Source organism: Alcaligenes sp. AB3 (assembly GCF_031844565.1).
GTDB classification, from domain to species: Bacteria; Pseudomonadota; Gammaproteobacteria; order Burkholderiales; family Burkholderiaceae_B; genus Alcaligenes; species Alcaligenes faecalis.
Window position 1 is genome coordinate 55,427 of sequence record NZ_JAUZVM010000002.1, and the last position, 230,686, is coordinate 286,112.

General features: G+C 56.4%; 205 protein-coding genes, 3 tRNA genes and 1 pseudogene (2 of these 209 cut by a window edge). 112 read left to right on the forward strand and 97 right to left on the reverse strand.

The features are described 5' to 3' along the window. The 3 genes in view from ahcY to metF are tightly spaced (at most 42 nt apart) and all read left to right on the forward strand, a layout consistent with a single transcriptional unit that may run on beyond the window. Positions 1-1,187, forward strand: partial view of an adenosylhomocysteinase gene (gene ahcY, locus Q9R35_RS05325; RefSeq protein ID WP_045930729.1) — the 3' portion only. It extends 211 nt beyond the left edge of the window; 1,187 of the gene's 1,398 nt are visible here — the last part of the coding sequence; its start codon lies off the left edge, out of view; it ends in the stop codon at positions 1,185-1,187. Positions 1,188-1,229: 42 nt separating this feature from the next. Continuing rightward, positions 1,230-1,568, forward strand: a complete 339-nt coding sequence (locus Q9R35_RS05330; protein ID WP_009462594.1) for a phage holin family protein — start codon at positions 1,230-1,232, stop codon at positions 1,566-1,568. Beyond that, complete coding sequence (gene metF, locus Q9R35_RS05335) at positions 1,565-2,404, forward strand: methylenetetrahydrofolate reductase [NAD(P)H] (RefSeq protein WP_042488083.1); 840 nt, start codon at positions 1,565-1,567, stop codon at positions 2,402-2,404. Before Q9R35_RS05330 ends, metF begins: the two co-directional genes overlap by 4 nt. Before the next feature lie 143 nt (positions 2,405-2,547). Here the strand turns inward: metF and Q9R35_RS05340 are convergent, their stop codons facing one another. Then, positions 2,548-3,177, reverse strand: a complete 630-nt coding sequence (locus tag Q9R35_RS05340) for a 5-formyltetrahydrofolate cyclo-ligase (RefSeq protein ID WP_045930730.1) — start codon at positions 3,175-3,177, stop codon at positions 2,548-2,550. Here Q9R35_RS05340 and Q9R35_RS05345 point away from each other — a divergent pair. Together Q9R35_RS05345 and Q9R35_RS05350 are read left to right on the forward strand one after the other, a co-directional pair. Next, complete coding sequence (locus Q9R35_RS05345) at positions 3,176-5,278, forward strand: transglycosylase SLT domain-containing protein (protein ID WP_311219472.1); 2,103 nt, start codon at positions 3,176-3,178, stop codon at positions 5,276-5,278. The two genes, Q9R35_RS05340 and Q9R35_RS05345, sit on opposite strands and share 2 nt — an antisense overlap. 11 nt (positions 5,279-5,289) lie before the next feature. Then, positions 5,290-6,432, forward strand: a complete 1,143-nt coding sequence (locus Q9R35_RS05350; RefSeq protein ID WP_311219473.1) for a tRNA CCA-pyrophosphorylase — start codon at positions 5,290-5,292, stop codon at positions 6,430-6,432. 222 nt (positions 6,433-6,654) lie between these two features. On the opposite strand, the gene Q9R35_RS05355 is transcribed toward Q9R35_RS05350, so the two are convergent. Next, positions 6,655-7,869, reverse strand: a complete 1,215-nt coding sequence (locus Q9R35_RS05355) for an SAM-dependent methyltransferase (protein ID WP_311219474.1) — start codon at positions 7,867-7,869, stop codon at positions 6,655-6,657. Positions 7,870-7,873: 4 nt separating this feature from the next. Beyond that, positions 7,874-8,095 carry a hypothetical protein gene (locus tag Q9R35_RS05360; RefSeq protein WP_026484127.1) on the reverse strand — a complete coding sequence of 74 codons (222 nt, stop codon included), beginning with the start codon at positions 8,093-8,095 and terminating at the stop codon, positions 7,874-7,876. A 119-nt stretch (positions 8,096-8,214) separates the two neighbouring features. Here Q9R35_RS05360 and Q9R35_RS05365 point away from each other — a divergent pair, with 119 nt between their 5' ends. Beyond that, a complete protein-coding gene (locus tag Q9R35_RS05365; protein WP_311219475.1) occupies positions 8,215-8,784 on the forward strand; it encodes a class I SAM-dependent methyltransferase in 570 nt (189 codons plus the stop codon). 85 nt (positions 8,785-8,869) lie between these two features. Here the strand turns inward: Q9R35_RS05365 and Q9R35_RS05370 are convergent, their stop codons facing one another. Both Q9R35_RS05370 and ppc read right to left on the reverse strand, forming a co-directional pair. Then, positions 8,870-9,652: a sulfite exporter TauE/SafE family protein gene (locus Q9R35_RS05370; protein ID WP_311219476.1), complete on the reverse strand. Its 783-nt coding sequence runs from the start codon at positions 9,650-9,652 to the stop codon at positions 8,870-8,872. 139 nt (positions 9,653-9,791) lie between these two features. Further along, a complete protein-coding gene (gene ppc, locus Q9R35_RS05375; protein ID WP_311219477.1) occupies positions 9,792-12,626 on the reverse strand; it encodes a phosphoenolpyruvate carboxylase in 2,835 nt (944 codons plus the stop codon). Between the two features lie 163 nt (positions 12,627-12,789). Here ppc and ilvD point away from each other — a divergent pair, with 163 nt between their 5' ends. The 3 genes from ilvD (at position 12,790) to Q9R35_RS05390 (ending at position 16,543) form a co-directional block, all read left to right on the forward strand. Beyond that, on the forward strand, positions 12,790-14,649 hold the full coding sequence (gene ilvD / locus Q9R35_RS05380; protein WP_045930734.1) for a dihydroxy-acid dehydratase: 1,860 nt from the start codon (positions 12,790-12,792) through the stop codon (positions 14,647-14,649). Between the two features lie 308 nt (positions 14,650-14,957). Next, positions 14,958-15,785 (forward strand): ammonia-dependent NAD(+) synthetase, encoded by an 828-nt coding sequence (gene nadE, locus Q9R35_RS05385; protein ID WP_311219478.1) that lies wholly within the window; start codon positions 14,958-14,960, stop codon positions 15,783-15,785. Between the two features lie 2 nt (positions 15,786-15,787). After that, entirely contained in the window at positions 15,788-16,543 is a 756-nt protein-coding gene (locus Q9R35_RS05390; protein ID WP_035275004.1) for an IclR family transcriptional regulator, read from the forward strand. A gap of 8 nt (positions 16,544-16,551) precedes the next feature. Here the strand turns inward: Q9R35_RS05390 and Q9R35_RS05395 are convergent, their stop codons facing one another. From Q9R35_RS05395 to Q9R35_RS05410, 4 genes are read right to left on the reverse strand one after another with little or no spacing between them, the layout of a single operon-like run. After that, positions 16,552-17,718 (reverse strand): acyl-CoA dehydrogenase family protein, encoded by a 1,167-nt coding sequence (locus Q9R35_RS05395; protein WP_086059782.1) that lies wholly within the window; start codon positions 17,716-17,718, stop codon positions 16,552-16,554. Continuing rightward, the gene (locus Q9R35_RS05400) at positions 17,715-18,944 is read right to left on the reverse strand and encodes a CoA transferase (protein ID WP_311219479.1); all 1,230 of its coding nucleotides are present in this window, start codon (positions 18,942-18,944) and stop codon (positions 17,715-17,717) included. The genes Q9R35_RS05395 and Q9R35_RS05400 overlap by 4 nt, the downstream gene beginning before the upstream one ends. Before the next feature lie 17 nt (positions 18,945-18,961). Beyond that, positions 18,962-19,960, reverse strand: coding sequence for a tripartite tricarboxylate transporter substrate binding protein (locus Q9R35_RS05405; RefSeq protein WP_404977939.1), 999 nt, complete (start codon positions 19,958-19,960; stop codon positions 18,962-18,964). 58 nt (positions 19,961-20,018) lie between these two features. Next, positions 20,019-20,399 carry a cupin domain-containing protein gene (locus Q9R35_RS05410; RefSeq protein WP_026484142.1) on the reverse strand — a complete coding sequence of 127 codons (381 nt, stop codon included), beginning with the start codon at positions 20,397-20,399 and terminating at the stop codon, positions 20,019-20,021. A 553-nt stretch (positions 20,400-20,952) separates the two neighbouring features. Between Q9R35_RS05410 and Q9R35_RS05415 the strand changes: the two genes are divergently transcribed. From Q9R35_RS05415 to Q9R35_RS05425, 3 genes are all read left to right on the forward strand, one after another. Continuing rightward, a complete protein-coding gene (locus Q9R35_RS05415; RefSeq protein ID WP_021447032.1) occupies positions 20,953-22,017 on the forward strand; it encodes an AI-2E family transporter in 1,065 nt (354 codons plus the stop codon). Between the two features lie 308 nt (positions 22,018-22,325). Further along, positions 22,326-22,410, forward strand: a tRNA-Leu gene (locus Q9R35_RS05420). A 397-nt stretch (positions 22,411-22,807) separates the two neighbouring features. After that, positions 22,808-22,999 carry an AlpA family phage regulatory protein gene (locus Q9R35_RS05425; protein ID WP_311219480.1) on the forward strand — a complete coding sequence of 64 codons (192 nt, stop codon included), beginning with the start codon at positions 22,808-22,810 and terminating at the stop codon, positions 22,997-22,999. A gap of 198 nt (positions 23,000-23,197) precedes the next feature. On the opposite strand, the gene Q9R35_RS05430 is transcribed toward Q9R35_RS05425, so the two are convergent. Then, a complete protein-coding gene (locus tag Q9R35_RS05430) occupies positions 23,198-23,599 on the reverse strand; it encodes a hypothetical protein (RefSeq protein WP_311219481.1) in 402 nt (133 codons plus the stop codon). A gap of 150 nt (positions 23,600-23,749) precedes the next feature. Between Q9R35_RS05430 and Q9R35_RS05435 the strand changes: the two genes are divergently transcribed. Further along, positions 23,750-24,229, forward strand: a complete 480-nt coding sequence (locus tag Q9R35_RS05435; protein ID WP_311219482.1) for a helix-turn-helix transcriptional regulator — start codon at positions 23,750-23,752, stop codon at positions 24,227-24,229. Positions 24,230-24,596: 367 nt separating this feature from the next. Here Q9R35_RS05435 and Q9R35_RS05440 read toward each other — a convergent pair whose 3' ends face one another. The 3 genes from Q9R35_RS05440 to trfA form a co-directional block, all read right to left on the reverse strand. Continuing rightward, positions 24,597-26,153 (reverse strand): AAA family ATPase, encoded by a 1,557-nt coding sequence (locus Q9R35_RS05440; protein WP_311219483.1) that lies wholly within the window; start codon positions 26,151-26,153, stop codon positions 24,597-24,599. Positions 26,154-26,402: 249 nt separating this feature from the next. Then, complete coding sequence (locus tag Q9R35_RS05445; RefSeq protein WP_311219484.1) at positions 26,403-28,391, reverse strand: hypothetical protein; 1,989 nt, start codon at positions 28,389-28,391, stop codon at positions 26,403-26,405. A gap of 158 nt (positions 28,392-28,549) precedes the next feature. After that, positions 28,550-29,647, reverse strand: a complete 1,098-nt coding sequence (trfA, locus tag Q9R35_RS05450; RefSeq protein ID WP_311219485.1) for a plasmid replication initiator TrfA — start codon at positions 29,645-29,647, stop codon at positions 28,550-28,552. A 921-nt stretch (positions 29,648-30,568) separates the two neighbouring features. Between trfA and Q9R35_RS05455 the strand changes: the two genes are divergently transcribed. The 6 genes from Q9R35_RS05455 to Q9R35_RS05480 all read left to right on the forward strand — a co-directional run bounded on the left by Q9R35_RS05455 (position 30,569) and on the right by Q9R35_RS05480 (position 40,575). After that, positions 30,569-31,465, forward strand: coding sequence for a WYL domain-containing protein (locus Q9R35_RS05455; protein ID WP_311219486.1), 897 nt, complete (start codon positions 30,569-30,571; stop codon positions 31,463-31,465). Between the two features lie 107 nt (positions 31,466-31,572). Beyond that, a complete protein-coding gene (locus tag Q9R35_RS05460) occupies positions 31,573-34,128 on the forward strand; it encodes an N-6 DNA methylase (protein WP_311219487.1) in 2,556 nt (851 codons plus the stop codon). Then, a complete protein-coding gene (locus Q9R35_RS05465) occupies positions 34,121-35,362 on the forward strand; it encodes a restriction endonuclease subunit S (RefSeq protein ID WP_311219488.1) in 1,242 nt (413 codons plus the stop codon). Before Q9R35_RS05460 ends, Q9R35_RS05465 begins: the two co-directional genes overlap by 8 nt. Positions 35,363-35,454: 92 nt before the next feature. Beyond that, positions 35,455-36,624, forward strand: coding sequence for a hypothetical protein (locus Q9R35_RS05470; protein WP_311219489.1), 1,170 nt, complete (start codon positions 35,455-35,457; stop codon positions 36,622-36,624). A gap of 34 nt (positions 36,625-36,658) precedes the next feature. Continuing rightward, positions 36,659-39,892 (forward strand): type I restriction endonuclease subunit R, encoded by a 3,234-nt coding sequence (locus tag Q9R35_RS05475; protein WP_311219490.1) that lies wholly within the window; start codon positions 36,659-36,661, stop codon positions 39,890-39,892. After that, positions 39,892-40,575 (forward strand): SprT family zinc-dependent metalloprotease, encoded by a 684-nt coding sequence (locus Q9R35_RS05480; RefSeq protein WP_311219491.1) that lies wholly within the window; start codon positions 39,892-39,894, stop codon positions 40,573-40,575. The genes Q9R35_RS05475 and Q9R35_RS05480 overlap by 1 nt, the downstream gene beginning before the upstream one ends. Positions 40,576-40,842: 267 nt before the next feature. Here Q9R35_RS05480 and Q9R35_RS05485 read toward each other — a convergent pair whose 3' ends face one another. From Q9R35_RS05485 to Q9R35_RS05495, 3 genes are all read right to left on the reverse strand, one after another. Beyond that, the gene (locus Q9R35_RS05485; RefSeq protein WP_173862514.1) at positions 40,843-41,454 is read right to left on the reverse strand and encodes a hypothetical protein; all 612 of its coding nucleotides are present in this window, start codon (positions 41,452-41,454) and stop codon (positions 40,843-40,845) included. 400 nt (positions 41,455-41,854) lie between these two features. Beyond that, positions 41,855-43,939, reverse strand: a complete 2,085-nt coding sequence (locus Q9R35_RS05490) for a DUF262 domain-containing HNH endonuclease family protein (protein ID WP_311219492.1) — start codon at positions 43,937-43,939, stop codon at positions 41,855-41,857. 256 nt (positions 43,940-44,195) lie between these two features. Beyond that, positions 44,196-45,572, reverse strand: a complete 1,377-nt coding sequence (locus tag Q9R35_RS05495; RefSeq protein WP_311219493.1) for a phage integrase central domain-containing protein — start codon at positions 45,570-45,572, stop codon at positions 44,196-44,198. A gap of 640 nt (positions 45,573-46,212) precedes the next feature. On the opposite strand from Q9R35_RS05495, the gene Q9R35_RS05500 reads away from it, so the two are divergent. The 4 genes from Q9R35_RS05500 (at position 46,213) to Q9R35_RS05515 (ending at position 50,690) form a co-directional block, all read left to right on the forward strand. Next, positions 46,213-47,259, forward strand: a complete 1,047-nt coding sequence (locus Q9R35_RS05500) for a porin (RefSeq protein WP_063689132.1) — start codon at positions 46,213-46,215, stop codon at positions 47,257-47,259. Between the two features lie 191 nt (positions 47,260-47,450). Continuing rightward, positions 47,451-48,980 (forward strand): aldehyde dehydrogenase family protein, encoded by a 1,530-nt coding sequence (locus tag Q9R35_RS05505; protein WP_311219494.1) that lies wholly within the window; start codon positions 47,451-47,453, stop codon positions 48,978-48,980. A gap of 22 nt (positions 48,981-49,002) precedes the next feature. Then, positions 49,003-49,908, forward strand: a complete 906-nt coding sequence (locus Q9R35_RS05510) for a transporter (protein ID WP_311219495.1) — start codon at positions 49,003-49,005, stop codon at positions 49,906-49,908. Between the two features lie 44 nt (positions 49,909-49,952). Continuing rightward, positions 49,953-50,690 (forward strand): SDR family NAD(P)-dependent oxidoreductase, encoded by a 738-nt coding sequence (locus Q9R35_RS05515; RefSeq protein ID WP_311219496.1) that lies wholly within the window; start codon positions 49,953-49,955, stop codon positions 50,688-50,690. A 14-nt stretch (positions 50,691-50,704) separates the two neighbouring features. On the opposite strand, the gene Q9R35_RS05520 is transcribed toward Q9R35_RS05515, so the two are convergent. Next, positions 50,705-51,703, reverse strand: coding sequence for an AraC family transcriptional regulator (locus tag Q9R35_RS05520; RefSeq protein ID WP_311219497.1), 999 nt, complete (start codon positions 51,701-51,703; stop codon positions 50,705-50,707). 229 nt (positions 51,704-51,932) lie between these two features. Here Q9R35_RS05520 and Q9R35_RS05525 point away from each other — a divergent pair, with 229 nt between their 5' ends. The 7 genes from Q9R35_RS05525 to Q9R35_RS05555 all read left to right on the forward strand — a co-directional run bounded on the left by Q9R35_RS05525 (position 51,933) and on the right by Q9R35_RS05555 (position 59,696). Next, a complete protein-coding gene (locus Q9R35_RS05525) occupies positions 51,933-52,631 on the forward strand; it encodes a TetR/AcrR family transcriptional regulator (protein WP_311219498.1) in 699 nt (232 codons plus the stop codon). Positions 52,632-52,776: 145 nt separating this feature from the next. Beyond that, positions 52,777-54,042: an alpha/beta hydrolase gene (locus tag Q9R35_RS05530; protein WP_311219499.1), complete on the forward strand. Its 1,266-nt coding sequence runs from the start codon at positions 52,777-52,779 to the stop codon at positions 54,040-54,042. An 85-nt stretch (positions 54,043-54,127) separates the two neighbouring features. After that, positions 54,128-55,009, forward strand: coding sequence for a VOC family protein (locus tag Q9R35_RS05535; protein ID WP_311219500.1), 882 nt, complete (start codon positions 54,128-54,130; stop codon positions 55,007-55,009). 19 nt (positions 55,010-55,028) lie between these two features. After that, positions 55,029-56,696, forward strand: a complete 1,668-nt coding sequence (locus Q9R35_RS05540; RefSeq protein ID WP_311219501.1) for an AMP-binding protein — start codon at positions 55,029-55,031, stop codon at positions 56,694-56,696. An 8-nt stretch (positions 56,697-56,704) separates the two neighbouring features. Continuing rightward, positions 56,705-57,190: a thioesterase family protein gene (locus Q9R35_RS05545; RefSeq protein ID WP_086046186.1), complete on the forward strand. Its 486-nt coding sequence runs from the start codon at positions 56,705-56,707 to the stop codon at positions 57,188-57,190. Then, positions 57,187-58,323, forward strand: coding sequence for an FAD-dependent monooxygenase (locus Q9R35_RS05550; RefSeq protein ID WP_311219502.1), 1,137 nt, complete (start codon positions 57,187-57,189; stop codon positions 58,321-58,323). The genes Q9R35_RS05545 and Q9R35_RS05550 overlap by 4 nt, the downstream gene beginning before the upstream one ends. An 11-nt stretch (positions 58,324-58,334) precedes the next feature. Then, positions 58,335-59,696, forward strand: a complete 1,362-nt coding sequence (locus Q9R35_RS05555) for an MFS transporter (protein ID WP_063689072.1) — start codon at positions 58,335-58,337, stop codon at positions 59,694-59,696. 45 nt (positions 59,697-59,741) lie between these two features. Here Q9R35_RS05555 and Q9R35_RS05560 read toward each other — a convergent pair whose 3' ends face one another. Both Q9R35_RS05560 and Q9R35_RS05570 read right to left on the reverse strand, forming a co-directional pair. Further along, positions 59,742-61,928, reverse strand: coding sequence for a DNA/RNA helicase domain-containing protein (locus Q9R35_RS05560; protein ID WP_311219503.1), 2,187 nt, complete (start codon positions 61,926-61,928; stop codon positions 59,742-59,744). A 325-nt stretch (positions 61,929-62,253) separates the two neighbouring features. Continuing rightward, positions 62,254-63,459, reverse strand: coding sequence for an MFS transporter (locus Q9R35_RS05570; protein WP_311219504.1), 1,206 nt, complete (start codon positions 63,457-63,459; stop codon positions 62,254-62,256). 104 nt (positions 63,460-63,563) lie between these two features. On the opposite strand from Q9R35_RS05570, the gene Q9R35_RS05575 reads away from it, so the two are divergent. From Q9R35_RS05575 to Q9R35_RS05590, 4 genes are all read left to right on the forward strand, one after another. Beyond that, the gene (locus Q9R35_RS05575; protein WP_311219505.1) at positions 63,564-64,469 is read left to right on the forward strand and encodes a LysR family transcriptional regulator; all 906 of its coding nucleotides are present in this window, start codon (positions 63,564-63,566) and stop codon (positions 64,467-64,469) included. A gap of 280 nt (positions 64,470-64,749) precedes the next feature. Continuing rightward, the gene (gene chrA / locus Q9R35_RS05580; RefSeq protein WP_311219608.1) at positions 64,750-65,955 is read left to right on the forward strand and encodes a chromate efflux transporter; all 1,206 of its coding nucleotides are present in this window, start codon (positions 64,750-64,752) and stop codon (positions 65,953-65,955) included. 195 nt (positions 65,956-66,150) lie between these two features. After that, the gene (locus tag Q9R35_RS05585) at positions 66,151-66,672 is read left to right on the forward strand and encodes a ferritin-like domain-containing protein (protein ID WP_042482654.1); all 522 of its coding nucleotides are present in this window, start codon (positions 66,151-66,153) and stop codon (positions 66,670-66,672) included. A gap of 131 nt (positions 66,673-66,803) precedes the next feature. Continuing rightward, positions 66,804-67,088, forward strand: a complete 285-nt coding sequence (locus tag Q9R35_RS05590) for a hypothetical protein (protein WP_042482655.1) — start codon at positions 66,804-66,806, stop codon at positions 67,086-67,088. A gap of 50 nt (positions 67,089-67,138) precedes the next feature. Here the strand turns inward: Q9R35_RS05590 and Q9R35_RS05595 are convergent, their stop codons facing one another. Next, complete coding sequence (locus Q9R35_RS05595) at positions 67,139-68,701, reverse strand: sulfatase-like hydrolase/transferase (RefSeq protein ID WP_311219506.1); 1,563 nt, start codon at positions 68,699-68,701, stop codon at positions 67,139-67,141. An 18-nt stretch (positions 68,702-68,719) separates the two neighbouring features. Next, a complete protein-coding gene (locus Q9R35_RS05600) occupies positions 68,720-69,697 on the reverse strand; it encodes a tripartite tricarboxylate transporter substrate-binding protein (RefSeq protein ID WP_311219507.1) in 978 nt (325 codons plus the stop codon). Between the two features lie 102 nt (positions 69,698-69,799). On the opposite strand from Q9R35_RS05600, the gene Q9R35_RS05605 reads away from it, so the two are divergent. Continuing rightward, entirely contained in the window at positions 69,800-70,321 is a 522-nt protein-coding gene (locus Q9R35_RS05605) for a MarR family winged helix-turn-helix transcriptional regulator (RefSeq protein ID WP_311219508.1), read from the forward strand. Between the two features lie 52 nt (positions 70,322-70,373). Here the strand turns inward: Q9R35_RS05605 and Q9R35_RS05610 are convergent, their stop codons facing one another. From Q9R35_RS05610 to wrbA, 3 genes are all read right to left on the reverse strand, one after another. Then, positions 70,374-70,835 (reverse strand): carboxymuconolactone decarboxylase family protein, encoded by a 462-nt coding sequence (locus Q9R35_RS05610; protein WP_252605935.1) that lies wholly within the window; start codon positions 70,833-70,835, stop codon positions 70,374-70,376. Between the two features lie 93 nt (positions 70,836-70,928). Further along, on the reverse strand, positions 70,929-72,095 hold the full coding sequence (locus Q9R35_RS05615; RefSeq protein WP_311219509.1) for an MFS transporter: 1,167 nt from the start codon (positions 72,093-72,095) through the stop codon (positions 70,929-70,931). A gap of 5 nt (positions 72,096-72,100) precedes the next feature. Then, the gene (wrbA, locus tag Q9R35_RS05620; RefSeq protein WP_197314363.1) at positions 72,101-72,727 is read right to left on the reverse strand and encodes an NAD(P)H:quinone oxidoreductase; all 627 of its coding nucleotides are present in this window, start codon (positions 72,725-72,727) and stop codon (positions 72,101-72,103) included. Between the two features lie 121 nt (positions 72,728-72,848). Between wrbA and Q9R35_RS05625 the strand changes: the two genes are divergently transcribed. From Q9R35_RS05625 to Q9R35_RS05635, 3 genes are all read left to right on the forward strand, one after another. Continuing rightward, the gene (locus Q9R35_RS05625; protein ID WP_197314362.1) at positions 72,849-73,790 is read left to right on the forward strand and encodes a LysR family transcriptional regulator; all 942 of its coding nucleotides are present in this window, start codon (positions 72,849-72,851) and stop codon (positions 73,788-73,790) included. A 182-nt stretch (positions 73,791-73,972) separates the two neighbouring features. Continuing rightward, positions 73,973-74,974: a 2Fe-2S iron-sulfur cluster-binding protein gene (locus Q9R35_RS05630; RefSeq protein WP_311219510.1), complete on the forward strand. Its 1,002-nt coding sequence runs from the start codon at positions 73,973-73,975 to the stop codon at positions 74,972-74,974. A 155-nt stretch (positions 74,975-75,129) separates the two neighbouring features. Beyond that, the gene (locus Q9R35_RS05635) at positions 75,130-75,678 is read left to right on the forward strand and encodes a GNAT family N-acetyltransferase (protein ID WP_311219511.1); all 549 of its coding nucleotides are present in this window, start codon (positions 75,130-75,132) and stop codon (positions 75,676-75,678) included. Positions 75,679-75,767: 89 nt separating this feature from the next. Here the strand turns inward: Q9R35_RS05635 and Q9R35_RS05640 are convergent, their stop codons facing one another. The 11 genes from Q9R35_RS05640 to lldP form a co-directional block, all read right to left on the reverse strand. After that, a complete protein-coding gene (locus Q9R35_RS05640) occupies positions 75,768-78,020 on the reverse strand; it encodes a TonB-dependent siderophore receptor (RefSeq protein WP_311219512.1) in 2,253 nt (750 codons plus the stop codon). Positions 78,021-78,127: 107 nt separating this feature from the next. Next, positions 78,128-79,132, reverse strand: coding sequence for a siderophore ABC transporter substrate-binding protein (locus Q9R35_RS05645; RefSeq protein ID WP_311219513.1), 1,005 nt, complete (start codon positions 79,130-79,132; stop codon positions 78,128-78,130). Beyond that, positions 79,129-79,905, reverse strand: a complete 777-nt coding sequence (locus tag Q9R35_RS05650) for an ATP-binding cassette domain-containing protein (protein WP_311219514.1) — start codon at positions 79,903-79,905, stop codon at positions 79,129-79,131. Before Q9R35_RS05650 ends, Q9R35_RS05645 begins: the two co-directional genes overlap by 4 nt. Further along, positions 79,902-80,843, reverse strand: a complete 942-nt coding sequence (locus Q9R35_RS05655; RefSeq protein WP_063689021.1) for an iron chelate uptake ABC transporter family permease subunit — start codon at positions 80,841-80,843, stop codon at positions 79,902-79,904. The genes Q9R35_RS05650 and Q9R35_RS05655 overlap by 4 nt, the downstream gene beginning before the upstream one ends. Continuing rightward, on the reverse strand, positions 80,840-81,784 hold the full coding sequence (locus Q9R35_RS05660) for an ABC transporter permease (protein WP_199265347.1): 945 nt from the start codon (positions 81,782-81,784) through the stop codon (positions 80,840-80,842). The genes Q9R35_RS05655 and Q9R35_RS05660 overlap by 4 nt, the downstream gene beginning before the upstream one ends. Next, positions 81,784-83,550 (reverse strand): ABC transporter ATP-binding protein, encoded by a 1,767-nt coding sequence (locus Q9R35_RS05665; protein ID WP_311219515.1) that lies wholly within the window; start codon positions 83,548-83,550, stop codon positions 81,784-81,786. Before Q9R35_RS05665 ends, Q9R35_RS05660 begins: the two co-directional genes overlap by 1 nt. Next, positions 83,544-85,331 carry an ABC transporter ATP-binding protein gene (locus Q9R35_RS05670; protein WP_311219516.1) on the reverse strand — a complete coding sequence of 596 codons (1,788 nt, stop codon included), beginning with the start codon at positions 85,329-85,331 and terminating at the stop codon, positions 83,544-83,546. The genes Q9R35_RS05665 and Q9R35_RS05670 overlap by 7 nt, the downstream gene beginning before the upstream one ends. Positions 85,332-85,721: 390 nt before the next feature. Next, entirely contained in the window at positions 85,722-87,443 is a 1,722-nt protein-coding gene (gene dld / locus Q9R35_RS05675; RefSeq protein WP_311219517.1) for a D-lactate dehydrogenase, read from the reverse strand. A 2-nt stretch (positions 87,444-87,445) separates the two neighbouring features. Then, positions 87,446-88,585 (reverse strand): FMN-dependent L-lactate dehydrogenase LldD, encoded by a 1,140-nt coding sequence (gene lldD, locus Q9R35_RS05680; RefSeq protein ID WP_045930767.1) that lies wholly within the window; start codon positions 88,583-88,585, stop codon positions 87,446-87,448. Beyond that, positions 88,582-89,361 carry a transcriptional regulator LldR gene (gene lldR, locus Q9R35_RS05685; protein ID WP_042482692.1) on the reverse strand — a complete coding sequence of 260 codons (780 nt, stop codon included), beginning with the start codon at positions 89,359-89,361 and terminating at the stop codon, positions 88,582-88,584. Before lldR ends, lldD begins: the two co-directional genes overlap by 4 nt. Positions 89,362-89,440: 79 nt before the next feature. Next, positions 89,441-91,108, reverse strand: coding sequence for an L-lactate permease (gene lldP, locus Q9R35_RS05690; protein ID WP_042482695.1), 1,668 nt, complete (start codon positions 91,106-91,108; stop codon positions 89,441-89,443). 419 nt (positions 91,109-91,527) lie between these two features. Between lldP and Q9R35_RS05695 the strand changes: the two genes are divergently transcribed. From Q9R35_RS05695 to Q9R35_RS05705, 3 genes are all read left to right on the forward strand, one after another. Continuing rightward, positions 91,528-92,544 carry a TetR/AcrR family transcriptional regulator gene (locus tag Q9R35_RS05695; RefSeq protein ID WP_311219518.1) on the forward strand — a complete coding sequence of 339 codons (1,017 nt, stop codon included), beginning with the start codon at positions 91,528-91,530 and terminating at the stop codon, positions 92,542-92,544. Positions 92,545-92,785: 241 nt separating this feature from the next. Beyond that, the gene (locus Q9R35_RS05700; protein ID WP_045930768.1) at positions 92,786-93,214 is read left to right on the forward strand and encodes a hypothetical protein; all 429 of its coding nucleotides are present in this window, start codon (positions 92,786-92,788) and stop codon (positions 93,212-93,214) included. A 12-nt stretch (positions 93,215-93,226) separates the two neighbouring features. Further along, positions 93,227-93,931 carry a GntR family transcriptional regulator gene (locus Q9R35_RS05705; protein ID WP_311219519.1) on the forward strand — a complete coding sequence of 235 codons (705 nt, stop codon included), beginning with the start codon at positions 93,227-93,229 and terminating at the stop codon, positions 93,929-93,931. Between the two features lie 43 nt (positions 93,932-93,974). On the opposite strand, the gene Q9R35_RS05710 is transcribed toward Q9R35_RS05705, so the two are convergent. Next, positions 93,975-94,436 (reverse strand): Lrp/AsnC family transcriptional regulator, encoded by a 462-nt coding sequence (locus Q9R35_RS05710; RefSeq protein WP_042482705.1) that lies wholly within the window; start codon positions 94,434-94,436, stop codon positions 93,975-93,977. A 143-nt stretch (positions 94,437-94,579) separates the two neighbouring features. Here Q9R35_RS05710 and kynU point away from each other — a divergent pair, with 143 nt between their 5' ends. The 5 genes from kynU (at position 94,580) to Q9R35_RS05735 (ending at position 99,934) form a co-directional block, all read left to right on the forward strand. Then, positions 94,580-95,830, forward strand: a complete 1,251-nt coding sequence (gene kynU / locus Q9R35_RS05715) for a kynureninase (protein WP_086069456.1) — start codon at positions 94,580-94,582, stop codon at positions 95,828-95,830. A 35-nt stretch (positions 95,831-95,865) separates the two neighbouring features. Further along, positions 95,866-97,236, forward strand: a complete 1,371-nt coding sequence (locus Q9R35_RS05720; RefSeq protein ID WP_042482708.1) for an amino acid permease — start codon at positions 95,866-95,868, stop codon at positions 97,234-97,236. Positions 97,237-97,579: 343 nt separating this feature from the next. Continuing rightward, entirely contained in the window at positions 97,580-98,545 is a 966-nt protein-coding gene (locus Q9R35_RS05725; RefSeq protein ID WP_311219520.1) for a hypothetical protein, read from the forward strand. Positions 98,546-98,745: 200 nt separating this feature from the next. Continuing rightward, positions 98,746-99,294, forward strand: a complete 549-nt coding sequence (locus Q9R35_RS05730) for a TetR/AcrR family transcriptional regulator (protein ID WP_123794702.1) — start codon at positions 98,746-98,748, stop codon at positions 99,292-99,294. A gap of 88 nt (positions 99,295-99,382) precedes the next feature. Continuing rightward, positions 99,383-99,934, forward strand: a complete 552-nt coding sequence (locus Q9R35_RS05735) for a peroxiredoxin (RefSeq protein ID WP_042482719.1) — start codon at positions 99,383-99,385, stop codon at positions 99,932-99,934. Positions 99,935-100,003: 69 nt separating this feature from the next. Here Q9R35_RS05735 and Q9R35_RS05740 read toward each other — a convergent pair whose 3' ends face one another. From Q9R35_RS05740 to Q9R35_RS05750, 3 genes are read right to left on the reverse strand one after another with little or no spacing between them, the layout of a single operon-like run. After that, positions 100,004-101,485, reverse strand: coding sequence for a tripartite tricarboxylate transporter permease (locus Q9R35_RS05740; RefSeq protein ID WP_042482722.1), 1,482 nt, complete (start codon positions 101,483-101,485; stop codon positions 100,004-100,006). Continuing rightward, complete coding sequence (locus tag Q9R35_RS05745; protein ID WP_045930773.1) at positions 101,485-101,958, reverse strand: tripartite tricarboxylate transporter TctB family protein; 474 nt, start codon at positions 101,956-101,958, stop codon at positions 101,485-101,487. Before Q9R35_RS05745 ends, Q9R35_RS05740 begins: the two co-directional genes overlap by 1 nt. A gap of 19 nt (positions 101,959-101,977) precedes the next feature. Then, positions 101,978-102,937 carry a tripartite tricarboxylate transporter substrate binding protein gene (locus Q9R35_RS05750; RefSeq protein WP_063688974.1) on the reverse strand — a complete coding sequence of 320 codons (960 nt, stop codon included), beginning with the start codon at positions 102,935-102,937 and terminating at the stop codon, positions 101,978-101,980. Positions 102,938-103,172: 235 nt separating this feature from the next. Between Q9R35_RS05750 and Q9R35_RS05755 the strand changes: the two genes are divergently transcribed. The 6 genes from Q9R35_RS05755 to Q9R35_RS05780 are packed head-to-tail and all read left to right on the forward strand — an operon-like array spanning position 103,173 to position 108,892. Continuing rightward, positions 103,173-103,943: a DeoR/GlpR family DNA-binding transcription regulator gene (locus Q9R35_RS05755; protein WP_197313412.1), complete on the forward strand. Its 771-nt coding sequence runs from the start codon at positions 103,173-103,175 to the stop codon at positions 103,941-103,943. Then, positions 103,940-105,046, forward strand: coding sequence for an ABC transporter ATP-binding protein (locus Q9R35_RS05760; protein ID WP_063688971.1), 1,107 nt, complete (start codon positions 103,940-103,942; stop codon positions 105,044-105,046). Before Q9R35_RS05755 ends, Q9R35_RS05760 begins: the two co-directional genes overlap by 4 nt. A 19-nt stretch (positions 105,047-105,065) precedes the next feature. Further along, positions 105,066-106,328 (forward strand): ABC transporter substrate-binding protein, encoded by a 1,263-nt coding sequence (locus Q9R35_RS05765; RefSeq protein ID WP_311219521.1) that lies wholly within the window; start codon positions 105,066-105,068, stop codon positions 106,326-106,328. Positions 106,329-106,340: 12 nt separating this feature from the next. After that, on the forward strand, positions 106,341-107,231 hold the full coding sequence (locus Q9R35_RS05770; protein ID WP_009463182.1) for a carbohydrate ABC transporter permease: 891 nt from the start codon (positions 106,341-106,343) through the stop codon (positions 107,229-107,231). Then, complete coding sequence (locus Q9R35_RS05775; protein WP_153229000.1) at positions 107,231-108,073, forward strand: carbohydrate ABC transporter permease; 843 nt, start codon at positions 107,231-107,233, stop codon at positions 108,071-108,073. Before Q9R35_RS05770 ends, Q9R35_RS05775 begins: the two co-directional genes overlap by 1 nt. Positions 108,074-108,082: 9 nt before the next feature. After that, positions 108,083-108,892, forward strand: coding sequence for a phosphodiesterase (locus Q9R35_RS05780; RefSeq protein ID WP_063688965.1), 810 nt, complete (start codon positions 108,083-108,085; stop codon positions 108,890-108,892). Between the two features lie 106 nt (positions 108,893-108,998). Here the strand turns inward: Q9R35_RS05780 and Q9R35_RS05785 are convergent, their stop codons facing one another. The 3 genes from Q9R35_RS05785 to Q9R35_RS05795 form a co-directional block, all read right to left on the reverse strand. Continuing rightward, complete coding sequence (locus tag Q9R35_RS05785) at positions 108,999-111,440, reverse strand: TonB-dependent siderophore receptor (protein WP_311219522.1); 2,442 nt, start codon at positions 111,438-111,440, stop codon at positions 108,999-109,001. Positions 111,441-111,587: 147 nt separating this feature from the next. Next, entirely contained in the window at positions 111,588-112,583 is a 996-nt protein-coding gene (locus Q9R35_RS05790; RefSeq protein WP_311219523.1) for a FecR family protein, read from the reverse strand. Further along, positions 112,573-113,079, reverse strand: a complete 507-nt coding sequence (locus tag Q9R35_RS05795; protein ID WP_311219524.1) for an RNA polymerase sigma factor — start codon at positions 113,077-113,079, stop codon at positions 112,573-112,575. The genes Q9R35_RS05790 and Q9R35_RS05795 overlap by 11 nt, the downstream gene beginning before the upstream one ends. A 453-nt stretch (positions 113,080-113,532) precedes the next feature. Between Q9R35_RS05795 and Q9R35_RS05800 the strand changes: the two genes are divergently transcribed. The 5 genes from Q9R35_RS05800 to Q9R35_RS05820 all read left to right on the forward strand — a co-directional run bounded on the left by Q9R35_RS05800 (position 113,533) and on the right by Q9R35_RS05820 (position 116,155). Then, on the forward strand, positions 113,533-114,240 hold the full coding sequence (locus Q9R35_RS05800) for a TerC family protein (protein WP_042482758.1): 708 nt from the start codon (positions 113,533-113,535) through the stop codon (positions 114,238-114,240). Between the two features lie 96 nt (positions 114,241-114,336). Then, entirely contained in the window at positions 114,337-114,618 is a 282-nt protein-coding gene (locus Q9R35_RS05805; RefSeq protein ID WP_009463196.1) for a peptidylprolyl isomerase, read from the forward strand. 359 nt (positions 114,619-114,977) lie between these two features. Then, entirely contained in the window at positions 114,978-115,244 is a 267-nt protein-coding gene (locus Q9R35_RS05810) for a hypothetical protein (RefSeq protein WP_045930782.1), read from the forward strand. Between the two features lie 3 nt (positions 115,245-115,247). Further along, complete coding sequence (locus tag Q9R35_RS05815; RefSeq protein ID WP_042482768.1) at positions 115,248-115,709, forward strand: YaiI/YqxD family protein; 462 nt, start codon at positions 115,248-115,250, stop codon at positions 115,707-115,709. A gap of 71 nt (positions 115,710-115,780) precedes the next feature. Further along, positions 115,781-116,155 (forward strand): nucleotide pyrophosphohydrolase, encoded by a 375-nt coding sequence (locus Q9R35_RS05820; RefSeq protein ID WP_042482771.1) that lies wholly within the window; start codon positions 115,781-115,783, stop codon positions 116,153-116,155. A 13-nt stretch (positions 116,156-116,168) separates the two neighbouring features. Here the strand turns inward: Q9R35_RS05820 and Q9R35_RS05825 are convergent, their stop codons facing one another. From Q9R35_RS05825 to Q9R35_RS05845, 5 genes are all read right to left on the reverse strand, one after another. Continuing rightward, on the reverse strand, positions 116,169-116,810 hold the full coding sequence (locus Q9R35_RS05825) for an HD domain-containing protein (RefSeq protein WP_311219525.1): 642 nt from the start codon (positions 116,808-116,810) through the stop codon (positions 116,169-116,171). A 115-nt stretch (positions 116,811-116,925) separates the two neighbouring features. Beyond that, a complete protein-coding gene (locus Q9R35_RS05830; RefSeq protein WP_311219526.1) occupies positions 116,926-117,900 on the reverse strand; it encodes a tripartite tricarboxylate transporter substrate binding protein in 975 nt (324 codons plus the stop codon). A gap of 30 nt (positions 117,901-117,930) precedes the next feature. After that, positions 117,931-119,085 carry a mandelate racemase/muconate lactonizing enzyme family protein gene (locus Q9R35_RS05835; RefSeq protein WP_086069444.1) on the reverse strand — a complete coding sequence of 385 codons (1,155 nt, stop codon included), beginning with the start codon at positions 119,083-119,085 and terminating at the stop codon, positions 117,931-117,933. A gap of 437 nt (positions 119,086-119,522) precedes the next feature. Then, positions 119,523-119,903, reverse strand: a complete 381-nt coding sequence (locus Q9R35_RS05840; protein WP_042482785.1) for an RNA-binding S4 domain-containing protein — start codon at positions 119,901-119,903, stop codon at positions 119,523-119,525. 34 nt (positions 119,904-119,937) lie between these two features. Then, entirely contained in the window at positions 119,938-121,446 is a 1,509-nt protein-coding gene (locus Q9R35_RS05845) for a DHA2 family efflux MFS transporter permease subunit (protein ID WP_311219527.1), read from the reverse strand. A 144-nt stretch (positions 121,447-121,590) separates the two neighbouring features. Between Q9R35_RS05845 and Q9R35_RS05850 the strand changes: the two genes are divergently transcribed. Continuing rightward, positions 121,591-122,199 (forward strand): TetR/AcrR family transcriptional regulator, encoded by a 609-nt coding sequence (locus tag Q9R35_RS05850; RefSeq protein ID WP_311219528.1) that lies wholly within the window; start codon positions 121,591-121,593, stop codon positions 122,197-122,199. Between the two features lie 175 nt (positions 122,200-122,374). Here the strand turns inward: Q9R35_RS05850 and Q9R35_RS05855 are convergent, their stop codons facing one another. The 3 genes from Q9R35_RS05855 to Q9R35_RS05865 all read right to left on the reverse strand — a co-directional run bounded on the left by Q9R35_RS05855 (position 122,375) and on the right by Q9R35_RS05865 (position 126,123). Next, on the reverse strand, positions 122,375-123,688 hold the full coding sequence (locus Q9R35_RS05855) for a ferric reductase-like transmembrane domain-containing protein (RefSeq protein WP_063688921.1): 1,314 nt from the start codon (positions 123,686-123,688) through the stop codon (positions 122,375-122,377). A gap of 251 nt (positions 123,689-123,939) precedes the next feature. After that, positions 123,940-125,115 (reverse strand): amidase, encoded by a 1,176-nt coding sequence (locus Q9R35_RS05860; protein WP_311219529.1) that lies wholly within the window; start codon positions 125,113-125,115, stop codon positions 123,940-123,942. Positions 125,116-125,130: 15 nt separating this feature from the next. Next, positions 125,131-126,123 carry a tripartite tricarboxylate transporter substrate binding protein gene (locus tag Q9R35_RS05865; protein ID WP_086069439.1) on the reverse strand — a complete coding sequence of 331 codons (993 nt, stop codon included), beginning with the start codon at positions 126,121-126,123 and terminating at the stop codon, positions 125,131-125,133. 154 nt (positions 126,124-126,277) lie between these two features. Between Q9R35_RS05865 and Q9R35_RS05870 the strand changes: the two genes are divergently transcribed. Continuing rightward, positions 126,278-127,171 (forward strand): LysR substrate-binding domain-containing protein, encoded by an 894-nt coding sequence (locus tag Q9R35_RS05870; protein WP_311219530.1) that lies wholly within the window; start codon positions 126,278-126,280, stop codon positions 127,169-127,171. Here Q9R35_RS05870 and Q9R35_RS05875 read toward each other — a convergent pair. Continuing rightward, the gene (locus tag Q9R35_RS05875) at positions 127,163-128,017 is read right to left on the reverse strand and encodes an AraC family transcriptional regulator (protein WP_086069437.1); all 855 of its coding nucleotides are present in this window, start codon (positions 128,015-128,017) and stop codon (positions 127,163-127,165) included. The genes Q9R35_RS05870 and Q9R35_RS05875 overlap by 9 nt on opposite strands. Before the next feature lie 131 nt (positions 128,018-128,148). Between Q9R35_RS05875 and Q9R35_RS05880 the strand changes: the two genes are divergently transcribed. Then, on the forward strand, positions 128,149-128,691 hold the full coding sequence (locus tag Q9R35_RS05880) for a carboxymuconolactone decarboxylase family protein (protein ID WP_045930795.1): 543 nt from the start codon (positions 128,149-128,151) through the stop codon (positions 128,689-128,691). 64 nt (positions 128,692-128,755) lie between these two features. Here Q9R35_RS05880 and Q9R35_RS05885 read toward each other — a convergent pair whose 3' ends face one another. Further along, a complete protein-coding gene (locus tag Q9R35_RS05885; RefSeq protein ID WP_311219531.1) occupies positions 128,756-129,067 on the reverse strand; it encodes a monooxygenase in 312 nt (103 codons plus the stop codon). A 166-nt stretch (positions 129,068-129,233) separates the two neighbouring features. Here Q9R35_RS05885 and Q9R35_RS05890 point away from each other — a divergent pair, with 166 nt between their 5' ends. From Q9R35_RS05890 to Q9R35_RS05910, 5 genes are all read left to right on the forward strand, one after another. Further along, complete coding sequence (locus Q9R35_RS05890) at positions 129,234-130,118, forward strand: EamA family transporter (RefSeq protein WP_045930796.1); 885 nt, start codon at positions 129,234-129,236, stop codon at positions 130,116-130,118. Between the two features lie 93 nt (positions 130,119-130,211). Next, the gene (htpG, locus tag Q9R35_RS05895) at positions 130,212-132,116 is read left to right on the forward strand and encodes a molecular chaperone HtpG (RefSeq protein ID WP_086059851.1); all 1,905 of its coding nucleotides are present in this window, start codon (positions 130,212-130,214) and stop codon (positions 132,114-132,116) included. A gap of 422 nt (positions 132,117-132,538) precedes the next feature. Then, positions 132,539-134,734 carry a TonB-dependent siderophore receptor gene (locus tag Q9R35_RS05900; RefSeq protein WP_052695791.1) on the forward strand — a complete coding sequence of 732 codons (2,196 nt, stop codon included), beginning with the start codon at positions 132,539-132,541 and terminating at the stop codon, positions 134,732-134,734. Positions 134,735-134,831: 97 nt separating this feature from the next. Beyond that, a complete protein-coding gene (locus tag Q9R35_RS05905) occupies positions 134,832-135,512 on the forward strand; it encodes a Fe2+-dependent dioxygenase (protein WP_063688905.1) in 681 nt (226 codons plus the stop codon). A 21-nt stretch (positions 135,513-135,533) separates the two neighbouring features. Next, complete coding sequence (locus Q9R35_RS05910; protein WP_063688902.1) at positions 135,534-136,646, forward strand: alpha-hydroxy acid oxidase; 1,113 nt, start codon at positions 135,534-135,536, stop codon at positions 136,644-136,646. On the opposite strand, the gene ampD is transcribed toward Q9R35_RS05910, so the two are convergent. From ampD to Q9R35_RS05925, 3 genes are read right to left on the reverse strand one after another with little or no spacing between them, the layout of a single operon-like run. Beyond that, on the reverse strand, positions 136,634-137,269 hold the full coding sequence (gene ampD / locus Q9R35_RS05915; RefSeq protein ID WP_063688899.1) for a 1,6-anhydro-N-acetylmuramyl-L-alanine amidase AmpD: 636 nt from the start codon (positions 137,267-137,269) through the stop codon (positions 136,634-136,636). The genes Q9R35_RS05910 and ampD overlap by 13 nt on opposite strands. A 4-nt stretch (positions 137,270-137,273) precedes the next feature. Then, on the reverse strand, positions 137,274-137,525 hold the full coding sequence (locus tag Q9R35_RS05920; RefSeq protein WP_063688896.1) for a PP0621 family protein: 252 nt from the start codon (positions 137,523-137,525) through the stop codon (positions 137,274-137,276). Further along, positions 137,518-138,369 (reverse strand): inner membrane protein YpjD, encoded by an 852-nt coding sequence (locus Q9R35_RS05925; protein ID WP_042482831.1) that lies wholly within the window; start codon positions 138,367-138,369, stop codon positions 137,518-137,520. Before Q9R35_RS05925 ends, Q9R35_RS05920 begins: the two co-directional genes overlap by 8 nt. Before the next feature lie 103 nt (positions 138,370-138,472). Here Q9R35_RS05925 and ffh point away from each other — a divergent pair, with 103 nt between their 5' ends. Beyond that, complete coding sequence (gene ffh, locus Q9R35_RS05930; protein ID WP_042482833.1) at positions 138,473-139,897, forward strand: signal recognition particle protein; 1,425 nt, start codon at positions 138,473-138,475, stop codon at positions 139,895-139,897. A 154-nt stretch (positions 139,898-140,051) separates the two neighbouring features. On the opposite strand, the gene lysM is transcribed toward ffh, so the two are convergent. The 4 genes from lysM to trmB form a co-directional block, all read right to left on the reverse strand. Further along, positions 140,052-140,495: a peptidoglycan-binding protein LysM gene (gene lysM, locus Q9R35_RS05935; RefSeq protein ID WP_045930802.1), complete on the reverse strand. Its 444-nt coding sequence runs from the start codon at positions 140,493-140,495 to the stop codon at positions 140,052-140,054. 130 nt (positions 140,496-140,625) lie between these two features. Continuing rightward, entirely contained in the window at positions 140,626-140,826 is a 201-nt protein-coding gene (gene thiS, locus Q9R35_RS05940; RefSeq protein ID WP_045930803.1) for a sulfur carrier protein ThiS, read from the reverse strand. A gap of 42 nt (positions 140,827-140,868) precedes the next feature. Beyond that, positions 140,869-141,816 carry a prolyl aminopeptidase gene (pip, locus tag Q9R35_RS05945; RefSeq protein WP_063688893.1) on the reverse strand — a complete coding sequence of 316 codons (948 nt, stop codon included), beginning with the start codon at positions 141,814-141,816 and terminating at the stop codon, positions 140,869-140,871. Further along, entirely contained in the window at positions 141,813-142,580 is a 768-nt protein-coding gene (trmB, locus tag Q9R35_RS05950; RefSeq protein WP_042482842.1) for a tRNA (guanosine(46)-N7)-methyltransferase TrmB, read from the reverse strand. The genes pip and trmB overlap by 4 nt, the downstream gene beginning before the upstream one ends. Positions 142,581-142,782: 202 nt before the next feature. Between trmB and Q9R35_RS05955 the strand changes: the two genes are divergently transcribed. The 4 genes from Q9R35_RS05955 (at position 142,783) to Q9R35_RS05970 (ending at position 145,886) form a co-directional block, all read left to right on the forward strand. Beyond that, a tRNA-Gly gene (locus Q9R35_RS05955) sits at positions 142,783-142,856 on the forward strand. A 325-nt stretch (positions 142,857-143,181) separates the two neighbouring features. After that, entirely contained in the window at positions 143,182-143,595 is a 414-nt protein-coding gene (locus Q9R35_RS05960) for a helix-turn-helix transcriptional regulator (protein ID WP_311219532.1), read from the forward strand. After that, positions 143,595-144,821 carry a HipA domain-containing protein gene (locus Q9R35_RS05965; protein WP_311219533.1) on the forward strand — a complete coding sequence of 409 codons (1,227 nt, stop codon included), beginning with the start codon at positions 143,595-143,597 and terminating at the stop codon, positions 144,819-144,821. The genes Q9R35_RS05960 and Q9R35_RS05965 overlap by 1 nt, the downstream gene beginning before the upstream one ends. A 27-nt stretch (positions 144,822-144,848) precedes the next feature. Then, entirely contained in the window at positions 144,849-145,886 is a 1,038-nt protein-coding gene (locus tag Q9R35_RS05970; RefSeq protein ID WP_311219534.1) for a DUF72 domain-containing protein, read from the forward strand. Between the two features lie 135 nt (positions 145,887-146,021). On the opposite strand, the gene Q9R35_RS05975 is transcribed toward Q9R35_RS05970, so the two are convergent. Then, on the reverse strand, positions 146,022-146,630 hold the full coding sequence (locus Q9R35_RS05975) for an isochorismatase family cysteine hydrolase (RefSeq protein WP_311219535.1): 609 nt from the start codon (positions 146,628-146,630) through the stop codon (positions 146,022-146,024). 285 nt (positions 146,631-146,915) lie between these two features. Between Q9R35_RS05975 and Q9R35_RS05980 the strand changes: the two genes are divergently transcribed. The 3 genes from Q9R35_RS05980 (at position 146,916) to Q9R35_RS05990 (ending at position 148,643) form a co-directional block, all read left to right on the forward strand. Further along, a complete protein-coding gene (locus Q9R35_RS05980; RefSeq protein ID WP_311219536.1) occupies positions 146,916-147,863 on the forward strand; it encodes a helix-turn-helix domain-containing protein in 948 nt (315 codons plus the stop codon). A 165-nt stretch (positions 147,864-148,028) separates the two neighbouring features. Beyond that, on the forward strand, positions 148,029-148,439 hold the full coding sequence (locus Q9R35_RS05985) for a hypothetical protein (RefSeq protein WP_199265377.1): 411 nt from the start codon (positions 148,029-148,031) through the stop codon (positions 148,437-148,439). Continuing rightward, positions 148,440-148,643 (forward strand): helix-turn-helix transcriptional regulator, encoded by a 204-nt coding sequence (locus tag Q9R35_RS05990; RefSeq protein WP_199265378.1) that lies wholly within the window; start codon positions 148,440-148,442, stop codon positions 148,641-148,643. 137 nt (positions 148,644-148,780) lie between these two features. Here the strand turns inward: Q9R35_RS05990 and Q9R35_RS05995 are convergent, their stop codons facing one another. Next, positions 148,781-149,554 carry an SDR family oxidoreductase gene (locus Q9R35_RS05995; RefSeq protein ID WP_063688870.1) on the reverse strand — a complete coding sequence of 258 codons (774 nt, stop codon included), beginning with the start codon at positions 149,552-149,554 and terminating at the stop codon, positions 148,781-148,783. A 193-nt stretch (positions 149,555-149,747) separates the two neighbouring features. On the opposite strand from Q9R35_RS05995, the gene Q9R35_RS06000 reads away from it, so the two are divergent. Then, positions 149,748-150,647 carry a LysR family transcriptional regulator gene (locus tag Q9R35_RS06000; protein ID WP_311219537.1) on the forward strand — a complete coding sequence of 300 codons (900 nt, stop codon included), beginning with the start codon at positions 149,748-149,750 and terminating at the stop codon, positions 150,645-150,647. Between the two features lie 30 nt (positions 150,648-150,677). Here Q9R35_RS06000 and Q9R35_RS06005 read toward each other — a convergent pair whose 3' ends face one another. The 10 genes from Q9R35_RS06005 to Q9R35_RS06050 form a co-directional block, all read right to left on the reverse strand. Next, positions 150,678-151,817 (reverse strand): calcium:proton antiporter, encoded by a 1,140-nt coding sequence (locus tag Q9R35_RS06005; protein WP_311219538.1) that lies wholly within the window; start codon positions 151,815-151,817, stop codon positions 150,678-150,680. Positions 151,818-152,127: 310 nt separating this feature from the next. After that, a complete protein-coding gene (locus Q9R35_RS06010) occupies positions 152,128-153,006 on the reverse strand; it encodes a DNA-binding response regulator (protein ID WP_311219539.1) in 879 nt (292 codons plus the stop codon). Between the two features lie 690 nt (positions 153,007-153,696). Beyond that, positions 153,697-154,305: a 2-hydroxychromene-2-carboxylate isomerase gene (locus Q9R35_RS06015; protein ID WP_311219540.1), complete on the reverse strand. Its 609-nt coding sequence runs from the start codon at positions 154,303-154,305 to the stop codon at positions 153,697-153,699. Continuing rightward, the gene (locus Q9R35_RS06020; protein WP_226348120.1) at positions 154,302-155,630 is read right to left on the reverse strand and encodes an MFS transporter; all 1,329 of its coding nucleotides are present in this window, start codon (positions 155,628-155,630) and stop codon (positions 154,302-154,304) included. Before Q9R35_RS06020 ends, Q9R35_RS06015 begins: the two co-directional genes overlap by 4 nt. Positions 155,631-155,669: 39 nt before the next feature. Then, positions 155,670-156,455, reverse strand: a complete 786-nt coding sequence (locus Q9R35_RS06025; RefSeq protein ID WP_026485007.1) for an aldolase — start codon at positions 156,453-156,455, stop codon at positions 155,670-155,672. Between the two features lie 178 nt (positions 156,456-156,633). Then, positions 156,634-156,813 carry a hypothetical protein gene (locus Q9R35_RS06030; RefSeq protein ID WP_125303786.1) on the reverse strand — a complete coding sequence of 60 codons (180 nt, stop codon included), beginning with the start codon at positions 156,811-156,813 and terminating at the stop codon, positions 156,634-156,636. Between the two features lie 13 nt (positions 156,814-156,826). Further along, entirely contained in the window at positions 156,827-158,236 is a 1,410-nt protein-coding gene (locus Q9R35_RS06035; RefSeq protein ID WP_311219541.1) for a GNAT family N-acetyltransferase, read from the reverse strand. A 370-nt stretch (positions 158,237-158,606) separates the two neighbouring features. After that, positions 158,607-159,776 (reverse strand): YncE family protein, encoded by a 1,170-nt coding sequence (locus Q9R35_RS06040; protein WP_311219542.1) that lies wholly within the window; start codon positions 159,774-159,776, stop codon positions 158,607-158,609. Between the two features lie 131 nt (positions 159,777-159,907). Further along, the gene (locus Q9R35_RS06045) at positions 159,908-160,381 is read right to left on the reverse strand and encodes a nucleoside deaminase (RefSeq protein ID WP_311219543.1); all 474 of its coding nucleotides are present in this window, start codon (positions 160,379-160,381) and stop codon (positions 159,908-159,910) included. 174 nt (positions 160,382-160,555) lie between these two features. Next, on the reverse strand, positions 160,556-161,392 hold the full coding sequence (locus tag Q9R35_RS06050) for a bifunctional allantoicase/(S)-ureidoglycine aminohydrolase (RefSeq protein ID WP_042483533.1): 837 nt from the start codon (positions 161,390-161,392) through the stop codon (positions 160,556-160,558). Positions 161,393-161,706: 314 nt separating this feature from the next. Here Q9R35_RS06050 and Q9R35_RS06055 point away from each other — a divergent pair, with 314 nt between their 5' ends. After that, positions 161,707-162,609: a LysR family transcriptional regulator gene (locus tag Q9R35_RS06055; RefSeq protein WP_042482895.1), complete on the forward strand. Its 903-nt coding sequence runs from the start codon at positions 161,707-161,709 to the stop codon at positions 162,607-162,609. Between the two features lie 45 nt (positions 162,610-162,654). On the opposite strand, the gene Q9R35_RS06060 is transcribed toward Q9R35_RS06055, so the two are convergent. The 3 genes from Q9R35_RS06060 to Q9R35_RS06070 form a co-directional block, all read right to left on the reverse strand. Beyond that, positions 162,655-163,551 (reverse strand): cation diffusion facilitator family transporter, encoded by an 897-nt coding sequence (locus tag Q9R35_RS06060; RefSeq protein WP_311219544.1) that lies wholly within the window; start codon positions 163,549-163,551, stop codon positions 162,655-162,657. A gap of 196 nt (positions 163,552-163,747) precedes the next feature. Further along, the gene (metG, locus tag Q9R35_RS06065) at positions 163,748-165,817 is read right to left on the reverse strand and encodes a methionine--tRNA ligase (RefSeq protein WP_197313436.1); all 2,070 of its coding nucleotides are present in this window, start codon (positions 165,815-165,817) and stop codon (positions 163,748-163,750) included. A 218-nt stretch (positions 165,818-166,035) separates the two neighbouring features. Then, complete coding sequence (locus Q9R35_RS06070; protein WP_045930818.1) at positions 166,036-166,293, reverse strand: hypothetical protein; 258 nt, start codon at positions 166,291-166,293, stop codon at positions 166,036-166,038. A 102-nt stretch (positions 166,294-166,395) separates the two neighbouring features. Between Q9R35_RS06070 and apbC the strand changes: the two genes are divergently transcribed. From apbC to gcvH, 7 genes are all read left to right on the forward strand, one after another. Beyond that, the gene (apbC, locus tag Q9R35_RS06075) at positions 166,396-167,481 is read left to right on the forward strand and encodes an iron-sulfur cluster carrier protein ApbC (RefSeq protein WP_311219545.1); all 1,086 of its coding nucleotides are present in this window, start codon (positions 166,396-166,398) and stop codon (positions 167,479-167,481) included. 6 nt (positions 167,482-167,487) lie between these two features. Then, complete coding sequence (locus Q9R35_RS06080) at positions 167,488-169,266, forward strand: autotransporter assembly complex family protein (protein ID WP_042482911.1); 1,779 nt, start codon at positions 167,488-167,490, stop codon at positions 169,264-169,266. Further along, positions 169,266-173,414: a translocation/assembly module TamB domain-containing protein gene (locus Q9R35_RS06085; protein ID WP_311219546.1), complete on the forward strand. Its 4,149-nt coding sequence runs from the start codon at positions 169,266-169,268 to the stop codon at positions 173,412-173,414. Before Q9R35_RS06080 ends, Q9R35_RS06085 begins: the two co-directional genes overlap by 1 nt. Positions 173,415-173,540: 126 nt before the next feature. Then, entirely contained in the window at positions 173,541-174,104 is a 564-nt protein-coding gene (gene dcd, locus Q9R35_RS06090) for a dCTP deaminase (protein WP_009461128.1), read from the forward strand. Positions 174,105-174,113: 9 nt separating this feature from the next. Further along, positions 174,114-176,387 (forward strand): arginine/lysine/ornithine decarboxylase, encoded by a 2,274-nt coding sequence (locus tag Q9R35_RS06095; protein ID WP_045930821.1) that lies wholly within the window; start codon positions 174,114-174,116, stop codon positions 176,385-176,387. Between the two features lie 6 nt (positions 176,388-176,393). After that, on the forward strand, positions 176,394-177,623 hold the full coding sequence (locus Q9R35_RS06100; protein WP_080723717.1) for an NAD(P)/FAD-dependent oxidoreductase: 1,230 nt from the start codon (positions 176,394-176,396) through the stop codon (positions 177,621-177,623). Positions 177,624-177,709: 86 nt separating this feature from the next. Next, entirely contained in the window at positions 177,710-178,084 is a 375-nt protein-coding gene (gene gcvH, locus Q9R35_RS06105; protein ID WP_021446974.1) for a glycine cleavage system protein GcvH, read from the forward strand. Between the two features lie 182 nt (positions 178,085-178,266). Here the strand turns inward: gcvH and Q9R35_RS06110 are convergent, their stop codons facing one another. From Q9R35_RS06110 to Q9R35_RS06120, 3 genes are read right to left on the reverse strand one after another with little or no spacing between them, the layout of a single operon-like run. Further along, positions 178,267-178,764 carry a dihydrofolate reductase gene (locus Q9R35_RS06110; protein WP_063688822.1) on the reverse strand — a complete coding sequence of 166 codons (498 nt, stop codon included), beginning with the start codon at positions 178,762-178,764 and terminating at the stop codon, positions 178,267-178,269. Then, positions 178,761-179,561 (reverse strand): thymidylate synthase, encoded by an 801-nt coding sequence (locus Q9R35_RS06115; protein WP_042482928.1) that lies wholly within the window; start codon positions 179,559-179,561, stop codon positions 178,761-178,763. The genes Q9R35_RS06110 and Q9R35_RS06115 overlap by 4 nt, the downstream gene beginning before the upstream one ends. 7 nt (positions 179,562-179,568) lie before the next feature. Next, positions 179,569-179,991, reverse strand: coding sequence for an OsmC family protein (locus Q9R35_RS06120; protein WP_194273434.1), 423 nt, complete (start codon positions 179,989-179,991; stop codon positions 179,569-179,571). A 594-nt stretch (positions 179,992-180,585) separates the two neighbouring features. Between Q9R35_RS06120 and Q9R35_RS06125 the strand changes: the two genes are divergently transcribed. Genes Q9R35_RS06125 through coq7 form a run of 6 tightly spaced genes read left to right on the forward strand, consistent with a single transcriptional unit; the run spans position 180,586 to position 185,474 of the window. Further along, positions 180,586-182,241 (forward strand): cbb3-type cytochrome c oxidase subunit I, encoded by a 1,656-nt coding sequence (locus Q9R35_RS06125; RefSeq protein WP_031232725.1) that lies wholly within the window; start codon positions 180,586-180,588, stop codon positions 182,239-182,241. Positions 182,242-182,248: 7 nt separating this feature from the next. Beyond that, positions 182,249-182,839: a cbb3-type cytochrome c oxidase subunit II gene (locus Q9R35_RS06130; protein WP_026485025.1), complete on the forward strand. Its 591-nt coding sequence runs from the start codon at positions 182,249-182,251 to the stop codon at positions 182,837-182,839. A 55-nt stretch (positions 182,840-182,894) separates the two neighbouring features. After that, positions 182,895-183,482, forward strand: a complete 588-nt coding sequence (locus tag Q9R35_RS06135) for a cytochrome c (protein WP_026485026.1) — start codon at positions 182,895-182,897, stop codon at positions 183,480-183,482. Positions 183,483-183,503: 21 nt separating this feature from the next. Then, complete coding sequence (locus Q9R35_RS06140) at positions 183,504-184,139, forward strand: SCO family protein (protein ID WP_042482938.1); 636 nt, start codon at positions 183,504-183,506, stop codon at positions 184,137-184,139. Continuing rightward, positions 184,139-184,774 carry a hypothetical protein gene (locus tag Q9R35_RS06145; RefSeq protein ID WP_042482941.1) on the forward strand — a complete coding sequence of 212 codons (636 nt, stop codon included), beginning with the start codon at positions 184,139-184,141 and terminating at the stop codon, positions 184,772-184,774. The genes Q9R35_RS06140 and Q9R35_RS06145 overlap by 1 nt, the downstream gene beginning before the upstream one ends. A gap of 31 nt (positions 184,775-184,805) precedes the next feature. Next, a complete protein-coding gene (coq7, locus tag Q9R35_RS06150) occupies positions 184,806-185,474 on the forward strand; it encodes a 2-polyprenyl-3-methyl-6-methoxy-1,4-benzoquinone monooxygenase (protein WP_042482945.1) in 669 nt (222 codons plus the stop codon). A 607-nt stretch (positions 185,475-186,081) separates the two neighbouring features. Here coq7 and pyk read toward each other — a convergent pair. From pyk to gcl, 6 genes are all read right to left on the reverse strand, one after another. Next, entirely contained in the window at positions 186,082-187,503 is a 1,422-nt protein-coding gene (gene pyk, locus Q9R35_RS06155; RefSeq protein ID WP_311219547.1) for a pyruvate kinase, read from the reverse strand. Positions 187,504-187,532: 29 nt separating this feature from the next. After that, entirely contained in the window at positions 187,533-187,931 is a 399-nt protein-coding gene (locus Q9R35_RS06160) for a heme-binding protein (protein ID WP_311219548.1), read from the reverse strand. A 22-nt stretch (positions 187,932-187,953) separates the two neighbouring features. Continuing rightward, positions 187,954-189,231, reverse strand: a complete 1,278-nt coding sequence (locus Q9R35_RS06165; RefSeq protein WP_063688813.1) for a glycerate kinase — start codon at positions 189,229-189,231, stop codon at positions 187,954-187,956. 196 nt (positions 189,232-189,427) lie between these two features. Further along, a complete protein-coding gene (locus tag Q9R35_RS06170) occupies positions 189,428-190,312 on the reverse strand; it encodes a 2-hydroxy-3-oxopropionate reductase (protein ID WP_311219549.1) in 885 nt (294 codons plus the stop codon). Between the two features lie 39 nt (positions 190,313-190,351). Beyond that, complete coding sequence (hyi, locus tag Q9R35_RS06175) at positions 190,352-191,140, reverse strand: hydroxypyruvate isomerase (RefSeq protein WP_311219550.1); 789 nt, start codon at positions 191,138-191,140, stop codon at positions 190,352-190,354. A gap of 28 nt (positions 191,141-191,168) precedes the next feature. Next, a complete protein-coding gene (gene gcl / locus Q9R35_RS06180; RefSeq protein ID WP_042482959.1) occupies positions 191,169-192,944 on the reverse strand; it encodes a glyoxylate carboligase in 1,776 nt (591 codons plus the stop codon). Positions 192,945-193,054: 110 nt separating this feature from the next. Between gcl and Q9R35_RS06185 the strand changes: the two genes are divergently transcribed. Further along, on the forward strand, positions 193,055-193,972 hold the full coding sequence (locus tag Q9R35_RS06185) for a LysR family transcriptional regulator (RefSeq protein WP_026485032.1): 918 nt from the start codon (positions 193,055-193,057) through the stop codon (positions 193,970-193,972). Between the two features lie 64 nt (positions 193,973-194,036). Here the strand turns inward: Q9R35_RS06185 and Q9R35_RS06190 are convergent, their stop codons facing one another. The 6 genes from Q9R35_RS06190 to uraD form a co-directional block, all read right to left on the reverse strand. Then, complete coding sequence (locus Q9R35_RS06190; protein ID WP_311219551.1) at positions 194,037-194,912, reverse strand: hypothetical protein; 876 nt, start codon at positions 194,910-194,912, stop codon at positions 194,037-194,039. Positions 194,913-195,109: 197 nt separating this feature from the next. Then, positions 195,110-196,594, reverse strand: coding sequence for a nucleobase:cation symporter-2 family protein (locus Q9R35_RS06195; protein ID WP_042482965.1), 1,485 nt, complete (start codon positions 196,592-196,594; stop codon positions 195,110-195,112). A 374-nt stretch (positions 196,595-196,968) separates the two neighbouring features. Next, complete coding sequence (locus Q9R35_RS06200) at positions 196,969-197,154, reverse strand: 4-oxalocrotonate tautomerase (RefSeq protein WP_026485035.1); 186 nt, start codon at positions 197,152-197,154, stop codon at positions 196,969-196,971. A gap of 27 nt (positions 197,155-197,181) precedes the next feature. Continuing rightward, positions 197,182-197,973, reverse strand: a complete 792-nt coding sequence (locus tag Q9R35_RS06205; protein ID WP_311219552.1) for a class II aldolase/adducin family protein — start codon at positions 197,971-197,973, stop codon at positions 197,182-197,184. Next, positions 197,970-198,482, reverse strand: coding sequence for an ureidoglycolate lyase (locus tag Q9R35_RS06210; protein ID WP_042482968.1), 513 nt, complete (start codon positions 198,480-198,482; stop codon positions 197,970-197,972). The genes Q9R35_RS06205 and Q9R35_RS06210 overlap by 4 nt, the downstream gene beginning before the upstream one ends. A gap of 148 nt (positions 198,483-198,630) precedes the next feature. Beyond that, complete coding sequence (gene uraD / locus Q9R35_RS06215; protein ID WP_042482971.1) at positions 198,631-199,161, reverse strand: 2-oxo-4-hydroxy-4-carboxy-5-ureidoimidazoline decarboxylase; 531 nt, start codon at positions 199,159-199,161, stop codon at positions 198,631-198,633. Between the two features lie 289 nt (positions 199,162-199,450). On the opposite strand from uraD, the gene Q9R35_RS06220 reads away from it, so the two are divergent. From Q9R35_RS06220 to Q9R35_RS06260, 9 genes and pseudogenes are all read left to right on the forward strand, one after another. Beyond that, positions 199,451-200,407: a LysR family transcriptional regulator gene (locus Q9R35_RS06220; protein WP_042482974.1), complete on the forward strand. Its 957-nt coding sequence runs from the start codon at positions 199,451-199,453 to the stop codon at positions 200,405-200,407. 200 nt (positions 200,408-200,607) lie between these two features. Further along, positions 200,608-201,732 carry a glycosyltransferase gene (locus Q9R35_RS06225; RefSeq protein WP_042482977.1) on the forward strand — a complete coding sequence of 375 codons (1,125 nt, stop codon included), beginning with the start codon at positions 200,608-200,610 and terminating at the stop codon, positions 201,730-201,732. 49 nt (positions 201,733-201,781) lie between these two features. Then, entirely contained in the window at positions 201,782-203,062 is a 1,281-nt protein-coding gene (gene tviB, locus Q9R35_RS06230) for a Vi polysaccharide biosynthesis UDP-N-acetylglucosamine C-6 dehydrogenase TviB (RefSeq protein ID WP_086046069.1), read from the forward strand. Between the two features lie 14 nt (positions 203,063-203,076). Beyond that, positions 203,077-204,102, forward strand: a complete 1,026-nt coding sequence (locus Q9R35_RS06235; protein ID WP_125303780.1) for an SDR family oxidoreductase — start codon at positions 203,077-203,079, stop codon at positions 204,100-204,102. Beyond that, positions 204,099-205,460, forward strand: a complete 1,362-nt coding sequence (gene murJ, locus Q9R35_RS06240) for a murein biosynthesis integral membrane protein MurJ (protein WP_042482982.1) — start codon at positions 204,099-204,101, stop codon at positions 205,458-205,460. The genes Q9R35_RS06235 and murJ overlap by 4 nt, the downstream gene beginning before the upstream one ends. A gap of 39 nt (positions 205,461-205,499) precedes the next feature. Then, entirely contained in the window at positions 205,500-206,609 is a 1,110-nt protein-coding gene (locus tag Q9R35_RS06245; protein ID WP_086069409.1) for a glycosyltransferase family 4 protein, read from the forward strand. A gap of 63 nt (positions 206,610-206,672) precedes the next feature. Continuing rightward, positions 206,673-207,800, forward strand: coding sequence for a glycosyltransferase family 4 protein (locus Q9R35_RS06250; RefSeq protein WP_045930832.1), 1,128 nt, complete (start codon positions 206,673-206,675; stop codon positions 207,798-207,800). Further along, positions 207,797-208,867, forward strand: a pseudogene (locus Q9R35_RS06255) (glycosyltransferase family 4 protein); the annotation flags it as partial. The gene Q9R35_RS06250 and the pseudogene Q9R35_RS06255, both read left to right, overlap by 4 nt. Positions 208,868-209,074: 207 nt before the next feature. Then, a complete protein-coding gene (locus Q9R35_RS06260; protein ID WP_042483550.1) occupies positions 209,075-210,190 on the forward strand; it encodes a glycosyltransferase family 4 protein in 1,116 nt (371 codons plus the stop codon). 287 nt (positions 210,191-210,477) lie between these two features. Here the strand turns inward: Q9R35_RS06260 and Q9R35_RS06265 are convergent, their stop codons facing one another. Beyond that, a complete protein-coding gene (locus Q9R35_RS06265) occupies positions 210,478-211,866 on the reverse strand; it encodes a phosphomannomutase/phosphoglucomutase (protein ID WP_311219553.1) in 1,389 nt (462 codons plus the stop codon). Between the two features lie 129 nt (positions 211,867-211,995). On the opposite strand from Q9R35_RS06265, the gene Q9R35_RS06270 reads away from it, so the two are divergent. Continuing rightward, positions 211,996-213,411, forward strand: coding sequence for an FAD-binding oxidoreductase (locus tag Q9R35_RS06270; RefSeq protein WP_063688795.1), 1,416 nt, complete (start codon positions 211,996-211,998; stop codon positions 213,409-213,411). A gap of 21 nt (positions 213,412-213,432) precedes the next feature. After that, the gene (locus tag Q9R35_RS06275) at positions 213,433-214,119 is read left to right on the forward strand and encodes a phosphatase PAP2 family protein (RefSeq protein WP_270118951.1); all 687 of its coding nucleotides are present in this window, start codon (positions 213,433-213,435) and stop codon (positions 214,117-214,119) included. Between the two features lie 171 nt (positions 214,120-214,290). On the opposite strand, the gene fahA is transcribed toward Q9R35_RS06275, so the two are convergent. From fahA to mutM, 6 genes are all read right to left on the reverse strand, one after another. Further along, positions 214,291-215,616, reverse strand: a complete 1,326-nt coding sequence (fahA, locus tag Q9R35_RS06280) for a fumarylacetoacetase (RefSeq protein ID WP_086060373.1) — start codon at positions 215,614-215,616, stop codon at positions 214,291-214,293. Then, positions 215,613-216,917: a homogentisate 1,2-dioxygenase gene (hmgA, locus tag Q9R35_RS06285; RefSeq protein ID WP_311219554.1), complete on the reverse strand. Its 1,305-nt coding sequence runs from the start codon at positions 216,915-216,917 to the stop codon at positions 215,613-215,615. The genes fahA and hmgA overlap by 4 nt, the downstream gene beginning before the upstream one ends. Before the next feature lie 15 nt (positions 216,918-216,932). After that, positions 216,933-217,142 (reverse strand): DUF2783 domain-containing protein, encoded by a 210-nt coding sequence (locus Q9R35_RS06290; protein WP_009461092.1) that lies wholly within the window; start codon positions 217,140-217,142, stop codon positions 216,933-216,935. Next, positions 217,130-218,803, reverse strand: coding sequence for an FAD-dependent oxidoreductase (locus tag Q9R35_RS06295; protein WP_311219555.1), 1,674 nt, complete (start codon positions 218,801-218,803; stop codon positions 217,130-217,132). Before Q9R35_RS06295 ends, Q9R35_RS06290 begins: the two co-directional genes overlap by 13 nt. A gap of 24 nt (positions 218,804-218,827) precedes the next feature. Continuing rightward, entirely contained in the window at positions 218,828-219,784 is a 957-nt protein-coding gene (locus Q9R35_RS06300) for an MBL fold metallo-hydrolase (RefSeq protein WP_042483010.1), read from the reverse strand. A 165-nt stretch (positions 219,785-219,949) separates the two neighbouring features. After that, positions 219,950-220,777 (reverse strand): bifunctional DNA-formamidopyrimidine glycosylase/DNA-(apurinic or apyrimidinic site) lyase, encoded by an 828-nt coding sequence (gene mutM, locus Q9R35_RS06305; protein WP_042483013.1) that lies wholly within the window; start codon positions 220,775-220,777, stop codon positions 219,950-219,952. A gap of 122 nt (positions 220,778-220,899) precedes the next feature. Here mutM and Q9R35_RS06310 point away from each other — a divergent pair, with 122 nt between their 5' ends. The 12 genes from Q9R35_RS06310 to Q9R35_RS06365 all read left to right on the forward strand — a co-directional run bounded on the left by Q9R35_RS06310 (position 220,900) and on the right by Q9R35_RS06365 (position 230,525). Continuing rightward, on the forward strand, positions 220,900-222,645 hold the full coding sequence (locus Q9R35_RS06310) for a tetratricopeptide repeat protein (RefSeq protein WP_223254095.1): 1,746 nt from the start codon (positions 220,900-220,902) through the stop codon (positions 222,643-222,645). Beyond that, positions 222,642-223,238 carry an outer membrane lipoprotein LolB gene (locus Q9R35_RS06315; RefSeq protein WP_063688774.1) on the forward strand — a complete coding sequence of 199 codons (597 nt, stop codon included), beginning with the start codon at positions 222,642-222,644 and terminating at the stop codon, positions 223,236-223,238. Before Q9R35_RS06310 ends, Q9R35_RS06315 begins: the two co-directional genes overlap by 4 nt. Before the next feature lie 20 nt (positions 223,239-223,258). Next, positions 223,259-224,197 carry a 4-(cytidine 5'-diphospho)-2-C-methyl-D-erythritol kinase gene (gene ispE / locus Q9R35_RS06320; protein ID WP_311219556.1) on the forward strand — a complete coding sequence of 313 codons (939 nt, stop codon included), beginning with the start codon at positions 223,259-223,261 and terminating at the stop codon, positions 224,195-224,197. 5 nt (positions 224,198-224,202) lie between these two features. Beyond that, a tRNA-Gln gene (locus Q9R35_RS06325) sits at positions 224,203-224,279 on the forward strand. 104 nt (positions 224,280-224,383) lie between these two features. Then, entirely contained in the window at positions 224,384-225,334 is a 951-nt protein-coding gene (locus Q9R35_RS06330; RefSeq protein WP_042483022.1) for a ribose-phosphate pyrophosphokinase, read from the forward strand. Positions 225,335-225,429: 95 nt separating this feature from the next. Beyond that, positions 225,430-226,029 carry a 50S ribosomal protein L25/general stress protein Ctc gene (locus Q9R35_RS06335; protein WP_042483025.1) on the forward strand — a complete coding sequence of 200 codons (600 nt, stop codon included), beginning with the start codon at positions 225,430-225,432 and terminating at the stop codon, positions 226,027-226,029. Between the two features lie 128 nt (positions 226,030-226,157). Then, positions 226,158-226,754 (forward strand): aminoacyl-tRNA hydrolase, encoded by a 597-nt coding sequence (gene pth / locus Q9R35_RS06340; RefSeq protein WP_009461083.1) that lies wholly within the window; start codon positions 226,158-226,160, stop codon positions 226,752-226,754. A 3-nt stretch (positions 226,755-226,757) separates the two neighbouring features. Further along, positions 226,758-227,579 (forward strand): type II CAAX prenyl endopeptidase Rce1 family protein, encoded by an 822-nt coding sequence (locus tag Q9R35_RS06345; protein WP_311219557.1) that lies wholly within the window; start codon positions 226,758-226,760, stop codon positions 227,577-227,579. 131 nt (positions 227,580-227,710) lie between these two features. Next, positions 227,711-228,802, forward strand: coding sequence for a redox-regulated ATPase YchF (ychF, locus tag Q9R35_RS06350; RefSeq protein ID WP_009461081.1), 1,092 nt, complete (start codon positions 227,711-227,713; stop codon positions 228,800-228,802). A gap of 107 nt (positions 228,803-228,909) precedes the next feature. Continuing rightward, positions 228,910-229,299: a type II toxin-antitoxin system RelE/ParE family toxin gene (locus Q9R35_RS06355; protein ID WP_045930860.1), complete on the forward strand. Its 390-nt coding sequence runs from the start codon at positions 228,910-228,912 to the stop codon at positions 229,297-229,299. Then, a complete protein-coding gene (locus Q9R35_RS06360) occupies positions 229,277-229,594 on the forward strand; it encodes a DNA-binding transcriptional regulator (RefSeq protein ID WP_042483033.1) in 318 nt (105 codons plus the stop codon). The genes Q9R35_RS06355 and Q9R35_RS06360 overlap by 23 nt, the downstream gene beginning before the upstream one ends. 154 nt (positions 229,595-229,748) lie before the next feature. Then, on the forward strand, positions 229,749-230,525 hold the full coding sequence (locus Q9R35_RS06365) for an aminoglycoside adenylyltransferase domain-containing protein (RefSeq protein ID WP_311219558.1): 777 nt from the start codon (positions 229,749-229,751) through the stop codon (positions 230,523-230,525). Between the two features lie 88 nt (positions 230,526-230,613). Here the strand turns inward: Q9R35_RS06365 and Q9R35_RS06370 are convergent, their stop codons facing one another. Continuing rightward, positions 230,614-230,686: the final stretch of an ABC-F family ATP-binding cassette domain-containing protein gene (locus Q9R35_RS06370; RefSeq protein WP_311219559.1), read on the reverse strand. It continues 1,541 nt past the right edge of the window; only the last 73 of its 1,614 coding nucleotides appear in the window; its start codon lies beyond the right edge, outside the window; its stop codon occupies positions 230,614-230,616.

Sequence of the window (230,686 nt, forward strand, 5' to 3'; positions counted from 1 at the left end):
CTGAAGTGCGCTGGGCATCGTGCAACATCTTCTCCACTCAAGACCACGCTGCCGCTGCTATTGCTGCCTCTGGCGTGCCTGTGTTCGCCGTCAAGGGCGAAACCCTGGAAGAGTACTGGCAATACGCCCACGACATTTTCGATTGGCCCGGCGAACAGGCCAACATGATTCTGGACGACGGTGGCGACGCAACCTTGTTGCTGCATTTGGGTGCCCGTGCAGAAAAAGACCTGTCTGTTCTGGACAATCCCGGCAGCGAAGAAGAGCGCGTCATGTTCGCTTCGATCCGCGCCCGCCTGCAAAACGACAAGACCTGGTACTCCACCCGTCTGGCCCAGATCAAGGGCGTGACCGAAGAGACCACCACCGGCGTGCACCGTCTGTACCAGATGGCCAAGAAAGGCGAGCTGGCTTTCCCCGCCATCAACGTGAACGACTCGGTGACCAAGTCCAAGTTCGACAACCTGTACGGCTGCCGCGAGTCCCTGGTGGACGGTATCAAGCGCGCGACCGACGTGATGGTTGCCGGCAAGATTGCCGTGGTTTGCGGTTTCGGTGACGTGGGTAAAGGTTGCGCACAAGCGCTGGCCGCGTTGCGCGCCCAGGTTTGGGTTACCGAAATTGACCCCATCTGCGCCCTGCAAGCCTCGATGGAAGGCTACCGCGTTGTGACCATGGAAGAAGCTGCCGACAAGGCTGACATCTTCGTGACCGCCACTGGTAACTACCACGTGATCGATCGTTCGCACATGGAACGCATGAAAGATCAGGCCATCGTGTGCAATATTGGTCACTTCGACAATGAAATCGATGTGGCCTCGGTGGAAGATCTGGAGTGGGAAGAGATTAAGCCTCAGGTTGATCACATCATTTTCCCTGATGGCAAGCGCATCATCCTGTTGGCCAAGGGACGTCTGGTGAACCTGGGTTGTGCTACTGGCCACCCCTCTTTTGTGATGTCGGCTTCGTTCACGAACCAGACCATTGCACAAATTGAACTGTTCACTCGTGGCGAGAACTACGAAACGGGTAAAGTATATGTATTGCCCAAGCATCTGGACGAAAAAGTCGCTCGCTTGCACTTAAAGAAATTGGGTGTGAACTTGTCGACCTTGTCTCAGGCGCAGGCGGATTACATCAACGTACCTGTGCAAGGTCCTTTCAAGGCCGAGCACTACCGCTACTAAAACGCACCGGCGTCTTCGGACGCCTATTCTTGGAGCCCTATCATGACTTTGCTACTTGTCTGGATCCTGAATGCTGTTGCCCTGCTGGTTGTTGCCTACATTCTGCCCGGTATTACCGTGGCGTCGTTTGGCTCGGCCCTGATAGCTGCGCTGGTACTGGGCTTGCTCAATACCCTGGTCAAACCTTTGCTGATTGTGCTGACCTTGCCCATCACCATTGTGACCTTGGGCTTGTTCCTTCTGGTACTTAACGCCTTGGTGTTCTGGTTTGCAGGCTCCATCCTCAAAGGCTTCCAGGTTGAAGGCTTCTGGTGGGCCGTGATCGGGGCGATCGTCTACAGTCTGGTTTCCGGGCTGCTGTCGGGACTGTTAATGAAATGAGCAACAAGCAAACCTTGAGCCTGGAGTTTTTCCCGCCGCGAGATATCGCGGCGCAGGAAAAGCTGGTGCGCACCGCCAAGACCCTGATGGGCTTGAATCCCGCCTATGTCAGCATGACGTTCGGAGCCGGTGGCTCCACCCGTGCGGGCACGGTCGATGCGGTGGCACTGCTGCAAAAACTGGGCTTTGATGTCGCACCGCACTTGTCGTGCATTGGTACGGCACCCGCGCAGCTTAAAGAGATGCTGGACAATTACCGCGACCAGGGCATACGACGTATCGTGGCCCTGCGCGGTGACTTGCCCTCGGGTATGGGGGGCGATGCGGGTGAGCTGCGCTATGCCAGCGATCTGGTGGCTTTCATTCGTGAAAACTACGGTGAGCAGTTTCATATCGAAGTGGCCGCCTACCCAGAAATGCACCCCCAGGCGACGGGCTTTGGGGACGACCTGGGTCACTTTGTGAACAAGGTTAACGCAGGGGCGCATGGCGCGATCACACAGTACTTCTTCAACCCGGACTCCTACTTCAGCTTTGTTGAACGGGCCCAGGCGCAAGGGGTCACAATTCCGATCACGCCGGGCATCATGCCTATTACCAACTCGTCCCAGTTGCTGCGTTTCTCGACCATGTGTGGAGCAGAAGTGCCGCGCTGGATTCGTTTGCGTTTGGCTGACTTTGGTGATGATCGCGCATCGATTCGCGCTTTTGGTATCGATGTGGTGGCGCGCTTGTGCCAGGACCTGCTGGATGGTGGTGCTCCCGGTATCCATATGTACACCCTGAACGGGGCAGATGCGAGCATGGCTATTTTGCCGAATCTGACCTGGCGCTAGGCTCTCAGATGTTCAATAAAAAACCCGCCAGAGGTCTTGGCGGGTTTTTTTATTGGGGGGCTATATGGCCTGTACCTTTTTCGGCTTGAGCGACTGCTTTGTAAACAGAGTTCTCGATTAAACAGTTTGTGGTAGCGGGTTACTTATAGTTCCGGGGCGGGCACAGCCCAGCCTTTATCAGTCAGAATACTGTCCAGACGTTGATCGTGCGGGGCAGGCTGGTAGGATTGACCCGACAAGTCGCCCACAGCCCAGGCAATACCAATACTGGTAAACGCGTGGTTTTGTTCTTTCAGCGCCGCCAAGGTCCGGTCGTAGTAACCCTTGCCATACCCCAGGCGATCACCCTGTCTGGTGTAGCCCAGGGTGGGGACCAGGACAATGTCCGGTTGCATGGTTTTGGTGGAAACCGGGATTTCGATGCCGTAGCGTCCCTTTTCCATGTCCGTGTCGGGTGTCCACTCGACAAAACTCAACGGGGCATCGGCCTCTTTGACAACGGGCAGACAGACATTGATGCCTTCTTCTTCCACCCATTGCACCAGCAATGGACGCAGGTCCGGTTCCTGGGCCATAGGCCAGAAAGCGGCAATGGTGGTGGGTTCGGTACGGCCTTGCTCACGCAGGCGGCTGCGGTTGGTGGCCAGCCAGGTGAACAGACGGCCCCGGATCAGCAAGGCGCCCCGGTTGGTGTCGATGGAGGGCTGTCCTGCACGCAGGTCTTTTAGTCGCGTGCGCAGCGCGGCTGCGTTATGCTCTACGTTCTGAATCATGGGTGATTTTCTAAAGGCCGTCACTATGGGTATCAACCAGCTAAAGTACCAGAAAACACCAGCTTGGGGCATGGCGTCCGCGCTTCCTCGTCCGTCCTTGAGCGCTTTGATGGTGTTTGCTCTGGGTTTGGTCGGCTGTGCGGGGTCGCAGTCGCCGCAAGCCCAGACCCATTCCCCGGATCCTGTCGTTGCCAAGCAAGCTGTTGTGTTGCAGCCTGCCAAAGAGGCCGTGCGTCGCTGGGATCGAGTCCCGCCTGTACCGCCAACGGCCCGTCAGGCTTTGATTGACGCCCGTGATGCCATGCAGGCTAAGCGCTGGACGGCGCTCGATGCCTTGGCTCCGGTTGCAGCCAATGATCCTGTCCTGGGTTCCTATGCCGAGTACTGGCGCTTGCGCCGGATTTTGCAGGATACGACCACGCCCGTGCCCGATGAACAAGTTCGCTTGTTCCTGAGCGGCAATCAAGATGAATACCTGGAAAATCGCCTGAAGTCCGACTGGATTGTGGCGGCTGCTCGTACCGGCAACTACGCCCTGGTGCGCGAGCTGTCCCCGGTCAACGCCCCCACGTCGGCCGTGAAGTGCGCGGTGGCATCGGCTCAGAATGTGGCCGGACAGCCTGTGGATGTGCAGGACCTGCTGGCGTCCTTCTCGCCCAGTCAGGCTTGTTGGTTGGCATTGGACCAGTTGTACGCCCGTAAAGTGGTCAGCAAGAACCAGGTCCGTGATCTGATGCGTGATGCTCTGGAAAATAACCGCACATCCCAGGCTCGCCGTCTGGCTGCGATTATCTTTACTGCTCCGCAAATGAAGGACTACACCGCTTTGATGGCCTCGCCACAGAAGTGGCTGGATCGGAACGTGAACAACAGCTCGGTCAATCCGGAGCTGGTGTCCTTGGCCCTGTCCCGTCTGGGCCGTGGCCAGCGTGATACAGCCGCGGCCTATATAGACCGTACCTGGGCTGGCAAGATCCCCCAGGAAAACCTGAATTGGGTTTGGGGGCAATTCGGTTTGATCAGTGCCTTGCGGGTGGAAGATGATGCGGCTAAATGGTATCGCCGCTCTGGTCGTACCCCCATGACGGATTACAACAATGCCTGGCAAGTGCGCGCCGAGTTGCGTCAAGCTACCATTGACTGGAAGCATGTCTCTGCCGCTATCGACAAGATGAACGATGCACAAAAGGCCGAGCCGGTTTGGGTCTACTGGTCGGGACGGGCACACGATGCCTTAGGTCATAAAGATCAGGCGCGAGCCAAGTTCCAGTCCATTGTGGGTGATCTGAACTTCTACGGTCAGCTGGCCACGGAAGAATTGGGCCTGACGCCTTCTTTGCCTCCTCAGCCACAACCTTTGACGCCGTTGGACATGCAGGATGCTCGTACCAACGCGGGCCTGCTGCGCGCGGTGGAGCTGTTCAAGCTGGGCTGGCGTCCGGAAGCCGTACCCGAGTGGAACTACGCGCTGCGTGGCATGAACGACAGACAGTTGCGTGCAGCGGCCGAGTTCGCGCGCGAGCAGCACATATACGACCGAGTCGTGAATACGTCCTTGCTGACCAAGAATGAAATCGACTTCAGCCAGCGCTTTATCGCTCCTTTTGAAGGTCGCGTGACCGAGCAGGCCAAGTCCATCAATCTTGACCCGGCCTGGGTTTATGGCCTGATCCGTCAGGAATCGCGCTTTATTACCGATGCGCGTTCGGGCGTCGGGGCGTCAGGCTTGATGCAGCTGATGCCTGCCACCGCCAAGTGGGTAGCCAACAAGATTGATATGCGCGATTTCTCGCCTTCGCGAGTCAACGAGTTCGAGGTGAACACAGTGCTGGGCACCAACTACCTGAACATGGTTCTGGGTCAGCTGGATGGCTCGCAGGTGCTGGCGTCGGCAGGCTATAACGCAGGGCCAGGCCGTCCTCGCCAGTGGCGTGCGCGCTTGAATACATCAGTGGAAGGGGCCATTTTTGCCGAGACCATCCCCTTTACCGAAACACGCTTGTACGTGAAAAACGTGCTCTCCAATGCCACCTATTACGCCATGATGTTCAGCGGCCAGCCGCAGTCCCTGAAAGGGCGTTTGGGTACGATTTCGCCTTGATGAGTCAGTCCATGCTAGATGACAGACAGCAAGCAGCCTTGGCGGCCCTGATGGGGCCGCCAGATCCTGTTCTGGAAGGCTTGCAGGTCTATGTAGTGGGCGGCGCGGTGCGTGACGCCCTGCTGGGTATGCCGGCGGGCGACAAGGACTGGGTGGTGGTGGGTGCCCGGCCCGAAGATTTGGCCGCCCGAGGTTTTGTGCCTGTGGGCGGTGACTTCCCTGTCTTTCTGAATCCTCATAGCAAAGAAGAGTTTGCGCTGGCTCGGACCGAGCGCAAGTCTGGCCGTGGCTACAAGGGCTTTACCTTTTATACCGGCACAGACGTGAGCCTGGCGGACGATTTGCGTCGCCGTGATCTGACCATTAATGCCATGGCCGTGGATGCGGCGGGGAATCTGCACGATCCCTTGAATGGCCTGGCGGATTTACAGGCTCGCCTGTTTCGTCACGTGGGTACTGCGTTTAGCGAAGACCCGGTACGCTTGCTGCGGCTGGCACGGTTTGCTGCCCGCTTTACCGAGTTCACGGTGGCCGACGATACCTGGGCCTTGGCGCGTGAGCTGGTCGAGCAGGGCGAAGTGGACGAGCTGGTGCCCGAACGCATCTATCTGGAAATAGCGAAAGGTTTGTCTGCCCAGCAGCCCGCTCGCATGTTCGAGGTACTGCGGGAAGTCGGCGCGTTAGAGCGTGTCATGCCCGGCTTGAACTACAACGATCAGGTGGGTCAGCAGGTGCAGATCGCCAAAGACAGGCGTTTGGATCTGGCAAGCTGCTTTGCCGTTCTGTGCCATATTTCGGACACTCCAGGACAGGTGGCCGAACAGATTCGTGCACCCTCTGAATGGCGCGACCAGGCCCGTCTTTTGCCGGTGTTGTTGGCCAGCCCTGCCTTGCTGCAGCCTCGTGCCGATGTGGAGTCTGCCTTGCAGGTCATGGAGTCTTTGGATGCCTTGCGCAAACCAGAGCGCTTTACTCAGCTGATCGGTGCGGCGGCCTGTCTGCAAGACGTTCCAGAGCTGGAATGGGACTTCTTGCGAAAGGTGATGGCCAGTGTGGATGCCGGTGCAGTTGCTGCTCGATACAAGGCCGAGCCAGGCAAAATCCGTGAAGCGGTGCGCGCAGCTCGATTGGCAGCTTTGGAGCAGTCTGTTTAGTCTATGTGTGAGCAGCCTGGAGTGCACACTCAGAAAATAAGCGGCTAATAGGCCGCTTATTTTTTTCTGCTGAGTGCGTGTTCGTCTAGGGGGCGATGTCTCGGGGGAGTGTTCTGGCGCGGTTGCTTCACGTAAAAACGGCAAGGTATATACCCTGCCGTTTGCTGATCTCTGCTTATGACTCTTGAGGGAAATGTCCTCAGGAAGTTCCCCAAGGCCGCTTTACAGACGTTCGCGTCGATCTCCGCTCATTGTGCCCAGCACTGGGGCTGAAATATCGCGCCCAATAATCAGCACTTTGAACAGTTCGCCCATTTCCGCTTCAGACAGCAGTTTGTTGGCGGCACTCATGGTCTGTGCCCATTGCTGTTGCACGGCGGGCGATGGGTCTTCCGGCGGAGAAGCCAGGAAGTTGGTGATGCCGCAATTCATCAGGAAGCGCGCCTGGCTGGTATAGCCCAGCACATCCAAACCGGCTTCCAGAGCGGCATCCGCCATGGCGGTGAAGTCCACGTGAGCGGTGATGTCCTGCAAGCCAGCCAGTACCAGCGGCTCGGCGTGAGCAAAGTGACGGAAGTGGCACATCAAGGTGCCTTTGTCGCGTTGCGGATGGTAGTACTCACGCTGCGGAAAACCGTAGTCGATCAGAATGGCTGCGCCTTGCTTCAACCAAGTGCCCATGCTGCGTACCCAGGCTTCGGCTTGCAGATTGATTTCCGACAGGTAAAAAGGCTGGGCTTGAACGCGTTCGGCCACTAGCGTAGCCAGATGCTCAGGAGCGGGACGGGTAGCCAAGTAGAAAGGCGCTGGCAGGCCCTGTGCGGTGCTGTCGTCTGCTGCAATGACACCCACCTCCAGCACCTTGCCTTCCACATCAAAGGTGAACAGGCTGGCAGGCATGGCATCCAGCACCTCATTGGCCACCACGCAACCCTTGAAGCTGTGTGGTGCGCTGTCCAGCCACTGCACTTGGGCCTCCAGCGGTGCCAGACGCTCCTGCTGACGTGCACGCAGGTCAGGTGACACCTCCAGAATCGAGTACTGCGGCTCGATACCTTGCTTGCGCAACTCTGTAATCAGCGCTTCGGCCAAAGCGCCGCTACCTGCACCAAACTCCAGAATGGACAGGGATTGACTGCCTTCCAGCACCTCCATGACCTGACGGCTCAGGGTCTGAGCAAACAGGGGAGAGAGTTCGGGTGCGGTCGTAAAGTCGCCCGTTGGCTGATTGCTGCCAAACTTGGTGCTGCCGCCGGTGTAGTAGCCCAAATGGGGGGCGTACAACGCATGGTGCATCCATTGGTCGAAAGGCAGGAACCCACCTTCATCTTCAATGCGGTCCAACAAGTAATCGTTAACCTGTGCGACGTGTTTTTTCAGCTCCTCGGACAGGGGAGGCAAACCGTGTGGCAGGGCAGGGGCGGACAATACGTTCATGGCGTCAGTTGGGCTTGTCGTTAGGTGTCTCGGAAGAAGCCGGGGCGGCGCTCTTGGCGCTGGCTTTCTTGGCCTGGGTCACTTGGTGCAGGGTGCGGATCATGCCTACCAGCATCCCGATCAGGATGGAGGTGACAGCGGCCAGGATGAAGTTGCCGTAGACAAACCATAAAGGCAGGCACAGAACGGCCATCAGCAATATGGGTTTTTGCAGCAGAACTTTCATACACCCTCAAAAAAATAGCGTGGAACCGGGGCCAATTGTAGCCCAGGCCAGTGCCGCGCTTGAGCTTGGCTGATGCTGCGTTACCATGGGCGTTTTGTCTGCTTAGCAAAGGGGTAGGGATGAACGACAGGGGACAGGCCAGCGCCTGGTTACAGGCATGGGCCCATTTGATTCCTAATCCGGGCACGGTCCTGGATGTGGCCTGTGGTCGGGGGCGCAATGCCCGCTGGTTGGCCGAGCGTGGCAATACTGTGATCGGTGTAGATCGGGATCCGGAAGCCGTGGCAGCGACCTCGCCTTACGGGGAAATCATCCAGGCTGATATTGAAAACGGGCCCTGGCCTTTTTCCGGGCGCCAGTTCAATGCCCTGGTGGTGACCAAGTATCTGTGGCGTCCCTTGATGCCGACCTTGCTGGAGAGCCTGGAGCCAGGCGGGGTGCTGGTGTACGAAACCTTTGGGGAGGGCAACGAGCAATACAACACGCCGCGTAATCCGGACTTCCTGTTGCAGCCGGGCGAGCTGCTGCGCTGGTGTGCAGACTTCGATATCGTGGCCTATGAGCATGGTTTCCGGGCTGACCCGGACCATATTGTTCAGCGCATTGTCGCAGTGCGCCCGCGTGAGGGCGGCACTTTCAGCGATTACCGTCTGAATCCACAAGGCGGTGGTGGCAGTATCTGCGAGTAAAGTAGGTGCAGTTTTGAGCCAAGCGCAGCGCTTGGCTCAAAGCCATGTATCCGTTGTTGCTCGAGCGCGCGTATCGAATCGCGGCTTACAACAGATAGGTACGCGCCAGCATGGACAGGGCTACAACAGCGGTCAAAATGCTGAAACCCTGTTGCAAGCGCACAGGAGGGATATGAGGGGCCAGTTGTCGGCCTATCACCATTCCACCCATGGCCGAGGCCACAAATACCCAGCCGCTAAGGGGGATCACTGCCCCGTGTGCCAGACTCATGGCCGACGCGCTCAGAGAAATCAGGGCGATCAGCATCAAGGAGGTGGCCACAATGCTGTGCATGGACAGGTCGCTGAAACGTTTCAGGGCAGGCACGATCAGAAAGCCACCGCCCACGCCCAACATGCCCGAAAACAAACCGGCTACCGCGCCAATTGAAGCCAGGGTGGCGGTGCCTACTGGTGTCCAGCGCAGGCGGCCGGTTTCCGGGTTCAGACAACAGGGCGTATGAGCATGGGCCGTTTCCGCCGGACGACGCAGCATTTTGGTGGCAATCCACAGCATGATGGCGACAAACAGAGTCACCAGCACTTTCTCCGGCAAGGCATGGCTGATGCGTACGCCCAAAGACGTGACCAAAGCGCCCGTGATAGCCATGAACATGGCAGCTCTATAGCGCACGATATGCTTGTACAGACCATCCAGCGCGCCGACCAGAGCGGCGGCGCCTACAGCCAGCAAGGCCACTGGCGTGGCGGCCGTCATGCTGTAACCCATGCCCAGTACCAAAGCGGGCACGGCCAAAATACCGCCACCCGCGCCAGTCAGGCCCAGCGACAGGCCGGTCAGAATTCCCAGAATGATTGCAAGCGCCATAAGCCAGATGGCGTGACCCCGGTGAGGATCACGCCTTTTTCAGAAAGCGTAGTAATGGCTTATTGTACGCTCTTAACTTCTTTTGGAAATTAGCTTATTTATAAAAGTAATTAATAGGGCCAATTTCCATGGTGTCGCTTTAGCCCGAGTTACGCAGGCCAGCCGCAATACCGTTGATCGTCAGGTGAATGACGTGCTGCTTGTTTACACCGCTGCGTGTGGGCTTGTTGGCCTTTTCACCTTGACGGCGATGGCGGCGCAGCAGTTCCACCTGCAAGTGATTCAGCGGGTCGATATAGGCAAAGCGTTCGGCCAGAGCATCTTGCAAAGCCTGATCGTGTGCCAGCAGCTCGTGGCCGGTGATTTCACGGAACAACTGGTGTGTCAGCTCGAACTCGTCACGGATTTGGGTGAAGATGCTTTCGCGCAGTTCCTCGTCCTCGACCAGACCGGCGTATTTCAGGCCGATATCCAGGTCAGTCTTGGCCAGCACCTGTTCCATATTGGACAGCAGGGTGCGGAAGAAGGCCCAGTCACGCGCCATGGTTTGCAGTTGAGCCAAGCGCTTGCTGCGGTTCAGGCCATCATTGGGCAGTCCCGACTCCAGATAGCGATTCAAGGCCGTGCCCATGCCGTACCAGCCCGGAATAGGCAGGCGGCATTGCGCCCAGGAGAAACTCCAGGGGATGGCGCGCAGGTCTTCAATGCTTTGCGTGGCCTTGCGCGACGATGGGCGCGAGCCGATATTCAGGCCAGCAATTTCCTTGATAGGCGTGGACTGGAAGAAGTACTGATCAAAGTTCGGCGTACCGTAGACCAGCTGGCGATAGCTTTGATGGGCCTGCTCGGACATCCAGGCCATGGCGTCGCCGTAAGCGGCCAGGTGCTCATCGTCATTGGACGAGCCTTTGCGTGAACCCAGGCTGGCTTCCAGTGTGGCAGCCACAAACAGCTCCAGATGCCAGCGACCCACGTCCGCATCCTTGTAGCGGCCTTGAATCATCTCGCCTTGCTCGGTCAGGCGAATCTGACCGTTCACGGTGCCGGGAGGTTGCGCCAGAATCGCGTCGAAACTGGAGCCACCGCCTCGGCCTACCGAACCGCCACGACCGTGGAACAGACGCAGACGCACTTTGCGGCGTGAGAACACCTGCGCAAATTCACGCTCGGCACGGTACAGCGTCCAGTTGGAGGTCAGGTAGCCACCGTCCTTGTTACTGTCCGAATAGCCCAGCATCACTTCCTGCACGCTGTCCTGAGCGTGACGCACACGCTGGCGGATTTCAGGCATGTCCAGCCATTCCTGCATGATTTGCGGGCCACGTTCCAAGTCAGGAATGGTCTCGAACAGCGGGACGACCATCAGACCCTGATGCTCCGGCTCGTTGGAATTGGGCACGATCAGGCCGGTTTCCTGTTGCAGCACCAGCACTTCCAGCAAGTCGCTGAGGGTTTCGGTGTGCGACACAATGGTTTGTTCCAGCGCACGCGCACCAAAGCGGCGACGGCATTCAGCGGCTTTGCGCAGAATGGACAGCTCTTTCTCGGTTTCTTCCGAGTAGCGATACCAGGGTGAAACCAGGGGGCGATGGTGACGCAGCTCCGAGCGCAGCAAGATGATGCGGTCTTCTTCGGACAACTGGCGGTAATTGACGGGCTCGTCCTTGTAAAGCGTGCCTGCCACGCGGAACAGCTCGTCCAGCACGCGCTCGTGCACGTCCGAGCTTTGGCGCAGGTCCAAGGTGGCCAGATGGAAGCCAAATACCTCCACGGCCTGAATCAGCTCATTCAAACGCAGGCCCGCAATGGCGCCGCCTTTGTTTTCAGCCAGGGAATCGGCAATGACTTGCAGATCAGCCTTGAACTCTTGAGGGCTGGCGTAGGGTGGGGCGGCGTAAGTGGGGCGATCGGCCAGATCGCGGCCCAGCAGGTTTTGGGCCGTGGCCGCCATACGAGCGTACAGATGGATAAAACTGCGGCGATAAGGCTCGTCCACACGGTGTGGTGAGGGGTCCTGGCTGCTGGCCGACAAGGCTGCCAGGTCTTTGCTGACGCGGTTCAGTGCGTCGGACACGGAGATTTCCGTACCCAGCAGGCGAATCTGTTCCAGATAGTGTTGCAGCGCGCGTGTCGACTGGCGCAGCACCGCTTGCTCAACGGTTTCAGGGCCCACATTGGGGTTGCCGTCGCGGTCACCGCCAATCCAGCTACCCATGCGCAAAAAGGCGGGCAGGGAGCGGGTTTTCTGATCCAGCAGGCTTTTTTTGCCGGGCTCCAGCAAACGGTCCAGGTCGTGGTACAGCTGCGGAATCGTGGGCAGGAAGGTGGAACCGTAATAGGCCAGGGCGTTGTCGATCTCGTCCATGACGGTCAGCTTGTGATCGCGCAACATGCGGGTTTGCCACAGCAGGGACACCAGACCGGTCAGTTTTTCCTGGGTGCGGGCTGATTGCGTGGCGCTGGCTTTGTGATCCAGGCCATTCAGTTCATCGGCAATGGCCATATGCACAGCCAGCGTGCTTTGGCGCTGAACCTCGGTAGGGTGAGCCGTCAGCACCGGCATCACACAAGCTTCTTGCAGATAACGACGAATTTTTTTGGCGCTCAGACCCTGATCCATCAAGGTCTGAATGGCATGTTGCAGGCTGCCCAGCAGTTTTTCAGGATCCTGCTCTTCGCGGCGGCGGTTCTGGTCGCGGTCCTCAGCAATATTGGACAGGTGCAGAAAGTAGGCAAAGGCACGGGCCACGGAACGGGCCTGCGCATCGTTCAGCTTGGGAATGTCTTTTTCCAGAATCCGTGCTTGCTGCGGATCGTGTTCACGTCTGAAACTGACAGCCGCCCGGCGCAGGGCTTCAATCAGCGTGAAGGTCGCCTTTCCTTCGCTATCACGAATCACCTCTCCCAGGGCCTTGCCCAGAAAGCGGATGTCCTGTCTAAGCAGGTTGGAAAGGTCAGGCACGGCCTGCGGCATAATAGATCTCCTGTTAAATAAGGGGTTTTGCTGCAAAGGATTCTGGGTGCCAGATCGGTAGCCGCCCTACTATAAGACGCCTGCCCGACCTTGACGCGCACAAAGCGCCTTGGGACGTTTATGATAGGTATCTTTACATAATTTTCCTGTTCAGAGAGTAGTCATGCCCCAATATCGCTCCCGTACCTCGACCCACGGTCGGAATATGGCCGGCGCGCGTGCCCTGTGGCGCGCCACCGGTATGAAAGACGAGGATTTCTCCAAACCGATCATTGCGGTGGTGAACTCCTTTACGCAATTCGTACCGGGTCACGTACACCTGAAAGACATGGGCCAGCTGGTTGCCCGTCAAATTGAAGCGGTCGGCGGTGTGGCAAAAGAGTTCAACACCATTGCGGTGGACGACGGTATTGCGATGGGCCACGGCGGCATGCTGTATTCCCTGCCTTCGCGCGAACTGATCGCCGACTCGGTGGAATATATGGTCAACGCCCACTGCGCCGACGCCATGGTGTGTATCTCCAACTGCGACAAAATCACCCCCGGTATGTTGATGGCTGCCATGCGCCTGAACATTCCTGTTGTTTTTGTGTCGGGCGGACCGATGGAAGCGGGCAAGGTCTACTCGCCAGACGGCAAGACCGTGGTGCAGAAGCTGGATCTGGTGGACGCCATGATTCAAGCTGCTGACCCTAACGTGACTGATGAACAGGCTGAAGCCGTTGAGCGCAGCGCTTGTCCGACCTGTGGTTCCTGTTCGGGCATGTTTACCGCCAACTCCATGAACTGCCTGACCGAGGCGCTGGGCCTGTCCCTGCCTGGTAACGGCACCATTGTTGCCACCCACGCTCGCCGCCAAGGCTTGTTTGAGCGCGCTGGCAGCCTGATCGTGGATCTGGCCAAGCGCTACTACGAGCAAGACGATGAATCCGTTTTGCCACGTAACATTGCCACCTACCAGGCTTTTGAAAACGCCATGACCCTGGACGTGGCCATGGGTGGTTCCACCAACACCGTGCTGCACTTGCTGGCCGCAGCCCAGGAAGCCGGTGTGGAATTTACGATGGCTGATATCGACAAGATTTCGCGTCGTGTACCTTGCCTGTGCAAAGTGGCCCCCGCTACCCCCGAATTCCACATGGAAGACGTGCACCGCGCGGGCGGCATCATGGCCATTCTGGCCGAACTGGCCCGTGCCGACTTGTTGAATCTGGATGTGGGCAACGTACATAGTGGCACCTTGCGTGAAGCCATCAAGCGTTGGGACGTCAAGGGCGACAACGTCAAAGCCATCAGCGACTTCTTCCGTGCCTCCCCCGGTGGTATTCCTACGCAAGTGGCCTTCAGCCAGGACCGTTACTACCAGGAACTGGACACCGACCGTGCCAAGGGCTGTATCCGCGACAAGGCAAACGCCTATTCGCAAGACGGCGGCTTGGCCGTGTTGTACGGTAACCTGGCCATCAACGGTTGTATCGTCAAGACCGCTGGCGTGGATGAAAGCATTCTGACCTTTACCGGCACCGCGCGCGTTTACGAAAGCCAGGACGATTCCGTTGCCGCCATTCTGGACGGCGTGGTCAAGGCGGGTGATGTGGTCATTATTCGCTACGAAGGCCCCAAAGGCGGCCCTGGTATGCAGGAAATGCTGTACCCCACTTCCTACCTGAAATCCATGGGCCTGGGCAAAAGCTCGGCCTTGTTCACCGATGGTCGTTTCTCCGGTGGCTCGTCCGGTCTGGTGATCGGGCACGCTTCGCCTGAAGCGGCTGAGGGTGGCAATATCGCCTTGGTGCAAGATGGTGACACCATCGAGATCGATATCCCTAACCGTCGTATCCACTTGGCCATCAGCGATGAAGAACTGGCCGCACGCCGTGCCGAAATGGAATCGCGTGGCTCCAAGGCCTGGAAGCCAGTGAACCGCGAGCGCGTTGTGTCGCAAGCCCTGAAAGCCTATGCCGCTTTGGCGACGTCGGCTGACCGTGGTGCAGTGCGTGATGTGTCGCAACTGGATCGCTAAGCTGATTTAGCTTTTAGCTGATGAAGCCCCATCTGTTTTGGCAGGTGGGGTTTTTTTATGGGTTTCGAGTGTAGGGGCTGAGTAGTACTGATCTTCGTAGAACCGCCGCCCAAGCCCCTTGCCCCTGGGGCCAGGGGCTTGGGCGGCTCTAGAGGAACAATAGTCCATACCTTGCTGTTGTGTTGAGTTTTCAGGCTCAGGCCATTTTGTTGGCGCATTAAATAACTGGAGATGCCTATACCGTCTGGCACAGTTCCTCCAGTCCTTTACAATCGAACTATTGTTCACTTTGTTAGAGAGCCTGCGCCATGACTGATGATCAACGCGCTTTGCAAGCCAGTATCCGTGCGGAATTGGGGATCACGGATCATTTCGATGTTCAGCAGGAGATCGAACGCCGCGTCCGCTTTCTAAGTGACTATCTGCTGCGCACCAGCTGCCGTAGCCTGGTCCTGGGGATCAGCGGGGGCGTGGACTCCCTGGCGGCAGGGTGTCTCTCTCAGCGTGCTGTAGAGCAGGCACGTGAGCAAGGCCATCAAGCGCAATTTATCGCCGTGCGTTTGCCCTACGGTGAGCAGGCTGATGAGAAAGATGCCCAAGGCGGTCTGAAGGTTATCAATCCCGACCAGATCTTGGTTGTGAACGTGAAGCCCGCATCGGATGTCATGCTGGAGCAACTGCTGGCCTCCGGCTTGAAATTCCGCGATGCGGCACAACAGGATTTTCTGATGGGCAATATCAAAGCCCGTCAACGCATGGTGGCGCAGTATGCGATTGCTGGTGCGAATGGTGGTTTGGTGGTCGGTACAGACCACGCTGCTGAAGCCTTGATGGGTTTCTTCACTAAATTTGGTGACGGCGCTGCCGACATCACCCCCTTGGCGGGCTTGAACAAACGCCGTGTGCGTGCCATGGCTAGTGCGATGGGTGCCGCTGACGCCTTGGTGTTCAAAGTTCCCACCGCCGATCTGGAAAGCCTCAGCCCCTTGAAGCCGGATGAAGATGCCTTTGGCGTCAGCTACGACCAGATTGATGATTTTCTGGAAGGCAAGGCCATTGATGATGAAGCCACGCAGATCATCATCAAGACTTTCCATGCCTCGGCGCATAAACGTGCATTGCCGGTGGCACCCTGAGCATGAGCACCAAACCAGCCGAGAGCAATGTCAAAACTGCTCTGCGTGTTATCGAGATCATCGAACTGTTTGCTCGAGAGACACGCCCTTTAGCGCTTTCTGAAATGGCTCGATTGCTGGATGCGCCTGTATCCAGTTGCCTGGCTTTGCTGCGCACGTTGTCTCGGCAGGGTTATATCTACGAGACGGGGCGTCGGCAAGGTTATTACCCGACAGGCCGTTTACTGGCGATGGCCCAGCGTATTTCTCAAGCAGACCCGATTCTGGAAAAAGTACGCCCCAGCCTGGAAGAGCTGCGTAACACTACGCAGGAAACCGTTGTGTTTGGCAAGCTAGATCTGGATAAGAAAGTGGTCTATGTAGAGGTGATTTCTTCCCCACATCCCATCCGCTATGTGGCGGTGGCAGGAACTCAACGCCACGTTCATGCCAACTCTATCGGTAAAGCGTTGTTGTCCCAGATGACGCTGGAAGAGCGCGCCCAGCTTTTGGGTGATGGGCCTTTGGAAGCCTTTACGAACAAGACTCTGACCAGCCTGGACAGTTTGAATGCTGACCTGGAAACCTCTGCGCAGCGCGGCTGGTACGGCAATATGGGCGAGTCCATGTCGGATGTGGGCGGTATTGCGTGGCCGATCCGGCTTTCAGGCGGCAGTTACGCCATTTCGATTGCAGGTCCTGTTTATCGTATTGAACAGAACCTGCAAAGTTACGCGGAGCGCCTGCGTGTAGCTTGCCGTTTTATTGAAGAGGCCTAGAAGGCGGCTCAATAGGACTTGGGCAGCCCCAGCACTTTTTCCGCTATATAGCACATGATTAATTGCGGGCTGACAGGAGCCAGACGCGGAATAAAGCTTTCGCGCAGATAGCGCTCTACATGGTATTCCTTGGCGTAACCCATGCCTCCCAGGGTTTGAATGGCGGTCTGACAAGACTGAAAACCGGCTTCGGCAGCCAGGTATTTAGCGGCGTTGGCGTACTCCCCACAGGGCTTGCCAGCATCGTATAAAGCCGCAGCCTTCAAAGTGACCAAGTCGGCGGCTTCCAGTTGCATCCAGGCCTGAGCCAGCGGGTGTTGTATCCCTTGATTTTGTCCGATCGGCCGCCCGAACACATGCCGTTCCTTGGCGTAGATGGTGGCTTTCTCCAGGGCGGCTCTGCCTAGCCCAATGGCCTCGGAGGCGATCAGAATTCGCTCGGGATTTAGCCCGTGCAACAGATAGCTAAAGCCTTTGCCTTCTTCACCAATGCGATCTTCGACAGGGATACGCAGCCCGTCGATAAATAGCATGTTCGAATCCACTGCATGGCGTCCCATCTTGTCGATATGACGCACTTCGATGGTGCTGCGATCCAGGTCTGTATAGAACAGAGATAGGCCGTCCGTTGGCTTTTTAACTTCTGATAGCGCGGTCGTGCGAGCCAGTAGCAGGATTTTGTTGGCAACTTGAGCCGTGGAAATCCAGATCTTGCGACCATGCACCTGATAATGGTCACCCTGCAAAACAGCACGGGTTTCCAGCTTGCTGGTATCTAGCCCGGAGTTGGGTTCGGTGACACCGAAGCAGGCTTTGTCTTTGCCTTGAATTAACGGTGGCAGAAAGCGGGCGCGTTGCTCATCGTTGCCAAACACCACGACCGGATTCAGACCAAAAATATTCATATGCACGGCAGAGGCGCCTGAAAACCCGGCGCCTGTACGGGAGATGGTGTGCATCATCAGAGCTGCTTCCATCATGCCCAGGCCCGCCCCACCGTATTGTTCTGGCATGGCAATGCCTAACCATCCCCCGTCCGCCAAAGCTTTATGAAAGTCATGGGGATAGACACCATCCTGGTCACGGGCCAGCCAGTACTCGTCATCAAACTGCTGGCAAACCGACTCAATAGCCTGCACCAAGGCGCGTTGATCTTCGCTTAATTCGATATTCATACAATCTGTTCTCGGGGTGAGGGGTGAACGCTGGCTAGCATGGCCTGTATGTCCTGCTCGCTATAGCCCAGCTCGGCCAGAACCTGGGCGGTGTGTTCTCCCAGACTCGGTGCATGGCGTCGAATGCTAAGAGGAGTGCGCGAGTATTTGCCCAAGGGAGAGGGGGTACAGATAGGGCCCTCGGTCGGGTGCTCCATATGCTGCAGATGCTGTACTGCTTGTAGATGCTCGTCATCGATCAACTGTTCGATGGAGTACAAGGGGGCGGCCGGGATGTCGACCTGACGCAAGGCGTGGAGCCAATAAGCCGTGTCCTTTTGCTTGATCTGTGAGGCCACAAAGTCATAGACCTCGCCAATATGAATGGCGCGGGCCGAGTGTGAGCTGAATCGTGGGTCCTGTTGCAGTTCGGGTTGACCAATCAGGGAAAAGAAATTGGTCCAATGCTTGTCGTTATAGATCAGTAGTACCAGAAAGCCATCGCTGGTTTGATAAGGCTTGCGCTCTTTAGCCAGCAGGCGGGCATAGCCGGTGGGACCCAGTGCTGGCTCAAAAGAGTGGCCGCCTAGATGATCGCCCAGCACAAAGTGCGCCATTGCCTCGAACATGGGGATTTCAATGGCCTGGCCGTGGCCACTTTGGCGTGCCTCAATGACACCAGCCAGTACCGCGACGGCCACATGCAGGCCTACCGTGCGATCACAGAGAGTCAACGGCGTATAGCGAGGTACATCACCGGATTGCTGCTGGTAGAGATGGCCTAGCCCTGTCATGCCCTGGATCAGATCATCGTAGGCAGGGCGTCCAGCGTAGGGGCCATCTTCCCCGAATCCATAGGCGCCGACATACACAATGGCCGGGTTGTTAGCAGCGACGCGCTCGTAATCCAGGCCCAGGCGTGCCATGGCAGCCGGGCGCAGATTGTAGAGCAGCACATCGGATTCCCGGATCAGCTGCAGGCAGGCCTCTTGACCGGCCGGGGTTTTCAAATCCAGAACCACAGATCGTTTATTGCGATTCAGATGGAGAAACAGGGCGCCCATAGCCGGGTTGCGCATGGGGCCGACTGCTCGCATGGTGTCCCCGCTGGGGGGCTCCACCTTGATTACGTCAGCCCCCAGATCCGCCAGAATCTGCGTGGCAAAGGGCCCCATCACCACCGAGCTTAAATCCAGAATACGGATACCGCTCAATGGCCCCACATTGTCCTTCTTGTGTTCAGTCATGGTTGGCGTCCACGCAATTACTGAGGGCCGAGATTGGCGTCATTAATCAGTTTTCCCCACAGCACGTACTGTTCTTGAACAAACTGGGCGAACTCTTCGGGCGGGCCACTAAAGGCATCAAAACCGAGCTGGGCCAGCTTCTGGCGCACGGCCTCGTCCTGAACAATTTCATTGATTGTGCGGTTGAGTAGCTGGACGCGCTCCGGATCCATCCCCGCCGGGCCGAAAAATCCATTCCAGGAAGTAATGTCAAAGTCAGACAGGCCAGCTTCTTCCATGGCGGGCAGATCGGGCAGCAAGGCGCTGCGTTTGGCGGTGGACACGGCCAGGGCTTTCAGGCGACCACTATTGATAAAAGCCAGCCCGGAGGTGACGTCGGTAAACATGAAGTCCACTTGCCCGGCGATCAGGTCGGTTAGCGCTTGAGGGGTGCCTTTGTACGGAACATGCAGCGCTTTCATGCCTGCCTGCAGATCCAGAGTGCCGCCTGCCACGATGCCGGTACTGTTGCCAGAGGCATACGTAATCTGACCTGGGTTGGCTTTGGCGTATTGCAGCAGCTGCTCAACGGTTTGGTAGGGACGATCGGGGTTCGTCACCAGGATAAAAGGCAGGTTGCCACCACGGGCGATGGGCGTGAAATCCTTGATCGGGTCGTAGGGCACATTTTTCATTAACCACGGTGCGGCGGAATGCGAGGTATTGGTGGTGATGAACAGGGTGTAGCCATCAGGGGCGGCCCGTTTTACGTAGTTGGCTGCTATCGTGGCATTCGCGCCTGGGCGGTTTTCAACAATGATGGTCTGGCCTACCCGCTTGCCCATCTCTTCCGCAAAGATCCGACCTACGGCATCGGTGCCTGAGCCGGCCGGAAAAGGCACGATCAAGGTAATGGCTCGTTCCGGATACTGAGCCCAGGCATTACCCCCCATCAGCAACATGGCGGCGCCACACGCCAGTACGGCCTTGCAGCGTGAACGTAGCGAAAGCAAAAGATTATTTTTTTTGAAATTCATGGCGGTCTCCTCAGGGTGGAAGGCAGGGCGCGTTAGCTCAAACCAGCAAGCACGTGGATCAGCGGATAACCCGATCGGGGTGTTCTTCGTAGGGCGGCGAGTAAATCACCAGCAGCTGAGCGGGTTCATCGCTGGTGACGGTGAAAACGTGCTTTTTGTCAGGGGGGAGATAACAGCACTCGCCTGCTTTCATCTGACCGCGTTCGCCATCGACTTCCACATCGGCAGTACCGCTGAGCAGATAGCAGACCTGCTCGATTCCAGGATGCGCATGGGGAAGGGCGCCCTGGTTCTTTTCAATCACACCCAAAAGCACCTCCACATGCTTGGCACCGACATTGGCCTGACTGATCAGGCGACGATTCACGGTGCCCGTGTGGTTGGCGGGAGAGTACGCAACGGCGTCTTCGGGACTAACAATCCAAGATGGTTTTTTCATTTCTAAATTTCCTGTGTGAGAAAAATATTTTACGTATGTGAAAAATTAAAAAAACTGGGGTTTACCTGTGGATGATTGATTGGGAGGGTTTAAAGAGAAAAAGATGCCGCAGCGCTTGCCTGAACCCTGAGTCAGGTCAGCAGAGAGAAAGATGGGTAAGGAGGGGAAGGGCTGAGGGCCTTAGCGTGTTGACCCAAAAGGAACGGCGAGTCTGAGAGTTGCCGTGGACATACAAACTTGGTCGTGAGGCGCTAGAGACAACTTTTTTTCTAGGCCTTTAGAGAAGCGAGGAGGATACTTAGTGGGCGATGCTGATCATGTGATTGAGCTTTCAGGCCTTGGCTTGTCTTAACCGCCAAATAGCTTGGTGCTATACCAAGGCTGGCTTGACCTGAAGAACCGGGTTTGCCTAAAGCAAATTTGCCATAGCAAACACCCCACTCAGCTTGTTGTAAGAAACGGGTATTCCTAGGGCTGTGATCATGCTATCGTCAAAAAACTTTCGGGCACCGACCCATGCCCAGACCAATAGACAAGAGGGTCTCCACCGTTTATGCAACCCGTCTTACCCGCATTTCTCATCGCTCGCTGGCTGTTGCTGCTATTGCTGGCCGCAGGCGTCTACTTTTTAAAGGGATTTCTGGTCCCTGTTCTGGCCGCGCTGATCATAGGCCTGGCCGGTTGGCCCTTATATAAACGGCTGGTCGTACGCTGCAACGGCCGCACCGCATTGGCGGCCACGCTAGCCTTGCTGGTCGTCATTGTGGTCCTGGTGGTGCCCTTGTCCCTGGCCTTGTCCTTTGCGATCCAGGAAGCCAGCAGCTTCATTACCTGGGCGCTGGCCGCCAACCGCTACGGCACTCCTACTCCAGAATGGATCAAAGCCATGCCCCTGATGGGCGAGCGCTTGACCGAGTACTGGCAAGTTTATTTAGGCGAACCTCACGCGTTGGGCGAGCTGGTCGAGATGGTTAGCGGCCAGCATCTGGGCAATATCTACCGCATGGTCCTGTCCGCTACCGGCAACGTTTTTCACCTGCTGCTGACCGTGCTGTTCATGCTGATCACGTTGTTTTTCATCTTTAAAGATGGCGACAGGCTGCTGGTGCAATTGGATATTGTTGGTGAGCGCATCCTGCCAGGCCGCTGGCAGCGCTTTTCTCGGGTTGTGCCTGCTACTGTTAACTCCACCGTCACTGGGATGGGCTTGATCGCCTTGGGTGAGGGTGTGGTTCTGGGTATTGCGTACTGGATTGCAGGGGTTCCATCGCCCGTACTCTTGGGTGTGATCACCGGCTTTATGGCGCTGATCCCCGGCGGTGCTCCTCTGTCATTCACAATGGTGTCCTTGTATTTAATAGGCTCTGGCCACCTGGTGGCTGGCGTGAGCTTGTTCCTGTGGGGCGCTATCGAACTGTTCATCGTTGATAAAACCCTCCGACCACGTTTGGTCGGTGGCCCGGTGAAACTGCCGTTCTTGCCGACCTTCTTTGGCCTGGTTGGCGGTGTGCAAACAATGGGCATCGTGGGCTTGTTCATCGGCCCGGTCCTGATGGCCTTGTTGGTTGCGATCTGGAGAGAGTGGATTCGTAACGGGCAGGCTGTGGCAGGGGACTAGATCCCGAATACAGAGTAGAAAATTGAGCAGGCCAGGGCGATGTACCTGGCCTGTTTTTACTTGGAATCCAGGTTTGGGGATGGTCAACTGTACGGTAGGTTTTTACCTGCCGAGAATGCCCGGTTATTGCTTAAGCAGTTGTGACAAAGCAGGCAAAAAATGGGGCTTCAGACGGACTTTGGGTGGGAATGTTTTCAGTGCCAGGCTAAATTTAAAAAAATTGCTGTGGCACTTGCCAAAACCCCCAGGAATCTGCGTATAATAACAATCTTTCCTTCCAAGCCTGGATTCCCAGGTTGCCATACCTAGCCCGGGTGGTGAAATTGGTAGACGCAGGGGACTCAAAATCCCCCGCCGCAAGGCGTGCCGGTTCGATTCCGGCCCCGGGCACCACTTAAATAAGCCCTTGATTCTCAAGGCAATTTTCAGACAACACTCACTGTCTGGCTAAATTCCCGTTGTACTCAGATTTTGCTTGTGCACAGTCCTGTGCACAGTATTTTTGCCTTTGCAAATTCCTGCACCCAGGTTGCGAGTTTCGATTGCATCTCACCTAGTACGCACCCTCTACTCGCTACGCAAGCAGTTGCTTACCCGTCAAAGCATCTTTCGGGCACTGACGCACTTTCTCTGAAATTGCCCCCATCATCCTACCCTTGCCTTCCTATACTCAGCCGGACGTCAGAGGACGCCACCGGACCCAGCGATGCTCCCCTATCGCTTGGTAGAGGAATACATAGAGGTACCGAGGACAGTCTTCCGGATTCACTTTGGGGGAAGGAAGTGAGTAATGCATACAACAGAGTCTTTTTTACGCATCCGCGATGTACTGGCGATCATTCCCGTTTCCCGGGCAACGTGGTACGTAGGCATCCAAGCAGGACGATATCCAGCACCAGTGAAGCTAGGCCCGAGGGCCTCGGCCTGGCGACGCAGTGATATTGATCGCCTGGTTGCGACGCTGAGCGAGAATGCAGAGTAGCGCTGCCCTCAGATCAGCAGCCATTCGGTTGACCGACGCATATGCCCAACCGAGAAATAGAAAACCCGAAGCGGCGACTGCTGCTTCGGGCCTGGGTGCGAACCTTCCTTCGCTGACACTGTACTCACGAATAATGTGAGTGCCATCTTGTCATAACTTCCGCTGAGCTAGTGACATACCTTGCAGCTACCCATCAGACTAGCTAAGCGGCCGCATGGGCAATAGGTCGTCCAGCTCTCTAATTGAAAGGCTGTAGACCGGCCGATCTAATTCAAAAAAGACCTGGTCATCGATGAGCCGAACAGCCAGAAAGACCGGACAACTGGCCGCAGGCGCTTCCTCGCCGTCGTCATCATTAGGATTGAGCAATGTGAGCGCCTTCGCGCACTCCGCGAGCAGCGCCCGGATGGACGCGGTAGATATCTCTAACTGGTCGAGGCCAGCGGCTGCACCCAGAGTCCCAATAGACACGGTGAGCGTTCCCTCAGTACCTCGCTGAAGGCCCAGCAAGATCAAAATACGAAGAATTCGTTTTGCTGACTCGGTCAAGCAGTCAGTATCAAACGCGTTAGGGTGAAAGTCGGTCATCGTACGTTCCATGGAAAAATCCTGGAGCATATTTTTTGGGGCCCAACTTGGAGAAACTATCGCCGGTGGCGGCAGACTCACGCTATTGGTGCTCGAAGGTTAGGTGCCGACGCGACCTATACGTGATTGGGCATGTGCCCGATCACAAAATAGGCAATCAACATGAGAAAGGAAATAGAACAGAAGGGTCATCATCTGAGGCTGGCGCTACGTGTAGCCATGCATGAGAGATCCCACAGCACGTCATACGTCGCAAAGCAAGTGGGAATCAGTCAGAGCTATCTGTCAGAGCTCATGCGGGGTGATAAACCGATGGAGCAAGTTAGCGATAAGCACTTGAGAGCATTCGCTGCTTACCTGGGCGCACCTCCAGTCGCTGGCTTTGTACTTGCAGGCAGACTCGATGCGTCGGACTTCCTTGAGGTTATCCCCTCATTGGAAGAAAGGCTAGAAAAGGCGTTGAGGTTGGTATGTGCATCACCATCGGCAGCGGAAGCTCAAGTCCAGGAGAGCGATCTAGTGGCGTTGCCGATTGCAGTAAAGATGCTAATTGCCTTGCTGTATCAACAAACACAGCAGGCCGACCTACTCCGGCCCTCGCAGACATGGTGGGAATCGAGGCGTATTGTTTTCCAGGACTAGGCAAGTGTGCTCTGCCCCCTACTCAGACTTTGAGTGGGGGGCATTATCCTTGGTAAATTTGCGTGGATTCCGGAAATGATCCGCTGCTACTAATCGGTGAGCTGTCGGATTGTGCGGCACATTCTGAACCGTGACAGCTGCTCACAGGCTGAAGCCCTTACCGAAGTTTCGGTTCGGCATTAGTGGTCATTGAAAGACTTTTTATGAACGGGCGGCTGACTACCCCATCATGCAGCCTTATATTTCCCGGTCGAGGACGGCGGAGCACTCCAAATGCTGACCAATAAGAGAACTAAAACCTAACTTTGAATTTGGGCTCATCCATGCTCCACCCCTTCGAATTTGTCAGTAGACTGGAAATCTTGAACTAACCCAATATCTCTTCAATATGCCTCACTAATGGAGAAACAGCGTCTGGAAAGGCTGTGCAAACCGTGGCGCATAGTCGTTCTATACACTGTGAACGCGAAAGACCGACATTCTGGGCAATCTCATAAAACTCATTGTGCTTACCAGCCTGTAAGCCATACTCAAGAATCCCTTCGACCGCCTCAGGATCCACAGCCAGAGCACCAGCAGTATCGTCACTTACCTCTCTTGCTTTCTGAACGATCCAAGATTCCGGCCAGGTTGCTCCTGGAAGGTAATCAATTCGGGCTCGGTACCATTCCTCAAAGTCAGCCCCGGGATTTTCGGCCATGTTCTTTGCATGGCCGAAGTTATCGGCGTCTTTTGCTTGCTGATCACCATCAAAGATTGCGATTATGGCGCGATCATCCTTTCTTACATAGCAGGCGGCAAGCTGGCGGGCGATAGCAGTCGCTGAGCCAATTACCTTGATGGTCACTCTGGTTCTTATCGAAGCCGAAAACGCAGCTTGCAGTAATGATTTGCCCACGTCATCTTCGACAAGAATTTCAAGCTCATTGCCGGCTTGCGCGCCCATCTTCGCAAAAGCAAAGTCTGGCGAAATTCCACCGGTTAGCTTAGTCTTTCCTCCAATCGTTTCAACGAAGAATCGAGCATCATCGGGCAAACACTCGAATATCTCACGGGAATGGGTCGTGCAAATAACCTGAGTCCCTGTCTCCTTACAAACCTCCTTCAATTTCTTCATGAAGAGCTTCTGGGCTTTCGCATGAAGGCCTAGCTCTATCTCGTCCATTACAAGTAATGCCCTCTCACCGCAAGAATAGATCGTGGAGAAAATCTCGAATAATGCGTTCTCCCCTGCGCCCATGTTGAAGCCAGAGTAAGTTATGTCCCCCACTTTCACTAGCGGAAGGCTGTAGCGCGAGTGCTCAAGGTAGCGAAAATCGTCGTAAGTTTTGCCTAAGATGAAACCAACAGCATCTCGCACCTTGCCTTCCCAACCCTTAGGCTTTACGTCGGCAAACGACCTCGAGTATGAACGAGACTGGCTCCGTTCGCTATGCGGAACAATTCGCTCGATTCCTAAGAAAACTACAGTCTTCTTAACCCTGCTGGCATAGTCATTCCATTTCCCCCCCTTGTTCTTGCGTCGCTCCTGCACGCCCAAACCTCTACCTTCAGGAAAAGACTCGCTCTTCTTCCATTTATCATTGGCGATTGTGTAGCGAATCTCTATGCCGTCGGGCGCCGCCTCTTCCCGATGCCGTATGAAAAAGTCAGAAAACGTGTAGTACGGATGCTTCCGTCGTGGGGCTTTAAATGCATCCTTATTTGCATGATAGGCGCAACTCGCCAAGGCAAGAATGGTGGATTTTCCCGCACCATTCACGCCAGCGAACGCAGTGATAGGGTAGTTCAGCGAGATGTCCATGGAGCTAACGCCACGAAGGTTGCCTTTTACTACGCAAATTCGTCGAAGTAACGCTTTCGACATATCGGAACCAAACCACAACCTCAAATCTTTGTCTACTTTGCTTTCCCGGTATTTCATTATTGCCCCTCAAAACCGATCGTTTTTTATTTAGTAGCAATTAGACATTATTGCTTAGGCCGATAGAGCTAGCAATGAGGTTTTCTAGCGCTCGGGCGTTCCTACCGATTATGCTCATTTACAGATATAAGGGCATAGAACAGCTTATGGCCGAAAGCAACCATTCCTTGCATCAGGGTTTGGCACGCCTTATATCCTGACTAAGCCCATCCTCAGGATGTTAGGCGGCACAGACCATAATAGATGCTCCTACATCCGCTTGAACGAGCTATCCAGCAATTCAGCCATGCGCTCACTACCATCGTTTGAGCGCAGCCATGCATAGTGGCGTTCCACCGTTACAGGGCGATCATTGAGTACCAGCGCAGCTGTCTTGTAGTCCCCTCCATCCGCTTTCAGGATCGATGTTGCGACAATATGCCGAAAGGCATGTGCGCGGATACCGACGCAGCGCACAAGATACCGCGCCGTGAGCCTGGCTACATGCCGACTCAACCCCTCCCACGGCCTATGCTCCGTAATGCCATGGGAAGGCATCGCCAATAAAACTAGGTCAGTCGGTTCGCGCAGTAGTTTGGGACGGAAAATGAACAGGTAACGCTCAATATCCCGCCAGGCAGACGCATGGACCTGGCTGTCATAATCCCTGTCACCAGCAGCACCTTTCACGTTCTTGAACTTCGCCCTTGAGATGTGAACCCACCATGACTTATCAGGGCGCTGGTACAGCTCGCCTGTGTTATCAGCTCTCCAGGTCAAACTTGCGAGCATACGAAAGCGCAACGGGTTGCTTATCAGCAGCCTCAACAACACCAAGTCACGGGCCCAGAGAGCCTCTCTGCGAGGCTGGCCAACAGGGCGATCAGCGCGAATCCGCTGGATCATATCGGCCATGGCATCCATGGGCTGCAAAGCTTGCAGAATGTGCTTCAGGGGCTCCATGGATGATCTGGAAGCGACTATCTCATCCTTGAAGGACTGATTCAACTGATCGAGTAATTCAAACTGACGCTGACACAACGTCTCCCAGTCGTAATCCCAGTACTTCTGCGGGAGTGTTTTCAGGAGCTCAGGGCGTTGCCGCAAGTAGCCAACCTCAGGGCGCACCACCGAGCCAATGAACCCAAAAAACTGCGGCACTCCGCGGCTCAGTACTCCCACTCGTTTTCGTTGCCATTCGATGTATTGCTCGATGTAGTCTGGGACGGCCAACCACGCCATTGTTTCGGCAGTCTCTTTGGCCATGCCTAACCCGCCTTCGCTTTTGTCGAGACCAAGCCAACCAAGGTACGATGCCGTCTTGTACCAATTGATTCGCGCGGTAGCGACTTCTCGACCATCCAAAAACTCAAACCAACTCGATGGTCTGAGCGGTGTTATGGGGCAAGGGGAAAACCGCCACTTGGCCAAACGGCTGCGTTTGTAACGTGGTGCGGCTGAGGTTTTATACCGGAGAAATTCGGTCCACTGCTCTCGCAGCAATGAGCCCTCATCCGGCTTTGCGCAGAACTGCAACTTAGTGAGCTCCACAATCTTTTGATTGAAAGGAACAGGAGCCGGCGTGCCACCGACAGTCGGCTTAAAGCCGTAAGGACGCATTCCCGAAAGATTAACCAGTAGATTCCTCTCTAGGCCGAAAAAGCCTTCTAGACGCAGAAGGTAGCGAGCACTGCCGGCGCGAGGAATCTTTCCGCGCAACCAGCCCCAGAGCATGTCTTTCGGGATACCTGCCCGTCTTGCCACATGGGCGACGGGTATGTCCCCAATTACGCTTTGGAGAGTCTGCTGAAACGGCGTCTGACTGCCTGCGTTAAGGGCCGCTGTTGTGTCCAGCTCAACGACGGCTTCCTTCCAACGTCGCATCATTGAGCGATTGTTGGAAATGTCCCGGTTCGACTTGCCATCGTCTACCAAATAGCTGAAGAAGCGGTCCAGAGCCTCGATGTGGCTTACACGCATCTCATTGCCGATGACATCATCCATGCTCAAGCGATTGGCCCGTAGAAAGCTTCGCAGTACGGTCGCGCGGTTTGCCGCGGTCTGCGCATTGATAGTTTGGATCTCGACTTGACGATTCAGGTTTTCCAGTAGGGTTTGATAGGTTAATGGTTGGCTCATAAATCTCTTTCTAGCCGAACCACCTTGGTTTTCTGCCGTCTGCGAAGCAGTTATAGACGACGGAGTGAAATACCTGACGATTTTGTAACCAACTGATTTGTTTGGTTTTTTCCCTTTCACGGGTTTCCCCCTTTGAGCTGCAAAGGGACACAAATCTCAGGTAGTCATCGGGCGAAGGTGGCTCAGCAAAAAAACTTCGCCTCCCGTATAGGCAAATTACCCTGACCATGATCAGAACATTCAGCTTTAGCATCACCCCAGCACCTAGACTCCAGCCCTCACTCCCCGTTCCAACTCACCCGATGAACCTGGATCTTCTCCCCGTCATTCGAGAAGTGATACTCCGAAATCCGGCACGAGGGCGGCGTATCGCCGGCTTTTAATTTGTCGAGCGCTTCGCACAGTCCCTTTCGGAAGTTGCTGAACCTAGATTCATAGCCGGACATTTCATGTAGCTTTTTCACGCTGAGCCACAGCGGACCTTGGTGGGTTGCATAGAAACTTGCCAGCCACCCCTGGAGCCCGCTGTAATCCATCGCCTTTCGTTCCAGCGCTGTCCAAGCTCCCGGCCCGAAAAGCTCGGCAACAGATTCACTGACCCGCAGCCAGAGTCGATCGCTGCCCAGGGGAGCGCCTGCGATTGCTGATGCCTCAACATCTTGCTCACTGTCTTCGAATGAAACCGAGAGGAATTTTGGCACTTCGAGATTGAGACGATCTCGCCGAATTCGTAGCTGGGCAAAGCTCAGTCTTAGCAGGCTTGCACGGATTGAGTGATGCAACCTCACGCTGTATGAGCGGCCCATCCGCTTAGCGAACTCGTAGAAGGTCGTCCCGACATGCTTGTTCTCCGTCTCCGGAGAAAGCGGACGCTCGCGGTAGTAGTCCAGGCAGGTCGCATAGACGATACGGTCGAACTGGCAAAGCTCATACCCATTCAGCGTCACGGTGACGTTGTTGAATGACGCGATCGTCTTGTTGACGACCAGCAGGGATGTATCGCCGGATAGCACCTGGTCGTTCAGCGTCGGCACTTTGCGACTGCTGGAGAACAGGGCACAGCGCAATAAAGCGTTTGGCAGCACTTGAGCCACATCGGAGAGCGTTGGCAGGTAGGTTTCTGCGCCGCGTCGGGTCGCCTGCCGGCTTCGCGCGGACGTGAGTTCGTCCCGGGTAGCGTTCGACGGCAATATCTTGACGGGCTCTTCTTGCTTCTTGATCCTCAGCTCACTGGTGTGAGCAAGGGACGATAGCGTGTTCGAGGCTTCAAGCAGTTCTTCGCGCGCATCAGGGGCCGCCTTCAGGGCGGCGCGTGCAGTGGCTTCAGCAAGGGCTCGAAGCTTATCGGCGCGGGAGAGGTTCGTCAATTCAGCCATTCTTTCCCTCAGTCTGGTTCATACGCACAAAGCTCTCCATCAAGGAGCGCAGAACCTCCGATGCATTAAAGCCAAGCTGATGGCACGTGCCATGAAAACTGCTATGCAGGTCTCGAGGAACCCGGGCAACAAATTGGACTGTGGTGGGGGAATGGCGGGATGCGTTCTTTTTGGTTGGCTCGGTGCTGCTCATATGGAACTCGGTAGGACAACGGGATTTGATGTGTATATACACATCAGTGCGTCCATGACCGAGTCAGTCGACTCAGGATAGTTCCTAACTTCGATTTCAGAGGGAGGCTCAGAGGGAAACGCTGCCCAAACGACTTGTACGCCACAGCATTAAAACTTGTACTCCACAGCACGGCGACTTGTACTCCGCAGCACCAAAACTTGTACTCCACAGCATGCTGGGCTGATAGACATCCAAAAACGCCATTAAATTGCTAGGAGATTTGATGTGTATATACACAGCCATAGACATGGTAGACCTCTGTAGCCTGCATAGCCCCTCATTCGATGGAGCCTCTCAAGCTTGAGATGATGCGCCAGCGATGAGGCGTCCAGCAATCCGAGGCATTGCACCCGATCTGGGTTGAGGAGTTCATTGGGCGCGGATGCTCGGTTTCTGCACCCAGGGCCGAGGTGGTGCGAGCGTGGTATCGACCAACCCTGACGGAGCGCAGTAGCCAACTCCAGGATAGGGTTGCGGCCGCTGGCCGCCTGGGTGCCGGCTGTCCATTGCTCACTAGCGACACCGCGGTGTGTCACTGTCTGATGCAAGGTCGCCAAATCCTTGCTTTTCTACAAAAACAGCCTCAGAATATAATCATTTTGATCATAACGTCGGGCTAAGAATGATAAGAATAGTGTACTTCTCTAGCCGTTTCCCCCGTTCTCTTGGCTAAGGAGACACTAACTGTGCGCTCCAAAAGTGTCGATGACCTGAGCCATGCGCAGCGCGAGCGGCTGGCCTACATCGATTTTCGGCTCTACTTCTTCGGTGAGGTCGGGCGCCCGGACCTGGTCAGCCGGTTCGAGATTGCTCCTGCGGGTGCAACAAGAGACCTCGCCTTGTACAGAGAGATCGCCCCGCAAAACATAGAGTTCGATGGCAGCGGCAAGATCTACCGTATTGGCAAAAGCTTCACCCCAACTTTTGAGCATGCCTCGCCACGCGTCTTGTCAGCACTTGCCTTGGGATTTGGTGATGGAGTGAGTGGAGATTCACAACCGCTTCTACCTTGCGAATCTCCATCGGTATTGACAAGCCCTCGGATGGATGTGCTGGCCCCTATTTGCCGAGCGATTCACGCCAAGCGACCAGTGGCCATCCGTTACCACACGATGAGCAGCGGGGAATCTGAGCGAGTCATCGTACCGTTTGCCCTAGTTGACACCGGGCTGCGCTGGCACGTGAGGGCATTCGATCGCAAGAGCGGTGAGTTCCGCGACTTCGTCATTACGCGAATAGAGGCGCCTGTCTTGCTCGACGAGGAGCCGAAGTCCAATGAGCGGTCCGACAATGATATCCAGTGGACACGAATCGTTGAGCTGGAATTCGTCCCGCACCCACGCCTAAACCGGCCGGAAATCATTCGAATGGATTACGCCATGAAGGATGGCTCGATCCGGATGCGCGTTCGCGCTGCTGTTGCAGGCTACATGCTCCTGCGCTGGAGTGTGGACTGCTCACCCGATCACAGCCTCCAAGACGAGCAGTACCGCCTGTGGCTCCGCGATCCGCTGGCACTCTATGGCGTCGAGAACGCAAAACTGGCTCCGGGTTACCGTCATCCGACGACGCACCTTCATTAAATTCAACTTGGTATGTCGCTGAGATTACCGAAAAAGCTAAATCTAAAGGTTCATGCATGAGCAATAACGCTATACAGATACCCCCGAACAAATTGGTTGGAGAATCTGTGGCCAGTCGTCATCGCAAAAAGCTTACTCTTACGCAGCTCGAGTCCTTTCTTCTTAAGGCAAGTGACATCCTCCGCGGTAATATGGATGCCTCGGAATATAAGGAGTACCTCTTTGGGATGCTATTCCTGAAGCGGCTATCCGACCAGTTCGCGGCGGACCGCGCAGCCTTGCTCAAGGAGCTGCAAGCGTCTGGTGCATCTGCAAAGGTCATCGAGACCAAGCTCAATCACAAGCGCAGTCCCCACTACACCTTCTGGGTGCCTGAGCGCGCACGCTGGGAGCTCGATGAGCCCATCACTCTCGAGAATGGCCAACAATTCCGCGGCCTGATGCATGTCAAGCAGAACGTCGGAGAGATGGTGAACAAGGCCTTGGCCGCCATCGAGGAAGACAACAGCGAATCCTTGAGCGGCGTGCTCAAGCCAATTAATTTCGTGCACACCAAGGGCGACAAGAAGCGCGTTCTGCCCGACGACAAGATCGTCGACCTGATCACCCACTTCAGTACGGTCAAGCTGGCCAACGCAGACTTCGAATTCCCTGACCTCCTCGGTGCCGGTTACGAATACCTCATCAAGTACTTTGCTGACTCGGCCGGCAAAAAAGGCGGCGAGTTCTACACCCCGGCACCGGTCGTGCGCCTGCTGGTGCAGCTGCTCGAGCCTATCGAGGGCATGTCTGTCTACGACCCCACCTGCGGCTCCGGCGGTATGCTCATCCAATCGGGGCAATACGTCGAGGAATCCGGAGGTAACGCCCAGCGTATGGCGCTGTATGGACAGGAACTGTCGGGCACCACCTGGGCCATCTGCAAGATGAACATGATCTTGCACGGCTACCGAGCAGCAGACATTCGCAACGAAGATGTCTTGGGCAAGCCGCAGCACATCAATGATGGTTCGCTGATGCGATTCAAGCGGGTGCTAGCCAATCCACCGTTTTCGCAGAACTACTCCAAGGCGGAAATGCAATTCCCTGAACGCTTCCATACTTTCATGCCGGAAAGCGGCAAGAAGGCTGACATGATGTTCGTTCAGCACATCGTAGCTACGCTAGATCAGGATGGCAAAGCTGCTGTAGTGATGCCGCACGGAGTGTTATTCCGTGGTGGCCCCGAGAAGGAGGCCCGTAAGAAAATCATCGAAGCTGGCAACCTAGAAGCCATCATTGGCCTTCCGCCTGGCCTCTTCTACGGAACAGGCATTCCCGCCTGTGTTTTGGTGCTGTCGAAGATTGGCACCAAGGACCGTAAGGATGTGATGTTCATCAACGCCGACCGTGAATTCAAGGAGAGCAAGAACCAGACTATCCTTCGCCCGGAAGACATCGAAAAGATAGCCTACGTGTATCACGAACGCCTTGAGGTGAAGGGCTACTCCGAATTGATTCCTTTCGCAGACCTGAAGGCCGAAGACTGGAACCTGAACATCCGTCGCTATGTGGACAACTCTCCTCGGCCTGAGCCGCAGGATGTGCGCGCCCATATCCACGGCGGCGTACCCACGACCGAAATTGATGACCTCCAAGGATACTGGAAAAACTACGGCACCTTGCGTGATCAGCTGTTTGCTCGTCGCGCCGGGGACGCCGCGTATTGCGACTTTGTGCCGGCGCTGAAGGCCGACAAAGCGCAAGCAAAGCTCTTGGTTGAAAAGAACGATTCGGTGAAAGCCACCAATGCGAAGTTTGCAGAGGCCTTGACCTCCTGGTGGCAAGCCAATGTTGGCGACCTTAAGCAGCTGCCCAAACTCGGTAGCTTTGTACCGTTGCGCAAGAAGTTCGCTCAAAGTCTCGAGGACACCTTGGTGCCTTTCGGGTTGTTGGACAAATTTCAGATTCGGGGAGCCTTTGCAGAGTTTGCCAGCGAGCTGACGACTGACTTCAAATCGGTTGCCGCATCTGGTTGGAATGCGGATCTGATTCCGGCAGACGACATCCTGGCCGCCCAGTTCCCTGACGTACTGAAGGAATTGCAGAAGGCTCAAGAAACCATCGTACGCCTGCAAGGCGAATTTGAAGCTGCGGAGCCTGGGGAAGGCGAAGAGGTTGACGAGGTCGATCTCGACACCTACGACTTCGAGGAAGGCGGTGATGTGTTGCGCAAAGCCGTTATTGATGCACTGAAGGCTCGCAAGAAAGAACTGGCACGCGAGGCTAAGGCCTTGAAGAAAACGGCTCCGGCTGAAGCGAAGGCTTTGGAAAACGAGATCTCGAAGGTTGAGTCTTTGATGGCCAAGCATACGGCCAAAGAAGATGAGCTGAAGGCCGCCAAGCAGACTGTGAAAGCCATTGAACTCAAGCGTGATGTCCTAGTGGACAAGGCTCGAGACGCCATCTCGGATGCGGACGCTGAGCAGCTAATTCTGGAGCGCTGGAAGAAAACGCTAGTTAACGCATATGAAAATCGTGTAGCAGCGTACCAGGCGCAGCTTGTCGGACGGATCGAACTGTTGTGGGCCAAGTATGCCGTAACTTTGCAGGATATTCAGGCAAAGCGTACAGCCGCAGCGGCGAAGCTGAGCGCCTTTCTGATGGAGAAGGGTTATGAGTGAGTTTTTGTCTGTTCCAGAGGGATGGATCCTTCGAAAGTTTGGAGAAGTCGCTCAGCTCACAAAAGGGGTCACTTATACCAGTGATCAGTATTGCGATCAGGGAAAGGGTGCTGCCTTTTTAACAATTAAATCTGTTGCCAAAAACGGTGGTTATAAGCCAGAAGGTATCAAATATTACTCCGGCCCTATTAGCTCCAAGCAAAAACTCGCAGTTGGAGACTTGTTAATAGCGAACACAGACCTGACGCGGGCTGGCGATATTGTTGGCTGTCCTGTAATAGTTCCGAAACTACCTCAGGACGAGATTACTATGTCAATGGACCTATCAAAAGTCGAGGTAAATGTTGATTTAATAGATAAGCGTTACTTGGCTTATGCGCTAATGCTCGATGGAGCACGAAGCTTCATGAAAGACAACGCTAGCGGATCCACCGTGCTGCACCTTAGGACATCCCAAGTTCCGATGCTACGGCTACTAGCTCCTATTTCCTTGGATGAGCAACGTGGAATTGCCGAAGTGCTGTCGGCGCTGGATGAGCAGATTGAGGCGTCAGACGCTCTAGTTGACAAACTGACGTTGCGTCGCAAAGGGTTTGTGCAAGAAGAACTGCTATCAGCAATCAACGCGTCCTCAACGGTAGCCTTAGGCAGTGTTTGCTCCGTTATTACGTCTGGTTCAAGAGGATGGGCGCAGTACTACTCGCCGGAAGGTGATCTGTTCCTTCGCATAGGCAATCTTACAAGGTCTCATCCGAACCTTCGATTCGAAGATGTCATCCGTGTCAAGCCACCTGAGGGGGGAGAAGGCCAACGTACTCGACTCGAAGCGGGTGATGTATTGATTTCGATTACCGCAGACCTCGGCATAATCGGCTGCGTTCCAAAGAACTTAGGCTCGGCCTACATCAACCAACACATTGCGTTGGCTCGTATTACCGACACTGACCTTGATCCACGGTGGGTAGCTCATGCTCTGGCCAGTCCCTTTGGCTTCGATCAAATTTCAAAACTGAATGACGGTGGAGCCAAGGCCGGACTCAATCTCCCCACCATTAAAGCTCTTCGAGTTCCCAAACCACGCTTAGCGATCCAGAAGAAACTAGCTACTCTACTTGACGCTGCCGATGAAGAAATCGCCGCGGAAAAAGAGTTAGCCGAAAAACTTCGCCTTCAAAAGCAAGGTCTCATGCGGGACCTTCTTACCGGCGCGGTTCGCGTCGCGGGAGCCCACTGATGCGGAGTACGCGAAATTATCTCTTCTCCGATGGAGACCTACAGTCCTCGCTTGATAATCAGCTTAAGACAGCTCGTAATGCTGTAGCAAGCATGCGCCGAGATCAGTTTTTGGCAACCTCAATTGATACGCTGGTAGAGCATCTTGTAGCCGAGTATTCAGTGACACCGCTGACCCTCCATGAGGAGCAGCGGTCTATGGACAGAGAAGAGGCTCAGATCGATGTAACTGGTCGGTTTGACTATGTCCAAGCCCACTCGGGGCCTACGATCGCCAAAGGCTTTCGATTCACCTTCTATTACCCGTTCAGCGGGGACGCAAATCTCTGGAAGTTGCGTCCAAATACATGGTCCACGGGGCTGCCGTCCGCCGAGGTTGATGCTCGCCGCTCACTTCTCATTATCCGTATCGAGAACACCAGCAGCGCAAGCCCGGAACAGCTAAAACAATCCTTGGATTCGCAACTGAGCAATATTCGTAACTACATCGGGTGGCAGGCTCAGATGCTATCTGCCTTCAATGAGCAGCTTCCGCGCCAAATTCGAGAGAGCGTTGAGAATCGTCGCAAGGAGTTGGAACAACTTGATGGGTTTGCAGCAGTTTTCGACATTCCCTTGGTGAAGAAGCCGGGCATGCCAGATTTCAAGCCCATTGAGATGGTAAAGAAGGTTAGCCGCCCGCTACCACGAGTTCCAGCTACCGGTGTCAAACCCGAGCCAGCCATCAATGCGGAAGCGTTTGAGGAGATCCTTAGAATTATCCGCCATGCGGGAGCGTCATTCGAAGGCACTCCACAGACCTATGCCGCCATTGGCGAAGAAGGCTTGCGGGACAATATGCTTTCGCACATCAACGTCATCTTCGAGGGTAAGGCAACCGGTGAGACTTTCCGTAAATACGGGAAAACAGACATCCGGATAGAAGAAGAGTCTCGTTCGGCGTTTGTGGCGGAGTGCAAGCTGTGGGGTGGTCAGAAGCTGCTTGGAGAAACTCTCGATCAACTGCTTGGTTACCTGACCTGGCGAGACTGCAAGGCAGCTTTGGTCATCTTCAATAAGAGCGTTGCCGGATTTTCTGGCACCCAAGAACAGGTGCGCCCAGCTCTGATTGCTCGGCCTGGCTATCTTAGGGAGCTATCAGCTCCCGCTGGTGAATGGAGGTTTGTCTTTCAGTCCAAAGAGGACCCTTCCAGAGAGGTCACGGTTCACGTGTTCATGTTCAACCTCTACGTCGCTCCGGACAGGGCCGGGAAGAAGCGTTAGTCCTATACAAAAAGACAAACCATAGGGAGCAACAATGTCCGAACGCCTACAAGTAGAAAAACCATTCCTCGACCAGCTGGCAACCCTTGGTTGGGATGTCATTGATCATGGCGAGTCGCTGCCGTCCTCCCCGGATAGTAGCCATCGCAGCAGTTTCAAAGAGGTTGCGCTCAGGAGTGTGTTTTTCGAGGCCGTTCGGGCGATCAATCTGGATGAGGCTGGGCTCCCTTGGCTGACCGACGTTCAACTCGATTTTTTGTTTGAGCACATCACGTCCCGCCCAGGTTCTTTGGTTGAAGCCAATCGGGCTGTGCATGAGGTGCTGCTTGCCGGTATCGATGACCTCGACCATGAGACTGCTGCCGGCGTTGTAAAGCGTAAGGCGCGATTCATCGATTTCGACAAGCCGGAAAACAACCACTTCGTGGCCATCAATCAGTTTCGCATTGATACCCCAGGCCAGGCTAAGGAACACATCCGTCCGGACATCGTACTGTTCGTGAACGGCTTACCCCTGGTGGTTATTGAGGCCAAGGAGGCCAACACGTTTACCAGCCTGCCGCTGGAGGAAGCCAAGCGCCAAATTTTGCGCTATTCCGAACGCCGTGATGAGTCGACCAAGGGTGGAGTCAAGGAAGGCGAGGAACGCCTGTTCCACTTCAACCTGCTCTCGATTGCGACTACGGGCACCCAGGCGGTGTATGGTTCGATCACCGCGGAAATGGACGAGTTCCAAACTTGGCGCTCCATCGAGCCGCCCGAATACCAGACCTACACCCCGCCGCTGGGAGGAGCCCCTCGAGCTCAAGAGGTTCTCATCCAGGGAATGCTCCCAAAGCCCACGCTGCTCGACTTGCTCCAGAATTTCTGCCTGTTCGCCACCAAGCGCGACAAGCTCATCAAGGTCGTTTGCCGATACCAACAATACCGCGCCATTCTCAAGGCTTTGGCCCGCATCCGCTCGAACGAAGGACCGAATCGCGGAGGCGTTATATGGCACACGCAAGGCTCCGGCAAGTCGCTGACGATGGTTTTCTTCGTGAAGAAGCTGCGCTCCTCGAAGGACCTGTTTGATTTGAAGGTGGTGATGGTCAATGACCGCACCGACCTGGAAGATCAGCTCGGGGGGACTGCTCACCTGGCAGGGGAGAAAGTTACGACCATCGGTAGCTCTCAGGAGTTGAGAGAAAAACTGGCCGGCAATGACTCAGGCCTCTACTTGGTAATGGTCCACAAGTTCCGTGAGGCTGCGGAGCAGCTCCCTGAGAGCGTCAAGTCGGCGCTAGGCATCCCGTTGGCGGCGCCTAAGCTCAAACCGTTCCCCGAAGTGAATTCATCCGATCGCATCATCGTCTTTATTGATGAAGCCCACCGGACCCAGTATTCAGATCTCGGCAACAACTTGGCTATCGCATTCAAGAACGCCATCAAGATTGCATTCACTGGTACGCCGCTCATAACGGCACGGCACGACCAGACTACGATGCAACGCTTTGGCGACTACATCGACACCTACAAGCTGAAAGACGCCCAGGAAGATGGCGCAGTGCTGCCCATTGTCTACACAGGGCGTACAACGGACACTGCGTTGTCTCACAAGTCGGAGTTTGACGAGAAATTCGATGATCTTTTCGCCGAGCGTACCGAGGAGGAGCTGGAGGCGATTAAGAAGAAATACGGCACCCGGGAGGATATCTTGGAGGCTGAGGCGCGGATTGCCGAAGTCTCAAAGAACCTGGTGAAGCACTACATCGAAAATGTCATGCCTGATGGCTTCAAAGCCCAAGTCGTGAGCGTTTCGAAGATCGCAGCACTTCGCTATGAGGGGGCCATCGCCAAAGCGCTTGAGGAGTACGCTGACAAATATGCCAAGCGTGCGGACGCAGATGCTGAAACCCTCAAACGCATCAATTTCCTGAAGGCGGCCGTGATTGTGTCGGTCGATGGCACCAACGAGCTGGCCGGCGTCCTGGAAGCAAAAAAACGGGCTAAAGAGCTGGATGCCGTAAACAACTTCCTCAAGCGCTTTGACTACGATAAGCCTGAGACTGGGATCGCATTCCTTATCGTGTGCGACATGCTCCTGACGGGCTTCGATGCACCTATCGAGCAGGTGATGTACATCGACAAACCCTTGCGTGAGCACACCCTGTTGCAGGCCATTGCTCGAGTGAACCGCACGTACCCGGGTAAGAAATTCGGTCTGATCGTTGATTACGTTGGGCTGACCAAGCACCTGCGCGAGGCACTGAAAATCTATGCCAGCGATGATCAGGATGACATCTTGCAGGGCATGCACTCCATGGAAGAGGAGTTTGCCAAGCTGGAAGGCACCTATGGCCGACTCATCTACTTCTTCAAGGAGAACAAGCTGCCCGACGCTGAGGACTGGGGAAATCAAAAGCTTGGTACAGAGGACGACTACCTGGTCTTTGAGATGATGATGGATGTGCTCGAAGACATTCAGCAGCGCGAGACCTTTTCTGTCTTACTGATGTTGTTCTTGCAGGCCTTGAACACGATACTTCCCGATCCAAAGGCGAGTAGCTATATAGCGCCAGCAAAGCGCTTTGCCTGGCTAAAAGCACAGGCTCGTGAGCGATTCAAAGATGAGGGGATGAGTTTTGGCAATGCTGGCGAAAAGGTCAAAAAGCTCATCAACGAGCACTTGATTAGTTTAGGCATCAACATGAAGGTGCCTCCTGTCGAGTTGATGTCCGCTGCTTTCCCTGATCAGGTAAAGAAAGGCAAGTCGTCGAAGGCGAAGGCGTCGGAGATGGAGCACTCACTTCGCAAGCACATCACCGTGCATATGGAAGAAGATCCTGCGTGGTTTGGCTCCTTATCCGAAAAGCTTGAGGAGGTGCTGAAGAAGTACAAGGACAACTGGGACGAACAGGCCAAGCAGTTGGAACTACTTGTTGGCACCGCAAAGTCTGGACGTTCGAAGGCGCCTACGGAAGGTGTGGACGCCAAAGCAGTTCCGTTTTACGAAATGTTGCTCAAAACTCTCGAAAAATCCATAAAGCTGACTTCGACAGACAAAGCAGGTATGAAGTCGTTGGTGAATGGCTTGATGCCTATGCTCAAGGATGAAATGACGACCCCTGGGTTCTGGGCAAACAGCGTCATGGTTTCGAATTTGCAGGGCTTGGTCGAGGACCGCTTAGTCGACAGTGGCGTGGATATTTTGGTGGAGCATTTCGAGACGCTGGCCCAGGATGTTGTGCAACTAGCCAAAGCCCGACATTCTGATATTCTCAGCTGATGCTTAAGGTTGCTGACATTGATTGCACCGTGCTGCGCTCTGCCCGTCGGAGCGTAGCTATTTTTATTGAGCGAGATGGCTCGGTGAGCGTACGCGCTCCATCGTCGATTGCTGACGAACAGCTGGTCAAGGTCGTCGAAAAGAAACTGCCTTGGATCTATCGAAATATGGCTCTGTGGCGGGAGCTCAACCGCAACGTGCCAAAACGTGAGTTTGTATCAGGTGAGTCATTCTATGTAGCCGGCAAACCTTGCATTTTGGATGTGCGATCGGACACCAATAAGCCGTTAGAGTTGGTAGGCGATCGTCTGGTATTGAAGCGCAGCCAACTGGCCAAGGCGGAGGAGCTTCTCCGGGCTCTGTACAGGAAACTAGGCTATGAGCGGCTCCCAGGGATCATTGACCGGTATGCCTCCAGGATGGGTGTCCGTCCCGGAAAGCTGCGGGTTTGGGAGCTCCAGAATCGCTGGGCATCATGCTCCGAACTGGGCAATCTCAACTTCCACTGGAAGGTCATGTCATTGCCTGGGGATGTGCTCGAGTATCTGGTCGTGCACGAACTCGCCCACATCAAGCACCGAAACCATACAAAAGAGTTCTGGGGTGAAGTGGACAAAGCGCTGCCTGGCTGGAAGCACGCGGCAGCTTGGCTGCGCGATAACGGAGCCGGTAGGACGTTTTAACTTGTTTGCTTCGCTTAAGCACAACGTCTTCTGATCAAACTTTAGCTGTATAAATCTAGACTTGATATGACAAGCACTGGCAGACCGTAAACGACCCAAAGCGGACGGTGGGTCTGAGCTGTCAGCTCGTTATTCTCGAACAATCGTCCGCGCGAAACAGGTGAGTTAACCATCCACTGGGTCTCATTAAGTACGCGTACTGGACCATCTCATCATCGCAAACACGACAGCCGGTTCCCTGGCGGGTTGGCACCCACATCTCAAAAATCAATCGGACCCACCGCCCAGCGCACTTCGAACAATTTCATCGAGTTCTGGCGCATATACATAGTCGTGCCACGCCTGTTTGACGCCGTAGCGTTCGCCGTACCTTGATACAAGTGTTCGAAATCGCTCTTCAGTATCGTCACCAAAAATCGTCAGTTGTCGGTCAAAGACGCGAAAGGTATATGGGTCTTCAGAAGGCCTCCACGGAAAATAAACCTCTATATAAAGTTCTTTTAGCAACTTGAATTCTTTGGATTTTTGTATCTGAGAAGCGATTTCATTAGTTTCTCGCTTGGCCGAAAAATACTTAAATCCCGCTTTTCGGAATCCCTGATTACGGACACGGCACGACCCGGAATATGATTTCTGGTTAGAGAATATGGCCCGGATGGCCTGTTTTATCGGCTCGATCATCTCCTTGCGCGCTTTTTGTATGGCAACGTATTTACCGAAATTCCATCCATCATTCCAGATGAGCCGAGCCACACCACTCCTGTTCTCGCTTGTCATCACCAAATCATAGGGACAGACGTCTTTCGGCAAAGATACTTGGGCAGCACGCAGGCCCTGCAAAAAAATCTCGTCGCTTTCTTGTTTATGGTTCGATGCCATATTTACCTCGTGCTTCACTCAATGTTTTCAGAGTTTGAAATATTCGTATGCTTGGGTCATAAGCTCATCGAACCTAACGAGTAGCTGCAATCAGTTGATTCCGCAGTCTTAAGCAGACCCTTGTGGTCGTGCTTGTATTTCCGCCCATGGTCAGAATTCGACCCATTGCGGAAATCCGCAAGATTGAATTTGGATCCCAAAGGCAGACACTCGCTAGCGGCACGGCTTCGGCGTGTTAGATGACTGAAATGCTGCGTTAGGGGTGATTGACCGCTAAGTATCGGCCATACGGTATCCGGCACGATAAGGTCATAGAGAACCGCTCCCTCAGCGTAGTTACGACCTCAAGAGTGACCGATCCGCACCTTGTGACCGAACGAATGACTAACCCTTGACCAAATCATAGTTTCAATCCTTGGCCGCCCAAGGCATCCGAAACCTTCCTGGGCTCTACCAGCTGCTCAACAGGCCGGGACCACACTAGCAACGCAGCGGCCAATGTCGCCTTTGCCCTTATCTGGATTGCAGCATCGTCCCACGTCTGTAGTGCTGGCCTGTTGAAATACGTATTCATCACCAGCGCACTCTTGCCTAGACCGGCCTTCTTGCCCTCGATAGTCTTTCCTTCCTCCTCATAGTCGAGGAAAGGACCGTTACTGACTGAGCTGTTGAGTGGTCCCGTCAACAGCGTCAGATTGCCAAAGGTCTGAACCATGTGGTTCCGAACCAGTCGGTCCTCATCCTTCATTCCCTCAATGGGATAGTGCCTGTCGCCTTCCCAGGTCTGCGGCAAGACGTGCTCTACCGTTAGTTTGGACTGCTCGGGTACCTCCTGCGAGCCTTGGAACGATCCACGCGATGCATATTCCAGGGCTCGCAGGAGGGCGCAAACCTTGGCTGGTCGGAGTTCCCGATAGACAGCACGGTTAGACCAACGCTCAGAAAACTCGTCGTCAGTCGGCCACTTCTGGCTGTCGCCTCCCAGCTTCAGCAACGCTTCGCGAAGTGCTTTTTCCGGCTTCTCCTGGGCATTCGTGACGACCTCCAGCAGCCGCATGAACACGCGGTTATAGCCTTTTGTCGTTAATCCGCAAACCGCTCTTCGGGTCAGGTAGGAAGCAAGATCGCTCAAAGCAAACCGAAGCGAATCGCTATCGGCCTCGAGTCGCTCACGAAGCGCCATGTAGAGTGGTGTTATGGATCCGACGTCCAACGTCTTGACGAGTCGGCCAAACTCCGCCAAATACGTCGTTCCCTCGGGAGAGACCAACTCGCGGAAGATTTCGCTCGACTTGATAAGGCGGCGTAGCTCACCATCCAGTTCGCGCGGTTCCTTCTGCCACCACTCCTTGAACCCTTGAAAGACATGCGTGGCCAGTGTTTCATGCTGGCTTCGTAAGATCGTGTAATGGAAAAAGAACAGGTCGATGCGCGGATAGGACAATCGGCCTTGGCGTTCTTTCTCGCGCCAGTACCGATTCGCGCTGACGACCTTTTTATCGTCACTTTGCTCGTCGAAGTGCTTCCAGTACGCATCGTATAGGGCCGCCACCGGCTTACCGTCGCGAGCTGCTTCGAGAAATACGAGGTTTCGGATCAGATCCGAGGCGAGGAGCGGCTCACCGCGTGCGTTTAGCGTTTCGAAAATGACCTGTGGATCATCTTCGGCATCCAGCGACAGAGTCATCAACTGGATGTTCTCGTTGAGCGTCGTATATAAGATCTCCGCCCTGTCGGTTTGGGTATCGAGTTTATCCTGCAATGGCTCCACCACGTTCGACCCCCGAATGGCGCTGACTAGCGCATCGCTATAGGTGCGCTCACTTGCGGCATCGACGGCATCCCCGAGATCGACACCTCTCAAGTAAGCTAGGCATGCATGGTACAGATATAGGTAGGCTTGAATCATGAGCGGCCGCTCGACTTTTTCGACCTTCCTCTTGCCGTCCACCGTCCTTCCGATCTTGACCGGATAGGTCTCGCACACAGCATCGGCACTCGTCGCTTCGTCTAATGCCCTCATTTCCTGACGACCGGCTTGTGTGGGCCAAACCTTATGATGGTCGTCGGGATGATTCGGATACGGGCCCGGGTTGCGGACCAGCACGTCCAGCATCTGTGGCAATGGAGAATCCCTTAGATGCTGGGTGGCGTGACGAAGTGCCAATATCAATAGGTGCAGAGTTGTGGTTCGCTGTTGTCCGTCAATCACTTCATATGCACTAACCCGACCGAAGTTGTTCTGTAACGGGGCAAGCACAATCGACCCAAGAAAATGCTTTGCGAGCGGCCGCAGGGCATGTGTTCCCGACCCGGATGGCAGCGTTCGACGGTCCAGGAGTGCATTTGCTCGGTTGGCCACATCTGCCCAGAGCGGAATTACCTGCTTCTCCAACGTCCAGACGTACCCCCGCTGGAATACCGGAATTTGATACTGATACGGTGCGCTAAACAGTTGTGTGATCGGTGCTTTCTGTGGCTGCATAGCCTTCTCCTCTGTCTTGATCTTGTTGTCAGCAACTCAATACAGTTACTGCGCGAAACGGCTTGATGTCTTGCAGCGTAACATCAGGGGCCATGGGTTCGGCTTCGGTGCCTCACCGTGGGCCGGTAGCGACCAAAAAATTGCTACTTGAAAGCAGCCATACGTGAATGCCTGCTTCTGGCCGAAAGCGGCTATTGGAGCTCAGTTGTGACTTGAGATGACAGTGTATGTCAGATCGAGTCTGGGTTCGTACACTTTAGCGCCTCTGCTTCCTCCAGGCGCCAAGCCCTGTTAGCGACCTTGTTCTAACACGTCGCTCCCGCGGCCGGCGCTCCCGCTCCTTTTCTTCGTCAGACGCATTCAGAAAGTCATACAGCGCCTGTAGGGCCTCTTTCTTCTCATCGAAGTATTCATAGAGGTTGTAGTGCCGCTTCTCCACGCTCGACAGCCCGTGAGACTGGAGCTCATCGCGGAACTCTTTCGGCACTTTCAGCTTAGCCAGCAAGGTGGTCACGCCAGAGCGCACTCGCTTCAGTGAGAACCCTTCAATGGAGTCTCCCACGACATTCTTGGCCCAGCGCCGCACAGTGGTCGCGCTCAGGGGAGTACCTGAATTTACTGACAAAGCAAACTCGCCCTCTGTACACCGCAACTCGTTGAGCGCAGTTTCAGCCGCATCAATCAACGGAATGAGAATGAGACGCACATTGCCCGAGCGTCCCTTGGTATCTTCCAGGACAACAGCGTTGGGGCGCACATCTTCATTCTTTAACCGAAGCAGTTGTTCCAGTCGCTGGCCACCAAGCAAGAGGTGCAAACGCAGGAACGCTGACTCTCTGCCAGGGACGTTGATGACCTTCCAATACTCCCGCATCACCTCTGGCATCAGCGGGTTCTTGTCCACGCCATAGGAGTTCGGGATACTTGATACATCAGAAACCGGATTGATTTTGACGTTGAACGGAGCGTACCTTTTGGAAGCAGCCGGGTCGTTATTGATCTTCCTGGCCTGCTCATATGCAGCATGGAGATACGCCCTCACCTGTCTCGCAGTCGTTTTGTGCCCCGCCTCCAAAATCTTGCGTAGCACAGTCGAAATCTGCTCGGTTGTCACTTGGTTAGCCTGAGTGGCGGCAATCTTGGGGAAGGCTACCTTCACGTTCTTCTGAACCGAGTTCCTCGTATCCTTAGCCGTCGCAGGATTGCGCAGGCCATCTGCATACACGGTCATCAATTTCTCCAAGGTATAACCCTTGGCAACAGCAGCTAAGGCCTCTGCTTCTTGTTTGGCCTCTACCTCTGCTTTCGCCTGCTGCAAGAGTCCCCGCAGGCCGCCTTCATCGCGAGCCTCATAGTGCCGAGCTGCCAAAGCAGCCGCCGCAAAACGAGCAGCAGAAAGTGAGTAACCTTGCTTTGTAGGATTGACACTCTTGGGCGGAGCGAGCTTGTCATATAGACCGATCTGCACTCGATCCGGCTTACCGTCGTGAGTGAATCTATAATAAAAAGTGATCCCCTCTTTGGCTGCCTTTCTCACCTCAAGGCTACCGCGTGGCGATACCGACTCAATCCGCAAAAATTGCCTCGGCTTGATCGTCTCAATCGCGGTTTTTAACGTCATCTGTTTTTTCATCTAGCTGATCTCGTGCACAGTTTTGTGCACAGTTTATCGCAAGATGGAATAAAACTATAGCAGACACAAATAGACAATAAATACCTATTAATCAACAGCTTACAATTTTCCGGTTGTCTAAAAAAGTCCAGGAAAGTCCAGGATTGCCGCTCTCAAAATCCCCCGCCGCAAGGCGGACCGGTTCGATTCCGGCCCCGGCACCATCAACAGTCTTCTGCCAGCTCAATCGCCTAGAAGATTCCGTATCGGGAACCTCTGCAAAACTCGATTCAGGCTTAGCCACGCTAGCGACTTAGCGTACATCGCATTCGCCGACCCTACGACTGTGCTTATTCATTGGGCTTCGCTCTCTCTGCAAGCCTTCACTTAAGAACTACCGCTTACTTAAGCACACAACGCCACAGAAGAAAAACCCAAGCCGTTCTTAAAGGCAACGAGCATACAAGCTTGAATAACCGTTATCACCCGCATCTTCCCAAACCACTTGTAAGTGACAGTAAAAATTAAAAGCCCCTAGAAAAACTGGGGTTGTTCGCTTTGCCTGTTTGTACTGATGAAGTGGATGACACCCAGTCAGGGCTCCCCCTTAGAAAAAGGGAAGGGGGATCACCACAATACTGAAAACGATAACGGAGACACAATGGTTCTAAAGATGCCGATATTGGCAGGCGGGCTGCTGGCCGCTTTGCTGGGAATAGGGTCAACTGCCCACGCTCAATCCAATGTGCAGCTGTACGGTCTGGTGGATGCCTGGACGGGAGTACACAAGCCTGTAGGAGGCAACAAGCGGGAAGGGACGGTAGGTGGGGGAGGGATGACAACCTCTTACTGGGGCTTGAAAGGCCAGGAGGAGTTGTCCAACGGTGTGCGCGCCGTGTTTGCCATGGAAGGGTTCTTCCGGCCAGAGACAGGTCAAGCGGGTCGGTTCAATGGCGATCCAATGTTTTCTCGTAGTGCCTATGTAGGCCTGCAAAGCGACGATGCAGGCACGCTGACATTGGGGCGGCTGACTACGCCTTATTTCGTCTCCACCATTCTGTTTAACCCATTTGGGGATTCCTACACGTTCTCCCCGGCGGTATTTCACACCTATCTGGGTATGCAAGGGCAGGGTGTACTGGGTGACTCGGGTTGGAGCAACGCAGTCAAGTACACCACGCCTGATTTCAATGGCCTCACGGCAAACCTGATCTATGGTTTCAGCAACGAGGCCAACAAATCCGGCTCCAATAAATGGGGTGGTAATGCGCTGTATTTCAATGGGGCTTTCTCTGCGACATTAGCGTATCAGCAGGTCAAGTTTGATAATCAGGCTGACGACTTGGACAACATTGTTGCGGGCTTTCGTCATCAGCGGGCGACACAGTTGGGTATGGCTTACGACTTTGACTTTGCCAAGGTTTTTGCTCAGTTTCAGTACGTGAAAAATACGATTACCAGTGGCGATATCACGATGAAGGGCGGGCAGTTTGGCGTGTCTGTCCCCATGGGCGGCGGCAAGGTGCTGGCTTCGTATGGCCATACGCGTAGTAGTGGGGCCAGTGAGGTCAAGCGCAACAGCTGGGCCTTGGGCTACGACTACGAGCTTTCTAAACGTACGGATGTCTATGCTGCGTATTACAGCGACAAACTGACTGATTTGTCGCGTGGCGATACGTTTGGTGTGGGTATACGCACACGCTTCTAAACGGTTCACTGTAGTAGAAGGCAAGCAGACGACATGCCCGTAGACGTGTCGTCTGCTTTTTTTTGCTTAATCTGGCAAAAATCCGCCACCCCTGGCCGCAGGATGGTAGAGCCATTGCCCGGTAGGCGTCTAACTTGTAGTCAGGCTCGCAGACAAGACGAGCGAATGATTGACTACAAGGAGACGTTTTGATGACAAACCCCAACTCATCCCTCGATTCAACCACCGCGGGTTTTCTTCCTGAATATGGCCATTTCATTGGTGGCACCTGGGTCGCCGGTGATAGTGGCAAGACCATACCGTTAGGCAATCCGGCTACAGCGGAAACTCTGGCGCATATTGCTGCAGGTAATGCCGCTGATGCCAAGCGGGCGGTTGATGCGGCTGCCCGCGCTTTCCCATCCTGGTCCCGGAAACCGCCTGCGGCACGTCAAGAAATTCTGTACGAGATCACCCGTCGCTTGAAGGCGCGGGCACACCATTTCGCGCTGATGGATACGCTTAACAACGGAAAGCCGATCAGTGAATCCACACACTTTGATATGCCCATGGCGATCGAGCAGTTTGCGATTTTCTCCGGCACGCCCTGGCAATTGCACGGGGAAGCGGTACATCACACGTCCTCCTTGGGCACAGACTCTATCGGCATCATTCATCGCGAGCCATTAGGTGTGGTGGTGCAGATCATTCCCTGGAATGTGCCCATGATCATGCTGGCAACCAAGATCGCTCCTGCCTTGGCGGCTGGCAATACGGTGGTACTCAAACCCTCTGAAATCGTGTGTTTGTCGGTGCTGGAGTTTGCCAGAGAGATGGCTGATCTGCTGCCTCCCGGTGTGCTCAATATTGTGACGGGTTACGGCCCTGATTTGGGCGAGACGCTGGTGACGGATCCTCGTGTGCGCAAGGTCGGTTTTACGGGCTCCCGCCCTACGGCCAGAAAGCTGATGCAGTACGCCTCGACCAATATCATTCCGCAGACGATGGAGCTGGGTGGCAAGTCCGCAAATATTGTTTGTGAGGATGCAGACCTGGATGCCGCGGCAGAAGGTGCTGCGATGTCCACCATTCTGAACAAAGGGGAGGTGTGCCTGGCAGGTTCGCGTTTGTTCGTGCATGAGCAGGTTCGCGATGAGTTTCTTGAAAAGCTTCAGCGGATTCTTGCCGGTATTCGTATTGGGGACCCGCAGTCGCCGGACACCCAACTGGGTCCGCAGGCGTCGCAAATGCAGATGGACAAGATCATGGGCTATTTACAGGAAGGCCCACGTGAAGGTGCGTCGGTTTTATGTGGTGGTGGTCGTGCCCATGTACCGGGTTTTGAGAAGGGCTTGTTTGTGCAGCCCACCGTATTCACGGATGTGAAGAACACCATGAAGATTGCGCAGGAAGAGATCTTCGGGCCCGTGACCAGCGTGTTGACCTGGAAAGATGACGACGAGGTCATGCGCCTGGCAAATGCCTCGATTTATGGTCTGGGTGGCGGCGTGTGGACCTCCAATCTGGCGCGAGCGCATCGCATGGCGTGTGAGCTGGAAACCGGCACCGTTTGGGTGAACCGCTACTACAACTTCCTGGGGGGCATGCCGATTGGTGGCTACAAGCAAAGTGGCTTTGGGCGGGAGTTTGCGCACGAGGTGTTGAACCATTACACGCTGACCAAGAGTGTGATTGTGGATCTTCAGCCTGGTGCTTTGGGGATTTTTGGGGCGCAGCGCTAGCTGTTGTGCAAAGGAGATTCCCATGTCTTTATTCCCGGGACGGTCTGCAGCGACCAGTGTGACTGCCTTGCTGCTTGCTTTGAATAGTCCCCTGGCAGGGGCGACTGAGGGTGGTGGTTCGGTCTACCCCTTTTGGGCCGAGAACTTTTTGTCGGGTGTATTGCCGCCACCCGGTTTTTATAGCCTGTTCTATGGGCAGGTGTATTCCGCGAATAAGGTGCGTGGCAACGAGGGGCAAGATGCGTCACCACCGGACTTCAGCCTCAAGGCCAATGCGCTGGTTAGCCGCTTTGTCTGGGTCACGCCTCAGAAGGCTCTGGGGGGTGATGTATTGCTCAGTGCCATTGTTCCTTTGGTGAACCTGCATGTTTCCGCTGCGGGTAGAAGCCAGACCAGAACGGGGCTGGGTGACATTACTTTGTCGTCTGGCATTGGTTGGCACTTTAGCGAGCGTTTTCATGTGATTGGGGCGCTGGATGTATTTGCTCCCACCGGGGGCTACAGCAAAAGCAATCTCGCCAATATCGGACGTAATTACTGGTCTTACGGGCCAGTCGTGGCAGCTAGTTGGGTGGATCCCAAAGGCTTGAATGCAGACGTCAAAGTTGGCTACCTGTTCAATCAAAAAAACCGTAGCACCGCTTATACGTCCGGCAATGAGTTGTACGCAGACTATTCATTGGGATGGTCGGTTTCGCCTGAATGGGTTCTTGGTGTAGGTGGCTATGCCACCGTTCAGACAAGCGATGACAAGCAGGGTGGGCAGACGATCAGTGGCAGCCGTCATCGGGCGTTTGCTGTGGGACCCAGTATCAAGTACGCCAGCAGCAAGGGCTGGTTTGTGACGGCAAAGTGGCAACAGGAAATGGCGGTTCGCAATGGGCCGCAGGGACATGCTTTCTGGATTCGGGCCGCGTTCCCGCTCTAAGCGATCCAGGCTGTATTTCCATTATTTAAATGAAAGGAGACATCATGAATAACACCCATGAAGGACGGGTAGCGGTAGTAACGGGCGCTGGGCGAGGTATTGGACGTGAAGTTGCTGTCCGCTTGGCTGAGCGTGGTGCGCAATTGGTTTTGATTGATCTTGAAACCCCATCGGAAACTCAAGCCATGGTTGGTGGTGATCCACTGGTTTTGACGGGTGACGTTAGTGATCCCAAGGCTTGGGCGAGTTTTGCGCAGGCTGTTGACCAGCGATATGGCCGGGCGGACATTGTGGTGAACAATGCCGGTATCTATCCCTTTGCGACCTTTGATGAGCTGGATTTTGAGCTCTGGTCACGTACCTTGCGTGTGAACCTGGATTCGCATTTTCATTCGGCCAAGGCGTTTGTGCCTTTGATGCGCAAGAACCAGTGGGGGCGGTTTGTGAATTTTTCCTCGAACTCGATTGGTACTCCGCTGGCGGGTCTAAGCCACTACATGGCGGCCAAGATGGGAGTGATCGGTTTTGTGCGAGGTTTGTCGAATGAATTGGCGGAAGACGGCATTACCGTTAACGCGATTTTGCCGGCGTTGACACAAACTCCTGGCACCCGCGGTCTGCCAGAGGAAATGGCCCGCAGCGTGTGGCAGCAACAGGCGATCAAGCGTTTTGCAACACCTGAAGATATCGTCGGCCCTATTCTCTTTTTGACTAGCGATGACGGTGCTTTTGTGACGGGGCAGGCTCTGGCCGTCGATGGCGGGATGTACAAGATTTCTTAAATCCGTCTCTTGTACTACACAGTCCCATCGTGAGCCCGTGCGCGGGTTTGCGATGGGCTTTCTGCGTAACGGCGCCGGTATTGTTGATTAAAAGAGCTCAGGTGGCTGAAACCATGTTGCAGAGCCAGGGCTGCAATGGATTGGGTAGAGCTGGCGGTGTTGAGCAGCTCTTCGTGGACTTTCTGTAGACGTAGTTCGTTCAGATGCTGCATGGGCGTAGTTTGTCGAAACTGCTGGAAAGCGCGTGAAAGCGAGCGAATACTGCAATTGGCCTCGTCCGCAATTTGGGCCAGGGTTAAGGCCTGCTCAAAATGGGCTTCCATGAAGTCGATCGCCAGGCGTAGTTGTTTTGGGGTGATGTTGGTGATGGGCGAGCGCAAGGCATCAGAGTAGTTATGCGCCTGTATGTCCAGCAGTGTCAGCGTCAGCATTTCCTCTATGCTGGGCGCCAGTGATGTGCGCAAGGCCATATCGCTGTCATTCAAGGTGCTCACCACAAAGTCGAGCAGCATCAACCAGCGCCGTAGTGCCTCTGGGTCCGTCATTTGAGTGTTGAATCGCAAGGCTTGCTGGCCTTGGCGTTGCATCAGACGCCAGCACACGGCAGACACACGCCGAGAATCCAACTGGACCTTAAGAACCTCTCCAGCAGGGGTGTAGTGAAAGCGTGGCTGATCGGCCGCAACACTTAAAGCGGTTGTTCCCGGCCCGCCGCCATAACGTGTGTGGTGTGTCGCCAGTTCGGTGTGGCCTTTCATCGTTGTCGTGATTAAGAGGCAAGAGTCCAGATCTTCCGGCTCGATCTCGATGTCGCGCCCAAACGTCAAGGTGGATAGCGTGACGGCACCCGATACGGCGCTATGCAGCACGATGGGGGACGTTGTGTCGGTCGTGGCGTGGCGAACTCGATAAGAACAATACCGCCGTGAAATGGCTGCCTGGGCTGCTGGAAGGTCCAGAACGTAGAGTTCAAGAAAGCGCTCGTTGAGCCGGAGCGAAGGGGAGATGGGCATGTTTGAGCCTACCCTAAGAAGAACACCGGGGTTTGACGAAATTATGAATTCATTGACAATAGTGTCAATAAATGGAAACCCGATGTCTTCAGCACGCAGCGACGTGAACCCTGAGTTCTGTGGACATCTCCGGAGTTACTGTGGTGCTGCCAAGTCCCCATCCTGCACAGCGACCAGTAATAATACAGATCGTGTACTGACCTTAAGCATAAAAACGATGAAAAAAACCATGGCGAAGTCTCGCCCGACACGCAGTGATATTCAGCGCCAGGCCATTTTGGATGCGGCCTCTTTGTTGTTCATTGAAAAGGGCTTTGGAGGCACGAATTTCAATGACATTGCTGATGCAGTTGGCATGACCCGAACGGCGCTGTATTACTACTTTCGCAGCAAGGAAGCGATGCTGGAGAGTTTGACGACAGCCGTCACCAAGCGGGCAGGAGACTTGATTGCAGAGGTCATTCAGCAAGAAGACCTTTCCCCGGACGAAGCCTTGCGGCAGCTGATTTTGCATCATGCCGGGCTGGTGCTTCAGCATCCCTTGCAGTTTCGAGTGGCAGAGCGCAGTGAAAGCAGCTTGCCGGAAGAACTACGCAAGGAGGCGCAAGCCTCGCGCCGTGCGGTGCGTAGGGGCTTTGTGGCGGTGATTGAACGCGGCATTGCAGAGGGAATGTTCAGGTCAGTAGACGCAGATATTGCCGCGTTTTCCATAATCGGCATGTGTAACTGGTGCGCCTGGTGGTTTGATAGCCGGGCAGGCAAGCCCACAGAGCCAATTGCTGAATTGATTGCATCCTTTGGCCTGCGTATGTTGAGTCGTACTGACGCCAGCTCGGAGACTGCCAACAATAATCAGGAAATAGATCTGGCGATGGCACAGATGCGCGACGCCATGGAAAAACTGACGGATAGTCTGGAGCGCCGCTAAGTCCCACTAACTCTTGGGTTTTTGACAGTGCTGTCAGCGTACACAACTCAGTATTAACACCTAAGTCAAATTATTGACGTTAGTGTCGAATAAAAATAATATTGATCTAAATCAATGTTATGGGTTGTGCCCTGCACATAGCACTATGAACCGTCATTCCAACTCTACCGCTCAGCCTACCGCCGGTTTCTTGAATACCGACTGGAACCCCCGTGACGTCCCTGCGGGCACCATCACGAAAAATGTTGTGTTGCGCACGGCCGACCAAGCGGCCACGGGTGGCTCTTTATATGCTCCAGCGCAAGGGGCCGATACGGTGGTGTGCATCATGCATCCCCGTGAATTCATGGCCTGTCACTATCTGATTCCCGATATCGTCGGCGCAGGCTACGCTGCCTGGTCGCAATCGCCACGCTCGGTTGGCAACGATTTGCGGCTGGAGCACGAGTTCGCTTTGCATGATGTGGCCGCTGGCCTGCAATATCTGCGTTCAGCGGGTTTCAAACGCATCATCTTGTTGGGGAATTCGGGCGGCGCGGGCTTGTATGCCCTGTATGCCCAGCAATCGGCCTTGCCTGCAGAGCAGCGCATTGCGCGCACGCCAGCCGGGCGGCCCACGAACTTGGCAGATCTGGATATGCCTGCAGTAGACGGGGTGGTGCTGATAGGCCCGCATCCCGGTCAAGGGATGCTATTGCTTAACTGTATTGATCCCAGCGTACTGAATGAGAGCGATCCCCTATCCATTGACCCTGCGCTGGACCCCTTGTCTCCCGATAATGGCTATGCAGAAAAAGGCCAGGCCAGCTATAGCGTTCAGTTTATTGAACGCTATCGCGCCGCACAGCGTGACCGTGTCGCCCGTATTGATCAATACGCCCGTGAACTGATCGCGCGTCGTCAACAAGCACGTCAGCGTGTCAAGGAGGCAGGGGCGCAGGCCAGTCAGGAAGATCGTCGTCTGGCCGCGCATACCCCCATTATCAATGTCTGGCGCACGGACGCCGATCTACGCTGCTTTGATTTGTCGCAAGACAGTTCCGATCGAAAGCCTGGTTCCTTGTGGGGAGCGAATCCGTATGCGTCGAATTACGGAGCGGTTGGTTTTGCTCGTCAGTGCACACCGGAGAGCTGGCTGTCTACCTGGTCCGCCTTGTCGTCCAACGCTTCTTTGCTCAAGACGGCTCCCGATATTTCAGCCCCTGTTCTAGTGATTGAGTACACCGGGGATCAGGCCTGTTTCCCCAGCGATGTGCAAGGCATTGTGGCGGCCTTAGGGGCGTCCGATAAGCAGCATTTACGGGTTCGAGGTGATCACCATGGCAGAGCGTTGACAGAGGCCGAAGAACCGGGGCGCTTGGAGGCGGGACGCTTGCTGGCGCAATGGTTGCTTGAACACTTTCCACGCTAGTGCCTCACTAGCCCTGACCTGATAGCGCACACAGGCGCTATTTCATCCCATTCCAGATACATCCTGTTCATAAGGAGGGCTAGCTATGCCTGAACGTAATCTTCCCCGTCTGACCCTACTCGGTGTGGACCATACTGCTCGCCCTACGTGGCGTTTGCGTGAAACGGTAGAGTTCTATCGCGACAGATTGGGTTTGCCATTGGTGCATGTGATCTCGGCACGTGGCTGGGGGCCAACGACTCATCCTGATTTTCTGCATTTTTTCTTTGATAGCGGCAATGGCAGCACCATTGCGTTTTTCTACTACCTGGGGTCTCAAGAGCCTGCAGGAATGCGTACTCGCGCAGCGGCTCGTCCTTTGCCCGATGATCATGAGGCAGATGCCACTCATACCGCCTGGCTGGTGGACGGTCCTCAAGAGCTGCGTGCCTGGAAAGAGCGTCTGGAAGCGCAGAATCTGGACGTTTCCGTGGAAACCCGCCATGAGGTGATCGAGTCGATTTATGTGCGTGATCCCAATGGTTATTTCGTGGAATTCACGCATAAGTTGCGCCCATTGACGCAATTGGATGCTCTGGATGCCCAGATTACGCTGGAGGCCGCTATGGCCTTGGAAGATCAGGCCTTCGCCAAGGGGCAGTTACTGACTGATATTGATGTGGTCTGGAATCAAAAAGCCCAACTGGTTGGCCAGCATGAGCAAGCAGAAAGTGCGGCGGTACGTGTGTTTGTACCTCGAGTCGATGAGTTTTCTTCCTTGATCCGTTCTGCGGAGCAGCATCCAGATTGCAAGGTCCTGGCGGGCAAGGATTACGACATTATCCAGGCCAGCGGCCCGATTGAGTTTGAGCGCAAAGCCCTGGGACTTAAACCGGCGCTTTGGTATGGCATGTTCACCGGCGGCTTGCATGGTCGTATCGAGCGCTTTGACCGAGACATCGTGCGCCTGGTGCCGTTGCAGGGCTAGTCAGGGCGGGAGGAGACAAATGAACAATATCAATTACCCCATTGACGGCGTTGTTTACCCAAGTGCAGAGCGTGCGCAGGCCGCCTTGGCCAGTGGCTCATGGATTGCCAGCACGGTGGGCGATGCCTTGCGCCATACGGCCCGTCAGTACCCGGAACGAATGGCCTTCATCAGTGATGAGCGCAGCGTGAGCTTTGCGGATCTGGATCAGGACAGTGAGCGACTGGCTGCGGCTTTGCTGAAGCTGGGTCTGAATCCGGGTGATCGTGCCATCTTTCAGCTTGGTACCACGGTAGAGACGGTGATTGTCTTGTTGGCGTGCTTCAAGGCAGGGATTGTGCCGGTGTGTTCCTTGCCTCAGCACCGGGAAGTCGAGATAGGGCAGTTAGCAGAACAATCCCAGGCGCGAGGATACTTCGTACAGGCTGATTTCTCGCCCAATTTTGACTTGTTGTCCTTTGCTCAAAGCATGGTGGAGCATCATGCATCACTGCAACATCTGGTTCTGGTGCGAGGCCAGGGTACCGGCACGCCTGCCATGCAGCAACTGATAGCCAGTGTCTCTTTTGAGGAAGCCAAGCAGAAACTGGCGCAGATCAAATTGGGGCTGTCCGACGTCTTAAGTTTCCAGCTCTCGGGTGGAACTACAGGTGTTCCCAAAATTATTCCGCGCTTTCATGCCGAATATTTGGGGCACTCTGCAGGCTGGTCTCGCCGCTATCAGATTGATGCTGATAGCCGGATTATCTGGTCGCTGCCTTTAATTCACAATGCCGGCTCGCTCTATGCCTTGATCCCACCCGTTTTATTCGGTACCTCGGTGGTCTTGATGCCCAGGGTAGATATCAAACGCATGCTGGACTTGATTGCCGAGCACCGTGTTACCCATGCCTTGTCGATCGGGCCAATTGCTCCGCAGTTGATGGCTTATCCGGATATCGCCAGTCATGACCTGTCGTCCTTGAAACTGTTTTCCACGATGAGTCGCGCTGACTCTCTGGAAAAGCATCTGGGCCTGCCTTGTTCCAACTTGTACGGCATTACGGAGGGGCTGCTCCTGGGCTCTCCGGCGGATGCTCCGGATACTGTGCGCCACGCAACCCAGGGTAGTTCAGGCTGTGCTGATGATGAGATCCGTTTGTTCAAGCCGACTTTGGATGAGTTATCACCGGAGGGTGAGGTAGGCGAGCTGTGCTTTCGTGGGCCGTCCAGCCTTACTGGCTACTTCGCGAATCCAGAGGCTAATGAACGCTCCTTTACCCGTGATGGCTTTTATCGCACCGGGGATATGGTCAAAGCTCACCGTATTGATGGTGTCGTGTACTACTCCTTTGAAGGCCGTTTGCACGATAACGTGAATCGGGGTGGGGAAAAAATTGGCTGTGAAGAGGTAGAAGCCCATGTCAGTCAGCATCCCGCCGTGTCCGACGCAAAACTGGTCGCCATGCCGGATCCTTTTTATGGTGAAAAGGCCTGCGTATTTATTATTCCTCGCCCTGGCCATCAGGCACCGGACGTCAAGGAACTGGCGCAATTCCTGATTGGGCGAGGGCTGGCGAAATACAAGTGCCCGGAGCGCGTAGAGAGCCTGGAAGAGTTCCCTTTGACCCGTGTCGGCAAGGTAGATAAACCGGCCATGAAGCGACGTATTGCCCAGATGCTGGAGCAGGAGGCACCTGAATCATGAGCGTCACTATGACTCCACTGGAATACGTACTTCATCAACGTCCTCTTGTTGTGCGCCGTCGAGTGCGTTGGGGGGAATGTGACCCTGCAGGCGTGGTCTATACCGCGACGTTCTCCGACTATGTCATTGCAGCGGCAGAGCTGTTTTATGGCGAGTTGTTTGGCACCACGCCACAACATGGCAAGAACGAGCAGGGGTTCGGGACGCCCACCCGCGCCTTGTCGTTCGATTTTCAGCGTTCGCTGCGTCCGGATGAAGAGTTTGACATGGCCGTTCATGTGCTGGAGGTCAGAACCCGAACCTATGTTCTGCAGATCGTCGCTACCACTCCGCAAGGGGAACCCGTCTTTACAGCACAGCTGACGCCTGTCTGTGTGCAACGCCCTGAACGTCAATCCATTCCTGTTCCAGAGAGTTTTCGCGAGGCATTGCTGGCTTATCAGCGTGAGTGCAATGACTCCTTCTCTCGCCCACTGAGTAAGGCCGCATCATGAAAATTACGATTATTGGCGCTGGCCCAGCAGGCCTGTACTTCGCTTTGCTTGCCAAAAAGCACATGCCCTCGCATGAAATCCAGGTATTTGAGCAAAACCCCGAAGGCGCGACCTATGGTTGGGGAGTCGTATTCTCCGACATTGGTCTGTCGTTTCTGCAAAAGGCCGATCCGGATTTCTATCAAGAGTTCATTGCACATCATGAGCGCTGCGACTATATGGAAATCGTGCATCAGTCTTGTCATGTGCAAGTGCATGGCAATCATTTTTCGCGCACATCGCGTATCGACATGCTGCGTGTATTGCAGCAAGCCTGTCAGCGGGAGGGCATTCAGATTCACTACGAACAGCGTATTGAGGATGTTCGCAAGCTCGCTGCCGAGTGTGATGTGCTGATCGCTGCGGATGGTGGCAACAGTGCCGTGCGCACGCAAATGGCCGAGCACTTTCGCCCCAGTTTTACCCGCCGCCGTAACAAGTTTGCCTGGTATGGCACGCATCAGCGTTTTCATCCCGTCACGCTGATTTTCCGTGACACTCCTTATGGCGTATTCATTGCCCATAGCTACCAATACAGCCCGGAATTGTCGACTTTCCTGGTCGAGGTTGATCCTGAAACCTGGGAGCGTGCTGGCCTGCACGAGGCCAGTGAAGAGGAAAGCCGCCGCTTCTGCGCCGAGGTGTTTCGTACAGAGCTGGGCAGCAATGAGCTGCTGAGCAATCGATCCTTGTGGTTCGAGGCCAATATTGTCAGTAACGAGAACTGGCATCACGACAATGTGGTGTTGCTGGGTGATGCCCTGCGTACCGTGCATTTCTCGCTGGGGTCTGGAACACGCATGGCCATGCAGGACGCGATTGCCTTGCACCAAGGCCTGGTGGCTCATCCAGGGGATATTCAAGCTGCATTTGCCGCTTTCCGTGCTGCGCGGGACACCTCATCGAGCAGCTTCCAGCAGTCGGCCAGCTTAAGCCTGAATTGGTACGAGAACGTGGCCGACAAAATGCATCTGGATCCCGTCGCTTTTGCCTACGACTACATGCGCCGTACCGGCAAAGTTAGCCACGAGGACTTGCAGCAGCGCGACCCCTTGTTCACCGCCGCCTATGAAGCATTGCATTTGACGCAATAAGGACTTCTCTCATGACTACGAAAATTATCAACGTGGTGGACACGATTGATCGCAGCCGCTTGGGCAGACTGCAGTATTTCGTGCTTGGCCTATGTATGCTCAGCTTGATTATTGATGGCTTTGATGTTCAGGCAATGGGCTATGTCGCACCGGCGATCATTAAACAATGGGGGATCGCCAAAGCAGATCTTGGTCCGGTGTTTGGGGCGGGTTTGATGGGAATGGCGATTGGTGCCTTGACCCTGGGGCCAGTAGCAGACCGGATCGGTCGCCGCCCCGTGCTGATCGGCTCCATGTTTTGCCTATCCGTGTGCATGTTGGCCACAGCGTATGCCAGCTCAATCAATGAGTTGCTGGTACTGCGTTTTCTGACCGGACTTAGCATGGGTACCATCATTCCCAATGCAGTGGCCTTGGCTGGGGAGTTCAGCCCAGCTCGGGTACGGGTCACCCTGATGATGATCACCTCATCGGGTTTTATTGTGGGAGGGGCAGTAGGGGGAGCCATTGCTGCGGCTGTCATCCCAGTTTATGGCTGGTCATTTGTATTTATTGCGGGTGCGGTAGCGCCTTTGCTGCTGGCGATTGTGATGTTGGTTTCCATGCCGGAATCCCTGCAGTTTCTGGCCATGCAGCGCAATCGGGTACAGCAAATCCGCCGGACCCTTGCACGCATTGACCCGCAGTTGGACATGCCCGCGGATAGTACCTTTTCCATACCGGAGAAAAAGAAGTCGGGTGTGCCTTTCATGCACTTGTTTCGTGATGGTCTGGGAACCGGAACAGTCCTGCTCTGGGTCGTGAATTTCATGAATCTGCTTGCCGCTTACTTCCTGGCAAATTGGCTGCCGGTCATCATGAGTGAGGCAGGGCACTCCACATCACAAGCCGTGCTCGCCGGGACGTTTTTCTGGCTGGGGGGGATGGTCGGGAATCTCTTGCTGGGCTGGTGTGTAGATCGCCGAGGTTTTGGTCCCACGTTGACGCTGACGTTTATCGGCGCTGCATTGACGATCGCCGTGATCGGCCAGGTTGCGGCATCCATGTCGATGGCAGGGCTGGTGATTGCTGCCGCCGGGTTTTGTGTCCTGGGTGGGCAGACCGCTTTGAATGCGTTGGCAGCGGTGTATTACCCGACCTCAGTACGTTCCACAGGCATGGGGTGGGCGATGGGCATAGGCCGGTTCGGTTCTATTTTTGGCCCGGTGATTGGAGGGGAGCTGATGCGTTTCAACTGGAGTACATCCAACCTTTTCATTGCCGCTGCAGTGCCTGCCGTGATCGCACTGTTTGCTGTGTTGGCATTTTGGCGACTGGGCAGCCTGCCTGCTACCGCAAGGTCAGTGGCCAGTTTGAAACCTAGTGCGTCCTGACGCTGTGTAGAGCAATGCCTGTGTTCGGCAAAACACAGGCATTGTTCAGCTCAAAATCCTTATAAATTCGCCCACGACTCGATAGCGATAGTCGGCGTCTTCATGGATTTCAATCGCTTCAAACGTAAGTTGGGTAGAGCGGGGTTTCAATAAAATCTTTTTATGCTCCCAGCCCTCTGCCGTCTGGGTTTTGATGCTTTCATATTCTTTGACGGTGAATCTTGAGCCATCGTTGCTATCTTGAGCTGACAAGCACTCCACCAGAACAATCTTGCCATTTCGGCTTCCGCCTGGATCCTGACGGAAAAGGCAGAGCGAGTCGCTCGGTATGATCTTGTTCATGGATTCGCCCACGACCCGGCAAGCGAACATATCCTGCTTCGCCTCCATCCCTTGGGGCAGGCCTATCCATTCCTTGTCTTCTACGTGTTGCAATTCACTGAAGCTGCCAGCTGCGGCTTGCAGGTCATAGAAGGGAACGGCATTGACCCAGGGCACCAACGTTGGTGCTGGTAAGAACTCCTGGGTTGGGGGAGCTTGGTAGCGGGGGATATGTTGCTTTAGATAAGCCCGCAGCGCCGGGTCGCAGGCATAGACGTAAGTACCTTTGATGCCCCGAAGCATGATGGTCTTGTAGATGTTGAGGATGTATTGCTTCAGTTCCTCGGTGCTTTTAATGGTTTGTTTGCCGTTTCGGTCCAGATAGTTTTTTTCGTTGATCGTGATCTGATCCGTGGCGGCGTCGTAGCCAATTTCTGTTCCGAAAATGATGCCGGTGTAATTCAGGTCGTATCCCTGGGTGGTGTGAATACAACCAACCTCATCTTCTGCCCCGGTTGTGTTAATCCAGTCCGTATTGGTTCGATTCCAACGCAGTTTTACATTGTCTATTTCAATATCGTGAAGCTTGGAGTCTTTTTTCGAATGCCATGGCCAGGCATATCCGGCAACCAGGCGTGCCAAGCCGTAGGTTTGGTTTTTCTGTTCAATGACTTGAACAAGATCAGCGATGTTTTCAAAGAGCAAAAAGTCATATTTTTTTGAACGATATTGCTCTTGGGCTGCAAGCTGGATGTTCAGAAGCCTGTCGATGAAGTCGACATAGTCCTGGCCTGCTTGGACACGAAACTGAGAAGTCAGTGTCATGACTCTAGAGTCAGGTGATTGCTTGATCTTTTGAAAGTCTGCCGCGTTGGCATCCGATGGTTTGATGGACTGATCGGGGTCGTAGAAAAAAATGGCCTTTTTAGCCTGTTGGGTCACCCAATCCACTTCGCTGCAGCTGTCTTTATCCAAACCCAAATCGGTGCAGACCTTGTCGAATATTCCGTAGTACGAACCCAGATTGACTCGTTTGCGTAGTCGATGGGACTCGTCCACCAGAACGATATCGTAAGTTTCCTGAGCCAGTTTTGACGGACTGATCACCATGTCAGGACGCAGACCAGCTACATTTTTGAATGCCCGCTTCAAGGTGGCTCGGAATGAAGCCATAGGCACTACCAAGGCCATCCGGGGGGTAGGGAAACGCTGTTTTAGCTGGCTGAGAAGTTCACGTAGCTCGTTTTCCTCTTCGGAAAACTCCTGAAGATTCAGTTCCGCTTCATCGGTATGGATCAGCTTGAACAGGAAAATAGCGAGAACTGATTTTCCGGTACCCGCCCCGCCTTGAACGACCAGATGGCGTAGATTGTCATTGAGCAGAGCGCGCATCATTTCCACCAGGCTTTGACGTTGGTCGAAAGACAGCGCTTTGTATGGGGAATATTTAAAAACGTCGGAGTTATCAATCGACTCTAACGAATGCCTGGCGATGCCTTGACCACGGAGTTTGTCCCACGTCTCACGAAAGATCTGCGTGTAGACCTCATTTCTTTGGTAATAGTTGTGATCGGACAGGCCCAAATTGCCATTGAGCAATTCGAAGCAACCATCTGCTGCCATGTATTTGATCAACGCTGATTCAATGTCTAGCGTAGCGGACTTGTTAAAGCGTGAGCTGCTGATCAAATGGGCGGTAGTGAGCATTTTCTTATGCTCATGCTGCAGATGCGTATTCAGACGGGTCAGCGCACTGCTTGTTTCACCTACATAGGCTCGGCGTTTGGCTCCGTCACTGAGGATATAAACCAAAGGCCAGTTACCGACGGCATAAGCGTTATTTCTTATGTCCGTCAAAGCCGCTGGTGAAAACGAATATTGGTTTATTTCTACAAGATGTGGCTGACTCATGGCTCTGGAGTAATGATCTTTATTCTCTGGTAGGTTTTGCTCAGTTCTTGTCCGTTTGGCATGGCTTGTAAATCATAGCCTATTGGGTTGAGGAGGCCTTGGTATCTGTTTGTCTTGACTCAGGCAGGGGTTATCAGCAAAGGCTTGGCGAGAAATGTCGTCTGTTTTCTGATGGATGGAAAAGAAAATGCCCCAAAAAGGGGCATTTTTCTAGCGTTCTATGTTCTGCAAATCCTCCGCATCCAGCTGCAGCCCGCCAGCCTTCAGGTTGCTTTCCAGATTCGCCCGGTTGGTCGATGAAGGGATCACTGAGAACCCTTGATGCTCAGCAAGCCGCCAAGGGTCTTGCCTTTACTTCCAGTTGACCTTCTTGCTCTTGCTGATCCAGTTTGCCTGCCCAGACGGTCAGGCCCAGGGCCAGCAGGACTACGATGGCACCGATCCAGGAGGTATGAATCAGGCCGATGTTGGCTACGATCAGGCCACCACCCCAGGCTCCAATTGCAATCCCGATATTGAAGGCGGCGATGTTCAGGCCGGAGGCCACATCGACTGCTTCAGGAGCAAAGCGTTGGGCCTGGTTAACAACATAAATCTGCAGGCCGGGGACGTTGCCAAATGCCACGCCACCCCAGGCCAGTACGGTTGCCAGCATCAACCAAGGGTTGTGGGCGGTAAAGGTCAGGGCCAGCAGGACGATAGCCAGCAGCAGGAAAATCTGTTTCAGGGCGGGGATGGGGCCGCGTTGATCGGCCAGCTTGCCACCCCACAGATTACCGATGGCAACCGATACCCCGTATGCCAGCATGACCCCGCCCACGGCGTGAATGGAAAAGCCCGTAATCTGCTCCAGCATGGGCGCCAGGAAGGTGAAGGCAATGAAAGAGCCGCCGTAGCCCACCGCTGTCATTGCGTACACCAGCAACAGTCGCGGTTGGGCGAAGACGCGGATTTGTTGACGCAGCGTGGCCGGTTTGCTGTGTACTACGTTCTTGGGCACAAAGAGCAGGCTACCCAGGAAGGCGATCACACCCAGGGCCGAGACAGCCAGGAAGGTGGTGCGCCAGCCGAACTGCTGGCCGATAAAGGTGCCCAGCGGTACGCCCGTCACCAGGGCAACGGTCAGGCCGGTGAACATGATGGCAATGGCGCTGGCGGCTTTTTCTTTGGGGACCAGGCTGGCCGCAATGGTGGAGCCAATGGAAAAGAACACGCCATGAGCCAGGCCGGTCAGAATACGGGCCACGATCAGGGATTCATAACCTGGTGCTTGCCAGGCCACCAGGTTGCCGATGGTGAACAGGGCCATCAAGCCCAGCATCAAGGCTTTGCGGGGGACCTTGCCGGTCAGGGCGGTCAGGACGGGGGCACCTACGGCAACGCCCAGGGCGTACAAGCTGACCAGCAGCCCGGCGGAGGGCAGGCTCACGGCCAGGTCTGCCGCGATGGTGGGGAGAAGGCCAACGATCACGAACTCTGTCGTTCCGATGGCAAAGGCACTGATGGTCAGCGCCAGTAGAGCGATAGGCATGATGGCATCCTTGCGTGGAGCATTGCAGAAGATGCCATTGTGTTCTTGATGATTTAGTCAAAAAAGTCCATATTGGTCGAAATACATTTGATTTAAAGTCAATAATGAAAACAACTCTGGATGAAATGCAGGCATTTATAGCCGTGGTGGATGCTGGTGCCATTTCGCGGGCGGCCGAGCATCTGGGGCTGACGGTGTCGGCGGTCAGCCGTACATTGAACAGGCTTGAAGAGAAGCTCAACACCACCTTGCTACGGCGTACCACGCGGCGCTTGGAACTGACGGAGGAAGGGGCGGTTTTTCTGGAGCGGGCCCGATCCATTGTGGCCCATGTGGAAGAGGCGGAGGAAGATCTGGCCATACGCCGGCAGCAGCCAGTAGGGCGCTTGCGGGTGGATGCTGCCTCGCCTTTTATTCTGCATTGCGTGGTGCCGATCGTGCGCGGCTATACGGAGCGCTATCCGCAGGTCAGCCTGGAGCTGACCAGTAATGAAGGGTGGATTGATCTGCTGGAGCATCGCACGGATGTGGCCATTCGGATTGGTCGGCTCAAGGACTCGACCTTGCATGCGCGACCTATTGGCAGCACCCGTTTGCGTGTGATGGCTTCACCTGCCTACCTGGAAAAGCACGGACATCCGCATGACGTGGCCGACCTGGATAATCATGTGTTGCTGGGCTTTACCCAGCCGCTATCCCTGAATGAATGGCCCCTGCCTGCGCAAGACGGGATGCCGGTGCATATCAAGCCAAGTATTGCCGCTTCCAGTGGGGAAACTTTGCGGCAACTGGCGCTGGATGGAGTGGGGATTGTGTCGTTGTCGGACTTCATGACGCACCGGGATCGCGATGCAGGACGTTTGGTGCAGTTGTTCCCGAAACGCACGCTGGAGATGTGTCAGCCTATCAATGCGGTGTACTACCGTAACACGGCCTTGTCAGCGCGGATTTCCACGTTTGTAAGCTATTTGAGTGAGTGCTGGGAGGCAGGGCTGGGTGGAACGAAATAGCGCGTGATGAGGACGGTTCTGACGTTCTACATCACAGTATTCATATGTTGCGAGGCTAAGGAGCCTGTAGCTTGTCTATCGGGCGGTAAGCAGAAAACACATCAGCAGTAAAAACAGGTGGTGCAGATGACGTGCGGCGGACGTTGATCAAGGGGGAGAACAGGCAGCAATGAATAATTCGAACGAACCTGTGCAGACACAGACACAGACACAGACACAGACACAGACACAGACACAGACACAGACATCGGTACAGGCACCTGCATCAGCACAGGCAGAAATGCAGATGCAAGCGGCAGATAGGCCAGGTAGCCCGCTGGAGGTCTTCTGGGCATTCTTGAAACTTGGGCTGACTTCGTTTGGCGGCCCTATCGCGCACCTGGGTTATTTTCGTAGCGAGTTCGTAGAGCGCCGCCGCTGGTTGGATGATCGCAGCTACTCCGATCTGCTCGCCCTGTGTCAGTTCTTGCCGGGCCCGGCCAGCAGCCAGGTCGGAATGGCGCTGGGTTTGGGGCGTGCGGGGTGGATGGGTTTGTTGGCAGCCTGGACAGGCTTTACCTTGCCTTCGGCCATTGCATTGATTTTGTTTGCCTTGGGATTGGCGGGACAGCAGGGGATTGCAGAGTCAGCATGGGTCCATGGGCTCAAGATTGTGGCGGTAGCGATTGTGGCCCAGGCAGTGCTGGGAATGACCCGGTCTCTATGTCCTGATCGATCTCGTGCTGCATTGGCGATGGTGGCTGCTTTGTTGAGTCTGGCCTTGCCCTCGGCCTTTGGGCAGGTTCTGGCCATCGCGGTAACAGGTTTGATCGCCTGGTGGAAATTGGATTTTGCTCAAGCAGGGGTGGCTCAGGCTCATTCGTATCCGGTGTCTCGCAAAGTAGGGATGGCTGCCCTGTTGGCTTTTGCCGGGCTTTTGCTTGCTTTGCCGGTGTGGGCCGCGGCTACAGGCTCAACGATTATTCAGCTACTGGAAGGGGTGTACCGCTCCGGGGCGCTGGTCTTTGGTGGGGGTCATGTCGTGTTGCCGCTGTTGCAGGCCTCTGTCGTACCGACAGGAATGGTCAGTAATGCGGAGTTGATGGCGGGTTACGGAGCGGCGCAAGCGGTGCCGGGCCCCCTGTTTACCTTCGCGGCTTATATCGGGGCGATGGCTCAATGGCCTTTGCAAGGCTGGCTGGGGGGCATGGCACTGTTGGCACTGATTTTTATCCCGGCGTTCTTGATTCTGATTGGCGTCTTGCCTTTTTGGGAGGGGCTGCGACATCGGGCTGGCGTGCGCACAGCGATGGCAGGGATTAATGCAGGGGTGGTCGGTATCCTGGGGGCCGCGCTGTATGACCCGGTATGGACCAGCGCTATCCATGACAAGGCGGATTTCGGCTTGGCCTTGCTCTTGTTTGGCTTGTTGACCGTGGGACGTGTGCCACCGGCTTTGGTTGTGCTTTTGGCGGGACTGGGCGCCTTGTTAATGTCGATTATTTAAGTGTCTTGTTTGCCGTACGTGATTGCCTGGCGTCACTTTTTTAGTCCGGAAGGTGTGGGGCTGATTCAATAAGGAGCAGGTAGCCGCCTGTTATTTCTCAAGGTGTGCTCAGGGCGCGGGCCCCTTGGGAACGCCATATGCTGGGTATCAGTTGCTTGTCGCAGTTGCGGCAAGGCAAACCGACTGGAGAATGTCATGGATACCCATAAATCACGCGCGGACAAACACTTGATGGACTGGCTTCGAGACGCGCACGCGATGGAAGAACAGGCTGAGACGATGCTGAACAGCATGCTCTCGCGGGTCGAGAACTACCCGGAGCTGCATCAGCGTATTCAGCAACATATCAAGGAAACTCAGACACAGCAGGGGCTGGTGCGCGAATGCATAGAGCGGCGTGGTGGAGATACTTCCTTGCTCAAAGACCTGGGTGGAAAGGTCATGGCAGCGTTTCAGGGCTTTTCCGGGATCTTTGCCTCTGATGAGGTGGTGAAAGGCACGATGTTCAGCTTTGCCTTCGAAAACCTGGAAATTGCGGCTTACAGCCAGCTCAAGGAGGCCGCTGATTTTGTGGGCGATACGGAGACGGCGATGGTGTGCCATCAAATCCTGGAGCAGGAGCGCGCCATGGCCCGTTGGTTAGAAGAGCATTCACCCGAATTGATACGAATCTTTCTGGCACGCGCCAATGAAGGTCACAGTCAGGCCAAGCCGTAGTCCACATCCGTCCAAGGCTGTTGGTTGACGGCCTTGCTTGGCAGGTTTTCAGCTTGGAGGCAGCCATGAAGGCTACCAGGCACACTGTTTGCTGGAGCCTGTCTGCGAAACCTGATCTTTGGAGAGTCAGCATGAGTCCCACACGCAAAGACAGCACCGAACGTCCGAAACCAGTTAAAGCACCGGAGCCCAGCAGCGAATCTCAAGTGGATATTGCCGGGCGGGTGCAGGAAGACCTGAAAGAAGTTAATGAACGCGGCAAGGACAAGGAGCGAAGGCGGCCGGTAGACCATAAAGCGACGCAGTTTGATGGTTCACCTAATCCGGAGCCCGACAAGAGTCCGTATTGGTTCAAGCCACATGACGATACGCCCGCCATCTTGCCCAAGCGCCGCGGTCCAAAGAACCCGGACTAGAACGCTGGCAAACGTTGGGTGCCCCCTTTCTGTCGCCTCTGCGCCTGGGCTTACCACTGCCCGAAAAACACTCCTGCCTTTTTATACGCATTCGTACCGCGTTCAACCTCTTCTTCTGTGACAGTGGTGCGGCGTTTCAGGCTCGTGAACCATTGCAGCAAGCGTTCCCGACATTCCTCACGTATATGCTCATGGTCAGCAGAGCGGCCCAGATCGTTGAACTGTTCTGGGTCGGCATGCAAATCGTAAAGCTGCTCAGGTTCGTCCAGCCAATACACATAGCGCCAGCGGTCGCTGCGCAGGGACCAGGCTCTGGCATTGGACGGTGATTTGTCACGTATCACGCGTGCCAGGCGATAGCTGTAGTCCAGTTCGGAAAACACGCAGTCGCGCCACGGGGGCTGGGCACCGTGCAGCAGGGGTAGAAGGTTTCGCCCCTCAAGACGGTGCGAGGCCAGTGGCAGGCCCAGCCAGGACAGCATGGTGGGCAGCACATCCACGGCTTCAACCATTCTGTCATCCACTGTTCCACGTGTGGCGTCCGCCTCCGGTGACGGGTCGTAGACGATGAAAGGCACGCGCTGCACGGTGTCGTAGAACAGCTCTTTCTCGCCCAGCCAATGGTCGCCCAGGAAATCCCCATGGTCGGCGGTGAAGATGATCAGGGTGTTGTCCATCAGGCCATTGCGGGACATGAAGTCGAACAAGCGGCCCAGGTGGTCGTCCAATTGGGTGATCAGCCCCTGGTAGGCGGGCCGGACCGTCTCCACGCAGGTGTCGCTGGAGAAGCTGACGCATTCTTCTTGCTGGCGGTAAGCCTCCACGACCGGATGCGCATTGCTTAATTCGGCCTCGTTGCGTACTACGGGCAAGCATTGATCTGCGCTGTACATATCGTGGTAGGGCGCAGGGGCGATGTAGGGCCAGTGTGGCTTGACGTAGCTCAGATGCAGCACCCAAGGCTCATCTCCCATGCGCTCCATGAAGGACAGGGCCTGATCCGTCATGTAGGCGGTTTCTGAATGCTTTTCTTCCACCAGAGAGGGATAGCGGGCATTGCGCATATACCAGCCACTGACGGCCTCTCCATCCGGGCCGCGTGCGGAGATCACAAAGTCTGTCCATGGGTCATCGGACTGGTAGCCATGGCGTCGCAGGTAAGCTGGGTAACCACTTTCTTCGCCCGGTTCATGGTGGCCGTCGTAGCGGTCTATCTCTTCAAAGCCGCCGGTTTTAAGCAGGCGGGCCAGTTCGCTGCCACCATCCAGTGCCAGTCGTTCCAGCCCTTTTTGATCAACCATGATGTGGGTTTTACCCGCCAGCACCAGCTTGTGCCCACCGGCGCGCAAGTATTCGCCCATGGTGACTTCGCCTACCGACAAGGGTACGCGGTTCCAGGTGGCGCCGTGGGTAGAGGGATAGCGGCCCGTGTAATAGCTCATGCGCGATGGACCGCAGACTCCGGAGTTAACAAAGGCACGGTCAAAGCGCACCCCCTTGGCGGCCAGTGCATCCAGATTGGGGGTGCGAATATGAGGGTGCCCGTAGCAGGCCAGGTGATCAGCGCGTAGCTGATCGGCCATGATAAACAGGACGTTCTTGCGTTGTGTCATGTGGTTGGTGTTGCTGGTTTATTGCGTGACTTTGAAGCCGGAGGCCTGAATAACGGGTGCCCATTGCTGGCGGAATTGTTCGATGCGAACGCGGGTTTCTTCCGCATTGGCAGATACCGGGATCAATTCATTTTTCAGCAGTGTCTCTTGCAGAGCCGGATCGCTGGTGACCTCCTTGATTGCCTCGCCCAGTTGGGTCACTTTGTCGGCGGGCATGGAAGCGGGGGCGAAGAAAGCATTCCAGCCGGAGGCTTCCAGCTCAACGCCGGACTGCTTCAGGGTGGGTACATCCGGCAGGGCGGCTTCGCGCTCGCTGCCCGAGGTAGCCAGAATGCGGATGCGTTTGCTTTGGTGTTGGGAAGTCAGCACGTCCAGCGTATCAATGGCCACGGGCAGAATGCCGCCGATCAGGTCGGTAATGACGGGGGCCGAGCCACGGTAGCCAATGATCTCGCCCTTGGAGCCAATCTGCTGTGACAGCATCAGGCCAAAGAAGTGGGGCAGGCTGCCGGTGGCGGGAACACCGATATTGAAGGCTCCGGGATGCTCCTTGGCCCAGGTGATCAGTTGATCCATGGTTTTAATGTCGCTGTCTGCCGATACGGCCACCCCAAAGCCGTACTCGGTCACCATGGAAACCGCCTGAAAGTCGCTGTCGGGTTTGTACGGGATGTCATTGAAAACCAGCGGGGCGACCACCATGATGGCGGGGTTGGCCAGGATCAGCACATTCTTGTCTGCTGCTGTGCTTTTGACGTACTGGGCGGCAATCCGGCCCCCTGCGCCGGTTTTGTTCTCGACCACAATAGGAATCCCCAGCTTCTTGTGCAAACCGTCCGACACAATGCGGGCGGCCCGATCTGACGCGCCTCCCGGCGCATAGGGCACAACGACTGTCAGGTTTTCAATCGGGCTTGCGGCGTGGGATAGACCAGCGAACAGCAGTCCTGACAGCAGACAGCTTGTTACCGTGGCGCGAAGGCGGTTCTGGGCCATGATTTGTCTCCTTTTTTTTGATTTCCATCAGTTTTTACCGCAGCTTACCAAGGGGGCTGATACTTGTTCTAATCAAGTATCTTCAAGGCTAAAGGTCCTTTTATGGTCAGCCCCTCCCCATCTTCTTCTACCCCGGCAAGCGCCGCTCCGGCTCCTACGCTTCCGGCCATGATGATGTTCCAGCTGTATCGGGCCTGGTCGGCAGGCAACCCGATTTTCATTCGCTTGTGCGAGGGGCGCTTCAATATCACTCGCCGTGAATGGCGTATCTTGGCTATCGCCTGTATGCATCCGGCCCTGACAGGGTCTGCACTAGCGCAAGCGGTAGCGCTGGACGGGGCTCGCTGTTCGCGAGCCGTCAGTTCTTTGTGTGAAAAAGGTTTGTTGAAGCGAACTCGAGACATGCTTGATACGCGCGTGGTTCATATTTCCGTCACCGAGTTGGGCCGGCAGCGCTACGGGGAAATGATGCCCATCGTCGTGTCCTTGAATGCAGAAATTTTTCAGGATCTCAGCCAGGCAGAGATGGCGGCGCTAAGCAGCATGCTGGATAGAATTACAAGCCGGGCCGCTGCCATGCTGGAGAGCAATGTGGTGCAGGAGCGGGCCCGTCGTAATCGGTAGTTCGTCTGGGGTTGAAGGCTTATGGTTGCGCTTGTATGGGTACAAGCGCAGTTCAACCCTCTACATACGGTGTTTCAGGCACCTGTGTATGAAAGCTGGCGTTGAGCATGTTCCAGGCGCGAATCGTTCCAACGACGAAGGTCAGCTCGACGATGGCTTCGTCACTGAAATGCTGCCGAGCCAGTTCAAAGTCTTCGTCGCTGGGGCTGCGTTGGGGCAGCGCGTTGACGGCTTCTGCCCAGTTAAGCGCGGCGCGTTCGGGCTCGCTAAAGAAGCGGGTGGCTTCGCGCCATCCCGAAAGCGCATTAATGTGCCTTGGATCTGCACCTTGCCTGATCAAGTCCGCCCAGTGCATGTCGATACAAAAGGCGCAGCCATTGATCTGGCTGATGCGCAGGTTCACCAACTCTTTCAAGCGTTTGTCCAGGGTGCTGCCTGCCGTAAATGAAGCTCGGCCCAGAGCCTTGGCCGATTGTGGGGCCAGTGTGTAGTAGTCAAGTCGGGGAGTCGACATCGTTATGTCCTTTCTTAAGAATAATGAGTGGGGCAATCGTGTTGTGCTTGTCGCGGAGAGATCAGGCTTGTTACGGGTGTTGTGACCGTCTGGCTAAGCCCTCTGCGCCGGGTTATTGATATGCCATCGGGCGATGAAGGCCATTGCTATCGCCCAGGCTACAACCAGCACTGCGGCAGCGGGCCAGCCGTGCCCATCGACGGCGCGGCCCACCAGTAACGGTCCGAGCGCCACTCCCATATTGCTGCCTTGCATCAGCAGTCCAACTGCCAGGGCGGCCTGAGATGGACTCCTTGTCACTAGTGGAACTGCAGACAGCAGGCTGGCTGGAATCAGGCCGCCCACTGCGGAGAACAGGAGGCATAGCGCCAGTGTTGGTATGGGCCCGAACACGGGCAGGAATATGCCCGGGGCACACGCCCCCATCACGATGGCAACCCATAGACAAAGTATGTGTCGGGATACTCGCCTTAGAATTCGGGCGGAGCAGAGGTTTCCCAGCACATTGGCAAGACAGGCTAACGCCGCCAGTATGCCTACGGTAGTAGGGCTTGCCTGCATGCGCTGTTGCAGCAGCACCGGCAAGAATGAAAATAGGGCAAAGAACATCAAGCTATAGAGCAGGAAGGTTATAGCCAAAGGGGCTGAGCTAAGAACATGACTCAGACGGGCGCAAGGCGCTGGCGCCAGTTGGCGTGTTGGAAGCGCTGGGGTTAGCCGCATGACCAGCACTGTGATCATGGCCGTTAACACAGCCGTAAAGAGCCAAATATCGCGCCAGTTGCTAAACCAGGGCCCGGTAAGCATGGCTAAAGCCATACCGCCTGGCATGAAACAACTCCAAAGAGCAAGGGCTTTGCCCTGGTCCTGTTTATGTGTAATTCGCGCTATTAGCGTAGGTCCAGATACGGTGATGAGCAGGAAACCCAGGCCTTCCACTGTTCGCGCGACCATGAGCATAACGATACTGTTCGTTGGCACGGCGGCAACTGCGCCTGCTGTCATGGTCAGAAGTCCTAGGATCAACATGTGTCGATCCCCCGCTCGTGCCACTGCCGAACCGGCTGCTATGCTGCCCAATGCACCTAATACCGCGAAGGTGGCGCCCAGGCTTCCTACTTCCGCCAGGCTCAAACCCAGCTCAGACTGCAAGTGTGCTGCGGCAGTCGCCACCTTCCCGAGGTTGTACGCGCAGGCTACCCCGGTTACGAAAACTACCCATACCGCTCGCCAGTCAGTGTGTGTCTGGTGGGAAGGCATGTTATTTACGCCACTATCGCAGGTTTTATTGATGCCAGTGCGTGAGCCACCCGGCCTACATAAGCTCCCTGATAGCGTGCTGCCTCCAGCTCGTTAGAGGTGGGTTGCCGGTCACCACCATTGCCATCATCAGCCAGTGTTGAAGCACCATAAGGCGTTCCCCCAGTGATTTCGTCCATGCGCAACTGCCCCTTGAAACTGTAGGGCAGACCTGCCACCACCATGCCCAGGTGCAGGAGAACGGTGTGTGTAGAAAGAATGGTGGACTCTTGGCCACCATGTTGGCTGCCAGTGGAGGTAAAGACACTGCCCACCTTGCCGACCAGGGCATCCCGTGCCCACAGGCTGCCGGCCTGGTCCAGGAAGTTCTTGAGCTGGGCAGCCATGTTTCCGAATCGGGTCGGCGTGCCCAGGATGATGCCATCGTAGTGCGCAAGCTCATCGACGGTTGCTACTGGAGCATTCTGAGGGAACTTGTAGCCTGCCTTTCTGGCAATGGCATCAGGCACCAGCTCCGGCACACGTTTCAGTACGGCTTGGGCACCACTGCTGTGTACCCCTTCGGCAACCGCCTTGGCCATGGTTTCAATATGGCCGTAGGACGAGTAATAAAGAATAAGGATTTTAGTCATTTCGCACAGTCCTTTTGTGTTTAAGGGCTAACAGAGCGCCTTAATGACATTCAGTATCGACGCGTTGAATGATCTACGGAAGGCCTATAATATTGAACATGTTGATTCAAAAAATAGATCAATGCTGGACGCCCTTACCCTCGATCAAATCCGTATGTTTGTCACCGTCGCTGACGCAGGCAGTTTTCGTCAGGGCGCGACTCGTCTGCGTCGTGCGCAGTCCGCGGTAAGCCACGCCATTGCTAATCTCGAACGCCATCTGGGGGTAAGTCTCTTTGATCGAAGTGCGCATCGGCCCAGGCTGACGCAAGCTGGTCAGGCCTTGCTCGAGGATGCCCGGGCGATATTGCTGAAAGTAGACTTCATGCGTGCCCACGCCAGCGGATTGGTCCAAGGGGTGGAAACCGAGCTGTCCTTGATGGTCGATACGCTCTATCCACTGCCTGTTGTTGCGGCAGCGTTGAAAGCCTTGCGTCATGCTTTGCCATCTGTCCGTCTGCGCCTGGCTGTTGAGCCTCTGGGTGCGCCTCTACAGGCGCTGCGGGACAAGCGCTGTGACCTTGCAATCATGGCGGGCGAGGATTTCATGGATCAGCGCATTCAGATCGAGGCTTTGCATTGGGTGCCGATTGTGGCCGTAGCTGAGGCAAGCCATCCCCTGGCTTTGGTCCGTCATGCGTTGACGAACACGGAATTGGCAGATCATACGCAAATCGTTCTGGAGGACCCTTCGGCCTTGTCCGAAGGGCGCGATTTTGGGGTGTTATCACCGCAGACGTTGCGAGTAGGGACTCAGGATGCAAAGCGTGCGCTGATTTTAGGCGGGGTGGGCTGGGGGCGTTTGCCCTTGTGGACGATTGAGCAGGAGTTGGAGCAGAAGCAACTTGTGCCCTTGGCGGCTGCGGCGCTCGGCCCCATGGGAGTGTCCTGCACGCGCGCGTATCTGGCTCATCGCACCGATCACGCGTTTGGTGTCGCCGCCACAATGCTGCGGCAGGAGCTGCTTAAGTTTGCCGCTCCTTCTGAGGATGCTATGCAAGTCTGGCCGGGAACGGCGCCGTGAAGAGGTAACTGGGTACAGGCTTCGGGGTGGATAAAACCGTGCTTGTCCTTGCTGGCCACATCTCCTTGGCATGCTATATAACATTTGCAAGGCAGCCAGATCTGTGCCGGTTCGGAAACACGGGTTTGGTGCGTTGAAATCCTGGTAGGGCACTGGTTGTACCTTAGGGGGGGAAGGCTGAAATGAGCAGCAAAACAATTCATATCCGTCAGACTGGCAAGCGGATAGCAGCTCAGAGAGGACAGAGCATCCTGCAGGCCGCGCTAGAGAGCGGTATGGTCTACCCGCACGGTTGCCGTATGGGGCGCTGCGGTGGCTGTAAAACGAGATTGGTCGACGGGCAGGTGGAGATGCTGGAGTATTCGCCTTTTGCCTTGACGGTCGCGCAACGGGCCCGAAACCTGATCCTGGCCTGTAGAGCAATTCCCACCAGCGATGTCACGGTAGATTGGCTGGGAACGGACGATATACATGGGCGGGCTCCTTTACGCACTGTGACGGGTACCGTATCTGCCATTGCGGATTTGACTCAGGATGTACGCCTTGTCCGGATTCGTCTGAATGATGCCGAGCCCTTGATGTTTTATGCCGGGCAATACGCGGATATCCGGTTCGGGCAAGCGCCGGTGCGTAGTTACGCCATGGCCAATCCCCCCGGTGCGACAGAGCTGGAGTTTTATATACGTCGTGTCCCGGGCGGGGTGACCTCAGGCTACGTGCACACGGTGCTGCAGATGGGGGAGTCGGTGACGTTGGAAGCGCCGCGTGGGTCGTCCTATTTGCGTGATGCTCACGATGGCCCCATCTTGTGTATAGCTGACGAGGCAGGTCTGGCACCGATCAGGTCAATGATTGAATCGGCTTTGGTCGGTGGCATGACGCAAGCCATGCAGGTGTATTTCGGATTGCAGGAAATTCGGGACTTGTATGCGCTTGATATTTTTCAGGCCTTTGAACGCCAATACGCTAATTTGAGCTTCAAACCCGTCATTTCGGGTATACCGGTGATGCCCTATCGACGCGGTGTGCTGACAGAGGTGATTGCTCAGGAACAGAACAACCTGAGTGGCTGGAAAGTGTATGTAGCGGGGTCTCCGATCTTGGTGGATGCTGTCATCGGCCTGGTATTGAAGCGCGGTTTGAAAATTCAGGATCTGCATGCGCAGGTGTTTGTTACCCCGTAAGATTACTGAGGCCTGCGGCTAGATCGAGTGGCGCGCGCCTATAATCGGACGTATTCAGACAAGGGGTGAGACTGGCGTTCAGCAATGAGCCGACTGATCTTCTTGTTTGAGTGCCAAGCCTGATTCAGCCCTCGTAAAATTTCACAGTGAACTTGATGTCCTCTTTAGCCTCTGGTTTGTCGCTACGCCCTCTACAGGAAACAGAACTGAACCTGCTGTGGTCTATAGACCGTAGCGAGCAGATCGATGGCTTGTACGAGCTGCGCGATGGCGTATTGCACAAGCAAGCGGCTGATATTGATCTGCGCGGCTGGCCGGAGGGCGACCCGGAGAAATATCACCCGGAACATGAGGACGCCTTTCATCGCGGCTCCTGGTTCATGGGCGTATTTCAGGGCGATCGCTTGCTGGCTGCCGTGGGTTTGGACAGCCTGCCCTTGGGGCCACAGGGGGATTGGCGTCAGCTATTTTTCCTGCATGTCAGCCAGTCCTTGCGAGGGCAGGGCATGGGCGTATGGCTGCTGGATCAGGCCAAGAAACAAGCTGTGGAATGGGGCGCGAAGGCGGTCTATGCCTCGGCTACGCCTTCGGTGAACACGGTGGATTTCTATATGGCGCATGGCTTTGAAATCGCGCCAGAGCCTGATCCCCGTTTGTTCGAGCTGGACCCGGAAGATATCCATCTGCTGTGTTTGCTGGATTAGAGACTTAGCCTCTTCTTCTGCAAAGAAAAAGGCCTTGCTGGCGCTGTTATCGCGCAGCAAGGCCCTTTCATCACACACAGGCTTTCAGCTTAGAAATCCATTGTTGCCGACAGCATGAAGGTACGTGGTGCGCCCACAGCCAGGCTGGTGAAGTGCGGTTTGGCCCAGTAAGCCTTGTTCGCCACATTATTCACCGTGGCCCGCAAGGTCAGCGGGCGGCCGGAGATCTTGGTGCGATAGCGCGCGCCCAGATCAAACACGGTATGGCCAGGGATGGATAGGGAGTTGTCTGCGCTCAGGTATTGCTTGGATGAGGTGGTGGCATTGGCCATCACGGTCAAACCCTGCAAGTTGGGTATATCCCATTCCACGCCCAGCTTGGCTTGCCACTTGGGCAGGCCGGTGGCCTGGCGGCCTTCTTCAGCCGGATTGGCAGCTTTGGTGACTTCCGGGTTGGAGTAAGCCACGCCACCCATCAAGCGCACGCCTTCCAGGGGGGAGCCGAAAAAGCCCCATTCAATGCCTCGGTTGCGCTGCTCGCCACCAAAGGAGAATACGTTGGTGAATGGGTCGGTATAGCTGCTGGGGCGTTTGATTTCGTACAAGGCCAGGGTGTGGGCAAAGTCACCCAAATCCAGCTTCAGGCCCACCTCCTTCTGTTTGGTCTTGTAGGGAGCAAAGACCTGGCCTGCATTGGCGGCTGTGTTGGGGGCAATCGCGCCTTGCGATAAGCCTTCGATGTAGTTGGCGTAGACCGAGACCTGATCAGTGGCTTTGACCAGGAAGGCGACGGCGGGAGTGGTTGCGCTTTCCTTGTAGCGCTCGCCTGTGCGCTGGCCGGTGGTGCCGTTAAAGCTTTCGTTGATCACTTGTTGACGGCGTGCGCCTAGTGTCACTTGCACGCGGTCGTCGGCAAAGGAAAGGGTGTCAGCAAAGCCGATGCTCTTCAAGCGGGTTTTAGTGGTGCTGATCAGGGGAATATTGTTCGGCAAGGATGGCTCCGGGCCCCAGACCGGGTCGTAGATATTGGTCACCCATGCGCTGGGCAACAGATTACGGAAGCCGCTCAGGTCGTAGTCCTCGTTGTACTGCGTGGCGTTGATGGCAAATTGGTGGCTGACGGGGCCGGTTTGCAGCTTGCCCATCAGACCCACTTCAGCAGTTTTGCGCCGCATTTCATCGGCCACGCCGCTGAAGTTGATCTTGAAGTCGCCTGCGTTATTGATCACCTGACCAGCGCCCATATTGGATCTGAATTTGGTGCGGCTGATACCGGCGGCGGCATAGGCAGTGAATTGATCGTTCAGGTCGAATTCGCCCCGGATCATGGCGCCTTTGTCGGTGGTGTCATAAAACGCCCAGGGCGGGTTCCATGACACATCGGGTTTGGGTGGTTTGGGCAGTTCTACACCGGGGTCCAACGTCAGGCCACGTGTCAGACCGTAGGCACGGTCTTTGCTGTGAAACAGGTCGGCAGACAAACGCACCCGTTCACCACGCCAGTCCAGACCCAGAGAGGTCTGGGTAATTTTCTTGTCCTGGTCTTTGACGGCAATTTCGCCATCCCGGTAGGCCGTGTTCAGGCGTATACCGAACTGCTTGTCCTCGCCAAAGCGACGGCCCAGATCCACGTGGCCGCCAAAGTGCGAGTCGGACATATAGCTGCCTGTGACGCGAAACAGGGGATCGTCGCCCGCGCGTTTGGTGACCAGGTTTACCGCACCGCCTGCCGAGCCTTTGGGTGGCATGCCGTTCAGCAGGGCGGAGGGACCTTTCAGCACTTCGACGCGCTCGTAGGCTTCAGGCGAGTTGCGGTAGTAGCCACCCATCCCGGCCAGGCCGTTGACGGTGACATCACCCACATCGGAGCGGAAGCCGCGGATGGAGTAGCTCTCGTTGCTCTCGCCCGCAATGCCGCTCATGAACACGCTGGGATCGGTTTTGGCGATCACTTCGCTGATGTCACGCGCCTGCTGATCGGCTATGTATTGCTCGGTGTAGCTGATGGTGTTGAAGGGCGTTTCCATGAAGTCTTTGGTGCCCAGCAAACCGACGCGTCCGCCGGTAGCGACTTGTCCGCCTGCATAGCTCTCGACAATCTTGTCACGCTGACCTTTGACAGTCACGGACGGCAAGGTGACGACTTCATCGGCCTGGGCAGCCGTACTGTTCTGTGCCTGGGCTGGCGAGGCCATCAAGGCCAGCGCGCTGGCTCCCAAACCCAGTAGTAGCGCCATTTGTACGGCACTGAAGGTACGATTCAGGGCAAAGCCGGAGCGGCTGGAACTGCCGCTTTTACGTATCGAGGGCGCAAACGTCCCATTGTGGCGTGGTGTGTACATGCCAGTTTCCTTTATGTAGCGGGGGTGTTTCTTTTGCTTTGATTAAGGCAAATAGAAATTGGATTGAGTCGCGTTACTCTCTATTTGCCCGTGTAAAAACCTTCAGGTCATGGGTGTTGGTAGGCCTTGAGCACATCATCAATAATCAGCTTGAGCGAGGTGACACTGGCAGCCGTCACATACCAGGCTTCGGCATTGGCAAACACCACGCGGCCGTTTTGCCAGGCTTTGGTTTCACGCAGCAGCGGGTTGCTCAGGCTGTCGGCATCCAGGGCAGGGCGGCGCTCCATCACGGCAGTGCGGTCGATCACGTAAATGATGTCCGGGTTGGCTTCCTGGATGAACTCGCTGGAGACAGGTTGTCCGTGCAGGCCGGTTTCTACCGTTGGGCTGGCAGGCTGTACGCCCAGCGCATTGAATACAAAACCGTAGCGAGACTGCACCCCGAAGGAGCTGAACGAGCCGTTGTTATGCAGAACAATCAGGGCTTTTTCGGGACGATCCTGGGTGATTTGTTTGGCTTGGGCGACTTTGGCCTCCAGCTCGGCCACTTTTAGTTTGGCCAGCTCTTCTTTCTTGAAGATCGAGCCCAGAGTCAGCAGGTGGTTCTTGATGACTTCAATGTGGTTGACCTGGCTATCGCGGTAATCCACATCAAAGTGAATGGTGGGGGCGATCTGACTCAGTTCCTTGTAGTGATTGGCTTGCAAGGAGGTGATCAGAATCAGGTCCGGCTTGGCGGCGTAAACCTGCTCCACATTGGGCTGCACAATCGCGCCGGTGTCCTGGATTTCAGGGACGTTTTTATATTTTTCCAGAAAGGCCGGGATGAAGTCTTTGGGCATGCCTACAACCGGGACCCCCAAGGCATCCAGAAAATCCACTTCGTTCATGTCCAGCGCCACGACGCGTTGCGGCAGTTTTTCTATGCGCGTGGAGCCCAGTTTGTGCTCGACCACGATGGGTTCATAGCGGGCACTGGTTTCAAGGCTGACGGCGGCTTGCGGTGCCGGGGTTTCCGCCGCTGCCTGGGTCTTTTTCTCGCAGCCTTGCAAGGCAAAGCTGGCGGCCACAAACAGGGCTATCAGCCCGTATCTGTGTTTGGCGATCATGCTAGTTCTCCTGATGGGGTGAAGTAATTGCACAGGCGGCCACGCTCGCTGTGCGTAATCTCGAAATCCAGGCCATAAAGTTCGGCCAGCTGTGCTTCGGTGACGACCTCGGACACCGGGCCTGCGCAGTACAGGGCCCCGTTTTTCATGGCCACAATGTGATCGGAATAGTTGGCGGCAAAGTTGATGTCATGCACCACCAGAATCACGGTGCGGCCGTACTCGTCACAGAGCCGTCGCAAGGCGCGCATGATCTGCACGGCGTGCTTGATGTCCAGATTGTTCAGCGGCTCGTCCAGCAGTAAGTAATCGGTTTGCTGGGCAATGGTCATGGCCAGAAAAGCCATCTGTCGCTGGCCGCCGCTCAGCTCGTCCAGATAGGACTGGCGCAAGGGTTCCAGCGATAGAAACTGAATGGCTTCGGAGATAGCTTGCTGATCTTCATCCGTCAGCGCGCCCCGGCTATAGGGGAAGCGGCCAAAGGCGACCAGTTCTTCCACGGTCAGGCGCAGATTGAAATCAGGAGACTGGCGCAGGGTGGCAACCCGGCGCGCATAGTCGGCAATGCGTATGTCGGCAATGTTGCGGCCGTCCAGCTGGATTTGGCCTTCGTCGGCTTCCAGCAGGCGGGCAATGCTCATCAATAAGGTGGTTTTACCGGCCCCATTGGGGCCGATCAGGGAGCTGAGCTGTCCGGTAGGAAACTGCGTGCTGACATTGGAAAGCACGGTCTTGTTCTTGTAGTGTTTGGAGAGCTGATTGATCGTAATCATGCTGTGCCTCGGGTACGAACCATCAGTCCCAGGAAGTACGCGCCGCACACTAGGTTGACGAGTATTCCGACGGTCGTGCGGTAATTGAAAATGTGTTCCACCGCTATTTGCGCCAGTAAAAACATGACGATGGCAATGGCGCAGCCCAGGGGCAGCGTGATTCTGTGTCGGAAGCTGCGGGCCAGCGCATAGCTGGTGTTGGCCACGAAAATTCCCATGAAGGCAGTGGGCCCGAGCAGGCTGGTGGAAATGGCGACCAGGGCCGCAATCAGGGCCAGTTGGATGCGCACGGTACGGCGGTAATCGACACCCAAAGAAATGGCTTGTTCGCGGCCTAAAGACAATACGTCCAGCGTGGGCAAGCTGCGCAGGCTGCCCAGGCAAATGCCACCCACCAGAATCGCGGAAATCAGCAGTTGCAAAGGCTCGGCCCGGTTAAAGGAAGCCTGGCTAAAGCCCAGCAGAATGGAGAACTCGCCGGGGCTGATTTTCAGCTGCACAAACTGGGTGAAGGTGCTGATGATCATGGTCAGTACCAGCCCCATCAACAGCAGGAAGTACACATTGTTCTTGCCTTGGCGAAACAGCCAGTGATGGATTGCCAGTGAGTAAGCTAGCATCAGCACAATGGACAGCACCACATTGCCATTGGCCCCCAGCATCACCAGGCTTTGTGTACCCAAGAGCAAGATCAGCAGGGACTGGAATAGCAGGTAAACCGCTTCGTATCCCATGATGGCGGGCGTCAGAATCCGGTTGCCGGTAATGGTCTGAAAAATTATTGAGGACCAGGCAATGCAGATGCCGCCAATCACCATAGCCGCCAAACGGTTCAGGCGTTTGGGGATGATGTAGTCGAAGTCCAGGCCGGAGCGATAGAACACAAAGCTCAATGCCAGCACCAGCAATAGTATCCAGACCAGATGTTGCCGTTTCATCGGTTTCTCCAGAAGATCAGGAACAGAAACAGCAGGCCACCCACGCCACCGGCGGTCAGGCCGATGGGTACTTCAAACGGGTAGATAATGAGGCGGCCCAGAATGTCGCAAGCCAGCAGCAGGCAAGCACCGCCCAGCGCCACAATGGGTAAGGTACGGCCCAGGTTGTCGCCATAGCGCAGTGCCACCAGATTGGGGATGACCAGACCAATAAAGGGAATGGCCCCTACGGTAATGACAGTGGCCGAGACGGTAACCGCGACCAGTATCAGACCCAGGGCTACGGTGGCGGAATAGTTCAGGCCCAGGCTGGTGGCCATGCCTTCGCCCATGCCCAGAACGGTAAAGCGATGCGCGTACAGATAGGTGAGCAGCACAATGGGCAGAATCAGATAAATGATCTCGTAATTGCCCTGCACGATCTTGGAGAAGTCGCCCAGCATCCAGCCCTGCAGACTTTGCAAAATCTGGTGCTGATAGGCATAAAACTCGGCAATCGCGCTGAGCACGCCGCCGTACATCAGACCAATCACCGGTACCAGCACGGTGTTCTTGAAGCGGATACGGCGCACCACGGCGATGAAGATTAGGCTGGAGGCAAAGCAGAACAAGAGGGCAAACAGCAGCTTGCCCAGAGTGCCGCTGCTGGGAGCCAGAGTCAGGGCGATCAGAATGCCCAGCTTGGCGGCATCCAGCCCGCCCGAGGTGGCTGGCTCCACAAATTTATTGCGCACAATGTGCTGCAAGATCACCCCGCAGACGGACAGGCCTATGCCGCTCAAGACCAGCGCCGCCAGACGGGGCAGGCGGCTGGCGGTCAGTGTCAGCCAGGCGTCGCCTGAAAAATTCCATAGCTGTGCCCAGCTGATTTGCCGTGCGCCTATCAACAAGGACAGGCTGCACAGCATCAGGAACAAGAGCACAAAAGATCTAGCTCGCATCACACACCGTTATCTTGGGCTGCGGTGGCAATACGCCAGCCTTTGGCGGCATGACGCTGGTTCAGGAAGTGGGCATAACGGCCCTGGCTTTCGCGTAGTTGGGCCGGTGGGCCTTGCTCGATAATCTGGCCGTTTTCCAGCACTACGATCTGATCGGCCATGGCGACGGTAGAGAGCTGGTGGGCAATCACGATCAGGGTGCGCTTGCCACGCAGACGAGCCAGGGCCTGGGCAATGGCAGCCTGGTTTTCAGCATCCAGTGCGGCGGTGGCTTCGTCCACCAGCAAAATGGGGGCGTTCTTGATCAGGGCGCGGGCAATGGCGATACGTTGACGCTCGCCCCCGGACAGGCGGGCCCCGCCTTCGCCTACCGTGGTGTTCAAACCTTCTGGCAGACGGGCGATGATTTCGCTGACACCGGCTTGTTCCACCGCTTCCATCAGTTCGGCCTCGGTTGCATCCGGTTTGCCCAGGCGGATGTTGTCGGCAATGCTGCCTGCGAACAGATAATCGTCCTGGAAAATCTGGCTGATTTGTGTGGCCAGTACCGGGCTGCTGATCTGGCGTACGTCCACGCTACCGATGGAGACACTGCCTTGGCTGACATCAAAGAAGCGGGCAATCAGCCGGGCCAGGGTAGTTTTGCCCGAGCCGGACTCCCCGATCAGGGCCACCATGCTGCCTGCTGCAATGCTCAGGCTGACGCCGTTCAGTACATCGGGTTTGTCGGCGGCATAGCGGAAATGCACATTGTTCAGCGCAATCGAGCCGTCGCTTGGGGTGTGGGGCGAGGCGGGTTCGGGCAGGGGCTGGACGGCAAACAGTTCCTGAATTGCATCCAGCTGGCCGCGTGCACCGCGCAGTACTTCCCCGTAGCTGGCCACTTCCAGCAAGGAGTCGATGTAGCGTGTGGTCAGCAGCAAGGACACGATGACGGCGATGACTTCTGCACTGCTCATGCCCAGGCCCGTATGGCTGTTTAGCCAAAGCGTGGCGGCAATCAGCAAGGCAGCGAAGGCAGCTTGCACCGCCCAGGCATTGAGCACCGCCGAGGCCGTGGATTGCCAGATCAGTTTCTTGCCTGCCTGATGCTGGCGCTCAATGGCTTCTTCCAGCAGGCGGGTGCCACCGCCTTCGCCATTGAAAGCACGCAGCACGGATTGGGCCTGGGCAAACTCCACCACGCGCTGGCTGGCATGGGCGAAATGAGCCTGGAAGGCATCATCGGCTTTGCGTCCCAAATGGGCGGTCAGGGCCAGAACAGCGGCCAGCAAAGGCAGCACGATCAGGGCAATCAGGCCCAACGGCCAATGCAAAATGAACAAGGCCACAACCAGCACGATAGGCGTCACAATCCCGGCGATCAGCGGGGTGAAAACGTGCGCTGGCAATTGGGCCACAGACATCATGCCTTGGGTGACGATGTGCCCCAGCCGCGCGGTGTTTTGAGCGGAGAACCAGCCTACGGGCAGTTGGGCGATATGTTCGCCCAGACGATGACGGCCACCTTGCAGGATGGCGACACCCACATTCACACCGGCTTGCTCCACATAGCGACGCCATGCCCAGCAGACAGCCACGCCAAGCAACAAGACCAGCAGCCAGCCGCCTGCCTGTTTGGGTTCGCCATTGAGTAGATGAGTGAAAACGGGGACCAGGGTGGTCATGGTCAGACCGCATAGCAGGCCGTATAGAACAGCCATCCAGCTATAGCGACGGAAAATGGGGGCATCCGTACCCAGCAGCTGAATCAGGGTCTTTAGCATGATGTGTCCTTGGAATTGTTGTCGTAGCCACCCAGGGTCCAGAGCCGTGCGTAACGACCTTGTTCAGCCAGCAGGCTGGCGTGATTGCCTTGCTCCACAATGGCGCCGTTTTCCAGTACCAGAATGCGGTCGGCGTGCATGATGGTGTCCAGGCGGTGGGCAATGACCAGCAAGGTACGACCTTGGGCAAAGCGCGACAGGGCATCCTGAATGGCGACTTCATTGCTGGCGTCGGCAGCGGCGGTGGCTTCGTCCAGCACCAGAATCGGCGGGTCCAGCAGAACAGCGCGTGCAATGCTGACGCGTTGCCGTTCGCCCCCGGATAGTTGGGCATCTTCACCCACGACGGAGTCGTAGCCACGAGGCAGGCTCAAGATACGGTCATGAATATTGGCGGCGCGGGCAGCGTCTTCAATCTCTTGCTGACTGGCCGAGGGGCGGCCCAGCGCAATGTTCTCGCGCACGCTGGCATTGATCAGGCGCACTTCCTGCAGCACAAAACCAATGCGGCGGTACAGCTCGGTGGTTTCGATTTGGCGCAGATCTGCACCGCCCAGGGTGATACGGCCTTCGCTGGGATCAAAAAAGCGCAACAGCAGGCGAGCGATGGTGGATTTGCCAGAACCGGAGGAGCCCACAATTGCGGTGACCGTGCCCGGTTCCAGGGTGAAGCTGATATTGCTCAGCGCCTGGTGGCCTTCGCCATAGACATAGCTGACGTTTTCGACCCGCACTTCCTGATTTGCCGGGACTTGTTGCTGATCGGCGGTCAGCGTTTCCAGCACGGGTGTTTTCATCAAGGCTTGCACACGCTGCGCGGCACCTGTTGCTCCGCCCAGATCGTGCAGCAAGGTGTGCAGCAAAAGCAGGGGCGCACAAATACCGGGGGCTACCAGGGCGAAGGGCAGAATATCTACGGGCGCCATCCAGTCCAGATAGCTGAACAGGGCGCCGAAGACCAGCACGACACCTAATACAGTGACCGGAGCGATCATGGCGTGTGCGTGGGCCATGCGGGCGACCAGTGGGCGGGCAAAGTTCAGAAAGGCGTCGGCAAAGCCGTCCACGGCCTTGCTATAGCCGCCATGTGCCTGCCCGCTGGAACCAAAGGCTTTGACCACAGGAATGCCGCTGACAAATTCCACCGTGGCACTGTTCAGGCGGCCAAGTTTTTCAACAAAGCCCTGCATATTGGCGCTGCTGGCCTTCATGGCGTGGCGCAGGAACAGGAAGAAGCCGGGGAAGGGCAGCAACGCCACAATGGCCATGCGCCAGTCCATGAAAAACAGGTACAGCACGGAGATCGCAATGGCACCAAGGGCGCGGCCTACCGAGGTGTAAAAGTGCGCGGTCAGGCTGTGCAGGGTGGCGATGTCATCCTGCATGGCTTGTTTCACTTCGCCTGAAGCCTGGCCGGTAAACCAGCCCAGTGGCACTTTGGCCAGTCGTTGGGCAGCGCTCAGACGCAGGCCGCGTGTCAGTTGATTGTCGGCCAGATGGGCCAGCAGCTCGCCTGCCGAGATCAGGGCCAGGCCTGCAAACATGCTGACGATGCTGAACAGCACCGTCCAGCCTATATCGCCTTGCAGTTCGCCAGACGGGGTATTGCCCAAAGCCAGCGTGGCGATGTGGGCGATTCCGGCCAAGGGCACCAGGGTAAGCATGGAACCCAAAGCCGCCAGAACGGCGGCAACAATCAGGCGCGAGCGTATGGAGCTGAGGATCTGGCTGATGGGGCCAGGCTCTTTACGCGCGTCCGTAGCAGTTTCACGAGTGGTCATGAGCGTTACATACCCAGAAATTCAAAGTAAGAGACATGATTTCTGCGGGGTGTGGATGAGTGTCCGGGCGGGTGGCGGCTCAGATCCGACACCTTCATTGCTTATCCAAAAGCCGTGGAAATCGGCTCTTCACTATAAGGTATTGAGAATCATTATCGATAATGTAATCTAAATTTTGAATTAGTGGAACCTATTAAACTAAATAGGAAAGGCGACAGAATAGTTTTGTGTTGTGGCTGTCACAGCATGCAAAAAAAAACAGGCCCACCAAGTCAAACTTGGAGGGCCTGCTGGTTTGCATGAAGCGTGGTTTATGAAAGGAGGAGGCTGCGCTGCAAGCAAAGGAATGGCGTGCAGCCTGTGCGTGCCTTCATCAAGAAAAGGCGGTTTTTAGTCGTGCTTGCCGCCGCAGCACACACTCCACCATTTGCGGCGCGAAGTGTGGCCGATACCGGGGTTGAAGGTGTTGGTCGGGTCCAGCTCGCGGTAAAAACCGGCCAGGGCAGGTTTGGCGATATACAGGTGGCCTACATTGTGCTCGGCCGGGTACTCGGCACGGCGCTCATCCAGCAGCTTCCACATGCGGTGTTCCATATCCAGAGGAACCACGCCTTTTTTAACGATGTAGTCCTGGTGGAACACGTGGCACAGGAAGTGGCCGTAGTAGAGCTTGTGGACGATGTCTTTTTCCATATCGTCCGGCAGTTGCTCCACCCATTCCTTGTCGTTGCGGCGCAAGGCAATGTCCAGAGCCACAATATCTTCCACGCTGTCGGGGTGCGACTCACGGTAGCGGATGGCGGCACCGGCAATGGCAAAGCGGTGCAGAAAGGCTTTGCGGCCTTCTTCGGCATCGCACTCGAAATAGGCCCCTTGCTGGCTGCCTTCAAATTGCTGACGTAGAAATTCGCGCGTGGCCTGGGCGGTGTCGTTGGAGACACGCAGCAACAGGTGGTGCTCGAAACGGTCACGCCATTCACGCATACGCGGCGGCAGGTGACTGGGCAGGCGGTTCATGATCGCCTGGATGACGCGATCGGTCACGCCACGCCAGCCAAAGCGTTCAAAAAAACCATCGACACGGCTTTTCATTGCAAAGGCGGACGGCACTTTAGCCGTACCAAAACGGTCGATCAGCAAGAAGGTGTCTTTGCCGTACTGCTCGCCAATATCGTAGGCGGTACGGTGGATGTACTCACCCGCAATCGGCAGGCGGGGCAGGTCCGTCAGCAGGTGACGGCGCACGGCAGTCAGCTCATCCGGGTCATTGGTGCCGATGTAGAAAACGGTACTGGCTTCTTTGGGGAAGGTATCCAGACGCACGGCAAAAATGCACAGCTTGCCTGCCGAGCCGGAGGCTTCGTACAGGCGTGAAGGGTCAGCATTGAAACGGGCCGGGGTCTGGGCATCCACGTCGCGCACATCTTCGGCGTAGCGCGGGTCGCTGGCCTTGCGTTCCGGGTCGTTGACGATATCCGCCACACTGTACTTGCCTTGCTCCAGGCGGCTCAGAATTTCTTCGGGGGTATCCCCCAGATTGATGCCCAGGTGATTGACCAGTTGCAGGGTGCCATCGTCCAGCACTTGCGCGTACAGCGTCAATTCCGTGTAGGCCGGGCCGCGTCGCACCAGTGCACCGCCGGAGTTGTTGCAGACACCGCCCAGCACAGACGCGCCGATACACGAGGAGCCAATTACCGAATGGGGTTCACGCTCCAGCGGGGCCAGGGTCTGTTCCAGACGGTCCAGCGTGGCACCGGGCAGGCAGACAACCTGCTCGCCATCGTTGATGACCTGTATGCCTTGCAGACGCATGGTGTTCATCAGCACGATGTCACGGTCGTAGTCGTCACCGTCGGGGGTGGAGCCACCCGTCAGGCCGGTGTTGGCGGCTTGCATGATCACGATGCAATCGGCAGCGACAGCGGCTTGCAGGCTGCGCCATTGTTCCAGCAGCGTTCCGGGCCGTACGACGGCCAGCACCTTGCCTTCACCCGTACGGTGGCCCTTGCGGTAACGACGCGTGCTGCGGTCGTCCGTCAGGACATGAGGGTTGCCGACAATCGAGCGCAGTTGCTGCAACAAATCCGCAGCGCTGGTGGAAACTGACATGGTCAAGACTCCTGTACAAGCAGGTCAGAGGTGATCTGGGAAATACTGCTGACGCTGGTCAGCGTCATGGCGACCCGAATTTCTTTTTCAATCAGGCCCAGCAGGTGGTCCACGCCAGACTGTCCGGCGGCGGCCAGTGCATAAATGTAGGCGCGGCCCAGCATGGCAGCGTCGGCACCCAGGGCAATCATGCGCACCACGTCCAGGCCGCTGCGGATACCGGAGTCCGCCAGAATCTTGATCTGGCCTTTGACGGCATCGGCAATGGCGGGCAGGGCACGGGCCGAGGACAGGACGCCATCCAGCTGGCGGCCACCGTGGTTGGAGACGATGATGCCATCGGCACCAAAGCGCACGGCATCGCGCGCGTCATCGGGGTCCAGAATGCCTTTGATCAGCATGGGGCCTTTCCAGAACTCGCGTATCCACTCCAGATCTTTCCAGGAAATGGAGGGGTCAAAGTTCGCGCCCAGATAGCCCATATAGTCTTCCAGGCCGGTTGGCTTGCCCAGGTAGCGCGAGATATTGCCCAGATCATGCGGACGGCCCAGCAGACCGACATCCCAGGCCCAGCGCGGGTGCATGACAGCCTGGGCATAGCGGCGCAGGGCTGCGTTGGGGCCGCTCATGCCGGAATGGGCATCACGGTAACGCGCGCCGGGTACGGGCATGTCCACCGTAAAGACCAGGGCGCTGCAGCCAGCGGCTTGCGCACGTTCCAGTGCGTTGCGCATGAAACCACGGTCTTTGAGCACATACAGCTGAAACCACATGGGCCGTTTCAGGCGCGGGGCCACTTCCTCGATCGGGCAGACCGACACGCTGGACATGGTGAAGGGAATGCCGTGCGCATCGGCCGCCTGAGCCGCCTGAACTTCACCTCGACGCGCGTACATGCCGGTCAGGCCTACCGGGGACAGGGCCACCGGAATGGACAGCTTTTCACCAAACAGTTCAATGCTGGTGTCCAGCTGGCTCATGTCTTTCAGCACTCGCTGGCGCAGGGCGACATTGGCCAGATCATCCACATTGCGGCGCAGGGTGTGCTCGGCATAGGCACCACCGTCAATGTAGTGGAACAGGAAAGGAGGCAGTCGTTTTTGGGCGGCACGCCGGTAGTCGGTCGAGGAGGAAATAATCATGGCAGGGCGGAGTCCGTTAAGGTCGAGGGCAGTATCTGCAAGCGCGCGGCACGTTCGCGGCGAGCAAGATCTTCGTCGGCCTGAAGAAGGGTGTTGCGTACGTAACCAAGGTGCTCGTTCACGACGCTGCGGGCACGGGCAGCATCGCCATCAATAATGGCTTTGACCAGGGCCTCGTGCTGCGCAGTCAGATGCGTGATGGTTTCCGGCGAGTCGTGCACAAACATGATGATGTCCCGGTTCTGGGTCACGCTGCTGAGCACCAGGTCGAACAGTCCTCGCATGACCTGAACCAGCACCAGGTTATGAGAGGCCTCGGCAACGGCCAGGTGAAACTGGGCATCGGCACGGGCGGATTGCTCGGTATCGCCACTTTGCTGGTAGCGAATCATTTGCTCGAAGCACTGCAGAATCTTGTCTTTGTCGTCGGGCGAGGCGCGCAGGGCGGCGTGCCAGGTGGTGCTGCTCTCCAGAGCAATGCGCGCTTCCAGAACATCGTAGCGGTACTGGGGATCGGATAGCATCAGTGCGGCCAAGGGATCAACAGAGCGCTGAGTCCATTGGGGAGTCTGAGAGGTCAGGTATGTGCCCGAGCCGACCTGACTGCGCAAAATACCCTGGCTGGTCAGTTGCTGAATGGCTTCACGCAGCGAGGCGCGAGACACATTCAATTGGGCGGCCAAGGTGCGTTCGGCAGGCAGACGTTGCCCGGCCTGGTAGTCGCTGGATTGAATCAGCGCCAGCAGTTGTTGGGCGACATGATCAGAGAGGCGCATAGTTCTTGAAGGTACTGAAAAGATAAATCAGCAAGGCGCGAGTCTGCGCGCCTTGCTGATGAAGGATGAGGGTAGGCCCTTAGGGGATCATCCAAGGTAACACATAGGCTTGCAGGGTAGTCAGCAGGCCGATCATGACGGCAAAGATCAGGCTGTGCTTCACGGTAAAGCGGAACAGATCGGATTCTTTGCCAGCCAGCCCCACTGCCGCGCAAGCAATGGCAATGGATTGGGGCGAGATCATCTTGCCGGTGACGCCACCGGTGGTATTGGCCGCCACCATCAGCACCTCAGGCAGACCCAACTGCTGGGCGGTCGTGGCTTGCAAAGCAGCGAACAGGGCGTTGGCAGACGTGTCGGAACCGGTCAGGAACACACCAATCCAGCCCAGGAACGGTGAGAAGAAAGTGAAGGCTTTGCCGGTGTGGGCCAGGGCCAGCGCCAAGGTGGCGGACAGGCCAGAGTAGTTGGCGATAAAGGCAAAGGCCAGCACCATACCGATCGAATAGATAGGGACAGCCAGTTCCTTGAAGGTTTCACCCAGGGTCTCGACGGCTTTTGCGGGCTTCATGCGCAAGAAGATAATCGTGAGCAAGGCGGCAATCAGAATGGCAGTGCCGGTAGCTGACAGCCAGTTAAAGGCGTAGACCGCGCCATAGGGCGTGGCCGAGGCGACCACGGGTGGCGCTTTTTCGACCAGATTGTGCAGGAAGGGCACGGGAATGTTCACGATGGTCGAAGCCAACGGGCCATTGGCAGCAAACAGCACTTTGAAGGGCTGCACACTCCAGATCGTGACCATGGCGGTCAGGATGATGAAGGGCGACCAGGCTTTGAGGATGCGGCCTGTGGTCAGTGCTGCGGGGGCCTGTTCGGCAGTCTTGTCCTGGGCGGGCGTACCCTCTTGTGTCTCAAAGCGGAAGATGCGCTTGGGCTGCCATACTTTCAGGAACAGGGTCAGCACCACCAGGGAAACCAGGGCCGAGGTAATGTCCGGCAGTTCGGGGCCAATATAGTTCGCGGTCAGGAACTGAACCAGGGCGAAGGAACCACCCCCGACCAGAACTGCAGGCCAGGTTTCCTTGATACCGCGCCAGCCGTCCATGATGGCCATCAGCCAGAACAGCACGATGATGGTCATGAAGGGCAGTTGGCGACCGGCCATCTGGCCGATTTCAAAGGGATCAATACCCGATACTTGACCGGCCACAATGATAGGAATACCCATGGCACCGAAAGCAACCGGCGCCGTGTTTGCAATCAGGCACAGACCGGCAGCGTACAAGGGACGGAAACCCAGACCAGCCAGCAAGGCAGCGGTAATTGCGACGGGTGCGCCAAAACCGGCCGCCCCTTCCAGGAAGGCACCAAAGCAGAAACCAACCAGAATCAGCTGCAGGCGCTGGTCAGGCGTGACGGACAGGATAGAGGCGCGAATAACGTCGAACTGACCTGTCTTGACCGAGATCTTGTACAGAAAAACGGCCGCCACAATGATCCAGGCAATGGGCCACAGACCATAGAAAAAGCCATATACAACCGAGGCCAGCGCCGCGGAAACCGGCATGCGATAGAAGAACAGGGCAACGCCCAGAGCCAGCAGCACCGTAATCGTGCCAGCCAGATAGCCCTTCATGCGCAACTTGGTCAGGGCCAGGAAAAAAAAGATGATCGGAATGAGGGCGATCAGTGCCGACAGCCAGATATTGCCGGTGGGATCGTATTGCTGCAGCCACGCTTGTTGCATGTTTGTTCTATCTCCGCAGGAGCAAAGGGGAGGCGCTTGTATTGCAAGCGAACCTGAAGGTCGTTAAATTGGTCTGACCATTTCTTGAGATCGTCAAGAGCAGAGCGCATTGTATCCACGGGTTTATTTGCTTGAATCTCAGTGTTTACCCTAATGTTTCAAGTCTAAATTGGCTTTTTTGATTAATAATTGGTCAGACCAATTTAGTCGGTGTAGAGGGAAATTGGGTTACGCTGTAGCCCGTTTATGGAAATGTCGTACTGCTTGAAAATCGTATCGGGCAAGTTTGCAAAAAACGATATTGAGAAGCATTATCGTTGTTGTAAACTAGGTTTCTGATTTGTAGAGTCTCATCAACTAAATAAGAGGTAGCGGCCAAGGAGACCGTGTGGTGGCTACCCAAAAGGGTCAGAGTAGATATGCAAACCCCTCAGGCGTCCGCGCCACGTGGACGTCCTCCCACCATTACCCGAGCACGGATTGCGGATGCCGGCATTCAGATCGGCCTGCCCAATATCACCTTCGTGGGGGTGGCTGCTGCCTTGGGTGTCAGCCAGATGGCGCTATACAAGCATGTGGGCAATCTGGAAGGGCTGAAACAACTGGTGGCTGAAGAGATCTTCAGCCGCTGGCAAGTGCCGCGGGCGACAATCCCGGTTCAAGGCAGCCTGGAGGATTACTTACAGCTGTTCAGTGCTGCGACGCAAGCCTTTGTGAAAGCCAATCCGGGCATCACGCCTTATGTGATACGCAGGCTGGTGGCGACCCCTTCCATGCTGGACAAGATTCGGGAGCATCAAGAGCACATCGCCCAGGCGTATGGCGTGTCGTTTGAGCGCTCGCGTTACTTGATGGGCACGGTAGCCTTTCATTGTCTGGCCGTTGCCGATACCGTGTATGCCGTCGCAGGCCGTGAGCCACGCGCGGCGGTGGAGCGGGTCGTGGAAGAGATCGAGATGGAAAGCATATTGCAATTAGGCATGACAGCCCTTATTCAAGGAGCTTTAGCAATGAACGAGCAAGAGATTTCTGCCGGCGTTTCCACTCAGTTTTTAGATACTTCCGCTTTGCCCATGGCACGGCTTCACGAGTTTCCCTTGACCCTGGAACAGGCCACGCAGTGGCTGGACGATATGGAAACCCTGATCAAGGCAGAAAAGGAATTCGTACTGGTTTACGAAAACCTGCCTGATCCTTCTACCCCCGGCGATCCGGAAGGGCGCAAGAAAGCGGTGCTGTGGTTGAAAGCGCATCGTGAAGGCTTTGGCCGTTATTGTCGTGGCATGGTGATGATGTGCGAAGATCCTGCGCAACTGCCTGTCTTGCAGGAGATGGTGGGGCCTTTGGAAAAAGTCTATCGCGTACCGGGTGGCGTGGCGTCCAGTCCGGAGGAACTGCGCACATTGATTCAGAAATGGGTGTCGCCTGAGCAATAAGCAAACCGTAGTGTTGGCCTGAGGTTCTTGTACCTCGGGTTTTCAAGCCGCTGCCTGTCTTTGCAAGGACACAGCGGCTTTGTTGATTCTTGGGTCTGGCTGTGTAGTGGCTAACGATGGGGTTCATCAGAACAATCCTGTTGTGCGGTCGTAGGCGTTTTCCCGTCTAGCTTCATGCGGGCATTGGCATGACAATGACTTTATTGTCATAACAATGGCAAATCACCACAGGAGCCACTACGTGAAAGATCCACATTGTCATTCCAGCAGCATCCTGGTTGAGCGACCCGCGCATATTGCGTTTGAAATCATGTCGGATGGCATCCAGCAAGGTCAGTGGGCCTGGGGCAGCGCCAATCGCACCGAGGTGGAGCCAGGCCTGTTCAAGGGGACATCGGTTTTTAGCGGTCAGGAAACCTATGTGCGCCTGAATGTGGATGCCGAGCGCTTCCAGGTGGATTACGAGGTAGGCGCCAGCAAGGATGGCATGCAGTTTCGGAACATGTCGCGTGTTATTCCAGGAGAGGTCCTCAAGCTGGGTGCGGACAAATGTGTGGTGAGCCTGCTGACCTGGAGGCTGGCAACACAAAGCGATGCCGCATGGGAGCAAATCTCTTGTGTGCACGAAGCCGAAATGTTCCTGATCAAGGGTTTGCTGGAACGCGAGTAAAGAAATCAGATAATGAGTACAAAGCCGCTTTATGAACAGCTTGCCGACAAGCTGACCCGCTACATTCGGGATGGACGTCTGAAACCGGGGGATCGATTGCCTACCGAAGCGGAATTGGGCGAGATGTTTGGTGTTAGCCGAATTACGGTGCGTCAGGGGCTGGCGATTCTGACGCGTAACGGCTTGATTGAACGCTTTGCCAGCCGGGGCACCTTTGTGCTGGAGCGCAAGAATACCGGCTCGTGGGAGCTGGGTTCCATCAATGATCTGGTGCAGCTGGGCAAAGACACCACCACCAAGATTGCCAGCTGGTCTTTGGCGCCACCACCTGCCGAGATTGCCGAGTTCTTTGCGTCCGATGAGCCGGTCTACAAGCTGCAAGCGGTGCGCTACAAATCAGCTGTCCCGCTTTATTTTGCAGAGAACTACTTGTTGCGCTCTATCGGCGAACGCATTCCGGCAGAGGCTCTGGAAACGCGCACCATGGTGGAGATGCTGACGTCCGTGCTGAATGTACCCATCAAGCATGCGCAAGAAGAGATCAGCATGGCTGACGCTTCGGCGGAGATGGCCAAGCAGCTGTGGATCAAGGAAAACCAGGCCGTGATCGTGCAGCGTATCGACTTGTTCGATACCGATGACAGGCCGGTGCAAAGCGGCAAGGGCTGGTGGCGCAGTGAGCATTTCAAGCGACGCTTCAAACTGAACTACGTCTAAGCCTGGAGCTTCGCACCAGGCCAGATCTTGCCGGTATGCCGGTTTACACAGGCAAGCGTTGCCCCTTGGCCTTGATACAGGACAGCACAATCTGCGAATGGATTTTGGTCACGCCGCGCAGCGTGTTGAGCTTGTGAATCACGAAGTTGGAGAAGGTCTCGAAGTTGCGCGTGCGTATGTGCAGCATGTAGTTGGCCTGCCCGGTCACGATGTAGGCATGCAGCACCTCATCCATGGTGGCCAGCGCCTTGCTCAGGTACTGATGTTCGCTCTCGTTGAGCTGCGCAATATTCACTTCCACAAAGGCTTCAATGGCAAAGCCCAGCTTGCTGGCGCTCAAGTTGGCGCTGTAGTTTTCGATCAGCCCTTCCTGCTCCAGAATTTTTACCCGTCGGTGGCAGGAGGAGGGGGAAAGGGCCACCAGGTCAGCCAGTTCCTGGTTGCTGAGCCTGCCGTTGTCCTGCAAAAGGCGCAGGATTTTCAGGTCTGTCTCGTCTAGTCTCATATTTTAGAATTATCTATGAAAAGGTTTTTTGAAAACCGAATTTTCTTTCAGATTTAATCATAATCTTCATCGCTTTGGAATAATTTGCCAAGGCCTCGGTGCTAGACTAAATGACGTAAAAAGCAGAATCGAGGAGCATGAACATGATTACCTTGCAGCAATGCGAGCAGTGGGATCAGGCCGATGAACTGGCTGCCTTCAAAGCCAAGTTCGACCTGCCACCCAATACGATTTATCTGGACGGAAACTCCTTGGGCGCCATGCCCCGGCACGCCATGGAGCGCGCCCAGGAAGTGATTGGCCAGGAATGGCGCACCGACCTGATCAATAGCTGGAACAAAGCAGGCTGGTGGACCTTGCCCGTGCGTCTGGGCGACCAGATGTCGCCGTTGATTGGTGCCGGCCAAGGCGAAACCATCGTCAGCGACAGCACCTCCGTGAACCTGTTCAAGGTGCTGGCCGCGGCCGTCAATTTGCAAAAAGAGCGCCATCCGCAAAAGAAAGTGATTCTGGCCGAGCGCGATTCTTTCCCTACGGATCTGTACATCATTGAAGGGTTTAACGCCTTCTTTGGTAAAGACTATAGGCTGGAGCTGATTGATGATCCGGCTGACCTGCAAACCGCGGTCAACGATGAAACGGCTGTAGTCGTGTTGTCCCATGTGAACTATCGCACAGGTTACTTGCACGATATGCAGGCGACCAACCGTCTGGTGCACGGGCACAATGGCCTGGTGATCTGGGATTTGTGCCATTCGGTGGGCGCCTTGCCTATCGAACTGAAAGACAGCGGTTCGGACTTTGCGATTGGCTGCACCTACAAGTACCTGAATGCAGGTCCGGGCGCACCGGCCTTGCTGTGGGTGAACCCTGCGCTGATGGGCCAGATCAGCCAGCCTCTGTCAGGCTGGTGGGGGCACAAGCATCCCTTTGCCATGAGCCCGTCGTACGAAGCGGCCAATGGTATTGAGCGCTTTTTGTGCGGTACCCAACCCATTGTTTCCTTGAGCCTGGTTGCTTGCGGTGTGGACGTGTTCCTGCAAACCGATTTGCAGGCCGTGCGACGTAAATCCCTGGCCCTGACGGACCTGTTCATTAGCTTGGTAGAGCAGGAATGTGCAGAGTTTGGCCTGCGTCTGGTGACTCCGCGTGATCACCACTACCGTGGCAGCCATGTCAGCTTTGCGCACGAGCAAGGTTATGCAGCTATCCAGGCCCTGATTGCCCGTGGGGTGATTGGCGACTACCGCGAGCCCGAAGTCATGCGTTTTGGTATTACGCCCTTGTACCTGTCGTTTGTGGATATCTGGCAGGCTGTGCAGCATATCAAGGCCGTGTTTGCGAATAAGGAATGGGACAAGCCGGCTTACAAAACACGCTCCAAGGTGACTTGATAACGGCGACAGAAAAATAATCATAGGGAGGAGACATGAGCCGATTTGAGCAAATTCAATCGCGCGAAGCCGGGCTGCATAAAAAACTGAGTGCCCGCCAAATGAGCATGATTGCGATCGGGGGCGCCATCGGTACCGGCTTGTTCCTGGGCAGCAAATTTGCCATTGGTTTTGCCGGTCCCGGTGTTGTACTGAGTTATGTGATTGGCGGCTTTATTGCTCTGGTCCTGATGGGCTGCCTGGCCGAGATGACGGTGGAACACCCCACATCAGGCTCCTTCGGGGCCTATGCAGAGTTCTATATCCATCCGCTGGCCGGGTTCCTGGTGCGCTACAGCTATTGGGCCTGCATTGTCCTGGCCGTGGGCACCGAGGTGACGGCGGTGGCGGACTATATGAAGTTCTGGTTCCCGGATGTCTCGCCCTGGATCTGGATCGCCTTTTTCTCGGCCGTGCTGATTGCGGTCAATGCTTACAGCGTCAAGGCGTTCGGCTCGGTGGAGTATTGGTTTGCCTTGATCAAGGTGTTCGCCATCATCGCGTTCATCGTGCTGGCTATCGGTATGTTGACGGGCTATTACAAGCCGGCGCAGGTGCAGGAAAACCTGTTCGGCCAGGGCGGCTTCATGCCCAATGGCTGGTATGGGGTGTGGGTAGGGGTGATCATTTCCATCTTCAGTTATCTGAGTATCGAGATGATTGCGGTGGCGGCGGGCGAGGCTGAAAACCCCGAGCAGGCCGTGCGTCAGGCCTTCAAGGCCACCATCTGGCGCTTGATCATTTTCTACCTGCTGTCCTTGTCCCTGATCGTGATGCTGGTGCCTTGGCAGGTGCTGGTTGCGGAAGGCACAACCAGTCCTTTCATTACCGTGATGCAGGCTGTGGGTATTCCTTACGCAGACAGCATCTTGAACTTCATCGTGATCATTGCGGCCCTGTCGGCCATGAACAGCATGCTCTACATTTCGACCCGCATGATGTTCAGCTTGTCGCGTGCCGGTGATGCGCCTGCGGCGCTGGGTAAAGTAGCTCGCAATGGTGTGCCCTTGAATGCCCTGGCCTTGTCGGCCAGCGGTGTGGCCGTGGCCGCGGTGGTGTATGCCTACAATCCGGAAACCGCCTTTCCGGTGATGATTGCCTTGTCCATGTTTGGTGCCTTGTTCACATGGGGCATGATTTTCCTGACCCATTTGTTCTTCCGCCGCCGCGTGGCTCAGGAAGGTGTGCAACTGCGCTTTCGCATGCCTGCCTATCCGATTGGCACCTTGTTGGGCCTGATCGGAATTGTGGCGATTTTGGTGACGACCTGGTTCATCAATATCTTCCATTACACCTTGCTGTTTGGTGTGCCGTTCCTGCTGGCCTTGGTGGTGATTTATTTTGTACGAGGACGCAAAGCAGCCTGACTCATTTGACGGTGCTGTGCTGTTGGAAACCGCCCCTGCTTTTGCAGGGGCTTTTTCTTGCCTGTTCAGTCTGTGCCTGCCTCTATGGTGCTCGCTTATGCGCAGGGGTGGAGCAGGGCGCGTGCTTCAGGAGGGGCTGAGCGGTGACTTTTTGATTTGTCTCAGCCATGGCTTTCTTTATTGCATTTACGGAATAGTCAAAAAGTGGAAAATGTATAGTTTGAGACTATTATGTCTCAATCAAGATTTTTTTCACTCAAAGAAAACGATCCCACGTCTTTGCTCTTGCCATCGACATGGCGACGTTCATGTGCAGTGTTTTATTCAATGCCTGGGGGAGGCAATGAGTCGTCATGGAGGTCACGTGACCGATCAGAACAAATTGCGAGCAGTGGCAGGCAAGGGCTTGTTGGGGCCCGGCGCAGATGCGGCCTTTGGTCGCCTGGCAGCACCGGAGATTCGCCAGCGCGTGATGCTGGCGCATTGGGTGGCGCACAGCCGGGACAAGACCCAGCAGTATCTGGGTTTTCCGTTGGGCCGCATCATGTTGCAGCGCTGGATGCGCAGCAAGGTGGGCAGCCGCCGTATCGAAGCGTTTGGTCTGCCCCGCCACATCGTTCATGAAACCTTGGACGAGCAGGCATTAACCCTGCATGTGAACCCGCGAGAGCTGATACGCATGGCCATTCAGGCCCCTCGCAAAGAGGAAAAACGACCTTTCTCTTTGGCCTTTATCTGGGAGGGAAGCTGGGACCAGCGGCGCGAAGATCTGCGTGTCGGAACGCGTTATTCCCTGATCAGCGATCTGGATGAAAATCGGCATCAGTTGGAGCAAACGGCGCGCTTCAAGAAGCTGATGAAGCGCATCGAGCAGGGCAATCCCTGGGAGTCGTATCAGCAAGGCGTGTTTCTGGATACGCCGGAAAAAATCATTGAATACCTGCGTATCTATCTGGGCTTTCTGGACGATATGGCCCGTGATGGTTTTGATCCCAAACGCGGCAAAGACGCCTTGGGCGTGGTGATCTCGCGCGATGGCCGCATTCTGAAAATCAATCGGGGCCTGCACAGGCTGGCCATGGCGCAGCGGCTGGGTCTGCCCAGCGTGCCCGTGCAGGTACGCCACGTGCACAGGTTCTGGTGGGATCGAGTGACCGCCGGGGCGACAGGAGAGCTGGCCTTGCATCGAATGCAGCAAGCCTTGCGCCGCTGTGTGCCTGAAACCCGGCCTGGCCCTCTGGATCGGGACCCGGATACCTTGCTGACGGAAGCATTCTGGCCTGCACCGCGTGTCGCCGGAGGCGTTTGAAAAATCACCCGCATAGTCATTATTCCATGGGTGAAATACGGTTTCCCACTGAATGACGTTACACTAGCGCACGCTCCACCCAGCGAGCGTGCCTGTTTGTTTTCCTGATCTCCAGTGGTTCAAAACAACAAGACCGACTCGTAACAATCTGGCCATCGCCTGGGCCCGATCAAGTCCTGTATTACCTAGGGGAAAAAATTATGACTGCAGCAAAACCTCGGCCACGCGAGGAATTGCTATTGCGACTTGTCAATGCGCTGGCGGATCAGCCACGCGCCTCCATGGGACAACTGGCCGGTTTGGTGGGCTTGAGTCGTGCAACCTTGTGCCGCTACTTTCCTTCCCGTGAAACCATGATGACGGAGATCTTCCAGGAGGGGGTTATCAGTGCCGAGCAGGCCATCGAGCGTGCCCGCCTGTGCGAGGGGCCGCCGCAAGAAGCCCTTCAGCGCCTCATACAGGAACTGCTACCCATTGTGGAGCTGTACATGTACGTGGAGCGCCAGTTGCAGGTAGAAGAAGACTCTACGGCCCGTACTGAAGCGGTGCGACAGGCTTTGATTCAGCAGTTTCAGCATTGGCAGGAAATTGGGGCCTTGCGCCGGGATTTGTCGGCCAGTTGGTTGTGTGAGTCCTTGTTTGCCTTGTTGAGCAAGGCCGCCCGATTGATACGGGCAGGCCGCCTGGCCCGCCATGATGCACCCCATAATGTGTTTTCCTTGCTGTGGGGCGGGATCGTTCATCCTTGATTGGTTTGCAAAAACCAGGTCTTGTGCTTTCCTGCTCTGGCGGATTACGCTGCTTGCTGGTGCAGCATGGAAATCCGGAGGCAATGGCATGAAACACACAATCGCACGATTCTCTTTGAGCTTTTCCCTGCTGATGGCGGCAGGTGGCGCACAGGCTGCATTGGAGCTGGGTACTCCCGCGCCGGACTTCACGGTGCAAGCCGCCCTGGCCGGTAAAACCTTTGATTTCTCCTTGAAAGAGGCGCTGAATAACGGGCCGGTCGTACTGTACTTTTATCCGGCCGCGTTCACTAAAGGTTGCACGATCGAAGCGCATACCTTTGCCGAAGCCATTGATGAGTATGCCTATTTCGGTGCCACGGTCATCGGGCTTTCCGCAGACAATATCGACACTCTGAAAGACTTTTCCACCGGCCCTTGCGGCAGCAAGTTTGCGGTGGGCGCCGATACCACTGGCCAGGTCATCAAGGCTTATGATGCAGGCTTGGGAACCCATACGGAACGGGCCGCGCGCATGTCTTATGTGATCTCGCCCGAGGGCAAGATTGTGTATGAATACACGGCCATGGACCCCGATGAGCATGTCAGCAAGACCTTGCAGGCCGTGCGCGATCTGGCGGCGCAGCAAGGGACAAAATAAGCGCTTGGCTTGATGCTTGTTCGGGAGGAAAGCAAGCCGCGCAGGACACGGGGCTTGCTTTTTTGTGGCTTATTTTTGCAGTCGCTTGAGCATGTACGGCACGCTCAAAAACAGAATGGCCGCAATATAAAAACCCACTGCAATCGGACTTTCCAGCAGCACCAGAAAATTTCCCTGTCCGGCTGCCAGGGCCGTTCGCAACTGATTCTCGGCCAAGGGCACCAGAATCAGACCGATCAGCAAAGGGGCAATGGGAAAGCCATAGACCCGCATGATGTAGCTGACCACGCCCAGGCCGGCCATCATGGCCAATTCAAAGGTGGAGCCGGACACGCCCCAGATGCCGATCATGGCAAAGACCAGAATCCCGGCATAAAGCTGCGGTTTGGGGATATAAAGCAGACGCACCCATAGGCCGACCAGCGGCAGGTTCAGCACCAGCAGCATGGCGTTGCCGACATACAGCGAGGCAATCAGGCCCCAGACCAGTTCAGGATTGCTGGAAAACAGAAAAGGTCCGGGCTGCAGGCCGTAGTTTTGAAACGCAACCAGCAAAATGGCGGCAGTGGCGGATGTGGGCAAGCCCAGCGTCAGCAAGGGCACCAGAATTCCGGCTGCGGCGGCATTATTGGCCGCTTCGGGACCGGCAACGCCTTCGATCGCACCGTGTCCAAACTCATCCTTGTTCTTGGACAGGTTTTTTTCCAGTGAATAGGACAGCATGGTGGGCAATTCTGAGCCCCCGCCAGGAATCGCCCCCATCGGGAAACCAATGACCGTGCCACGCAACCAGGGCTTCCATGAGCGGGCCCATTCATTGCGTGTCATGAAGGCTTTGCCACTGATGGGGATGATCTGCTCGTCGTTGTGACGAAAGCGGCTGGCCACGTACAGAATTTCTCCTACCGCAAAGACCGAGACCAGCACCACCGTCAGCTCAACACCATCGAGCAGGTCGGGCAGCCCGAAGGTCATGCGAGCCTGCCCGGTCATGGCATCGATCCCGATCACGCCCAGTGCCAGGCCCAGAAACAAGGAAATAAAACCACGGACGCGGGAAGCTCCCATCACCACAGCGACCGAGGTAAAGGCCATGATGGTCAGGGCAAAGTAGTCTGCCGGTGTGAAGATAAAGGCCAGCTCGGCAACGACCGGAGCGGCAAAGGTCAGCGCCAGGGTAGCGATAGTGCCGGCAATAAAAGAGCCAATCGCGGCCGTGGCCAAGGCCGCCGCGCCCCGTCCACGGCGTGCCATCTTGTTGCCTTCCAGGGCCGTCATCATGGAACCGGCTTCGCCGGGGGTGTTGATCAGAATGGCAGTGGTCGAGCCACCATACATGGCCCCGTAAAGCACCCCGGCGAACATGATGAAGGCCGAGACCGGGCCGACAGAGACGGTGACCGGCAGCAGCAGGGCAATGGTCAGCGCCGGGCCAATGCCGGGCAGGATGCCAATGGCCGTACCCAGCACCGAACCAATCAAGGCCCACATCAGGTTCATGGGCTGCAGGGCTACCTCAAAGCCGTGCAAGAGCAAAGAAAGCGTATCCATTACAGCCCCGCCACAGGAAGAAAGCCGCCCAGTTGCAAACCCAGGCGGCCAAACAGAAACCAGCAGGCGCTGCCCAGTACAAAGCCGGAGAGCAGATCCAGCAGCACGCGACGTGAACCCAGAGCACGTGCCACCAGCATGAAACACACTGAGGCCGTGAGTGGCAGGCCCAAAGGCTCCATCATCAGGCTGGGCAGCACAGCAGCCAGCAGGACGGTCAGAAAGGGCCCCTTGTCCATGCCAGGATCCTGGGCCAGCTCTTCCTTGTCGAAGGCGGTGCCACGATGCATTTGCAGCAGGAACAAAATACCCAGAACAATCAGTCCCACGCCGACCAGCGCAACGAACAGGCCTGGGCCAATCGCGGCATATTGTGCGCTGAGGGTCAGGGACATGGAGGCATAGAGACAGACGGCACCCGCCAGGATGACCGCCAGCCCCAGCCACCAGGGCTGACGCGAAGTTGCACTCATGTGTGTTCCCCGACTTGCTTTACTGGATCAAGCCCGCGTCTTGCAGGATGGTCGTGGTGCGCTCGGTTTCTGCCTTGATGAAGTCACCGAATTTGTCGCCGGCCAGAAAGTACGGCTCCCAGCCCAGACGTTCCTGCGTTGCTTTCCATTGTGGTGCTTCGCTGAGCTTGGTGAAGTGGTCAATCCACAGCTGATAGTTTTCTTCAGGCATGTCGACCGAGCCCAGAATGCCCCGCCAGTTGGCAATTTCGACCTTGTATCCGGCTTCGGTGAACGTGGGAACCTGTTCCAGACCTCTCATTCGCTTGTCCGAGGAAATTGCCAGAATGCGGATGCGGCCGCTGTCGGCAAATTGCTGGAACTCGGACGCTCCCGAGATTCCGGCCTTCAGGGTCCCGTTGACGATGCCAGTCACCGTATCGGCGCCGCCGGCTTGCGGGATGTAGTTCAGGGCTTTGACGGGCACCTGGCCTTGTTGTGCCAGCAAGGCCAGGGCAATGTGATCCGTACCACCGGCAGAGCCACCGCCCACGGGCATGGCTCCAGGGTTGGCCTTCATCGCTTGTACAAAATCATCCAGGTTTTCATAGGGGGAGTCGGCTTTGACTGCCAGCACAACGTATTCCGCTGTCAAACGCGCCACAGGTCGGAATTTGCTCAAATCAATGGGGGATTTGTTCATGGCAATCGAGCCGACCGTGATCGCACCGAATACAGCCAGGGCATCGGCTTTGCCCTTTTGCGAGCGCTGGAAGTCGGCCAGGCCAATGGTGCCGCCGGCACCGCCCTTATTGGTGAAGCTGACGGTGCCGGTGTAGATGCCAGCCTCATTCATGGCCTGCATGGATTGGCGGCCTGTGGAATCCCAGCCTCCGCCTGGATTGGCAGGCAGCATCATGCTGAGCTGGGCTTGCGCAGTGACTGCAGCCCCCAGCAAGGTAGCGGCCAGCAAGGGACGCAGAAAGCGATGAAGTTTCATGTCATGTCTCCTGAATAAGTGTGCACGCAGGCACCTGATTTTTTTTAGTTGTTCGCTCCTGATATTACCCTATGCGTAAAGCCGTTGAATGCAGCGTGCAATTGATGATGGAGGCACTGATGAAAATGTTCATACGAACATTTTTACGTCATAAAACTTTCATCTGAGCGTCACCGACTCGTAACGTCGCGTTCCTACACTGCCGGGTATTCAAACGAAACCCATACGCCGTGTTATGAACCTATCTGTCAGGCAAAGCATTATTGTGGATTTGCTGGCCGCCCAAGGGGCGGTGTCCGTTGATGGCTTGGCCTCGCATTTCGGGGTGACGCCGCAGACTATCCGGCGCGACCTGAACCACTTGTATGAAGCCGATCTGGTGCGCCGCCGCCATGGTGGTGCCGAACTGAACGTGGTCGAGCGCAATGTGCCTTTCCAGACGCGCCGCATTACCCATTTGCAAGCCAAGGCCCGTATCGGCCGAGCCGTTGCCAAACTGATTCCTCCCGGTGCCAGCCTGCTGCTGGGCTTTGGCACGACCCCCGAACAAGTTGCCCTGGCGCTGGCCGACCATCGAGATCTGACCGTGGTCACCAACAACATCAGCGCGGCTTTGGCCCTGTCCCACAATATGAGCCACCGCGTGGTGCTGACGGGGGGTGAATTACGCCAACCTAACCCCGAAATTCTGGGCCCCGGTGCCGAGCGTCTGTTCAACAGTTTCAAGGCCGACTTCGGCGTGTCCGGAGTAGGGGGCTTTGATTCAGACGGCGCCTTGCTGGACTTTGACATGGCCGAGTCCGATTGCCACAAAGCCCTGCGCGGCAATTGCCGTGTGCGGATTCTGGTGCTGGACCACACCAAGTTTGGTCGCCGTGCGCCTGTGCGCAGTGGCTCTTTGGATGATGTGGATATTCTGGTCAGTGACCGACCTATTCCCGAGCCTTATCGCGAGCAAATTCCTGCACGCATTCAGGTCGTGGTTGCCGACGAGGTGCAGGCATGAGTCGCGCCGCTATTGAGCTGCAAGGCATAGGCAAAGCCTGGGGTGAACAGGCTGTGCTCAAGCAGATGGACCTGTCCATTCAGGAAGGCAAGTTCACGGCCTTGCTGGGGCCTTCGGGCTGCGGAAAATCCACCTTGCTGCGCATTATCGCCGGGCTGGAAACACCGGATCAGGGTCGTCTTCTGATCAATGGGCAGGACGCCACTTATCTGGAGCCCGCCAAGCGTGGTTTAAGCATGGTGTTCCAGTCCTACGCCCTGTTCCCGCATCTGAATGTGGCCGACAACATCTTGTTCGGCCTGCAAGTACGCCGGGCTGATCGTCAGCAGCAAAAAGAGCGGCTGCGTGAAGCTTTGGCGCTGACCAATCTGGAAGGTCTGGAAGAGCGCAAGCCCGGTCAGCTTTCGGGCGGGCAGCGGCAGCGTGTCGCCTTGGCGCGCAGCATTGTGTCGGGTCATCGCATTTGCTTGATGGACGAACCGCTCTCGAACCTGGATGCCAAGCTGCGTCACACCGTGCGCCATGAAATCCGTGCCTTGCAGCAGCGCCTGGGCTTGACCGTTGTGTACGTCACGCACGACCAGACCGAAGCCATGGGCATGGCCGATCACGTGGTGCTGCTCAATGCCGGACATATCGAGCAGCAGGGCAGCGCCCAGGATTTGTACGGCCAGCCCAATAGCGTCTTTACCGCCGGTTTTATCGGCAGCCCACCCATGATGATGATTCACAGCGACCACGTTCCCGTGGAGCTGTGGCCGTCGCGCCGTCAGTACGACCAGCCGCATCGTGTGCTGGTGGGCGTGCGCCCGGAGAACCTGAACTTGCACGAAGCGGGCGAGCAGCATGTGGCCGCCACCGTGGTGCATCAGGAGTTTCAGGGCGCCGATGCCTATGTGTACGTGCAGCTTGATGACGGCCATACCCTGATCGTGCGCGCGCCGCACAGCCGCAGCGTCGAGGCGGGCGCTCGCTGTGGTTTGAGCTGGAATCCCGTTCACGCTTTTTACTTTAACCAGGACAGCGGGGCTCGCCTGCCGACTCCGTCAGCGGATGCTCTGACTGCTGCTCCTTTCGCTGTTCCTCCTGCTGTTCTTCCCTAAACGTACTGCGAGTCTACTCATGTTGAAGAATTGTCTGCTTGCCACTTCCAGCGCCCTGTTGATGGGCCTGGGCGCCAATGCCCATAGCGCGGTGGAATTGACCATGTATTACCCCATTGCCGTCGGTGGTCCGCTGACCGATGTGGTCGATGGAATGATCAAGGACTACCAGGCTCAAAACCCGGAAGTCAAAGTGAAAGCCGTGTACTCCGGCAACTACGACGAAACCCGTGTGCGTGCCTTGTCGGCCCTGCGTGCAGGCGAGTCGGTGCAACTGTCTGTGCTGGGTGCATTGGACACTCATGATCTGGTCGAACAAGGCCTGGTTGAAGCCTTTAGCGATGTGGCCCAGGACGCCCCCAGCCAGGATTGGCTGAAAAGCTTTTACCCTGCCTTGATGGCTAACGGCACCTTGGAAGGCAAGGTCTGGGGCATTCCGTTCCAGCGCTCCACCATCGTCATGTTCTACAATAAGGACATGTTCCGTGAAGCGGGCCTGAATCCGGATCAAGCTCCCAAAACCTGGGACGAACTGGTGCAAACCGCCCAGAAGCTGACCAACGATCAGCACCACGGCCTGATGATCCCTTCGACCGGCTACCCCTACTGGATGTTCCAGGCCCTGGCCTTGCAAAACGGCCGTCAGTTGATGAATGAAGAAGGGACTCAGGTTTACTTCAACGATCCCAAGTCGGTTGAGGCTCTGCAGTTCTTCCACGACCTGGCCTACAAGCACAAGGTCAGCCCCACCGGCACCATTGAATGGGGCACGCTGCGCCAGGCTTTTGTGCAGGGCAAGACCGCCATGATGTGGCACACCACGGGTAACCTGACAGCCGTCAAGAATGAAGCCAAGTTCGACTTTGGTGTCGCCATGCTGCCTGCCAAGGAAAAAGCGGCTTCGCCTACCGGCGGTGGCAACTTCTACCTGTTCAAGGGCGCTAACGACGAGCAGAAAAAAGCGGCTCTGGATTTCGTGCGCTGGATGACGGCCCCTGAACGTGCTGCCAACTGGTCCATGGCCACGGGTTATGTGGGTGTCAGCCCGGCCGCCTACGAAACGCCTGCTCTGGTCAAGTACGCCAAGACCTTCCCGCAGGCGCTTGTTGCCCGCGATCAGTTGGCCGTGGCCTCGCCCGAGTTTGCCACTTACGAAACAGCGCGTGTACGTGAGCTGCTGTCCAATGCCGTGCAAGCCGTGCTGACCAATGCCAAGACGCCCAAGGCCGCTTTGGATGAGGCCCAGGCTGCTGCAGATCGTCTGCTGCGTCCTTTCAACTAAGCAGGTGCAGGAATGGCTGAACCATTGCGTGTGCTGCGTAAAGAGTGGGTATTTGCTTACCTCTTGTTGACGCCGCTGTTTGTGCTGCTAAGCGTGTTTGCCTTTATCCCGGCGCTGCACACGTTCTGGTCCAGCCTGTTGAGTAAAGGCACGGCTCGTCGTCCGGCCCAGTTCGTGGGCATGGACAACTACGATGCCATGCTGGCTGACCCGACGTTCTGGCTGGTTCTGAAGAACAATCTTTGGTACGCGGCGATTGTGATTCCGGTGTCCATGGCCCTGGCCTTGTTGATGGCCTTGTGGGCCAACCGGGCCATGAGCATGCGGGCCTGGGTGCGTTGTGCTTACTTCACGCCCACCATGCTGCCCATGATTGCCGCCGCCAATCTATGGCTGTTTTTCTACACACCGGATCTGGGTTTACTGGATCAGATTGCCAAGCTGTTTGGCGCCGGGGCCACCAACTGGCTGGGCCAGCCGCAAACCGCCTTGGGTGCCGTCATGGTGGTGACGATCTGGAAAGAAGCTGGTTTTTTCATGATCTTTTATCTGGCGGCCTTGCAAACCATCCCGCCCGAGCTGCGCGATGCCGCTCGTCTGGAAGGCGCGACCCGTTGGCAGTATGGCCGCCGTGTGCTCTTGCCCTTGCTGGCACCCACGACCCTGTTCATTTTGATCAATGCGCTGATCAACTCGGTCAAGCTGGTTGATCACCTGTTTATCCTGACCAAGGGCGGCCCCAATAATGCCTCCAAGCTGATGCTGTACTGGATCTGGGAAACCGCCTTTGCCTATATGGATACGCCTAGTGCCGCCGTGCTGACGGTTGTGCTCCTGCTGGGGCTGGGTGCCGTCGCTATTTTTCAATTCCGCTACGCTGAACGACGCGTGCACTACCAGTGATGAACATGGACACTGTTTTGACTGCCCCAGGCCGCCCGCTGCGTTTGCCTTCTCTGGATACGGTAGGGGCGCACGCTTTGGCCCTGCTGTGGATTGCGCCCTTGCTGTACGCCTGCTGGGCTGCGTTTCGCGACCCGTCCGCCGCCTTGAGTTTTGACTGGAGCGCAGGCTGGACTTTGGATAACTTTGCTGCCGCCTGGGACCGTGCGCCCTGGCTGCGCTACATCTTCAACACCACCGTGCTGGTGCTGACCATTCTGGTCGGGCAGTTTGTGCTGTGTACCTTGGCCGCTTACGCCTTTGCCCGTTTTCGTTTCTTTGGCAGCCAGTTTCTGTTCATGCTGCTGCTTTTACAGCTGTTCATCCTGCCCGAAGTGCTGATTGTGGAGAACTACCGCATGGTGGCTTTGTTGGGCTGGACGGACACGGTCTGGGGCATGGGTGTGCCTTATATGGCCAGTGCCTTTGGCGTGTTCTTGTTGCGTCAGGCTTTCAAACAAGTGCCCCGTGAACTGGAAGACGCAGCGCGTCTGGAAGGCTGCAGCCGCCTGGGTGTGCTCTGGCGTGTGTATGTGCCGCTGGTCAAGCCTGTATACCTGGCTTACGCCCTGGTGTCGGTGTCTACGCACTGGAATAATTTTCTCTGGCCTTTGGTGATCAGCAGCTCTGACCACACCCGGCCTTTGACAGTGGGTTTATCCCTGTTTGGCGCACCGGAAAGTGGTGTCAGTATCTCCCTGATCAGTGCCGCCACACTAATGACTATCTTGCCGCTTCTGCTGGGCTTTTTACTGTTTCAGAAGCAGTTCATGCAGGCCTTTTTACGCGCCGGCATTCGTTAAGGAATTCTGATGAAGATCATCCAGTTTTCGGATCTGCACATTACCCCGCCCGATGGCCTGTTGTTTGGCTCGGACCCTCTGGATCGCTTGCGTAGCTGTGTGGAACACGTCAACCGCCACCACGCCGATGCGGACCTGTGTGTGCTGACGGGCGACCTGACCCACGCCGGTCATCCACGTGCTTACGAGCGTCTGCGTGAAGGTTTGCAGGACTTGATTCCGCCCGTGCGTCTGATGATGGGCAATCACGACAGTCGCAGCGCATTTCATAGCGTGTTTCCACAGGCCACAAGCGATTTGCCCGGTTTTGTGCAAAACGCGGAAACCATGGGTGACTGGCGTCTGATTTATCTGGACACTTTGGAGGACGGCTACACCAACGGCTACTTGTGTACGCGGCGTCTGGAGTGGTTGCAGCAGGAGTTGGCCGCGCATAGCGGGCCGGTGATGCTGTTTTCCCACCATCCTTTGCCCGCCTTGCAGTACCCGTCCATGGACTGGCTGCGCTTGAGCAATGCCCCGGATCTGTTGCCTGCACTGAAAGCACATCCCGCGCCCGTGCATTTGTTCTCCGGCCACGTGCATCGCTGCGCCAGCGGCGTGTGGAATGGCCTGCACTTTGTGACGGTGAATGGCACCAACCATCAGCACGAACTGGATCTGGAGCGTGAGGGGGCGGCTACGTCTACCTTTGAGCCGGCCAGCTATGCGGTGATCTTGCCCAATGCAGATGGTCTGACTGTGCACTTCCAGCCCTTCGGTTACGAAGAGCTGCGCTTTCCGTACACCGGCGATTTACGTGCCTTGAAATGCATTTGATCCACGCTGTGCCATAACACAGCGCTGCCTTGTTGAGCGCGGCACCTGATTCCTGGGGGCAATCCAGAGATCGGGAGCCGTTTTTTACGCTCTGGCCCTGTGCTGCTTAGAAGGAGTAACGCAGGTTCAGCATGGCATTACGCGGTGCGCCGTAATAGCCGGTGTAGAAGGTCTGATCCAGCGCGCTCAGGTACTTGCGGTTGAACAGATTGTTGACGTTCAAGGTGGCCGTCAATTGTTTGCTGAAGTCGTAGCGGCCCATCAGGTTGACCACGGCGTAGCTGCTTTGCTCGCCGGTGACGGTCTTGCCCAAATCCCACGGTGTGGCGGTGAAATGGATCTGGCTTTGCCAGTTCACACCACCCCCAATCGTCAGGCGATTCCAGCTGCCGGGCAGGCGGTAGGTGGTCCACAGCTTGGCCATATGGCGCGGCACCAGGGTTTTGATGCGCTCGCCCTGGGCGTCTTTGGTCTGGCTGTAGGTGTAGCTAAAGGCCATGTTCCAGCCATCGAGCAGCTCGCCCGTCACTTCCATATCCAGGCCCTGCGTTTTGGCGCCTTTGACAGCGGTGTAAGCCGCTTCGCGCTCGGTGCCCGGCACGATAAAGCCACTGTCGGCCACAGCCAGATTGTCCTGGCGGATTTCGTACAGTGCAATGCTGCTGTTCACGCGACCGTCCAGCATTTCGCTTTTCAGGCCGATTTCGTAGTTATCGCCTTTGCGCGGGTCCAGAAAGTTGTCGCTGCGGTCACGATAGCTTTGTGGCTTGAAGATGCTGGTGTAGCTGGCGTAGATCGAATGCTCTTCATTCAGGTCATACACAATGCCTGCGTAGGGGGTGAAGACATTGTCTTCGTGCATGGTTTTCAGGCTGTTATTCCTGGCCAATGCTGGGTCGGGATACTGCTGGGACAGGCTGTAGCGATAGTTGCTGATGCGGGTGCCCAGAATCACGGCCAGATTGTCGCTGGGCTTCAAGCGCAGCGCGGTATAGCCGCCGTATTGCTTGACGGACAAATCGTAGTCAAACAGTTTCTCGCCGGAGATGTTCGGGCGGGCAGGATCGTTGTCCCACTCGAACATATTGTTCACGGCGGTGCCTTCAATACCGGCATAGCGCATAGGTTCGTGGAAGTTGTCGTACTTGGACGAGTTAAAGCCCAGTACCAGTTCATGCTCGCGCCCGAAGAGCTGGAACGGGCCTTTCACATTCACATCAAAGCTGGTTTGACGTTGTTTGGCGCTGGAGACACCGCCATACAGCTTCACGCCTTTGCCGGTGATCGGGTCCGGGTAGCCCCAGGACGCATCGGCACGCTGACCATTGCGGCGGCCTTCCATATGGTTCAAGGATAAGGCCAGCGCCCAGTCGCCTGGCAGTTGCTGATCCAGCTTCAGGAAGCTGTTTGTGACTTCCATGGTGTTGGTGCTCCAGCGTGCGCCGGGGCTGGTGTGCACGTCGTAATCAATCTGCTCGCCGGTGTTGTAGAACAGGGGCAGGCCGGAGCCGGTGGAGCCGCGCGGATCGTTTTTCTGATAATCCAGCCCCAGAGTCACCAGGGTTGTATCCGTGACATCGGCCTCCAGAACGCCGTAGACAATGTCTTTCTTGGTCTTGAAGTAGTCCATGTAGCTATTGCCTTCCTGATGCGCTCCCACCAGACGGCCACGCAAGCGGCCGCTGTTGAGCAAAGGTCCGCTCAAATCGACCTGCGCCCGCATCTGATCCCAGGAGCCATAGCCGATTTCAGCATGGCCCTGGAAGTCCGTTGTAGGGCGCTTGCGCACCATGTTCACGATGCCAGAGGGGTCGCCCGCGCCAGCCAGCAAGCCGGAGGCACCACGCAGCACTTCCACGCGGTCATAAATCGCCATATCCGCCAGTCCCTGGGGGATGTTTTGGCTGACGATATCGGACAGCGTGGACAGGCCGTCCAGCTGATAGTTGTCGATGGCATAGCCACGCGAGTAGATGGTGTAGCGGTCGCTGCCTATGTGCTGGATAGAAATACCGGGTGTTTGTTGCAGCACGCTGCCGATATTGTCCAGCGACTGGTCTTCAATGCGCTGGCGCGTCATGACGCTGACGGTTTGCGGCGTTTCACGCAGCGTCATGTTCAGCTTGGTGGCCGTGGTAGTAGCGCCGTGGCTGGCATAGGTCTGGCTGCCTTCCGTCACGGGCAGGCGACGGCCCACGACACGCACCGGGTCCAGCATGGTGGCGTCCGTATTGGGGCGCGACAGGGTGATGGTGTTGTTCTCGCGCCGGTACTCCAGACCGGAGCCTTGCAGCAGGCTGCGCAGGGCCTCTTCCGGGCGCATGCGGCCTTGAATCGGTGTTGTGCTCAGACCTTGCACCAGTGAGGGCGAGAAAAACACCTGTAGCTGGGTTTGCTCGGCCAGTTTCAGCAGGGCTTCGGACAAGGGCTGGGCAGGAATGTGGATAGGAACAGGATTGTCCTGAGCCAGGGCAGGGGCGCTGGTACTGGCCAGCATCAAAGCGAGCAGGACGGGACGCAGGCGGGGTAGAAAAGCGGTTCGGTTCACGGTGCAGGTTCAGGGTAGGGGCGGGCATCACGGTGCCCGGATTCAGATATGTTCTTCAAACGTGATGTTGAGGAACGCTGAATCTAAATACGAGTCAGTCTTAATAAACCCCTTAGTCTGAATCGTTTTGTTTGAAACAAATAGTAACTATGGGACGCTGCTCAGCAGCACGCTGCCATCGCCTTGAGTTTGTGCTTGTAGTGGCAGAATCTGTTGCAGGGCCTGGAGCACCACGCTTTGTTCGTCCAGTAGAAACGAGGCGGTGACACGCTGTTGGCCGATCTTGGCATCAGCGATCCGAATGGGTTGCTCGCGGTAGCGGTTGAGTTCCGCAACGACCTCCGACAAGGACAGATCACGCACAATCAGGCGGCCTTGCCGCCAGGCGGTGGCAGCGGCCACATCAACTTCGGGCTGGATACTCAGACCCTCCTCGGGCGACACGGTGGCGCCCGAGCCTGCGGCCAGATACCGGGTCTGGCGATTCCACCAGCGTCCGCTGGACACTTCCACACTGCCGCTTTCAACCAAGACTTTGACCTGCTCGGCATCGCGGCGCACTGTAAAGCTGGTGCCGGTAACGCGCACCACGGTATTGCCTGCTTTGACGATGAAAGGGCGTTGCGGGTTGGATGCCACGGCACACATCACTTCGCCCTGAATCAGGTCCAGGTGACGGCTGTCTTCATAAAACCGCAGCTCGGCCTGTGTGCCGGTATTCAGTTCCAGGCTGGAGCCGTCCGGCAGGGGAACCCAGCGGCGCTCGCCCACACGTGTTTGCAGGGAGGCGGCGTAGACAGCCTGGGGACTGAGCAGCAGGCCGGCCAAACCGGCAGTGCCGGCCACGGCGACCAGTGCGCCAGTATGGCGGATCAGTTTGCGGCGGCGCAGATCGGGCCGAACAGGCACCTTGTCGCCATACAGCAAGTTGACCAGGTCCTTGTCCAGCGTGCTGGCCAAAGAGCTGAGCTGCTCTACCGCCAGAAATTCCCGCTCGTTTTCCGGATCGGCCTGCAGCCAGTCTTCCAGGGCTTTTTCATCGGCTGGAGTAAAGCGGCCCGAATGCAGGCGGGCCGACCATTGGGCGGCGGCTTCGGCAGGGGAGGTGGCATCACAGGGGGAGAAGGGAGATTCAGAACTCATCGCGCAGGCGCTCGCGGACAAACTGGCTGGCCAGCGCAATATAACGCTCCACACTGGCAATGGACAGTTTCAGATGACGGGCAATTTCAGCTTGGGTCCAGCCTTCGATGCGATTCAGCACAAAAGCCCGTCGGTGATTCAAAGGCAGCTCTTCCAGGGCCGCCACCAAGGCACGGCGCAACTGCTCCGCACTGGCATAGGCATCGGCCCCGTCGGTGACCGGGTGGGTGTCTTCATGCAGCTCGTCCCAGGCCAGGTGCTGGAAGCGGCTATTGCGACGCCACAGATCAATGGCCCGATGACGCGCAGACCTGTACAGAAAATTGCGGGCATGGGCTGCCGTCAGCGTTTTCTGATCTTTTTGGAGCAAGGCCTCCACGGCGTCATGAGCGACGTCCTCCGCGTCCGCCGCGCTGCCAAAGCGGCGCAGGCAGGACTGCATAAACTCGCCATAACAGGCCAGCCAGCTTTTGCGGGAGAGGTCCGAGTTGGACATGAGGACGGGAGCTTGAATGACAAAAAGCAAATTATTGCAAATAGTTCTCATTAACTCAATGAGACTTTTTCTGCTGGCGGCATGGCGTGACGCGAGCGTGCAACGCCGATCGGGAACTTGCCGCGAAAAAACGCCATGTCCGGCGAAAAGCTTTGTTGTTTCATACAAGATCGTTATACTTGCGAACTATCAGGGGGAGTAGCTTACTTTCCGGTGCATCGTCATCACGGCAATCCGTGTTTTTCACGCATTCCCGGTGCCCGGGCAGCCTTAGGGTTGCAAGCAAGACCTTGCCATTAATGGGCAAGGTGTATCCTCTACAAAGAGATGGCCTGTGTCCTTAATGGATCAGGCCATTTTTGCTTTGTACAACATCCGTCATTTTCTCGTTGTACAGTCATGCAAGATGGTCGTCAGCTTTCAATCAAACAATATGAAAAGGCGGTCTTACACATGATGGAGTTTTTGCAAACAATGAGTTGGGCGGCAGTATTTCAGATCATCCTGATCGATATATTGCTGGGGGGCGATAACGCCGTGGTTATCGCATTGGCTTGCCGTAACTTGCCCGCCCAACAGCGTGTCAAGGGTATTTTGTGGGGTACGGCCGGCGCCATTGGCTTGCGCGTGGTCCTGATTGCCTTTGCCCTGACCTTGCTGGCTGTGCCTTACCTGAAAGTGGTGGGTGCCTTGCTGCTGGTCTGGATCGGCGTCAAGCTCTTGATTCCTGAAGAAGATGGTCACGGTAATGTTGAGGGTGGTGCCACTTTGTGGAAAGCCGTTAAAACCATCATCATTGCCGACTTTGTGATGAGTCTGGACAACGTGATCGCGATTGCTGGTGCGGCTCAAACAGCAGATCCGGATCATCAGATCGGTCTGGTTATCTTTGGTCTGGTCGTGAGCGTGCCTATCATTATCTGGGGTAGCACCCTGGTTCTGAAGCTGATTGATCGCTTCCCTATCGTGGTGACCTTCGGCGCCGCGCTGCTGGGCTGGATTGCCGGTGGCATGATCGTGACGGATGTGAAATTCGTCGAGTTCTTCGGTGAAGCCTCCACCAGCACCAAGCTGATTGCTGAAGTGGTGGGTGCCTTGCTGATCGTTGCCCTGGGTCATGGCATTGCCGCGGCCAAGCGCAAGAAAGCTGCCCAGGCCTGAAATTGAAACAGCAGGTGTAGAACCGGCGCCGGGGGCTTCGCTTCCGGCATGGTTCTGGGTTAAGCTCAAACGATTTTCTAAAAAAAGGAGTACACCATGGCACAAGCCTCCGCACGCCACATTCTGGTCAGCACCGAAGAGAAAGCGAACGAACTGAAAGCCGCTATCGAAGGTGGTTCTGACTTTGCTCAGGTGGCCAAGGAAAATTCCAGCTGCCCATCGGCCCGCATGGGCGGTGAGCTGGGAACATTTGGCCGTGGCCAAATGGTGCCCGAGTTCGATCAGGTTGTGTTCAGCGCCCCCGTTGGCGTTGTGCAAGGCCCCGTCAAGACTCAGTTCGGCTACCACCTGGTAGAAGTGACTGCACGTCAGGACTGATACGATCAGGCCCGAAAAAACCCGCTACGGCGGGTTTTTTTGTGCATGCCGGGGACGGGTGACCGGCGACTAGTGATTAGGATTCGGACTTGGCTGTTGCTGGGGCTGACAGGGTAGGGAAAAATTGAGTTTCCTTTAAAACCGACGCGGTGCCCAATAAAGAGGCTGTTTTTTGTCTCTTTTCTTGTGCAACAGGTCTTCTTATAGAAACTAATGCTTTGATTGTCAGGACTTATACATAAAAAGTCTGGACATTTGCTTGCAAGCTGCGCAGTATGCCAGCCATACCGGCTCACGGCCTTGTCGCCGTGTTGTTCGCTTACCGTGAGCGAACCAGCCCATTCTTGTAAAGAAATCCGATGAAACGCACCGATATGGAAAAACTCAGCGCCGTCAAACTGCTGAGCAATGTAAAAAAAGCGGGTACGCCACAGCGCTTTGCGGGTGATTCCGCCGTAGCCGATCGGCGCGAACAACGTCGTCTGGATCAGGCCGCTGGTCTGGTGTCCTTTCCCGTGAAGCTGACCCAGCCTGTCATTGATGCCGTACGCGCTCGCGCTGCCGAGCAAGGCGTATCGACCAATGAAGTGATTGACCGCCTGCTGGCCCAAGCACTGGAGCTGTAATCCATGCAGATTTGGGTTGATGCGGACGCTTGTCCCGTCGTCATCAAGGAAATTCTGTACCGTGCCGGGCAGCGTTGGAGCCGCCATGTGATCCTGGTGGCCAACCAGATGCTGCGCACCCCGCCATCGCCCTGGTTGCGGGCGGTGCAGGTGGCGCGGGGCTTTGATGTGGCGGATGACTACATTGTCCAGCACGCCAGTGTGGGAGATCTGGTAATTACCGCTGATATCCCTCTGGCCGCCCAGGTGCTGGAGCGCAAAGCCCTTGTCCTGACCCCCAGAGGCGAACGGCTGGATGCCAATAGCATAGGCGAGCGCCTGGCCATGCGCGACATGATGGAAGAACTGCGCAGCACTGGTGTGGATATCGGAGGCCCGGCCCCCTTCAGCCAGGCCGACCGGCGCGAGTTTGCCAATGCACTGGACCGCCTGATGATGAGCCTGAAAACGGCTGCGAGATCGTAAACAGACTTGCCATCCCCCCGGTCCGTGTGTGAGTCTGTCGCTGGATTGAAATTTTTAAAGTGAAGTACGTAATGACAGACTCCAACCGCCCCCTGATGAATTTGACTGGCCTGAATGAGGCCGTCGCCCAGTTCGCCCGCGAGCGTGAATGGGACCAGTTCCATAGCCCCAAAAATCTGGCCATGGCACTGACCAACGAAGTGGGCGAGCTGATCGAGATCTTCCAATGGCTGACTGAAGATCAGTCTCGCGAGGTTGGTAACGATCCGAAAACCGCCGAAGCCGTGCGCGATGAACTGGCGGACGTGCAGATTTATTTGAGCCGTCTGGCAGTCGTTCTAGGGGTGGATATGAACGAAGCGGTCACGAATAAGCTGGTGAAGAATGCGCAGAAATACCCCGCTGATAAGGTGCGGGGGACGAACAAGAAATATACGGAGTTGTAAAAGGGGCTAGGGATTACAGCTCCCCCAGCATTTCCTCTACAAATCGTTCCATCCGCGCGTGTCGTTCATGCGCGATTTCCTGTCCGCGCCTTGTCTGAAAACCCTCGGCCAACTTGAATAATTTGGCCGGGAAGTGATCCAGTGCGTAGTGCTTGTCATCCAGAGGGCGATTCTCTGCTTTTGGATCTTCCGGCTCATACAAGCTGGAGCCCATTCGCCCTGCGGTATAGAAGCAGCGAGCTATCCCTAAAGCACCAATGGCATCCAGACGGTCCGCATCCTGCAAGATGCGGGCTTCCAGGCTGACCGGCGTTATGTTGGCTGAAAAACTATGGCTTTTGATCGCTTGGCCCACGGCTTCACAGTCCTGCTCGGACCAGTCCATCCTAGTCAGAATGTGTTGCGCCTGCTCCGCTGACAGAGTGGAAGCGCGCGAACGCAGGGGCGAGTTTTTTTCTACCGCCACGCAGTCGTGCAGCACCGTTGCTGCCAGCAAAATCCGCAGATCCCCACCTTCTTTTTCCTGAATCGCACAGACATTCTTCCAGACGCGCTGCAAGTGTGATTGGTCATGGGAGCCGTCGTTGTGACTGGTGCTGCTGTGGGGCAGGAGTTGGGCGGCAAGCTCTTCAAAGGGGTGGAACAGGCTGGACATGGCTATGGTTCGCTGTAAAGGGTGCCACAGCATAACGCGAAGCAGCAGGGGCAGGACAGGCTCAAGAAAAAGGGCTGCCAGTGGCAGCCCTGAAGGTGAGTCGCAGTTGTTAGAGTTAGAAGTTGCTCAGCCCCAGATCACTGACCGAGTCGGCCCAATAGTTCAACTGCTGATCCACATAGATCGTGAATTCGGCAGGGCTATTGGTGACCAGTGTCGCGCCGTTTCCTTCCCAGATTTCCTTGATCTTGTCGGTATTCAAGGCACGGTGGATGCTGTCTGCCACGCTTTGCACGGTGGCATCCGGCACATCTCCTTGCATGAAAATCCCGTACCAGGTCTGGGCGCTGATCTCGTCCATGCCCAATTCCTTCAAGGTAGGCACATCCGGCAAGGCAGGAGCGCGTTCGGGGCTGGAAACGGCCAGGGCGCGCAAGCGGCCATTGCGTATCTGCGCCACGGCCGAGGGCATGGTCTCGAACATGAAGTCCACCTGATCGCCACTGATCAGCGCCATGACAGCCGGGCCGCTGCCTTTGTAGTGCACGGCGGTCATGGTGGTGCCAGCTTTCTTTTCCAGCTTGCCTGCCATCAGATGCAGCATGGTGGCGACGCCGCTGGTGCCATAGTTCACGCCAGCGCCTTGCTTGGCGGCGGCCAGCAGGTCCTCCACGCTGTGATAGGGCGAATTGGCGTTCACCACCAGCACATTGGGCATGGCAGCAATCAGGGTGACGGCTTTCAGGTCTTTGCGGGTGTCGTAGGGGAAGTTCTTCAACACGGCAGGCGCAATCATGTGATGCACGGCACCGAACAAGAGCTGATTGTCTGCGGGGCTGGAGTTGGCCACCATGCTGGCACCCAGCACGCCGCCTACGCCTCCTTTATTTTCTACAACAACGGTTTGCCCAATTTCAGTGCCCAGTGCTTCGGCCAGGGGACGGGCCAGGGTATCGCCCGACCCTCCTGCGGCAGAGGGGACGATCAGCCGCACCGGGCGCTCGACCCAGGCGGGGGGAGCTGCCCAGCTTTGGGGCGCGGCAGCAAAGATAAAACTGAGGGCAAGTACAACACGGGACCAGGGTTTCATGTTTTTTTACCTCCTCGGTAGTCGTCGGTTTCAGCCTTTGCCGGAGCCCAGGCTGCCGGGGTTGCTGCGTAGCTTGTCGATTTGATCTTGTCGTGGTGTCAGCCCCAGGCCGGGGGCTTCGGGCATGCGCAGCCAGCCTTGTTCGGGTTGAGGCAGGCCGGTGTAGATTTCGGCCATCATGGCGCTGGCCGCCAGATGCCATTCCACATCGCCGCCATTTAACAAACCGCAGTGCAGGTGACCGTTGTGAGAGGGGAAGGCCCCGCCATTGGCGACGGACGCGTTAAAGCTTTCTGCCAGGGCGAAGATCTTGCGGGACTGAGTGAAACCGCCGGAGATCAGCACGTTGGGCTGCAGAATATCCACGGCTTGCTGCATCAGCAGATCCCGGAAACGATAGGACTGGCCTTCGTTCTGGCCAGCGGCAATGGTGATGCCTGTACTTTGACGCAGCTCACGCAAGCGGCCCGTGTCGTTCTGGGTGATGGGTTCTTCAAAAAATCCGACGTCCAGATCACGAGCATGGCGGGCGATGGCTTTGGCATGCACGTAGTCCAGGCTGCAGTTGCCGTCGATGTACAAAGGGATGTCGGCGGGAATGGCCTCGCGCACTAGACTCATGCGGCGCATGTCCTGGCGGATCAGGTCGGCAAGCGGGCGCGGTTCGTCGCGACGTTGCAGGCCGTGATGGCCTACCACCATCTTCAGGCCCTTGAAGCCTTGATCCACGCAGTCGCGTGCCACTTTGACCAACTCTTCTTCACCCAGAAAGGCAAAGCCAAAAGTCGCGTAGGCAGGCACTTTTTCTCGGGCACCGCCCAGCAGTTTCCATACCGGCAGACCCAGGGCTTTGCCCTTGATGTCCCACAAGGCAATGTCCAGGGCAGAGATGGCGTGCATGGCATAGCCGGTCTGGCCACGAGGGCACACGTTCCAGTACATGCGGTCCCACAGGCGCTCGGTGTTCAAGGGGTCTTGCCCAATCAGGTCGCTGGCCAGAATATCGTTGATGGTGCTGGCAACGGGGTGCTCTTCGGTAATGGCGCTCAGTCCATAGCCGGTGATGCCTTCATCGGTCTCGATTTCCACATGACAGATGGCAAGGTTGGTGGGTTTTTGGATGCCCGCGCTATCGAACTTGAAAGGTACGTTCAAGGGAATGGCGCGTACTGCCGTGATCTTCATTTTCCTGTCTCCTCACGCTTTTTGAATGCGTTTGCATGTAATTGTTTTAGGTTTATAGCGTTTTGTTGTAAGCGTGATCAATGGTGTAAACCCTTGATTTTATTGATATATAAAAGCGTAATCTGATATATCAAAAAGGGTTTATGGAGCTTTTTGGATGCTCTTTAGTGGAGGGTTTGTCGCATCAGTAGATTCGTTGGGAAACGAGAGTTCAGGCGTTTTCTGCGGTGCTTGGAAGCCGCGCAGGGACTTGCTGATTAAATAGGTAAGGCGAGCTGGGAGGCGGTAAGCAGGAGCGGGTTTTTACGCCTTGTTCAGATCGTTGTGAAACGCGTTCGATGGACTTGACGAAAGAGCGACACCTAAAAAAAAGCCCAGCCAAGCAGGGTAGCTTGGCCGGGCTTTTTCTGTATCGCGAAGCAGGAGCAGCGGGTGGACTATTTACCTCGCAGCAACTGCATCTGACGGCGATCCTTTTTCGTTGGACGGCCAGCATCAAAATCCAGTGCAGGCTCGGGAGCCAGACGACGTTGTTCGGCGGCCTGGGCGCGCCGTGTGCTGCTTTCTTCCGTTTCCTGATACAGCTGGCGGGCAACCGGGGCAGGCCCACGCACGCCGCTTAATGCGGTGACATGAACCTCCATGGCCGGAGTTTCTTTGCGCAGGGTAATCACATCACCAATGGAGACTTCACGGGCAGGCTTGGTGTTTTGCTGATTCAGCAAAACCCGCCCTTTGGTGATCTCTTCAGAAGCCAGGCTGCGCGTCTTGTAAAAGCGCGCTGCCCAGAGCCATTTATCCAGTCGTAATTTGTCCATGCGCTATTGTAAATCCAGTCTGCAATCGCCGGGCTTAATGCAGTTCCACCGCAGCGGCAGGAGCCGCCTGCACACGAGGCAAACGCAGACGCAGCAGCAGAACCAGACTGAAGACGGCCAGCAATCCGGCCCAGAACATGACGCGGTGAAAGCCGTCCGCCCAGGCGTGCTGGATGGCTTGCATCCAGAACAAGGAATCGGCCGAGGCAGGCAGATTCACCTGACCGGAGCTAATGATTTGCTGAGCCTGTTCCCGCATGGGATTGACCGGATCAAGGCGGCTGGACAAGGAGATGACGGCGCCCTGGCTCATCAAGGAAGCCAGCAGGGCAACGCCCAAGGTCATGCCAGTTTGGCGGATGGCGTTGGTGGTGGCTGATGCCATACCGGAACGCTCACGTGGCACCAGGTTCATGACCAAGGTGCTGCACGCCGGGACGGACAAGCCCATGCCTATGCCCAGTACGGCCAAAGCGAAACCCGCCATCCAGTAGGACGCGCCGGGTTGCAGCAACATCATTAGCCAGGAACCGGCTGCCATCAGGCCAAAGCCCACGGTCAGGATCATTTTCAGTCCAAAGCGTGGGCTCAAGGCACCGAAACGGGAGGCCAGCACGGCCATGCCGATGAACTGAGGAGCCAGCCCCCAGCCGGTTTGGGTGGCACTCCAGCCCAGGGCATTCTGGAAGAACAGGGACAGGAAAAACACATTGCTATAGGCGGCAAAGCCCAGCACAAAGGAGGCGATATTGGCGGTGCTGAAGCGGTAGTCCCGAAACAGGCTCAAAGGCAGCAAGGGGCGGGCGACGCGGGTTTGGGCATAGATAAACGCGACGAAGGTGACTGCGGCCACGCCCAGGGAGCGAACCGTTTCGGTCGCGTGCCAGCCTTGCTCACCCGCGCAGATCAGGCCATAGGTCAGGGAGCCGAGCCAGATAACGCTAAGCAACTGGCCGATCGGGTCGAAGGCCGCGTGTTCAGGGTTGGCCGATTCCTGAATGCCCCACATGCCCAAGCCCAGGGTCAGCAAACCCAGTGGCAAATTCAGACTGAAGATCGAAGGCCAGTCGGCCACATCAACCAGCACCCCGCCCAGTATCGGGCCCAACACCAAAGCCAGAGCGCTGAAGGAAGACCAGCCGCCAATGACGCGAGCACGCTGGGCAGGGTCCGGGAAGGCATGGGTCAGGATGGACAAGGCGCCGGGAATAAGCAATGCCCCCGCCATGCCTTGCACGACGCGGCCCCAGAGCAGGGCGCTCAGTGAACTGGCCAAGGCGCACATCATGGAACCGACGGTAAAGGCCAGCACGCCCAGCAGCCAGCTTTTCTTGCGTCCGTAGCGATCCCCCAGCAGCCCGGCGGACAACATGAAGGCGGACAGGCACAGCGCATAGGAATCCACAATCCATTGCAGTCCGGCCATATCAGTCTGCAGGGATTGCTGCATGCGCGGCAAGGCAAGATTCACGATGCTGATGTCCAGGGTGACCATGAAAGTCCCCAGGTAAATAGCGATGGTTAGAGCAAGTCGGCGTGTCATAGTGCTCGGTAAATGAGAATTGTTATCGACGACTATAAAACGTTGACTGACTGTCAGTCAATAAAAAATAAACAGGCTGGCTAAAATAGTGCGGTGACACCCGACGAGGCGCTTTGTCGGGTTTTTTCTGCTACCTTGACGCCCATGACCGCTGCCAAAACACCCCGCACTCAACCCTCTGAAGTTCGTCGCCGAGATTTATTGGAGGCGGCTGCCACCTTGTTTCTACAACAGGGGTTTGACGCCACACCGGTCGATGAAATTGTGTTGCGGGCAGGGATGTCCAAAGGCTTGTTCTATCACTACTTCAGCTCCAAGCAGGAGATCCTGGCCGCCCTGCGCGAGCAGTTCATCCAGCAATTTCATGACCGCGTGCAAGGGGCGCTGGAGCAGGCGCCGGAGGGCGACTGGGTTCAGCGTCTGGCCTGTTGGATTCGAGCTTCGGTACAGGCGTATAGAGACACGCTGGACATGCACGATCTGGTGTTTTCAGACCATATGCGCAGCAATTACCAGGGCGAGCGCAACACGGTGACTGAGCCTTTGCACTCGATCTTGAGCGAAGGACAGAAAGCCGGTGCCTGGTCTGTGGCCGATGTGGATTTGACCGCCTGGGTGATCTACCAGGGCATGCATGGTGCGGTCGACAATATGGGCCTGGAAACTGCGGAGCAGTGGGCCGCTATGGAAGACAATCTGGTGACTCTTTTTGTGTCCATGCTTGGAGCGACGCCACCTTGCCGGAAAAAATAGGCTGTTAGAACGGTGCTGTCCATGTATTTATACGGCACTTGGAGACCTTGAAAAAAGCCATGAGAGGCCGGAGGGCATGCCTTCAAGAATTTTGCTTCTTCTATTCAGACAGTCATCAATAAAACTGGGCCTGCTCCCATGAAGGAGCAGGCCCAGTTTTTAGATGAGTAGAGACTTAGCGGAACTGGAAGTGCTCCTTGTGCAAGGTCCAGGATTTCGCAGGCAAGGTCTGCTTGAGTTCGCGCCGCAGTTGTCTGCCCATTGCCGCCGGTCCACAGAACCAGATGTGCAGGGGTTTATCGGCATGGTAGTACTGCAGCACCTCTTTGGGTGTCCAGCGACGGCCATCGGCATAGATTTCAAGATCCACATCCGGGTGTTCCTCTGCTGCCTTGCTCAAGGCCTGGGCCAGCGGGTCATAGCCGTGCTGACAGGCATATTGCAAATGGGCGTAGGGGGCATGGCCTTCCTTGTGCTCCTGGCTCAGCCAGGACAGAAAGGGCGTGGCGCCAACTCCGGCACCGACCCAGATATAGATACCCTTGTCGTCGCTGCCTGGTTGAGTAAAGCGGCCATAGGGACCATCCAGCTCGATGCCCTGACCAATATGCAAACGCTCGGGCAAACTGCGTGTCCAGTCCCCCAGCTGCTTGATATGAAAACGCACAATCTGGTCGTCCTGATCGGCATCGGACAAGGTAAAGGGATGGGACTCGGACTCACCCTTCAAACGTAAAAAGGCGAACTGCCCGGCCTGGTGTCCAGGCCAGGATTGATCCATGCGGCATTGCACCTCCAGCACATCACCTTCTGACGTACAGGAGATGACGGTGCCAGTGTGCGGATAGGCCGAACTCAAGTTGCGTAGCAGCTGGATGATGGCTGCTGCTGTGCCGATCACCATGGTGATGGCCAGCGCCCAGCCACCTATGCCGCTCCAGTATGCGGGCGGTGTCAGCACCACGCCGTGAAAGATCAGGATCAGATAGGCCACAGGCATCAGGCGGTGCAGGCTGTACCATTTTTTATAGGAAATCGTGCGGCGGGCCAGTGTGATGATCAGCATCAGAATCAGCGCGTAAAACGTCCATTCGCCCAGTGTTTTGGCATAGGGTTTGAACAGGCTGACCCATTCGGGAACCGGGGTTTTGGGCAGTCTGCCGCCCGTGCCGATGGCGGCAGAAATCAGACCTTTGGATTCCTTGCCAAGCCAATGGGCCAGACTGAGCAAAATGGCGATGATACCCAGCCATTTGTGCAACTTGTAGGCTTTGTCCATGCCACCGAGCCAGGGCTCCAGGCGGCGGGGGCGCAGGGCCAGAACCATAATGGCTGTCATGGTGCCCAGTGCCAGAATGCCAGTCAGCAGCATGCCTTCCTGGCGTATCAACCACAGGGTATCGCCGGGCGGCGAGGGGGCAAGCCACAAGGCTTCCACAGCCCAGATTAAAAAGAAGGCGGAGAGCAACAGCAAAAGAGGGCGACGCATGGCCTTTTCCGGATTGTTTGAAAGAGCCGGATGCTGTGTAGTCGCTATCTGAAAAATGTAGCGATGCAGCGTACCGGGAACATCTATTGATGTTAGTACGCTGCCCAGGAGCTTGTAGAGCCAGTATTCAAGAGCCTTTTGAGAAAACTCAAAGGGCCCCTAAATAGTTGTTATTTAAAGTATTTGTTAATGATTCTGGTTGCTGTTTACGCTGTTTCAGCGTGTTGCAGAGTAACTCGTCTGATTGCTTTTCAGCCCTCTTGAACAGGGCAGATCAGTGATGCCAGATCCAGCAAGGCTGCATCCTGATGCGCTTGTCCGATCAGTTGCAGACCCAGCGGTAAAGGGCTGTTCTGACCAGGCGCAGGCAGGCTCAAGGTGGGCCAGCCCAGCAAGGACCAGGGACGGTTCAGGACGGAAGAGCCAGTGCTGTCCAGGCCATAGGGCGCCGGACCAGGGGCTGCCGGAGTCAATAAGGCATCAAAATGGCCATAGCGATCCTGCCATCCCTGTTGTAGCTGACGGCGGCGGGCCTGCCAGGCGTGATAGTCAGCCGGGGGCAGCTCCAGACCTTGCTTGACGGCTTGTATGGTAATGGGCCGCAAGGCATCCGGGCTGGCTTGCCAGACGGGCAGCAGGCTGCGGGCCATTTCATACGCCATGATCTGGCCTTGCAGGATCAGCAGCTCTTTCAGTTGCGGGTCCGCAGGCAGACGCTCCAGCTGGGCGCCTTGTTGTTCCAGGTGCAGGCAACCTTGTTCCAAAGCGGCCAGCGCAGCGGGGGTAATCGGGCCCAGGTCTTTGCCATCCAGCACGCCGATGCGTGGTGCCGTGGGGACATGGATGTCGGGCAAACCCTGCAAGACCGTGGCCACGCGGCGCAGCACGGACAGGTCCCGGCTGAAGTAGCCGATGGTGTCCAGGCTGTCGCACAACAGGAAAAGACCGCTGCGATGCACCGCGCCAAAGCTGGGCTTAAAACCCAGAATGCCGGTAAACGCCGCCGGGCGCATCATGGAGCCTCCCGTTTGGGTGCCCAACGCAAAATCAACCATGCCTGCCGCTACGGCCGCCGCCGAACCACTGGAAGAGCCACCCGGTGTGTGGTCCAGATTCAGCGGGTTGCGGGTGGGGCCGGGTGCGGCGTAAGCAAACTCTGCCGTGACTGTCTTGCCCACCGCTGTGGCGCCTGCCCGGCGCAACAAGGCGACACAAGCCGCATCGCGTTCTGCGGGCAAGGCATCGGGAAAGTGTGCGCCATAACGTGTAGGCATGCCTTGGACATCCAGCACATCCTTCACGCCGAACGTCAGGTCCGCCAAGGGGCCGTCGGGGTGAGTGCTGATACAGGTGGCCGGATCAGCCAGCCAGGACCAGGCCTGGATGGACTGGTCCTGCAAAGCGAGAGAGGAAGGGTTTGCAGTCATAAAGGAGAAGCGGGTTTACTGAATCGAGATGTTTTGAGCCTTGATCAGCGCAGTCCAGCGTTTGGTTTCTTCTTTCACAAAAGCGGTGAATTCTTCAGGTGTGCCACCAACGACTTCTGCACCTTGGGACTCCACAATCTGACGATAGTCCGGATCTTTCAGGGCATCGTTGACGGCCGTATTCAGTTTTTCCAGCACATCAGCAGGCAGGCCGGCCGGAGCAATGACGCCAAACCAGTTCGAGGCCACCAGATCCACCCCTTGTTCCTTGAAGGTGGGGGTGTCAGGCATGGCTTTCAGACGTTCTTCCGAGGTCACCCCCAGCACGCGCAGGCGCGGATTGTCGATTTGCATGTGCGGCAGGAACAGGCTGGCCAGTTCCAGATAGAAGGAGATATTGCCGGCCAGCAGATCGTTTGATGCTGGTGCGCCACCACGGTAGGGCACGTGTACGGCATCAAAGCCGGAGGTGGCCTTGAACTGTTCCGTCAGCAAGTGTGACGCGCCGCCTGCGCCGGTGGAAGCGTAGTCCAGTTTCTCGGGGTTCTTCTGGCCGTCTGTGATCAGGTCAGCCAAGGACTGGTAGGGCGAGTTGCTGTTGACACCCAATGCCATGGCACCGCGTTCGATCAGGGCGATGGGCTGTAAATCCTGTTCAGGATCGAAGGGCAGGTTGCTGCCGTACAGCGCCTTGTTCACCGACATGGGGCCAAAGTTGCCCAGGCCGATGGTGTAGCCGTTGGGCTTGGCGCGCGCAATCATGCTGGTGCCGATATTGCCGCTGGCACCGGGCTTGTTTTCCACCACAATGGTCACGCCCAGGCTGTCGCTCATTTTTTGAGCCAGCATGCGCGAGCGGGTATCCGAGCTGCCACCCGCAGCGTAAGGCACCACAAACGTAATGGGCTGCGAAGGGTAAGCCGCGTCGGCCATGGCCGAACCAGAACCCAACAAAGTCAGTGTGAGCAGGCCACTCAGTAAAGGGGCGCGATGCTTGAATACCGTCATGTCTATCTCCTGCGTTGGGCCAATATTCGCAGTGACGTGCAGTATGGCCCTGTTTTTGATAAGTGTCAGGACGGATGGTAGTAAGAGCTAATTATGTTGTCTAATATTAAAAATAATTGTTATTGATCTGTTTTCTAACCTAATTGGTGGGCATATGCTGGACTCCAAATTAAGCGAGATGTTCTTGGTGGTGGCCGAAGAGCTGCACTTTGGCCGGGCAGCCCAGCGTTTGTTCATGACCCAGCCGCCCTTGAGTCAGGCCATACGCAGGCTGGAAGAGCAGATAGGGGCGACCTTGTTTATCCGCACCACACGCACGGTGCAATTGACGGCGGCGGGAGCGGAATTGCAGCGCCGCCTGCGCTTGATCGGCAACGAACTGGAGCAGACCTTGCAAGCGGTACAGCAAGTGCATAGGGGCGAAACCGGCATGTTGCGCATAGCCCTGACGCCCAGCAGTGCCTATGCTGGTGTGTCCAGGCATGTGTATCGCTTTCGCCAGGACTTCCCGCAAGTGGATATACAGATTTACGAGATGAACTCCAGCGATATGCCCGCGGCTCTTTATGAGCGTCGGGTAGATGTGGCCTTGATTCGGCCTTCCTTTGCCGTGCCGGATCTGAACCCGCAACTGGTGGAGTCCGAGCCGATGATGTTTGTGGTGAGGCGTGATGATCCGCGTGCCCAGGAACATAGCCAGGGGCTGACTCTGCACCAGGCTTTTTCCTATGAGATGGTGGCCTACTCGCGTCAGCAGTCACGTTATTTCCATCTGCTGCAGCAGCGCATGTTGCAGCGCTCGGGCTGCTTGCCGCGCTTTGCGCAGGAGAGCATGGTGCCTACGGTGCTGGTGATGGTTGAGGCGGGTATTGCTCCGGCCATTGTGCCCGCTTCCCTGGCACGCTTGCGCACCGATACCTTGGAGTATCTGCCCCTGCTGGAGGCAGACGATATTGCGGCCGAGTTGATGAGTGCGTATGTGTCGGACAATACCAATCCGGCCCTGGTGAATTTTCTGACGGTACTGGAGCAGCATCGCTCAAGTTGATTGACGAGCGGCCAGCCATTCCCGCATGGATTGGCCCGTACGCTGGCGAAACAGACGGGACAGGGCGGAAGGGTTGGCATAGCCCAGATCCAGGGCAATGCGCTTGGCAGAATGGCCTTGGGCCAGTCGCTGGCAGGCCAACGACAAGCGCCATTGGGCCAGATAGTCTGCCGGAGTGTCTCCCACCCAGTGCTTGAACTGCACGGCAAAAGCGCTGCGCGACATCTTGGCTTCCTGAGCCAGCGATTGCACCGTCCAGTCCCGACCCGGATCGGACTGAATCGCCAGCAAGGCGCGCGCCACGGGTGGGTGTGACAAGCCCCGGAACAGCCCCACCGGAATCTCGCAACGATCGGGGTGGTCAAACAGCCAGCGCAGCAATTGCAGCAACACGATTTCGAACAGACGGTCTGCCAGCAGACGATGGCCACAGCGCACGGACTCCGTTTCTGCAAAGAGCAGGCCCAGCGCCTGTTCCAGACCGGCCGCTTCTTCCAGCGGCACGATGATCAGATCGGGCAGGGACCGGGCCAGGGGGTGATGCTCACCCCCGTCAAAATCCAGGGTGGCGCAGGTGAAGTCCGAGCCTTCATTGGGCATGTCGTAGAAGGCGTGTTCCAGCGGGCGGGGATAGAACAGCAGGCTGGGTCGGTCAATGGTCAGGACTTCCGGCACCGGGTCGCGCGGGTCGTGGCGCACGCTGAGCTGGCCGCGCCGCAGGATGTGCAAAAAAGCACGCCCCGGCTGGGCCGAGAAGCGGGTCACGCCACACAAAGAGCCGTTGTAGAACAAATGCGCCCGAACACGGAACTGTTCCAGCAGAAGGGAGAGGCGATCCAGGTTCATGAAAACATCCTCGTCTGGATGAAAAGGTAAGTTGTCGGGACTAATCTTATCCAATGATCCTGCTCTTGGCGAGACACTATCCCTGCTCGCTTCTATTTGGCCATTCTGGCCCACCTCACCAGGAGATCATCATGTCCCGTCTTACCTTGCCTGAAGTTGCCCAAGCTCCCGCCGCCAGCCAGCCTGCTTTGCAGGAAATTCAAAAAGCCTTTGGCGGCAGCGTGCCTGCCATGTTCCGTATGGTGTCCAATTCGCCCGCTGCCTTGCGCAGCATGTGGGGCTCCTTCGGCGCCTTTGCCGGTGGCCAGTTGGGTGCGAAACTGGGCGAGCAATTGGCTGTTGCCATTGCCGACCGCAATCGCTGCGAATACTGCCTGGCTGCTCACAATGTGCTGGGTGCCAATGCCGGTCTCAGCCCGGAGACACTGGCTCAGGCCCAGCGGGGTCAGTCCGATGACCCACGTACCGCGGCTGCCTTGAAGTTTGTGCTCAAGCTGGTGGATCAGCGTGGGCAAGTCTCGGCCGCGGATGTGCAAGCCGTGCGCGATGCCGGTTTTTCTGAAGGTGAGGTGGTGGAACTGGTCGGTGTGACTGCCTTGAACCTGTTCACCAACTACATCAACAATGCGTTGGAAGTCCCGGTAGATTTCAAGGCTGTTGAGCTGACCGCCTAAGCACCGATGGTAGAGTCCGCCTGCTGATGGGCAGGCGGGCTTTTTTGCGTCTGATGACTTTGTTTTATTTGGTCGACAAGGGACCGGAGTTAATGGCTGTCAGCGGCTGGTTCACCTCAAAAAAGCGAGCATCAATGCCGCTGATGCCAAAGCTGTTGAGCCGCTTGCTGTGCATGTCCAGATAAGCCTGTGCGCTGGCTTTATCCTTGAACAGATACACGCCGCCTGCTTTGGACTGATCCTTGTTTTCTGTCCAGATTTTCCAGATCAGGCCGGGCTCCTGGGAAATGGATTGCGCCAGTTCTTGCATGGCTTCACTCATCTCTGAGCCCCAGGGGCCGGGGTAGGGAAAATCAACATACAGCAAGGTGCTCATGATCGGCTCCATATCAAAATACGTGCCGAACATCATACCTTGAGGTTTGAATTGTCCAGCACTGTCTCTTATTTGTCATGGGACGTTGAAAGCGGCGCGATTGGCTGGCCTCGCCCTTGAAGGGGGCGTATAGTTTTTCTTTTGCTATTTGCTGCTGGAAGCCCTCATGTCCTGGACCGCTTTGTTGCTGGTGGTGTGTGCTGCGTTCATTCATGCGGGTTGGAATCTGCTCTCTAAACGGGCCGCCATGGCAGGGGCGCATTTTGTATTTGCGTACTCCTTTTTTGCCATCCTGTTCTATTTCCCCATCACGCTGTGGGTTGTCTTTACCCAAGGCAATATGCCTTGGACCAGCGAGACCATTACCTGTTTGGTGCTCAGTGCCTTGCTGCACATGTGTTATAGCCTTAGTTTGCAAAAAGGCTATCAGGTGGCTGACCTGTCAGTGGTGTATCCCATTGCCCGTGGCACCGGCCCCATGTTGTCTTCCATTGGTGCTTTTATCCTGTTGGGCGAACCTGTACGTCCTTTGGGCGTGCTGGGTATCTTGCTGGTGGTGATGGGAATTTTGCTGATCGCCACGCAAGGGCGTCTGCGCCGTTTTTTCAGCCCTGCAGCGCTAACGGGCGTGCGTTGGGGCATGCAAACCGGGATACTGATTGCGGCCTACACCGTGGTGGATGCGTATGGGGTCAAGGTGTTGCTGATCTCGCCGTTTTTGCTGGACTGGTTCAGCAATGTGCTGCGTCTGGGGATGCTGGCTCCCTTTATCGCCAAGCGAGGGCGGGCCGGTTTCGTCAAGTTCAAACCTTATTGGAAACTGGCGGCAGCAGTGGGTTTGTTGTCGCCCATGTCTTACATCCTGGTCTTGCAGGCCCTGAGCATGGGCGCCCCCTTGTCCATGGTGGCCCCGGCCCGTGAAATGTCCATGATGGCCGGCACCCTATTGGGTATGGTGGTGCTGCGTGAAAAAGCCAATGTCTGGAGTTTGCTGGGCTGTGCGGTGATGATCAGTGGGGTCATTGCTCTGACCTCCGGCCCGGCGGCCTGATTGCTCTCTTGAAATATCGCAAGCTGTCCCTATCTGTCTCCAATAGGGCGCGCACCAGCGCGCGGCAATCAACCCATTTTTTGCTTTTTCACCATGAGCCAGACTGACACTGCGAATACGTCCGAAACCTTGGGTTTTCAGGCTGAAGTCAAACAATTACTGCATTTGATGATTCACTCCTTGTACAGCAACAAGGAGATTTTCCTGCGTGAGCTGGTATCCAATGCGTCGGATGCCTGTGACAAACTGCGCTTCGAGGCCATCGACAATCCAGCCTTGCTGGAAGGCGATCCAGAAATGCGTATCCGTGTGGAGTTCGATAAAGAGCAGCGCACGATCACCATTTCCGACAACGGCATTGGCATGTCGCGTGATGAGGCCATTGCCAACCTGGGCACCATTGCGCGCTCGGGCACCAAAGAGTTCTTCTCTCAACTGACAGGCGACAAGCAAAAAGACACCCAGCTGATTGGTCAGTTTGGCGTGGGCTTTTACTCCTCCTTTATCGTGGCCGACAAAGTGTCTGTGCTGACACGTCGTGCCGGTGAGGATCAGGAAGCCGTGCTGTGGGAATCTGCCGGTGAAGGTGAATTCACCATTGCTGCCGCTGAAAAAGCTGAGCGTGGCACCACCATCACCCTGCACCTGCGTGAAGGCGAGGACGATTTCCTGGACGGCTGGCGCTTGCGCAACGTGCTGCGTCGCTACTCCGATCACATCTCCTTGCCCGTGCAAATGCGCAAGGAAGAGTGGGACGAAGAGAAGCAGCAGCAAGTCAAGCAGGACGAATGGGAAAGCGTGAACCAGGCCAGCGCCTTGTGGACACGCTCCAAGTCGGAAATCACCGACGAGCAGTACCAGGAGTTCTACAAGCACATCGCTCACGATTACGAGAACCCTCTGGCCTGGACACACAATCGGGTCGAAGGTCGTAGCGAATACACCCAGCTCCTGTTCGTACCCAAGCAAGCCCCATTCGATCTGTGGGACCGCGATGCTCGCCGTGGCGTGAAGCTGTACGTGAAACGCGTGTTCATCATGGACGACGCCGAGCAGCTGCTGCCTGCTTACCTGCGCTTTGTGCGCGGTGTGATCGATTCGGCCGACCTGCCGCTGAACGTCTCGCGTGAAATCCTGCAAGAAAGCCGTGATGTACGTGCGATCCGTGAGGGTAGTGCCAAGCGCATCCTGTCCTTGCTGGAAGATCTGGCCGAGAACCAGCCCGAGCAATACGCCGAGTTCTGGAACCAGTTTGGTCAGGTACTGAAAGAAGGCACCGGCGAAGACATGGGCAATCAGGCCCGTATCGCTGCCTTGCTGCGCTTTGCGTCCACCAATCAGGAAGGCTCGGCCCAGACCGTGTCCCTGAACGATTACATTGGCCGCATGAAAGAAGGTCAGGACAAGATCTACTACGTCACCGCTGACACCTTTGCTGCTGCGTCCAACAGCCCACATCTGGAAGTATTCCGCAAGAAAGGCATCGAAGTGCTGCTGATGTCCGACCGTGTGGACGAGTGGATGCTGTCCTACCTGCGCGAATTTGAAGGCAAGCAGCTGGTTTCCGTGGCCAAGGGCGGCCTGGATCTGGATTCGCTGGCAGACGAGGAAGAAAAGAAACATCAGGCTGAAGTGGCTGAAACCTTCAAGCCTCTGGTCGAGCGTTTGCAAGCTACGCTGGGCGAGAAGGTCAAGGAAGTGCGTATTACCGCACGTCTGGTCGACTCTCCCGCTTGCGTGGTGGTCGATGCCAACGAACTGAGCCCGCACCTGCTGCGCATGCTGCAAGCCGCCGGCCAGGAAGCCCCCGAGGTCAAGCCGATTCTGGAAATCAACCCGGAACATGCTTTGATCGCCAAGGTTCAGGCTGCTGACGACGAGGCTTTTGGTGAGTGGGCGCAATTGTTGCTGGAACAAGCCATGCTGGCCGAAGGTGCCGCATTGCAAGATCCTGCCAGCTTTGTGAAACGCGTGAACCGTTTGCTGTTGAATCTGTAAGCCTGAGGCTTGCTGGCTTTGCCTTAGGGTGGAGCCAGCAAGCTATCAGTGTAATGGCCTCTATCTTGATTTGTAAGATAGGGGCTTTTTTGTGCCTGTTGAAAGACCATTACAGGTAGAAGCGAGAACATAGCAGGTAAGTAGAAGTTAAATTGCTAAGCGATTTTTTATTTTTTGTCCATCTTAATGAGAATTGATCGTAATACGATGCATGGACGCCACACTGTGGACAAAAACAAGCTGATTTTTAGCTGAATTTAAGGAAAGCGTAAGATTTGGATAGACTTCATAATAAGAATGATTGATATTACGGTCTCCTATTAAAAGCACTTATCTGGCAGTGAAACACCGCTAACACGCGCGATTGGCCCTGCTTTGATCGCCCTGCCTTGAAAAGTGATACCTACCACATGGAGCTGGTGATGTCGTTCGTTTCCCCTTTGCCGCCTCGTCGTTTTGCCGAGACGGTCTTGTCTGCTGCTCTGTTTGCGGCCCTGACAAGCCCTGTTATTGCTCAAACTGCCAATCCAGGCGTGACAGAACTGCAGTCGATTAAAGTTCAGGCTTCGGAAGATGCCAATGGCATTGATGGCTTTCAAGCCCATAAAGCGCAATCGGTGAAGTTTTCCGAGTCCTTGTTGAATACACCGCGTTCCATCACTGTGATCCCGGAGGAGGTGATCAGAGATCGTGGAGCGACCTCGCTGCAAGACGTATTGCGTACCACCCCGGGCATCACGCTGGGTTCAGGTGAAGGCGGAACGCCCATGGGCGATCGTCCCTTTATCCGTGGTTACGAAGCCAGTACCGATATTTTTATTGATGGCGTGCGCGACTACTCCCGTGGCTCGCACGAGACCTTCAACCTGGAGTCCGTTGAAGTCCTGAAAGGCCCCAGCTCGGCGTACACAGGCCGTGGCGGTACGGGCGGCAGCCTGAACCTGGTGACCAAGTCCCCCAAGCTGAAAGATTTCTTCCAGGTGGAAGCAGGTTACGGCACCTCGGACCAGTATCGTCTGACAGCAGACGGTAACTATGCTTTCTCGGAAACAGGCGCGATCCGTCTTAACCTGATGCGCATGGGTGGGGAAGTGGCAGGCCGCGACGGGGTGAAGATTGACCGTTGGGGCATTGCTCCTTCCATCGCCTTTGGTTTGGGTACGCCAACGCGTGTGACCTTGTCTTACTCGCGTCTTGAGAACAAAGACATGCCGGATTTGGGCTTCCCCTTCAAAAATGCCGCCAATCCGGATCGCGTTACCCCACTGGAAGCGGATCGCGACAACTTTTACGGTCGTCGTAATGTAGACTTCCGCAAATACATTGCCGATACGGCCTCGGCCAGCATTGAGCACGATCTGAACGACCGTTTCACGGTTCGGAACGTCACCCGCTACAGCAAGACGCTGAATCACTACTTGATGACACGTCCGTCCTTTGACAACTGCGCCGCAGGTGCGGGTGGTGCTTGCGCGACGGAAGGTGCTGGCTTGCAGTTCCGCCGTGATGATCGGACGAACTACCGCGTTGCAGAATCCCTGCTGAACCAGACGGATGTTTACGGCAGCTTTAATACCGGCTGGATCAAGCATGACATTGTTGCGGGTGTGGAAATCAGCAAAGAGGAAATCCACAACAAGACGATGACGGGTGGCCCAGGCCGCGATACTGATTCGTTCTATGATCCGAATCCCAATCGTCAGTACAACTACTCGTTGCAGTACGGACCCAAGACCAAGACAGGCGATATCAAAACACGCTCGGCTTATATCTTTGATACTTTGACGCTGAGCGAGCAGTGGATGGTGAATGGTGGTTTGCGCTTTGATCGTTTTGAGGCCGACAACACCAAGGATTCCCGCAAAGATGATATGTGGAATTATCAGCTGGGGGTGGTCTATAAACCAGCGCGCAATGGTTCTATCTACTTGAGCTATGGCACCTCTTCCAACCCGACAGGGGAGAACCTGGGGCAGGCCGGTGGTGCTGACGGCCCGGCAGGTGGCGCAGCGATTCGTGACCTGAAGCCCGAGCGCAGCTACAGCTGGGAACTGGGGACCAAATGGGATGTGGCGGACGAGAAGTTGTCTTTGACAGCGGCCATTTTCCAGACCGACAAGAAAGATGCTCGCTCTACCGATCCTTTGACCGGCGATGTGTCCTTGAGCGGCAGCAACCGTGTACGTGGCCTGGAGCTGGGCGCAGCAGGTGCGATTACGCCGAACTGGAACCTGTGGGCTGGTTACACCTATCTGGACCCCAAGATCAAGAAATATCGCAGCGGCAATAATGTCTTTGACGGCAACCAGATGAAGTTCATCTCCAAGCAGAGCTTCAACGTCTGGACGACGTACAAAGTCATGCCCGAGCTGACTTTGGGCGCGGGTGCCACGTTTGTGGGTAAACGTTTTGTGGATGACGCCAATCAATTGAAGCTGCCTTCCTACTGGCGTTACGATGCGATGGCGCGCTACGACCTGAACAAGAATGTCTCTTTCCAGTTCAACGTGAACAACATCAGCAATGTGCGCATGTATGATGCTTCCCACGTCGGCATTTTTGCCAACGTCGGCCCAGGCCGCTCTTACATGTTCAATGCCTCTTACCGCTTCGAGTAAGTTGCGCCTTGTAGTGTAAATTCAGATGGGCCGCCTTTTGGGGCGGCCTGTCTGTTTCTTGCTTAGCCTTGTATTCCTTTTGTTTTGGCAGGTGCCCATGCTGATTACTATCCCTGACGTTCTGAATGCTGAACAGTTACGAGACTGTCGCCAGGCCCTGGAGCAGGCGCAGTGGGAGGACGGGCGCACGACGGCGGGCTATCTGGCCCAGCACAGCAAACGGAACCTGCAACTGCCTCTGGATGCTGCCGTATCTCGCCAGATGGGCGAGTTTCTGATGCACGTACTGGGGCAGCACAGCGGCTTTATTGCCGCTGCCTTGCCCCTGCGTATGCTGCCCCCACGCTTTAATCGTTACGAGGGGGGCGGGGAATACGGCAACCACATCGATAACGCGATTTTTACCGTTCCTGGCACGGCTCAGCGCCTGCGTACTGATGTTTCCACAACCCTGTTTTTCAGTGATCCCGACGAGTATGAAGGTGGCGAGCTGATCATCGAGGATGTGTACGGTGCTCAGTCCATCAAGCTGCCTGCAGGGCATATGGTGGTGTATCCCGGTACCAGTCTGCATCGAGTACAGCCGGTGACCAAAGGAACGCGCTATGCCTCCTTTTTCTGGACGCAAAGCATGGTGCGCCACGCGCATCAACGCAAATTGTTGTGGGAGCTGGATCAGAGCATTCAGCAACTGGCCAGGCAGAATGCGGATGCCCAGGAGTTGTCACGCCTGACGGGGATTTATCATAATTTGCTGCGTGAATGGAGCGATGTCTGATCGCCTGGAGCTTGCTTGACCATGTCCCAAGAACGACTGCCCCCACTCGCTAACATCCCGGCCCAGATTGCCTGCCTGAGGGATTACGAACCTTATGCCCGTCAGCGTATGCGTGCGCAGGACTGGGCTTACTTCAGCACGGGGGCGGCGGATGAGCTTACCCTGCAAGACAATCTGGCCAGCTTCGGGCGTTGGGGGCTATGGCCTGCCGCCCTAAGTGAATTTGATCAGCCCTCAACCCGCTTGACGCTGCAAGGGCAGTCCATGGATTACCCGATTCTTCTGGCACCCGTGGCTTATCAGCGCTTGGCTCACCCTGAAGGTGAATTGGCCAGCGTACTGGGTGCGGGTGCGATGGGGGCGACTAGCGTAATCAGCATGCAGGCCAGTCATTCCTTTGAAGAGATCGCTGCACAGGCCCATGCTCCTTTGTGGGCGCAGTGGTATTGGCAAACGGATCGGGCATTTACTCTGGATTTGCTGGCTCAGCTTGAAGCGGCAGGTTATGCCGCGCTGATGTTGACGGTAGATGCCGCGGTCAATGGTGTACGTAATCAGGAGCAGCGTGCGGGCTTTGCCTTGCCGGAGGGCGTGGACGCCGTGAATCTGCGAGGAGCTCCCAAGCAACAGGCGGTTTTAGGTGCAGCAGGCACCAGCCCTTTGTTTGGTAGTGGTTTGTTAGAGACGGCGCCGACCTGGGATGATCTGGCCTGGTTGGTGCAGAATAGTCCTTTGCCTGTGTGGGTGAAGGGTGTGATGCGGCCCCGAGACGCTCAGCGAGCCCTGGATACGGGGGTTGCCGGAATTGTTGTGTCCAATCACGGAGGGCGAACTTTGGATGGTGTTCCTGCCTCTGTGGACGTATTGGCACAGGTTTGTCAGGTCGTGCAGGGCAGGGTGCCGGTCTTGATGGATGGTGGCATTCGACGCGGAACCGATGTGCTCAAGGCATTGGCGCTTGGTGCAACAGCCGTGATGATTGGCCGTCCCTATATATATGGTCTAGCTGCCGCAGGAGCGGCCGGTGTGGCGCATGTCCTGCATATTTTGCGGGCCGAACTGGAAGTGGCGATGGCACTGACGGGTTGCAATACCTTGGCCGATATCGGCCCTGAGCTACTTTATCGATCCTGATCCGACGCGGCTCGTGGCTTGGGTTCCAGCTCTTGTTCCGGCAAGGTTTCTTTGGGCCAGCCATGTTCCCGCTTCACCCTTTCCCAATCAAAGAATGGCCCCGGGTCTGTCTTGCGTCCCGGGGCGATATGCTCGTGACCACGTACCGCGGTCAAGTTATGGCGCATACGCAGGGCGCGGCTCAGGCGGGACAGCTCCCGGTACTGGGCTTCTGTAAAAGGCTCAAAATCGCTGCCTTCCAGCTCGATACCAATAGAAAAATCATTGCAGCGTTCGCGGTCTTCAAAGCGTGACACACCCGCATGCCAGGCACGGCGGGTAGTGGGAACAAACTGAATGATGTGGCCTGTGCGCTGGATCAGAAAGTGCGCTGACACTTTCAGGTCCCGGATGTTCTCGAACCAGGGATGAGCACCGATATCCAGCTTGTTCTGGAAAAAATCCCGAATATAAGGCCCACCAAACTCTTGCGGGGGCAGGCTGATATTGTGCAGCACCAGCAAGGTCGGGGCGTCGCCCTCGGGGCGCTCATCCTGATTAGGAGACAGGGCGCGCAGGACATTGGCATGGGGTTTCAGCCAGCCCTGGCGGTCCAGGTCGTAGGCGTGGTGCATGCGGGCCATGGCCTTAATTGCGCGGGCCGCGCTTGGCGTGTTCCAGGCTGCACCAGGTGTGATGATTGCTCATCAGGGCTTCGGAGCGAGGCAGAAAAATGCCGCAGTGCGCGCAACGAACCATCTCTTCCGCGCTGCCTTGTTTGCGGGGCGGGCGCATGGTCGGGTTGGGTGGGTTGCGCTTGCGGGCCTTGTTTTGTGACACGATGCGGGCAATGATCATGGCCGCCAGGATGGCTACAACCCAAAATAAGACTTTACCCAATTTTCCCTCGTTGCAAGATGACGTCCAGTACAAAGTGGCTGCCTGTATAGGCTAGCAGCAGGAAGGCAAAACCGGCCAAGGTCCAGCGCAAGGCAACGCGACCACGCCATCCATACTGTTTTCGACCCCATAATAAGCCACCAAATGTAACCCAGGATAGCAAGGTAAAGACAGTTTTGTGGTCAGCAGGCAAAAATTTACCGTCTATCGCCATGGAGACGGCGGCACCGCTCAGGATCGTGAAGGTCAGAATCACGAAAGAGACACGGATCAGGCGGAACAGCAGCTCTTCTTGCACCAGCAGGGGCGGCATGGTATCCAGAACCCGGCTGAACAAACCGCGTTGCTCCTGATGCAAAATAGGGCGGTGCAACTGGCGGTCCAGCGCCGTCATCAAGACTGCATGCAGGGCGGCCACGGTGCTTAGCCCATAGGCGACCAGTGCAATCATCAAGTGGATGCGCAGCCATTCATTGCCGACGTGGTTGACGATATGGCCATTGGGAAAGGCCATGGCCAGCAGGCTGACGATTGTGGCTGCAGGCAGTAGAATGAGCAGCAGGCTGTCCAGACGCAGATACAGGCTTTGGAACCAGAACACCACCATGCCCAGCCAGATTGCCGCCGACAGGGCCAACGCCCAGCTCAGATGCAGCCCCTGGGGCAGCACAATCGTCAGCAACAGGCCCGCTCCGTGCACAATGATGGCGCAGAGCAAAGCCACCCGGCTGGGGGCGTTCAGTACGGTTCGGGTGCTGCCGCGAGTCAAAGGACGCCATAGCGAGATCGACAGCACGATGTACGCCAGTGCGGCGAGCAAGTGAAATACAATACTTGCAGACATAAGTCCCGGATTTCCTGAAAAACGGTACGGGGCGTACCTCAAGTGGCCATTTTATTCTTATTCGTAGACCACACGATAACCTAGTTTAAGCGAACCCAGTCCTATGTTTGAAAATCTGACCCAGCGTATGTCGCGTGTGGTGAAAACCATGCGCGGGCAGGCTCGTCTGACCGAATCCAATACTCAGGAGATGTTGAGGGAAGTCCGTCTGGCTTTGCTGGAAGCGGACGTGGCCTTGCCCGTCGTGCGCGATTTTGTGGCACGGGTCAAAGAAAAAGCGCTTGGCGTTGAAGTTGCCGACAGCTTGAATCCTGGCCAGGCGCTGGTGGGGGTTGTCCACCAGGAGCTGACCAATCTGATGGGGGCAGATCTGGGCGACAACGCCAGCGAACTGTCCCTGGCGGCACAGCCACCCGCGATCATCCTGATGGCCGGTCTGCAAGGTGCAGGTAAAACGACTACCACTGGTAAGCTGGCCAAATGGCTGAGCGAAGGTGGTCACGTTCAGCATGGCCGTAAAACAGGCAAGAAGAAAGTGCTGGTGGTCAGTGCTGACGTCTATCGTCCCGCCGCTATCGAACAGCTGAAAACCGTTGCCGCCCAAGTGGGCGTCGAGTTCCTGCCCTCCGATCCCAGCCAGAAGCCCGCAGACATTGCCCGCAATGCCCTGGACCACGCCAAACGTCACCACTTTGATGTGCTGATCGTCGACACGGCCGGTCGCCTGGGTATTGACGAAGAAATGATGCGCGAGATTCGCGCTCTGTACGACCTGCTGAACCCTATCGAAACCCTGTTCGTGGTGGATGCCATGCAGGGTCAGGACGCGGTTAACGTTGCCAAAGCCTTTGCAGACGCCTTGCCGCTGACCGGTGTGGTGCTGACCAAGCTGGACGGTGATGCACGTGGTGGTGCCGCCTTGTCGGTGCGCCATGTCACTGGCAAACCGCTCAAATTTGTCGGTGTGTCGGAAAAACTGGATGGCCTGGAGCCGTTCCATCCCGAGCGTATGGCTCAGCGCGTGCTGGGCATGGGCGACATTGTTTCCTTGGTCGAGCAGGCCCAGCGCAATATCGACATTGCCGATGCGCAAAAGATTACCGACAAGATCAAGGCGGGCGACAAGTTCGACTTGAACGACTTCCGCGACCAGCTGCAGCAAGTTAAAAAGCTGGGTGATATGGGTTCCTTGTTGGAAAAACTGCCTGCGCAGTTCTCCCAGGCTGCATCCCAGTTGCAAGGCGGCCAAGCTGAGCAGCAACTGCGTCGTACCGAAGGTATCTTGAACTCCATGACGCCTACCGAGCGTGCCAAGCCCGAATTGCTCAAGGCCTCGCGCAAGCGTCGTATCGCAGCCGGCTCCGGTGTGTCGGTACAAGAGGTCAACCGCTTGCTGAATCAGTTCGAGCAAATGCAAGGCATGATGAAGCAGATGAAAAAAGGCGGCATGGCCAAGATGATGCGCGGCCTGGGCGGGATGGGGGCCTTGAAAGGTCTGGCTGGTAAAGGTTTCAAAGGCTTTCGTTAAGACGTCGTCGCAAGCTGCGGGAATAGTTTGATTTGTTCCCGTCAGTGCCTGTCACAAAACAAAATGCCCGATGCATTGCATCGGGCATTTTGTTTTGGCTTGTCCATGAATCCATGGCTTGGCAGCCATGGATAACGGCACGCTGAATCGGGTTTTACAGCGCCGGAATACGCAGTACCTGACCGGGGTAAATCTTGTCAGGATGGCTGAGCATAGGCTTGTTGGCTTCAAAAATAACAGTGTATTTTGCACCATTTGCCTTGCCGTAGTGGGTTTCAGCAATTTTCCACAGGGTATCGCCTTTCTGTACGGTGTACATGGTGGCTTCAGCGGAAGGCTGAGCAACGCTGAGCTGGTTGTCGACCTGCGAGACACCCAGGGTGTTGCCCAGAGCCAGCACAATTTTTTCGGCCTGTTCGGTGGAGGCAGCCTGGCCGCTAACCGTAACTTTGTCGCCATCAACCGCCAGATTCAGACCGTCGGCGGAAAGTTGGTGTTTGGCCAGTTCTTTCTGGAGTTCGTCTGCAGTTGCTGCTTTGGCTTCGTTGGCACCAAAGAGTTTTTCGCCGACATCTTTAAGAAAACTGAATACGCCCATCGCTTTGCTCCTGAAGTTAGGGTTCCATGGCCGCCTGCTTGATGGCAGGCGAGACGGCCCATTATGACCTCATTTTCAGCTCTGAAGCCGTAGCTGAATGTCAGCAATTGTGCATTTTACAGGGCGAGTATCAGCCGCCCCCGACGGCAACCACGATTTCTATCGTGTCGCCTTCCTTGATAGCAGTGCTGGCGTGCTGGCTTTTGGGCACGATATCGCCGTTCAGTTCCACGGCAATGCGTTTGTTCTCGTAGCCCAGTTCGATAATCAGCGTGCCAACCGTGTCGGAGTTTTGCAGAGTCTTGCTCTGGCCATTCAGGGTAATGTTCATTCTTGTCTCTGGATATGGTCCGGGCCGCGCCGGACAAGTGATTCAGATGGCAAATTTCTGGGTAGCGGCCAGCAGCTTGGCCAAAATGCCGGGTTCGTCGTAGGCGTGGCCTGCGTCTGCAACCATGTGAAATTCTGCTTGTGGCCAGACGCGATGCAGTTGCCAGGCTGTATGCGCCGGTGTGCACACATCATAGCGTCCCTGCACGATCACCCCTGGAATGCCATGCAAGCGATGGGCGTTTTTCAGCAGTTGATCCGGCTCCAAAAAGCCCTGATTCATGAAGTAGTGGTTTTCAATACGTGCAAAGGCCAAGGCTGCTTTATCACTGGACTTGGCGTCCAGGTGATTCTGGCTGGGCAAGAGCGTGATCGTATTGCTTTCCCATTGCGACCAGGCGTGTGCGGCGCGTAGCTGCACAGCAGGGTCGTCGCCCGTCAGACGCTTGTGATAGGCGCTAATCAGATCCCCGTGCTCTTCCTTGGGAATCGGGGCCAGATACTGTTCCCAGATGTCCGGAAACAGGCGAGAGGCGCCTTCCTGATAAAACCAGTGCAATTCTTCAGGGCGGGCCATGAAGATACCGCGCACAATCAACTCACTGACGTGCTCGGGGTGAGTCTGGGCATAGGCCAGCGCCAGGGTCGAGCCCCAGGAGCCGCCAAAGACCAGCATCTTGTCGGCCTTGAGCTTTTCCTTGCGCAGCCGCTCCATGTCCTGCACCAGATGCCAGGTGGTGTTGTTCTCCAGGCTGGCATGAGGGTAGGAGCGCCCGCAACCGCGCTGATCAAACAGCAGCACATTGTATTTTTGTGGGTCGAACAAGCGGCGGTGATCGGTAGAACATCCTGATCCCGGCCCACCGTGCAGGAAAATGGCGGGTTTACCTGCCGGGTTGCCGCAGCATTCCCAGTAGATATGGTGCCCATCATCGGTGTGCAAGGTGCCTTGGGCGTAAGGCTCTATAGGCGGGAACAGGGTAGCGCTCATTGTTCTTTCTTGGGCCAGTTCAGTTCAGGGGTAGGGGTGTCATTGCGGGTGAAGATCAGATCCCACACGCCATGGCCCAGGCGCAGCCCACGGTTCTCGAACTTGGTCAGTGGACGGAAGTCAGGGCGGGGAGCATAGCCGTCGTGCGTGTTGCTGAGCATGGGCTCGGCGGACAGCACTTCCAGCATTTGTTCGGCGTAATTTTCCCAGTCGGTGGCGCAGTGAATATAGCCACCGGGTTTCAGACGGCTGGTCAGCAGCTGAATAAAGGGCGATTGCACCAGACGACGCTTGTGATGGCGCTTCTTGGGCCAGGGATCCGGGAAGTAGATATGAATGCCAGCCAGCGAGGCAGGGGCGATCATGTCGCGCACCACTTCCACCGCGTCATGTTGAATGATGCGGATATTGCTGATCTGGTTGTCATCAATACGCTTGAGCAAAGCGCCAACACCGGCGTTGAACACTTCCACACCCAGGAAGTTGTCGTCGGGACGAGCCTGGGCAATCTTCTGGGTGGTTTCACCCATGCCAAAACCGATTTCCAGAATCAAGGGGTTGTCATTGCCAAACACTGTTTCTGGTTTAAGGATGCTGTCGCGGTAGCTGATTGACCACAGGGGCAAGAGGCGTGCCAGGGCCTGTTCCTGGCTGGGCGTAATGTGCGCGCGCCGATGAACAAAGCTACGGATATGGGTCTCGCCGGAATTGCTGTTCGCGACATTGGGCGACAGCAGGGATGGTTTTTCGTTGCTGGTGGTCATGGTTGTGGCGCGTGCATCAGGAATGGCTCGCGTATTAGCTAAAAGCGGGAAAGCTCTATTGTAGTGAGTCTTGCCACTGAATTCATGGGGATGCACGTGAAAAAGATAGGGCGGGAACCACGCATCAAGAAAAGATCGCGCTATAATTTTCGCTTCCCCATTCGCGGGATCGTCTGCTTTAGATGCAGACCTCTCCATCAGGGCGGGTGTAGTTTAATGGTAAAACTGATGCTTCCCAAGCATCCGTCGTGGGTTCGATTCCCATCACCCGCTCCAGTTCTGATATCTCCCCCAATACTTTTATCGGCTGTTCACCGCACTGTCGCGTGATGAGCATATTGGCCATTTGCTTGTACAGGTGTCTGGTAGCGCTGTGCCGCTTCTTGTGTTGCTTCTTGGCGTGTGATCAAGCACCTGTACCCACTTGGGTATGGAGAGTTTCACTGAAAGCATATACTGTGCCTTTATTGTTCATATTTGAATGTATTTACTTATTAAAAGTTCAAATATGAGTGTTTGATAGATTCTGGGGCGGATCTGAGATATGTTCATATTTGAGTTTTTATGATTTATATTTGTTCATATATGAATGGATAGAAATATGACTGATTCAGAGAATAAAAAGGCTCCTCGTAGTGTCATCTCCCGTCCTGTAGACCGTGCCTTGCTGCGGCTGGGGCGGGATATCTCTGCTGCTCGCCGTGCGCGACGATTAAGCCAAGAGGATTTGGCTCAGCGTATCGGGACGTCATTGAGCACAGTCCGGCGTATGGAGGATGGTAATGCCGGTACTGCCTTGCATACCTTTTTAAGCGCTTTGCATGTGTTGGGACGCTTGAGTGATGTGACTAAAGTAATGACCATGGAAAATGATGCCTTGGGGATGGACTTGCTGCGTGAGCAGTTGCCCCAGCGCGTCAGGCGCCCACGGCGTATCAAAGCGGATCAAACCGCGGGGGCCAAGTCGCAAGATAATTCGGCCTCTGTGAATCCTGACAAGTTGGAAGGTTTCTGATGATGACACGATCTGCCAAGCGCTCAGACCTGGAGGTGCACCTGGGTTCCAGTGCGCATATTGTGGGGCGCTTGTATCTGGGTAATGGCAGACGCAGTGCCTTTAGCTATAACGAGGCCTGGCTCCAGGACGAGCGCTTTTTTATGCTCTCTCCTGATTTGCAATCAGCCTCGGGGGTTCAATATCCCCAAAATACGTTTTTTCTGGCTTTGGAGGATACGGCTCCTGACTCCTGGGGACAGCGAGTCATTCGGCGTGCACACGCCAAGTTGCGGCAAGAAAATCGTGATCTGCTCGCTCTGGAGCCGGTAGATTTTTTGATGTGGGTTGATGATGAAGCACGGGTAGGTGCTCTGCGTCTTTTTGATCCACAGAAAAAAGTTTATTTGCGTTCGGGAGATGCAGCCCGACACGTCCCGCCTTTGCTGGAGTTGGATCGTGTTTTACAGGCGGCGCGTGCCTTGGAGGACGGGACGGAAAGTAAGCAGGATCTGCAGTACCTGCTTGGGCAAGGAACATCCTTGGGTGGTGCCCGCCCAAAATCTACCGTTCGCGATACGGATGGCCGTCTGGCCCTGGGCAAGTTTCCCAGTCAGGCTGACCAGCGTGATGTGATTCGGGGTGAGGTGCTCGCCATGAAGTTGGCTGCCAATGCGGGCATCACGGTCGCAGAGACTCGTATCGAGCTGATTAATGGCACAGCGGTAGCCATTATTCGGCGCTTTGATCGAAATGACGAAGGCGCACGTATTCCCTATCTATCCGCAGCCAGCATGTTGCAGTCTGATGGCCGTGATGCCATTCATGCTTATACCGAATTGGTGGATGTTTTGTTACAGGACGGGGCCAATCCGATTGCTGATATTCATCAGTTGTGGCGCAGATTGGCCTTCAATTTCTTGATCTGTAATACCGATGATCACTTGCGTAATACGGGCTTTCTATATGACGCACGTAATCATGGATGGCGCCTGGCTCCGGCGTTTGACTTGAATCCAATGCCTGGTGACAGGCGGGAAAGTAAAACGTGGCTGACAGAGGATTCCGGGCCTATTGATAGCCGGGCTATTTTGATGGATGGGGCACCATACTTCAGGTTAACGGTGGGGGCAGCAGAAGCAATCTGGGCGGAGCTTGTTCAGGCTGTCAGTCGTTGGCGCAGCGTCGCCAAAGGGTTAGGCATGCAAAGTACGGATCTGTTGGATTTTGAGCCAGCATTTGCTTAACTTCATTCCCATGGCACTATACCCAGCATGCAAGAAGATCTTTTCGGCGATGCCATTCCTCAGCCACCCGCCTCAAAGCCCGCTGCTCCCTCTCGACGCAAAATCACCAAAGTCAGCCTTGCTGCTTCCGCGCTGGAGCTAAGCGATCTGGCGGCTCAGCTTCCTGAAATCCTGCGTTTCGGTGTCTCCACCTGGTCTTACCCCGGTTGGGAGGGTTTGATCTGGGATGGCGAGTACGAGTCGAATATCCTGTCCAAGCACGGCCTGGAGGCCTATCACCAGCATCCTTTGATGCGTACAGTCTGTGTCGATCGCACTTTCTGGCGTCCTTTGACGGTCACGCAGTATTCCGCCTACGCCGCGCAGGTGGATGCAGACTTCCGCTTCGTTGTGAAATGCCCGTCCATGATTACGGATGCTCAAGTTCGTGATGAGCAGGGCAAGGTGCGCAAGTCCAATCCGGACTTTCTGAATATTCGTCTGACTGTAGAGCAGTTTGTGCAGCCTGCCGCGGAGGGCTTGCGTGACAAGCTGGGCGTGCTGGTCTTTCAGTTAAGTCCACTGTCTTGGGGCTGGTTGAATCGTCCGGCAGAGTTGTTCGACAAGCTGGGGCAGATGCTGGTGGCGGCGCGAGAGGCCTTGCCGCAAGGCTCACAGGTGGTGCTTGCGGTAGAGGTAAGAGATCCAGAGCTGTTGACTCAACATCTTGTCGATACGCTCAAGGCCAATGGCGCGACGTTTTGTCTGGGCCTGCATGGCAAGATGCCACCGATTGAAGAGCAGTTGCCCGTCTTGCGCGCCTTGTGGCCCGGCCCCTTGGTGTGTCGCTGGAACTTGAATCGGGAGTTTGGTGCTTACGGTTATGCCGATGCCCAGAAAAAGCATACCCCCTTCGATGCCATTGTCAGCGAGGACGTGCATACCCGCACTGTGCTGGCGCGCACGATTCGCGGGATCACGGGGGCAGGGCAGGCGGCGTACGTGACGATCAGCAATGATGCGGAAGGCTGTGCACCGCTCTCCATCCAGCGATTGGCGCAGCTGATAGCGGCGCAAGAAAAGTAAAAATGAGCCTTGTGAACTGAGCTCTAACAATTGGATAGCTCACAAGGCCTGCCTGGGTCCTTCACGTCCTGGCGCCTTAAGGTATGCGGGCTCTGACCGTGCTCATACTTCTTACCTGGTTTTCTGAATCAGCTCTTACGTCGTCATGACATGCGCGGTGGATACTGCCAACACGCCCAGGGTGACGCGGTGCACTTCTTCAGCAGGAATCGCCCCAAAGCCCATATCCGGGTAGTTGTAGGTGCCGGTCGCATCGGAGATGAAAGCCACTTTGTAGCCATGGAACATGGCATCGCGGGCCGTGGCGTGGCAGCAGTTCTCAGTGGTCACGCCGGTGATCACAACCGTATCGATCTTGCGGGTACGCAGGATGATGTCCAGGTCTGTGCCAAAGAACGCGCTGTACCGATGCTTCTTGATGACGACCTCGTCCCCTTGTGGAGCCACTTCGGGGTAAATATCAACGCCAGCGGTCTCATCGACCAGTCCCACCTGGTTTTGAATCGGAGGGTAAATCTCCCCGAACAGCCCCATATCGCAGCCGTTGCGGCGGTGGGCGTGGGCGGTGAAGATCACTTCCATGCCGGTTTGGCGGGCATGGCCCAGCAGTTTTTGCAGGCGGGGCATCAACTCCATGCCCATGGGTGTTTCCAGTGGGGCGCCGGGTGCGATGAAGTCGTTTTGCATGTCGATCACAATGACCGCCGTGCTGCTGGGGTTGATTCGATCAATCTGAATAGCCATTTCATTCTCCTTTGGTTTACTCATGGCTGGGCGGCTGTGTGTTTGGTATTGCCGTTGCCGGTGTCATAGACGCTTTTAGAGTAGGAGGATGAAGTGGATTTGGCTTGGCTGTCCCTGCCATTTTTACGGTTTTTTTGACTGCACCTGCCATCTTGGGCAGTGCATCGGCAGGGGGCTGAGGCTTGGTGTTTTCAGGGCTTGTCTGTGTTTGGGTAATGGACGTAATCTTGTTGAAAAACGACTAATCCATCGGTGCAGATAGCGCCGATCATGGAGACTGAACCTATGACAGCGATCATAGCGGTCAAGCCCGGAGACAGCTTTGAGCACTGGCACGAGGTCACTTGTAGGCAGTTTTCACAGACCGAATGCAGCCAGATTGCCCGGCCCCAGTTTCAGGCGCGGGTCACCCTCAATAGTTTTGGTGGTTTGGGTTTGAGCAGCATCTGGTCTGCCACCCCTCAGGGGGAGGCTATACGGGTGAACAGACGGCAGGCCGATATCCGTAAAGACCAGCGCGACTGTTTCATGCTGTGGCTCATGCTGGATGGCCATATTCAACTGAGTCAGGACGGACGCTACGTCAGCCTGGGAGCAGGGGATCTGGTACTTCAGGATCAATCACGGCCTTTTGATCTGGAGTTGGGCTCTTTGGCTCACGCGGCCATGGTCATGATTCCCCGCCCCTTATTGGCAACGCGCTTGCCCTCGGTGGGCAATCTGGCTGCGCACCGTATTGCAGCCAACTCGCGTCTGGGGCCGATGGCAGGGGCTTTGGTCAAGCAACTGCTTGGTATGGGGAGATCTGCTGAGGACGGCATGGATCAGCGTGTGACGGCTTCGGTGCTGGACATCTTTTCTGCGGTCTTCGAGTCTGAAACTTCTGCGCTTTCTCTGGCCAATCGTCAGGAGCGGCGTCTGGAACAGATCAAGGCTTATATACGGGCGCATCTGCATGAGGATGCACTGGATGTGGAGCAAATTGCGCGTGCTTCGTCCATGGCGACTCGCACGCTATATCGGCTCTTTGCGCTTGAAGCGACCACACCTATGCAATGGCTGTGGGAGCAGCGTTTGATCCGGAGCTACCGTTTGTTGGAGGAGGGGAAACACAAACGGGTGACCGAGGTGGCCATGGCCTGTGGCTTTAAGGACCTCTCCCATTTCAGCCGTTTGTTTCAGGCGCGGTTTGGGCAAGCTCCTTCAACGCTAGGATACGCGGTCAGGTCTTGAACTTTGCTTGTTCAAGCGGCTTTATATCCAGGCTGGTTGTTGTGGCGGACCAATGCTGGCTGGCTGACTCGCTCGATCTTCATGAATGTAAGGTTTGCTTTACTTATTGACGGGTTGTTTTGACTTCTGTAAAGTCAGGTTTATTTTACATTTGGGTGCTCAAACATGCTCACCAACAGCAATTCCTTTCCTGCGCCATCAGCAGGCCGCCGCTATCTGATTCGCACTTTGCTCTTTATGGGCGTGTATATCCTGGTCAATGCCTTGACCATTGTGGGACTGTTCGACAGCCTGCTTGGTCGACCGGTTGGCTGGCTGATTGCCATTGCTGTCGCCCTGCCGGTTGCCGGACAAGTGTGGGCCACCTTGCGCTTGATGGCGCAAAGCGATGAGTTTGTGCGGGTGATTGTGGCCAAGTGCTTTGTGCTGGCCGCCGGTGCAACCCTGACCTTGTGGACAGCCTGGGGCTTTGGGGAAACCTACGCCGCTGCGCCTCATATTCCTGCCTGGCTGATTTACCCCTTCTTTTGGGCTGTGTTCGCCCTGGTTTCACCCTTTGTCCGGACTAGCGATTAAATGAAAAACCGATTGCGTGTATTGCGGGCCGAGGCGAATTGGACGCAGGCAGAGTTGGCAGAGCGCTTGGGCGTGTCCCGGCAGGCAGTGAATGCGCTGGAAACGGGCAAACATGCGCCATCCCTGGATCTGGCCTTCAAGATCAGTGCCGTGTTCGGGCAGACCGTAGAAGAGATTTTCGAGAACCCGTATCGGGACTCCTGAGTCTGAACGGGGATTGCACCTTGGATGACACTGTGGCTTGTTGATGCCTCCTGGACATCAACAAGTGGGTGTTGAAAAAAAGCCAGTGCTCAAGCCCGAAGCAGTGATCTTGCTGGCTCAAACACTGGCTCGTTTTCTTACTTGGTGGTGTAACCACCGTTGATCAGAATGGTCTGGCCGGTAATCCACCAGCCATCGCTGACCAGATGACGAATAAAAGGCACGACATCTTCAATGTCTGTCAACCCGGTCTTGGAGTAGGGGGACAGGGCGGCGGCAGTCTTGTGATAGGCCACGGCATCTTCACCTTCGGCAGGATAGAAGAAGGGTGTATCCATAGGGCCAGGGCCAACTGCCGTGACGGAAATACCGCGTGCGCCATACTCTTTGGCGGCAGCGCGGGTGTAGTGTTCTACCGGCGCTTTGGTGCCAGCATAAGCGGCGTAAAACGGGGTGAAAGCCCCCAGTAGGGACGTGACCAGGGTGCAGACTTTGCCATTGTCCTGCACGTGTTTGCCGGCTTCTTTCAGGAAGAAAAAAGCGGTTTTGGAGTTGATGTCGCTCATCTCCTCGTACTCGGCTTCGCTGACTTCGGTCAGTGATTTTTTCAGTACCTTGCCGACCGTGTTGATGGCGATATCGGGGCGGCCAATGGCGGCGACGGTATCGCTAAACAGTTTTTCCATGGCACTGGCCGAACGCAAGTCGGCCTGGAAGGCGACGGCTTGTGCGCCAGCGGCCTGGATGGCTTTGACAGTGGCTTCGGCATCCGCTTTGGAGCTGTCGCTGTTGTAGTGAATGGCAATGGCGCGCGCCCCTTGTTCTGCCAGGTCGCGGGCGATCAGGCCACCCAGATTCTTTGCCCCGCCTGCAATCAGAACGGTTTTACCTTTGATGCTGTGCTTTGCCATGATGACTCCTTGCTAGTGTGGGCTGCGGGCTGCAAGCCTTTTCGTTTTTTCATGATATAAGTCGCTGAAATTGTTTAAATCATCTAGTTCTGACATCATTTGTCTGAAAAAACGAACAATCAGCATCGCTGCTTGAGCAGACCGGGGCTGGCGGTCTAGCCCGTGTTTTACGGCCGCTTATCTGGAGAAGGCCATGGACCGCATTGACCTGTTTCGCATCTTTACGCGAGTCGTGGAGTGCGCCAATTTCACCCGCGCAGCGGATACCTTGGGTATGCCGCGCTCTTCCGTGTCGGCGGCCATTCAGGAGCTGGAGGGCCGAGTGGGCGCACGCCTGCTTAATCGCACCACGCGCAAAGTAACGGTCACGCAAGATGGGGCGGCCTTCTACGAGCGTTGCCTGCGCGTGATTGCCGATGTGCAGGAAACCGAGAACCTGTTTCGCCAGGCCAGTGTGGGGCCAACAGGCACAATCAAGGTGGATGTGCCGGGGCGGGTAGGTCGCCTGATTGTGGCGCCTGCGTTGCCAGAGTTTCTGGAGAGCTATCCGCATGTCCATGTGCATCTGGGCGTGACGGACCGCGAGGTGAATTTGATCGAAGAGCAGGTGGATTGTGTGCTGCGAGTGGGGCCCTTAAGTGATTCGGGCCTGATCGCCAGAAAGATGGGCAGCCTGCCCTTGATCAATGTGGCCAGTCCCGCCTATCTTGCCCGGTATGGCATGCCCCAGACGCCTGCGGATCTGGACAACCATCAAGTGGTACGTTATGCCTCGCCCACCAGCGAACGTGTGGCTCCTTGGGAATGGATGGAGCAGGACAAGCGTCAGGTGCTGGATCTGCCAGGCCGCGTAACGGTGAATAATGCCGAAGCGTATATCGCCTGTTGTTTATCCGGCCTGGGGTTGATCCAGATTCCTGCCTACGATGTACAGGCGCACTTGCAAGCAGGTGAATTGGTGGAGGTGCTGCCGGATCACCGTGCCGCGCCTATGCCCATGTCCTTGCTGTATTTGCATCGCCAGCACTTGTCGCGCCGCTTTCAGGTGTTTGCGGATTGGCTGGAAACCTTGCTGCACCATTCCGCCTTGTAGTGTGGGGCAATAGGCAGCAAGGGAAAGCCGTCAGGGATAAAACAGCAGCAGCCCGAACACCGCGAACACCATCAAGTGCATATAGCCTTGAATGGGGGAGGTTCGCTTGCCGCCAAAGCTCAAGATGCTGAGCAGTGCCGTGATCAGAAACAGCACGATTTCCGTATTGCTGATGCCCATGATCACTTGTTTGCCGGTGATCAGGCCAATCATCAGCACCACCGGCACCGTCAGTCCCACGGTAGAGACGAAGGCACCCAGACACAGATTGATGGCGCGCTGCATTTCATTGTTCATGGCCGCCTTGATGGCGGTAATGGACTCCGGGGTGAACACGATAATCGCGATCAGCACACCGCCGACAGCAACGGGGGCGCCCGAAGCGGCGATACCGTAGTCCGTCACAATGGCCAGATCGTGTGCCAGCAAGACGATAGGCAAGATCAGGGCGATCAGCACCAGGCTGCGTATCAGCATGGCGCGGGTCGCTTGAGGATCACGCGGTGCGGGTGCCGCATCTTCAGCGTTCTGCACTGCCTGGTTGGGCTGTACATAGTCATGACGGTGGCTGCCCATTTGCAGATACAGGAAGATGGCATAAACGAGACCTGTCAGGACCGCAATGCCGATGGCCTGGGTCGTGCTGAACTCGCCTGCCGTGCTGGTGTAGTTGGGCAGAATCAGGCCCACACTGGTCAGCAAGACGATCATGGACAAGTAGGTGTTGGTGCCTTGGCGGTTGAACTCCTGGTCGCCATTGCGCGCTGCGCCGGCAATCAGACACAGCCCGGTGATCAGGTTCAGGATGATCATCATCACGGCGTAGATCGAGTCCCGACCTATGGTGGGAAAGTCACCTGGCCCCAGCAGGACCGAGGCGATCAGAATGACTTCGATCAGCACAATGGACAGGGTCAGGATCAGGGTGCCGTAAGGCTCGCCCAACTGATGGGCCAGGTGGTCGGCTTCACGGACCACCCCAAATGAGGCCGCCAGAATGGTCACGAACAGCACCAGAAAGACGACGGCCGCCGTGGTGCCGTTCAAGGAATCTCCCAGCCACTGCCCGCCAAAAATCATGAACAGGACAACAATGGACCAGGAACCGAGCAAGCGTAGCCAGGTGATGGGAGTAATGAGCTGAGTTGAGGGTGATGCAGGGTGGGCCATCGTGGATGCTCCGCCAAAGAGGTAGGGCCGTCCCTGTGCTGAAAAAGCAGATCCAGGTCGTCCTGGATCTGTTTTGAATTGAACTATTCAAGTAGCCACGATTTTATCACCTGGGCCTCAAGCGGCAAGTGTGGCCTGCCTGAAACCGGATTTTTTGTGGCGGGGAGCCATCTTTTTCTGTATTCAGGCGAGATGCTGCGGGGAAGGGGCGGGCTCTTCTACTTATCTTCCTGACATGGCGTTCAAGCAGTTTTCATTTTCAGGGGTTGCTTGCAGCTATCCAATGTCTGCATCCATTTTGGATCGCTATTTATGGCGGACACCAACCTGATGAAAAAACAGGCGGTCCCATGGAGCGGACACAAGCCGCGTATTCTGTATAGGGTTTGTTCTTTTCAATAGCCTGCCTGAATTTTCCAGGGGCGACACCCGCATAGGTTTTGAATGCGGTAGAGAAATTGGCTGGGCTGGAGAATCCTAAATCAGTCGCAATGACGTCAATTTTTAGTGCTGTGGTTTTCAGCAGATATTCGGCCCGATACATGCGTTGCAATCGGATATAACTGCTCACACTCAAGCCAAAATTGCGTTGAAATATATTCATGATTTTTCGACGTGAAATCTTGAACATATCGCACAGTTCTTTCTGGCTGGGAGGCGAGCCCAGATTGGCATCGATGGTTTTTTGAATCGCGTGGATCAGCATGCTGGTTTCGGCAGTGGTGCTGGGTCGCTGGCTTGGAGTCTTGCCCGAGATCACTGCAGGTGTCATTTGTTTGGGACAGCGCAAGGGAACGTTGATCCGTTCTTTGACCTCGTCTACCGCATACGGATTGCCAATGTAATCAACCGCTCCTGCCTTTAAAAAAGCGACGCATTCCTCACTGCTGCCGTCCATGCGCGAATCCAGAATAATAATGGGGATTTGGGCGGTGGCTTTTAATCCTTGCAGCATATGAGTCAAGGACAAAGCATCAATCCCCGTCAATTGCTTATCCAGCAGGATAAGTTCCGGTAGCGTTAACTGGGCCTTGGTATATCCTTGCACTCCGTCAGCGGCAACAGAAACCCGAAAAGCACCAGCCAGCAGGGATTGAAGAAGTTGTTCGTGCTGTCGAGTGTTATTGGAGATCAGCAGAATCCTGATTTTTTGATCTGGCTGATACTTTATAGTGGCGTATTTGTTCAATATAAAGCCCCGCGCCCTTCTTCTGACGAAGACGGCTACCTTTACTGGCATTGCTCAAGTAGCCAATTTCTTCAGAATACAGACTCAATGAATAGATAAAATCTATCGATATGATTCGTACGGCAGACATAACATTTTGTATCAATGGAAAAAGTAAATTTTCAAAATTGCTCATTGCATTTCATTTTTGGCAGGCGGCATGCCGAAAGCCCGAAACCCGGGCCCTAAGCCGGACCCAAATGTCCAATCTCAGGAATGCTACGCTGGCGTATCGGTGAATTTTTTTGGCAGGAGAAGGCGTGATTCTACGGCTTTACACCTGAAAGCAGGACTAAGTTCAGGCTGGCCAGCCTTGGTTTTGCCCGCATGAGTGTGCATCCGGATGAGCTTGTCCGTTGCGGATTGTGAAGCTGTTTTTGTGATGATTCAGCGAAGCAGGAAGCGCAGTCAGTAACAAGGCGTTTATTTGCCGCTTCTTTGTTGGATTTTGACCAATTTTCAAGGTCTGTTTTTGATAATTGATATGGTTTTTAGATCGGGTTTGATATGGCGTGTTTGAATCCTTCAGAGGACGTGGGGAAGGTTTGAAGACCGCAAACCAAGCAGAGAACAGGAAGGGCGGGACAAGCTTGATCAGCCTTGTCCCGCCCTTGTTTTAAAAGCAGCTTGAGTGGGTCTGGGGAGCCGATGTCAAGCCGGCGCAAGATCCAAAGTGATGGCCTCGTCCAGCATATCCAGCCTGTCCTGACCCCAGAAAAGTTCGCCCTGGTACACATAGGTGGGTGAACCGAAGACACCGGCTGCAATGGCCTCTTCAGTATGGGCTTGATACTGCTTTTGCATCAGCGGTGCCTGCTCCAGCCAGTACTCCGCGTCCAGCTGGCACGCCTGCAAGATCCTGGCCAGTTGGGCTGGGTCGGCAATGTTCTGCTCCTCGCACCATTGGGCTCGCAAAATGGCTTTGTACAGATCCAGCACCGGCAAGCCAGCCTGATCGATTGCGATCACCAGGGTGGAAGCCAGGGTGGCGTCTGGGCACATGAAGCGCGGTGTGGGGTTCACGTGTATGCCCAGTTTGCGACACCAGCGCTGCAGCTCTGCAATGCGATAAGCCTGCCGTTCGGGCGAGCGCTGTCCCAACAGAACACCGCCCGTCCGGGCATAGACCTGAGGCAAGTCCACGGGTTTGTAATGGATAGGGATGCCATGTTTATGGGCGATCGCCTCCAGCCGGTCGGCCCCCAGGTAGGCCCAGTCCGAATTCATCCAGAAGTAGTAGTGAATATCGGGCGTGTTCATGTGCGGACCTTTCGGTTGGATAGGGCGGGAAGGGAGAAATGCGTAGGGCCGTGCATGAACCAGGTACTGGCAAAGGCAATCAGACCCAGCCCGCTCAGGTACCAGACGATGTAGTCGGGTTGACCGTCGCCATAGGCCAGCAAGGAGGTCGCTACCAGGGGAGCCAGACCGCCACCGATGGCACCGGATACCTGCACGGCAATGGAGATGCCGCTGTAACGCACTTCAGGTGGGAATTGCGTGGAAAACAGGCCACCTTGTGGGCCATACAGCGCGGCATAGACCAGCCCAATTGCAATCACCAACGCCAGGGTGATGGTCTTGGAGTCCAGGCTGCCCAGCATGGAAAAGAAGGTGGAGGAGAACGCCAGCATGCAGATGGTGCCTGCCATGAAAACCCATTTGAAGCCGATTCTGTCGCCCAGGACGCCAAATAGCGGCATGGTGAACAGGGCCGCAAAGGCACCCCAGACGGTGGCATCCAGCATGACGCTGCGCTCCACCCCCAAGGTCGTGGTCGCGTAGGCCAGGGCAAAGGTCACCACCGTGTAGAACCAGGTCACTTCGGCCAGACGGCCTCCCACGACCAGTAGAACTTCACGCGGGTAATGACGCAGGACTTCCAGGGCGGGGATCGGAACCTGTTTGCCCTTTTTACTCATCTGCTCGAAGTCGGGGGACTCGGCCACTTTGGCGCGTATCCACCAGCCCACCAGCAGCAAGACAACACTGGCCAGAAAAGGCAGACGCCAGCCCCAGGACAGCATGTCTTCTTCGGGCAGGCTGGCGACGGCTCCCATGGCCAGGGAAGACAGGATCAGGCCGGGGGCAACCCCTGTTTGCGGCAAGCTGCCGAAAAAGCCTTTCTTGCCTTCCGGGGCATGTTCAACCGCCATCAGCACGGCCCCGCCCCATTCGCCGCCCACGGCAATGCCTTGCAGAAAACGCATCAGAACCAGCAGCACAGCGGCCCAGTAGCCAATGCTTTCATACGAGGGAATCAGGCCGATCAGGATGGTGGGAATCCCCATTAGAAAGAGCGTGATCAGCAGCATGGATTTTCGGCCCAGCTTGTCTCCAAAATGGCCGAAAACAAATCCTCCCAAAGGACGGGCAAAAAAGCCCACAGAGTAGGTGGCAAAGGCCGCCAGCGTGCCGGTGATCGGGTCAAAGGCGGGGAAAAAGATCTTGTTGAAAATCAGTGCGGCAGCGGTGCCGTACAGAAAAAAGTCATACCACTCTATGGTGGTTCCCATCATGCTGGCCAAGCCAGCGGTAACGTACTGGCGCGACGAACGCGCCTGTCCATGGTTAGGCATCGTCATAGCGACCTCCTGGTGGAAGCTGGGGATTGGGTACGGGCGTCAGCGAGTTTTAGTTAAGGGCGCAATGCCTTGGGTCTGACGGGACCAGTAGTCAAAGGTAGCGTTCACGATGGAGGGCTTGAGCAGATAGTCGTGTGCTTCGGCCGCCAGCGTATCGTCCACAGGAGTAAGCGGGCCAAAGGCCGCTTGTGCGCGTACTTGCAGGCGTGCGGCGCGCTCCAGATATACCGACAGGTAGGTGGCTTCCTGGCAGCTCTTGCCTGCGGTCAGATAACCGTGGTGGGCCAGAATAATGGCGCGCTTGTCACCCAGCGCCTTGGAAATGATGACGCCTTCCTGATCGGCGATGGGCACGCCAGGCCATTCGCCCAGAAATGCACAGTCATTGTGCAGGGGCGTCATGTCCATTTGCGAAATCACCAAGGGTTGGCGGGCGGTGGCCAGCACCGTGGCCCAGGGCGAGTGCGTGTGGATGATGGAATTGACGTCAGGCCGAGCCTCGTAGACCCATAGGTGAAAGCGGGTGGCCGGGTTGGCCATGCCTTCGCCGCTAAGGGTGTTCAAGTCGCGGTCCACTTCAATGAAGTCTTCGGGGGTGGCCTCGTCAAAACCCAGGCCAAAGCGCAGGGTCCAGTACGCACCGGGACGCTCGGAACGGACGCTGATCTGGCCCGCCAGACCGGCTTCCTGCTCGGTCATGGCCAGGATGCGGCAGGCAAATGCCATGGTTTCGCGGGTGTCGCGCTGTACTTGTTGCAGATGAGTGGCCATCTCTTTGGTGGCGCGTTCATCAAAATAGGATTTGTCTCTGAGTGGGGTATCCATGTGCTTGTCTCCTTTGGTATGCCTCGTCGATCCTTGTGCCGACGATGGGATTCATTGTCTTGATTTACATCAAGAGGAGCTATGCGCGCTGGCTCATAGCTCCTATTCCATTTGCTTGGGGCCTTACTAAGGGGACGAGCCCGGCTGGGGCCGGGCAAGGAGGCAGGCACTGGGCAGATCAGCCCTGACGCCAGCGGGATCGCTCGCGGCGTCGCGAGCGGGACCAGGGATGTTGCACCTTATGCGGCTGTGGCCGGGGATCGGGTGGATGGCGCGTGTCATTGCTTTCCACGGGATTGGAGTCCGGTTTAGGCGAGTCCAGAAAGACACTAATGGAACAATCGCAGTCGAGGTACATGGACAGTCCTTTGTCAACGTGAAGAAAGGGGAGGCGGTACGGCGGCACCGTTGCGGGCTGGTGTGCCTCCCGAAAAAAACGTGTCGTAGCTGTCTTGCAGGGCATGCAGGATCAATTCGGGATAGTTGTCTTGCTCGGTGGGTAGACGCGATTGCAGCAGCGCCAGATGCTCGTTGTCCTGCTGACCGCCCCATTGCTTGTGATAGTGACCATGCTGATAGCCACGCAGTTGGCGCAAGCGGTTCAAGGCGTTCTTGCCAGCGTAGGAGTGGTAGAGCGTATCCAGGGTCAAGCCGCAAAGGCTGGCCAGTTGGGCAAAGCCGCTGAAATCAAACTGGCGCGTCTCCAGGACACGCGAGGTAAAGCGTTCCAGAGCCGACATGATGGCCGCCGAGTCGCTGGCGATGGCTGGTGCGTGCTGGAGCTGATTCAGTGCGGTGGCGGCCTCTTGCTCGCGCAGATCATCCTTGGCACGCAGGACATCGCACAGGCCAAAATGCAGGATGTCGATCAGCTCCAGCTGGAGCTGCGGCAGATTGCGTTCACTATGCTGCCACCACTTCCAATCCAGGTAACTGGCCAGTTCTGCACATTCCACCCAGATCGCCCGGTAGTAGTCCTGCTTGGCGACTCGCCAGTCAGGATCAATCAGCTGGTTCAGTTCGGCTTGCAGGGCCAGCATTTGTTTCAGGCGGCGGGCCCCCGGGCCGGTCGGAGCGACAGTGAGTTGTTGCCCCAAACGGTGTTTTTGACGGCCTTGCTCATCAAAATTCTCGGGCGCCAGCCAGGCCTGGAAATTCGCTTTCAGGGCAGGCCATTCCTGATCGGTAATGGAGAACCAGGCTGTGTCGCGCGAGCGGCCCTTGTACACGATCGCCTGACGGAAGATGCCTTCATAACGAAAGCCCAGTCGTCGTGCAGCCGCTTGTGAAGGAGCATTGTGTGTGTCGCACTTCCATTCGTAGCGGCGGTAGCCCAGGCCATCAATCGCATAAGCCATCAACAGGTAGTGGGCCTCGGTGGCCATGCGGGTTTGTTTCAGGGCGGGTGACCAAGCGACAAAACCCACTTCAATACAACCGTTTTGCGGGTCGATACGCATTAGAGACAAGGTGCCCAGTGCGCGCCCTGTGGCTTGCTCCACGACGGCGTAGTGCACGGCATTGCTGGCCTGGCTGATGGTGTGCAGGTGCTGATCGAACTGCGCGCGGTTGGTAAAGGGTTCTACAGACAAATAGGTCCAGTCGCGGCCATCGCTGGCGCTGCTGTAGGCCTCGTACAGGCTGTCGCCATGTTGCGCCGGGTTCACCGCTTCCAGACGGCAGTATTTGCCGTGCAGAACGCAGCGTGCTGGCTGCGGACGGGCTTGCCAATGAGGGAGCGAGGGGCCAATAGGCTGGTGATACGCGTTCAGCTGAACCATGACTTGTCTTCAATAGAAAACGCTCCAGAAATGCCAATCTGTGGCATAACTGGAGGCGGGAAAGGGAGTGTGAGGCCGGGAGACAAGAGGTGTCTTGCTAGGCCGCTAATTGATTCTATTGAGCAAGTGGCTGGTTGCAGCAATCCGCTTTGCTGCCTGTTTCCAGACCGCATTGCTAAAACAGCTTTGAAACGTTCAAGAGCCAGTTATGGCGGGCCCTGGCTTAGGGCTTGAACAGCAGACAAAACTATCCTGCAGCCCAAGCACAGATGCTGAGCAGGCCGCCTGGCAGACCAAAGTGGCAGGCATGAAAAAAGCCGAGCTACCTTGCGGGTAGTCTCGGCTTGGGGTCAGGCTTCAAGCCAGAGGCTTAGAGCTGATTCAGGTTCAGACGCAGAACGCTGTCTTTGGCACCTTTCAGGTAGTGCGGGCTCTTGTCGCCATGAGGAATCTTGATGGTGACAAAAGCGGTCTGGCCGTCAGCGCTCAGAGTCACGCTGTTGGGGTGCACAGGGGCGCTGATGCGGTGTTTCACGGCCAGGGTATTGGCATCCAGAATGGTGACCGAGCCGGTGCCGGCAGGCGTTTCACGATCCACGCCACGGTTGGTGGCGATCAGTTCTTTACGAGCGTCGTTGTACACGATATCCAGCAGACCCAGACCGACTTCAGCGGTGTTTTCCACTTTGCCGGAGGTGGTGTCGAACACGTAGATCTTGCCGGTGTTGGCGTCAGCACCAAACAGTTTCTTGCCATCGGCGCTCAGCGTGATGTTCACGAAGAAGTGGCGGGAGTCTTCACGCTTGTCGCTTTTTGCATCGCCAGTGGTGAAACGCTGTTCGATAGCGCCTGTGGCCGGGTTGATGACAGCAATTTCGTCCTTGCCACCGTGGCCCACGAACAGGCGCTTGGTGTTGGCGTCGTAGGCAGCGCCAGCAGGCCACAGGCCTACGTTATCGATGTTATGCAGGATGCGACCTTCGGCGCCGTCCACAATCCATACGCGGCCACCTTCAGAGGGGTTGGTCACGAAGATGCGGTTGTCCTGCTCGTCAATCACGACTTTACGGGTGTGTTCCCAGCCGCCCTTGTCTTCTTTCTGACCCAGTTGGATCAGTTGCTTGACGGTGCCGTTCAGGCTGTTGATTGCCAGCAGTGAGCCGTCCAGGGTGTTGCCCACGTACAGAGTGTGAGTTTTCTGGTTCAGGCCCAGCGCGAAGGCACGGCGCGGCAATTGGATCAGCTGCGATTCACGCAGGGTGTCCTGGTCCAGAACGTGCAGGAAGCCAGCAGCGCGGTCTTCGAACAAAGGCGTGGCGGCAACAAACAACTGCTTGCTGTCCTTGGCGGCCAGAATTTCGTAGGCACCATCAATGGTGTCCTGACGGAAGGTGACCTGTGCCTGAGGGGCAGTCGCGTTAAAGGACGATGTTTGGCCCGCTTGTTGCCATTGCGGCGCGGTCTGGCATGCACTGAGCAGCAAGGCACCCATTACGGAGGCAACAATCATTTTTAAAGAGGCAGGGCGGGACGCAATCATGTATTTCCTTTGGGATTCAATAAATGAGAATCGTTACTATAACTGCTCTGTTTTATAAACTTTTCTGACTTGTCTGTCTATGTAAATACGCAAAACCCTGCGATCAAGCAGGGTTTTGAATGGCCTTTGTTTTAGTCCTGCTTGGAGCCGTTTCCAAAGCGGGCTTGCCAGGCTTCATACACTTTGCGTTTTTCCGGCAAGGGCAGGTGCTCCATTTTCACGCCCTGCTTGCCAAAGTCCTGCTGCATTTTTTTGTAGAAGGGTTCGGTAGACCAGCCAAAGGGCTCGCCTTCCTCATCGTCGGCGCAATACACCACGCGCTCCACGCCCGAGGCGATCATGGCGGCCATGCACATGGGGCAGGGGATGCCGCTGGCATACATGGTGCTGCCTGCATGGCTGCTGCTTTTCACGTTCTGGCTGGCAGTACGCAGCGCCTGGATCTCAGCGTGCGCGGTGGGGTCATGGGCAATGTAGGTCTCATTAACCCCTTCGGCCAGAACTTGACCATCACGCACCAGCACTGCGCCAAAGGGCTGGCCGCCGCGGGCGACATTCTCTTCGGCGATCTGGATGGAGCGCAGCAGATAGTGCTTATCGTTCATGTTTTTCTCCTGTAGAGAGGCAAGGTTGGAATGAGCCTTGAAACCAGAGTCCCTATTTGCGCCTCGTGGGACACCTGCGGGTACAGGCGGCATAAGGGGGGCGCGTTCTGGTTTGGCGTGTTTGTAATGCAAAACAGCCGCTGACGGGCAGCGGCTGTTCTGTTTCATGCCCTATTAGCGGTTGCCGCCAATGGTCAGGTTTGCATGACGGTTTACGTCTTTGTACAGCAAGTAGCGGAAACGGCTAGGACCGCCCGCGTAACAAGCCTGTGGGCAGAAGGCGCGCAGCCACATGAAGTCACCGGCTTCCACTTCAACCCAGTCCTGGTTCAGGCGGTAAACGGCTTTACCTTCCAGAACGTACAGGCCGTGTTCCATCACGTGCGTTTCAGCGAAGGGGATTACGCCACCGGGTTCAAAGTTCACGATGTTTACGTGCATGTCGTGACGCAGGTCGGACATGTCGGTGAAACGGGTGGTGCTCCAACGGCCTTCGGTATCAGGCATGACGCCAGGTTTCACATCTTTTTCGTTGGTCACAAAGGCTTCTGGTGCATCCAGGCCTTCCACGCGCTGGTAGCGCTTGCGGATCCAGTGGAAGTTGGCCAGCTCGCCCGTGCGGTTGTGCAAGGTCCAGTTGGTGGAAGGAGGAATGAAGGCATAGCCGCCTTCTTCCATGATGTGCTTGGTGCCTTCCAGAACCAGTTCCAGCTGGCCCTTGACGACAAAAATCACGCCTTCGGCTTCGGGATCGGACTCAGGATTGTTACTGCCACCCTGAGGACCAACTTCCATGATGTATTGGGAGAAGGTCTCGGCAAAGCCGGACAGAGGACGTGCCAATACCCACAGACGGGTATTTTCCCAACCGGGCAGGAAGCTGGTCACGATGTCTTGCAGCACGCCTTTGGGCAGCACGGCATAGGCCTCGGTGAACATGGCGCGATCCGTCAGCAATTGAGTCTGAGGAGGGTGGCCACCGGGAGGGGCGTAGTAATTGACTTTGGACATGTTGATTCCCATTGAAATTCAGTAAGGAAAAATCTGTCGAACGGCACGGCGCAATCCCGGCGGCTGGCAAAAGGCACAGGCGGGATGTCGTTGTAATGCGCGGGACCAATACACCTTAACGATTGCTGGTGATATTTACAAATTAAATGTATAAATCTCTAGTATTTGATTTTTGAATGAACGGGGTTGTGGAGACTGTTGTCCGCACGCCGTAGGCTACAGCTTCACTGTTCATCCTTGTTGCGAAGCTAATATCAAGCGGTAGCCGACAATTTACTTGTGCCATAGACGGGTTTCAGAAGGGTTTTGAACGAATGGACCATCAACTATCAAGCAGTCCCAGCCTGAATCGGCCTTTGTACGACCTGGACCTGCTGCTGGCCTTGTTGACGGTGGTCGATTGCGGCAGCTTCACGGCGGCCGCCACACGTTTGCATTCCACGCAGTCCACGATCAGCCAGAAAGTGCGGCGCCTGGAGGAACTGGCCGGGCTGCGTCTGCTGGACCGGGCCAGCCGGGGTGTCAGCACGACTGAAGCGGGGCAGACCCTGTTAGGTTATGCCCGTCAGATGCTGGCTCTGAATCATCAGTTGTCAGAAGCCTTGTCGGGGTCCCTGGTCACCATCTCGGTACGCCTGGGTGTGCCAGAGGACTTTACCAACGGCCAGACCATGCGGGCCTTGGCGGGTTTCAATCGCCGTTTTCCGCAGGTTCGGCTGGAGGTCAGTAGCGGCTTGAGCAGCGATTTGCTGGCTGCCTACGATCAGGGCGAGCTGGATCTTGTGCTGGTCAAACAGCGTCACAATGCCCGTGAAGCGGTTGCCTGCTTACCCGAGCAGACTGCCTGGGTGGATAGCGCGACTGATCCAGTTTTTCACCTGGACCCTATCCCGTTGGTGACCTTCCCGCGCCGTGGTGTTTATCGAGAGGAAATCATCAGTGCAGTGGAGTCCTTGGGGCGACGTTGGCGTATCAGTTTTACCAGCTCCAGTTTGAGCGGTATTCAGGGGGCGGTGGCAGACGGGATGGGGATCAGCTTGCTGCCACGGCGTGCGGTGCGGGCTGATCATATTGAACTGGGGCAAGCGCAAGGCCTGCCCCGTATTGATGCTTTCGAACTGGCGATCTTGCATCGGCCTCATGCTAATGACATGGTGACGGCCTTGTCTCGTGTGCTGGTCGAGATGCTGGCTCCGGAGAGTGAACGCCGCGCTTGATGACGTGGCGTTCGACTTGCGCGAGCGGGAAAGGTAGGCCGGGTTCTAGCGCTTGGGTGTGACTGGATCAAAGTGCGTCATCACATCCAGCACCGGCTCTTGAGCCATGACACGCTCCCGGGCCGCTACAGCAATCTCGTGCCCTTGGGCGATGCTCAGGGTGCCATCCATTTCCAGGTCCACCTCTACCCAGATCATGTCGCCCAGCTTGCGGGTGCGCAGTTGGTGTATGCCTTCCACGCCAGGCGTTTCGCGTAAAAGCTTGGCAATACGCTCTTCGGTCTCCTGGTCGACGGCCTTGTCGGTCAGGTCGTGAAAGGCGCCGATGGAGAATTTCCAGCCCATGCGCAGGATCATCAAGCCCACCACACTGGCGGCCAGGGGATCACCCAGTGGCAAGCCTGCCAGGTTGGCCATCACCCCGACACTGACAACCAAGGAGGAAGCTGCATCCGAGCGCGCATGCCAGGCATTGGCTACCAGCATGGTCGAGCGCAGACGTTTTGCTACGCGCAGCATGTAGCGAAACAGGAGTTCCTTACTACAGAGTGCGATGAAGGCAATGGCCAGAGCAATAGGGTGTACGGCTTCAATACTGCTGGGATCACGCAGGGCAGAGACAGCGTTCCACAACATGCCTGCACCTACGGCCAGTAAAAGGCCGCCAATGGCCAAGGTTGCCGCCGTTTCGTAGCGCAAATGCCCATAGGGATGATCGGCGTCCGGCCCTCGGCGGCTATGGCGGTTGGCAATCAGCACTACAAAGTCCGATAGCAGGTCAGACAGGGAGTGGATGGCGTCGGCAATCAGGGCCTGCGAATGGGCAAACAGACCCACCACAATTTGCAGCATGCTCAAACCGATATTGACCGTGACACTGACCCAGGTGGAGCGTTGGGCCCCACGGTGCCGATCCAGATCTGAGGGGGGGATATTTTCCATGCCAAAAGGTCCTTGCGTTCAGAGCAGCAGACTGTGCATCAATACAGCGGTTTCAAGATATAGAGTGTATCGGCTTTCCTGGACAGCGGGGCGCTGAAAGGGGCTTGGCAGGCTGTTTTGAGCCTATTCTTTGGTATATGGATACAAAAAAGCCTCGCTTGGTGGGCGAGGCTTTTTTGCGTATCAGGAATGCGTCTTAATTGATGCGCATGCCAGGCTGGGCGCCCGGGAAGGGCTCCAGAATATAGATGCCTTGATCTACGGCGTCATCAGCATGGCTGGCGGCCAGCACCATGCCTTCGGACACGCCAAAACGCATCTTGCGAGGAGCCAGGTTAGCTACCAGAACCGTCAGCTTGCCGATCAGGTCGTCGGGTTGGTAAGCCGACTTGATGCCGGAGAACACTTGACGCAAACGGCCTTCGCCAGCGTCCAGGCTCAGGCGCAGCAGCTTGTCCGAACCTTCCACGGCTTCGCAGCTCACGATCTTGGCAATGCGCAGGTCAACCTTGATGAAGTCCTTGATGTCGATGGTGTCGGCAATGGCTTCGCCACCGGGCAGCACGACGGGGGCTGGCGGGGGGGCCAGCAGCTCGTCCACCATGGCGCTGTCTACACGCTGCATCAGGTGCTTGAAGGGGGCGATGTGATCGGGCAGGGAAGCCACATCATCCCAGACAAAGCTGCGATCCAGACCGAAGAGCTCGCGGGCAACGCGATCGGTCAGGGTAGGCAAAATGGCGGTCAGCATGACGGACAAGCCCTTGAAGCCAGCCAGCGTGCGCGAGCAAATATCTTGCAGCGCATCTTTCTGGGCTTGCTCGGCAGTCGCAATGCCTTTGGCCATGACCCAGGGCTGGGCTGTATCGAACGCCTGGTTGATGATGTCGGCCTGAGCCATGATCTGGCGTACGGCACGGCCGTATTCGCGGCTTTCCAGATCGGCGCGGACTTTCTCGGCAACTTCCTTGAGCTGGTTTTGCAGCTCGGAGGTGTCGCCCTGGTAAGCCAGCTTGCCATCAAAGTGCTTGCTGATGAAGTTGGCCGCACGGCTGGCGATGTTGACGTACTTGCCGATCAGGTCGCTGTTGACGCGGGCAATGAAGTCGTCAGGGTTGAAGTCCATGTCTTCAACGTGCGAGTTCAGCTTGGCGGCCATGTAATAGCGCATCCACTCGGCATCCATGCCCAGTTCCAGGTAGCGCAGAGGCGAAATGCCGGTGCCACGGCTCTTGGACATTTTTTCGCCGCTAACGGTGATGAAACCGTGCACGTTCAATGCGTCAGGCACTTTACGGCCGGAGAACTTCAGCATGGCAGGCCAGAACAGGGCGTGGAAGTACACGATGTCCTTGCCGATGAAGTGGACCTGCTCGGTGCTGCCTTCCGGATCCAGCAAGGCATCAAAGTCCAGACCGGCTTTGGCGCAATAGGCTTTCAAGGAGGCCAGGTAGCCAACCGGCGCGTCTAGCCAGACGTAGAAGTATTTGCCGGGAGCATCAGGAATCGGGATGCCGTAGTACGGCTCGTCACGCGAAATGTCCCAGTCGTTCAGGGAGGCTTCAGCGCCTTCGCCTGTACCCAGCCATTCGCGGGTCTTGCCCAGCACTTCCGATTGCAGACGTGGCTTGCCCTGGGCGTTCTTGCCCGTGGTCCACTCTTGCAAGAAGGCCACGCAGCGTGGGTCGGACAGACGGAAGAAGAAGTGTTCCGAAGTCTTCAACACCGGACGCGCATTGGTCAGTGTGGAGTAGGGCTCGATCAGTTCGGTAGGAGCGTAAACCGCGCTACAGACTTCGCAGCTGTCGCCGTACTGGTCCTTGGCGTGACACTTGGGGCACTCGCCCTTGATGTAACGATCGGGCAGGAACATGCCTTTGACCGGATCGTAGAACTGTTCGATGGTGCGGGTGTCAATAAAGCCGGCGCTTTTCAGCGTGCGGTAGATATCCTGGGCCAGCTCGACGTTGTCTGGCGAGTCCGTACGGTGCCAGTGGTCGAATTTGACGTTAAAACCGTTCAGGTAGGTGGGGCGTTCGGCCGCAATCTTGTCCACCAGTTGGGCGGGGGTAATGCCAGCGCTTTCTGCCTTGAGCATGATGGGCGCGCCGTGGGCGTCGTCCGCACACACAAAATGCACAGTATGTCCCGACATTCGCATGGACCGAACCCAGATGTCGGCCTGGATATATTCCATGATGTGGCCGATGTGAAACGAGCCGTTGGCATACGGCAGGGCGGTCGTAACAAATATCGTTCGTGACATGACTTAACAAAATAAAAGAGAAAGAGAACAAGGATTCTACGGTCTATTGCGCACTTGTGCTGCGCCAGACAGAGGAATGTCCACGGGCAAAATGCTGATTGGCCATTGCGAATGATACAAATGCACACACCCTGAGCCTTTGACGACTCAGGGTGTTCGGGAGCAATGCCTAATCAGCGTTGCTGCTCGCCAAATACGTGGCGCACAGTCAAGAACTGTTAAGGAATCTCGCGCATCTCGATGTCGGTAACATCACGCGAACGTGGTGCAGTCGACTGTTTGCTGGCAGCGGCAGGGCGGCGGCGCTGATCCCAATAGGCTTTGACGCCGAAAGGACGGCCACTAATACGCGCCACAATGTATAAAATGCCGATCGCAATAGCGGTAGAAACCATGAAGATAAACGCCATGATTGCACCGAAAATTGTCAGCAAGACAAAGAGGGCTGTGCGGATAATCTGGTTAAATGTGTTCATAGGGTTAGTATGACATCATAAGTGTAAAAAAATTCCTCTTGAACCGCTAATTTTCTGGTTTAAAGGTATGGTGATGTTTCTTTATATCAAGGTTTTGGATAAATGACAGTGAGTTCCGAGCGCGTGTTGCAAGCCCTGGCGAGTGTGACCGATCCCAACACGTTAAAGAAGTTATCGGTCGATGCGGGTCGATGCGAACTGAGCATTAACCAGAACCAGGTTGAGCTGACTTTGCATCTGCCCTACACGGCTTATGACATTCAGGGGCAGCTGCGCGAACGTATCGAGCAAGCCTTGGCGGGCGTGGGTGCCACCCTGTCCAAGCTGCATTTGAGCCCTCGCATCGGCATACATGCTGTGCAGGAAGGCTTGCGCCCCATGCCCAATATCCGCAACATTATTGCGGTGTCCTCGGGCAAGGGCGGTGTAGGCAAGAGTACAACCTCGGTGAACCTGGCCTTAGCCCTGCATATGCAAGGCGCGCGTGTCGGTTTGCTGGACGCGGATATTTATGGTCCCAGCGTGCCCACCATGCTGGGTCTGCACGAGCGCCCGCGCAGTGCGGACGGCAAGATGATGGAGCCATTGATTGGTCACGGTCTGCAAGCCAACTCGATTGGTTTCCTGCTGGACGAAGACGCTCCTGCGATCTGGCGTGGCCCGATGGCTACCCAGGCGCTGACACAGCTGCTTACACAAACGCGTTGGGACAATCTGGACTATCTGATCATCGACATGCCTCCGGGCACGGGTGATATCGCGTTGACCTTGTCGCAAAAAGTGCCATTGACCGGTGCCGTTATTGTGACCACGCCTCAGGATCTGGCCCTGATCGACGCCAAGCGCGGCTTGAACATGTTCCAGAAGGTGAATGTGCCTGTCCTGGGTATTGTGGAAAACATGTCGGTCCATATCTGCTCGAACTGTGGTCATGCTGACCCGGTCTTCGGTCAGCATGGTGGTCGCGATATGGCCAGCCAGTTCAACGTGCCTTGGCTGGGTGCCTTGCCGTTGGCAATGAGCATTCGGGCTCAGACCGATTCCGGTACCCCAACCGTGATTGCCAGCGCGGACAGCCCCGAGGCTCGCCTCTATCACGAGATTGCCAATCGCGTTTCGGCTAACTTGTCGCAACTTCCTCCAGACACGTCGGGGCAGCGCCCCAAGGTTGTTCCTCGTCCTCTTTGAGTACGTATGCGCAAATCCGGCTTTTGCCTGTTGTTCTCGATAGTCCTGAGCCCTGCAGTTTGGGCTCAGTCTTCTGTTCCCGATGTCATTATTGATCCGGGGGGCGTGCCTCCCCAGGCGCTGAAGGAGATTCAGCGTGCGGTCAGCGCAATCACGCGTCTGGCTGAAGATCAGGACTTGGGGGAGGTGACGCGTCTGCGTCGCCGTGCCCACGATGCGACCGTTTCAGCCTTGCAAACGCAGGGCTATTTTGATTCAGTCGTCACGCTGGAGGTGGGTGAAGACTCCAATGGCGAGTATTGGGACATCATCATCCGTCCGGGCGAAATCACGCGGGTGCGCGACATCGATCTGGACTTCAAGGGCAAGATTCAGGAGCCGGAATACCAGGTGCGTCTGGAAGGCATCAAGGCCAGCTTCCCCTTGAAGAAAGAGGATCCTTTCCTGAACTCGGTCTGGGCCTCGGCCAAGGCGGATTTGCTGGAAAGCGTACAGCGTCAGGATTTTTATTACGCTCGTTATATAGACACGCGGGCAACGGTACTGGCTGATGAGGGGGTGGCCGACCTGTCCCTGAAAGTGGATAGTGGGCCGCGGGTTCGCATGGGGCCTCTGGAAACCACCGGCCTGAAGCGTGTTCCCCAGTCACTGGTGGATCGCTACGTGCGCTATACCCCTGGTGATCCTTACGATCAGGACAAGCTGGACGAGTGGCAGCAATCCTTGGCGGCCACTACGTTTTTCCGGGGCGCCTTTGTCACGCTGGACGAAGGGGATGGCAAAAAGAAAGAGCTTCCTGACGGAGATGTGGAGTTGCCTGTGCGGGTGCGCGTCACAGAGGCACCGGCCCGCCAGTTCACCGGCTCTTTGGGCTTTGATAGCGATCACGGTGTTCGAGCTGAAGCCCTTTACCGTAAAAACATTGTGTTTGGACTGCCGATCTGGTCCGAGGCCGGTATCGGCGTGGATAAAAAGCGCCAACGTGCTTTTTATGACATTCACTTGCCACCCACACTTAGTGGCTACAAGAACAGTTTTGGGGTTTTGTACGATCGCTCCGACATTGAAGGCCTGGACACCGAACGTGCCGCCTTGGGTTGGAAGCTGCGCCAGGAACGGCAGGCTGCTGGCAATAGCCGGGTGGAGTACGAAACCGAATGGGGTGTGCTGGGTGCCTGGGACAAGACCAAGATTTCTGGTTTGCCCACCCGTGAAACACCTTCCGCGATTGCAACCTGGCAATGGCTGCGTCGGGACGTGGACAAGAAGTACGATCCGCGTGAAGGTAATCTGATCGATTTTGGTGTGGGCGCGGGTATCACCTTGGACAAGGGCGAAACCTTTTACCGCAGCAATCTGCGATTGCAACAGTGGTGGCCTATCGGGGATCGGGATGTCCTGTCCTTGCGCGGTGAAGTCGGCAAGGTTTGGCGCATGACAGACCGGACACCGCCAGACTTCGGTTATCGGACCGGGGGCGCGCGCAGCATCCGTGGTTACAAATATCAAAGCATTGGCTTGCGTGCCAATGATGCCGTTGTAGGCGCACCTGCCATGGCAGTGGCCAGTGTGGAATACACCCACTTTTTTACCAGTATGTATGGCATGCGCGCCTTTGTGGATGTGGGTGATGCTGCATCCAGTTTTGGTGATATGGATCTGGCCTGGGGTTACGGTTTGGGCGCAGTTGTGCGCACACCGGCTGGGCCTTTCAACCTTGATCTGGCGTACGGTCAGCGAGACAAGCGTGTACGTCTGAGCTTCTCTTTGGGAATCGCATTTTAATGGCCTGGGTTCGGCGCTGGTTCCGATATTTTGCTTTGTGGGGCATTCCCTTTGTGGTGATTGCCCTGCTGCTTGTGTGCGGCTTTGTGTATTGGGTGCTGGCCAGTCAGGCCGGGACCAGTTGGGCGCTGCGCACGGCTTTGCCGTATGCGCAGGGTAGTGCACAAGGCGTGCGCGGAACAATCTGGGACGGTCTGAGTATCGATCACTTGGTCCTGAGCTTGCCGGATACCCATGTCGATATCGAGCGTTTGCGCTTGCAGGCCAACTGGAAGGAGTTGTGGGAGCGCCGTTTGCATGTGGTGGAGTTAAGCGCCCATAAAGTGGATGTGGCCCTGACCTCCTCGGACGAGCCCAAATCTGATGAACCCTTCAAGATGCCTGAGCTGCCCATCAGCATTGCCGTGGACAAGCTGGCCTTGGGCCAGTTCTTGCTCACGCAAGATGGCACTCCCTTGCCGGTAGCCATTGCGGATTTGTCCTCGGCCCTGGCTGTGGATTCCGACAGCGCACAGCTGCGCCTTTACGATTTGATGGTGGCCAATGAGTCCATCCGCGCTGGTTTTCAGGGCGAAGTGGAGCTGGCCGGTCTGGAAGCGCCTTATCCGGCGCGAGCCGATATACAAATCATCGCCCGTGGCTTGACGGCGGATTCGCCCATTTGCGCGAAGCAGTATTTGCCGGCTTACGCAGAGCAATCGAAGTCCGGCAAACCTGCCGCGAAGGTAGTGGTGGATCAGTCCAGACAAACAGCCGCTGCTGAAACGGTCAAGTCCAGTGACAAGGCTGCTGCAGCTCCCGCGGCTGCGCAAGCGGACAAGCAGACTGCAGATAAAGCAGCAGAAAAATCATCAGAAAAAACGTCGGAAAAGGCAGCAGAGCAAAGTGCCGAACCTGCACAGAGTGCGACAACACAGCAAGGTCAATCTGAGGCCAGCGCATCGAGTCATGAAACTCCTGCTAGCCAGCCAGTCGACCAGCCTGTAGATGCCCATAGTGTCGCCGGAGTCAGCAGCTCCGAACCTGGGGGCAGTGCAGGTCTTGTTGATGAGGAACGTATTCAGGAGCCGGTTGCTGTTCCTGAACCCGAGCCTTTGCCGGATTGTGTGGTCAACGCTCAAATCACCTTGAATGGCTCTCTGGAACAAGCCACCTTGCTGCTCAAGGGGCATGGCCAGGGCTATAGCCTGGATGCCAGTGCAGATTTGAGCCCGCTGGATACCGTGCCAGTGCGCCAGGCCAAACTGGCCGTGAAGCTGCCGGACGAGTCCTCGCTGGATGCAGACTTTGCCTGGGATGCCACTCAGGAAGGTGTGCATGTCCAGGATCATTTCAAAGGTCAGTTCAGCAGCGACAAGCTGGACTTGCATGCATTACTAGGCGATGTGTTGCCCGATGCCCTGATCAATAGCCAGGGCAAGTTTGATGTGGTGCTGGCCGATAAAGAGCAAATACTCTCTGCGGACGTTGATGTTCAACTGCTGCAAGGCAGCCGCTGGAACAAGCAGTCGGCGATAGGGCAGATCAAGGCAAAAGCCTCCGCACCGGCACAACCGGGCGCGCCTGACTGGTGGCGTCAGTTGAGCTTGAGCGATGTCCTGACTGATTTGAAAGTCGGCGACAACCAGGTGCTCTTGAAGGGCGATCTGGGCATAAGCGGCACGGCGGCGCTGGACTTGCAAGTCAATATGCCTAAAGCAGAGCAGTTGTGGCCCGGCCTGGAGTTGGGCAAGGCATCAGCACAAGGCCAACTGCGAGGTGACGTGTCGCGTCACACCTTGCAGCTAAAAGGCCAATATGATTTGGGCGGAAAAGAAAGTGGGCAATTGGGCCAGGGTAGCGCGCAAGCTGATCTGGCTTTGGAAGGCGGCTGGCATTTCGCCGATCAGGGCAAGGCAGCTTACTGGGATGGCAAACTAAGCCGTTTGCAGGCCGACCACGCAGGTTTGGCTGTGCGTTTGCAGTCGGCCATGCCACTGCGCTTTACCGATGCACTGCGCGCACCAGAGCCTGCGCAGCAAGAATCCCTTGCCAAGACAGATACGACGTCCGCCGTCCAACCAGAACCAGAGTCCACGGCGGCTCCGGCCTTGGTGAATGAAGATGCCACGCCCGCTGAGGTGGAGCAGAGTGCAGGTAATAGTGCGGCAGTCAATACGGCAGATGGAAGCGGTGCCACAACATCCGACAAAGCGGCAGCTGTCGAGGGTGATGTTGCCGCGGCGCGTGCTGCCCCACCGCCACTGGAACGCTGGTCGTTACGCGTGGGCGCGGCTACTTTGAGCACTACCGTCGATGGTGAGCCCTGGATCAATCTGCGCCATCAGGAATCCACGTATCAGCCAGGACAGTGGACCAGCCGGGGTGAATTGCTGGACCTGGTTTTGTCCGAGCCTCGCATCGCACGTTTGTTGCGCAAGGTAGGGGTGCAGGAGAACCCGGAGAAAGCCAAAGGGGGCGGGGTCACGATTGCCAAGCACAAGAAAACCCAGCCCCCTGAAATTGATATCAAGGCCCGTTGGGATTTGAAGTTCAATGGGGCCCTGGCTGGGCAGGTGAGAGTGGATCGGGTTGCCGGTGATGTGCAGGTTTTTGCCGATCCCCCAATGTCCTTGGGTCTGGAAGACCTGAGCGTCGTTATCAATGCCAAACCCACTTCGGCCACCAGCAGCCGCGTGGATGCGCAGCTGGATGTGCGCACCAAGGAAATGGGCTATGTCACGGCCAAGGCGCAGACCCCCATTCATGGACTGGCAATCAACGAAAATGATCCCAAGTCTGTCAGCATCAAAGCCAATATCGACGACCTGGGCTGGACGCGCTTGTTCCTGGGCGATGCCATGGAACTGGGCGGACGTCTGAACGCGGATGTGGATATCAATATAGGCGCGAAATGGGCCTGGACCAGCCGTGGTACGGTCACTGGCCGCGAGTTGCGCTTTACTCGCCTGGACGACGGTATCCGTCTGATCGACGGGCAACTGGATGCCAGTTTTGATGATGATATTTTCCGTCTGGATTCGCTGACTTTCCCGGCCCGCCCACGAGTCGAGCCACAAGAGTGGCGTACGGCCACCTGGTTGAAGGAAAGCCCGGATGCCAAGGACGGCAAGCTGACGGTTTCCGGGCAATGGAACCTGAGCACGCAGCAAGGGGCGTTTGACGTCGATATTTTCCGCTTCCCGATTTTGCAGCGTTCGGATCGTTACGCCATGATGTCCGGCAATATCAATCTGGACATGGAATTGCCGCGCATTGCCATTACCGGCAAGGTGGTAGCTGATGCGGGCTGGTTCAACCTGGACATGCTCGGTGGCATTCCTACTGTTGATAGTGATGTGGTGATTGTGCGGGCAGGGGACGAGCCAGCCTCCGAGCCCTCCCAGGCCGCAACCGACATGAGCATGGAAATTGATGTGGACCTGGGGCCGCGCTTTTACCTGACGGGCTACGGCGTGAACTCCGGTCTGGTGGGCAGTTTGCGGGTCACCATGATTGGCGGCAAGCTGACTGGCATGGGAGCCTTGCGTACTCGTGGGGGCCGAATTGAACTGTATGGCCAGAAGCTCTTGCTCAAGCGCGGAACCGTGACCTTCCAGGGCGATATCACATCTCCTATCCTGGACATTGAGGCTGTGCGTACCGGTCAGGCTGTGGAAGCAGGTGTTAAGGTAGCCGGTACGGCACGCAAGCCCCGCATCGATCTGGTGTCCTATCCTGAAGTCAGCGAAGTTGAAAAATTGTCCTGGCTATTGCTGGGTCACGGGCCGGATGATTCGGGTGGCGACATGGCCTTGCTGCTTAGCGTGGGTACGTCCTTCCTGGGCGATGGCGAGCCCTTCTACCGCAAGTTCGGGATTGATGAAGTGGCCATGCGCTCGGGCGACCTGGGCAGTGCCGGTAGCATTTTGCCGGTGGAAAGTGTGGTCAAATCCCTGAACAGCGGCACCAGTAATGAAGAGCGCAAGTTCATTGCCATTACCAAAGCCTTGACGGCGGATATCTCGGTCAGCCTGGAGCAGGCCATGGCCGATACCGGCACCGTAGGCCGGGCCAGTTACCGACTGGCTCGTGGTTTGACCGCCGAGCTGAGCGCCGGAACCGTCAATGGTCTGGCCCTGATTTACCGCTGGTTCTCTCCGGAGTAAGACAGCGCAGTTTGACGCAGTACAGGCCGTTTTGTGGCGCAAATGACATATTTGCGCCACAACTGGCTTGTGCGTGTATCTAAACGATAAAATAACCGGTTACTGATTTAAGGCGGCTAATTTCTTATGAGTATCAAAAGCGACCGTTGGATTCGGCGGGCTGCTGCCCAAGGCATGATCGAGCCTTTTGAGCCCGGCCAAGTGCGTAATGTAGACGGACAACGTATCGTCAGCTACGGCACCAGCAGCTATGGCTACGATGTGCGTTGTGCCAACGAATTCAAGATTTTTACCAACATCAACTCGACCATCGTGGACCCCAAAGCCTTCGATGAAAAATCCTTTGTGGATTTTGTCGGTGATGTGTGCATTATTCCGCCCAATTCTTTCGCGCTGGCCCGCACGGTTGAGTACTTCCGTATTCCCCGCAGTGTGTTGACCATGTGTCTGGGCAAAAGCACCTATGCCCGTTGCGGCATCATCGTGAACGTGACCCCGCTGGAACCCGAATGGGAAGGCCACGTCACCCTGGAGTTTTCCAACACCACCCCGCTGCCCGCCAAGATTTACGCCGGTGAAGGGTGCGCACAGATGTTGTTCTTTGAAAGCGATGAAGTGTGCGAAGTGTCGTACCGCGACCGCGGCGGCAAATATCAAGGTCAGCTAGGCGTTACCCTGCCTCGTACCTAGGAGTTCTGGATGAAGTTTCGTTTTCCTATCGTCATCATCGACGAAGACTACCGTTCCGAAAATACGTCGGGCCTGGGCATTCGAGCCCTGGCCTCGGCGATAGAGGCCGAAGGCGTAGAGGTTCTCGGGGTCACCAGCTATGGTGACCTCAGTTCTTTTGCGCAACAGCAAAGCCGCGCGAGCGCCTTCATTTTGTCGATTGATGATGAGGAATTCGATGTGGATTCCCCGGAGGATGTCGCCAATGCGATCAAGAACCTGCGCTCCTTTATTGGCGAGCTGCGGTTCCGCAATGAGGACATCCCCATCTATTTGTACGGCGAGACACGCACCTCGCAGCATATCCCCAACGATATTTTGCGCGAGCTGCACGGCTTCATTCACATGTTCGAGGACACGCCCGAGTTCGTGGCGCGTCACATCATCCGTGAAGCACGCTCCTACCTGGAGAGCCTGGCACCGCCGTTTTTCCGTGAGCTGGTCAAGTACGCGTCTGACGGCTCTTACTCCTGGCACTGCCCTGGGCACTCGGGTGGCGTCGCCTTCCTGAAAAGCCCGGTTGGCCAGATGTTTCACCAGTTTTTCGGTGAAAACATGCTGCGTGCTGACGTCTGTAATGCGGTCGACGAGCTGGGTCAGTTGCTGGACCACACCGGCCCGGTAGCCGATGCCGAGCGCAACGCCGCCCGCATCTTCCATGCCGACCACTGCTTTTTCGTGACTAACGGCACGTCCACGTCCAACAAGATCGTCTGGCACGCCAATGTGGCCAATAACGACGTGGTGGTAGTGGACCGTAACTGCCACAAGTCGATCCTGCACGCCATTACCATGACGGGCGCTATCCCAGTGTTCCTGCGCCCCACGCGCAACCACCTGGGCATTATTGGTCCCATTCCACAAGACGAGTTCCTGCCGGAAAACATTGCGCGCAAGATCGAGGCCAATCCCTTTGCCAGCAAGGCCAAGAACAAAAAGCCCCGTATTCTGACGCTGACGCAAAGTACCTACGATGGCGTGATCTACAACGTGGAAATGATCAAGGAAACCCTGGATTCCAAGATCCCTACGCTGCACTTTGATGAGGCCTGGTTGCCGCATGCGGCTTTCCATGACTTCTATCACGACATGCATGCCATTGGTGCGGATCGTCCACGCACCAAAGACACCATGATTTACGCCACGCACTCCACGCACAAAATGCTGGCTGGCTTGTCGCAGGCGTCACAGATTACGGTGCAGGATGCGGAAAACCGCCCCTTGGACCGCAACGTGTTCAACGAAGCCTACCTGATGCACACCAGCACCAGCCCGCAGTACGCGATTATTGCGTCCTGTGATGTGGCTGCGGCCATGATGGAGCCGCCCGGCGGTACCGCCCTGGTCGAGGAAAGCATTTGCGAGGCCATGGACTTCCGTCGCGCCATGCGCAAGGTATCCAAGGAATATGGGGAGAACGACTGGTGGTTCAAGGTCTGGGGCCCGGACACTCTGCCTGAAGAGGGCATAGGCGAGCGCGAGGACTGGATTCTGCGCTCCGATGCGGAATGGCACGGCTTTGGCAAGTTGTCGACCAATTTCAACATGCTGGACCCGGTCAAGGCGACGGTCGTGACTCCCGGCCTGGATATTTCCGGCACCTTTGCCGAGCAGGGTATTCCTGCCGCTCTGGTGTCCAAATATCTGGCCGAACACGGCGTGGTGGTCGAGAAAACCGGCCTGTATTCCTTCTTTATTCTGTTCACCATTGGCATCACCAAAGGACGCTGGAATACCTTGCTGACCGCCTTGCAGCAGTTCAAGGACGATTACGACCGCAACCAGCCCATGTGGCGCATCTTGCCGGATTTCTGCAAGACCCAGCCCACGTACGAGCGCATGGGCTTGCGTGATCTGTGTCAGCAGATTCACCAGGCTTACCGCAAGTACGATCTGGCCCGTTTGACTACCGAGGTTTACCTGAGCGACATGATTCCCGCTCTGAAACCCTCGGACGCCTATGCCAAGATGGCGCACGGCGATATCGAACGCGTTGGCATTGACGAGCTGGAAGGCCGTGTGACGGGCGTCTTGCTGACGCCTTACCCGCCCGGTATTCCCTTGTTGATTCCTGGCGAACGCTTTAACTCGCGCATTGTGGAGTATCTGCAATTCGCGCGCGAGTTCAATGCCCGCTTCCCCGGCTTTGAAACCTATGTGCATGGACTGGCGCAGGATATTGGCCCCGATGGACTGCCGCGCTACTACGTAGATTGCGTGCTTGAGTCTGAAACCAACGAGTAAACCCGCGTGATCCCTTTTTTTGATGTTGCCGTCATCGGCGCAGGTGCGGCCGGTATGATGGCTGCCAGTATCGCAGGCCAGCGCGGCCTGCGAGTGGTATTGATTGATCACGCTGAAAAGCTGGCCGAGAAAATCCGTATTTCCGGTGGAGGGCGCTGTAACTTCACCAATACGGGTACTTCGCCAGAGAATTTTCTATCCAAGAACCCGCATTTTTGCCGTTCGGCCTTGGCGGGCTATACCCCTCAGGATTTTCTGGAACTGGTGCGAGAGTACCGCATCGGTTTCCATGAGAAGCACAAAGGCCAGCTTTTCTGTGATGACTCCAGCGAGTCCATTATCCAGATGCTGCGCCAGGAGTGTTTGAAAGGGCAGGTGTCCTGGCGCATGCCCTGTTCGGTGCAGTCCATTGGCCGTAGCGACGAAGGCTTTGTGTTGCGTACCAGCCTGGGGGATTTGAATGCCTTGCAGGTGGTGATTGCTACAGGCGGCATGGCGATTCCGCAGCTGGGGTCCACGGACTATGCCCTGCGTGTGGCGCGTCACTTCGGTTTGAAAGTGATCGAACCGCATCCGGCCTTGGTACCTTTGACCTTTGATGGTCGGGACTGGAAGCCATTTTCTGCCTTGAGCGGCATGGCTTTGGAAGTGGAAGTCAGCACCGGACAAGGCAAGCAACGCCAGGCTTTTCTGGAAGATCTGCTGTTCACGCATCGAGGCTTGTCCGGGCCGGGTATCTTGCAGATTTCCAGCTACTGGCAGTCGGGCGAGACTATTAGTGTGGACCTGGCTCCCGGTCAGGACATCGCGCAGCAGTTATTGGATTTGAAGGCCGGTAGTCGCCAGCAGTTGCTCACCGTCTTGTCGACCTTGTGGCCACGCCGTCTGGTCGAGCAATGGCTGGATACCTCGGACTTGTTGCCCAAAGGAGTGGGGCAGCAACGTCTGGCCGATTTGCCGGATCGCGTATTGCGCGCGGTGGGGCAGGTGATTAATGCCTGGGAGTTGAAACCCAGTGGCACCGCAGGCTATAAAAAGGCGGAAGTGATGAGCGGAGGTGTGGATACACGCGAGCTGAATCAGAAAAGCATGGAAGCACGTAAAGTACCTGGTCTGTTCTTTATTGGTGAAGCGGTGGATGTCACTGGCTGGCTGGGCGGGTATAACTTCCAATGGGCCTGGGCTTCAGCGGCGGCGTGTGCACGTGCACTGAAGGCGCAAGCAGGTCAAAGCTAAGTAAACGAGCGGGAGCGGCAAGACGCAGTTTTTGCGGCCGCTTTTGAAATCAACAGGATTGTGGGCTGGTTTGTCAGGGAGGCAATATGCAACTGCCAGGAGATCGAAAGTACGTAGTAAGCCACGAGTGGGCCAAGGATGAAGACGGTGTCGTGCTGGTTGGCATTACCGACTTTGCTCAGGACCAATTGGGTGATTTGGTGTTTGTGGGTGACTTCACTCCCGGTACTCGTTTGGCCGCCGGTGCAACAGCGGGCGTGGTGGAATCGGTGAAGGCCGCTTCCGACATTTACGCTCCTGTGGCGGGCGAGCTGGTGGAGTTCAACCAGGCTTTGTCCGATGCGCCGCATCTGATCAACGAAGCCCCGTTTGATACCTGGATTTTCAAGCTCAAGGCTGACAATCCCGCTGACCTGCAAGGTTTGCTGGATGGCCCTGCTTATGCCGCGGTGGCTGAGTAAGTTCAGATATTGAGCTAGCAGGAATACGCGGTGGCTCTGCCTGATCCAGGCGGGTTGATGGTAAAAAAGGCCTGAATCCGATTCCACGGATTCAGGCCTTTTATTTGGCTTCGAGCGTAAGCTTTTGGGCTTAGAGCTTGGTTCCGGGGCAGCGAAACTCTGGCCCCTGTTTCGTGGCTCTCTTAACTATTACGGCGGCGATACGTCACGTAGTCGTAAGTGAAACCGTTTTCCTCGGGCTGGGGCAGGCGTTCAACTTCTTCCCATTCGCCAGCAGGTAATGCGGGGAAGAAGGTGTCACCGTCCACGTCAGCCTTGATCTCGGTCGCGATCAGTTCCTGTGCGACGGGCAGGGCCAGACGGAACAGTTGCTCACCACCAATCACGCAAGCTGTCTCAAAGCCAGGGCAAGCGGCCAGGGCGTCGTCCAGATTGCTGAATACTTGTGCGCCCTCTGCCTGGTAATCCGCATTGCGGCTGATCACCAGATTTGGACGGCCAGGCAAAGGACGGCCCAGCGACTCCCAGGTCTTGCGGCCCATGATGATGGGCAAACCCATGGTCACGCGCTTGAAGTGCTGCAAGTCGGACGGCAGGCGCCAGGGCAGGTCGTTGTCCTTGCCTATGCAGCGATTGGCCGCATAGGCAACGACCAGACGAATAAAAGGGGTGGAACTCATACGGCAACAGGCGCCTTGATATGGGGGTGAGGATCGTAGTCGGTGATTTCGAAGTCTTCGTACTCGTAATCAAACAGACTGGCGGGTTTGCGCTTGATCGTCAGCTTGGGGTAGGGGCGTGGTTCACGCGACAGCTGCAATTCGGCTTGCTCGAAGTGGTTGGAATACAGGTGGCAGTCGCCGCCTGTCCAGATGAAGTCGCCCACTTCCAGATCACATTGCTGGGCCATCATATGGGTCAGCAGAGCGTAGCTGGCGATATTGAAAGGCACGCCCAGGAAAATATCCGCACTGCGCTGGTAGAGCTGGCAGGACAGCTTGCCATCGGCTACATAGAACTGGAACAGGGCGTGGCAAGGGGGCAGAGCCATCTGGCCCACATCCGCCACGTTCCAGGCCGAGACGATCAGGCGACGCGAGTCGGGATTCTTGCGAATCTGTTCCACCAACTGGCTGATCTGGTCGATGTGACGACCGTCGGGGGTCGGCCAGGAGCGCCATTGCACGCCATAGACCGGGCCCAGATTGCCGTCCTCGTCGGCCCATTCGTCCCAGATGGATACGCCGCGCTCTTGCAGCCAACGCACATTGGACTCACCGCGCAAAAACCACAGCAATTCAATAAAGATGCTGCGGGTGTGCAGCTTCTTGGTGGTGATCAACGGGAAACCCTGCGACAGATCGAAGCGCATTTGGTGACCAAATACCGAGTTCGTGCCGGTACCTGTGCGGTCACCTTTGGGAGTGCCTTGGGTGTAGACCAGGCGCAGCAGGTCTTCGTAGGGATAGAGGGACATGGGGGCCTCAGGCTTGCTGAATATCGACGGAATAGGTGATCTCGGCGGTTTTGCCCAGCATGGCCGAAGCGGAGCAGTACTTGTCGTGCGACAGTTGTACGGCACGCTCAACGGCGGCCTGGGGCAGGTCCTTGCCGGTGACCACAAAGGTGAAGTGAATCTTGGTGAAGACTTTGGGGTCGGTGTCGGCGCGTTCGGCCATCAGCTTGACCTGGCAGCCCGTAATGGCATGACGACCGCGCTTGAGAATCAGCACCACGTCGTACGCTGCACAGCCACCCGCGCCGGTCAGCAGCATTTCCATGGGGCGTGGGGCCAGGTTATTGCCGCCACCTTCGGGTGCACCGTCCATGGCCGTCACATGACCACTGCCTGTACGGGCAACGAACAACATTCCGTCTTTGCCGCCCCAGTCGATTGTGCATTCCATATGAATTCCTTTGTTTGCAGTGCGAGCCAAGACTCGTCAGTAGATTGATAGTCGTGATTGTACTTTTTTGATGAGGGCTGTGTCGCGCTCGGATGGAAACCAGGTTTAGCGTGATTTGATGCGGATCTTTACCGCTTTATTGCTAATTGAAATGTGGGGCCCGGATTCGGACCTTGTTACTTTTGAGCGCAGCTGATTGTGGCGGGTGTCGTGCCCGTATAAGAAATTCCATATGGACAAATCAGAGCAGAACCATGCTCTTTGCAAGATTTAGACTGGTTTTGTTGTTTGTCCTAGGATAAACTGCTGTGCGGTACACGGCATTTTGAAACAGATATGTCACAGGGGTTTACCCTCGCCTATAATGACTGTCGCCCGTATACCAAAAAATGTCGTGCTCGTATTTGTTCTGTCTCAATAAACCTTGCTTTCAATGGGGGCTTTATTCGGACGTCACAAGCGGGTGTTTTAACATGACGGCTCTCGCGACCTAGGCAGTCGCAGATTTTTTGCGTCCATGCTCTTTTGATCTGCGACGCGTCAAGGTGCCGCCGAGCTGCTTGGCAGCTTCACATTAACCAGGCCTGGATCATTGTGAATACCGTTTCAATACTGCTACTAGCTTTCATATTGTCCGTTACAGGACTCTTTGTTTTCATCTGGTCGTTACGCCGTAACTTCTTTGACCACAGTCCCGCTGCTTCGCGAGAGATCTTCTCCAAAGGCGAAATCGGGCAGGTAGATGACCCCTCCGCCACCCCTGAGCAACGTCAGGCACTTCAAGAAGAAATGGGCCGCAAGGCAATTTCGGCTGAAGATCGTCAGGCGCTGAGCCTTGAATTGGCAGAACGCGTGGAAGCCGACCGCTCCTCCGCCAAGGTCACTTTCATTTTGCTGGCCTGTTCGGTCTTCTGGCTGCTCTTTGCCTCGACGGCAGGCTTGATCAGCTCGATCAAGCTGCACGATCCCGAATTTCTGACGCAACACGCCTGGATGACCTTTGGTCGCATGCGTACGCTGCACCTGAACGGTGTGGCTTACGGCTGGGCTCCAATGGCCGCGTTCGGCGTTGCCATGTGGATGCTGCCTCGTTTGCTCAAGACCCCCCTGATCGGTGCGCGTTATGCCATCACGGGCGGGATCTTGTGGAACATTGGCCTGGCTATCGGTCTGACATGTATCGCGATGGGTATCACCGACGGTATGGAATGGCTGGAAATGCCTTGGCAGGTTGATATTCTGATGGTTATCGGTGGTGCTCTGGCAGCCTTGCCTTTGGTCTTCACCTTGCAAAACCGTCGTGCTCACCACCTGTATGTGTCGGTGTGGTACATGGGCGCAGCCCTGTTCTGGTTCCCCATCCTGTTCCTGGTCGGTAACCTGCCTGCCGTGCACGTGGGTGTTGAACAAGCAACCATGAACTGGTGGTTTGGCCACAACGTGCTGGGTCTGTTCTACACCCCGATGGCTCTGGCTTCGGTGTATTACTTCCTGCCCAAGATCATCGGTCAGCCTATCAGCTCCTACAACCTGTCTCTGGTGGGTTTCTGGGGTCTGGCTTTTTTCTACGGTCAGGTTGGTGGTCACCACCTGGTTGGCGGTCCTGTGCCGCAGTGGATGGTTACCCTGTCCATCGTGCAAAGCATGATGATGATCATCCCCGTGCTGGCATTCTCGATCAACCAGCACTACACCATGAAGGGTCACTTCCGTACCCTGATTCACTCGCCCACCCTGCGCTTTATCGTGCTGGGCGGCATGATGTACACCGTCAGCTCCATTCAAGGTTCTTTTGAAGCGCTGCGCAGCATCAACACGATTACCCACTTCACGCACTTCACGGTTGCCCACGCCCACATCGGCTTGTACGGCTTCTTTACCATCGTGATGTTCGGTGCCATCTACTACGTGATGCCGCGCGTGATGTCCTGGGAATGGCCTTACCCCAAACTGATCTCCCTGCACTTCTGGCTGGTTGTGATTGGTTTCTCCATCTACGCTATTGGTCTGAGCATTGGCGGTTGGTTGCAAGGTCTGGCCATGCTTGATCCTGCCAAAGCCTTCATGGAGTCGGTGTTTGTCACGATGCCTTACCTGAAGTCGCGCTCGATTGGTGGTGGTTTGATGACTCTGGGTCACCTTGTGTTTGCCTTCCACTTTGTGGCAATGGCTTTGCGCTATGGCAGCCGTCGTATTGGTCCAGCCCTGTTTCACCAGCGCTCGGCAACTCGCAATGTAGTGGAGGCATGATTTAGTCATGGAAAGCGAATACAAACTATTGGGCGGCGCCATGGTGACGCTGGCCCTGGCCACATCGGCTCTGGTCGTTGTCCCTTACCTGCAAGTTAAAAAGGTGGAGCCCTCTCCAGGCCTGAAGCCTTACACGGAAGTGCAACTGCGCGGCCGTCAGCAATACATTGATATGGGCTGTGTCTACTGTCACTCGCAGCAGCCACGCAGCCAGAACCAGGCTCCTGACTTCCAGCGTGGCTGGGGTCGTGCCTCGGTAGCAGGCGACTACTTCTACGACACGCCTCACCTGCTCGGCACCATGCGTACCGGCCCTGACCTGCTCAATATTGGTGCTCGTCAGCCTAGCGTGGACTGGCACCTGGGTCACTTGTATCAGCCTCGTGCTTATACTCCTGGCAGCAATATGCCTTCTTACCCCTTCATGTTCGAGCTCAAGGACAAGGCAGAGGAAGGCGACAAGGTTGTCAACTTGCCAGGTGATTTCGCACCAGAAGGCAAGGTGGTTGTGGCCAAGCAAGAGGCCCTGGACCTGGTTGAATACCTGTTGGCGCTGGATCGTACGTATCCCGTAGCGCCAGCCAGCGTTATCAAATAAACAGGCATTGCTGAGCTAGCGCGCCCCGCAAGGCGGGGCGCCTCGGAGAATTAGAATGAGCGACAATCGTAAATATGAAGCACAGCTGCGTGAGCATTCCGATCCGGAAGAAAACGCAGCACCGATCCCTTGGGTGGTTCTGCTGATCATTGCAGGTCTGTTCCTGTGGGGCATCTACTATATTTTCAGCAGTGACCTGAGCCATGACGCAACCGTGGGCGACAACCGTATCGTTGCCGACTTCGAATTGCCAGAAGGCGCGGTAGATGGTCAGCAGCTGTTCGTAGCCCAATGTGCCGCCTGTCACCAGGCAACGGGTGCCGGTGTTCCAGGCGTGTTCCCTCCGCTGGTGGGTTCCGAATGGGTGCTGCGCAAGCCTGAAGTTTTGGTCCAGATCATGCTGCACGGTATTACGGGTGAGATCACGGTCAAGGGTAATAAGTACAATGGTGCGATGCCCGAGTTCCGCGAGAAGTTCAATGACGAGGAAATGACGGCCGTTGTTAATTACCTGCGTACTGAATTGGGTGGCAATAGCGCCGATCCTGTGGACGTGGCCTTTGTCAAAGCCGAACGTGAAAAAACAGCTGATAAAACCGATCACTGGAATGGGGACGCCGACCTGGCTCCCATGGAAGAGTAGGACTGAAATGATGGGCCAGCGATGAGACTATTTATAAGTATTCTCCTGGTTTTCGCCCTGGGTATTGGGGCACTGGCCCATTTGACGCAAGGGTTCTCCGCCCTGACAGCCGAGACGGCCCGTCGCAACGATGTAGCCGCCTCGCCGCGTCTGATATCCGATGTCGAAGTACTGCTCCCGGCTGGGGGCAGTACCCAGCTAAGCACCCTGCTGCAAAATGATGGTCGCATCACCATCGTCAATTTCATCTATACCCGCTGCGTTACGCTCTGTCTGGCGATGGGCTCGGAGTATCAGCAACTGCAAAAAGCGATTGTGGAAGAAGGCTTGCAGGACCGTATACGCCTGCTAAGCATCAGCTTCGACCCTACGGATTCGCCCGATCACCTGCGCCGTTACAGCAAAACCATGAAGGCCAATCCGGACGTCTGGCAATTTGTCACCATGATGCCCGGCGAACAGCGTCAGCGTGTGCTGGACGATTTTGGCATCGTTGTCATTCCCGCCCCCTTTGATGAGTACGAGCACAATGCGGCCTATCACGTTGTCAGCTCGGAACCGCGTCTGGGGCGTATTGTGGATTACGGCGAACCCATGCTGGCCTTGGCTTACGCCAAACGTGCCCTTGAGGACCTGGACAAGAAGGGAGCGATGTAATGTCTTTGAAGCGTGTCGTCGAATCCCCCAAAGTCCGTCCTTATTTTGGCAGTGCCCTGGCCTTGCTGGCGGCGCTCCTGTTTGCTGCTGCCGCCTTTTGGGACCGGCCTCTGACGGCCTCCATGAGTCTGCACATGCTGGTGCATATTCCTTTGTTGGTCCTGTCAGGCATTACCTTGCAGCTGGCCCTGCGCTATCAGGGCGTAGGCCGTTCGGCTGCCATGCAGGCCTTGCTGCGCCCGTATTACGCCCTGAATGAATATGGTTTGCCCGGCCTGATCATGGTCAGCTTTGCCGCGGCTTACTGGATGGTCCCCAAAGCACTGGACGACGTTCTGGTATCGCCTCCCATGGCCACCGCCAAATATATCGGTCTGGTCTTGATGGGCATGTTGTTCATGGAGTCCTGGCGACGCGCCCACCTGGTGTTTCGCCTGTTCTTTTTCGGTAACTTCAGTTGGATGATGGCCATTGTTGGTTTGCTGTATTACGACAATCCGGTTCGGCTCTGTAATTTCTATCTGCAGTCCGACCAAGAGATTGCCGGCATAGGCCTGGTTATCATGGCTTGTGTGCTGCCATTGCTGTGGCTCTTGTCTGAGAGCAAGGCAGTGATCGCCTTTTTGCGGCAATAATACCCATCCATTTTGTTTTGCAGGTGTCCTCATGAGCCATACTGTTTCCAACAGCGATACCCGTCTGTACCGGCGCAATAGCTTTTTTGACCAGATTCTGAGCGAGACGAATCGGGCCCTGGAAGTATTGGGACGTTCGGCACGCGCGTCGCGCCCGAATCCCGCTGGCAAGGAAGTGTCCGAGATCACGGTGGACGAAGCCCGCCATGCTGCCGGCTTGATGCGTGTGAACCATGTGGGCGAGATTTGCGCCCAGGCCTTGTATCGTAGCCAGGCCATGCTGTGCAAAGATCCCCAGGCAACTGAAGTACTGCTGCAAGCCGCTCAGGAAGAAGTCGACCACCTGGCGTGGTGCGATGATCGTTTGCGTGAACTGGACAGCCGTCCCAGCGTGTTCAACCCTTTGTGGTACGCCGGTTCCTTTGCCTTGGGCTTGCTCGCCAGCCGGGCAGGGGTGCCGTATAACCTGGGCTTTATGGCCGAGACCGAGCGTCAGGTTGAGGAACACCTGGAAAGCCATCTGGAGTCCTTGCCAGCCACTGATAATCGTTCGCGTCGCATTGTGGAAAAAATGCGCGATGACGAAATCGAGCATCGCCGCACGGCCGAAAATCATGGTGCAGCGGGTTTGCCGCCTCCGGTAAAAACCTTGATGCGCATGATGTCCAAAGTCATGACAACCACAGCGTATCGCTTGTAAAAGCAGTCTCCGAGCCAAGTCGCGTGTGCTTGTGCGTTGAGACCTCATGGATGCGACAAGCAAAACGGGTCAGTTACTGGCCCGTTTTGTTTGCCAACCTTAGAGCCTGTTTGGCGACCTAGGGTTAACGACTAGATACCTGGCAGGGAATTTGCGTTAGGAAATTGATGCATTAATGCCACAAGATGCGCGTCTAAGGGTTTTCCACGGTATTTATCTTGCATTGCACCATTTTTGTAGGTAGACTTTAGTTATTGGATGTTGAAAAGAAAGCGGGAAAAACAAGCGTAATAACCCTTAGCTTTCTGGCTCGATACTTTATCTGGTAGCCCAACTTGCCACGATTGTCTCCTCCACCCTCCTCCTTTGGTGGATTTGCCCGAGATCTCTAGATCTCGGGTTTTTTTTTGTGCGCGCCAAATGCGCATGGTCAATTTTTTCTTGAAAGTCAGTGTTTGCGTGGCTTGCCGACTTTACTGCTCTCTTTTTTGTTAAGCGAGGGCATGCAGAGCTTGAGTTGCGATCATGGCTTTATGGCTAGAATGCAAAAAACCTTGCCCATCGTGGATGATGGACAAGGTTTTTTTATTGCTGCTATCGAGCGTACTTACTTTTGTGGAACAGTGGCCACATGCAGCAAGTTGGTACGACCGCTGGTGCCAAAAGGAACACCGGCAATCATCACGATGGTGTCGCCAGCCTGAGCAAACTCATGCTGCGCTGCCATATCGGTAGCGTGGTCGATCATCTCGCCCAGATCGCTCACGTCCTCGCAGGGTACGGCATGGACACCCCAGGCCAAGGCCAGACGGCGTGCGGTTTCCACACGGGGCGTCAGGGCCAGGATAGGGGCGATGGGCCGTTCACGGCTGGCACGCAAGGCGCTAAAGCCGGTCGTGGTGTAAGCCACGTTCGTTGCCGGTTCCAGAATGCTGGCCACGCGACGCAGGGCGCAGCAGATCGCGTCTGCGGTGCTGGCCTCGGCGGTGCTGTGGTTGGCTTCCAGAATGGTGCGCCAGCTAGGATCGTTTTCGATCTCCTTGATGATGCTGTCCATGATGGATACCGCTTCCAGCGGAAACTGGCCCGAGGCCGATTCGGCAGACAGCATGACGGCGTCAGCACCCGAGTAGATGGCGGTAGCCACGTCGGAGGCTTCAGCTCGTGTAGGCACAGGCGAGGTGATCATGGATTCCAGCATTTGTGTGGCGACGACCACCGGCCGGCCTGCCGCACGGGCAGTACGCACGATCTGGCGCTGCAACACAGGCACGCGCTGGGGTGGAACTTCCACGCCCAGGTCGCCACGTGCCACCATCACGCCATCACACAGCTGGACGATTTCTTCCAGGTGCTCCAGCGCTTGCGGTTTTTCCAGCTTGGCCATGATCCAGGCCTTCTCCCCGATCAGCTCGCGGGCCTCACGGATGTCGCCAGGACGCTGCACAAAGGACAGCGCAACCCAATCCACGCCTAATTCCAGCCCAAACTTCAGATCGATCAGGTCTTTCTCGGTCAAGGGCGAGATAGGCAGTACCACGCCGGGTACGTTCACGCCCTTGCGGTCGGACAGCGGGCCGCCGACCATGACCGTAGTTTCTGCAAAGTCCGGACCAAAGCTGTCCACACGCAGACGCAGCTTGCCGTCATCCAGCAGCAGGTCTGTCCCGTCTTCCAGAGCGGCGAAGATTTCGGGGTGGGGCAGGTAGGCACGCTGGCTGGTCCCCTCGGCGGGGTCCAGATCCAGACGGAATTTCTGACCGGTTTCCAATGTCACACGGCCATCTTTCATTTTGCCAACGCGCAGCTTGGGGCCTTGCAGGTCCATCAGAATACCGATACTGCGACCGGTTTCCTTTTCAATCTGACGAATGGTGTGATAGCGCGCGGCGTGGTCTTCATGTGTGCCGTGGCTGAAGTTCAGGCGGAACACATCAGCGCCGGCCTCGAACAGTTCACGAATGCGTTCTGGCGTAGAACTGGCAGGACCCAGGGTAGCCAGAATGCGGGAATGACGTTGACGTTTCATGGGTTGTTGTCCTTAGGGGGATCGATAGCTCAAAGAGCAGCGATACCGGCGCGGGCGATCTGAGCGTCTTCAGGTGCTTTCACGCCGGACACGCCGACTGCACCAATGACTTGACCGTCCAACACAATCGGCTCGCCGCCTTCCAGTGGCGTAATGGGCATGGACAGAGCGGCAAAGCGACCATTGTTGACCATGTCTTCAAATACCTTGCTGGGCTTGCCACCGCCAAGCACGCATGTGTGTGCTTTTGCGGGAGCAACCTGGGCGCTCATCAAGGGAGCGCCGTCCATACGCTGCATCCAGAGCGCGTGGCCGCCTGCATCGCAAATGGCGATGCTGACAGCCCAGTTGTTCTTCAGCGCTTCTTGCTCGGCAGCGGCAGCAATTTTTTTAACATCGGCCAGGGTCAGTACTTTCGTGTCTCTCATGTCCAGTCCTTAAAGAAAAGCGTTAATCGCTAGGGGTTAAAACCAGAATTGCACGGAAATCATTGACGTTGGTCAGGGTAGGGCCCGTAACCAAAGCGTCATCCAAGGCTTCAAAGAAGCCATGACCATCATTATTGTCCAGACTGGCCCTTGGGCGTATACCTAGTTGCCAGGCACGTTCCAAAGTGTCCGGACCGCAGAAGGCTCCAGCAATTTCTTCCTGGCCATCTACACCGTCGGTATCGCCTGCCAAACCGTAGATACCGGGTGCCCCGTTCAAGGCAATGGCGGTGGACAGCAGAAATTCCACATTGCGACCGCCACGGCCCTGGCCGCGCAAGGTCACGGTGGTTTCTCCGCCTGACAGCAGCACGCAGGGAGCCTGGGTGGGCTGCTCATGCTGGGCCACGCTCAAGGCGATGCCAGCCATGACTTTGCCCACATCGCGGGCTTCGCCTTCAATGCTGTCGCCCAGCAGGACGGGACGTACGCCACGGGCTTCAGCGACACGAGCTGCAGCCAGCAGGGCCAGTTGTGGTGTGGCGACCAGATGGGTGGTGACATGAGCCAAGCGTGGATCGTCGGGCTTGATGGTTTCACCATCGCCGCTCTCCAGCAGGGCACGGGCTGCGGCAGGAATCTCGATGCCGTAGCGGGTGATGATCTCCAGCGCTTGCTCGCACGTGGTGGGATCCGCCACCGTGGGGCCAGAAGCGATGTCCATGGGTTTGTCGCCAGGAACATCGGAAATCAGCAGATTCAGGACACGGGCAGGGGCACAAGCCGCGGCCAGACGGCCACCTTTGATGGCAGACAGGTGGCGGCGTACGGTGTTCATCTCGCCAATTGACGCGCCCGATTTCAGCAGCGCTTTATTGATGGCTTGTTTGTCAGCCAGGGTGACGCCTTCTCCGGCCAGAGGCAGCAGAGACGAACCGCCGCCGGAAATCAGGCAAATCACCAGGTCGTCCTCGTTCAGATCGCTGACCGTGCGCAAAATCTCGCGGGCCGCGTCCTCGCCGGCCTGGTCGGGCACGGGGTGAGAGGCTTCCAGAATCTTGATGTGATCACAAGGCACGCTGTAGCCATAGCGGGTCACCACCACACCGCTGATGGGGCCTTTGTCCCAGTGACGCTCCAGTGCCTGGGCCATTGCTGCCGATGCCTTGCCTGCGCCGATCACAATGGTGCGGCCCTTGGGAGCCTCGGGCAAATAAGGTGGAATGCAATGTTCAGGCTGAGCCGCGTTGACGGCAGCTTGAAACATTTTGCTGAGTAAGTCTTGTGGCTCGATCTTCATGGGTCAATCCTAAGGCAGAGTGATGGCAGCGTAACCATCTTACTGCGCGATATGGATGCAACTGCGTGAGGGCAGGGCATCTTTGGGTACCAACTGGTAAAAAAAGCGGGCCGCAGCCCGCTTGCTGGATGTCCCGACCTTGCCGGCTTGATGCCTGGAAAAAGCCAGCCCGGACGGGAGCATCCTTGAGCCGATCTTATTGACCAATCTCGTAATTGGCCATGATTTCCAGCGCACGGACCATGGCGGAGTGGTCTTGTGCAGCGCCACCGTGAGCGGCGCAGGTGTTGAACAGTTCTTGGGCCGTGGCGGTGTTAGGCAGAGCCACACCCAGCTGACGTGCGGTAGTCAGGGCTAGGTTCAAGTCCTTCTGGTGCAGTTCGATGCGAAAGCCTGGATCAAACGTGCGCTTGACCATGCGCTCACCGTGAACTTCCAAAATGCGCGAGTTGGCAAAACCGCCCATCAGCGCTTCACGAACCTTGCCTGCGTCAGCACCGGCCTTGGAGGCCAGCAACAGGGCTTCGCCCACGGCTTCAATGGTCAGAGCCACGATGATCTGGTTGGCCACTTTGGTGATTTGACCGTCGCCGTAGCCGCCGACCAGGGTGATGTTCTTACCCATCAGTTCAAACAGGGGCTTGGCCTTGTCGAAGGCTTCTTGCTTGCCGCCGACCATGATGGTCAGCGAGCCAGCCTTGGCACCGACTTCGCCACCGGACACAGGCGCGTCCAGGTATTCGCAACCCAGCTTGACGATGCGCTCGGCAAAGCCTTTGGTGGCAACAGGAGAGATGGAGCTCATGTCCACCACGATCTTACCGGCGCTCAGACTTGCAGCCACGCCGTTTTCACTGAACAGGGCGTCTTCCACGTGTGGGGTGTCAGGCACCATCGTGATGATGATGTCGGCTTGACGGGCTACTGCTGCACCATTTTCGCAAATGGTGGCACCCGCTTCTTTTACGCTTTTGGGAAAATCGCCGTGAGTGAAGGCGAACAGTTCATGACCACCCTTGATCAGGTTGACGGCCATGGGTGCGCCCATGATGCCCAAACCAATAAAACCGATTTTAGCCATTGTGTAATCTCCTAATAATTATCTGCAGGTATTCGACGATCAGGCGGTGACTTCAGTCAGTTCAGTCATCCAGCCCAGGCCATCCTTGGTCACGCCAGCGGGCTTGTACTCGCCGCCGATCCAGCCCTGGTAGCCAATGCTGTCGATGTACTTGAACAACCAGGCGTAGTTGATCTCGCCTGTGCCCGGTTCGTTGCGACCTGGGTTATCCGCGATCTGGATGTGTGCAATCTTGTCCAGGTGCTTTTTCATGGTGGCGGCCAGCTCGCCTTCCATGCGCTGGGCGTGGTAGACGTCGTACTGGATGAACAGATTGTCCGAGCCCACGTCCTGCAAAAGAGCCGCGGCCTGTTCGGTGCGGTTCAGGTAGAAACCTGGAATGTCGAAGGTGTTGATGGGTTCAACCAGCAGGCGCAGGCCGGCGTCTTTCAGCTTGGCGGCAGCAAACTGCAGATTGCTGACCAAGGTCTTGTGAGCCAGTTCACGGTCTACGCCCTCGGCCAGCTTGCCCGCCAGGCAGTTGACTTGCTTGCAGCCCAGCGCGGTGGCGTATTCAATGGCACGGCCTACGCCGTCCTGAAATTCACCCACGCGCTCGGGCAGGATTGCAATGCCGCGCTCGCCGCCGTCCCAGTCGCCCGCAGGCAGGTTGTGCAACACTTGGGTCAGACCGTGTTGTTGCAGTTTGTCAGCCAGTTGCTGTTTGTCGTAGGCGTAGGGGAACAGGTACTCCACTCCCTTGAAACCGGCTTCGGCCGCTGCCTGGAAGCGATCCAGGAAGTCGTGCTCGTTAAACAGCATGGTCAGGTTGGCGGCAAATTTTGGCATAGTGCTACTCCGTTTTTTAAATCAGCAATCAGTCCATCAGCGAGATGGCGGTGGGGGCGTCAATACCCGCTTCGGCCAGGGACTCGAATTCCGTCACATTGTGCAGTTCGGTGCCCATGGCAATGTTGGTGACGCGCTCCAGGATCAGTTCGATCACAACCGGCACGCTGAACTCTTTCATCCATGCACGAGCCTGTTCAATGGCCGGCTGGATGTCTTCGGGTTTGTGTACACGGATGGCCTTGCAACCCAGACCTTCCACCACGGTGATGTGATCCACACCATAACCTTCGGTTTCAGGGGCGTTGATGTTGTCAAAGGCCAGTTGTACACAATAGTCCATCTCGAAGCCACGCTGTGCCTGACGGATCAGACCCAGGTAGGCGTTGTTGACCAGAATATGGATGTAAGGCAGCTTGAATTGCGCGCCTACGGCCAGCTCTTCAATCATGAACTGGAAGTCGTAGTCGCCCGAAATGGCCACGACTTCACGACCTGGGTCAGCGGCAACCACGCCCAGTGCGGCGGGAATGGTCCAACCCAATGGGCCTGCCTGACCGCAGTTGATCCAGTGACGTGGCTTGTACACGTGCAGGAACTGGGCGGCTGCAATCTGCGACAGACCAATGGTGCTGACGTAGGTGGTCGCCGGGCCAAAGGCGCGGTTCATCTCTTCGTAAACGCGCTGAGGCTTCAAGGGCACGTTGTCAAAGCTGGTCTTGCGCTGCAAGGTGGCTTTGCGCTTCTGGCAATCGGCAACCCAGGCGGCACGGTCGCGCAGCTTGCCGGCAGCCTTGTATTCTTTGGCCACTTCAATGAACAGCTTCAGTGCAGCGCCAGCGTCCGAGGCAATGCCCAGATCAGGGCCGAATACGCGACCGATCTGTGTGGGTTCGATATCCACGTGCACGAACTTGCGGCCTTCGGTGTAGACGTCCACGGAACCGGTGTGGCGGTTGGCCCAGCGGTTACCGATACCGAATACGAAGTCCGAAGCCAGCAAAGTCTGGTTGCCGTAGCGGTGCGAGGTCTGCAGACCCACCATGCCGGCCATCAGCGGGTGATCGTCGGCAACCGTGCCCCAGCCCATCAGGGTTGGAATCACAGGGACGTTGACCAGCTCGGCAAACTCTTGCAGCAGCTCGGACGCGTTGGCGTTGATCACGCCACCACCGGAGACGATCAGCGGACGCTCCGATGCGTTCAGCAGTTCGATGGCTTTTTCAGCCTGGGCGCGAGTGGCGCTAGGCTTGTACGCTTCCAGCGGCGAGTAGGTATCCAGATCGAATTCGATCTCGGCCATTTGTACATCGATAGGCATATCGATCAGCACAGGACCGGGGCGGCCCGAGCGCATGATGTGGAAAGCCTGCTGGAACACGCGTGGGATCAGATCGGGTTCGCGAACCGTCACGGCCCATTTGGTCACAGGCTTGGCAATGGATTCAATATCCACGGCCTGGAAGTCTTCCTTGTACAGGCGCGAGCGAGGAGCCTGGCCGGTAATGCACAGAATTGGGATCGAGTCAGCCGATGCGGAGTACAGGCCGGTGATCATGTCTGTGCCAGCGGGGCCGGAAGTACCAATGCACACGCCGATATTGCCGGGATTGGCACGGGTAAAACCTTCGGCCATGTGGGAAGCGCCTTCCACGTGGCGGGCGAGAATGTGATCAAAACCACCTTCTTTGCGCAGTGCGGAGTAGAAGGGGTTGATGGCGGCGCCGGGCACGCCGAATACGGTGCTCACGCCTTCTTTACGTAAAATTGCGGCGGCGGCGTCCACTGCTCTCATTCGAGCCATTGATATCTCCTAGATCATCGTTTGACGAAATTCACAACTCGATAATAAGGAGTGATGGACCTGCCTAGAAATGGTGGTACGATTGTTTCTATCGATACTTGGAGTATTGAATGAGCCGTTATACCGAAATTCGAAGTTTTGCACTGGTCGCGGAAAAAGGCAGTTTTGCGGCCGCTTCCGTGATCGAAGGAGTCACCCCCGTGGTCATGGGCCGCCGCCTGGATGCGCTGGAGCAGCGCCTGGGTGTGCGCTTGATGCACCGATCCACTCGCGGGCTGACATTGACCGATCTGGGTGAGCAGTTTCTGGAGCAGTGCAAACAAATTCTGAAGGACTTTGAAGAGGCTGAAGCCAGTATCAGCGCCCAGCGTAAAGTGGTGCGCGGGCACCTGGTGGTATCGGCTCCAGCGGCTTTTGGGCGTCGTCATGTGGCCCCCCATGCCTTGTCCTTCAAAAAGCGTTATCCCGAGCTGAAGCTGTCTTTCAACTTCACCGACAGCGTGGTCGATCTGGTGCGCGAGGGCTATGACATGGCCTTGCGGATTGGTGAAGTCACGGACCCCAACTATGTGGCCGTACGTCTGTATCCGAATCGGCGAGTCGTGTGTGGAACGCCCGAGTATTTTGAGCGTCATGGTGTGCCGCGTGTGCCCGAAGATCTGGCGCGTCACAACTGCTTGGCCTTCAACTTGCAGGGCGGTCAGCAACGCGGCTGGACCTTTCTGCGTGATGGTCGCCCATTGGCGGTCCGAGTCGATGGGGATCTGGATTGCAATGACGGCGAGCTGCTGTTTAACTGGGTCAAGCAAGGTTGGGGCATAGGCTGGCGATCCACCTGGGAAATTCAGCCCGAACTCAAGCGGGGCGAGCTGGTAACGGTGCTGAACGAGTTCGAGATTCCCAGTTATGACATTCAGGCGGTGTATCAGCAGCAGCGCTATTTGCCGGCCAAAGTGCGGCGCTTTATTGATTATTTGCGTGCCATCTACAACACGCCGGGCTACTGGGACGGTGAGGTGCAGTTCTAGGATTTTCACGCTTTGGAATGAAAAAAAACCGCTTCGAAAAGCGGTTTTTTTTGCTGCGTACGACTTAGAAATGCCATTCCAGCTGTACGGTGGGAGCGCTGGTTTTGATACCGGGTTTCAGGCTGCCGTCTGCCTTGTAGCGGTTGCCGAACTTGTTGTACCAGTACTCGTAGCCAATCCCCACCCACAAGGTGTTCTTCTTGTCGAAGGCCACTTTACCCACGTCAGCCATCAGGGAGGTGCGGACCAGCACTTCAGACTTGGTGCTGATGCCCGCGTAGTCATCACCCTTGGGGCCGGCGTAGTTGGCAAAGCCCTGGAACTTCAAAGGCACTGAACCCACATCAAAGGGCAGATTCCAGTTCAGGCTGGCCAGAAACTGGGTGTCGAAAGAGCGGCGGCTGTCCGGGCAGGCGGGCGCGCCCAAGCCACAGTGGTTCCATTCTTTGCCGACCATCAGGCTCAGGTCCATAAAGCCGCGGGGGACATCAAATTTGAAGGTCGGGCCCAGCACCAGCAAACGCTTGCGAGGTGCAAAGGCGGTGTTCTTGGTGTTCAGGTCAAAGCCGGCTGTAATAGCCACATCCTTCACTGGGCCAAAGCCCAGATCCTTGTCGAACACCTTGCCCATGGAGAGCTGGTGACGATAGGTGGCGTAGAACTCGGTGGCGCCATTGCTGCCGTTGCCATTGGAGGGGTCGTAGCGGTCCGATTGCAGAATGTCCAGATTAAAGAAGTTCTGGCCCAGGCTGTAGCCGTTGACGTGGGTCAGGCTCAGGATGTGCTTCTGGATAGTCCGATCATTCATCGGCTCGGTGTATTGCGTGCTGAAGCGGTAGCCTAAAAAGGTGTCGCTCCAGTCGGCTGCCAAGGCGGGGCTGGACAGCAGGGGGGCGGCCAGCAGGGCGCATGCCCAGCGAGCAGGGTGTAGCGGTTTCATAGTGTCTCCTCTTTGTTTGAGCACAAACAGGTCCTTGGGATCTGATGTCCCTTATGGCCTGCGGCTTTAGTTTTCTTCGAGTGGGTGTTACTGACCTTGCTTAGATTAATTATGGACAGTCGATACTTTTAAGAAGGTACTGCAGAAATTTGAACAGCCGCCCGTTTCAGGCTGGGCGGCTGTTCAAAAAGGGGGGCTTAGCCGTTTTGTGAGGCCAGCTGGGTGCTGCTTTCTTCTGTTTCTTTTTGAGCGCTTGCCTGTTTGCGTGCCTGGGTTGCAGCGGTGGATTCAACGGTGTGACCTTGGTCAGCATATTTCTCCATGCCGTTGAAAAACAGGTTCAGCAAGATGGCAGATACGGCAGCCAGCAAGATTCCGCTATGCAGCAAGGGGGCCAGCGCAGGTGGCATTTTGTCCAGCAAGTGCTCGGCAACCAGGGGAATCATGCCAAAGCCCAGGCTGATGGCCACGATGTAGGGGTTGTAAGGGTTGCGGTTCAGATTGGCAGACATCAGGATCTTGATGCCGGTAGCGGCCACCATGCCAAACATCACGATGCCGGCACCACCCAGAACATAGTTGGGGATGGAAGCCACGATGAAAGCCATTTTGGGGAACAGGCCCAGCATGATCAGGAAGGCACCGCCCATGACACATACCCAGCGGCTGCGCACGCCGGTCACGCTGACCAGGCCCACGTTCTGCGAGAAAGAGCTGTGCGGGAAGGTGTTCATGATGCCGCCCACCAGGGTGCCCAGGCCGTCGGTGCGCAAACCACGCACCAGCGCTTCACGGTCAGTCGGACGGCCACAGATGGAGCCCAGTGCCAGGAACATGCCCAGCGATTCAACCATGATCACGACCATGATCAGGGACAAAACAGCGGCTGCACCCAGCAAGGCCCAGCTAAAGGTGGGAACGCCAAAGTGGAAGGGGGTGACGATTGCAAACCAGCTGGTCTGATCCAGGCCTTCAAAGGTGATGCGACCCATGGCCAAAGAGACGAAGAAACCGACCAGCAGGCCAATCAGCACCGCCACGTTTGCCAGGAAACCGCGGGCGAATTTGGTGATCAGCAAGATAACGGTCAGTACCATCAGGGCAATGCCCAGATTTTCCAGCGAACCGTATTCGGGGTTGGGTATGGACATGCCGGTGGCCGGATCTGTAATCGTGGGAGCGCCGCCACCAATCCAGTTCAGACCCACGCGCATCAGTGTCACACCAATAACGGTGATGATGATGCCGGTCACGACCGGGGGGAACAGGCCCATCAGACGGCTAAATACCGGAGCAATCAGAATACTGAAGATACCGGCCAGGATGGTGGCGCCAAAGATACCGGGCAGGCCCAGTTGCGGGTCCAGGCCGATGGCGATCATGGGGCTGACCGCCGCAAAAGACACACCCATCATGACGGGCAACTTGATGCCGAAAATACCAAGGCCACGGGCCTGGATAATGGTAATCACGCCACAGCACAGCAGGTCAGCATTAATCAGGAATGCGATCTGCTCTTTGGACAGGCCCAAGGCTGCACCAATGATCAGGGGGACAGCAACTGCGCCCGCGTACATCACCATGACGTGTTGCAAACCAAGGGTTGCCAGGCGCCCCGTTGGTAGGCGTTCGTCTACACCGTCGCAAGCAGCAGGTGTGGACACTTCTGGGTTGGCGGACATCCGGGTCTCCTTATTAATACGTTATGCGCAGCCGATGCCTGGGCCGCGTAAGCATAAAGTTATCGGATGGGCTGTATCACTGGAAGGCAGTACGGCTTGATAAGTAGAATACGTAAAAGCGTATGGCAGGCCGATGCTGACAGGGGGGAAAGGATATAAGCCCTGTAGATGGGGCCTGTGTTCAAGCCTGGGCCTAGCAGATTCCTGCTTTTTTCATGCGTTTTGCAGTGCTAGGGGTATTGCCCACCTAGTCCATCCTGAAAATCTATGTTAGCAGCCTCCAAACTACCTTTTTGTTCAGGTGTGAAGGACTGCCAAGTATCTGATAGATATAAAAAAAGCGGCCCTGTGGCCGCTTTTTTCATGGGTCTGATTTACTTGTCCGACCACAGGACGCCGGCCGTGGCCCAGTCTTCGCGTTTGACGTCGGTAAAGACCACATCAACGGCGTCCGGGGTACAGCCAAGCACACGACAGGCTTCTTTGGTCAGGGCCTGAGCGAGTTCACGCTTGATTTCCACGGGACGGCCGTCGAATAGTTGTACGTTAATAGAAGGCATAAAAGCTCCGTAGGGGTGGAAAGGGTGTTAGCGGCAAAATTCCGGCTCGCTCTGATAGAGCTTGCGCAGCAAGGCTGGCCATTCTAACAAGCCCTCTGGCTCGTCCCCCGGTAAAAGCTGGCGATGTGTCAAATCCAGAACATCCTTCGGGGGCAGGTGCAACTGCGGGCTGGCAGCCATGGCCGAGAGCTGAATGCGGCAGGCGCGCTCCAGCGCATCCATCAGAACATACGCTTCGGCAACGGTGCGTCCGCAGGTCAGGGCACCGTGATTGCGCAAGAGCAGGGCCGGATAGGAGCCTAATTGCTCGAGCAGGGCTTCCTGTTCCTGGGGCGGGAAGGCCAGACCGGCATAGTCGTGATAGCCAATGTCCTGCCAGAAACGCATGGCGTGTTGCGACAGGGGCAGCAATCCACAGGACAGGGCCGAGACCGCAATCGAGGCATCTGTATGTAAATGAATGACACAGTGTGCATCGGCACGGGCGCGGTGGACGGCACCGTGAATGGCAAAACCGCTGGGGTTGGCACGACGGCCTGTGCCATCCACGACCTGGCCCTGGGTATCAATCAACAGCAAATTGGAGGCGCAGATTTCATCAAAGCGCAGACCAAAGGGATTGATCAGGAAAATGTCGTCGTGGCCGGGCAGGCGCAGGGAAATATGGGTGTAGATGATATCGTCCCAGCCCTGGCGGGCCGCCAGCCGGTAAGCGGCGGCCAGATTGACGCGGGCGCGCCAGTGCTCGGGATCAATATCCGCCGGACGATGGGCGTAAATAGCCTCCAGGTCCGGCGTGACAGGACAGGACTGGCTCACGCTGCTGTGGTTTCCAGTTCAGCGATGATGGCTTTTTCTTCCAGCTGAATCACGTCGCAGTTGTCGCCGGGCCCTTTGCGGTCAATCACAATGAAGTCGGCCACTTGGTTCAGGGCCATCAAGGGGTGGTGCCAAACGCCGGTTGCGTAGTTCACGCCCTGATCGCCACGTGCCAGGAACAGGCGCAGATCGCTTGCCTTGGGAGTCGGGCCAGCAGGGGCCACAATCACCAGATAAGGCTGGCCGGACTGGGGAATGAAGGCCTGGCTCCCTTTGGGGTGGCGCTCCATCATCTCTACGGTAAAGGGCAGGGTGCGCGGCTGGCCACGGAAAATGGACACAATCGCGTGACCGTCCGCGCCGGGCTCAATCTTGGCCAGATCGTGGTAGCGCTCGGTATTGCCCTCGTTGATGGTGAAGTGCTGAACCGCGTCGGAGGCCTCGATGACATCACCAAAAGGCGCGAAGGCTTCGGCTGTCAGGGTTTCCAACTTCAATGTGATTGTCATGGCAGAGGTCCTTAATAAGGCAGACCCGCGTGGGGCTGAAAGCAGCCGCGCCACGAAGGGTCAGAGGAAACAAAGGGTAGCGTGCCCGCAGGCTGGCGCTACCCCGTGAACGGCTTGGATCTTCAGAAAGATCCAGAAGGCAGCAAAATCAGGCCAGCAGCGCATCCAGACGGAAACGGGCAATTTTGCCGATTTCGGTCAGACAAGCTTGAAACTCGGTTTCAACACTATTGTTCAGACGGGCTTCTACTGTATCCATGATTTGGTAACGGCTCAAACCTTTGACGGCAATCACGAAGGGGAAACCGAAACGCTCACGGTACTGGGCGTTCAGGCCACGCAAACGGGCCAGCTCTTGGGCTGAGCACTGGTCCAGTCCAGCGCCACGCTGTTCACCCGTAGATGCGGTGGTCAGCGTGCCTTGCTCGGCTTCCTTGCCAGCCAGCTCGGGGTGAGCACAGATCAGGTTCTTTTGCTCTTCGTACGATGCCTCTTTGACCACTTGCACCATGCAGGCGTGCAGTTGATCCACGCTTTCAAACGGACGCTGGTGCCAGCTACGCTCAGGGACCCAAGGGGAGTGTTCAAAAATACCTTCGAGCTTGTCCACGAATTGGCTCTGGTCCAGGCTGGAGAGTTCGGTTAGAGCCTGTGTGGTGGTAAGGGTTTGAGTTGTCATGTGTTAGTCCGATTATCTAAGCGTAAATAGTGCGAGCCGAGGCGGCTCCAGGACCAGGCCTGGGGGCCGTTTTATCAAGGGTAGTGGGTGGGCGTTTACAGGGTCTGTTTGATTTATTCAAACCCTTATAAACAACCGCCTGTGGGCTATGATTTTCTTATATGGGACCAGTTTAAGTTTTCTGTTTATAAATAAAATAGAATTAGGCGTATAAATGATATATGCCATCTCGTATTGTGCATGTATGTCATTATCATGCTGGAAAAAAGCGTAAGAAGGAGAGAATAAGATGGCCGCCCGACGTGGGGATAACCCGCTTGATACCTATCTTTTGAGGGTATTTTGCTTACTCGTTACCGAGCGCAGCGTCTCGCGTACCGCGTTCAAAATGAACCAGTCGCAGCCTGCCATCAGTGCGGCCTTACGACGCTTGCGTGACATTATTGGCGATCCTTTGCTGGTGCGCGAAAAAGGCGGCATGGTGCCCACCGAGCGTGCCATTGGTTTGCTGGCTCACGCCAAAGGAGCCCTGGCCGAGATCGACTGTATGGTCAATGCGCCAGACAGTTTCGACCCGCAGGTCAGTCGCAGCGAATTTCATATCGGAGCGCCGGATTATCTGGCGCCTGTTTTTGTTGGCGGGGTCGTCGAGCGCATGCGCCGCGAGGCACCGGGTGCGCGTTTGAATCTGCATTCCCTGGACGCCAGCTTTGATTTCGAGCGTTCGCTGGCGGAAGGTGATCTGGACATGGTCATCGGTAACTGGCCCGAACCGCCGGATCGCATGCACCTGTCCGTGCTGCTGGAAGATCAGATTGTCTGCCTGGTGGCGGCGACCCATCCGCTGGCCCGCAAGGGGCTGACCATGGATGATTACGTACGGGCGCGCCATGTGGTGCCCATGCCGTATTCCATTAACCAGCGCGGTGTCATCGACACGACCTTGGCGACCTTGCGTATTCAGCGTGATGAAAGCGTGGCGGTGCAGTCCTTCTCGGCAGCCCCGTATTTGCTACAGAATACAGATCTGATTTTTACGACTTCGCGTCATTTTGCCGAGTTCTATTGCCGTTTGCTGCCTCTGACGATTCTGGAGGCTCCGCTGGAGTTTCCGCCCATGCGCTTTTACCAGCTTTGGCATGAACGTAACCGGCATTCGCCCAGCCATCGCTGGTTGCGGCGTCTGCTGACCGAATGCGGTAATCAGCTGGCCTCGACAGAACCGTTGCCGCAACCCGATTCCTGAGCCCCAATCCCGCAAAATACTTGCTTTCGGGCTCGCGCTCGGGCAAATTAGCGTGCTACTCCTGCCTACACGAAAGTGATACGGAACTTGACGAAAATTGTTGCATTTAAAGCGACTAGTCACGGACACAAGCCGGAAGGCAGGTTGATAATGATGTAGTTCCTAACCTTGCAGGGTGTTTCGCGGTGTCTTTACCTCAGATGGGGGAATCCTTTACCTGGTTGTATATCTGTGTCGTGGCTTTTATGGTCGGCGGGCTTATTGTGGCCTCCGAGCGTTGGCACGGCCGTTTGACTGGGGACAGCGACCTTAGTAAACCCCAAGCGTCCCATTCTCGTCCTACCCCGCGTGTGGGAGGGCTGGCGGTGGTGGCAGGCAGTTTGGCCGGCTTGCTGGTGCTGGGTCCCAGCAACATGACACTGACCTGGCTGTGGCCGGTCTTGTTTCTGGCTGCCATGCCGGTTTTTGTGGCGGGCCTGGTCGAGGACATCACCAAGGACGTGGGTTCTTTGAAACGTTTGCTGGCCGCTTTCCTGTCGGCAGCGATTGCCTGGTGGCTGTTGGGCGGTGTGTCGCGCGTTGGGGTGAGCTGGGCCGACTGGGTTCTGGGCTTTTGGCCCATTTCGCTGCTCTTTACCATGATTGCCGTGGGCGGCTGTACTCATGCACTGAATATTATTGACGGGATGAACGGCCTGGCGGGCATGATCGCCACCTTGATGGCTCTGTCCCTGGCTCTGGTGGCCCTGCAGGTGCAGGACATCCCGATTTTCCTGATTGCGGCCTCGCTGGCCTCGGCCACCCTGGGTTTTCTGGTGTGGAACTTTCCTTTCGGACGGGTCTTTCTGGGCGATGGCGGGGCGTATTTCCTGGGCTTCATGCTGGCTGAGCTGGCTGTACAACTGGTGGTGCGTAATCCCAGTGTGTCGCCGTTCTACGCCTTGGCCGTGCTGTTTTATCCTGTTTTCGAAACCATGTTTTCGATCTGGCGCCGCCGTTTCAAACGGGGTGTGCCTGTGGATCAACCGGATGCGCTGCACCTGCACCAGCTGGTGTTCCGCCGTCTGGTGCGCTCCACGTTCAGTCGTGACAGCGGTGGGGCCTTGCCCGCGTTTTGTAATGCCATGACCTCGCCTTACCTGTGGGTTCTGGCCTTGATCGGTTTGGTTCCGGCCACGATCTGGTGGGACAATACCTGGGCTTTGTGCGCCAGCATGTTGGCCTTCTCACTGGTGTATATCTGGCTCTATTCCCGTCTGGTTTCGTGGCGCCGCCCCTCCTGGTTGCTGCTGCCGTCGGTACGGCGGCGCGTAGACCGGGATTGAGACTGGCAGGCGTTCAAGATTATTCCTTGCGCATAGCGCTAACTGGAGAATGAAGTTGCAACTTGAGAATGTGAAACTGGCCGTTATCGGCTTGGGATATGTCGGTTTGCCTTTGGCAGTAGAGTTTGGCAAAAAGCGTTCCGTTATTGGTTTTGACATTAACGCGCGTCGCGTCGCCGAACTCAAGGAAGGGGTAGACCGCACGTTGGAGGTCGAGAGCGCAGAGTTGGCCGAGGCCAGTGGCCTGAGCTACTCCTGCGAGGCGGATGAACTGGCACAGGCCAATGTCTTCATCGTGACCGTGCCCACGCCTATTGATGAATTCAAGCAGCCCGATCTGACGCCGCTGGTCCGCGCGTCCGAGACCATCGGTAAAGTGCTCAAGCGTGGTGACATCGTGGTTTACGAGTCCACGGTTTACCCAGGTGCTACCGAAGAAGTGTGCGTGCCCGTGCTGGAGCAAGTGTCGGGTCTGCGCTTCAACGAAGATTTCTACGCCGGCTACAGCCCGGAGCGTATCAATCCGGGTGACAAGGAACACCGCGTTTCCACCATCAAGAAAGTCACTTCCGGCTCGACGCCTGAAGTGGCTGAACTGGTGGATGCCTTGTACCGTGAGATCATTGTGGTTGGCACGTTCAAGGCCAGCTCCATTCGTGTGGCTGAAGCTGCCAAGGTGATCGAGAACACCCAGCGCGACGTGAACATCGCCCTGATCAACGAACTGGCCCTGATTTTCAACCGTTTGGGGATTGATACCCTGGACGTGCTGGAAGCGGCGGGCACCAAGTGGAACTTCCTGCCTTTCCGTCCCGGTCTGGTTGGTGGTCATTGCATTGGCGTGGACCCCTACTACCTGACCCACAAGGCACAAGCTATCGGTTACCACCCCGAAATCATTCTGGCTGGCCGTCGCCTGAACGACTCCATGGGTGGTTACGTGGCGTCCCAGCTGGTTAAGGCCATGACCAAGCGCCGCATTCAGGTGCAAGGTTCGCGCGTTCTGCTGCTGGGTCTGGCCTTCAAGGAAAACTGCCCGGATCTGCGTAACACCCGTATTGTCGATATCGTGCATGAACTCAAGCAATACGATGTTCATGTAGACGTGTATGACCCCTGGGTTGACCCCAAAGAAGCGCAGCACGAATACGGCATTACGCCTGTCGAGACTCCCAAAGCGGGCGAGTACGACGGCGTTATCGTGGCCGTAGCTCACAAGCAGTTCAAGGAGCTGGGCGTGGACGGCGTGCGCCAATGGGGCAAGCCCGAGCATGTGCTCTACGACTTGAAGTATGTGTTTGACCGCGAACAGTCCGATCTGCGCCTTTAATTTTGGAAAGCATTATGAGCTCTGCATTCGAACAGGCGAGCCAGCAACTGCGTAATCAGCCAAGAACCTGGCTGGTTACGGGTTGCGCCGGCTTTATCGGGTCCAACCTGCTGGAAGCCCTGCTGAAAATGGATCAGCAGGTGGTCGGTCTGGATAACTTTGCAACTGGCCATCAATACAATCTGGACGAAGTGCGCGATCAGGTTGGGGCCGAGCGCTGGGCCCGTTTTCGCTTTATTGAAGGCGACATCCGTAGCCTGGATACCTGTCGCGAGGCCGTCAAGGGCGTGGACTATGTGCTGCACCAGGCGGCGTTGGGTTCGGTGCCGCGTTCCTTGAACGATCCGCTGACCTCCAACGAAGTCAACGTGAATGGTGCCTTGAACATGATGGTGGCCGCGCGTGATGAACAGGTAAAAGCCTTTGTTTATGCGGCTTCCAGTTCCACCTACGGCGATCACCCCGGTTTGCCCAAGGTGGAAGACACGATTGGTCGCCCACTGTCCCCTTACGCCGTCACCAAGTTCGTGAACGAGCTGTATGCGGACGTGTTTGCCCGTGCCTACGGCTTCTCCAGCGTGGGCTTGCGTTACTTCAACGTGTTTGGCAAACGTCAGGACCCTAACGGTGCATACGCCGCGGTGATTCCCAAATGGGTGTCGGCCATGATCCAGAACCAGGATGTGCAAATCAATGGGGACGGGCAAACCAGCCGTGATTTCTGCTTTATCGACAACGTTATTCAAATGAATATCCTGGCCGCTGTACAGCAAAAGCCTGCTGTGGCCGAGGTTTATAACGTGGCCGTCAATGCCCGCACCAGCTTGAACGAGTTGTTCGAGCACCTGAAGCAGACCCTGAGCACCAATGGTGTGAACTACACCAAGCAGCCCATCTACGCCGATTTCCGTGCTGGCGATGTGTTGCATTCCCAAGCGGATATCTCCAAAGCCCGTACACAACTGGGTTACGAGCCGACTCACACGATTTTGCAGGGCCTGAATACGGCCATGCCCTGGTACGTGGCGTTTCTGAGTTGATCTGGGCCGGCCTGAAAGCACGTCTGTCTAGTCTGCATGACGACCACCGTCGCATCGCCCTGGGGGCGATGCGGGTGGCGTTTTTTCTATTGCTGGGCAAGGCAGCGGGCGCTTTCAAAGAAATGGCGGTGGCGTATCGCTACGGTGTGAGCGATGTAGTCGATGCCTATCAGTTCACGATGGTCATGGCCAACTGGCTGCCAGTGACGATCGTCGGCTCCATGTCTGTTGTGCTGATTCCGGTTCTGGTGCGCTTGCATCGCCTGGAACCGGCTGCGCGCAGCCGTTTTCTGGGTGAACTCAAGGCCTGGTGCATTGTGCTGGGTTGCGTGCTGGGGGCCTTGATCTGGATTAGCTGGCCCTGGGTGCTGCAATGGACTGGGCAAGGGCTAAGCCCCGCCGTCCATGAAATGAGCCGGGAACTGCTGTTTGCCTTTGCGCCTGCGGCAGTGCTGACGCTGATGATTGGCCTGAGCGCCGCGCGCTTGCGGGCGCATGAGCGCCATATCAATACCTTGCTGGAAAGTGTCCCGGCCTTTGTCATCCTGATCTGGGTGCTGGCAGCGGGCGGGAATGCCGGTATTGGTCCCTTGTTGTGGGGCACCTTGCTGGGCATGACGATCCAGGCCGTGTGGTTGATGATTCTGGCCTCGCGGGCCGACCAGATCTGGGCTCGCCCCACGATCAGCCTGCGCGCGGAGCAATGGCCGGATCTGCTCAAGGCTGCCACCATCATGCTGGTGGGGCAGGTTGCCATGAGTTTTGTCGGTCCTATTGACCAATATACGGCGGCCAATCTGGGGGCTAATGCCAATGCGACCTTGGGTTATGCCACTCGCTTGCTGGCGTTGGTTCTGGGTGTTGGCGCTGCTTCTGTTGGTCGGGCCGCTTTGCCTGTGCTGGCGGATATTCAAAGCCGAGGCGATAACGCCCGTGCTCGCTCCATGGCCTTGAAGTGGTCGGTCATGATGTTGCTGGCCGGTGGAGTTGCCGCCGCGATTGGTGTTCTGCTGGCGCCTTGGGGAGTGGCCCTGCTGTTTGAGCGTGGTGCGTTCACGGCGCAGGATACGGCCACGGTCGCCCAGGTGTTTAGCTGGGGGCTGGTGCAACTGCCCTTTTATTTTGGGGTGCTGATTCTGGTGCAGTTGCTGGCCAGTCAGAACCGTTATAAATCCATGGCAATTATTGCCGTGATCAATTTTTTGGTGAAAGCGGCCCTGAACCCGATTCTGGCGGCTCGCATGGGCCCGTCGGGCATCATGCTGGCGACCAGCCTGATGTATGCGGCTTCTTTCACTTGTTATTTCATCTTGGCCTTGAGGCCAGCCAGTGCCTTCGCGTCTGGTTCGCAGGAATAGGAAAACGTGCACAGTCATTCGGGAGTTCGCCCTCATATCATGCTGCTTATCCACTCTTTGGGTGGGGGCGGGGCAGAACGTGTCGCCGTCGATTTAAGCGCAGCCTGGGTGGCGCGCGGCTATCGAGTGTCTCTGGTGACGCAGGCCGGCCGTGACAAAGACGCGTATACCGTAGCAGAGGGCGTGGAGCGCCACGTGCTGGGAACGGCGGGCAGCAGTCGTGGCCGTCTGGATGCCTTGTGGAAGAACTGGCGGCGCGTGAGCCGGGTGCGCTCCCTGATACGCAAGACCAAACCCGATGTGGTTCTGGGCATGATGACCACTTCCTCGGTACTGGCCATTTCTGCCGCCAAAGGCTTGCCCTGCAAGGTGATTGCTACCGAGCATACGCATCCTCCGTCCCAGTCCTTGTCCTCTTTCTGGCAGAAAGCCCGCTTGCGTACCTATCCGCAAGCCCATGCGGTCATTGCGCTGACGGCCGGTACAGCAGACTGGCTGCGCGAGCACGTGCCCGGTAGCCAGGTGCAGGTGATTCCCAATGCGGTGCGCTGGCCCATGGACCGCGCCGAGCCAGTAGTGCCGGTGCCCGAACTGCCAGAAGGACGCAAACGCTTGCTGGCCGTGGGGCGGCTGCATCCGGTCAAGGGCTTCGATACCTTGGTCGAATCATTTGCCATGCTGTCCAATTATTTTCCCGACTGGGATCTGGTGATTCTGGGCGAAGGCGAGCAACGTACTCCCCTGGAGGCACGGATTGCGGAACTGGAACTGCAAGAGCGGATTCAGCTGCCAGGGCGTGTCGGCAATATGGCGGACTGGTATGAACAGTCAGATCTGTATGTGCTCAGCTCCCGTATGGAGGGCTTGTCCAACAGTTTGCTGGAAGCCATGGCCAGTGGTTTGACGGCAGTGGCCTTTGACTGCGATACCGGCCCGCGCGAGATCATCCGTGCCAATATCGATGGTGTTTTGGTACGCCCGACTGAGGACGTGGAGGCCTTGGCGGCCCATTTGTCCGACTTGATGTCCAACGAAGACAAGCGCCAGCGATTGGCGCGCCGTGCCACGGATGTGCGCGACCGCTTTTCTTCGGCCCGAGTGCTGGCGCTGTGGCAGCAAGTGTTGGAACAGTGCTTGCGTCGGACTTAAAATGGCGCTTTGCTTCGTGCCAGCAGGTCCAAGCTACCCGGTCGATGAGCCCATGGAGGCCCAGTGAATATTCTGTTTTTCGTCAGCTCCCTGAACGCAGGCGGTGCCGAGCGCGTCGCCTCTACCTTGGCCAATGCCTGGGGTTTGCGGGGCGATCAGGTCACCCTGGTGCCTACCTATAGCGGTGGAGGCAGTGCCTTTTACCCTATCGACTCCAAGGTGGAACTGGTGTGGCTGGCCCATCGCATGCGGGGCAGCTGGCTGCCCAAGCCCTTGGCCAAGCTGCGCGCCATGCGCAAGCTGGTGCGTGAAAAACAGCCCGATGTCATCGTGTCTTTTCTGACCAATGTGAATATCAATGTCTTGCTGGGGCTGGGTGGCATGGGTGTCCCTGTTGTGGTGGGTGAACGCACCAACCCGGCCTTTAGCAGCAGCGCAGGCAAGCTCTTGCAAAGCCTGCGCCGCCGTCTGTATCCCAAGGCACAGGTAGTGACGGTGCAGACCCGGGCCAGCGTGGCAGCCTTCCAAGCCATGGTGCCAGGCATGAAACAGGTCATGGTTGTGCCCAACCCCTTGCCGCAGGCTTTGAATGCCGTGCAGCGCGAGGTACGGGTAGAGGAAAACCGGCATTGCACCCTGATGGCCATGGGGCGTCTGGTGCCTTCCAAGCGCTTTGATGTCCTGATCCGCGTGTTTGCGAGTCTGGCTGCCGAATATCCGGAATGGAAGTTGAAAATCTGGGGTGATGGCCCGCAGCGTGCCCAATTGGTGCAGCAGATTGCCATGTCCGGAGCGGCTGACCGTATTGAGCTGGCCGGAAAAACCGCCCAGCCCTGGCAGGAAATGGCGCGCTCCCATGCTTTTGTCATGACCTCGGAAGTAGAAGGTTTTCCGAATGTGTTGCTGGAAGCCATGGCCATGGGTCTGCCCGCTGTAACGGTGGATTGCCCCAGCGGCCCGCGCGAGATCAGCTCCGATGGCAAGGACGCCCTGCTGGTCCCGGTGGGAGATGAAGGCGCCTTGACCGCCGCCCTGGCCGAACTGATGGGTGATGGCGTGTTTCGGGGTGTGTTGGGCCGTCGTGCCGCTGCAGCGGTGCGCCAGCGTTATGAACTAGAGCAGGTTTTGCTTAACTGGGACCAGGTCTTTCAGGCCGCCCGTGGCGGTATAGAAGAAGGAGCCAAAGCATGAGTGCATTGCAGCCAAGGTCGTTGAATCAGGAAACAGACGCCGTGGATGGCAAGTTGGAGAAAACAACGCCGCCTTTGCGGGTCGTGCATATTATTGCGGGGCTGGGACAGGGTGGGGCAGAGACGGTCTTGTTTCGTCTGGTGACAGCTCCCGGCCAGGATACCGAACATATTGTGATTTCTCTGGGCGAGGAAGATGTTTTTGGGCCGCAATTGCGTGCCGCAGGCATTCCTTTGTACTGCCTGCACATGCACTCGCCGCTGGGCTTTTTGAAAGGCTTGCGATCCTTGACTCGTGTGCTGCGCGAGGTGCAGCCCGATGTAGTGCAAACTTGGATGTATCACTCTGACCTGATTGGTGGCGCAGCCGCCCGCTTGGTTGGTATTCCGGCTGTGTCCTGGGGTATCCGTAACTCGGGCGCAAATTTGTATCAAGGCAGCCCGAAAGCTCGTATGGTGGCCTGGCTGTGCGCCCGCCTGTCGCGCTTTATTCCCAATCTGATTGTGTCTTGTGCCGAAAATGCCGCCCGACGTCATAAACAGTGGGGCTATCGTGCTGACATCATGAAAGTGATTCCCAATGGCTACGATTTAAGCCGTTGGCATCCCGATGAGCAGGCTCGTGAAGAAGTGCGCGAAGAATTGGGCCTGTCACTGGATACGCCTGTTATTGGTAGTGTGGCCCGCTGGAATCCGCTGAAAGATCATCCCAATCTGCTGGCCGCCTTAGCCCGCAGCTTGCACCGTCATCCCGGCTTGCGTTGCCTCTTGATTGGCGACGGCATGGACAGCAGTAACGAAACCCTGATGCGCTTGCTGGATCAGCATCAGCTGCGCGAGAGCGTCATTCTGATGGGGCGACGCAGCGATGTACCCCGCTTGATGAATGCGCTGGACGTACATGTGTTGTCCAGCTCGGCAGAGGGCTTTCCGAACGTGGTGTGTGAAGCCATGGCCGCCGGAGTGTCCAATGTGGTTACCGACGTGGGCGATGCGGCCTTGATCGTGGGCAACGAGGGTTGGGTTGTCCCCCCCAGCAATGCCGAGGCCTTGGCAGGCGCGATCAATAGCGCGGTTGATGAACTGGGTGCGCCGTCCTGGCAGGCGCGCCATGAGCATGCGCGTGAACGGGTTGCCCGCCTGTTTTCCCTGGAAGGCATGGTCAAGAACTACACGCAGGCCTGGAAGACGCTGACAGCGCAGTATCCGCCCAAGCGCAAGCGTAGTCGGCAAGCCTTGAATGTGTTGACGGACGATTCCAGCAAGAAGACACGCATGCTGATGTTCGTAGTCAATAATCCCGCTTTTTTTCTGTCGCACCGTTTGCCCTTGGCGCAAGCCGCCCAGCGTGAAGGTTATGACGTGCATGTGGCCACCATGGATGGCCCGGCAGTGGCCGAGATCGAGCGTCACGGCCTGCATCACCATGCTTTACCCATGACGCGCAGCGGGACCAATCCCTTGCAAGAGCTGCAAACCATCTGGGCCTTGTGGCGTCTGTTTCGGCGGGAGCGTCCTGAACTGGTGCATGCAGTCACCATCAAACCTGTTCTGTACGGTGGCATTGCGGCGCGACTGGCCGGTGTGCCGGGCTTTCTAGCTGCCGTATCGGGTTTGGGTTATGTATTTACCAAGCGCGACAAGTCCTTTGATCCCGTGCGCTGGATAGCACTGCAGCTTTATCGCATAGCTTTGGGACATCCCAATAGCCGTGTGATTTTTCAAAACAGCAATGACCGTGATGTCTTGCTGGAAGATCGTGTGGTCAAACGTGACCAGTGCATCCTGATTCGTGGTTCTGGGGTAGACCTGAACGAGTTTCAGGCCGTGCCAGAACCGGAAGGCCCGCCCGTTGCCTTGATGGTGTCACGTTTGTTGGTAGACAAGGGCGTGCGAGAGTTTGTGGAAGCTGCCCGTATCAGTGCCGCCCAAGGCAGCCCGGTGAAGTGGGTATTGGCTGGCAGTCCTGACCCTGGCAATCCCGCCAGCATCAGCGAGCAGGAATGGCAGAATTGGCAAAAGCAGGGCGTGGTGGAGTGCTTGGGTGAGCGTAGTGATATTGCGCAGCTGTACGCTCAATCACACATTGCCGTGTTGCCGTCTTATCGTGAAGGCTTGCCTAAATCCTTGGTGGAAGCCGCAGCCTGCGGGCGCGCGGTGGTTACAACGGATGTACCCGGTTGCCGGGATGCCATTGAGCCTGGAGTAACGGGTGTGCTGGTGCCAGTGCGTAATGCGCAGGCCTTGGCGGCGGCGGTGATGGAGTTGGGTGAGGATACGGCCAAGCGACAAGCCATGGGGGCGGAAAGCCGCCGTCTGGCTGAAGAGGCCTTTGATATAGGCCGCATCAGCGAGGCCCATCTGGATCTGTATCAGTATTTAAGCCGTTAAGGCTCTTTATGCCTTGGTTCAAGACCAAAGCATAAAAAATGGGCTGAGCTGTCTGCTGTGACTTGGGGCTGAATCCAAGGTTTCAGAGACAGTTCAGCCCTTTTTTTACCGCCGAGCCGCCCCAAGGCTGGTCGTCCCGGTAAAAAGTGCCCTCTTGGGGGACAGCAAGCCAAAGTTGCCGCGTGGGGGCATTTTTATACTGCGCTGGAGACTAGAGACTAGAGACTAGAGACTAGAGACTAGAGACCAGCGAGCAGGGATCTGGGTATTAGCGAACCTCCACCGCCTTAGAAAGGCAAGGCAGCATCAGGCTTCAAAGCCAACAATGCCGCACGGAATTCCCCCTGAATCCGATCCAGCGCCTCTTGGGACTGGGCCTCAAAACGCAGCACAATCACAGGCGTGGTGTTGGAGGCACGAGCCAGACCGAAGCCATCCGGATACTCGGCGCGCACACCATCAATCGTGTTGAGCTGATTGGAGCTGGGGAAGCGGCCTTCTTTTTGCAGGCGGGCAATTAAGGCATGGGGCTCGCCCTCGGCCAGAGGCAGTTTCAGTTCCGGTGTAGACAGGTCTTGCGGCAAGGCTTCCAGCTCGGCCGTAGGGTTGTCACCGCGAGAAAGGATCGCCAGCAGACGTGCGCCGGTGTACAGGCCATCGTCAAAGCCGTACCAGCCTTCCTTGAAGAACACGTGGCCGCTCATTTCGCCAGCTAAAGGAGCGCCTGTCTCGGCCAGTTTGGCCTTGATCAGTGAATGGCCGGTTTGCCACATCAACGGTTTACCACCGGCCTTGGCAATTTCCAGAGCGACGTGGCGGCTGCATTTCACGTCAAAAATAATGGTGGAGCCGGGCTCGCGCTGCAAAATATCGCGCGCATACAAGATCAGTTGGCGGTCTGGCCAGATGATCTGACCGGAACGAGTCACCACACCCAGGCGGTCGGCATCGCCGTCAAAGGCCAGACCCACTTCGCAGTCCGTGTTTTGAACATGGGCGATCAGGTCTTGCAGATTGTGCGGCTCGGCCGGGTCTGGGTGGTGGTTGGGGAAGCTGCCATCTACATCCTCAAACAGCATGTCCACTTCGCAACCCAGGGCCTTGAACAGGCGGGCGGCTACGACGCCACCGACGCCATTGCCGCAGTCCAGGGCAATTTTCATGGGGCGGGCCAGTGTTACCCGTTCCGCAATGGTGTTGACGTACAGGTCCAGCAGGTCTTTCTTTTCGTCAGTGCCTGCTTGTGGTGCTGGTTGAACCCCGGCTTGCATACGCTTCATCAAATCCTGGATGTCCTGGCCGTGCAAGGTCTTGCCAGCCATCATCATCTTGAAGCCGTTGTAATTGGATGGGTTATGGCTGCCTGTAATGGCCACGCCCGAGCCGGTTTCCAGCACATTGGCCGCAAAATAGACGACGGGGGTGGGCACCATGCCCAGATCAATGGTGTTCACGCCACCTGCCTGGATGCCTTTTCGCAGGGCCAAGGACAGGGAGGGGCTGCTGTGACGGCCGTCATAGCCTACTACCAAGGTCTGGACTTTCTGCTCACGTGCCGAGGCCGCCAGGGCCAAGCCTAATTGATAGGCAAAATCTGGATTCAATTGTTCAGGAACGGTGCCTCGGATGTCGTAGGCTTTGAATACAGCGGTCGGAAGAGCAGAAATTGGAGTCACTGTCGGATCCTGTGGAGTTAAATAAAGAAACCAGTTTAGCGCGAATGTCATCGGCTTTCGTGAGTTACCATTAAGAGCTGTAGCGCGACAGCAAGAGCGCCTGATTGTTTTTCTTGAGTGGCTTGGGTCATGACTTTTCTGAACGAACTTGAACAGCGTATTGGTCAGCAGCACGTGCTGACAGGACAATCCATGCAGCAGTACCTGGAGGATTGGCGTGGACGCTATACCGGTACTGCATTGGCGGTTGCCCGGCCTGCAACGACGGAAGAAGTGGCCCAGGTTGTGCGTCTATGCGCGCAGCACCGCGTGCCCATCGTCCCTCAAGGCGGCAATACCGGCTTGTGCGGGGGCGCGACTCCGGACAATAGTGCGACGGCGTTGGTACTGTCTTTGGAGCGCTTGAACAAGATTCGCAGCGTGGATACTGATAACGACACCATGGTGGTGGAAGCCGGCTGCATTTTGCAAAACGTGCAGCAAGCCGCCCGCGACCATCAGCGCCTGTTCCCCTTGAGCCTGGCCGCAGAAGGCAGTTGCACCATTGGGGGCAATTTGGCGACCAATGCGGGCGGCACGCAGGTTCTGCGTTACGGCAATGCCCGCGACCTGACATTGGGGCTGGAAGTCGTCACTGCTCAGGGCGAAATCCTGCATGGTCTGCTTGGCCTGCGCAAGGACAATACTGGCTACGACCTGCGCAACCTGTTCATTGGTAGCGAAGGCACCTTGGGCATCATCACCGCTGCCACCATCAAACTCTATCCCCAGCCAGTCGCTGCGTGTACCGCCTTGCTGGCGCTGAACACAATTGAAGATGCCGTACAAGTGCTGGCCCTGGCCCGTCAGGGGCTGGCCGCTTCCTTGACCGGCTTTGAGCTGATTGCAGGCAACTGCTTGCAAGCGGTACTGCACTGCTACCCCGATCAACGCATGCCTTTCCAGGGGCCGGCAGAAAAAGCGGCCTGGTATGCCTTGCTGGAACTGTCCGATAGCGAAAGCCTGGAGCATGCCCGCGAGCGTTTTGAGAGCGTGATCGGTCAGGCACTGGAGCAGGATCTGGTGCAAGACGCCGTTATTGCCGAGACCATCGCACAAAGCAAGGCGCTCTGGCACTTGCGTGAAAGTATTCCTCTGGCTGAAAAAGCCTATGGGAAAAGCATCAAGCATGATGTGTCCATTCCCGTGTCCGTGATGTCCCAGTTCGTGCATGAGACGGACAAGGCCTTGCAGGAAGCCTTCCCCGGTCTGGAAAACGTGACGTTCGGGCATTTGGGGGACGGCAATCTGCACTACAACGTGGCGCGCGGCACCGCCTTCACGGAAGAAGAGCTGCTCAAGCGTCAGGACGAGATTTACGCCCTGGTGCATGACAGCGTGCATCGCTTCAATGGTTCGATCAGCGCCGAGCATGGTGTGGGTCAACTCAAACGCCAACTGTTGCCACGTTATAAAGATCCCGTTTCCCTGACCTTGATGAAGCAGATCAAGATGGCACTGGATCCGTTGGGGATCATGAACCCCGGTAAGGTATTGCCCGACTGATTGAAGTTACTTGGTGTGTAGATGTTTTTTCGTCCTTATATCGTTGCCAGTGCCGTTTTTTTTACTGTTTTGGGAATCGTCGCGGCCGTGACGATGGGTTCGGCAACGGATCTGTCTCTCAGCGCCTATTTCTATGACACGCAAGTCCAGGATTTTTCCTGGCGTTTGCAGCCTTTTGTGGATTTGTTCGGGCGCAGACTGGTCTGGTTCGTCCCCTTTGGCGGCGCGGTGATATGGACGATTGTGGCCTGGCGGCAGCCCAAGGGCTCCTGCCGCCAATTGGCCTGGGCGGGGGCGGCTTTCTTCATGGGCAGTGGCCCTTTGATGGTCGGCGTACTGAAACATCTGACCGCCATGCCAAGGCCCTTTAATCTGGCCATGTTCGGTGGCACAGAATCCATGCCTGCCTACTTTTGGGCACATTCCTGGGCTGAGGCCGGCAATGCCTTGCCCAGCGCTCATGCCGCATCCGGTTTTGTGCTCCTGTCCCTGTTCTTTGTAGGCCTCATGACAGGCTGCCGCAAATTAGCCGCCGGGGGCTTTGTACTGGGTATCGGCGCCGGTTTGCTGTTCGGCTTTTTGCGTATCATGCAGGGCTACCATTTTCTTAGCCAGGTGCTGGCTTCGGGCGCTGTGCTGGGATTGTATGGCTGCGTGCTGTTTTATATCTTGTGGTCCTGGGCCAGACATAAGCAATTGCCTGCCTAGTGGCTCTATGAATCTGCAAAAGGGGACTTCAAGTCCCTTTTTTGTTTTTGCGAGCCTGTTTCTATAGGCTTTACGTAACAACACCCCGAAGCCAGATAGCGGCTGCGGGGTGTTGTTCACAAGCAAGCGTCTCTTGCCAATCAGACCTTTGCCGGTCAGGGTGCCTTGAGCTTAAGGCACGGCAGGCAGTACACGTCCGGCGCATTCACCAAAAGACAGGGTTGGGTAGCCTTCTTGACGGCACAGGCCCTTCAAGATGATCTCGTCCTGATCTTCCAGGAATTTGCGCTGTTCGCCCCAAGGCAGATCAATGGGGTTCTTGCCGCCCTGGTTCATTTCCAGCAAGGAGCCTTCCTGACCCTTGGCCGGGCCAGACAAGGTGCCGGTGCCCAGCAGGTCGCCGGTTTGCAGGTTGCAGCCGTTCACGCTGTGGTGGGCGACCAGTTGGGCCACAGTCCAATAGGCTTCCTTGAAGTTGCTGCGCGAGAGCAGAGCCGGATCTTTCTTTTGCTGGCGAGACTGCTCAGTGCTCAGGTACACCTCCAGTTCCACGTCCAGAACGCCACTTTCCTGGTTGGCCTGATCCTGCAAGTAAGGCAGAGGCTGGGGATCGGATTCAGGACGGCTGAAGGGGCGACGGAAGGGAGCCAGGGCTTCCAGTGTCACTACCCAGGGGGAGATCGTCGAGGCAAAGTTCTTGGCCAGGAAAGGGCCCAAAGGCTGGTATTCCCAGGCTTGCAGATCGCGTGCCGACCAGTCATTGAACAGGCACAGACCAAAAACGTGTTCGTCTGCCTGAGCAATAGGAATACGGTGACCAGCTTCGTTGCCCTTGCCAATCAGAATGCCCATCTCCAGCTCGAAGTCCAGGCGCTGGCAAGGACCAAAGTTGGGCTGCTCCTGCCCTTCGGGTGGGCGGGTCTGGCCGACGGGGCGCGGGAACTGCTGGCCGGATACCCCAATGCTGGAGGCGCGGCCATGGTAGCCGATAGGCACCCACTTGTAGTTGGGCAGCAAGGGCGCATCGGGGCGGAACTGTTTGCCCACCGCCGTTGCGTGGTGCACGGAAATGTAGAAGTCGGTGTAGTCTCCAATCTGCGCGGGCAGGGCGTATTCCAGCTTGCTGCGTTCGATCAGCATGGGGCGCAGGCGTGATTCGGCCGAGGAGCCCTGACGCAAGTCGTGCGACAAGGCGGCACGCAGCGCGCTCCAGTATTCCTGTCCTAAAGCCATCAGGCCATTCAGTGCCGGTTTGACGCAAGCGGCCAGAGCGTCGGCGGCTTTGCCGTGCCAGGGGGTATCGCAGGCCAGTAGGCCCAGGTCCAGCGCGTAAGGGCCAATGGCCACCATGACGCGGAAGTCTTCCTGACTGTCACGGCGACGGGCCACGGCAAAGGGCAGGTTCTGGATGGGGAAACCGTTATCGGCCTCGTTGGCGCCGGGCACCCAGCTTTGCAGCTTGGGGTCGTGAGTGTCATTCAGATAAGGTCGGGTCATGCCTTTTGTTCCGTAGAGAAGTGTTTTTCCAGTCCGTCCCAGACGGCATCGTAATTGGCTTGCAGACTGCCGCTTTGCAAGGCCTGTGGCGAGGGGCGGATGACTTTGCGGGTCTCGAACATAAAGGCCATGGTACCGCGCAGATAGTCTGCCTTGCTCAAGTCCGCACTGCTGGCCTTGTCAAAGGTGTTGGCATCGGGGCCATGCGGGCTCATGCAATTGTGCAGGCTGGAGCCGCCGGGTGCAAAGCCATCGGCCTTGGCATCGTACACACCCTGGATCAGGCCCATGAATTCGCTGGCGAAGTTACGGTGGAACCAGGGGGGACGGAAGGTGTTTTCCATGGCCAGAATGCGTGGTGGGAAAATCGCAAAATCCAGGTTGGCCGTGCCGGGGGTATCGGAGGGCGAGGTCAATACGCTGAAAATGCAGGGATCGGGGTGATCGTAGCTGATCGAGCCGATCACGTTGAAGTCGCGTAAATCGTATTTGTAGGGGGCGTGCGTGCCATGCCAGGCCACTACGTCCAGCGGCGAGTGCGTCAGTTGCGCAACCCAGAAACCGCCTGTGAATTTGGTGACCAGCTCATGCGGCTCGCTGACATCTTCGTACCAGGCTACCGGCGTTTTGAAGTCGCGGGCATTGGCCAGGCCGTTGGAGCCGATCGGGCCCAGTTCGGGCAAGCGCAAAGGCGCACCGAAGTTTTCAAGCAGATAGCCGCGGGCCACATCGTCCAGCAACTCTACCTTGAAGCGTACGCCACGCGGCATGACGGCAATCTCGCAAGGCTCGATTTCCATGATGCCCAGTTCGCTGACCAGACGCAGGCGGCCCTGTTCAGGCACGAACATCATTTCGGCGTCGGCGTTGTAGAACACGCGCCGACCCATGGACTGGTTGATGGCGTATAGATGGATGGCAACGCCGCTTTGCGAGTCGCTGCTGCCATTGCCCGCCCAGGTATGGACACCGGCCAGAAAATCGGTGGGTGTGTCGGGCAGATTCAGCGGGCTCCAGCGCAGGCGATTGGGGTTGGCCGGGCCCTGGCCGAAGTCTTCATTCCAGTGGGAAGCGCCTTCAAATGCCGTAAATGCCCCTTGCTTGGCGCTGGGGCGAATGCGGTACAGCCAGGAGCGGCGGTTATCGGCGCGTGGTGCGGTAAAGGCCGTGCCGGACAACTGCTCGGCATACAGTCCGTACGGGCAGCGCTGTGGCGAGTTGCGTCCCAGCGGTAGCGCACCGGGCAGAGCCTCGGTGGCAAAGGCGTTACCAAAACCAATCTGATAATTCAAAGAGCTCATTAGGGGTCTCCAGATTCAGGCAGCCTGCTCCAGGCAGGTCTGGCGGGCAGCATCCAAGGCTTGCTTGATCACATCCAGCGAGCCGACATGATTGCACAGCAAAAGCACCAAAGCGGCATTCATGGCATGGCTTTGTGCCGTGCTCAGACCTTGGTGGGCATCGATCAACATTTGGTAGAAATCGTCCGCCCGTTCCAGGGGGGTATCGGTATTCAGTGTAGACATGAAGCACTCTCCAGGAAATGGCCACAGGCTTTATGCAAGGCAGCCTGGACAGCTTGCCCATCCAGATGACGCCAGCGGGCGCACAGGTGTTGGTCGGGGCGAATCAGATAGCAGGAGCCGGGCTGGGCGTCGTAACGCTGGCGCAGCATATCCTGGCTGTCGATGATGCCACCCTGGGCCTGGGCGGCGATGGTGCCAGCGGGCCAGACGCGCAGGCGGGTCAAGAGACCTTGGGCGACCAGTTCTTCTAGCGCTTCAGACTGGCTGGCCTGGCCTTCGCCAAACTCCAGCAGCGTGAAGCCGTTACCCAATTGACCCAGCCACCAGCCTTGCTGACCGTTTTGCTCGATAGGCGCGTCGGGGACGCAGGCGCCCAGTGGCGTAGCCTTGGCGGAAAACTCCTGTTTGTCAGCCGTATTCAAGGGGCTGTCCGGGTAGGCGCTGGGCAAGGACAGGCGGCCGCTATTAACCAGTACACGGGCAAAGGCGTGGCGACGCGCCAGAATCAGGGCCGCATCACGGAACAGACGGCTGACTTCGCTTTTAGGTGTAATGAAATCGGTTGAACGGCTGGAGTGGCGGATGTTCTCGTCCGCGGCCAACTCGCGTTCATGGCTGTAGCTGTCCAGCAAGCTGTCGGGAGCCTGGGCATTCAGAACCAGATTCAGCTTCCAGGCCAGATTGTCGGCGTCCTGGATACCGCTATTGGCACCGCGTGCGCCAAAGGGCGAGACACGGTGGGCCGAGTCTCCGGCAAACAGAATACGGCCATGGCGAAAGCGCTCCATGCGCTCGCAGGCAAAGGTGTAAATGCTGACCCATTCCAGCTCAAAGGGGGCGTCGGCACCCAGGAGGGCGCGAATGCGGGGCAGCACGTTTTCGGGTTTGACGGCTTCCACCGGGTCGGCATCCCAGCCCAATTGGAAGTCGATACGCCAGACATTGTCCGGCTGGCTGTGCAGCAGAACAGATTGATTGGGATGGAAGGGCGGATCAAACCAGAACCAGCGCTCGGCGGGGAAGTCGGCCTGCATGCGCACGTCTGCAATCAGGAAACGGTCCTTGAACACACGCCCGCTGCTGCTTTCACCCAAGGCACGGCGAATGGCCGAGCGCGAGCCATCGCAGGCCAGCAACCATTCCGCTTCCAGCGTGTAATTGCCTTGCTGGGTTTCTACCTCCAGATGCACGCCTTCTGCCTGGTTCACCACGTTCAGCACTTTATGACCGGAACGCAACTCGATCAGAGGCTGGGCGCAGACGGCTTCGTAGAGATAGCCTTCGCAGTAATACTGCTGCAAATTGATAAAGGCGGGGCGCTGGTGGCCTTCTTCGGGCCGCAAATTGAAGCTCCAGACTTCCTGGTTGCGGAAAAAAACCTTGCCCACATTCCAGGACACGCCCTTGTCCATCATGCGCGAGCCCACGCCCAATCGGTCCCAGATATCCAGGGTGCGTTTGGCAAAGCAAATGGCCCGCGATCCTTTGGACAGCGTAGTGTCGTCATCCAGAATCACGACCCGGTGGCCTTTGGCCGCCAGATCCAGGGCCATGGTCAGCCCCACCGGGCCGGCACCCACCACCACAACAGGGTGGCGGGCATGGGTAGCCGGTGGGGGCGCTTGCGTCAGCTCCAGGGTCTGGTAATTAATGTCTCCCATCTTCTTTCTCCCTGGCCTTGCGTCTTACTGACCTTCGAGCTGTTTCCACATTTCCAGATCGCGCTCGGCGGTCCAGATGCGTGGGTCTTCGTGGCCGTTGACTTCGTCGTAGGCACGGGATACGTCAAAGGGCATGCAGTGATCAAAAATGACCCAGTCTGCGTAGCGAGGCTTCATGAAATCGTAGGTTTCGCGGTAAATGGTCTTCAGATCTTTACCGGCTGCTGCACCTTGCTGCACGCTGGAGTACAGGTCTGTCAAGAACGCGCGTGTGCCGGCCAGCGCCTGACGCACTTCGGTGGCGTTCTTCAGTGCCGGGCCACGGCCAGGAACCATTTGTTCGGCTTTGAAGTCACCCAGACGGTCCAATGTGCGGGGCCATTCGCGGAAGTAGCAGTCGCCTGCGTACGGGGTGGATTGGTATTCAACCAGGTCACCGGCGAACAGGATTTTCTGCTTGGGCAGCCAGGCAATGGTGTCGCCCTTGGTGTGGCCACGACCCACTTGCATCAGGTGCACTTCCAGATTGCCCAGGTCCACGGTCATGTGACCCTCAAAGGTCATGGTGGGCCAGGTCAGGCCGGGAGGAATGGACTCGGCGTTGCGGAACAGGCGGGGGAACCGACCGATTTCGCTGGCCTTGTCTTGCTCGCCACGCTCCACGATCAGGTCGTAAGTGTCGCGGCTGGCCAGGATTTCCTGGGCATCGTAGGCCGAGGCGCCCAGCACGCGTACAGCGTGGTAGTGCGACAGCAGCACATATTTGATGGGTTTGTCGCTGACTTCGCGGATGCGACGAATAACGTCTTCAGCCATGACAGGTGTGGCCTGGGTGTCGATCACCATAATGGCCTCGTCACCAATGATGATGCCCGTGTTGGGATCACCCTCCGCCGTGTAGGCGTAGGCGTTCTCGGACAGTTTCTCAAAGGCAACGATTTTGTCTTCCAGGTCGTTATGCGAGGCGAAGGACTTGCTCATGAAAATGACTCCACAGTCGATAGGGATGGTGTCAGATTAGTTTATGGTGAATCAGTTAGATATAGGTGAATACCTGAATAGGGTGGGTTCAATTGAAGAAAGGCAGACGAGCGTCTGCCTGCCGGAATCGGCATCAGACGCTGTCAAAAAGAAGGGGGCGGGGGCTTAGCGGCGCTGGCAGCGCGAGCAGTAATAGGTCGCGCGCTGGCCTTGGACGATTCGTTTGATAGGCTGTTGACAGCGTGGGCAGGGTTTGCCGGCACGCTCATACACATTGGCGTGAATGTCGAAGTACGCGCCCGGTTCACCACTGGCATTGACGTAATCGCGCAAGGTGCTGCCCCCGGAGTCCAGGGCGGATTGCAAGGTGCTCAGGATGGCCGAGTGCAGTTTTTCGCAGCGATGCAAGGAAACTTCACCGGCGGGCAGTTCGGGGTGAATACCGGCCAGGAACAAGGATTCGGAAGCGTAGATATTGCCGACTCCCACCACAATCTTGCCGCCCAGCAGGGCCTGTTTGATGGCGACGCGCCGCCCTTGCAGGTGTCGGTGCAGATACTCGGGGGTGAACAAGGGATCGAAAGGCTCTACACCTAAAGTACGTAGCAAAAGGTGGTTTTCCAGAGGGCCGTCCTTATGGGCGTGCCATAATATCGCACCAAATCGTCGTGGGTCGTGCAGCAGGAAGCGGGCCTCATCAAAGATCCATTCCGCATGATCATGCTTGCGGCGTTCTTCATCCAGATCCACACGACGCAAGGAGCCGGACATTCCTAAATGGATGATCTGGACACCTTGTTCAAAATGCAACAACAAGTATTTGCCTCGACGCGTGCAATTCTGGACGGCCTGGCCTTCAATCCATTGCGGCAAGGAGGCAGGCACGGGCCAGCGCAAACGGGGCTCGTGAACCAGGAATTGTCGGACATTTTTTCCCTGGATAACCGTCGCAATTCCGCGACGAGTTGTTTCAACTTCTGGCAGTTCAGGCATGGGGGGGTGATACCATCAACAAATCTGATTCCTTTATTGTGCCATCGGGCGTTTTGTCGCGCGTATCAGGGCACGGGTTTTTCTGGATGAATGCTCTGACCTTAGCACTAAAGCTGGGCCTGATGTCGTTGCTTGCAGCGGTTTCGGTGCAAGCACAACCATCTCTTCCCATACTCAAGGCGGAGCCGCCTGCAGACACCATCCGTTTGCGTAGTGGGCAATTGCCTCTGGTCGGTCTGACCCCGGATATTCTGTATCGTATTCTGGTTGCTGAAATCGCCGCAACGCGTGGTGAATATGATGTTGCCAGTCAGACCTTTCTGTCTTTGGCGCGTGACACCAGCGATCCTCGGCTGGCTCAAAATGCCTTTCAATATGCGATGGCCGACCGTGATTTAGGTCGTGCCTTGCGTGCCGCCAAAGAATGGGCCTTGCTGGCCCCCAATGATCCTGAAGCCAAGGCGACCGCTTTGGCTCTGGAAGCCTCCAGCGGTCAGACCGAAGGCTTGGCCGATGCCTTGTGGCTGCGTATCTCTCGCGCCCAGGATAAAGAGCAGGCCGTGGTGCAGGCCATGAGCATGGTCAGCAAAATGGTGGATCGGCGGTTGGCATTGGAAGTGCTGGACAAGGCTTTGCAGCAGCCCGTGCGTTCCTTGCCTATTGCTCGCTTGGCTTTGGCTGACACGGCCTGGAGCGCCGGGGACATTAACCGGGCCGAGCGCGAAGCGCGCGAAGCCCTGAAACTGGATCCGCATTCCGAAGCCGCCGCACAACGCGTGCTGGAATACGGCATCAAGGTTGATCCTTCGGCTGCCTTGCAAAGTGCCCGCGCGTTTGTACGAGACAACCCGGACAGTCGCAAGCTGCAACTGTTGCTGGCCAACCGCCTGGTGGAACGTCAGCAGTTTGATGAGGCCCAGGCTATTGTCGGCGCCTTGCAGCGAGCGAATCCCGAGGATTTTGATCTGCTGTATACCCAGGCTGAAATCCATATTCGCGCCAAGGAGTTTGATCAGGCCCGCAAACTGCTGGAGCAATATATTGCGGTTCAGCAGCAGCGCCGTCAGTCCCTGAATGATGCGGTCAACACCGCCTTGGCCAGTATTTCTGAAGCCCGCTTGTCTTTGGTGCAAATCGCCGAAGCGCAGGGCGACATGAACGAAGCTATTCGCCAGCTGGACTTGATTGAAGAGCCTGCCCTGCGTTTCCAGGCCCAGATTCATAAAGCCGTGCTGCAGGCCCGCCAGGGCAATCTCCCACAAGCACGTCATACCCTGGAGAACTCCCGTCCACGCGACATGAGTGAGCAGGTTGTCGTGGCCTTGACGTACTCCTCTATCTATCAGGATAGCGGTCGTACCGACCAGGCCCTGGAAGTGCTGGAGCGCGCTGATCGTGAGTTGCCCGACAGTGCCGAGATCAAGTACAACCTGGCCATGCTGTACGAGCAACGCGCCAAGCATGACAAGTTTGAAACCTTGATGCGTCGTGTGATCGAACTGCGCCCGGATCATGCCAATGCGTATAACGCCTTGGGCTACACCTATGCGGATCAGAATCGCCGTATGGACGAGGCTCAGGATTTGCTGGAACGCGCCATGGAGCTGGAGCCAGACAATCCTTATATTCTGGATAGCGTAGGCTGGTATTTGTTCCGTGTAGGCGATCTGCAAGCTGCGCTGGAGTATTTGCAACGTTCCTATGAGCGCCTGCCTGAAGCGGATGTTGCCGCCCATTTGGGCGAGGTGCTTTGGGTAAAAGGCCGTCGCGATGATGCCATGCTGGTATTTCGGGCCGGCCTGAGCAAAGATGCTGAAAACCGAACTTTGAAAGAAACCATCAAGCGTCTGGGAGTACCGCTGCCGTGAGTATCTTGAAACAGCGGGTCTGGACCCGAGCAGGGGCCTTGGCTCTGATTGCTTTGTTAAGCGCTTGTGCGACCCCTCCCAAACCTGAAACAGGCAGTGCCACCGAGGCGACCCAGGCAGCGAGTTCTTTGTCTCGTTCCGGCCGCTTTGCGCTGAGTGTGACTCACTCCAGTTCGCAGGTTGAAGCGGTGCAGGGGGGCTTTTCCTGGCGTGATGATGGTCGCAAACTGATGCTGGACCTGAGCAATCCTTTGGGCAATACCTTGGCACGCGTCTGGGTGCTGCCAGGTCAGGCCCTGCTGGAGCGCACGGATGGCAGTCAGGAAGTAGCGACCCATCCGGATGCGCTGGTTGAGAAGGTCCTGGGCAGCCCTGTTCCTGTGGCGGGCTTGCGTGACTGGCTGCATGGCCGCACGGGCAGTGCCCCCGTTCAAAGTGAACGCAGGGACGATCAGCAAAAACTGAGCGGTTTCGAGCAGTCCGGCTGGCGTGTCACGCTGTCGCGTTATGACGAACAAGGTCCGCGCCTGCTGCAATTGAATCGTCATGAAGCCAACCGCTCCATCAGCGTGCGCTTGGTTGTGGACCAGTAAAGCCCGAGCAGGTTTGTGTAATGGCGCTCTACAACGTCCCGGCTCCGGCCAAGATCAATCTGTTTTTACACGTCACGGGTCGTCGTGAAGACGGCTACCATTTTCTGCAAACCGCCTTCCGCTTTGTGGATCTAAATGACTACCTGAGCTTCGTTCCACGTAGCGACGGACGGATCCGTCGGGTACACAGTACTTTGAGCGATGTGGAGCCTGAACAGGATCTGGTGATCAAAGCCGCTCGTGCCCTGCAACAAGCGACGGGCACCCGGCAAGGCGTGGATATCTCTTGTATCAAGAACATTCCTTCGGGAGCGGGGATGGGCGGTGGCTCCAGCGATGCGGCCACCACCTTGATTGCCTTGAACCGTTTGTGGAACCTGGGCCTGAACCGTCAGGCCCTGATGGATATTGGCTTGCCCCTGGGCGCCGATGTGCCGGTTTTTGTATTCGGGCAGGCGGCGTTCGCAGAAGGGGTCGGGGAACAACTGCAAGCCATTCAGATGCCGCCCCGGGACTACATCATCATCCGTCCACCGCAATTTATATCCACAGGGAAAATATTTAGCTCCGAATGCTTGACACGCGATGAGAAACCCATCAAAATAACGTTCTTTACTGATTGGCAAGAAAAATTCTGGCAAGCCAAGGACAACAATCCTTACTTTGGCAGAAACAACCTGGAATCAGTAGCATTTAATCTTTATCCTGATTTAAAAGTTTTGAAACAGGGTTTGCAAAGTTTAAAATTAAATGCTAGAATGACAGGCTCAGGTTCTTGCTTGTTTGTTGAGTGCAGAGACAAGCAAAGTGCCAAGACAGGTCAGTTTGAAATTGACCGAAATAGCAGTAAAATAGATTTTTCTGGTAGCGAAGAATCAAATAGTGGTAAATTGCTGGTCGAACAAACTTGGGTTTGTTCTGGATTGCAAGATCATCCGCTACGCTACTGGATTAAGTAAGTATTTGGGGAATCGCCAAGCTGGTTAAGGCACTGGATTTTGATTCCAGCATGCGAAGGTTCGAATCCTTCTTCCCCAGCCACCTTTCAGGCCTAGCCTGCGATAATGTAAAGCTGTTGAGTCGTTACCTTAACGAGGTCCCGATCAACAGCTTTGCTTTTCCTGCATCAAAATCTATCTCCCATCATGGCACAAGACCGATTCATGATCTTCACCGGCACGGCTAATCCTCGCCTTGCTGTCGATGTCGTCAACCACCTTGATATGTCGCTGGGGAAGATGACGGTGGGTCGCTTCTCCGACGGGGAGGCCATGGTTGAAATCAATGAAAACGTACGCGGTCGCGATGTTTTCGTTCTGCAGCCCACCTGCGCTCCCACCAACGACAATCTGATGGAAATCATGGTGATGGTCGATGCCTTGCGCCGCGCTTCGGCCGGTCGCATCACCGCTGCCATCCCTTATTTCGGTTATGCCCGTCAGGATCGACGCCCCCGTTCGGCGCGTGTGTCGATCTCTGCCAAGGTCGTGGCCAATATGCTGCAAGTGGTTGGTGTTGATCGCGTCATGATGATGGATCTGCACGCTGACCAAATCCAGGGTTTCTTCGATATCCCTGTCGACAATATCTACGCTTCCCCCATTTTGCTGGGTGATATCTGGCGCTGTAACTACCAGGACATGGTGGTTGTCTCGCCTGACATCGGCGGTGTGGTGCGCGCACGTGCATTGGCCAAGCAACTGGAAGTGGATCTGGCCATTATCGACAAGCGTCGCCCACGTGCCAACGTATCCGAAGTCATGAACATCATTGGTGACGTCAACGGACGCACCTGCATCCTGATGGACGACATGGTGGATACGGCCGGTACGCTGTGCAAGGCGGCTGAAGCTCTGAAAGAGCGCGGTGCCAAGGCGGTTTACGCCTACTGTACCCACCCTGTGCTCTCGGGCGAGGCCATTGAACGTATTACGCATTCCCAGTTGAACGAGCTGGTTGTCACGGACACCATTCCTTTGTCCGCCAAGGCCCGCGAGTGCAGCAAGATTCGCCAGCTGTCCTGTGCAGCGCTTTTGGGCGAGACCATCTTGCGTATCTCGAACGCCGAGTCCGTCAGCTCCTTGTTCACTGACTAAGTTTTTTAGCGTGCGCTGGTCGCGGCGCACGTCAACTAGGTAGGCAACTACCGTTTTTTCGCAGTGGTCCATGACCCTGCAAATTGGAGTTTTCCATGAAATTCACCGCTACGTCGCGTGATGTACAAGGTACGAGTGCGAGCCGCCGCCTGCGTCACGCTGGCCGAGTTCCTGCTATTGTTTACGGTGGCGAAGAACAGCCCGTCGTGATCTCTCTGGATCATAACGAGACTTACCACAACCTGCGCAAAGAAGCCTTCCACGCTTCCATCCTGACGATGGAACTGGACGGTAAAGCTGAAAAAGTGCTGTTGCGCTCGGTTCAGTGGCACCCCTACAAGCAGCAAGTTCTGCACGTTGACTTCCAACGCGTTCTGGCTTCGCAAGCCATCACCACCAAAGTTCCTCTGAACTTTGAAGGTGGCGATGTGTCCCCAGCCGTCAAGCTGAGCAGCCAAGTTATCAGCCACATCCTGACCGAGCTGGAAATCACCTGCTTGCCAGCCAACCTGCCTGCGTCCATCACTGTGGACCTGAGCGGCATGACTGCCAACGCCAACGTGCACCTGGACAGCATTAAGCTGCCACGTGGCGTGACTTACGCTGGCAACGACACCAACCCTCTGCTGGCTGCTGCTTTGCCAGTTGGCGGTGGTGCTGCTGCTTCGGAAGCAACAGAAGAAAGCGCCGAGTAATCAAGATTGCCAGCCGGCTTCGGTCGGCTTGCAGCTTGGCGAATCAACCCCTGTCAGCGTATGCTGGCGGGGGTTTGTTATTTGTGCCTGCGCCTTTGCCGGAGCAGGCGCTTTCTGCGAAAACATTCATGTCTGAGCCTATCCGTTTGATTGTTGGCCTGGGGAATCCTGGCCCTGAGTACGAAACCACCCGCCACAACGCGGGCTTTTGGTTGGCAGACCAGTTGGCCGATGATCTGCATGCAACGTTCAACCTGGAAAAGTCCTTTTTCTCCTGGGTGGCCAAGGCGCGTTTCGAAGGTGAAAACGTCATCATCGCCAAACCCATTACCTTCATGAACAAGTCCGGGCAAGCCGCCGGTGCCTTGATGCGTTTCTACAAGCTCAAGCCCGAACAGGTGCTGGTCCTGCATGACGAACTGGATTTGCTGCCCGGTCAGGTGAAGATGAAAAAAGGGGGGGGACACGCTGGGCATAACGGCCTGCGCGACATCCAGTCCGCCTTTGGGACACCGGATTTCTGGCGCTTGCGCCTGGGCATTGGTCACCCTCGCACCTTGGGCCTGGCCCAGCAAGTGGTGAACTTTGTGCTGCATACCCCTCGCAATGAAGAGCTGCGCGAGATCGAGGATGGCATGAACCGTTGCCGCGTCATGATGCCTGCTTTGCTGCGTGGCGACTTTGAGCAGGCGACCCGCCAGCTTTACGCGCCCCAGAAGGCTTGATACATGAAGCCAGCGCCAAGCAGCCAGATGCGTTTCCGGGACGAGCTTAAAGACTTCTTTTATTTTCTGCGTCACCCTCGCAGCGCCCGGCGTTTGCCTGGCAGAGTCCAGGGTGATGGCTGGTATCTGGACTGGTTTGCTCCCTTGCCCTGGAAGCGTCTGCTGCAATGGGCGGGCATGCTTTGGCTGATTAATGCGCTGGTACTGGGCCCGATCGCAGTCTCGGTAGCGGGTGTGGGTGGTGCGCAGCATCGTCTGGACCCGACTCGTATTCCCTGGGTGCAAGCTATTATCTGGGCACCCATTGTGGAAGAGCTGGTCTTTCGTTTCGTGCTGAGACGGCCGTCACAATGGCTGACGGTTGTTCCGCTGGCGGTGTTCCTGATGTTTCAGGGACCAGGCTGGTGGTTGATACAAGGCTTGCTGGTCTTGTGCCTGGCTATCTGGATAAGCCGTTATACCGGCATGCCACGCGAGGCTTTACCTGCAGGCAGCAGCTGGTGGCGCAAACTGGTGGGCGCCTTGCAGGGAAGGGCGTGGCGCTTTTCAACCATGCGACGCTATTGGCGTTTCTTTCCCTGGGTGTTTTATGGTGCAACGCTGGCCTTTGGTGCGCTGCATTTGTATAACTTTCAGCTAAACAGCATGAGCTGGTATTTGCTGCCCATGCTGGTGCTGCCCCAATGTCTGACAGGGCTGGTGCTGGCCTGGCTGCGAGTGCGTCGAGGCATGGGTGCCTCGATCGTGCTGCATGCCATCTTCAATGGTGGCCCGGTCTTGCTGATTATTGGCCTGCTCAAGCTGTTTGACGGCATTCCTGTCTAGGCAAGCCCGCATTTCAAGGCGCTAGCCTGTGTCCCCGGCACGACTGTTCTGACCCGTCTGCGGGCTTTGTAGCGCCCAAGGGCGCTACAATAGCGCATCGTTTATATAACTCTTTGATTTTCAGGATACTCATGGCACTGCAATGCGGCATCGTTGGCTTGCCCAACGTTGGTAAATCCACTCTGTTCAACGCTCTGACCAAAGCCGGCATTGCGGCTGAAAACTACCCCTTCTGCACCATCGAACCGAACGTCGGTGTGGTCGAAGTTCCTGACCAGCGTTTGCAAGATCTGGCCAAGATCGTGAACCCCGAGCGCATTTTGCCTGCCGTGGTGGAATTTGTAGACATCGCCGGTCTGGTCGCGGGTGCTTCCAAAGGCGAAGGCCTGGGTAACCAGTTCCTGGCCAACATCCGTGAAACCGACGCCACCGTGCACGTGGTGCGCTGTTTTGCCGATGACAACGTGATTCACGTTGCCGGTAAAGTGGACCCCCTGGCTGACATCGAAATCATCAACACTGAATTGGCTCTGGCTGACCTGGGCGTGGTTGAAAAAGCCGTGCACCGCAATCAGAAGCTGGCTCGCTCCGGCGATAAAGATGCTGCCAAACTGGTGGCCTTGCTGGAGCGTATTGAAAAAGCCCTGGGCGAAGGCAAGTCCGTGCGTTCGCTGAAGCTGGACGAGGACGAGCTGCACCAGATCAAATCCTACGGCTTCATCACCGCCAAGCCCACCATGTACGTGGCCAACGTGAAAGAAGATGGCTTTACCAACAACCCACACCTGGAAGCCGTGCAGAACTATGCTGCCGCTGATGGCGCTCCTGTTGTGGCTGTATGTGCTGCCGTAGAAGCTGAAATCGCTGAACTGGACGACGCTGACAAGATTGAGTTCTTGTCCGATCTGGGCATGGAAGAGCCAGGCCTGAACCGCGTTATCCGCGCCGCCTACAGCCTGCTGGGCCTGCAAACCTACTTCACCGCAGGCGTCAAAGAAGTCCGTGCCTGGACCATCCGCGTGGGCGACACCGCCCCTCAAGCCGCTGGCGTGATCCACACCGACTTCGAGCGCGGCTTCATCCGTGCACAGACCATCGCTTTTGATGACTTTGTGGCCTGCAAAGGTGAGCAAGGCGCCAAGGAAGCCGGCAAGATGCGCGCTGAAGGTAAGGAATATGTCGTGAAAGATGGTGACGTGCTGAACTTCCTGTTCAACGTCTAAGCTTCTTGCAAGTGTTGTGGATGTGGCAGGTGCCTGATATCAGGCACCTGCCATTTTTCTGCTATTATCTATAACACTTAGTGTTATAAATTACGCTTGAGGCTGTGGTGAGGGTTTTCAAAAATGCATGGTTCGAGCGGTTCGCCCGCAAACAGGGCATTGCGGATCTGGCGCTTTTGGATGCGATAACACGAGCCGAGCGTGGGCTTGTCGATGCAGATCTAGGCGGGGGCTTGGTCAAGCAGCGTGTGGCCCGTAGTGGTCAGGGCAAGGCGGGTGGGTTTCGGACCATTATTCTCTACCGTACAAACGAGCGTGCTTTCTTTGTATATGGTTTTGCTAAAAGTGATCGCGCCAATATTGATGCGGATGAAGAAGCGGCGTTCAAGAAGGCTGCCGCTTATGTGTTGGGTTTGTCAGAAGCCCATTTGGCCCAGCTGATCAGCATGGGGCAATTTACGGAGGTACATGATAATGACAAAAAAATATCGAAGTGAAGCTTACGCCGCAATCCATGAAACGATGCAGGCCTTGCAAGAAGTTGGCGCTATCGACAAACAGACCATGCGTGAGTTTGATGAGTCTTGTTTAACGCCAGTCCTGCCTATGCCGCCTGAGCGTATCCGTGCTTTGCGTGAACGTGAGCATCTTTCGCAGCCTGTGTTTGCACTCTATTTGAATGTCAGTAAAAACCTGGTTTCCGACTGGGAGCGTGGAGTCAAAAAACCGGGTGGCCCCGCTTTGCGCCTGTTGACGGTGGTCGAGAAGAAAGGCATTCAAGCAATCGCTTGATTCTCTTACCGTTGCTTGACCAAGCTGTATTCAATCCCCTGTCCAGCGACACGTTAAGCGTTTAGGGCCTCGGGGCTGCATTGAGGAAAGCAGCCCTGCCAGTCCTTATGCTTGTTTTGTGTCGCTAATACTGCTTTTGAAGAGACCTTGTTGAATGCTGGATCCTGAAAATCCAAACGGCCAGTTGCAAGCTGCCTTGGCGCTTGTACAAGAAATCCTGAATCTTGATTTGCAAGCTCTCTATCTGCACGGCTCGGCTGTGGCAGGAGGACTGCGACCACAAAGTGATCTGGATATATTGGCGGTCGTTGATGCTCCTTTGTCAGATGAACAGCGTCAGGATCTGATTGCGGCTTTATTGTCTATTTCAGCCCCTCATCCGGCTACGCCCGGTGGTCCGCGTTGCATCGAGCTGGTGGTGTGTCGTCTGGCTGATCTTCAATGCAATGAGCATCCGGCCAAGGTGGAGTTTATCTACGGCGAATGGCTGCGTGATGCCTTCAAGGAGGGCTACTTGTCCGACGCCGCTGCTGACCCGGAATACACCTTGCTGTTGGCTCAGGCTAGTCAGCAGGCGCAGTTGTTATGGGGAAGAGACGTGCTGGCCGATGTGCCTGCCACGCCGATTGAGCATATACGCCAGGCGATGCGGGATGGTGTAGAGCCCTTGTATGAAGGGCTGCGTGGAGACGAGCGCAATGTTCTGCTGACTTTGGCACGCATGTGGCGAACAGGTGTTCATGGGGACTTTGTGACTAAGGAACAGGCGGCTGAGTGGGCTATTCCCAGCCTGCCTGCGGAGTTGGCCAAGACTTTGGAATATGCGCGTCTGGCGTATATCGGTGAGGTGTTTGATCGCTTGGACACAAGGGGCGAGGAAGCAGAGTGTTTGGCGCAGGCACTACTTGGGAACATTAAGCAGGTTTTGTAAAAGTGCGCCCTGAATTTGGCCCTCGGACCCACCGCTATCAGTGGTTGTCGTTCAGATAGCGGGGGAGCGCCACTTATGTTTTGCGCCGCTACCAAGGTAGCAATCTCCAGCCTTCTTCGCTAAATTCCAGCCGTTCCGTCAGCCCAAGATTGTTCATGAAA

Coding starts and splice junctions, on each gene's coding strand:
- Q9R35_RS05790 (WP_311219523.1), bottom strand. CDS start 112,583: ATGAGTTCTGAATCTCCCTTCTCCCCCTGTGATGCCACCTCCCCTGCC.
- Q9R35_RS05860 (WP_311219529.1), bottom strand. CDS start 125,115: ATGACTGCAAACCCTTCCTCTCTCGCTTTGCAGGACCAGTCCATCCAG.
- Q9R35_RS05500 (WP_063689132.1), top strand. CDS start 46,213: ATGGTTCTAAAGATGCCGATATTGGCAGGCGGGCTGCTGGCCGCTTTG.
- Q9R35_RS05410 (WP_026484142.1), bottom strand. CDS start 20,399: ATGAAAAAACCATCTTGGATTGTTAGTCCCGAAGACGCCGTTGCGTAC.
- Q9R35_RS05390 (WP_035275004.1), top strand. CDS start 15,788: ATGAGCACCAAACCAGCCGAGAGCAATGTCAAAACTGCTCTGCGTGTT.
- Q9R35_RS05640 (WP_311219512.1), bottom strand. CDS start 78,020: ATGTACACACCACGCCACAATGGGACGTTTGCGCCCTCGATACGTAAA.
- Q9R35_RS06120 (WP_194273434.1), bottom strand. CDS start 179,991: ATGGAATGCACAATCGACTGGGGCGGCAAAGACGGAATGTTGTTCGTT.
- pyk (WP_311219547.1), bottom strand. CDS start 187,503: ATGAAACGTCAACGTCATTCCCGCATTCTGGCTACCCTGGGTCCTGCC.
- Q9R35_RS05710 (WP_042482705.1), bottom strand. CDS start 94,436: ATGAGACTAGACGAGACAGACCTGAAAATCCTGCGCCTTTTGCAGGAC.
- Q9R35_RS06005 (WP_311219538.1), bottom strand. CDS start 151,817: ATGGCCCACCCTGCATCACCCTCAACTCAGCTCATTACTCCCATCACC.
- pth (WP_009461083.1), top strand. CDS start 226,158: ATGTCTGAGCCTATCCGTTTGATTGTTGGCCTGGGGAATCCTGGCCCT.
- Q9R35_RS05845 (WP_311219527.1), bottom strand. CDS start 121,446: ATGACACGCCGACTTGCTCTAACCATCGCTATTTACCTGGGGACTTTC.
- Q9R35_RS06085 (WP_311219546.1), top strand. CDS start 169,266: ATGGCCTGGGTTCGGCGCTGGTTCCGATATTTTGCTTTGTGGGGCATT.
- Q9R35_RS06185 (WP_026485032.1), top strand. CDS start 193,055: ATGAGCCGTTATACCGAAATTCGAAGTTTTGCACTGGTCGCGGAAAAA.
- Q9R35_RS05415 (WP_021447032.1), top strand. CDS start 20,953: ATGCAACCCGTCTTACCCGCATTTCTCATCGCTCGCTGGCTGTTGCTG.
- Q9R35_RS05705 (WP_311219519.1), top strand. CDS start 93,227: ATGAGTACAAAGCCGCTTTATGAACAGCTTGCCGACAAGCTGACCCGC.
- dcd (WP_009461128.1), top strand. CDS start 173,541: ATGAGTATCAAAAGCGACCGTTGGATTCGGCGGGCTGCTGCCCAAGGC.
- dld (WP_311219517.1), bottom strand. CDS start 87,443: ATGTCAGTTTCCACCAGCGCTGCGGATTTGTTGCAGCAACTGCGCTCG.
- Q9R35_RS05435 (WP_311219482.1), top strand. CDS start 23,750: ATGAGAAAGGAAATAGAACAGAAGGGTCATCATCTGAGGCTGGCGCTA.
- Q9R35_RS06200 (WP_026485035.1), bottom strand. CDS start 197,154: ATGCCTTCTATTAACGTACAACTATTCGACGGCCGTCCCGTGGAAATC.
- thiS (WP_045930803.1), bottom strand. CDS start 140,826: ATGAACATTACCCTGAATGGCCAGAGCAAGACTCTGCAAAACTCCGAC.
- Q9R35_RS06145 (WP_042482941.1), top strand. CDS start 184,139: ATGTCTTTGAAGCGTGTCGTCGAATCCCCCAAAGTCCGTCCTTATTTT.
- Q9R35_RS06110 (WP_063688822.1), bottom strand. CDS start 178,764: ATGAGTTCCACCCCTTTTATTCGTCTGGTCGTTGCCTATGCGGCCAAT.
- Q9R35_RS05810 (WP_045930782.1), top strand. CDS start 114,978: ATGAAACGCACCGATATGGAAAAACTCAGCGCCGTCAAACTGCTGAGC.
- Q9R35_RS05805 (WP_009463196.1), top strand. CDS start 114,337: ATGGCACAAGCCTCCGCACGCCACATTCTGGTCAGCACCGAAGAGAAA.
- Q9R35_RS05535 (WP_311219500.1), top strand. CDS start 54,128: ATGCCTGAACGTAATCTTCCCCGTCTGACCCTACTCGGTGTGGACCAT.
- Q9R35_RS05840 (WP_042482785.1), bottom strand. CDS start 119,903: ATGGACAAATTACGACTGGATAAATGGCTCTGGGCAGCGCGCTTTTAC.
- Q9R35_RS05975 (WP_311219535.1), bottom strand. CDS start 146,630: ATGGCTATTCAGATTGATCGAATCAACCCCAGCAGCACGGCGGTCATT.
- Q9R35_RS05905 (WP_063688905.1), top strand. CDS start 134,832: ATGCTGATTACTATCCCTGACGTTCTGAATGCTGAACAGTTACGAGAC.
- lldR (WP_042482692.1), bottom strand. CDS start 89,361: ATGCGCCTCTCTGATCATGTCGCCCAACAACTGCTGGCGCTGATTCAA.
- trmB (WP_042482842.1), bottom strand. CDS start 142,580: ATGACCACCAGCAACGAAAAACCATCCCTGCTGTCGCCCAATGTCGCG.
- Q9R35_RS05495 (WP_311219493.1), bottom strand. CDS start 45,572: ATGAAAAAACAGATGACGTTAAAAACCGCGATTGAGACGATCAAGCCG.
- Q9R35_RS06115 (WP_042482928.1), bottom strand. CDS start 179,561: ATGTCCCTCTATCCCTACGAAGACCTGCTGCGCCTGGTCTACACCCAA.
- Q9R35_RS05815 (WP_042482768.1), top strand. CDS start 115,248: ATGCAGATTTGGGTTGATGCGGACGCTTGTCCCGTCGTCATCAAGGAA.
- Q9R35_RS05545 (WP_086046186.1), top strand. CDS start 56,705: ATGACTCCACTGGAATACGTACTTCATCAACGTCCTCTTGTTGTGCGC.
- Q9R35_RS05735 (WP_042482719.1), top strand. CDS start 99,383: ATGAAACACACAATCGCACGATTCTCTTTGAGCTTTTCCCTGCTGATG.
- Q9R35_RS05910 (WP_063688902.1), top strand. CDS start 135,534: ATGTCCCAAGAACGACTGCCCCCACTCGCTAACATCCCGGCCCAGATT.
- gcl (WP_042482959.1), bottom strand. CDS start 192,944: ATGGCTCGAATGAGAGCAGTGGACGCCGCCGCCGCAATTTTACGTAAA.
- lldP (WP_042482695.1), bottom strand. CDS start 91,108: ATGCAACAAGCGTGGCTGCAGCAATACGATCCCACCGGCAATATCTGG.
- Q9R35_RS05395 (WP_086059782.1), bottom strand. CDS start 17,718: ATGAATATCGAATTAAGCGAAGATCAACGCGCCTTGGTGCAGGCTATT.
- Q9R35_RS05850 (WP_311219528.1), top strand. CDS start 121,591: ATGACCGCTGCCAAAACACCCCGCACTCAACCCTCTGAAGTTCGTCGC.
- Q9R35_RS05440 (WP_311219483.1), bottom strand. CDS start 26,153: ATGAAATACCGGGAAAGCAAAGTAGACAAAGATTTGAGGTTGTGGTTT.
- ilvD (WP_045930734.1), top strand. CDS start 12,790: ATGCCCCAATATCGCTCCCGTACCTCGACCCACGGTCGGAATATGGCC.
- Q9R35_RS06080 (WP_042482911.1), top strand. CDS start 167,488: ATGCGCAAATCCGGCTTTTGCCTGTTGTTCTCGATAGTCCTGAGCCCT.
- Q9R35_RS06160 (WP_311219548.1), bottom strand. CDS start 187,931: ATGAGAGACACGAAAGTACTGACCCTGGCCGATGTTAAAAAAATTGCT.
- Q9R35_RS05475 (WP_311219490.1), top strand. CDS start 36,659: ATGTCCGAACGCCTACAAGTAGAAAAACCATTCCTCGACCAGCTGGCA.
- hmgA (WP_311219554.1), bottom strand. CDS start 216,917: ATGAGCTCTTTGAATTATCAGATTGGTTTTGGTAACGCCTTTGCCACC.
- Q9R35_RS06300 (WP_042483010.1), bottom strand. CDS start 219,784: ATGAGCAAGTCCTTCGCCTCGCATAACGACCTGGAAGACAAAATCGTT.
- Q9R35_RS05875 (WP_086069437.1), bottom strand. CDS start 128,017: ATGAACCTGGATCGCCTCTCCCTTCTGCTGGAACAGTTCCGTGTTCGG.
- Q9R35_RS06330 (WP_042483022.1), top strand. CDS start 224,384: ATGGCACAAGACCGATTCATGATCTTCACCGGCACGGCTAATCCTCGC.
- Q9R35_RS05825 (WP_311219525.1), bottom strand. CDS start 116,810: ATGTCCAGCCTGTTCCACCCCTTTGAAGAGCTTGCCGCCCAACTCCTG.
- Q9R35_RS05625 (WP_197314362.1), top strand. CDS start 72,849: ATGCTGGACGCCCTTACCCTCGATCAAATCCGTATGTTTGTCACCGTC.
- Q9R35_RS05965 (WP_311219533.1), top strand. CDS start 143,595: ATGATGACACGATCTGCCAAGCGCTCAGACCTGGAGGTGCACCTGGGT.
- Q9R35_RS05990 (WP_199265378.1), top strand. CDS start 148,440: ATGAAAAACCGATTGCGTGTATTGCGGGCCGAGGCGAATTGGACGCAG.
- Q9R35_RS06035 (WP_311219541.1), bottom strand. CDS start 158,236: ATGGTTCAGCTGAACGCGTATCACCAGCCTATTGGCCCCTCGCTCCCT.
- Q9R35_RS05720 (WP_042482708.1), top strand. CDS start 95,866: ATGAGCCGATTTGAGCAAATTCAATCGCGCGAAGCCGGGCTGCATAAA.
- Q9R35_RS05760 (WP_063688971.1), top strand. CDS start 103,940: ATGAGTCGCGCCGCTATTGAGCTGCAAGGCATAGGCAAAGCCTGGGGT.
- Q9R35_RS06270 (WP_063688795.1), top strand. CDS start 211,996: ATGACTTTTCTGAACGAACTTGAACAGCGTATTGGTCAGCAGCACGTG.
- lysM (WP_045930802.1), bottom strand. CDS start 140,495: ATGGGCGTATTCAGTTTTCTTAAAGATGTCGGCGAAAAACTCTTTGGT.
- gcvH (WP_021446974.1), top strand. CDS start 177,710: ATGCAACTGCCAGGAGATCGAAAGTACGTAGTAAGCCACGAGTGGGCC.
- Q9R35_RS05985 (WP_199265377.1), top strand. CDS start 148,029: ATGCTCACCAACAGCAATTCCTTTCCTGCGCCATCAGCAGGCCGCCGC.
- Q9R35_RS05465 (WP_311219488.1), top strand. CDS start 34,121: ATGAGTGAGTTTTTGTCTGTTCCAGAGGGATGGATCCTTCGAAAGTTT.
- Q9R35_RS05890 (WP_045930796.1), top strand. CDS start 129,234: ATGTCCTGGACCGCTTTGTTGCTGGTGGTGTGTGCTGCGTTCATTCAT.
- Q9R35_RS05885 (WP_311219531.1), bottom strand. CDS start 129,067: ATGAGCACCTTGCTGTATGTTGATTTTCCCTACCCCGGCCCCTGGGGC.
- Q9R35_RS05595 (WP_311219506.1), bottom strand. CDS start 68,701: ATGACACAACGCAAGAACGTCCTGTTTATCATGGCCGATCAGCTACGC.
- Q9R35_RS05480 (WP_311219491.1), top strand. CDS start 39,892: ATGCTTAAGGTTGCTGACATTGATTGCACCGTGCTGCGCTCTGCCCGT.
- Q9R35_RS05610 (WP_252605935.1), bottom strand. CDS start 70,835: ATGTCGACTCCCCGACTTGACTACTACACACTGGCCCCACAATCGGCC.
- Q9R35_RS05650 (WP_311219514.1), bottom strand. CDS start 79,905: ATGATTACGATCAATCAGCTCTCCAAACACTACAAGAACAAGACCGTG.
- hyi (WP_311219550.1), bottom strand. CDS start 191,140: ATGCCAAAATTTGCCGCCAACCTGACCATGCTGTTTAACGAGCACGAC.
- Q9R35_RS06060 (WP_311219544.1), bottom strand. CDS start 163,551: ATGGAAAATATCCCCCCCTCAGATCTGGATCGGCACCGTGGGGCCCAA.
- Q9R35_RS05400 (WP_311219479.1), bottom strand. CDS start 18,944: ATGACTGAACACAAGAAGGACAATGTGGGGCCATTGAGCGGTATCCGT.
- Q9R35_RS05745 (WP_045930773.1), bottom strand. CDS start 101,958: ATGAGTGCAACTTCGCGTCAGCCCTGGTGGCTGGGGCTGGCGGTCATC.
- Q9R35_RS05365 (WP_311219475.1), top strand. CDS start 8,215: ATGAACGACAGGGGACAGGCCAGCGCCTGGTTACAGGCATGGGCCCAT.
- kynU (WP_086069456.1), top strand. CDS start 94,580: ATGATTACCTTGCAGCAATGCGAGCAGTGGGATCAGGCCGATGAACTG.
- Q9R35_RS06070 (WP_045930818.1), bottom strand. CDS start 166,293: ATGAACACATTTAACCAGATTATCCGCACAGCCCTCTTTGTCTTGCTG.
- lldD (WP_045930767.1), bottom strand. CDS start 88,585: ATGATTATTTCCTCCTCGACCGACTACCGGCGTGCCGCCCAAAAACGA.
- Q9R35_RS05730 (WP_123794702.1), top strand. CDS start 98,746: ATGACTGCAGCAAAACCTCGGCCACGCGAGGAATTGCTATTGCGACTT.
- Q9R35_RS06095 (WP_045930821.1), top strand. CDS start 174,114: ATGAAGTTTCGTTTTCCTATCGTCATCATCGACGAAGACTACCGTTCC.
- Q9R35_RS05555 (WP_063689072.1), top strand. CDS start 58,335: ATGACTACGAAAATTATCAACGTGGTGGACACGATTGATCGCAGCCGC.
- Q9R35_RS06130 (WP_026485025.1), top strand. CDS start 182,249: ATGGAAAGCGAATACAAACTATTGGGCGGCGCCATGGTGACGCTGGCC.
- Q9R35_RS05405 (WP_404977939.1), bottom strand. CDS start 19,960: ATGAATTTCAAAAAAAATAATCTTTTGCTTTCGCTACGTTCACGCTGC.
- Q9R35_RS06025 (WP_026485007.1), bottom strand. CDS start 156,455: ATGGATACCCCACTCAGAGACAAATCCTATTTTGATGAACGCGCCACC.
- Q9R35_RS05560 (WP_311219503.1), bottom strand. CDS start 61,928: ATGAGTCAGCCACATCTTGTAGAAATAAACCAATATTCGTTTTCACCA.
- Q9R35_RS05780 (WP_063688965.1), top strand. CDS start 108,083: ATGAAGATCATCCAGTTTTCGGATCTGCACATTACCCCGCCCGATGGC.
- Q9R35_RS05740 (WP_042482722.1), bottom strand. CDS start 101,485: ATGGATACGCTTTCTTTGCTCTTGCACGGCTTTGAGGTAGCCCTGCAG.
- mutM (WP_042483013.1), bottom strand. CDS start 220,777: ATGCCTGAACTGCCAGAAGTTGAAACAACTCGTCGCGGAATTGCGACG.
- coq7 (WP_042482945.1), top strand. CDS start 184,806: ATGAGCCATACTGTTTCCAACAGCGATACCCGTCTGTACCGGCGCAAT.
- Q9R35_RS05870 (WP_311219530.1), top strand. CDS start 126,278: ATGCTGGACTCCAAATTAAGCGAGATGTTCTTGGTGGTGGCCGAAGAG.
- Q9R35_RS06135 (WP_026485026.1), top strand. CDS start 182,895: ATGAGCGACAATCGTAAATATGAAGCACAGCTGCGTGAGCATTCCGAT.
- Q9R35_RS06225 (WP_042482977.1), top strand. CDS start 200,608: ATGGGGGAATCCTTTACCTGGTTGTATATCTGTGTCGTGGCTTTTATG.
- Q9R35_RS06295 (WP_311219555.1), bottom strand. CDS start 218,803: ATGGGAGACATTAATTACCAGACCCTGGAGCTGACGCAAGCGCCCCCA.
- Q9R35_RS05425 (WP_311219480.1), top strand. CDS start 22,808: ATGCATACAACAGAGTCTTTTTTACGCATCCGCGATGTACTGGCGATC.
- Q9R35_RS05795 (WP_311219524.1), bottom strand. CDS start 113,079: ATGTCCAACTCGGACCTCTCCCGCAAAAGCTGGCTGGCCTGTTATGGC.
- Q9R35_RS06190 (WP_311219551.1), bottom strand. CDS start 194,912: ATGAAACCGCTACACCCTGCTCGCTGGGCATGCGCCCTGCTGGCCGCC.
- chrA (WP_311219608.1), top strand. CDS start 64,750: ATGCAGATGCAAGCGGCAGATAGGCCAGGTAGCCCGCTGGAGGTCTTC.
- Q9R35_RS05835 (WP_086069444.1), bottom strand. CDS start 119,085: ATGAAGATCACGGCAGTACGCGCCATTCCCTTGAACGTACCTTTCAAG.
- Q9R35_RS05490 (WP_311219492.1), bottom strand. CDS start 43,939: ATGCAGCCACAGAAAGCACCGATCACACAACTGTTTAGCGCACCGTAT.
- Q9R35_RS06015 (WP_311219540.1), bottom strand. CDS start 154,305: ATGAACACGCCCGATATTCACTACTACTTCTGGATGAATTCGGACTGG.
- Q9R35_RS05485 (WP_173862514.1), bottom strand. CDS start 41,454: ATGGCATCGAACCATAAACAAGAAAGCGACGAGATTTTTTTGCAGGGC.
- Q9R35_RS05590 (WP_042482655.1), top strand. CDS start 66,804: ATGAGTCCCACACGCAAAGACAGCACCGAACGTCCGAAACCAGTTAAA.
- Q9R35_RS05830 (WP_311219526.1), bottom strand. CDS start 117,900: ATGAAACCCTGGTCCCGTGTTGTACTTGCCCTCAGTTTTATCTTTGCT.
- Q9R35_RS06290 (WP_009461092.1), bottom strand. CDS start 217,142: ATGTCTACACTGAATACCGATACCCCCCTGGAACGGGCGGACGATTTC.
- Q9R35_RS05900 (WP_052695791.1), top strand. CDS start 132,539: ATGTCGTTCGTTTCCCCTTTGCCGCCTCGTCGTTTTGCCGAGACGGTC.
- nadE (WP_311219478.1), top strand. CDS start 14,958: ATGACTGATGATCAACGCGCTTTGCAAGCCAGTATCCGTGCGGAATTG.
- Q9R35_RS05605 (WP_311219508.1), top strand. CDS start 69,800: ATGGTCAGCCCCTCCCCATCTTCTTCTACCCCGGCAAGCGCCGCTCCG.
- Q9R35_RS06360 (WP_042483033.1), top strand. CDS start 229,277: ATGACAAAAAAATATCGAAGTGAAGCTTACGCCGCAATCCATGAAACG.
- Q9R35_RS06055 (WP_042482895.1), top strand. CDS start 161,707: ATGGACCATCAACTATCAAGCAGTCCCAGCCTGAATCGGCCTTTGTAC.
- tviB (WP_086046069.1), top strand. CDS start 201,782: ATGAAGTTGCAACTTGAGAATGTGAAACTGGCCGTTATCGGCTTGGGA.
- Q9R35_RS05995 (WP_063688870.1), bottom strand. CDS start 149,554: ATGGCAAAGCACAGCATCAAAGGTAAAACCGTTCTGATTGCAGGCGGG.
- Q9R35_RS05540 (WP_311219501.1), top strand. CDS start 55,029: ATGAACAATATCAATTACCCCATTGACGGCGTTGTTTACCCAAGTGCA.
- ispE (WP_311219556.1), top strand. CDS start 223,259: ATGGCGCTCTACAACGTCCCGGCTCCGGCCAAGATCAATCTGTTTTTA.
- Q9R35_RS05340 (WP_045930730.1), bottom strand. CDS start 3,177: ATGATTCAGAACGTAGAGCATAACGCAGCCGCGCTGCGCACGCGACTA.
- Q9R35_RS06365 (WP_311219558.1), top strand. CDS start 229,749: ATGCTGGATCCTGAAAATCCAAACGGCCAGTTGCAAGCTGCCTTGGCG.
- Q9R35_RS05615 (WP_311219509.1), bottom strand. CDS start 72,095: ATGCCTTCCCACCAGACACACACTGACTGGCGAGCGGTATGGGTAGTT.
- Q9R35_RS05960 (WP_311219532.1), top strand. CDS start 143,182: ATGACTGATTCAGAGAATAAAAAGGCTCCTCGTAGTGTCATCTCCCGT.
- htpG (WP_086059851.1), top strand. CDS start 130,212: ATGAGCCAGACTGACACTGCGAATACGTCCGAAACCTTGGGTTTTCAG.
- Q9R35_RS05980 (WP_311219536.1), top strand. CDS start 146,916: ATGACAGCGATCATAGCGGTCAAGCCCGGAGACAGCTTTGAGCACTGG.
- Q9R35_RS05470 (WP_311219489.1), top strand. CDS start 35,455: ATGCGCCGAGATCAGTTTTTGGCAACCTCAATTGATACGCTGGTAGAG.
- Q9R35_RS05630 (WP_311219510.1), top strand. CDS start 73,973: ATGAGCAGCAAAACAATTCATATCCGTCAGACTGGCAAGCGGATAGCA.
- Q9R35_RS05530 (WP_311219499.1), top strand. CDS start 52,777: ATGAACCGTCATTCCAACTCTACCGCTCAGCCTACCGCCGGTTTCTTG.
- Q9R35_RS05880 (WP_045930795.1), top strand. CDS start 128,149: ATGTCCCGTCTTACCTTGCCTGAAGTTGCCCAAGCTCCCGCCGCCAGC.
- Q9R35_RS06195 (WP_042482965.1), bottom strand. CDS start 196,594: ATGTCCGCCAACCCAGAAGTGTCCACACCTGCTGCTTGCGACGGTGTA.
- metG (WP_197313436.1), bottom strand. CDS start 165,817: ATGTCACGAACGATATTTGTTACGACCGCCCTGCCGTATGCCAACGGC.
- metF (WP_042488083.1), top strand. CDS start 1,565: ATGAGCAACAAGCAAACCTTGAGCCTGGAGTTTTTCCCGCCGCGAGAT.
- Q9R35_RS06260 (WP_042483550.1), top strand. CDS start 209,075: ATGCTGATGTTCGTAGTCAATAATCCCGCTTTTTTTCTGTCGCACCGT.
- Q9R35_RS05575 (WP_311219505.1), top strand. CDS start 63,564: ATGAAAACAACTCTGGATGAAATGCAGGCATTTATAGCCGTGGTGGAT.
- Q9R35_RS06245 (WP_086069409.1), top strand. CDS start 205,500: ATGCTGCTTATCCACTCTTTGGGTGGGGGCGGGGCAGAACGTGTCGCC.
- Q9R35_RS05525 (WP_311219498.1), top strand. CDS start 51,933: ATGGCGAAGTCTCGCCCGACACGCAGTGATATTCAGCGCCAGGCCATT.
- Q9R35_RS05510 (WP_311219495.1), top strand. CDS start 49,003: ATGTCTTTATTCCCGGGACGGTCTGCAGCGACCAGTGTGACTGCCTTG.
- Q9R35_RS05670 (WP_311219516.1), bottom strand. CDS start 85,331: ATGACCACTCGTGAAACTGCTACGGACGCGCGTAAAGAGCCTGGCCCC.
- Q9R35_RS05330 (WP_009462594.1), top strand. CDS start 1,230: ATGACTTTGCTACTTGTCTGGATCCTGAATGCTGTTGCCCTGCTGGTT.
- Q9R35_RS05505 (WP_311219494.1), top strand. CDS start 47,451: ATGACAAACCCCAACTCATCCCTCGATTCAACCACCGCGGGTTTTCTT.
- Q9R35_RS05800 (WP_042482758.1), top strand. CDS start 113,533: ATGATGGAGTTTTTGCAAACAATGAGTTGGGCGGCAGTATTTCAGATC.
- Q9R35_RS05600 (WP_311219507.1), bottom strand. CDS start 69,697: ATGGCCCAGAACCGCCTTCGCGCCACGGTAACAAGCTGTCTGCTGTCA.
- Q9R35_RS06020 (WP_226348120.1), bottom strand. CDS start 155,630: ATGACGATGCCTAACCATGGACAGGCGCGTTCGTCGCGCCAGTACGTT.
- Q9R35_RS05645 (WP_311219513.1), bottom strand. CDS start 79,132: ATGATCGCCAAACACAGATACGGGCTGATAGCCCTGTTTGTGGCCGCC.
- Q9R35_RS05755 (WP_197313412.1), top strand. CDS start 103,173: ATGAACCTATCTGTCAGGCAAAGCATTATTGTGGATTTGCTGGCCGCC.
- Q9R35_RS06040 (WP_311219542.1), bottom strand. CDS start 159,776: ATGATTGCGTCCCGCCCTGCCTCTTTAAAAATGATTGTTGCCTCCGTA.
- ppc (WP_311219477.1), bottom strand. CDS start 12,626: ATGCCGCAGGCCGTGCCTGACCTTTCCAACCTGCTTAGACAGGACATC.
- pip (WP_063688893.1), bottom strand. CDS start 141,816: ATGAGCGCTACCCTGTTCCCGCCTATAGAGCCTTACGCCCAAGGCACC.
- Q9R35_RS05750 (WP_063688974.1), bottom strand. CDS start 102,937: ATGAAACTTCATCGCTTTCTGCGTCCCTTGCTGGCCGCTACCTTGCTG.
- Q9R35_RS05765 (WP_311219521.1), top strand. CDS start 105,066: ATGTTGAAGAATTGTCTGCTTGCCACTTCCAGCGCCCTGTTGATGGGC.
- Q9R35_RS05820 (WP_042482771.1), top strand. CDS start 115,781: ATGACAGACTCCAACCGCCCCCTGATGAATTTGACTGGCCTGAATGAG.
- Q9R35_RS05655 (WP_063689021.1), bottom strand. CDS start 80,843: ATGAAACGGCAACATCTGGTCTGGATACTATTGCTGGTGCTGGCATTG.
- trfA (WP_311219485.1), bottom strand. CDS start 29,647: ATGGCTGAATTGACGAACCTCTCCCGCGCCGATAAGCTTCGAGCCCTT.
- Q9R35_RS05345 (WP_311219472.1), top strand. CDS start 3,176: ATGGGTGATTTTCTAAAGGCCGTCACTATGGGTATCAACCAGCTAAAG.
- ychF (WP_009461081.1), top strand. CDS start 227,711: ATGGCACTGCAATGCGGCATCGTTGGCTTGCCCAACGTTGGTAAATCC.
- Q9R35_RS05350 (WP_311219473.1), top strand. CDS start 5,290: ATGCTAGATGACAGACAGCAAGCAGCCTTGGCGGCCCTGATGGGGCCG.
- Q9R35_RS05550 (WP_311219502.1), top strand. CDS start 57,187: ATGAAAATTACGATTATTGGCGCTGGCCCAGCAGGCCTGTACTTCGCT.
- Q9R35_RS05865 (WP_086069439.1), bottom strand. CDS start 126,123: ATGACGGTATTCAAGCATCGCGCCCCTTTACTGAGTGGCCTGCTCACA.
- Q9R35_RS06140 (WP_042482938.1), top strand. CDS start 183,504: ATGAGACTATTTATAAGTATTCTCCTGGTTTTCGCCCTGGGTATTGGG.
- Q9R35_RS06275 (WP_270118951.1), top strand. CDS start 213,433: ATGTTTTTTCGTCCTTATATCGTTGCCAGTGCCGTTTTTTTTACTGTT.
- Q9R35_RS05370 (WP_311219476.1), bottom strand. CDS start 9,652: ATGGCGCTTGCAATCATTCTGGGAATTCTGACCGGCCTGTCGCTGGGC.
- Q9R35_RS06220 (WP_042482974.1), top strand. CDS start 199,451: ATGGCCGCCCGACGTGGGGATAACCCGCTTGATACCTATCTTTTGAGG.
- Q9R35_RS05970 (WP_311219534.1), top strand. CDS start 144,849: ATGCAAGAAGATCTTTTCGGCGATGCCATTCCTCAGCCACCCGCCTCA.
- Q9R35_RS05665 (WP_311219515.1), bottom strand. CDS start 83,550: ATGCTAAAGACCCTGATTCAGCTGCTGGGTACGGATGCCCCCATTTTC.
- Q9R35_RS05635 (WP_311219511.1), top strand. CDS start 75,130: ATGTCCTCTTTAGCCTCTGGTTTGTCGCTACGCCCTCTACAGGAAACA.
- Q9R35_RS05695 (WP_311219518.1), top strand. CDS start 91,528: ATGCAAACCCCTCAGGCGTCCGCGCCACGTGGACGTCCTCCCACCATT.
- Q9R35_RS05770 (WP_009463182.1), top strand. CDS start 106,341: ATGGCTGAACCATTGCGTGTGCTGCGTAAAGAGTGGGTATTTGCTTAC.
- Q9R35_RS05725 (WP_311219520.1), top strand. CDS start 97,580: ATGAGTCGTCATGGAGGTCACGTGACCGATCAGAACAAATTGCGAGCA.
- fahA (WP_086060373.1), bottom strand. CDS start 215,616: ATGACCCGACCTTATCTGAATGACACTCACGACCCCAAGCTGCAAAGC.
- Q9R35_RS06310 (WP_223254095.1), top strand. CDS start 220,900: ATGTCGTTGCTTGCAGCGGTTTCGGTGCAAGCACAACCATCTCTTCCC.
- Q9R35_RS06210 (WP_042482968.1), bottom strand. CDS start 198,482: ATGACAATCACATTGAAGTTGGAAACCCTGACAGCCGAAGCCTTCGCG.
- Q9R35_RS06235 (WP_125303780.1), top strand. CDS start 203,077: ATGAGCTCTGCATTCGAACAGGCGAGCCAGCAACTGCGTAATCAGCCA.
- Q9R35_RS05355 (WP_311219474.1), bottom strand. CDS start 7,869: ATGAACGTATTGTCCGCCCCTGCCCTGCCACACGGTTTGCCTCCCCTG.
- Q9R35_RS06165 (WP_063688813.1), bottom strand. CDS start 189,231: ATGAAGATCGAGCCACAAGACTTACTCAGCAAAATGTTTCAAGCTGCC.
- Q9R35_RS05430 (WP_311219481.1), bottom strand. CDS start 23,599: ATGGAACGTACGATGACCGACTTTCACCCTAACGCGTTTGATACTGAC.
- Q9R35_RS06030 (WP_125303786.1), bottom strand. CDS start 156,813: ATGTACCTCGACTGCGATTGTTCCATTAGTGTCTTTCTGGACTCGCCT.
- apbC (WP_311219545.1), top strand. CDS start 166,396: ATGACAGTGAGTTCCGAGCGCGTGTTGCAAGCCCTGGCGAGTGTGACC.
- Q9R35_RS06335 (WP_042483025.1), top strand. CDS start 225,430: ATGAAATTCACCGCTACGTCGCGTGATGTACAAGGTACGAGTGCGAGC.
- Q9R35_RS05570 (WP_311219504.1), bottom strand. CDS start 63,459: ATGCCTATCGCTCTACTGGCGCTGACCATCAGTGCCTTTGCCATCGGA.
- Q9R35_RS05925 (WP_042482831.1), bottom strand. CDS start 138,369: ATGTCTGCAAGTATTGTATTTCACTTGCTCGCCGCACTGGCGTACATC.
- Q9R35_RS06050 (WP_042483533.1), bottom strand. CDS start 161,392: ATGTCCAAAGTCAATTACTACGCCCCTCCCGGTGGCCACCCTCCTCAG.
- wrbA (WP_197314363.1), bottom strand. CDS start 72,727: ATGACTAAAATCCTTATTCTTTATTACTCGTCCTACGGCCATATTGAA.
- Q9R35_RS05855 (WP_063688921.1), bottom strand. CDS start 123,688: ATGCGTCGCCCTCTTTTGCTGTTGCTCTCCGCCTTCTTTTTAATCTGG.
- Q9R35_RS05520 (WP_311219497.1), bottom strand. CDS start 51,703: ATGCCCATCTCCCCTTCGCTCCGGCTCAACGAGCGCTTTCTTGAACTC.
- uraD (WP_042482971.1), bottom strand. CDS start 199,161: ATGACAACTCAAACCCTTACCACCACACAGGCTCTAACCGAACTCTCC.
- Q9R35_RS05515 (WP_311219496.1), top strand. CDS start 49,953: ATGAATAACACCCATGAAGGACGGGTAGCGGTAGTAACGGGCGCTGGG.
- Q9R35_RS05360 (WP_026484127.1), bottom strand. CDS start 8,095: ATGAAAGTTCTGCTGCAAAAACCCATATTGCTGATGGCCGTTCTGTGC.
- Q9R35_RS06170 (WP_311219549.1), bottom strand. CDS start 190,312: ATGGCTAAAATCGGTTTTATTGGTTTGGGCATCATGGGCGCACCCATG.
- Q9R35_RS06000 (WP_311219537.1), top strand. CDS start 149,748: ATGGACCGCATTGACCTGTTTCGCATCTTTACGCGAGTCGTGGAGTGC.
- ampD (WP_063688899.1), bottom strand. CDS start 137,269: ATGGCCCGCATGCACCACGCCTACGACCTGGACCGCCAGGGCTGGCTG.
- Q9R35_RS05775 (WP_153229000.1), top strand. CDS start 107,231: ATGAACATGGACACTGTTTTGACTGCCCCAGGCCGCCCGCTGCGTTTG.
- Q9R35_RS06345 (WP_311219557.1), top strand. CDS start 226,758: ATGAAGCCAGCGCCAAGCAGCCAGATGCGTTTCCGGGACGAGCTTAAA.
- Q9R35_RS05585 (WP_042482654.1), top strand. CDS start 66,151: ATGGATACCCATAAATCACGCGCGGACAAACACTTGATGGACTGGCTT.
- Q9R35_RS05660 (WP_199265347.1), bottom strand. CDS start 81,784: ATGCGAGCTAGATCTTTTGTGCTCTTGTTCCTGATGCTGTGCAGCCTG.
- Q9R35_RS06045 (WP_311219543.1), bottom strand. CDS start 160,381: ATGAACGATAAGCACTATCTGCTGCGCTCCATCCAGATCGCCGAAGAG.
- ffh (WP_042482833.1), top strand. CDS start 138,473: ATGTTTGAAAATCTGACCCAGCGTATGTCGCGTGTGGTGAAAACCATG.